The following is a 230,686-nucleotide window of genomic DNA, read 5'->3' on the forward strand; positions in this document are numbered from 1 at the left end:
AGAAGAATTGCAAATGCGATTTCGGTCAATCGCTATGACCACACTGCATGAGCAGCGATTCTTTCAAGCAAAAGGTCTCTTTTAGTTTGTCCTCATGCAAACTCTGCATAGGGAATGCAAAATTCTGCATTGGCCCCTGCCTCCGCCGACGTGATAGCGGGAAGCTGGAAAAATGTATCCAGAGATAGAACGCTGTCGATATGGCTCCCGATAACTGGGAGCCTTTCAGAAAGTGTTGCAACAGGAGCTCTCAATGATTTCAAGACGCGGTTTTCTGGCGGGCGCAGCCGCCGTTCCTTTCCTGTCCTATGCCAGCATTTTGCCTGCAATAGGAGCCGGGCGTCAGGACATTCTGGTTGTGGCCCAGCAGCTCGACAACATGACCAGTCTTGATCCGCATGAGAGCTTTGAAGCTGTCGGCAGCGAAATCTGCAACAACATGTATCAGCGTCTGGTACATCCAAGTCTTTCCAATCCGGATCAGGTGGAAGGCGGCGTTGCTGTTTCCTGGGAAGCCGACGCTGACGGAAAAGTCTTCACCTTCAAGATCGATCCGAATGCAAAATTTGCAAGCGGCGCACAGATCACAGCTGAGGATGTTGCCTTCTCGCTGCAACGCGCGATCAAGATGAACAAGGGCCCGGCTTTCATCATTGGCCAGTTCGGTTTCACGCCTGAAAATGCGGAGAAGAACATCGTTGCAACTGATCCGTCGACATTGACTCTGACGGTTGAGCAGTCAACGTCGCTGCCTTTCCTGCTGTACTGCCTGTCGGCCAGTGTCGCCAGCATTGTGGAAAAGAAGACTGTTCTGGAAAATGCCTCCGGTGATGATCTCGGTAACGGCTGGCTTCAGAAGAACAGCGCCGGTTCGGGTGAATGGGTTCTCGTTTCCTGGAAGCCGAGCGAAAGCATCATACTGAACGTTAATCCACATGGCGCTTATAAGGGCAATGTGAAGCGCATTCTTCTGCGCCACGTTGCGGACCCTTCTTCGCAGCTCCTCATGCTCCAAAAGGGCGACGTCGATATTGCTCGTAACCTTACCACCGAGCAGCTTCGGGTTCTGGACGGTGATGAAAAATACAATCTGGTGCGCAAAGGCGTTGGTGGCTTGATGCTGATGTCGCTCAATCAGAACGTGGAGGTTCTTGCCAAGCCGAAGGTTTGGGAGGCAATCAAGTGGGCTGTGGACTATGAGGGCATTCAGAAGAATATCGTGCCGCTGAATTACAAGGTTCATCAAACACTTGTTCCTGAAGGTTTTCCGGCAGCTCTGAATGAAAATCCATTCAAGAAAGATATTGCCAAGGCAAAGGCTCTTCTTGCAGAGGCTGGCGTCCCCGATGGCTTTTCTATCAAGATGGACCACTATTCGGCGCAGCCAAGCCCCGATATTGCACAGGCAATTCAGGCAAGCCTTGCGGAAATCGGTATCAAGGTAGAGCTGCTCGCTGCTGAAAATCGTCAGGTTCTGACGAAGATGCGCGCTCGTGAGCATCAGATGGCATTGACCGTATGGGGTTCGGACTATTTCGATCCGAATACGAATGTTGATGTATTCTGCAACAATCCAGACAATTCCGATGATGCGAAGACCAAGCCTTTCGCGTGGCGCTCGCATTTTCAGAATGAGGATTTTGCCAAGAAGTCCCTTGCTGCGCGCGACGAGCAGGATCCTGCAAAGCGCGTGAAGATGTATGAAGATCTGCAGCGTGAATTCATGAACAACAGTCCGTTCATCATCATGATGCAGAAGTTCGAGACGGCTGCTTGCCGCAAAGACATTACCGGAATGCGTCTCGGTGTCCTGTCCGATTCTCATTCCTATGCAGGGATCGCCAAGGCGTGAAGAAAAGCCTCAAGAATCTGACCGGCATCCTGAGCAGCGTGTTGATCACGCTGTTCGGGCTTATGGTTATTACCTTCATGATCGGCCGCGTCATGCCGGTCGATCCTGTTATTGCTGCCGTCGGCGACAACGCACCCGAGGCTGTTATCCAGCGTGTTCGCGCAGAGATGGGCCTCGATCAGCCGCTTGTGGTTCAGTTCGTGCACTATATCGGACAGGTGCTGCGTGGCGATTTCGGCAATTCCATTCTGACTCGCAATCCGGTGACACAGGATATTGCTCGTTATTTTCCGGCAACGCTGGAGCTGGCAACAGCCGCGCTTCTTGTTGCCGCGCTTATCGGTATTCCGCTCGGAGTATGGGCGGCCGTACGGCAGGGTTCCGTCGTCGATCAGGCAATCCGCGTAATCTGCCTTGCCGGTCATTCGGTCCCGGTTTTCATGCTGGCCCTGATTTCGCTGCTGGTCTTCTATGCGACGCTTGACATCGCGCCGGGACCTGGACGACAGGACATCATCTATGAAGGCATGATCCCTCATGTTACCGGCCTGCTTACCATCGATAGTCTCATTGAGGGTGATTGGGACGCATTCCTGGATGCCGTCTATCACATGATCCAGCCGGTTCTGATCCTCGCCTACTTCAGCATGGCGTATATCACGCGTATGACCCGCGCCTTCATGCTCGATGCGCTCAAGGGGGAATTCGTCATTACGGCACGTGCGAAGGGACTTTCGCTGACGTCTGTCATCTGGAAACACGCTTTTCCGACCGTTGCCGTGCAGCTTGTGACCGTGCTGGCGCTGACATATGCGGGCCTGCTAGAAGGTGCTGTCGTGACAGAAACCGTCTTCAGTTGGCCTGGCCTGGGCCAGTATCTCACCGTGTCGCTGATGAATGCCGATATGAATCCGGTCGTGGGCGCTACATTGCTCATCGGCGTTATCTATGTCGGGCTCAATCTGCTTGCTGATATCCTCTATAAAGTTCTGGATCCACGTGTCCGATGATTTTTGCCAATTTTCATAACTGGGCGCTGGATGACTCGCCCGCTTCTCGTTCTCAGGCTAACTGGGGCAGGCGCTATCGCATCTGGGTAAACCTCCGGGCTAATCCGCTCGCGATGATTGGTCTCTTTATCATCGTCGCGTTCGTCGTCCTGTCGTTGGCCGCACCATTGCTCGCGCCCTATGATCCAAGTGTGCAGAATCTCGGCAATCGCTTGTCTGCTCCAACTGCAGCGCATTGGTTCGGTACGGATGAACTGGGCCGCGATATTCTTTCGCGCATTCTCTATGGCGGCCGCGTAACCCTGGGAATGGTCATTGCCGTCGTTATTCTTGTCGCACCAATCGGCCTCTTCATCGGTTGTATTGCTGGTTATTTCGGCGGGATTGTCGATACCGCGCTGATGCGTGTCACGGACGTCTTTCTTGCATTTCCGCGTTTGATCCTTGCACTGGCCTTCGTGGCCGCATTGAAGCCGGGTGTTGAAAGCGCTGTTTTGGCTATCGCACTGACTGCATGGCCGCCATATGCGCGTCTTGCGCGTGCGGAAACCATGACCTTGCGCAAGAGCGATTTCATCGCTGCAGCCAAGCTGACTGGCGCATCGCCTTTCCGCATCATTCTGCGCCATATCATGCCGCTCTGCCTACCGAGTGTCATCGTGCGCATCACACTCGATATGAGCTCGATCATCATCACTGCTGCAAGTCTCGGATTCCTGGGTATGGGCGCTCAGCCGCCGTCACCGGAATGGGGCGCGATGATTGCTACCGCCAAGCGCTTTATCTTCGAACAATGGTGGGTTGCCACTATTCCCGGTATCGCGATCTTCCTCGTCTCGCTTGCGTTCAATTTCCTTGGCGACGGTCTGCGTGACGTGCTCGACCCGAAGCAGAATTGAGAGAACAGATGTTGGTTGATATTAAAAATCTGCAGATTAGCTTCGAAACGCGCACCAACCGTTTTGATGCTGTTCGCGGGATTTCGCTTCAGCTTGGCCGCGAAAAACTGGGCATCGTCGGCGAAAGCGGTTCGGGAAAGTCTTTGACTGCGCGCGCCCTCATGAAACTGCTGCCGCCAATCGCTGAAGTGAGGGCTGACAAGCTTTCCTTTGATGGTATCGACATTTTGTCGGCGACCGAACGCGGCATGCGTCAGATACGCGGCAAGCGGGCTGGCTTCATCCTTCAGGATCCCAAATATTCGCTTAATCCGGTCAAGACCATTGGTGTGCAGGTGGCTGAGGCGTGGCGCACCCACAAAGGCGGTAGTAAACGTCAAGCGATGGATGCTGCGGTTGATCTTCTTGATCAGGTCATGATCCGCAACCCGCGCGACGTGGCGAAGCTATATCCGCACGAGGTTTCGGGCGGTATGGGGCAACGTGTCATGATTGCGATGATGCTCGCACCTGATCCGGAACTGCTCATCGCCGATGAACCGACATCTGCACTCGACGCTACAGTGCAGGCTGAAATTCTGCGCCTGATCGACGATCTGGTCTCGAAACGTGGCATGGGGCTCCTGCTCATCAGCCACGACCTTCCGCTCGTGTCTCATTTCTGCGACCGCGTTATGGTCATGTATATGGGCCGTGTCATGGAGGAGTTGAAAGCTTCCGAACTCGTGCGCGCTGAGCATCCCTATACGAAGGGACTTCTCAATTGCATTCCATCGCTCATGCATCCCCGTGATCGATTGCCGGTTCTCAATCGTGAAGAAAGTTGGCTAAACTCATGATAGTTATTGATCAACTCCGCATTAGTTTCAGCGAGCGTGAAGTCGTCAAGGGTGTATCCTTCAATGTGGAGAAGGGGGGGAGCTTCGGCATTGTTGGCGAAAGCGGCTCCGGCAAATCCACCATTCTGCGCGCCATGGCTGGCCTCAATGAACAATGGAGCGGCCGTATTGTGTTTGATGGCAAAGAGGTCGCTCAAAGACGTACGCCTGCCTTTTTCCGTCAGGTGCAGATGGTGTTTCAGGATCCTTTCGGATCGCTGCATCCGCGCCAGACCATCGACCGTATTTTGAGCGAGCTTCTGCTGGTTCATGGTATCGGGGATATAGACAAGCGTATTGAAAAAGTGCTTGACGAAGTCGCGCTGCCTAGATCTGCACGGTTTCGCTTTCCGCACCAGCTTTCGGGTGGCCAACGCCAGCGCGTAGCGATTGCTCGCGCTCTGATTGCAGAACCGGAGGTTCTGCTGCTGGACGAACCGACATCGGCGCTTGATGTCTCGGTGCAAGCTGAAATTCTCAATCTTCTCGCAGACTTGCGCGCAGAAAAGAATCTCACTTATGTGCTCGTGAGCCATAATCTCGCAGTGATCGCGCATCTCTGCCCACGGGTGGGCGTTATGCAACATGGTGAGATGGTGGAGCAGCTCAGTGCCGAAGATTTGCGTGCCGGGCGAACGACACATCCGCATACCACAGAATTGCGCGCCCTAAGCGTCAATCTGGAAGAACCTGCCTGACGGAGTTTTCATGTCAACGCATGCAGACTGGAACGCGGCATCGCTCGCCGCGAAAGTCTTTTCGAGAAGCTGGGCCAAGGATGAGCCGGGCGGCGTTATTATCGGTTTCGGTCCCGACGGCGTGAAATTCGCCTATGCGGGCGGGCTCGAATGCTTGTCTACTGGTGTGCCGTTCACGGCAAATACGGTCGTTCGCTATGCGTCGGTCACAAAACATGCATTCTGTGCAATGGTTCTCAAGCATAGTGATGTTATCGGCTTGGATGACCGGCTGGGTGATCATCTGCCGGAACTGCAGCCTCCACTCGCGAACGTCACGGTTGGTCGCGCACTCGACATGACAGGCGGTCTGCCGGATACGCGGGAATGCCTGACGCTTCTGGGACTGTCCGTTTATACGCAGACGGACGCCGATCAGCTTCTGGATTATCTTGCCTCTCTCAATCGTCTCAATTTCGATGCGGGTTCGGAGATTTCCTATTCCAATACCGGCTATCGTCTGGTGGAGGCCGCGCTTGAGCGGAAGGGGTTGCGCTTTAATGATTTTGTGAAATCGGAAATTGCGGGACCTCTCGATATTTTCATGGAAGCACCGGACGTCTGGAATGATCCGGTTGCGGGCCTTGTTCCCGGTTATTGGAAATCCGGTGAAAAATGGCAGCTCAGTTCCGCTGGCCTGCATATTTCAGCGTCTGGCAGCTTGACTGGCAGTGGTATGGCGTTGACCAAATGGGCGCAGGCACTGGTTAATGGTGAGGGCGTATTCAAAGGCTTGCTCGATAAGTTGTCGGCTGACCGCCGTCTTTCTGATGGGCGAGTAACCGGTTACGGTCTTGGGCTGCGATGGAACGAAGTGGGTGGCAAGTGTTTTGTCGGGCACGGTGGCTCGCACCCTGGCTACAAGAGCTATTTTCTGCTCGATCCTGCCGCGAAGACCGGCATGATTGTTGTTTCAAACCGTGAAGACACCAATACTTATAAAATGGCGCGGGACTGCATGGCTGCTCTCAACGGTTTGCCGTTGCCAGAAGCCAACTGCACGATCCCAGATGGACTGTATGTGGCAGAGAGTGGGCCGTTCTGGCTGGAAATGCGCAATGGCATAGCCAACTGGCTCGATTCTGAGGACACGCTTTATGATATCGGCGATGACCGGTTCTCGTCCCTGTCGCCGTCTTCCCCGGTTGAACTTCGTTGGACAGGCACCGAGCTGGAAGGTGAAATTGGATATGTGCCTCGCCGATTGAAGCCGGTAGCGCCGAAACCGGTAGGCAGGGAACTCGACGGCCATTGGCGGGCAACGCCCTATGGCGCCAGTTTTGATATCAAGGACGGCCATCTCATCATGGGCATAGGACCCACACGTCGGGCCATGCCGTTGGAAGATCTCGGTCAGGGGCGTGCGCTCTTCACGCTGTATGATGGCCCGTGGACTAAACGCGTCTGTCTGCATAGGCTTGACGACAATCGTGTCGAACTGGTCCTAAGCCGCAGTCGCATGATTGAATACGTTCGTTAGACCGCCTTTCGATCTGATTGAATTAGATCGGCGCGTCTCAACTGTTTGTTTTAACGAGCATCTTGTTCCGCAAACCGTTTCACACCTTTCGGGATACGCTCTAATCTGGATATCCGATGGTTATATGCGCGGCGGAAGGGTGACCTTACCGCCGCGTCTTGCATTGTGATAGCTTTCGATAATTGATTCCGAATATGAGGTGATGTGATGCTGGAACGGATGATCGATCAGGGTGTAGGTCGGGAACCCGCTGACATCGTCTTGAAGGGTGGCCGTTTCTTCGATCTCGTGACCGGCGAGCTTGTCGAAAGTGACGTCGCGATCTGTGGTGACCGGATTGTGGGAACATTCGGCAACTATCAGGGCAAGCACGAAATCGACATTTCCGGGCGGATCGTCGTGCCGGGATTTATCGATACGCACCTTCACATTGAATCCTCGCATGTTACGCCGCACGAATTTGACCGGTGTGTATTGCCGCAAGGCGTTACAACAGTCATTTGCGATCCGCACGAGATTGCAAATGTGCTGGGTGCCGAAGGCATCAAGTTCTTCCTCGATAGCGCTTTGGAAACCGTCCTGGATATCCGTGTACAGCTTTCGAGCTGTGTGCCGGCGACCCATATGGAAACGTCTGGCGCTGAACTCCTGATTGATGACCTCTTGCCTTTTGCCAATCATCCCAAGGTGATCGGTCTTGCCGAGTTCATGAATTTTCCGGGGGTTCTGGCGAAAGACCCTGAATGCATGGCGAAGCTCAAGGCGTTTCAAGGGCGGCACATCGATGGCCATGCACCGCTTCTGCGCGGTTTTGATCTGAATGGCTATATTTCCGCAGGCATTCGTACCGAACACGAGGCGACAACTGCGGAAGAAGCGCTCGAAAAGATGCGCAAGGGCATGCATGTGCTGGTGCGTGAAGGGTCTGTTTCCAAAGATCTAAAGGCGCTTATGCCGATTATGACCGAGCGTCATGCACAGTTTCTGGCGCTATGCACGGATGACCGTAATCCGCTGGATATCGCCGATCAGGGACATCTGGATTACCTCATTCGTACGGCAATCGCAGGTGGCGTTGAGCCGATTGCCATTTACCGGGCCGCAACTATTTCTGCAGCACGCGCTTTCGGCCTTTTTGACCGCGGCTTGGTTGCTCCGGGCCAGCGAGCCGATCTCGTTGTGGTGGATAGTCTTGAAGGTTGTCATGCCGAAATCGTATTATCTGCAGGCAGGGTGGTTTCGGAGGATTTATTTGCCATCCGCAAGACTGTTGCGCCTGTTGGGCGCAACAGCGTCAAAGCGCCCAAAGTCAGTGCATCCAGTTTCCGCTCTCATTCCAATAGCGGAAAGACACGTGCAATCGGTATCATTCCGGGCAAGATCATAACGGAAAGCCTCGAATTCGACCTTAAAGTTGGGCCGAATGGTGTCGAGCCGGACTTCCAAAAAGATGTCGTCAAGATTGCCGTTGTCGAACGTCACGGCAAAAATGGAAATATCGCGACCGGCTTTGTGCATGGTTTTGGGTTGAAGGCAGGTGCAATCGCTTCGACCGTTAGCCATGACAGTCATAATATCTGCGTGGTGGGCACATCTGACGAAGATATTGCGGCTGCTGCAAACCGATTAGGCGAAATTGAGGGTGGTTTTGTCGTCGTGCGTGATGGCAAGGTTTTGGCTGAAATGCCTTTGCCCATCGCAGGATTGATGAGTGCGGAACCATACGAAACTGTCCGCGACCAGCTTCGTGTTCTGCGTCATGCAGCCGAAGAACTGGGTTCAGTTCTCGAAGAGCCATTTTTGCAACTGGCTTTCATCGCCTTGCCGGTAATCCCACATCTCAAGATCACTGATCGCGGCCTCGTAGACGTCGACAAGTTCGAGTTTGTTGGCAACTGATTAGTGCAGGCCGCCGACACCCAGCAGTTCTTCTACAGCCTGCTGGGTGTCGGCGAGGTCTGCCGATGTGCCAGACCACGCGATACGCCCACGTTCCAGAATAATGACATGATCGGCAAAATCGAGTGCGCTCTGGATACGTTGTTCGACAAGCAAGATTGTCATGTCACCCTTTTGCGCCAGCATCGAGAATGCGGCCATCAGTTCTTCACAGATGACAGGTGCGAGTCCTTCCAGCGGTTCATCGAGTAGCAGCACTGTTGGTTGCCCGAGAATGCTGCGCGCTGTGGAAAGCATCTGCTGTTCGCCGCCTGAAAGCTGTGAGCCAAGATTGTGGCACCGCTCCTTCAGGCGCGGAAACATAGTGTAGGCTTCTTTAAGCGCATCCTTTGGCCGGTTCTTAAGGCCAACGAAGAGGTTTTCTTCGACTGTGAGGGTCGGGAAAACATCGCGGGTTTGCGGCACATAGCCAAGGCCGGCAATTGCGCGCGCGGCTGATGGAAGCGTGGCGATATTCTTCCCCCCCAGCAGAATTTCACCGCCATAGCGGCGCGTCTGGCCTGCTATGGTGGCAAACAGGCTGGTCTTGCCAACACCATTGCGACCAAGAATTGCAAGCCGCGATCCCGGTTCGGCTTTGAACGATACATCTTCAATGACGCGGGTAGGGCCATAGCCGGAGGAGAGATTGCGAATTTCAAGCGAGGCGGCACTCATTGCGCATAGCTCCCGAGATAGGCTTCGCGGACTTGTGCGTCCTGCACGACGTCTTGTGGTAGCCCGTCAAAAATCACCGTTCCGGCAGCCAGCACCACAACGCGCTTTGCAAAGCGAAAAACGAGGTCCATATCGTGCTCGATCATGAGTACTGCCAGATCTGCAGGTAATCGGTCGAGCGCTTCCTCAATACGGCCCGTATCACTTTGCGGAACACCGGCGGCAGGTTCATCAAGTAGCAGAACTTTGGGCCGAAGCGCTAACGCCAGGGCAATTTCAAGAAGTCTCTGCTGGCCATAAGCGATTTCACTCACTCGCAACTGCCCAAGATGTAGAAGGCCGAGCGCATCGAGAATACCGCAAACTTCATCCATAACTTCCGGCATTTTGCGATAGTTGCCAAGAATGCGACCCGCCTTACCTTTGCGCTGCAGGACAGCAAGGGCGACATGTTCTTCAGGGGTCATGTCGAAGAAGAGACGGGTAACCTGGAAAGAGCGCACCAGTCCGCGTCTGACGCGCTGCATGGCGTTCAGCCCGGAGACGTTCTCGCCGCCCAATGCCACTGTACCGGAAGTCGCGGCGAGGTTACCTGTGACGAGATTGACGAAGGTGGTCTTGCCTGCGCCATTGGGGCCAATGAGCGCGACGCGGTCGCCCTTCGCCATACTGAGCGAGACGTCGTTCGTGACCGCCAGACCACCGAAATTCTTGCGCAGTTTCGTTACTTCGAAAACCGTACTCATCTGCTGTGCGCTTTCTGCTTTTCGAAATAATAAGCTAGGGTTCCGTAGAGGCCGCGTGGCGCAAACAGCACGACAGCAATCAACAAGGCACCGACCATTGTGAGCCAATGGAAAGGATTGGCTGCTGAGACCAGATCTTCGAACCACATGAAGACAACCGTGCCGATTAGTCCGCCGAACAGCGACCCCGTGCCGCCGAGAACCAACATCACCAAAGCCTCCGCCGACATGGTGAAGCTGAGACTATCCAGTCCAACGACCTGCGTGGAAATCGCGTTCAGCGCGCCGCCGATACCGGCTACAGCCCCTGAAATAACATACATCCGAAGCTGTATGGATTGAACCGAAGCGCCCATCGCATGAATGCGGATCGGGTCTTCTTTCACACCTCGGCAAAGCATGCCGAAGGGTGAACGTACCACATAGCGTAGGAAGATGAAGGAAACGAGCAGTAGGATTACGGCATAAATGTAGACAGTGTGTCCGTAGAGATCGAACTCGAACATGCCGAAAATGGGATCGGGCGAAATGCCGCTTAGTCCATCGCTACCACCGGTCCAGCCTGATGCTTTGTTGGCGGCTTCATGGAACAGATGGACAACGGCAATCGATAAAACAAGTTGTGCGAGGCCATGAGCGCGCAGGATGACCATGCCGGAAATAAGCCCGGTAAGTGCGCCTGCAACAAGACCGATAAGCGTCATCAGGATCGGGTCGGTTATGCCGAAATGGGCGGCGGCGATACCGGCACCGTAGGCGCCAGCGCCAAACAGCGCCGCATGACCGAGGGTCGCAATGCCGCAATAGCCCGTTACCAGATCGAGCGACAAGACGAGGAGAGCAATGGCAATGATACGTGTCAGCAGTGCCAGATTGTCGGGGAACAGAACCCAACCGACGATACTGGCTGCAATAATGGCCGCAATGCCAATGAGTCCCGCATAGGAATGACGGCTATGGGGAAGCGGGTGCGTCATGTCTGTCATTTCCTGGCCAGCCTTCCTGCGAGACCGCGTGGGAACAGAGTCACAATGACTATCACCGCCAGATAAAAGAAGAACTCGCCATATTCCGGTGCCAAATAGCGACCGGTTGTGTCGATTGCCCCGAGCAAGAGACAGGCGATCAGCGCACCCGGTATGGAGCCTGCACCACCGACGGAAACAACAACCAGAAATGTCACCATGTAGCGGAGAGCATAATAGGGCTCGACTGGCAGAAGTTCGGCACCGACAACGCCGCCGAAAGCTGCAAGTCCGATGGCAAGCGCAAAGCTAATCGCGTAAACAATTTCCGTTCGCACGCCGAGGGCTGCCGCCATGTTGGCATTGTCGACGGCAGCTCGCAGTTTCACGCCGAAAGCAGTGCGTTCAATGATGTACCAGAGGCCAAGAGCTACTGCGAAGCCACATCCGATTGCAAAGATGCGGTGTTTTGCAATGGCGCGGAATCCGAGATCAACCGATCCACGCAACATTTCGGGCAAAGGAATGGTCTTCAGTGTCGGCCCGAATATATAATTGGTGAGACCGATGATGCAAAAAGTGATGCCGATAGTCATCAGTACCTGTGTCAGTTCAGGCGCTCCATAAATGCGTCGATAGAGCAGTCTCTCTACGGGAACGGCGATTATCATCGTACCGACGACCGCGATAATGATTGCAAAGCCATAATTGAGGCCAAGCTGCTGGACGGCATAGGATGCGAAATAGCCGCCGATCATTGCAAATGCGCCATGAGCAAGATTGATAACGCGCATCAAACCCATGGTGACCGAAAGGCCGACGGAAATGACGAAAAGCACCATGCCATAGGCGAGCGCATCGACAGCAATGCTGAGCACAGTCTGCATTGAGTGGTCCTGTTAGAGCACATCCCGAAGTGTGTGAAATGGTCTTCGGGATGAGCGTTAAAATAAGCAGTTGCTTGCGAGCTGTGTATCGCCTTGTGTCATTTCGAGCATCAAGGCGCGTCCACTCTTGAATGTCGGGTTTATTGGACTTTTAGCCCGGGATCCCCCTGCTTCTCGAAGGTCTCGATTTCCTTGTTGTAATAGGTGCCGTCGTCAGCCTTTGCGACTTCGCGCAGATATATGTTCTGCGTCACGTGGCGGCTTTCGGGGTCAATGGATACGGGGCCGCGGGGACTAACCCACTCCATACCTTTCACGGCCTCCACTGCCTTTTCAGCATCTTTTTTGCCGCCCGTTGCTTCGATCATTTTGTAGATGACATGCATGCCATCATAAGCGCCAACTGAAGGGAAGGACAATTCTACAGGATTACCGATCGCCTTTTGGGCTTCCTCGACGAACTTCTTGTTCTCGGGTGAGTCATGCGAGACCGCGTAGTGGAATGTCGTCAGTACCCCGAGTGCATTCTCTCCCAGTGCCGGAAGATCAGATTCCTGTGTCAGGTCGCCAGGAGCGAAAAGCTGGATGCCCGAACCCTTCAACCCGTTGTCGACATAGGACTTCATAAAGCCAAGCGTCGTTGGGCCGGATGGCAGAAAAGCAAAAACGCCTTGCGCGCCGGAGTCCTTGACGCGCTGCATGATCGGGCTGAAATCATTTGTGGCGAGCGGCATGCGAATAGCTTCAACTACTTCGCCGCCTGCTTCTGTAAACGCCGCTTTGAAAGCGTTTTCTGCGTCCACGCCTGGACCGTAATCGCTCACGACCGAGATGATTTTCTTGACACCTTTATCGAGCGCGACCTTTGCAATCGGGGTCGACGTCTGCCAAGTGGTAAACGATGTTCGCACCACATACGGACTCTTCGTCACAATGGAAGAAGTGGCGGCATTCATGACCACCATCGGCACATTGCCCTGCTTGAGAATGGGCGTAACCGCCATGGCATCGGGAGTGAAGTAAAAGCCCGCGAGATATTGCACGCCTTCTTTGACCACGAGTTCCTGCGCAAGCGCCTTGGACTGCGCCGGATCGGCTTGAGGTACGTCACGATAAACAATCTCGACAGTGTCATCGCCGATCTTGTTGCCGTGCTCGGTCATGTAGGCGTCGATACCGGCCTTGAAGTTCTTACCCTGAAGGGCAAACGGACCCGAAAATGGACCGATGACACCGACCTTCACCACATCAGCATAAGCCGCTGATGTTGCGAGTGAAAAGACCGCAAGCGCGGTTAATGCGATTTTCTTCATGTTCTCCTCCCTATCGCCCACCATTCCCGTGCGTAACCGTCTTGTCGCCACAGGGAATGTCCTGATTTCAGCATGCCTATCTAATTGGTCATGTAAAATGAAAAATTCCTCATAAACGATACTCAGATGGTTATATGTCCGGGGCTTGTTCGGTTCCGATCCAGACGATTTTATCGATCAGAGTTAATGCTATGTTGAGAGCACTGCCGGTCGACGCCACGATTTGTGGCAGGATCATCCATTCGATCATCCAGGCCGCACCTGAGCGTTCCTGCTCGTGCACCATTGTCTGATGCAGGCCACCCATTTGGGTAGCGTTGAAACGAGCAAGGCTGACCAGTATCTCTGCCGATACCGGATTTTGCTTGTGGGGCATGGCGGACGAGCCACCGCCGCCGGTCAAGGACAGTTCCGTGCCCAGCTCAGCCATCAGCGCGATATCCTGTCCGAATTTTCCAAGGGTACCTGTGACGAGCGAAGCTAGATTGCCGAACTCAATGATGAAAGCGCGTTGGCTGTGCCATTGCGGACTATCGTGCAGCCCAAGTTTTTCCGCTAGCAGCGCACGCAGTGCCAGTGCTTGATCATCGAATTTTTCAAGCGTTCCTGCTGCCCCTCCGAACTGCATAGGAAAGATGATGGCACTGAGTTTTGTCTCATAAGCGCCGAGTGGGCTTTTCCAGCTTGCGATCCGATCCGATACGGTTATCGGGATAGCCGGCTGCATACGCGTAAAACCAGTCAGCGGATTTGTTCCGAACGTTCGATCAAGCTGGTTGAAACATTGTGTGAGTTGCTGAATTCGACCAGAGAGAATTGCGCTGGCGCGCTTCAGTCGCAAAATCAGGCTTGTATCAATGACATCCTGACTTGTTGCGCCGAAATGTACGTATTCTCCGTGATTGTTGCCCACGGCTTTACGCAGTTCCTTCACCAAAGAAGGAACGATCACCCCATCACGCGCTGTCGCTTTTGCTAAATCGGATAGATTGGGTTCAAACAATTCTACGGCTTGCTTGATTGCCCGTCCCGCGTCGACCGGTATGAGGCGCAAGTCGGCTTGCGCTTCAGCCAGAGCCGCTTCGAAGCGCAGCATCTCGGTAATATCGGCTGCCGCCGTGAACAGGCTCAGTATCTCTTCGTCATCGCCGAAAAGCTGCGCCAGAAATGGATGTTCGAAGACCGAGATGCTCATGCTTCAAATATCGAAAAAGACAGTTTCTTTCTCGCCCTGCAAGTGAATGTCGAAATGATAGACGTTACCGTCGCGCTGACCAATCAGGGTTTGCGCCCGGCTGCGATGTTCGATGCGAGCAAGGATAGGATCCTCAGCATTGGCGTCGGCTTCGTCGGAAAAATACATCCGTGTCTGCAAACCAAGGTTAATGCCGCGAGCCACGATCCACAAGGTGACGTGTGGCGCCATGAGGCGACCGTTCTTGAAAGGAACGCGGCCAGGCTTGATCGTCTCGAAAGTAAATTCGCCTGTATCCATATGGCTCGGGCAACGGCCCCAACCACGAAAACCAGAGTCGGCCTTCCCCGCAGTTTCGGAAGGGCTGTTATAGAGGCCTTTCGCATCCGCTTGCCATATTTCGACAAGCGCATCGCGGAGTGGCGCGCCCATGCCATCAATCACATGGCCCTTGATAGTGATGCGCTCGCCAGCGGCCTTCTCATCATAGAGAGGACCGGAGCCGAGATCCCGCTCAAAGACACCGTTGATGCCGACAAAATTGGGAGTCAGTCCGATATGGACGTATGGCCCAGCTGTCTGGGAGGCGGTTTCTTTCAGATAGCCGAGGGATTGCACCATGTCAGTTACCCTCCGGGCGATTTTCAAAGAAGGTCGAACGACGCCCGCGCAACACGATGTCGAACTTGTAAGCGAGCATGTCCATCGGCAAGTTGGCATTCATATCCAATGGCGCGACCAGCCGCTCGACAGCCGATTTATCCGGAATGGTTTTGACGATCGGGCAAATCCAGATCAGCGGGTCGCCCTCGAAATACATCTGGGTGATAAGGCGCTGTGCAAAGCCATGACCGAACACAGAGAAATGGATGTGAGCCGGTCGCCAGTCGTTCACACCATTCGGCCAGGGATATGGGCCGGGCTTTATGGTCTTGAACCAGTAGTAGCCGTTCTCATCTGTGATCGTGCGACCGACGCCGCCGAAGTTGGGATCGATAGCTGCGAGATAGGTTTCCTTCTTGTGGCGATAACGCCCGCCTGCATTGGCCTGCCAGAATTCAAGTAATGCGCCTGGAACGGGGTGGTCGCTTTCGTCCAGTACACGACCATGCACCAGAATGCGCGGACCAATCGGCATTTCGCCGGGGCGCGCATAATTGAGGATGAGGTCGTTATCCAGTTCATGCAGCATATTGTGACCGAATACTGGGCCAGTAATTTCGCTTTTGGTGCCTTCAAGCGAAAGCAGCGCGCGAGTAGGCGAGCGAAGTACAGATGTCTTGTACCACGGTGTGTAGGCCGGCGGATGTATGGATAGATCACGAGCGAAGAATGGAGTTGTCTCCGGCAGACTATTCTTCATTTTTCAGTTTCCTCCACTTCCATCTGCGCGTAAGTCTGCTTGGCGATCTTAAATGCGTGGTTCGATGCTGGGACTCCCGCATAGATGGCAACATGCATCAACGCTTCGCAGATGTCCTCTTTCGTCGCACCTGTATTTTTAGTGGCGCGTATATGCATGGCAACTTCGTCGTCTTGTCCCAGCGCGGCGAGAAGCGCAATCGTGATGATGGAACGCTCGCGTTTGGTCCAACCGGGCCGCGACCAGACAGTTCCCCAAGCCGCTTCTGTTATCAACTCCTGAAAAGGCGCATCAAGCTCGGTTGCGCTGTTCGAAGCGCGGTCCACATGTGTATCGCCCAGAACCGAACGGCGCACATTCATGCCAATCTTATAGCGTTCCGACTGCGCGGCACTATCAGTCATGGTTATTCTCCATGCTCAAATCTGTTTGAAAGAAAATTACGCAACAGCGCGACATAGGCATCAGGCTGTTCAACGCAAGGGATATGGCCGCTAGCTGCAATTTCTGAGAAATCGGCTCCCGGAATAAGATTTGCTAACTCGCGCACAAGAGTAGGTGGCGTGGAACCGTCCTGATCACCGACGAGGCAAAATACGGGTACCGAAATTTTATTAGCCGCTTCGGTGAAATCAGCGTCCCGTAGTGCGGCGCACGTTGCGACGTAGCCGTCGACCGGTTGGCGAACAAACATATTGCAATAGGCCTGGTAGGCCGGATTATCGGGTCGCCGATAGTCCGGGGTAAACCAGCGGGGCATCGTGGCGTCAAGGATATTTGCGAGACCATCCTGTCGAACCGCGTTGATACGAGCATTCCACATCTCTGCTGTGCCGATTTTGTGTGCGGTATTGGAAAGGATGAGTCCCGCGACCAGATCGGGTCGCGATGCATAAACGCCTTGCGCAATCAGACCGCCTACGGAAAGACCACAGATGACCGCCTGCTTTATCGATAGTTTGTCGAGCAGAGCTATGAGATCTGAGGCAAGCAATTCTATCGTGTATGGGGTGGCTCCGACATCCGAAAGACCGTGACCGCGCTTGTCATAAACAAGCGTCGATACGTCACTTTGCAGGCGCTTGCGAACTTCATTCCATATACGGAAATCAGTTCCGAGCGAATTGATGAAAACGAGAACAGGCTTTTCTTCCGTTGATTGTCGAAAATCATAGTGAATGACGATGTCATTTACAGACGTGAACTGCACGGCTTTCTCCTCTCGTGCCGCACTGTCGTGCTTTAAACTGGTTAAGTAAAATGATATTATTGACCAAAACCATAACTACAGGGTTATTAATAAGTGATCGGGAACAGGATCAAGTTTCGTCATCTGCATACGTTCGTCGAGGTTGCGCGACAGAAGAGTGTTGTAAAAGCCTCGGAAGTTTTGAGCATCAGCCAGCCGGCAGTTACCAAAACAATGCGTGAGCTGGAGGAGATACTAGGCGTTCCGGTGGTAGAGCGTGACGGTCGCGGCATCCGGATAACGCGATTTGGTGAAGTGTTCCTTCGCCACGCAGGGACAGCTTTGACGGCCTTGCGTCAGGGACTGGATTCTGTGTCGCAGGAGTTGGATGGATCAGGGCCACCTATTCGCATAGGAGCGTTGCCGACAGTCTCAACCCGTATCATGCCGAAAGCTATGAGCCTGTTCCTTGCGGAAAGAACGTCCAGTCGCGTCAAAATCGTTACGGGAGAGAATGCCGTACTTCTGGAACAGTTGCGGGTTGGGGATCTTGATCTGGTTGTCGGGCGGCTTGCCGCGCCGGAAAAGATGACAGGGTTTTCATTCGAACATCTTTATTCAGAGCAGGTTCGGTTTCTGGTGCGGACTGGGCATCCTTTGACAGACGGACGCGCCGTCTTCGAGAATCTGGCCGACTATCCGGTGCTGATGCCGACACGCAATTCAATCATTCGCCCCTTTGTGGAGCGTTTGCTAATAACCAACGGCATAGGTGCCTTGCCTATCCAGATTGAGACCGTATCGGATGCTTTCGGACGTGCTTTTGTCCGTGACAGTGACGCGGTGTGGATTATTTCAGAAGGCGTTGCGGCCAGAGATGTCTTGGAAGGCAAACTTGTTGCGCTGCCTATCGATACAAGTGAGACGAAAGGCCCGGTGGGGCTAACAATGCGCACGGACATGGTGGAGACAGCCGCGATGCAAATTCTAATCCAGACATTGCGAGAAGCTGCCGGTTTGAAGTCATAGAAAACAACACGGCCAGTCACCCGAAAAAAGATGACTGACCGTGCTAGGAGCGAGAAGTTCTGGCCGGAACTTCACGCCGGGGGTCTCACGATGAATAGAATTATACATCATTTCTAAAATAAGGCATCAATTTTGTGCGATGTAGTAAAAATAGTAATGGTTGCCTCCCATTAATATTAGTAATTACTTAATTGAAGGTACTTGCTTGTCAAAACGGGAGCCCGACGTAGTTTTCGGCAAGCGCACTGGAAGCTGCTTCGGAAGTACAGAAATAGTTAAGTTCGGCCTCCTGTACTTTCTGATCGAACGGAACCATATCCGGAAATCGGTGCAGCATCTTCGTCATTGACCATGAAAAGCGCTCGGCTTTCCAGATACGCGAGAGCGCATTGACGGAATAAGCGTCGATACCATCCGTCGACTTATCCAAGTAAAACTCTCTCAGTCCTTCGTAAAGATAATGCACGTCGCTGGCAGCGAGGTTCAGTCCTTTTGCGCCAGTCGGAGGAACGATATGAGCGGCATCACCGACAAGGAAAAGTCGCCCGAAACGCATCGGCTCGGCCACGAAAGAGCGTAGAGGCGCCATGGATTTTTCAAAGGACGTTCCGGTTACCATGGCCTCGGAATGATGGGATGGAAGACGTCGGCGCAATTCGTCGTAAAAGCGTTGATCGCTCCAGTCTTCGATTTTCTCATCAAGCGAACATTGAATATAATAGCGGCTGCGGGTGAGGGAGCGCATGGAGCACAGTGCAAAGCCGCGTTCGTGGTTCGCGTAGATCAGTTCGTGAGCGACTGGCGGAATATCCGCCAGTAACCCGAGCCAACCGAAGGGGTAGGTCTTTTCAAAGATGTCGATTGCCTTGTCCGGGACGGATTTGCGGCTTATGCCATGATATCCATCGCATCCCGCGATGAAATCGCAATCGATGCGGTGGGTTTTCCCGTCCATTTCGTAAGTGACATATGGTGATGTCGTATCGAAATCGTGCGGCGTTACGTTGGCGGCTTCGTAAATGCTGACTGTGTTCGACTTCCGCCGCTCATCCATGAGATCATGCGTCATTTCGGTCTGGCCATAAACCGTCACGCGTTTGCCGGTAAGCTTGTACAGATCGATACGATGATCGCGTCCGTCGAAGGCGAGAGAGAAGCCGTCATGTGGCAATCCCTCTGCGCAGAGGCGCGCCGATACTCCAGCCTCATCCATCAGATTGACGGTGCCTTCTTCCAATACGCCAGCACGTACACGGCCCAGAATATAATCCGCGTTGACGCGATCAAGCACCACGTTGTCGATCCCGGCTTTCGTCAGAAGCTGGCCGAGGAGCAGGCCGGACGGGCCTGATCCGATGATTGCGACCTGAGTGCGCATATATCCCTCCCAATGCAAATCCGCCTTTATTCTCGAGGGAACCTTCAAGCTGACAATGGATAATTGTAGCAATTTATTGTACAAATCGAACATGACTGGAGGAGAACGTGCGGAATCGATTCATTCCAACCTACGAGCTGTACGGAGAAGATAACGAGCAGAAGCCGGATTTTTGGTTGCATTGTGAGACGCTTTTTTCGCGATCAAGTTTGCACAATTTCGAGATTTCACTGCATCGTCACGAGAGCTTCTTTCAGCTCTTGTACATTGAAGGCGGTACGGGGCATGCGAATTTTGACGGCGTCGTTCGCCCGTTCCAGACACCATGTGCTGTTTTAGTGCCGCCAGGATTCAATCATGGGTTTGCATTTTCAAGAGATATTGTAGGGCATATCGTAACGATCTTGAGCCCTCATATGCCATTTATCGGGGGAGGCGCGACGCCGGAGTGGCTCATGCGGCCGCAACTCCTAACGATGGAAGGTGCGGGCGAAGAAAACCTGGCGTTGCTTTCCTCTCTTCTAAAGCAGGTGCAAGATGAATTTCAGATGAGAAAAGAATATAAAAACAGCTTGCTAGAAGCTCTTTTTAAAGTATTTTTTGTTTATATTCTAAGGCAGCTTTTTGATTGCGAACCGGCGATTCAGGACGTGCGGCAGGCGTATGGCTCCCCCCGTATCGAACGATTTCTGGAGCTGATTGACCGTTATTACCGCGAACACAAGCCTGTATCGTTCTATGCGAAATTACTTGGGGTTTCATCGACGCATCTCAATCGGACTGTCAAACTGCTAACAGGGATGACCACACAACATATGCTTGCAAACAAGCTGGTCGATGTAGCCAAGCGTGATTTGATAGCTATGCCGTCGTCTGTTCAGCATATAGCTTACAGTCTTGGTTTCTCGGATCCTGCTTATTTCTCACGTTTCTTTCTAAAAATGACAGGGGAGACGCCGCGATCTTACCGTTTGAGGGAACGCCAGCGTCTGGCTACTCTGGATTCACCGCCGCAGAGTTAGATTGGATTTTTCATTCTCGGCAGTTCATCTCAGCAGACTGCGCAATTCTGATTGGATCTGCAGCATGACAGGTAGGAAGCGCCTGACAAGATCGCTTGTTTCAACATGGGCCGCCGGGGCCCCGATGTTGAGCGCTGCGACAATGGTGCCGCGATGATTAAAGACAGGAACAGCGATGGAGCGTAATCCAAGCTCCAGTTCCTGATCGTTGATTGCATAACCCTGTCCGCGAATAAGAGACAGCTCAGTCATCACCAGGCCAATTTCCGTTTTCGTAAACGGCGTCAATTTTTGTCGTTCAGTGCGTTCGAGAAGAGCCTGTGCTTCGTGTTCGTGGAGCCAGGCCAGAAGTACACGGCCCATTGAAGCACAGTATGCCGGAAGCCTGCTGCCAGCCATCAGATTGATGGACATCACGCGCATTTGCGAGGCGCGTGCGATGTAAACAATTTCCGTTCCATCAAGAACAGATGCCGACGCACTCTCGCCGACTATATCGGCGAGCCGATCCAGATGCGGCTGGATGATCGTGGGCAATGGTGTCGAAGAGAGGTATGCATGTCCAAGCCGTAGGATTCTGGGTAGGAGCATAAAAAACTTCCCATCATATTCGGCATAGCCGAGTTCGGCGAGTGTCAGCAGGCATCGTCGTGCCGTCGCGCGATCAAGGCCCGTGATCTTTGAAACGTCAGCTATTGAAAGACGTGGCTGGTCTTCACCGAATGCTTCAATGACCCTCAGGCCTTTGGCAAAGCCTCCAATGAAATCTGTTTCACGCATGAGATTCTCCTCACTGTACAATGCAGTTTTGTGCGATATATGAACAAATGTCAAATACCGCACAAACAGTTTGACCCAATATCGATCGAGTGGCTAACTCCAGCACCATTGAGACCGGAAACGCTTGGGCAGGAGCTGGAGCTTTCCGGTATGGAGGTGAGATGGACAAGACAGTCGGAAGTCTGGCGGAGGCCGTTGACGGAATAGGTGAGGGTGCAACCGTCATGATTGGTGGATTTGGTGGCTCCGGCGCGCCAATCGAACTCGTTCATGCTCTGATCGACAAAGGCCCAAAGAACCTGACGGTCATCAATAACAATGCAGGCAATGGACGCATCGGTATTGCGGCCATGATCGATGCAGGGATGGTCAGGAAAATGATTTGTTCATTTCCTCGATCTTCCGATCCACGCGCATTCACCGATAGATACATTGCCGGTGAAATCGACCTTGAACTTGTGCCGCAGGGAACGTTGGCAGAGCGTATCCGTGCGGGCGGTGCCGGTATTCCGGCTTTCTATACGCCGACGGCCTACGGCACCGAGCTTGCCGAAGGCAAGATCATAGCCGAATTCGATGGACGATCTTACGTGCAGGAACGCTGGTTGAAAGCCGATTTCGCGCTCATCAAAGCGCATTTTGGTGATACTCACGGCAATCTGACCTATCGCATGGCCGCGCGCAATTTCAATCCGCTTATGTGTATGGCGGCGGCCAAGACGATTGTGCAGGTCTCAGAAATTGTTCCGCTCGGCGACATAGAACCGGAAGACATCATCACGCCGGGTATCTTCGTCGATAATGTCGTCGAAGTTGCAAATCCGCAGCAGGAAGAAGAACTTATTCGGGCGGGAGTGGCTTACGTATGATGATCGATCCTCACGAGGACATTAAACTGTCCAATGCCCAGATCGCATGGCGTGCTGCACAGGATATTCAGGACGGCGCTTACGTAAATCTTGGAATTGGTTTTCCCGAAATGGTCGCCCGCTATCAGCCGGAAGGGCGCGAAGCAATTTTCCATACAGAAAACGGCATTCTGGATTTCGGCGACGCACCTCCGGTTGGTGAGGAAGACTGGGATCTGATCAATGCAGGTAAAAAGGCAGTTACGCTGAAGCCCGGAGCAGCATTCTTCCATCATGCCGATAGTTTCGCAATGGTGCGCGGTGGACATCTCGACATTGCAATTCTCGGTGCCTATCAGGTTGCCCAGAATGGTGATCTCGCTAATTGGCGAGTTGGGGCTAAAGGAGTGCCAGCAGTCGGCGGTGCGATGGACCTTGTGCACGGCGCGAAGCAAGTGGTTGTCATCACCGAGCATATGACCAAGAAAGGCGAGCCGAAACTGGTCGAAAAGTGCACTTTTCCACTGACAGGCGTCGCATGTATCACTCGCATCTATACCAGCCATGCCGTGATCGACATTGACAAGGGCCGTTTCGTTTTGCGTGAAAAACTGGCGGCGATGACGCTGGAAGACCTTCAGGCCATGACTGGTGCGGAGCTTCATATTGACGGCCCGGTTGCCGATCTCATCGTCCCCGAACTGTGAGGCCATACCATGAATGAAGCCTATATCTGCGACTATATCCGCACTCCCATCGGTCGTTTCGGCGGCGCGCTTTCATCAATCCGTGCGGACGATCTTGGTGCTATTCCATTGAAAGCACTTATGGAACGTAACAGCTCCGTCGACTGGGAAGGAGTCGATGACGTTATCTTCGGCTCGGCCAATCAGGCGGGGGAAGACAACCGCGATGTTGCGCGCATGTCACTGCTTTTGGCTGGATTGCCTGTTGGGATATCAGGAACGACGATCAACCGTCTCTGCGGTTCCGGGATGGATGCAGTCATAACTGCCGCACGCGCTATCAGGGCGGGCGAGGCAGAATTGCTTATAGCGGGTGGTGTGGAAAGCATGAGCCGTGCTCCCTTCGTTATGCCGAAGGCCGATAGTGCATTTTCACGCAAGGCGGAAATTTTCGATACGACAATCGGCTGGCGGTTCATCAATCCTTTGATGAAAAGGCAGTACGGCGTTGATTCCATGCCGGAGACGGGTGAAAACGTCGCCGAAGATTTCCATGTCTCACGGCAAGATCAGGACGCATTTGCACTTCGCAGCCAGGAGAAGGCGGCTGCTGCACAGGCCAATGGACGCCTTGCGAAGGAAATCGCTCCGGTTACGATCCCGCAGCGCAGGGGTGATCCCTTGATTGTCGAACAAGACGAACACCCTCGCGCTACGAGCTTGGAAGCACTGGCGAAGCTGGGTACGCCCTTCCGCGAGAGTGGTACTGTGACGGCTGGCAATGCTTCCGGTGTCAATGATGGAGCAGCAGCACTCATCATCGCGTCTGAAGCCTCCATCAAGAAATACGGTCTCACGCCAATTGCCCGTATCATGGGCGGAGCCACCGCAGGTGTTCCTCCACGCATCATGGGCATCGGCCCGGCCCCGGCAACAAAGAAGCTTTCTGCACGCATCGGCATTGCACCCGATGCATTCGATGTGATCGAACTGAATGAAGCGTTTGCCTCGCAAGGACTGGCAGTTTTGCGCGATCTGGGAATTGCCGACGATGACAAGCGCATCAACCCGAACGGTGGAGCGATTGCGCTCGGACACCCGCTCGGCATGTCTGGTGCACGCATTGCAGGCACGGCGGCGCTCGAACTCTCGCTCAACGGTGGCAAATATGCTCTCGCAACGATGTGCATCGGCGTCGGGCAGGGCATTGCAATCGCGCTAGAGCGCGTTTGAGTCTGAATAAATGACAAATCCGAGCACTTTTGCGCCCGGATTTGTTGTTTCTGACAGAGCAGATACGACTTTTGTATTCTTGGGCGACTACAATATTGCCCGCGCCTACCGATCAAGTTAGCATGACCTCATTACAACAACGGCGGGAACAACCCGTCGAACCAAAATGGGGAACATGTCGATGAAAATGGCTCGCCTTGCCCTGATGGGTGGACTCCTCGCAACCGCGCTTTATACTGGCTCCGCTGCTGCCCGTGACCTGACGGTCGTTTCCTGGGGTGGTAATTATCAGGACGCCCAGCGTGAAATCTACTTCAAGCCTTTTTCCGAGAAGACCGGCAAGCCCTTGCTGGATGAATCCTGGGACGGCGGCTATGGCGTCGTTCAGGCTAAAGTAAAGGCAGGATCGCCTAATTGGGATGTCGTGCAGGTGGAGGCCGAAGAGCTCGCCCTCGGCTGTGCGGACGGCCTTTACGAGAAGATTGATTGGGACAAAGTTGGAGGCAAGGACAAATTCCTCGACAGCGCAGTCAATGATTGCGGTGTAGGTGCGATCGTATGGTCGACAGCAATCGCCTATAACGCAGATAAGCTGAAAGAAGGCCCTCAGTCTTGGGCAGACTTCTGGGATGTGAAAAAAATTCCGGGCAAGCGTTCCTTACGTAAGGGTGCCAAGTATACGCTTGAGTTCGCGCTCCTGGCTGACGGGGTGAGTAAGGACGAAGTCTATGATGTGCTCTCAACCCCGGAAGGTGTGGATCGCGCATTCAAGAAACTTGATGAACTGAAACCGAACATCGTCTGGTGGGAAGCAGGAGCGCAGCCGCTGCAATTGCTGGCCTCAGATGAAGTGGTGATGGCCTCGGCCTACAATGGACGTATCACTGGCATAAACAGGAGCGAAGGCAAGAATTTCAAGGTGGTCTGGCCGGGCAGCATTTATGCTGTCGACAGTTGGGTGATCCTGAAGGATGCGGAGAACAAAGATGCGGGATTGGATTTCATTGCTTTTGCTAGCGAGCCCGATAATCAAGTGAAATTGCCCAAGTATGTCGCCTATGGCCTGCCGAACAAGGAGGCTGCAAGCAAGGTGCCTGCTGAGTTCGCATCCGATCTTCCGACGGCTGAAGCCAATCTGAAAGATGCCCTTCCGCTTAACGTCGATTTCTGGATCGATAATTCCGAAGAGTTGACGAAGCGTTTCAACGCCTGGTTGGCGCAATAATCCACAATCATAGCCTCGTCCGTGCAAACTCGGACGAGGCTTTCCTGTTTTCCGGAAGATGGAGTGATTCATTGACGGACTGCCGCATCCGCTTCGAGAATATCAGCAAATCCTATGGTGATTTCAAAGTTATAGATGATTTGAACCTCGATATAGATCGAGGTGAATTCGTGAGCCTGCTTGGGCCTTCTGGTTCTGGCAAGACGACGCTTCTGATGATGCTTGCTGGGTTCGAAAGTCCGAGCAGTGGAACAATTCACGTCGATGGCAAAGCAATCAACACGGTTCCTTCCTACAAGCGTAATATGGGGGTGGTTTTTCAGAACTATGCGCTTTTCCCCCATATGACAGTTGGCGAGAATGTCGCCTTTCCGTTGCAAATGCGCGGCCTTGGGAAGGCGGAGATCGGCAAACTGGTGGATAAAGTGCTTGATATGGTGCAGCTTTCCACGATGCGCGAACGCAAGCCGTCCCAGCTCTCCGGCGGGCAGCAACAGCGTGTTGCGCTTGCTCGAGCACTGGTTTTCGAACCGGGAGTGGTCTTGATGGATGAGCCGCTCGGCGCGCTTGACAAACAATTGCGCGAACAGATGCAACTCGACATCCGTGCGCTGCATAGCCGGTTGGGATTGACGATTGTTTTCGTCACCCATGACCAAAGCGAAGCCCTGACCATGTCTGACAGGATTGCTGTTTTCAACAAAGGAAAAATCGAACAGATAGGCACACCGCGCACGATTTACGACGAGCCGCACACGAGGTTTGTCGCCGAGTTCATTGGTGAAACCAATCTCACTGAAGGGACAATCGAGCGGCTTGAAGGCACCAGCGCTTTTATTCGTTTGAGCAATGGCGGCACGCTAACCGCGTCATCAAAGGGAACGCTTGTGATGGGACAGAAAGTTCTCCTGTCCATCCGGCCCGAGCGTATTGAGCTGGGTAGCGAGGGCAATTCAGACAATCTTCTCAGAACTCGCGTGATTGACAATGTCTATCAGGGAGATCATCTCCGTATCCAGCTTGATGGCCGCGCCCATGATTTCATCGTACGCCTTGACAGGAAAGCGCGTGAATGGACGCCTGGAACGGATGTAGTTGCAGGGTTCAACGCCGCTGATTGCTGGACTATCGCAACATGACGGTTCTGTCCGGCAAAACTGTCCGAGCGATGCTCCTGATCGCGCCTTTACTTGTTTTCATAGCCTTATTTTTCCTGTGGCCTCTCGGGGTGATGATGAAACAGGCTGTGTCCGATACGGCGGTTTTGCGCGTTCTTCCTCAAACAGCCGAGGCTGTGAGCCTGTGGGACGGGCGATCGGGGCCGTCACCGGATATGAAGCAGGCTCTGGTGACGGATCTCAAGTCCTCCACCGATCAGCAGGCTGTAGGAGACATGGTTCGCCGTTTGAACAGCGCTCAATCAGGCTTTCGAACCTTGATGAGCAAAACGCTGTCGGCCATAGAGAAGGGCGATCCTGTTCCTGACCTGGAAACGATCGACAAGCGATGGAGCCGACCGGAATTCTGGCAGGCGATTGCAAATGCGCTTTCTCCAACAACTGATCGCAACCTGCTTGCAGCCGTTGACATGGAACGCGATACGTCTGGCGAGATTGTTTCTATGGCGCCTGGCACATCGGCCAACCGGGCAATAATGCTGCGTACATTCTGGATCGCTGCGCTGGTGACGCTGGCCTGTGCGGTGATCGGTTACCCCTATGCTGTCTTGCTTACATCGTCTACGGGTTGGGTCAGAAATGTACTTTTTGCTGCCGTTCTGCTGCCGTTATGGACATCGTTGCTGGTGCGAACCGCTGCCTGGTTCATCCTTCTGCAGGACAAGGGTCTTATCAATGATGCATTGATCTGGCTCGGCATTACGGATTCGCCTTTCCCATTGATTTTCAACAGGGCAGGTGTGGTGATAGCCATGACGCATGTGCTTTTGCCGTTCATGGTGCTTCCGATCTATAGTGTGCTTGTATCGATCCCAAGCAATCTGATGCCAGCGGCTGCATCACTCGGTGCGCCACCGTGGAGGGCTTTTCTGCGTGTATTGCTGCCATTGAGCATGCGCGGCATCCTGTCCGGAATGCTGCTCGTGTTCATGAGCGCTATTGGCTATTACATCACCCCGGCATTGATTGGTGGACCGAGCGATCAGATGATAAGCTCGATCATCGCCTATTATGCGACCGGTTCAGCCAACTGGGGTATGGCTGGCGCACTCGGACTCGTGTTGCTGGTTGCCTGTCTTATACTCTACGCTGTGTACGGACGGCTTACCGCTGACGAACAGGGGAGGGCGTAAGCATGGGGCGCATTGCGAAAATCATGTTCGGTATCGCAGCGGTGGTTTTTTTGATCGCGCCGCTGTTCGCCATCCTTCCGCTTGCTTTTACATCCAGCGTATTCCTGACCTATCCGGTGCCCGGCTGGTCGGTACGCTGGTTTGAAGAACTTGCTACGGCCGACGTCTGGCGGCGCGCAATCGTTAACAGCCTGATTATCGGTTCAGGAACGACGATTTTGGCGACTGTGCTGGGAACCATGGCCGCACTGGGCTTGCGCAGCAGGACCTTGTTTCTTTCCGGCCCCATTAAAACTCTGTTCCTGTTGCCCATGGTCGTTCCCGCTGTCGTCATGGGCGTAGGGATGCAGTTGTTATTCGTGCGACTTGGTATAGCGAATTCCTATCTTGGCGTGATCGTTGCTCATACCGTGATTTCGATACCCTTTGTTCTCGTGAGTGTTACCGGGGCGCTGGCTGGTATTGACAGGCGTGTCGAACTTGCAGCCGAGAGCCTGGGCGCATCACCTTTGACAGTGTTTCGAAAAATTACTCTTCCGCTTGCCATGCCGGGCATAGCTTCCGGTGCTGTGCTTGCTTTTGCTACTTCGCTGGACGAGGTTGTGCTGACACTGTTTGTTGCTGGTCCAAATCAGCGCACCTTGGCGCGTCAGATGTTTTCGACAATCCGAGAGAATATTAGCCCGGCTATAGCTTCCGCAGCATTTCTGTTCATTGCAGGCACGGTACTTTTAGGCCTTGCAGCCATGTTCTTTCGTCGAAAGCACGTGAGCGGAGTGGGAACCGCCGCCACTTGATGCAGCTCTTTTTATCCGAAGTCGTTTTAGCGATCAATCCGCGTCGAAAGGATGATGGATGACATCGTACGCTCGACACCTTCCAGCGCACCTATGCGATCCAGAACGGCGTCGAGCTCTTGTATGGACGGAGCTTCGACAACGACGATCATATCGAAGTGACCGCTGACAGAATGAAGCGAACGGACGGCCATCATGCCACGCAGTGCCGTTTCGACTTTCGGAGCAAGTTTGGGTAATGCTGTCACCAGCACATGAGCGCGAACCAGATCGCGCTCGAATTCCGGAGCGATTCGCACCGTATAACCTTCAATAACTCCACGTTTTTCCAGCTTTTCGATCCGGCTTTGGACTGTGGTGCGAGAGACGCCGAGGCGCCTCGCAAGGTCCGCCGTAGAGGCGCGGGCATTTTCACGGAGGAGGGCGATGAGTGTGAGGTCGGCTTCTGTCGTCATAATGCATATTAAATACGTTAATATGTGCAAATAAACAACGTCATATCGTCGGTTTGTATGCTTCTTTTTGCATGGAACTATGCGATTCTTGCATATCCGATTTGCATTCCAAGGGGAAAACACATGAAAGAGATCGTTGTTGTCGGCGCAGGCAAAATCGGCGCCACCATTGCCGATCTTCTCGCTTCCACAGGCGAGTATGCCGTCACCGTTGTCGATCGCTCTCAGGAACAGCTCGATGCTCTGGAGTCCGGTGCAGAAGTCAAGACGCAGGCACTAGCTATTGAAGATGCCAAGGCTCTTGAAGCCGCTCTTACTGGCAAGTTCGCCGTACTCAGCGCAGCTCCATTTCATCTGACGACCCGTATTGCCGAAGCTGCAGCGAAGGCGGGCGTTCACTATCTGGACCTCACTGAAGACGTGGCAAGCACCCGCCGTGTCAAGGAGCTTGCGAAGGAAGCCAAGACGGCCTTCATTCCACAGTGTGGCCTTGCCCCCGGCTTCATCTCTATCGTTGCCTATGATCTGGCGAAGCGCTTCGATAAACTCGACAACGTTCGTATGCGCGTTGGCGCCCTGCCGCAGTACCCTTCGAATGCTCTGAACTACAATCTGACCTGGAGCACCGATGGCGTCATCAACGAGTACATTGAGCCGTGCGAAGCCATCGTTAACGGTGAACTGACTGAAGTTCCTGCTCTCGAAGAGCGTGAAGAATTTTCGCTTGATGGCGTCACCTATGAAGCCTTCAACACCTCTGGTGGTCTCGGCACGCTCTGCGAAACGCTCGAAGGCAAGGTTCGCACGCTCAACTATCGCACCATCCGTTATCCGGGGCACGTTGCGCTGATGAAGGCGCTTCTCAATGATCTTGGCCTGCGCCATCGTCGTGAAGTGCTCAAGGACATTTTTGAAAATGCCCTGCCAACGACCCTTCAGGATGTTGTCGTGATTTTCGTGACAGTTTCCGGCACCAAGAATGGCCGTCTGGTTCAGGAAACCTACGCGAACAAGGTTTATGCTGCTCAGGTTGGCAAGATCGTTCGCTCGGGTATTCAGATCACGACGGCTTCGGCTATTTGCGCTGTGCTTGACATGCTTGCCAAGGGTGATCTTCCGCAGCAGGGCTTTATCCGCCAGGAAGACATCACGCTGGAAGCGTTTCTCGCAAATCGCTTTGGCAAGGCTTATGCACAGGAAGACCATTGCGCACGTATGGTTGCCTGATAGCTTCTGCCGCATGAATGCAGGGTCTGTTGCGCTTGTTCGCAACAGACCTTTTTTGCGTTTTGGCATTTGGTAAGTCAGTCCTGCAAAAATTGCTATTGAACGGGATCGGATTTAAGCGCATTGCCCGATCCAAATCGGCGGATGGATATTTCCGCCCGCCTGATCTGTGTCTGTCCGCGCATCGTATCCGAAAACCGTTTCGCACGTTTCGGGGTGCGCTTTGAAGAAGTAGGAAAGTTATGTTGAAATCAGTTTTGCTGGCCGGTTTGGCCTCTGTCTTCCTCGCTTTGCCGGTTCAGGCAAAGGAATGGAAAGAAATCCGCATCGCCAGCGAAGGTGCTTATCCTCCATTCAACTATATGTCTCCAGACGGCAAGCTTGAAGGTTTCGATCTTGATATCGCGAACGCGCTTTGCGAAGCCATGGAAGCCAAATGCACGATCGTTGCCAATGATTGGGATGGTATGATCCCAGGTCTGCAGGCCAATAAATTCGATGCGGTTATTGCTTCGATGGCCATTACCGAAGAGCGTGAAAAGCAGATCGCCTTCACTGAACGCTATTACACGACCCCGCTTGCGATTGTCGTACCGAAGGATACGGATATCACTTCGCTCGATCCATCGGCATTTGATGGAAAGACGGTTGGTGCGCAGGCTGGCACCACTCAGGGCAACTATGCCGACGACGTTTATGGCAAAGCGGGAGCAGATGTGAAGCTCTATCCGACTGCCGACGAAGCTAACGCCGATCTTGAAAGTGGCCGTCTAGACGCAATTGCCGCCGACAAGTTTCTTGCCGCCGATTGGCTCAAGAAGCAGGGCGCGAACTGCTGCAAGTTCCTCGGCGACATTCCAGGTTCTGAAACCAAGATCGCTGTAGCCCTACGCAAGGGTGACGATGACCTGCGTGAACAGTTCAACGCCGCTATCAAGAAGATCCGTGACGACGGCACCTACGAAACGATCCGCAAGAAGTATTTCGATTTTGACATCTATTGATGTGACAAAATTTGCACCGGATGCCTTCAAATCCTGCTTGCAGCGGAGGGCGTCCGGTGCTTCAGTCTTGGTGAGCGCATGAAAAACGGGGCGCTGCCATTCGCAGGGGATACCCTGCCAATTACAACGATAACAAAGCAGTAAGGGGAATAGTTATGTTGAAAGCCATCCTATTTGCGAGTGTTGCAACCGTAATCGCGGCCTTGCCGGCACAGGCTAAAGAATGGAAGGAAATCCGCATTGCAACCGAAGGTGCGTACCCACCTTTCAACTTCGTGGCCGCCGACGGTTCGTTGCAGGGGCTTGATGTCGAAATAGCCAATGCTCTGTGCAAGGCGATGGAAGCGAAGTGCACCATTGTTGCTAATGATTGGGACGGGATGATCCCCGGTCTGAAATCGAACAAGTTCGATGCGGTCATCGCTTCAATGAGCATTACGGAAGAGCGCAAGAAGGAAGTCGCCTTCACCGACAAGTATTACTCCACACCGCTTTCCGTTGCCGTGCCGAAGGACAGCCCGATCGCATCGTTGGATGCTGCAGCCTTCAAGGGCAAATCAGTTGGTGCTCAAGGCTCGACGACGCAGGGCAACTACGCGGAAGACGTCTACGGCAAGGCTGGTGCTGACGTTAAGCTTTATCCGACTGCCGACGAAGCCAATGCCGACCTGAAAAATGGGCGACTTGATGCAGTTGTTTCCGATAAGTTCCCGATCTCCGACTGGATCAAGGGTGACGGTGCCGATTGCTGCAAGCTCATTGGCGATATTCCTGGGACGCAGACCGATACCGGAATTGCGCTGCGTCAGGGTGATGACGATCTGCGTGAACAATTCAACGCTGCAATCAAGAAAATTCGCGAAGACGGGACCTACGCTACCATTGTGAAGAAATATTTCGACTTCGACATCTACTGATTGCTTGTAAAAGACACAGCCCTTTGCTGTAAGCAACAACGCGCCGGCTACAATCGACGCGTTTGTTTCTTTAATTTTGTGGATGCCGGAAATGCCGATTCAGCAACAAGATGTCATCGTTCTGGGCGCGGGTATTATCGGTGTATCCACGGCGCTGCATCTGCAGGCGCGAGGTCGTTCGGTCTGTTTGATTGACAAGAACGAGCCGGGCAATGGCACCAGTTTCGGAAATGCGGGTCTGATCGAGCGGTCGAGTGTAATTCCATACTCCTTCCCGCAAGGCCTTTGGACACTTGTGCGTTACGGCATGAACCGTCGTTCTGACGTTCGTTATAACCCACTCTACATACCGAAGATGGCGAGCTGGCTGTTTCAGTACTGGCGGGAATCGTCGCCGGAACGGTTGAAAATTGCTACGAATGCCATGCTGCCATTGATCGAAGCGAGCGTCCGTGAGCATGATGCCCTGGTGGGCCAGTCAGGCAGTGAGAGATTAATCCGGTCGCAGGGATGGATCGAAGTGTTCCGGACGTCTTCGGCATTCGATGCAGCAGTGCGCCGGTTACCTGATCTGCAACGCTTCAAACTGTCTTATGACATCTTGGATGCAGCAGCATTGCGCCAGCGTGAGACATCACTCGGCGATGTGGCGGGCGGAATTCACTGGCTCGACCCCAAGACCGTCGTGAATCCGGGTGGTTTGGTCAAAGCCTATGCTGATTTGTTTACCGAAAATGGCGGCATCTTCGTTCACGGCGATGCTGCGAGCTTGGCGCCGAATGAGAACGGCTGGCAAGTGATGACAACGGGAGAGGGCGCTATCCATGCGCGCGACGTTGTCGTCGCACTGGGTCCGCAATCCGGTCTTATTTTCCGAAAGTTTGGCTATCCAATCCCGCTCGGCATCAAGCGCGGCCATCACCTTCATTTTGCTATGAAGGACGGTTCGCGGCTTGGTCATACGGTGGTGGATGAAGAAGCTGGCTATGTTCTCGCCCCGATGGTACAGGGCGTGCGTCTATCGACAGGCATCGAATTCGCCTCGCCCGATGCACCCGCCAATTATATACAGCTTAAGAAAGACGAGAAAATCGCGCGCCAGCTTGTGCCCCAATTGGGCGACGCTGTCGAAACGACGCCTTGGCTTGGGCTACGTCCCTGCCTGCCTGATATGCGCCCGGTCATTGGTGCCGCGCCAAGGCACAAGGGGTTGTGGTTCAATTTCGGCCATGCGCATCACGGCTTGACGCTTGGACCTGCAACAGGACGGTTGCTCGCCGAAATGCTTGTCGGAGAAGAGACTTTTGTTGATCCGAAGCCTTATTCGGTAGAACGATTTCTTTAATTTGATCTAAAAATTTCGTGACAGGCTTGTCAGTTGCGATAGAGCGGGGCTATCAATTGGTCCCACTCTCATATCGCGCAGTCGCGAACAATTGATCCGGAAAATTCTCGTGAAAATGAAGCCTTTAGGCCGTACAGGCCTTACTGTTACTGAAATTTGCCTCGGTACCATGACTTGGGGCGTACAAAATACCGAGTCCGACGCTCATGAGCAGCTCGACGTCGCCCTTGATGCCGGTATCAACTTCATCGATACGGCCGAGGGATATGCCATTCCAATGAGCCCGGAAAGTTACGGCAAAACAGAGGCTTATATTGGTAGCTGGCTTAAAAAATCCGGGAAACGTGACAAGGTCGTACTGGCAAGTAAGATCGCCGGCGGTGGCAGGCAGAAGTGGATTCGAGACGGTGCCCGGCCAAGCCGAGCCAGCGTTCGCGAGGCGGTGGAAAATAGCCTGAAGCGGCTTCAGACGGACTATATAGACCTCTATCAGGTCCATTGGCCCATGCGTGCGCACTATCATTTTGGCCAAAGCTGGAGCTTCGATCCGTCCAAGACGGACGGAACAGCAGAAACCCAACAGATGCATGACGTTCTGCTGGGTCTCGGAGACATGGTTGAGGATGGCAAGATCCGACATATTGGTCTTTCCAATGAGACAGCCTGGGGAACCATGCAGTGGCTTCGCCTGGCTGAGCAGCATGACCTGCCGCGGATAGCCTCGATCCAGAACGAATATAGTCTGTTGCAGCGCCAGTTCGATTTTGACATGGCAGAGCTGGCAATTTGTGAAGATGTGGGGCTGCTTGCCTATTCGACGCTTGCTGCCGGTGTGCTGACTGGGAAATATCTGGGAGGCAAAATGCCGGCCGGCTCACGCGCGGCCATTTCCGAAGGCGGTATCTGGAGGAACAATGTTCATTCCGAACCGGCAGTTCGCGCTTATATCGAGGTTGCAAAGAAGCATGGTCTCGATATCGCCCAGATGGCTATTGCCTTTACGTTGACGCGCCCGTTTATGACTTCGGCCATCATTGGTGCGACGACTGTCGACCAGTTGAAGACCGATATCGCAGCCCATCAGGTCGAGCTTTCCGATGATGTTCTGAGCGATATTGAGAAGGTCTACAGACAGTATCCACGTCCGCTTTAAGTCAATGAACGGGCATGATAGAAGCCCGCCAATGGTGGGCTTTTCTATCCGGCTAGATAGATTTCATGTTTGACAATCCATTGTTCGATTGGCGTCTCGCTTGAGGAACTGACGATCACCATTCGGTCGAAGCAAAGTCTGCGACCAGTGAGCGATCGTGCCAGGCGTAACATCTCCATTTCACGCAAAGCGTTCTCAGCGACGCCATAGGCAAGCGAAACATGCGGGAGAAAGGTTGAGGAATCGGCCTCTCCTGATATGCCCCGTGAATCCTGTTTCAGCGCCATGAGTGCAGGTGTTTTCTGTAGTGCGGCATAGAAAGAGCGGAAATAAGCCTCGGTTCCCGTTACATTTTCAATCTGGACGTCGAGCGGCTTGCGACCGACCGCGAGGCTCAGCACAAGCGGCAGCAGTTCGTCTGCCGAGCGTTTCATATCGGGCACGAGTGTCGCATGCGGTTCAAATTTAGGCGAGGCAAAGCGGCCAGCCAGCTCTGTAACGATGGATTCAAGAAATTTGAGGTCGTCGCGTGAGGGACGTAACCAGATGGAATGGAAACTCATTGGTCTGGCTTCCCCCGAATGCCGCGTTCGGCTTTTAGTGGTCTGACACTGTTGCGCAGAATGAGCGGCAATTCGAGTACGAGAGTTTGCGGTGGTGCGTTCGGGGTTGTTTGCCGGTCATCCAGCAGCCGGATGATCTCGGCAGAAAGACGTTCTGCGTTTTGATCGAATGTTGTCAGGCGATAGGCGCCCCAGCGTGCTTCAGTGACATTGTCGAAGCCGATGACTGAAATATCCTCGGGAATGGAAAGGTTGAAGACGTCACGTGCGCAGTCCATCAGACCGAAGGCCATAAGATCGTTGACGCAGAAAACGCCTTCCACTTGCTCTCTTTCACCAAGAAGCAGGGAGGCGGCTCCATAGCCGCCATCATAATCGGTGAGTTCACCGCGTTGAACACTGATGCTTAATCCGAGGCTCTTGCCCTTGGCGATAAAGGCTTCCTCACGTTCAACGAGATTGAGGCTGCCGACATTCGACGTTATCAGGCCGAGCTTTTTCATGCCACGTGCGGCAAAAATATCGACAGCCGTTTCGGCGGCAAGTCGATTGTTGATGTGGATGTGGTCGGCTCCATTTTCGGTGCGCCCAACGAGAATGAGGGTCTGGCCATTTCGTTGTGCCAGTTCGACAAATGACGATGAGGGCATACCGGAAAGAACCACCGTCGCTTCGGCGCGATAACGCAGCAGCGTTTCGTGGGCGGCGGAGAGGTTCTCGCCGTGCTGACCGGTCGGGATCAATACAGGCACACTGCCGCGTGCGGCAAGCCGACGGGAAAGTGCTGCTATCTGGCGAGCGCGAAACGGGCTGTCCGGGTCTGCGGCAATCATTCCGACGATGCGGCTGCGATTTGCTAGAAGACCACGCGCCAAGTCGTTGACCTGATAGCCAAGCTTTTCTGCGGCTTTCAGCACTTTCTCACGTGTCGCGGGCGAGACACTCGCGCCCGGCGTAAAGGTGCGAGACACCGCGGAACGAGACACACCTGCCTCAAGCGCGACTTCATGCGCACTGATGAACCGTGGCTGGTTGTCCGCGATGTCCGGTTCACGCTGTATTTCTTTATCTGGCATTTCATCGCCCTACTTTTGAAAGGACATCGGCTCTGAGGAAGCGCTCGACCACGAACATGAAGGCAATTGACGGCACCAGCAATATCAATGCGCTGATCGACGCGATTTGATAATTGCCACCGGAACTCGCTGTATAAAGTAGCAACGGCAAGGTGGAAATATCCGGAGCGCCAACGAAATAGGTGCCAGTGAACTCGTCGAGCGACTCGAGAAAGACGAAGATGGCGCTTGCAAGCAAACCGGGTGCAGCTATCGGCAGGGTGATGTCGAAAAATGTCTTGAGTGCTGATGCGCCCATTGAACGGGCCGCTTCTTCAAGCTCGCGATCAATAGCCGAGAACGCTGCCGTGGCGATCCACACAGCATAGACCAGACCATGGGTGACATGCACCAGAACGACACCAGTGATCGTGCCATTCAGGCCAAACGAATAGAACATTTGGGCGATGTTCACGTAAACGGGCAGGTTCGGAAACGCCTGCGGTATCAGGAGCGTTAACAGGATCAGCCCACGAAATGGCAGTTTTAATCGTGCGAGAGCATAACCGGCGGGAATGGCAAGGCCGAGCGAGACGACCACGGTCAGTCCTGCGATAACGACGCTGGTGGCAAGTGATGAAAGCGCATTGCCCCGAGGGGAAAAGACATTCGCCCAGAACGAAAATCCATACTGAAGCGGCAGTGTGTGCGGAAAATACCAGCGCTCAGCCACGGCCCACAGAAGCAGGTTGGCAAGCGGCCCGAAAATCGCAAAGGCGAGCAGGCCAAGCAGTATGCCACGCGGTATCCAGCGCCAATCAATGATGTTGCTCATTGGCCGTGTTCCTTCATGGTCTGGCGGAGGTAAATCCAGGCGACGAGGCTGGTCATGAGCAGAGAAATGGTACCCAGCGCGTTTGCGACGCCATAATCGCCATAAGTGTTGATGCGGAATGCCATGTTTGCAGTAATCATCGTCGGTGACTGAGCGTTAATCATCAAAGGCACGGACAAAACGGACATCATGGTGACAAAGCTCAGTATCAGTCCAACGAGCAACGTCTGGCGGACTTGGGGGAGAACGATCTCGATGAGGATGCGCAGCCGTCCTGCACCCAGATTGCGGGCGGATTCAATAGTGCTGCGATCAATGGACGCCATAGCACCAGCCAGTAGCAGCGTGACAAAAGGGGTTTGTTTCCAGACGAACGCGATCACGATGCCCCGCCAGTCTAGAAAGCTCATGGCCTGCAGCGGTGTGAGGAGCCCGGTTTCGATGAGTAGGCTGTTCATCAACCCGTTCTTGGCAAGGAAGGTACGGAGTATCTGGCCGACGACGATGAAGGGTATGAAAAGCGGCCACCGATACAGCCAGCGCAGAATTGTGATGGCGCGCGGGTTCGAGCCGAGCGTCAGGTAACCGCCGATAGCGACGGAAAACAACGCAATCAGCAGAGACGACAGTGTGACGATCACGAAAGTGAAAAGAATATCGCTGGAATAAAGCTCGAATGCTTTGGTGAAGTTGCCGGTTCCCCATTCGCCCGAGACATAGAATGCTCCGGTGATCGCTCCGAAAAGCGGTACGATAAACAGCAACAAGACGATCGCCATTGCTGGCGCGACAAGAAGGATCCCTGTCAGTCGATGCGACATTCGAAACCTCATGAAAAATGGGGACGCGCCGAGCATGCTCAAAAGCGTTGCGATCTGATCGATTCAAATCGGCGCTCTAACAGCTCACTTAGACGCGCATCCGAAAACCGTTTCACATTTTTCGAATGCGCGTTAATGGTGCTTTAGTTGCGTATCCGGCATCAACATCGGAGCGTTCAGAATAGAACCAGGTTCGCCGAAACGCTCTGATAGAAGGCAGGTTTGTCGGGCTTAATTGCCAACCTGACGCTCGTAAGCTTCCAGAATCGCCGTATTATAAGGTGCGATTGGGAAAGGCTTGCCATATTTCGCAAGGTCATCCGGCGAAATATCGGTGAAAAGCTTGTTCCAGGTGTCGTTATCCAGCTCTGCCTTGACATGGTCGGCATCGATGCCCGGATACCAGTTGAATCGCTTCACGATACCTTCGGCTTGCACTTTCGGGCTTGTCGCCAAAGCAACGAATTTTTCGGCGAGTTCCTTATGTGCACTCTTTTCTGGGATCACATAGTGCATCGGCTGGCCGGGCATGCCGGGAGCGGGCAGGACAAGTTTCATTTCTGGCGGAAGCTGACCATTCGCCTTCCATGAATAGAACATGTCGACCCAGACCGGTCCCATCGCAATCTCGCCCCGGCTCAGCATGTCGAGTGTGCCGGCATTTCCTGGGGTGAGTGTGGCATTTTTTGTAAAGTCCTTGAGCGAGGCAAATGCCTTGTCCCAGTTCTTCGCTTCGCCTTCTTCGAATGGACCTTTCATCAGCTTGTCTGCATCGCCGCCATAAGCATAGATCCAACCCATGACGAAACTCACGCCCGACGCACCACCTTTGATGCCATTATAACCGAACTGCTTCGGGTTTTCTTTGGCCCATGTGACGAGCTCGTCGTAGCTCTTCGGCGGATTGGCGACGAGGGCTGGATTGTATGCAAGTGCTGTCTGGCTGTTGAACATCGGTATGACATAACCGTCAACGTCCGTGCCGAGTGCCATTTTTGCATTATCGCGTGTGACCAGCTTGCCACTATCGATCTTGCCGCGGTAGTTTTCGAGGAACTTGGCCGTTACCATTGGTCCGGCAAATTTCTCGTGGACTACAGCAACGTCGGTATCCCATTTTTCGACCCCGGCCTTGGATTGGGCTTCGAAACGTTCGAGAATTTTTTGCGAGCCCGCATCGCCAGGGCCTGTTCCGACGACGCGAACTGTCGTTCCTGGGTTTTCCTTCTCGAACAAAGGTCCAAGATACTGATTGATATAGTCGACCATATTCTGATCACCTGCCGTAAGGACGGTAAGGTCATCGGCAGCGGCTGGTGCGACGGTGAGGCCTATCGCCATCGCCGCGTTCAGGATAGTTCTCATGAAAAGGACTCCTGTCTGAAACCGGGATTTCCGGTCTTATGTTGAATACAGATGCAGCGCATCCTGTGGTGGCTATCGGGAACGGAGGTATCTACGGGCATGGAACTGTCCGTAGAAAGAACTTCGAAACGGGCTTTCCCCGTATTGGGCACGATAGAGAATGGGATCGATGTGCACGGCTGTGCACAATAAAATGTGACGCGAACGCTTATTTCGCCGATCCATAATCTCCTTCATTTCAAGGTACATCGTACGTGCCGCTGGCGAAAATCGCCTGTTGGCGAACTATTTGTCGAACAGAAACAGGGTGTGTTCGGGTATATGGATTTCAACATTCGCTCCAGGTCGATGGCTTTCCTGAGCATCGACCATGATGTGACGATCACCAATGCGGATCATGTGTCGCCATAGGCCCCCGGGATAACTGGTCTGTTCGACTGTTCCGTTGAGGATTAGCTCGGAGGCTTGGGCGGACTGGTTCGCCCCTGGCTCGGTGAGGCGGGCTGCTTCACTGCGGAAGCGTGCGGATGCCAGGCCGTCTGAAAGGTTGCGACGGCCCGCAGAAATGCTACTGGCCTTGTTGTTGGCTCCCGCTGCGATCTCTATGCGATCGGCCTTGATCTGGATCGGCACTTCGATCAGATTTTCGGCACCCATAAATGCCGCTACAAAATCCGAAACAGGATGGTTGTAGACCTCTTCTGGCGCGCCAGCCTGTGCGATTTCGCCGTTATTGAGGATGACGATGCGGTCGGCCATAACCATGGCTTCTTCTCGGTCGTGCGTCACGTGGACTGCCGTAATGCCGAGGCGGCGCTGCAAAGCGCTGATCTCATGGCGAACCGTTAGTCTGATGCGCGCATCGAGATTGGAAAGCGGCTCATCAAGCAACAAAATGTCGGGCTGAATAGCGAGGGCTCGACCGAGAGCGACGCGCTGACGCTGTCCGCCTGAAAGGGCGGAGGGTTTGCGCTCCAGCAAGGCGTCGAGGCCCAGCAGGCGAGCAACTTCTTCGACCTTGTGCTTGATCGTTTCTTTTGCTGCGCCGCGAATACGCAACCCGTAGCCCATGTTCTGCGCGACAGTCATATGCGGCCAGAGCGCGTAGGACTGGAAGACAAGAGCCATGCCGCGTTTATCCGGAGGGAGTTTTGTGACGTCTTTCCCGTCTACCCGGATCGCGCCATCGGATGGCATGTTAAAGCCTGCGATCGCACGCAGCAGGGTTGTCTTCCCGCAGCCGGACGAGCCGAGAAGCGCAACGAATTCGCCCTTCTTGACTGACAAATTCACGCCTTTGAGAACTTCATTGCTCCCATAACGAACGCATGCGTCCGCCACCTCCAAAAACGCTGGCATGAGCGCCTCCTCCCCAGGATCGCCGGCTGGTTTTATTTTTTCTGCACAGCCGTGCAAATTGGATTGAAGCATCTTTAAGCCACCTCGACAAGCCGCAAAAGTGAAATTGCGCGGAAAACCGTTCTGAATTCCATTATGGAACGTCATCTAGATGCTATTTAGCGAGATTTTATAACAGATGTATGACGCATAGCCGAAGACGTGGATAGCTTTGCAAGGCTGTCCACGTCGCACGCAAGCAGGCTCTGCGGAGAGTACATGCCCAGGCTTGTTATCGATGTCGGGTCATACTTCTTCTGCGCGCTCTTCGAATTTTGCATTTCGCCAAGAGGAGTGGATGAACGCAGCAAGGAACATCGCGGTCATCAGCAGGACGATCGTTGGCGCCGGGGCGCTGTCGATGAAGAACGATAGATAGACACCAAAGAAAGATGCGATGACCGCAATCACCACAGCGAGCACCATCATGGCGCTGAATTTGCGCGTAAGCAGAAAGGCAATCGCACCAGGAGCGATCAACATGGCGATGGCCAGAATGATGCCTACTGCTTTCAGAACACCAACAATTGTCAGCGATATCAGGCAGAGCAAGCCGTAGTGCAGAAGACGAACCGGAAGGCCGACGGCTCTGGCTTGTGCCGGGTCGAAAGCATGCAGCAGGAAGTCGCGCCATTTGACGACAAGAACGCCAGCGGTCAGCGCAGCGATAACTGCCGTTTCGATCAGGTCGTGTAGTGTTATGCCGAGCATGTCGCCAAACAGGATATGATCGAGATGCACTGTCGAGCGGATCGAAACGTAGAGGACGAGGCCTAGGCCGAACATACCCGAGAATACGATGCCCATCACCGTATCCTGCTTGATACGGCTGTTCTCAGTGAGATAGCCGGTTGCAAGAGCACAAGCCATGCCCGCTACAAAGGCGCCGATGCCAAAAGGTATCCCAATAATATAGGCAATAACTACACCCGGAAAGACGGCATGGCTGATCGCATCGCCCATCAGTGACCAGCCTTTGAGAACCAGAAAGCACGACAACAACGCTGTCGGGACGGCGATGAGCACTGAAATGGCAAGCGCATGTCGCATAAACTCGAACTGAAAAGGGGAGGCCAACATTTCAAGAATGGTCATTGTGGACTCTCCTTGAGGGCTATCGCAGCTTTGCGACGTGCTGCCAGAAGGCCATGTTTCGGAGCAAGGACAAATACGCCGAGGAACACCAGCGTTTGGAGAACAACGATAATGCCTCCAGTCGCACCATCCAGAAAGTAGCTTACATAGGCACCGACGAAGCTCGTAATGGATCCGATGGCAACGGCAATACAGAGCAAGCGAGAAAAGCGATCGGTTAGCAGATAAGCGGTAGCGCCTGGTGTGACCACCATACAGATGACGAGAAACGCACCGACTGTTTGCATGGCGGCGACTGTGGATGCCGACAAAAGCGTGAAAAACATGATCTTCAAGAGGTTGGGTTTGTGACCGATCGAACGCGCATGATTTTCATCGAAGAACACCACCATCAAGTCTTTCCACTTCAAAAGGAGCAGCGACAGGGAAACGAAACCGATAATCGCCAGTTGCAGGGTGTCTTCTGGCGTGATGGCAAGGATATTGCCGAGAACGATGGTTTGAATGCTGACAGCCGTCGGCTTGAGCGAGATCATAAACAAGCCGAGCCCGAAGAATGACGAGAAGATCAGGCCGATGATCGCGTCTTCCTTCAGCTTCGTACGCTGGTTGAGAAAGAGCATCGCCGCTGCGGCAAGACCTCCTGAAAAGAATGCACCGATAGAGAAGGGCAGACCGAGCATATAGGCGCCTGCGACACCCGGCACGATGGAATGGGAAAGAGCATCGCCGATGAGCGACCATCCTTTCAGCATGAGATAGACTGACAGGAAGGCGCAGACGCCGCCAACCAATGCCGAGACCCACATGGCATTCAGCATATAATTGTAACTGAATGGTTCAAGCAGCACGGTCATTGTTTCCGGCTCCCTTCTGAGGCAGAGGAGCCATCATTCTCGTATACAACGAACGGTCGTTCATCGTCTGTTATAACGCCTACTACAGCTCGTCCTGAGCGGTCAGTCTCACCAAGCACGAGGTGGCGCAGTACACCACCGAATGTTTTTTCGAGGTTGGTCTGTGTGAACACTTCAGCCGTCGGCCCGTAACCAAGCACTGTTCGTTTCAGCAAGACCGTTCGGTCGCAGAACTCGGGAACACTGCCTAGATTGTGCGTCGAAACCAGCATGATACACCCTTCATCCCGGAGGCTGCGAAGAAGGGTGACAATTGCTTCTTCTGTTTTGACGTCGACTCCAGTAAATGGTTCGTCCAGAAGGATCACTCGTCCATCTTGTGCGAGGGCTCGGGCCAGAAATACGCGTTTCTTTTGCCCACCCGAAAGCTCCCCGATCTGCCGTTGGCGAAATTCGATCATGTTCACGCGAGCAAGTGCTTTTTCTACGGCTTCCCGATCTGCGCGACGTGGAATGCGCATCATGCCCATATGGCCGTAGCGACCCATCATGACGACATCTTCGACGAGAACCGGAAAATTCCAGTCAACGTCCTCACTTTGCGGGACATAAGCTACGAAGTTTTTCTTCAATGCGGCTCCAACCGGCATTCCAAGAATAGATATTTCACCCTTGGCGAGCTTCACAAACCCCATGATCGCTTTGAACAGGGTCGACTTGCCGGATCCGTTGATGCCGACAAGTGCTGTAATTGTGCCGGTTGGGGTAGTGAAGCTTGCATTATGCAAAGCCGTATGGCCGTTTCGGTATGTGACGGTTGCATCTTTCACATTGATACCGACGACTGCGCTTTTATCCATTGCGGCAGGAGTGTCTTCGTGAAGGTCTATGGGAGCATTCATTATTTGAGTCCTTCAGCGATCGTGCTGGAGGTGATTTTAAGGAGGTCAATATATGTCGGCACGGGCCCGTCTGGCTCCGAAAGTGAATCGACATAGAGAACACCCGCATACTTCGCCCCGGTTTCGCGTGCTACTTGCTCGGCCGGGGCAGGAGATACAGTGCTTTCGGAAAAGATAGCTGTAATGTCGTTTTCGCGCACTGCGTCAATCACCTTGCGCACCTGCTGAGGGGTGCCTTGCTGATCTGCATTGATCGGCCAAAGGTAAAGCTCTTTCAAGCCGAAGTCGCGTGCGAGATATGAAAATGCGCCTTCACTTGAAACGAGCCAGCGCTTGTCCTCTGGGATGGTCGCCAATTCATTTCGGATAGGATCGACTGTAGCTTTAATCTTCGCCTTATAAGCTTCTGCGTTTGCTATGTAGATGTCCGCGTTCGAGGGATCGTTTTTGACAAAAGCATCCCGGATATTGTCGACATAGATCAAGGCCACACTTGGCGACATCCAGGCGTGCGGATTTGGTTTGCCGCCATAAGGCCCCTCGCTGATGTCGATCGGTTCAACACCGTCAGAGACGACCACACTCGGAACATTCTTGAGCCGCGAGAAGAATTTCTCGAACCATAGCTCCAGTCCAAGACCGTTCCAGAGAATCAACTCTGCGTCTTGCGCTTTGATCAGATCTCCGGGCGTTGGTTGATAGTTGTGAATCTCTGCGCCTGGCTTCGTAATCGATTCAACAGTTGCGGCATCGCCCGCAATATTCTGGGCAATATCGGCAATAACGGTGAACGTAGTCACGGCCTTGAATTTTTCGGCAAACGCACCGCTGGTGCTCGTCCAGAGAAGGAATCCACCCATCAGACCGAGAGCTATTGATCGTTTAATACGACGCAGCATATCCAAATCCTTGTTGCCAATAGTTTGCAATTGCATAAATGATTAATCATCTAAGGGCAAGTCTTTTTGCAAATCATTTGCAAGAAGGGTGAAATGGTTCTGGCGCTCAAAATTCCGATTGCAAAATGCAACTACACGTATAAAGTGTATATACAGAAGTGAATACGTCGCTGAGGTGTGTTGTCTGTGATGGGGGAGCGACAGGGAAGGTCATGCGGTCTTGGTATAGACTGGGGTTTGTATTCCCTGTTCTCAGATTGAATGAACGAGGTCGATATGAGCTTAGCAATTGATTTGCCATCGGTTATTTCATCGGATGAGAGCGCTGAGAGGAGGGCGAATGAGGAAGCGGAGGTGCCCGGAACTAAATGTGGTTTAACTTGCGCCACGACGCAGATCGGACCGGTCAGCTATCACGGAAACGGTACGACTTTCATCATTCTCAGGGAACAAGTTTACAATCTAAGATGGTATTCTTCTGTGTGGACAGGTGAAAAATCGAGTTGTTCAGCCGGAACTGTCTTCATCATTCCAGCTTCTACGGATTTATCAATCTATTGGCCTGAGCGAGCCGAAATTGTTATCGGGCAATTTGATGAGCAACTCGCGCAGGACGCACTTTTTGAGAGTTCACTATTTGGGGAGAACAACGGATTCAGGAGTGCTATAAAGTTCTCATGCAAAGAGTGTCTGCCAATATGTCATATGATCTGGGAGGAAATCTGCCAGCGGAGTGGGCAAGGTGAGTCTTACTTGAATGCTCTCGGCTTGGTTCTGAGCCACACGATAGCTCTCAGCCTGTTAAATGATAGGGCTTTAATTGATAGCAAGGGCGGGCTTAGCGCGATAGCGTCTCACCAAATCGAAGCATATCTCGACCAGAATTTTCACAAGCCTCTTTCAGTTCCTGACATGGCTGAGTTGCTGGGAATCTCAGCAGGGCATTTTTCGACATGTTTTAGAATTAGTTTTGGGCAGACACCACACCAGTATCTGATGGGATTAAGACTTGATGAGGCTGAGCGGTGCCTCAGAAAAACATCTATGACAATAAGCGAGATTGCGCGCCATTTAAATTTTTCCAGCCAAAGTCATCTAACGACCGCTTTACGGAAATATCGACACGCAACTCCTGGAGAGTTGCGTAGATAGAGGTTTAGGGAAGGCTTCTTTCCAAAAACCTACCTAGCTTTCACGGGGCTCGAATGATGGCAACATAGTGCCGCTTAAAAAAATCGTATTCAGCTTTAAGTGTCTGTTGATTTGCGCTTCAGCCATTTGCGCCAGATGTGAAGCTCGCTTTTGCGGCGCCAGCGGCGGACGCGATGTGAGTCATGAGAAAGGACGATAAGTCCGAGTGGGATCATCCAGAAGCCGAGAATCGGTAGAAAGCCGAGCGAGCCACCGACTACGAGTGTGCCGCCAAGCATACGGCGCATCATGACCGATTGCGGTATTGGGATTCGTCGTCCGAGAATCACAATGGTTTTTTTGGGGGGTGTTTCGGTGTATTGGTCACTCACAGGCGGATCTCTTAGGCTGGTATGTTGCCATTCACAGGAGGAAAACGTCCCAGAGAATATAGGGTTTCGAGGAGATAATGCAAAAAGATGAAAAAAAGTGGATTTAGCCCTTTGCAAACGTGAAATCCTTTTGCTATACGCCACATCGCTGACGCAACGAGCACCTGTTCCCCGGTAGCTCAGTGGTAGAGCAACCGGCTGTTAACCGGTTGGTCGCTGGTTCGAATCCGGCCCGGGGAGCCACTTCAATTTTGAAGCTGCTTATTTTCCAATGTTTTGAACACTTGAAGTTTTCGACAGTACACAACACGGTACGCAGAGGAAACACAACGCCTCCACCTTGAAGAACGAGAACTGTCCGTCTGTCGATGTTTTTAGCGGGATTAATGCTTCCGGCTATCTGAGTCCTGTGACGATCGAACGAAATGAACGGGTTTTGGGGCTACTCACATAGGCGGTAAACCGCGACGCTCCCGAGGCTATTGAAATCACGCCACATATTTGCTCGCTAACGCTGGGCCAAGTCCGTCGGAAGTGTTTCTTTCATAATAGTTCCTTATGTCGTGTGCATATCGATTCCTCCCGTCCATGTTGAACCAAATCGTTCTTCGTGCGTTGGTTAGCTATCTGTTAACCATGATTGGAGAATGGCAATGCCTTGGTATTTTCGTCTCGAATCCGGCTTTGCCGTTGTTTTTGTGATAGCGGTTTGTGCCCACGTGCTTGTTCAGTTGATCCGATAGTTGGGGCAGCATTTTCCAATAAGGTTACGACGGCGCAGGCGATCGCGAATAGCAGATCGACCAAATTGCCAGTAGCTTTTGTGGGAAGTGATCATCTAATGGCGCGTTGATGAGATTGCTGGATGCTGCAAGTTTTTATCACGAAGATGACGCAGTAGGACCATGTCTGATGCGTGTTGAGCTTCCGGTCATTTTTGTTTCGGAAGACCGCGTGGCTTGAAGCGCGTACCGAAAAGTGCGAAACGGTTTTCGGATAAGATTCGCGTTAAAACAAACAATTAGAGCGCCGATCTAATTCAATCAGACCGGCGCTCAAATCGACTGTTGAGAGAATCGAAACAGGTGTGTGAGCACTCATTTCGTCTATCCCAGAGGGAAGAAATGAATGCGGTTCCGGTGTAGCGCTGAAGAAGCAGACCGTGCTTCTTCATCACGCGATAAACCCGCTTGGCATTCGGCCACGAGCGACCTCGTTCAGGGGCTTTGCGCCGTAGAACAGCATAAACGCGTTGATAGCCATAGGTCGACATTTCCGCAATGACCGCCCTGAGCTGAGCAATCAGATCATCATCGGGAAGCGGAGGTCGCTCTCGGGCTTTGGAAAGGGAGCCTGTGGCAGGTACCGCGATATTCGACCGAACACCCCCTAAAGTCTCGCAGACCGTTTTCATCGCAAAACGTCCTTCGGCAGCGAGACTGAGTGCAGCATGCGTTTTTTTGGGTCGTTGGCGATTTCGAGAGCTTCCTTGAGAATTTCCTCCTCCATCGTCTTCTTGCCCAGAAGACGATGCAATTCTTTAATCTGAGCCTGAAGTGCCCGCTATTCCGAGGCCGGGACAATCTCCTCTTCGGCTGCCGTTGCGACCAAGGCACCCTGTGACGCAAGTTTGCGCCACGCGAACAGTTGGTTAGGCGCAATGCCATGACGACGGACGACCAGTCTGACCTGCACGTCCGCCTCGTAGACGATCGCAAGCTTCTCTGCTGTATTCCAGCGTCGCCGCCGCTCAGGGGGCTATTCCAAGGATTTGACAAAATGTGAAAAGACCTCGGAGTTCCCCCGGGGCTTCTAAGAAACCCAACAGAGGTTACGTGGGTTTTTCTGAAATGCAGCGTAAGGAACATTTTGGCTCTGAATTCAGTTGACTCTTTTATCAGTCCAACTGTCGGAGTAGGGAAATGAAACGAGCAGCAATTGTGATGACGCTACTATTGTTCTCCTCGAGCATGACTTTCGCACAGGAATCGGGGATGCCAACGCAATCAGGCACACAAGAACCCGAAGTGCCTGGCAATCCGCCACCTGCACCCGGGCAGCCGCCTTCCGACCCAGATAGTGTTTACGTTCCTCAAGAGTCTGGATCACAGAAACAGGACCGGCTTCCAAGGCCTGAACAGGATAAATGTGCCCCGGGACAGGATGCAAAAAAGTGCGTTGAACAGCAACGCGGTCGCAAATGACGCGTTCTTTTTCGAAGCTCAGCCCTACTGAAATTCGGTATGTGTTGTATTGTTGGCAGCAACCGAGGCTGACCAACGAAAGATCGACCGCACCGTAGTGCAGGCGGCGTATGGTCGAAAGACGAGTGCGCTATTCACGACAAGAAGTAATAGGGGCAACCGCATTCATTGTTCTGCTCCAGCGAAGCAGACGCACACACGCCACCAAGCATGCCTGTAATGTTATCGGGCGGTGTACAGGTGTTCTTATTATGTTCACGGTAATGAATAGAGTCAAGCATGTTGTGTTCCATGTCGCATGGATTCACCCGACTTTTTTGTAACCCTTTGTAATTTATGGGAATCAATTTGTAGTAGGATGCAACATGGCTAACCATGTCAGTATCGACGCAAATTCCTATAACTCATTGATTTTATTTGGTGAAAATTTGGAGGCCTCGCCCGGAATCGAACCGGGGTGCAAGGATTTGCAGTCCTCTGCGTAACCACTCCGCCACGAGGCCTTCCGTAAAGCCGCTACCAAATCAGTTGGCAGTGCCTTGGTCCGTTCCAATATTGATACAGACTGGTCTCGTCAAGCGGTTAGAGGCAAATGTCGAAATTTTCTACAAAGGTTTATTCGCCCTAGAAAACTCAAGGCTGTTCGTCTCGGTCAGGCGGCATTTGCGGGCGCGCAAGATTACCCTTGGAAAAAGTATAGCCTGTTTCGACAACACTTGACCCAAATTTGTTTCGCAACCGGTCAACAGCGTTTTCGGCAACGGCGCGTTTGGTTGCCTGTGTGTCAACAAGGTCAGGTGGGTCGGCCCGGTCACTTGAAGAAATCTCGCTAACCCCAATTCCAAGCAGCCGAAATCGTGTCCCGTCCAGTTCCTTTTCAAGAAGCTGTAATCCGTGGCGGAAGATTCTGTCAGCTAGCTGGGTCGGATCGGCAAGCTGACGATTGCGCGTGCGCGATTTGAAATCTTGCGTTTTCAGCTTCAGGACGACGGTGCGACCGGCTATTTCTCCTGCTTTCAGCCGCCGCGAGACCTTTTCAGCAAGCGCGCGAAGAACCGGAATGAGATCGCAGGCCTCTGACAGGTCGTTGTTGAAGGTCGTCTCGGCTGAAACGCTTTTCATGTCATGGTCCGGCTCAACTTTGCGGCTATCCTGGCCTCGGGACAAACGATAAAGACGCTGTCCCATCGTACCATAGGCCTTCATGAGCGTCCCTTCCTGCATCGTCTGTAGCTGGCCAATAGACCGAATTCCGTCGCTTTCCAACTTGGCTGCAAAGGCCTTGCCGACACCCCAGATTGTGCTGACAGATCGGTCCCGCAGAAATGTCAGTGCTTCCACCTCGCCGATGACAGAGAACCCCCGCGGTTTTTCGATGTCGGACGCAACTTTGGCTAAAAACTTACAGTAAGATAGCCCAATCGAAGCGGAAATACCGATTTCATCCTCTACTCGTTTGGCAAAGCGGGCGAGAACAATAGCAGGCGGCGCCTTATGCAGGCGCTCTGTACCACTCAGGTCCAGAAAAGCTTCATCAATGGACAGAGGCTCCACGAGCGGTGTCAGGTCACGCATCATCTGTCGGATTTCGCGACCGACGCGGACATATTTTTCCATGTTCGGCTTGACGACGACTGCGTCACGACACGCTTCCAGCGCCTTGAACATAGGCATTGCTGATCGTACGCCGTGAATGCGAGCAAGATAGCAGGCGGTCGACACGACGCCGCGCTTCCCGCCGCCAATGATGAGCGGTTTGTCTCGCAGTTCCGGATTGTCCCGTTTTTCAACCGAGGCGTAAAATGCGTCGCAATCAATATGCGCCAAGGTGAGCTTATAAAGCTCTTTGTGGCGTAGAAGGCGGGGACTGCCACATGCATGGCATCGCCTGATCGCGTCCGATTTCTGCGGCGAAAGACAATCGCGGCATACACCTTTTTCCGGATTGTTGGGGGCAGTGGTATCAGCCATGAGGACGAACCGTCTGATGAACATAAAAGGAACATCCTTTTATAGCATCGAAAGGCCGGGGCGCCACCGGGATAAATGATGCTGGCTGGTCTTACACTTGACATTGCCGGGAATATCACCAAGTTTAGCATCATGAACAACCGTTTTGCATCCATACTTCATCGGGTTTATCCGATCACGGGATAGCTACCCTCGAGTTCTGCCTAGCGCAGGGGAACTCCGGGGGACGGTACGCCGCCTGTTCGACAGCGGATTTCAAATAAGCGCTTTCACCAAAATCAATCTGAACAGCTTCGTGCCGAAAGACAGCACGGAGACTTATTACCTTTCAACAGCAGTGAGCACTCGCCATGAGCGGAAAGAATCGCAAGAAGCCCAATATCGTCGTCAGCGAAGTCGACTATGAACGCCTGATGGGGCTGGCCACCAATGTTTCCGAACGTCTCGAGGAGATTGCCGAGGAACTGATGGTCGAACTCGATCGTGCGAAAGTGGTGCCCGCGAAGCGTTTGCCGCAGAACGTGATTCACATGGGCTCTACCGTGGAGTTTCGTTCCAATGATGGACAAGAGCGCCGGGTGACGCTGGTTTATCCAGGCGAGGCAGATATCGCACAAGGCAAAATTTCGATTCTCACGCCTATCGGAACTGCGTTGATCGGCCTTGCTCCCGGCCAGTCAATTTCCTGGAGTGCACGCGATGGCAAGCAGCACGAGCTGAACGTGTTGTCGGTTTCAGATGAAGCTGAGGCCGCTACGGCAAATCCTGCCGCTGAATAGTCTATAAAAAGCCCGGCAAGCCGGGCTTTTTAGTATATCGATTGGGACATTGAGCTAAAGGTGCTGGTTTACCCCTCCAGGCAGGTACGTCAGAGCTTTCTCGATTGTTGCCGGATCACGGCCTGCGTCTTCGCAGTAGCGAAGCAATGTCGGCTCATGGGCCAGAAAAAACTGTAATACACCGGCAAGAAAGCCGGGCTCTAGCGCTGCTTGTCGAATCGACGTGGCCTCTATGCCTGTCAGTGCGAGAAAGCGAGGCAGCAGGTCCTTATCCTGCGCCAGCCACCCTAACGCTTCAATAGCGATTGCTTGGGCATCCGCTTGGCCCATCGGCGCTTTCATGTGGTTTCTCCGCTTTTCCCTTGGTTTCGCCGAATGTGTACCGGTCGACTTGTCGAGGAACAACGGAATTATTTGCCTTTCATCAATGAAATGAGGTTAAACTATTCGCAGTCTAAAAAGTGGGGACATTCTGGCAGATAAGAAAATCGAGCAAATGCCGGGTTGCTACAGGGAATAAGACCAAGGAATTTTCGATGCCGAAAAGTGTAATGATCGTCGAAGACAACGAACTGAATATGAAGTTGTTTCGCGATCTTATCGAAGCCAGCGGATATGAGACCATCAGGACGAGAAACGGGCTTGAGGCGCTGGATCTTGCACGAGAACATCGACCTGACCTGATTCTTATGGACATACAGCTACCCGAAGTGTCGGGGCTGGAAGTTACCAAATGGCTGAAGGATGACGACGAATTACGGCATATTCCGGTTATTGCCGTAACGGCGTTTGCAATGAAGGGCGACGAGGAACGCATTCGGCAGGGAGGCTGTGAAGCCTATATATCCAAGCCGATATCGGTTCCGCGCTTCATAGAAACAATTAAATCCTATCTGGGCGACGCTTAGCGGAAAATAGGGCGAGGGGCATCATGACTGCACGAATTCTCGTCGTTGACGATGTGGATTCCAATGTAAAGCTCCTCGAGGCACGGCTGCTATCTGAATATTATGAGGTTGTTACGGCTTATAATGGACCCGAGGCCATAGAAATTTGCCTGGGCGGGCAGATTGATGTCGTGCTCCTCGACATATTAATGCCGGATATGGACGGTTTTGAAGTGTGCCGTCGTCTAAAGGACGATCCACGCACATCCAATATTCCGGTTGTGATGGTCACTTCGCTCGATGGTTCCGAGGACAAGATTCGTGGTCTCGAAGCCGGCGCCGATGACTTTCTGTCCAAGCCTGTCAGTGATCTTCAGCTTATGTCGCGTGTGAAGAGCCTGGCACGGCTGAAACTGGTTTCTGACGAGCTGTTCCAACGGACCGGTACAATTGCCGATGCCGAGGTGGAAACGCTGCTGGCAAGCAAGATGGGCGGTAATTATGCCGATGAGGACGAGGTAGCGCGTATTCTCATCGTTGATGAGGATGAACTGGCTGCTGCACGATTGCGTCTCGTTTTTGGGGAGACCTATCGTGTCGATGTGGCCAGCGATGCCAATACGGCTTTGATCCGGGCGATAGATACGGATTACGACAGCATCGTCGTTTCAGCCAATTTCACTTATTACGATCCGCTTCGTCTATGCTCGCAGTTGCGGACCATTGAGCGTACAAGGCTGGTGCCGATCATTCTCGTTGTTCGGGAAGATGAGGGGGCACTTGTGGTGCGTGCGCTGGAGCTTGGCGTAAATGACTATCTGATGCGCCCGCTTGAGAAGCTGGAGCTGTTTGCCCGCTTGCGAACCCAGATCAAGCGGAAGTGCTACAATGATCTTTTGCGGCAAAGCCTCAATCGCACAATCACTATGGCGGTAACGGATAGTCTTACAGGGCTGCACAACCGCCGTTATCTTGATACGCACATGCCTGTCCTGCTGACACGCGCCATTGGGCGTGAGCGTCCATTGTCAGTCATTATGCTCGACTTCGATCACTTCAAACGGATCAATGATCAATATGGACATGATGCCGGTGACGATGTCCTTCGTGAGTTTGCGGCGCGTCTGCGCAAGAATATCCGCGGGATGGATCTCATGTGTCGCTACGGCGGAGAGGAATTCGTCGTAGTTCTGCCGGACAGTGATGTGGAAGCCGCGAAGGCTGTCGCAGAGCGAATCCGCATCGCTGTGTCGGACACGTCCTTTATTGTCGCCAACGGCAAGCACAAGGTTAATTTGACCATCAGCATGGGGGTCGCTGGACTGAGGTTGATGGGAGACAGCGCCGACGCTCTTTTCTCGAGGACAGATGCAGCGCTTTATCAGGCAAAGAAAGGTGGTCGTAACCGCATCGTCTCCTCTGCCGCCTAAAATCAAGCGCGGGATGGAAAGCAAAAAAGCCGTCTCTTTCGAGACGGCTTTTTATTTCAATCGTCTTGTCGATGACGACCGGAAGCGAATTACTTGATCTTCGTTTCCTTGAAATCGACGTGCTTGCGCGCAATCGGGTCGTATTTGGTCTTTGTCATCTTTTCCGTCATCGTGCGGCTGTTCTTCTTCGTTACGTAGAAGAAGCCGGTGTCAGCGGTCGACAAAAGCTTGATCTTGATCGTCGTAGCCTTGGCCATATCGAATTACCTGCTCTGTATCTTTGCTGGAGCATGATCTTGCCGAAAACCGGTTCCCAACTCTCGGGATCATGCTCAATGGATGGAAACCTCCAGCGATTCCGGTAATCTCATCCGGCAGCGGAAATTTGGCGCGACACTACGTATTGGTGGCGAAAAGTCAAGCCCGCTTCTTCCGCAAAAGCAGTCTTCCTGCTGCAAAGAGTGCATATGCAGCAAAAAACACACCGAGAGTCATCGGGAATCCTTTTGGTCCCAGCATATCCATACCGACGCCGACGGCTTGTGGTCCGGCAAGCATGCCAATGGCATAGCAGAACACAAAGGCGGCATTGGCGGATGCAAGCTCACGGCCAGTCAGTTCCGATCCGAGATGCGCAAGGCCGATCGTATAGAGACCTGCTACCACGCCACCCCACAGGAACAAAACGGCCGCCATCAGGTACCAATGTTGCATGAGGTAGGGAAGGGCGATCATGCCGATCAGGCCAGTCGTGGCGCAGAAGAGCAAAAGTTTGCGGCGATCTGAAATGCGGTCGCTGACAATGCCCAATGGAATCTGCATCAGCACATTGCCGAGGCCGATCATCGTAAGCAGCAGGGCTGCATCTGCCTCGGGATAACCGATGCGCGCGCCAAAAACAGGAAAGAGGGCAAAGCCTCCAGTCTCCACCGCACCGAAAACAAAGACGGCCATGGTTGCTGTTGGAACAGCGAAGATAAAAGGGAGAAAGGGAACATGTTCGCCTTCTTCGAAGTCGGGGCTGTCACGCCATGCGAATGCAACCGGTATAAGGGCAATCATGATGATGACAAAGCCGACATAGAAGGGCAGGCCGCCGGTGCTCCCTATCTTCGAGAACAGCCATGGCCCCAGCGCAAAGCCTAGTGAAAGGGATGTGGAGTAGATACCAAGCACCAGCCCACGCTTTTCAGGCGGCGCAGAAGCATTGATCCAGTATTCTGACAAAACGAAGAGCACTGTCAGCGCGAAATGCAGCACGATGCGCAGTGCAAACCACGCCCATAGGGGTTGAAAGAAGTGGAAACCGAGAAAGGCGGCGCTCCCGATGAGGAGCATGAGAAATATCGCCTTGACCACGCCCAGTCGTGCGGCGATGGGGGCGGCAAGAGGAGCAGCAACGATGGAAGCCAGACCCGCAGCGGCAGTGTTGGCACCGATCAAACTCGCCGAGTAACCGCGGCTCTCCAGCAGAACGCTCAAAAGCGGAATGCCCAGGCCGATTGCCGCACCAACTGCGCTGATGGTGGCTATTGCTGCAGCAAGCGAGCGCCAGTGCATCTGGCCCTGTGCCGGTCCGCCGCCTGGTTCTTGCGGGACAAGATCGGCGGGTTGGATTTCTTTATTCATCGGGTTCAGATCACTTCGCGAACAAAGCGGCCATGCCGCTTGGTATATTGTACCACCGGTAAGGTGGCAGGCAGTTCGGCTTCGGTATCCACCAAAAGCACACGCGCTTCTTTCAGGATCGCCTGCGTAATAGGGGCAACGTCAAGTTCATTGATGTGGTCGATGGAAACCCAGTCCAGATCTTCCAGTTCACCACTGGGAACGAGCGGTTGCTGATCCAGTTCCGGTATATGATCGCGAAATGCGATAAAAAAACGGGTATCGAAGCGACGAACATTGTCCGGCGGTGTTATCGCTCGTGCAAAATAACGCAGACTATTCAGCGCCGGTACCATGCCGCTGTCGAGGAATGCAGACCAGTCCTCATGCGAGGGTGAAGAAACTGGTGCCGAAGCTGCTTGCCCGATGCGAAGTCCCGTCTCTTCAAAGGTTTCGCGAATAGCACAAAGGCCGAGTGCACGGGCGCGACGTAGCGACGCGCGCGAGCCCATGCCCGCGAGCAGTTTGACAATATCGGTGTCATTCAGCTCGGCTGAAGCCGCAATAGCACCATCTACGGGGTCAGCACGCCCGCCCGGAAAAACGAACTTTCCGGGCATGAAAGCAAGGCTTGCGTGGCGCTTACCCATGAGAATGCGTGGTTTACTACCGGCCCTGTCGACAAGCAGTAGGGACGCGGCGTCGCGTGGCCGCAAAATTTTGGCTGGAGAGGATGGAGACTGAATCATGGCGGTCATAGTGACGTTCAGGTCACATCGCCATATTCACCTTCGCCCTTGCCACCGAAACCATGCATGTAAAGTGCCCACTGCAGACCGATGGTCGCCCCCTTCATCGGCTGCAAGAGGAGCAACGACAAAATCACAGTCAAAGGACCCCAGATTGCCATATGCGCCCAAAGCGACAGATTGGTTGTTGCTTCCACACCCATGAAGGCGCCGACAACCACGTGTCCCACGATCAAAATGGTTAGGTAGGCCGGAAGGTCGTCTGCACGCTGTTCCGTGTAGTCTTCCTCGCAGACAGAACATTGCGCTACCGGCTTTACGAATGCCCGGAAAAGCTTTCCCTCGCCGCAATGCGGGCAGCGCCCGCGAAAGCCACGCCACAAGGCTTCACCCAAAGGACGTTTCGGGTGGGCAGCCTTGGGGCTTTCGCCACCGAAAACTTGTACATCTTGCGCGGAATTGGCCTCCAGCGTGCTCATCAGCGACCTCTTCTCTTCTGACGCGGAATACCCGCGGGTTTACCCCTTCGCCCACGCATCGTCCGACTTGCCTTATGGTGCGAACGGGTCGACATTGGCAGAGGATGCGGTTCCGAAACCATCTCAAAACGAAGCGCACCCGCGACGGGGAGCGCTTCTACAAGACGAACCGTCACTGTATCGCCCAGCCGGAAGCCTTTACCGCTCCGTTCACCGGCGATCGCATGGTTCGCTTCGTCATATAAATAGTATTCATGACCTAAAGTTGAAATGGGTACCAGCCCATCCGCGCCATATGTCGCAAGGTTAACGAAAAGACCTGCTCGCGTGACGCCAGTAACACGTCCTTCATATTCATCACCGAGATGCGCGGCGAGGAAGTGCGCGATGAGGCGGTCCACGGTTTCGCGTTCGGCCAGCATTGCCCGACGCTCGGTCGAGGAGATCAGCGCAGAAATTTCTTCGAGATGCGCTTCCTCATCCGTGGTCAGGCCATCGCTGCCAAGGTTCAGGGCCTTGATCAGGGCGCGGTGAACGATGAGGTCAGCGTAGCGGCGAATCGGCGAGGTGAAATGTGCATAACGGTGCAAATGCAGACCGAAATGTCCAATATTATCAGGGCTATATTCCGCCTGGCTCTGCGTGCGCAGCACCACCTGATTGACCAGCTCCTGATGGTCCGAACCTTCAACAGCCTCAAGAATCCGGTTGAATTGCGCTGGCTGGAGTTCAGCGCCTTTGGCGAGGCTCAAGTCAAGCGTACGCAGGAATTCACGCAGGGTTTCCTGCTTGGCAAGTGCCGGTGCATCATGAATGCGGAAAATCAAAGGCTGGCGGCGCGCTTCCAGCGTTTCGGCGGCGGCGACGTTAGCTTGAATCATGAACTCTTCGATGAGCTTGTGCGCATCGAGCCGTTCCGGAACGATAACCTTATCCACCTTCCCATCAGGTTTGAGCAGGATTTTCTTTTCCGGCAGGTCGAGTTCCAGCGGTTCGCGGACATCCCGCCCGCGCTTCAGCACGGCGTAGGCGTTCCACAGCGGCTTCAATATGCTGTCGAGAATGGGCGCGGTCTTATCATCCGGCGCGCCATCAATGGCAGCCTGGGCCTGTGAATAAGCAAGCTTCGCCGCCGATTTCATCATGACGCGATGGAACTTGTGCGATTTCTTGCGTCCATCCGCCGCAAAAACCATACGGACGGCCAAGGCCGGGCGATCTTCCAACTCACGAAGCGAGCAGAGATTGTTCGAAATCCGCTCTGGCAACATCGGCACGACGCGGTCCGGAAAATAAACCGAATTACCGCGCTTCTGTGCTTCACGGTCAAGTGCAGAATCAGGGCGTACATAGGCGGCTACATCGGCAATAGCCACGATGACAATTTGACCGCCTGCATTTTCCGGGTCTTTGTCCGGTTCGGCATAAACCGCGTCGTCATGATCCTTGGCATCTGCCGGATCAATGGTTAGAAGTGGAATGGCGCGCCAGTCTTCGCGGCCTTCCAGCGTCGCAGGCTGGGCGGCTTCCGCTTCGTTAAGTGCCTCAGTCGGAAAAACATGCGGAATTTCATGCTCGTGAATGGCAATCATCGACAGGGCTTTTTCACTGTCGATAGATCCGACCACTTGTCGAACCTTGCCGCGCGGCAATCCCTGGCGGCGCGATGAAATCAGGTCTACTTCGACAAGGTCGCCAGCTTCGGCATTTTCCAGTTGGGCTGGATCGAGCTGCACTTCCGGCTGCTTTCGGTTTACCGGGTCCAGTCGCCATTCACCGTTGCCAAGCTTGCGCACAACACCAAGCACTGCATTCGTGCGATGTTCGAGACGCTTCATCACACGGGCGGTGTAATCCGGTCCGTCGTGATCGTCATTGCGGAATATTTTTGCCAGAATCCGATCACCCACGCCGACCGTCGGCCCGCCTTCAGAGGCTTTGTTGAGCCGAGTGCGGCGGATCAGGACAACAGGCGGCTTGCCATAGCCAGCTTCGTCCCATTCTGCCGGACGAGCGAGCAATCCGCCATCCTCATCGCGCCCAGTAATATCAAGCACAGTGACGGCAGGCAATGCACCGGGGCGGGACAGTTTGCGGGCGCGTTTTTCAACCAAGCCCTCGTCCGAAAGCTCGCGCAGAAGATCTTTTAGATAGACCCGCGCATCGCCCTTGATGTTGAATGCTTTTGCCAGTTCACGCTTGCCTGCCCGGTCCGGGTTCTCCTCGATATACTTGAGAACCTCTTCACGGGTCGGCAGGAACGCATTGGGATCGTTCTTGGCGTCGATGGACTTTGCTTGGGCTGCACGCCGCTCGGTCCGCGCGGACCGACCGGTATCGGATTTGGGAAAACGGCGTGCCAATTGCTACTCCTCTACCGCCTCGGCCTTGGATTTCGACTTGACTGTCGACCGGGCTTTTGCTGTTGCCTTCTTGGCGGCAGGCTTCTTCGCAGCGTTTTTCTTTTCAACGCTGGCCGAAGCTTTGCGAGCAGGGGCTTTTTTACTCTTGGAAGAGCCAGCTTTTTCCGTAATCAGCGCCAATGCTTCTTCCAGCGTGACACTTGCAGGGTCTTTGCCCTTCGGTAAGGTGGCGTTGACCTTGCCCCAGTTGACATAAGGCCCATAGCGACCGTCACGGACGGTGATCGAACCGCCTTCGGGATGATCGCCGAGCGTTGCCAATGCCGCTGGGGTAGACCGCCCACGACCGCCCTTGGATTGCTTGTCCGCGAGCACAGAAACGGCACGGTTGAGGCCGACCGAGAAAACTTCCTCGGCGTTTTCCAGATTGGCGAAAGTGCCGTCATGACTGACATAGGGACCGTAGCGGCCGATGCCAGCGGAAATCATCTTGCCGGTTTCCGGATGCTGCCCGATATCACGTGGCAGAGACAGAAGCGCAACGGCTTTCTCATGGTCGAGCGCATCGACAGTCCAGCCTTTCGGAAGGCTGGCGCGTTTGGCTTCCTTGCCTTCGCCACGCTGGACATAGGGACCGAAACGACCGGTCCGTGCGGTGATTTCCTCACCAGTGAACGGGTCCTTGCCGAGTGATTTTGGTTCGTCGGCGGCCGCAGATTCACCATTGGCGTCGCCGCCGAGCTGGCGGGTATATTTGCATTCCGGATAGTTGGAGCAGCCGACGAATGCGCCATATTTTCCAAGTTTCAACGACAGCATGCCTGTGCCGCAGGTCGGACACGAGCGCGGATCACTGCCGTCCTCGCGTGCCGGGAAAACCAGCGGCGCCAGCTCTTCGTTCAGGGCATCGAGAACATTGGTGACGCGCAATTCCTTGATGTCATCGACAGAGCCGGAGAAGTCGCGCCAGAAATCGCGCAGCACATCTTTCCAGGAAAGTTTGCCGTCGGAAATAAGGTCGAGCTTCTCCTCAAGGTCTGCCGTGAAATCATATTCCACATAACGCTTGAAGAAGCTTTCAAGAAAGGCTGTGACCAGACGGCCCTTGGGTTCGGGAATGAGCTTGCGCTTGTCGATTGTGATATATTCACGGTCGCGTAGCGTGGCGAGCGTCGCGGCATAGGTCGAAGGACGGCCGATGCCAAGTTCTTCCATCTTCTTGATGAGCGAAGCTTCCGAATAGCGCGGTGGCGGTTCGGTCGAATGCTGGGTGGCATCGATCTTCTCACGTGCAAGCGTTTCGCCGCTGCGGATTTCCGGCAGCTTTGCGCTATCCTCGTCGTCGTCCTCTTCCTCGCGATGATCCATATAGGCGGCGAGGAAGCCATCGAACTTCGTTACGGATCCGTTGGCGCGCAGCATTGCCGAGCGCGAGCCGTTGACGGCTTCGATGTCAGCCGTGGTGCGCTCGATATCGGCGGCCTGCATCTGGCTGGCGATGGCGCGCTTCCAGATCAACTCATAAAGCCGAGCCTGATCCTCATCGAGATAGCGGCGCACTTCTTTGGGATGACGCGAAAATTCGGTCGGACGAATGGCTTCGTGCGCTTCCTGAGCGTTCTTCGCTTTGCTGGAATAATAGCGCGGCTTTTCCGGCACATATTTCGCGCCGAATGTCTCGCCAATTGCCTGACGCGCGGCAGTGATTGCTTCCGGCGCCATTTGCACCCCGTCGGTACGCATATAAGTGATGAGACCGGCAGTTTCGCCGCCAATGTCCACGCCTTCATAGAGGCGCTGAGCCACCTGCATGGTGCGTGATGCCGAGAAACCGAGCTGGCCGGACGCGGCCTGCTGTAAGGTTGAGGTAGTGAAAGGTGGTCCCGGATTGCGCTTGGTCGGCTTGGCTTCGACCGAAATGGCCTTGAAGCTGGCGCCTTCCAGCATGGTGCGAATGCCGGTTGCCTGCTCGCCATTCTTGATGTCGAGCTTGCCGAGCTTCTTGCCATCCACTGCGGTCAGGCGGGCGGTAAAACCGTCATTGCGCGGCGTCTTCAGAAGGGCTGCGATATTCCAGTATTCTTCACGAATGAATCGCTCGATTTCCGACTCGCGATCGGCAACAAGGCGCAGCGCTACCGATTGAACACGACCAGCCGAACGTGCGCCTGGCAGTTTGCGCCAGAGAACGGGCGAAAGCGTGAAACCGACGAGATAATCCAGCGCGCGGCGGGCCAGATAGGCATCGACCAGAGGTTCATCAATGTCTCGCGGATTGGCGATAGCATCGAGAACAGCCTTCTTGGTGATGGCGTTGAACGCCACACGCTTGACCGTCTTGCCCTTGAGCGCCTTTTTCTGGTTGAGCACTTCAAGGACATGCCAGGAAATAGCTTCACCTTCGCGATCCGGATCGGTGGCGAGAATGATGCCGTCGCTGTCTTTCAGCGCTTTGACAATATCAGCGAGACGCTTGGAGGAATTGCTATCCACCTCCCACGACATCGCAAAATCTTCATCTGGACGAACCGAGCCATCCTTGGCTGGCAGGTCTCGCACATGACCGAACGAGGCCAGAACCTTATAGTTCGAGCCCAGATACTTATTGATGGTTTTAGCCTTGGCAGGCGATTCGACAACGACGACGTTCATTTAAAGCAGCCCAGATTCGCGCCCAATGGAGATAAAATACCTCCTCTCCGCGTGAAATTCGTTGCCTTCACATGAACAGCGGGCAGCGTTTGGTCAAGAGCAGGACGACAAAAATCACGAAATACAACTTAAAGTTGCTGTTAAGTTGAGTGAAACCAATAGTAGCATAAGAAGTGAAGAAATCAGTTTATCTCTCGAGGAGATAGGTATGGACGATACGTCGGGTTTTCCAGACACGGAAGACGGTGAGGAATTGAAAACCGCGACTCGCTTCGAGACGGTAACATATATTGAACAAATGCTTGAACAACTCGGTTTAATGGCAAAGAACACGAATCATACGTTGCTTGTCTATATGATCGAGATGGCTCTCGTCGAAGCTCGAGAGGTGCTCCATAATGAATCCGAGGCATAATTATGGTTATTCTGGAGGAACCAAAGCCACCTGATTCCCAGCATAGCGATGCAGCCTACCGGCCAAATCTAGTTCCAATAGAACGAGCTGAACAGCTCCAGTATCCATACCTGTATGGCGAACGAGTGTGTCAATATCGGTCGGCACAGGTCCAAGCGCATCGACGACGATTTCCCGTTGTTTCTCTGTCGCGATCGGTTGGAACGATTCTGGTTCGTCCATAAGCGGAGATAACAGATCGGGCTGCATTGGCATGGTTGCCCGATATATGCTTGAACCAGCCAGTGGCTGGAGGGCCTCTATAACGTCGTTCGCTTCTGTCACCAATGTTGCACCTTGTTTTAGAAGCAGATTCGTACCGCGTGCACGAGGATCAAGTGGAGAGCCTGGAACAGCGAACACGATGCGCCCCATGTCTCCGGCCATGCGCGCACTGATGAGCGAGCCGGAACGCTCGGCGGCTTCCACGACGATCAATCCCAGCGACAAGCCTGCAATAATACGGTTGCGGCGTGGAAAATCACGGGAACGAGGTTCGGCTCCCATTGGCATTTCACTTATGAGTGCTCCACCTTGTTCCGGTATATCACGGTAAAGGGGCAGATTTTCCGGTGGGTAGGGACGATCGAGTCCCCCAGCCAGTACCGCAACGGTTCCCGTTTTCATGCTTGCGCGGTGCGCAGCGGCATCAATACCGCGGGCCAGTCCGGAAATCACTGCAAACCCGGCTTCGCCAAGGTCGTGTGCCAAGCGTTCAGTGAAACGTGCGCCGATCACCGAAGCGTTGCGTGAGCCGACGATGGCAACCGGTGGCTTGCCAAACGCGGCAGCATTTCCCTTGATTGTAACCAGTGGTGGTGGCGATTCGCAGTTTTTAAGCTGCGATGGATAATCTGGCTCGCCCATTCCGACGAGACGGGCACCGGCACGTTGGATAGCTTCAAGCTCGCGCTCCGCGTCGTCCATGGACATGACACGGATTGGGCGGGCACTGCCGCCTCTGATGTTGAGATCGGGTAGCATTTCGATCGCACTTGAGGCAGAGCCACAAAACAAAATCAGATCGCGAAACGTAACGGGGCCGATATTGTCGGTTCGGATGAGACGCAGCCAGTTGAGCCGCTGATGATCAGAGAGGCGAATTCCAGTTTTCGAATTCGCACTTTCCTTCATCCCTTGGCTCCGATCTTGCTTTCGGTGCCGTTTAAGAGGCGCGCAATATTGGCTTTATGTTTGATGATAACGATGACCGTCATGATCGCAAAGAGGACCGCCACCGCAGGATAACCACGAGAATAAAGCGCGATGGGGACAACGATGCTGGCGATAAGTGCCGCGAGGGAGGAATAGCGCGTCAGAAGGGCTGTTACGATCCAGACGGCAGCGAAGACCAGTGCACCGGGCCATGCAAGTCCGATCAGGACGCCGAGATAGGTCGCTACGCCTTTACCGCCCTTAAACCCGATCCATACCGGAAAGAGGTGACCTATAAAAGCACCGAAGCCTGCACCGATAGCCGCGTCCGGCCCGTAACGCGAAGCGACTAGAACGGCGACCGTGCCTTTGAGCATGTCAAAAATCAACGTCGCTGCAGCGAGCTTCTTGTTGCCGGTGCGCAGCACATTCGTCGCGCCGATATTGCCCGATCCAATGGAACGGACATCGCCCAGCCCGGCGAGCCGGGTCAGAATCAAGCCAAATGGAATAGAGCCAAGAAAATAGCCGAAGACGAGCGCTCCTATGAGCGTCATGCTAAGAAATCCCGGTTCGGCCATGAACGTCCCCTATTGTTTCTTGATTCCGCCTACCCGGAATTTTCGAATGATTGTTCCGGGTTATGCGGTGTTTTTCAAGCCGAGTAAACGGTTTTGCCTGCCACTAAGGTGTGGACGACGCGACCTTGAAAACGCGCATTTTCGAAGCAACTGTTCTTCGAGAGCGAATGCAGGGCTTCCTCGCGTACGATCCACGGCTCGTCCAGGTCGACAATAGCGAGGTCGGCTTTGGCCCCCGGCTTCAGCGTACCGGCATCAAGACCAAAAATACGCGCTGGAGCGGTCGACAAAACCTCAACCAGCCGCAGTAACGGAATGCTGTCATTGTGATAAAGACGAAGTGCGGCACCCAACAATGTTTCAAGGCCGATGGCACCCGCTTCAGCATCCGCGAAGGGTAGGCGCTTGGTGTCAACGTCCTGTGGGTCGTGAGCCGAAACGATAATATCGATGGTGCCATTTTTTACGGCTTCGACGACGGCCAGGCGATCCTGTTCGCTGCGCAGAGGCGGCGACAGACGGAAGAAGGTGCGGAATTCCCCAATGTCGTTTTCATTGAGCGACAAATGGTTGATCGACACGCCAGCCGTCACCTTCGCGCCCAGATCCTTTGTACGGCGAACGGCTTCAGCCGACATTTCGCAAGAAAGCTGCGCCGCGTGGTAATTGCTGCTAGTCAGCGCTGCCAGACGCAGGTCGCGTTCCAGCGGAATCACTTCTGCTTCACGTGGACTGCCAGAGAGACCAAGCCAGCTTGCGAATAAGCCTTCGTTCATCACGCCGTTCGCGCCGAGATAGGGATCGCGGGTTTCACAGGCGATGACCGCGTTGAAATCGCGGGCATAGGTTAGCGCACGCCGCATAAGCTGGGTATTGGCTATTGTCTGGCGACCTTCGGTGAAGGCAACTGCACCGGCATCGCGCAGCAGGCCGATTTCGGTCATTTCTTCGCCATGCAGGCCCTTGGTGATCGCAGCCGCCGGATGCACATTGACGACAGCCGTATCACGTGCAGTCCGCTTGACGAATTCCACCAGAGCTACATCATCAATGACCGGATCGGTGTCCGGCATCATGATGATGGAGGTGACACCGCCGGCAGCAGCAGCGCGGCTGGCCGAAGCGATGGTTTCGCGATGCTCTGCGCCTGGCTCGCCGATAAACACACGCGAATCGACCAGCCCTGGCAGGACGGCCTTGCCGCCCAGATCAATGATTTCCGCACCTTCCGGTGCGCCTTGATTGCGCGCATCCGTCCCGGCTGCAATGATCTTGCCGTCATGGATCAGCACGCTGCCGATTTCATCAAGACCGCGCGACGGATCGACGATGCGCGCGTTTTCAAACAGGATCGCGCTCATGCTGCTTCTCCGTTGATGGGCCCATTACCGGGGTTGCGGCGCGGATCGAGCAAGGCTTCCATCACGGCCATGCGCACGGCAACGCCCATTTCAACCTGTTGCTGGATCACACTCTGCGGCCCATCGGCGACGTCGGATGCGATTTCGACACCACGGTTCATCGGGCCTGGATGCATGACGAGTGCGTCAGGCTTGGCGACTTTGAGTTTTTCCTTATCGAGGCCGTAGAATCGGAAATATTCGCGTACTGAAGGCACGAAGGACCCGGCCATACGCTCACGCTGAAGGCGCAGCATCATGACGACATCGGCGTCTTTCAGACCTTCTTCCATCGAATTGAAAACCTCGACGCTCATATCGGCCATACCGGAAGGCAAGAGCGTGGACGGTGCGACCACACGCACCCGTGCGCCAAGCGCATTGAGAAGAAGGATGTTGGAGCGCGCCACGCGAGAATGAAGCACATCGCCGCAGATGGCGACGATCAGATTTTCGATCTGCCCTTTGGCACGGCGGATGGTGAGCGCGTCGAGAAGTGCTTGTGTGGGGTGTTCGTGCGCGCCGTCACCAGCGTTGACCACCGAACAGCCAACTTTCTGTGCGAGCAAGGCAGCAGCGCCAGCCGAAGCGTGACGGATAACCAATATATCCGGTTGCATGGCGTTCAGCGTCATCGCGGTATCGATGAGCGTTTCGCCTTTCTTGACCGACGAATTGCCGACCGACATATTCATAACGTCGGCGCCGAGCCGTTTTCCGGCCAGCTCGAACGACGATTGCGTTCGTGTCGATGCTTCGAAGAAGAGATTGATTTGCGTGCGACCGCGCAGGACGGACTTTTTCTTCTCGGGCTGTCTGGAAACAGCGACTTCCTGATCGGCAAGATCAAGAAGGCAGAGAATGTCCAGGGGCGAAAGCCCCTTGATGCCCAGCAGGTGGCGGTGAGGGAAAAGCGGAGGGACCGTTTGATTTGTCATGGCAAGTCACCCGTATAGGACCATGAGGCAGGTCCCGCAACCGTCCTTATAATGGCTTCGGCCGATTCACCAAGAAAAACCTGTGCTGTCCTGACGACAAATTGAGTTCGGGATGGCAAAATTTTAGCAAATGCAATGCAAGAAACGTAAATTGAACTGAATCGCACAATACGGAACGAGCTTTTGAAAACGCACGACGTTACCAACCAGACGCCGCCCATGACGGGCAACAATGCCTATCTGGATGATCCGCTTCTGATGCAGATTGCGGCACGATTCCCGAAGGAGCTGCATGCCGATCTGGAACAGACGGGCCGTTTTGTGTTGTCGGCTGAAGCACAGGATCTCGCTCGTCTCGCCAATACCGAATTGCCGAAATTACGCACACACGATCGGCAGGGCAACCGTATCGACCTTGTCGAATACCATCCTGCCTATCATGCGCTGATGCGCCGTTCCATTGCGACGGGCTTGCATTGTTCCATATGGGAAGGCAATCCACTCGAAAGTGGTCGCCGTCATCAGGCCCGCGCATCGCGCTTTTTTTTGACGGCTCAGCTTGAGGCGGGGCATCTTTGCCCGATTACCATGACCAGCGCGTCGCTTGCGGCACTTATGGCATCGCCGGAGACCTATAAGGAATGGTCGCCGACCATTTTGTCGCGCAAGTATGACTTTTCGCAGAAACCTGCTCTTGCCAAACATGGCATTACACTCGGCATGGGCATGACCGAAAAACAGGGCGGAACCGATGTGCGCGCCAATACGACGCGTGCAACCCGTAACGATGACGGCACTTATATCATCACTGGCCACAAGTGGTTCATGTCCGCGCCGATGTCGGATGCTTTTCTGACGCTCGCGCAGGCGGAAGAAGGCCTGTCCTGTTTTCTGCTACCGCGCCTCACTTCCGAGGGAAACGGGAACGGGTTCTTTTTCCAGCGTCTGAAAGACAAGCTCGGCAACAAATCCAACGCTTCTTCGGAAGTTGAATTTGACGGTGCGGTCGGTCATCTGATCGGCAATCCCGGTGAAGGCGTCAAAACCATCATGGATATGGTCACGCTGACACGGCTTGATTGTGCTGTCGCATCAGCAGGTCTGATGCGTTCGGGCCTCGCCGAAGCAGTGCATCACAGCCGTCATCGTCAGATATTCGGCAAGGCTCTTGTCGAGCAGCCCTTGATGCAGCGCGTTCTTGCCGACATGGCGCTCGATGTTGCGGGCGCGACTGCGCTCTCCATGCGGTTGGCACGCGCATTCGATATGGCCGCCAGTGATCGCGCTGAAGCGGCTTTTGCGCGATGTATGACCCCGGTCGTTAAATACTGGGTGTGCAAGATCGCGCCCGCGCTTCTCTATGAAGCGATGGAGTGTCTTGGCGGCAACGGCTACATTGAGGAAGGCAATCTTGCACGTGCCTATCGCGAAGCCCCGGTCAATGCGATCTGGGAGGGTTCCGGCAATGTCATGGCATTGGATGTGGCGCGGGTGCTGTCCCGCGCGCCTGGTCTTTTCGATGAAGTGCTGGAATGGATCGGAGGACAGCTTGGCCCACGCGGACAGGGGACACTTGATGTGTTGCGTGCTGCATTGCAGCTTACCGAAACTGATCCGGGCGTCGCGCGTCTTTTGACTGAGCAACTGGCCTATGCGGCAGCAGCAGCGGAACTGCGTCAGCTTGGGGCCGACGATGTGGCCGATGCGTTCATCGAGACCCGTCTTGGCGGTCAGTGGCGTTCGACCTATGGCATGCTGGACGCGCGCCACAACGCCGAAAGGATTCTCGACCAGCTCTATCCTGCGTCGTAATCATCAGATGCCGACCGCCTGATGCTATGCAGGCGGTCGAGTGCACCTTGCAGAATAAAGGCTGCTGCGGCCGAATCGATGCGCTCGGCCCGTTTGCCGCGCGAAACATCCATGCCAATCAGTGCCCGTTCGGCAGCGACGGTCGACAGACGCTCATCCCAGAATACGAAGGGTAAATCGGTCAAAGGCTGCATGGTGCGCACAAATGCCCGTGTAGCCTGAACGCGGGGACCGGAAGTTCCGTCCATATTCACAGGCAAACCGATGACGATAACGCCGACCTTGTCGACGTCGAGCGCTTTCAGAAGCACCTGTGCGTCGATGGAAAATTTCACCCGTTTGATAACGGGGCGCGGATGCGCGAAGGAAAGACCGAGATCAGACACTGCAAGGCCGATGGTCTTGGTTCCCAGATCCAGTCCGGCAATCGTCTGCCCGGACTGAAGCAGCGCCGGAATTTCCTCGATTTCAACGACAGCCATTGGACCTCATAGGATTTTGAAGTGGTTTCTTATTGCCTTCAACTTTATCGGCGTCATATCTGTTCGCAAACCGGAAATCGAGCCGGAAACAAAGATTGAGGAGAGACTTGATGAAACTTACCTGGCTTGGCCACGCCGCTTTCCGCGTTGAAACGGCAAAGGCTGTTATCCTCATCGATCCGTTTCTGAACGGAAACCCGGGTGCAAAGGGCATCGATTTCAAGGATGCGACCAAGGGTGTAACCCACATTGCGCTGACCCACGGCCATGGCGACCATGTGGGCGATACGGTAGCTATCGCCAAGGAACACGACGCGACAGTGATAGCCAATGCCGATCTTGCAAGCTGGCTTGGCAGTCAGGGCGTGGAAAAGCTCGATCCTGGCAATACAGGTGGCACGGTGGCGCATGACGGGTTCACCGTTACCTTCGTCAATGCGCTCCACTCCTCGGCAATGCTGACGGAAAACGGTGTCTCGCAGGCGCTGGGCAATCCGAATGGTCTGGTATTCCATTTCGAAGATGCGCCAACGCTCTATCACATGGGTGACACGGATATCTTCTCGGACATGGGGCTTATCAATGAGCTTCATCAGCCTGAGATAGGAATTGTTCCCATTGGTGACCGTTTCACAATGGGTGGTGCGGTTGCAGCTCTCGCATGCCAGCGTTATTTCAACTTCAGCACCATACTGCCGTGCCATTATGGCTCGTTCCCGATCATTGATCAGACGGCGGACAAGTTCGTGGCCGGAATGACCGATCATCGGGAAGCCAAGGTGCTGACCGATCGTGCAGGAACGGTTCACAGCTTCTAATGGCCTGTTGAAGTGCAAGAATTGTTGCGCTTCAACAATCACGCCGTTATAGCCGGTAGGAAAACTTTTCAGGGTGGCGGTTCGCCGCCCGATCTAGCATTTGCGGAGAACAGGATGTCCGTCGATATTTCTACCGTCAAGCGCGTCGCGCATCTGGCGCGCATTGCCGTCAGTGATGACGATGCAGAACGCATGACTGGCGAACTTAATGCTATTCTGGGCTTCGTCGAGCAACTGAATGAAGTCAATGTCGATGGTATCGAGCCTATGACTTCCGTTACGCCGATGGACATGCGCATGCGCGAGGACAAGGTAACGGATGGTGGCATTGCTGCTGCGGTGGTGGCAAATGCACCGGTTACGGAAGACAATTTCTTCGTTGTACCAAAGGTCGTGGAGTAGGTTATGGCCATTCGGGTTTCAATCGAGACCCCCTTGCAGGACGATGTGCGCGCGTTGGTCGAAGGACTGAATGCGTATCTTCTGCCGCTGTCACCGCTGGAATTCCAGTTCAAGATGACGGTCGAGCAGATGGCGGGGCCGGATACGACGGTCTTCGTGGCGCGCGATGAAGACCGCAAGGCTGTCGGCTGCGGTGCCTTGAAGATGCACGAAGATGGTGTCGGCGAGGTGAAGCGCATGTTCACCCTTCCGGAAGTGCGCGGAAAGCGCGTTGGTTCGGTTCTGGTGGGTGCGATTGTCGATCAGGCAAGGGCGAATGGCATTTCCCGCCTTGTACTCGAAACGGGCACGGGACCCGGTTTTGCCAGTGCATGGCGGCTTTATGAGAATTCAGGTTTTACGCGCTGCGGTGTGGTTCTGGACTATCCGGATTCCGAATACAGCGCCTTTTTTGAAAAGCGTCTCGTTGAGGCGCACTGACAGGATTTGACGATGAGCGAACTGACCGCATTGACCATTGCCGAGGCGCGCGACAAGCTGAAGGCCAAAGCCATCACCGCGACCGAACTCACCGACGCCTATCTTTCCGCTATCGATTCCGCGAATGACGCGATCAATGCTTACGTGAAAGTGACTCACGATCAGGCGCGCTCGATGGCCAAGGCTTCGGATGAGCGTATTGCCAAGGGTGAAGCGGGTGCACTGGAAGGCATTCCGCTCGGCGTGAAGGACCTGTTTGCCACCAAGGGCGTACATACGCAGGCCTGCTCCCACATTCTCGATGGCTTCAAGCCGGAATATGAGTCAACCGTCACAGCCAATCTGTGGGCTGATGGTGCAGTTATGCTCGGCAAGCTCAACATGGATGAGTTCGCCATGGGCTCGTCCAACGAAACCTCCTATTACGGTTCGGTCAAAAACCCTTGGCGCGCCAATGGTTCCAACGCGGATCTGGTGCCGGGTGGTTCGTCGGGCGGTTCGGCTGCCGCTGTTGCCGCACAGCTTTGCGCCGGCGCCACCGCAACTGATACCGGCGGTTCGATCCGCCAGCCCGCAGCCTTCACCGGCACGGTTGGTATCAAGCCGACCTATGGCCGCGTTTCGCGCTGGGGCACGGTTGCCTTCGCTTCGTCGCTCGATCAGGCAGGACCGATTGCCCGCGACGTGCGTGATGCGGCTATCCTGTTGAAATCCATGGCTTCACTTGATCTGAAGGATACCACATCGGTCGATCTGCCTATTCCGGATTATGAAGCTGCGATCGGTAAGTCGCTCAAGGGCATGAAGATTGGCATTCCGAAGGAATATCGCGTTGATGGCATGCCGGATGAGATTGAGGAGCTTTGGCAGAAGGGTATCCAGTATCTGAAGGATGCCGGTGCTGAGATTGTCGATATTTCGCTGCCACACACGAAATATGCGCTGCCCGCTTATTACATCGTGGCACCGGCGGAAGCCTCTTCAAATCTCGCCCGTTATGATGGCGTGCGTTACGGTCTGCGTGTACCCGGCAAGGACATTGCCGATATGTACGAACAGACCCGAGCAGCTGGCTTCGGCAAGGAAGTAAAGCGTCGTATCATGATCGGCACCTATGTTCTGTCGGCAGGCTACTACGATGCCTATTATCTGCGTGCGCAGAAAGTACGTACGCTGATCAAGAAGGACTTTGAAGACGTATTCGCCAAGGGCGTACATGCGATCCTGACGCCAGCAACGCCTTCAGCTGCCTTTGGTCTTGCCGATGAGGATCTCGCCAACGATCCGGTCAAGATGTATCTCAACGACATCTTCACGGTAACGGTCAACATGGCCGGTCTTCCGGGCATTGCCGTACCTGCCGGTATCAATGAGAAAGGTCTGCCGCTGGGTCTTCAACTGATCGGACGTCCGTTCGAGGAAGAGACATTGTTTCAGGCGGCTCACGCTATTGAACAGGCTGCCGGACGGTTTAATCCGGCAAAGTGGTGGTAAAAATTGATCTTCTTGTTCGCCGGGGTTTCCCCGGCGAATTTGTTTCTATGGCTGCATTAGCGGTCCGAGCCTGGCGAATTGCGGCTCGCGATATTGAACTAACTGCCGAGAAGCATGAAGCTCTGGAAGCCAAGTTCCAGCGCGACCTTCACGCAAATACAGATTGTGTCCTGATTGCCGAAAGGGCTGGGATCGTTGCGGGCTGGGGCGCGAGGGTGCCTCAAAGCAATTACATTTCCGATTTATGGGTTGATCCGCTTCGCCAAGGGCAGGGGATTGGTAGGCACCTTCTTGGTGCGCTGATGGCACAGATTCTACTTGATGGCTTTGACGAAGCGGTGATCGGCACTCACGCGGACAATCTTCCCGCTCTCAACCTCTACAAAAGGGCTGGTTTTCGGATCGATTGGCGCGGCGAAGAATGGTCTGAAAGTTTCGGAAGAACAGTCGAAAAAGTGAGGATGTGCACCAAGCTTTGAAAGCCCATACTGTCGCAACTGTTGCCGAATGTTCCATCACGCCTATTCTTCTCTAGAGAGGATAATATCAGGAGGAGGGCAAGCGATGTGGATCATGCTGACGGAAGTGAATGGTGAAAAGCTCGCCGTGAATTTCAATCACGTTCTTTCCTATAATGCTTATGGAACCGGCACACGCATTGTGACGCTGAGCACGGATCAGACTTTCTTTGTTAAAGAATCGATCGAGGAGATCGAAGCCAAGCTCGGTATCGATGTAAAAGCTTGAAGTCCTCATTTATCAGTAATTTATGAGGCTCTATTGAAAAAGAAAATGAACGGCATTGCGTTTGCGAATTGCCGTTCATGCCGCCTCAGCATTTCAGGTTTTCTCTACTAGAGCATTTCCTGTTTTGATTGAATCATTGGGAATGCTCTATCTTTTTGTTTTTACGCGCATCTTGTTCCGAAAACCGTTTCACACTTTTCGGGATGCGCTCTAGCTTCTCAGAATTCGCAGAGAAACCTCTGGAGACGCGCTCAAGTGGTCTGATTCCGACATTTGCATCCCTCGGTTACAAGCGTCGGACAAATGTCGAAATCAAAGAGACCACTAGCAAGCATATGTATCTAGTGGATTTTTCGAATTTGACGTTTGAAGCAGCATCTGTATCAGCCGGGATTCAAACGTCAAATTCAATCCACTAGATATCCAGTTCTTCCACGAAAGCCGCCCGATCCTGAATGAAACGGAAACGCGCTTCCGGTTTGGTACCCATCAGTTCATCGACGGTGTTGCGGGTTTCATCGATATAATCTTCGTCCACCTGAACACGCAGCAGAGTGCGTTTCCTCGGGTCCATGGTCGTTTCTTTGAGCTGCTCGGCGCGCATTTCGCCAAGGCCTTTGAAGCGCCCGATTTCCACTTTTCCACGTCCGGTGAACATGGTGCGCAGAAGCTCGTCCTTGTGCGCTTCATCACGCGCATAAGCGACCTTTCCGCCCTGGCTCAAGCGGAAAAGCGGAGGCACTGCCAGATAGAGATGACCATTGCGGATCAGGTCGGACATCTCCTGATAGAAAAATGTGATGAGCAGCGATGCGATATGCGCACCATCGACGTCGGCGTCGGTCATGATGATAACGCGATCATAACGCAGGTCGTCTTCCCGATAATTCTTGCGCGTACCGCAGCCGAGTGCTTGAATCAGATCAGCAATCTGCTGGTTTGCCGTCAGCTTTTCGCGTCCGGCACTGGCAACGTTCAAAATCTTACCACGCAACGGCAGAATAGCCTGATTGGCGCGATTACGTGCCTGTTTGGCTGAACCACCTGCCGAGTCACCTTCGACGATGAATAGTTCTGCCCCTGCGGCTGCGTTCTGCGTGCAATCGGCAAGCTTGCCGGGCAGGCGCAACTTGCGCGTTGCGCTTTTGCGGACCGTTTCTTTCTCCTGACGACGGCGCAAACGCTCGTCCGCGCGGTCAATCACCCATTCCAGAAGGCGAGATGCTTCCTGCGGAGAGGCGGCAAGCCAGTGATCGAATGGATCGCGGATAGCATTTTCCACGATGCGCTGCGCCTCGACGGTCGCAAGCTTGTCTTTGGTCTGACCGACAAATTCCGGCTCGCGGATGAAGACCGACAGCATGCCCGCAGCCGATACCATAACGTCATCAGTGGTAATGATCGAAGCGCGCTTGTTGTTGGTCAGTTCTGCATAGGCTTTTAGCCCTCGCGTCAAGGCAATACGCAGGCCCGCTTCATGCGTGCCTCCATCCCCGGTCGGAATGGTGTTACAGTAAGAATGGACGAAACCGTCACCACCGAACCACGAAACCGCCCACTCTACGGCCCCATGTCCACCTTGTTTTTCGGTCTTGCCCGCAAAAATCTCCCGTGTGACCTGATGTTCCTTGCCAAGCGACGCCTCAAGATAGTCTTTCAGGCCGCCGGGGAAGTGGAACACGGCCTTTTCAGGTGTCTCCTTCTTAGGATCGAGCAGGGATGGATCGCAGTTCCAGCGGATTTCAACACCGCCGAACAGATAGGCTTTCGAGCGGGCCATGCGATAGAGGCGATGCGGATCGAACTGTGCTGTCTTGCCAAAAATATCGGGGTCTGGGTGAAAACGGACGCGGGTACCGCGACGATTATGCACTTCGCCGAGCTCTTCCAGTCCGCCTTGCGGAATGCCACGCGAGAAGCGCTGGCGATAAAGACGGCGATTGCGTGCGACTTCCACTTCCAGCATATCGGAAAGGGCGTTCACCACCGAAACGCCAACGCCGTGCAGCCCCCCCGACGTTTCATAGGCCTTCCCGTCGAACTTGCCGCCCGCATGCAGCTTGGTCATGATGACTTCGAGCGTAGACTTTCCGGGTACCTGGGGATGTTCATCCACGGGAATGCCGCGTCCGTTGTCCGAAACAGTAACAAAACCATCGGCGTCAAAACTGACTTCGATAAAATTGGCATGCCCCGCGACCGCTTCGTCCATCGAGTTGTCAATGACTTCAGCGAAGAGATGATGCAGAGCTTTTTCGTCCGTACCGCCAATATACATGCCGGGACGCAGGCGCACCGGCTCCAGGCCTTCCAGAACACGGATGGATGATGCGTTATAGTCGTCGCCTGCCGATGAAGCAGGCGGCGCCTTGACCGTGACCGGTTTCGGAACGGAGGGTGACGGCGCTGCTACCGGCTGCGCAACAGGTTGTGGCGCATCAGGTTTTTCACCCTGTCGCCCCTGTTCCCGTTCCCGGGCATTGCTGACCACTCTCGAGAAGAGATCGTTGCTATCGTCCATCTGTTCCGAAAAGCTCTCTATCTGAATTTCAGGGGGGCGCTGCCGAGCCTGCTCGCCATCGACCGGAAAATATTGTTCGCGAATCACCTAAATGATGCCACGCGCGCCCGCGAAAGGCGACTAAAGTTCGCCTTACGTTCCGCTTTCGCACTGCTTTTTCAAAGGGTTTTGTTCAGAACGGAACTGATTTGCACCAGAAAGAAGGCGAAAGTCAAACAAGCAGGACATTTCCGATCAAATTGGATGGAAACGCTGTGGCAGTTCGCATAGAGCGATGACGGGGAATGGTCAGAATACCGAGAGTTTGAAATGCAGAGCAGCGCAACAAGCGGCATGGAAGCGCACGTAAAGGGCATGGCGATTATGGTGCTCTCGGTGCTTCTGCTGCCGCTGATGGATGCCATCGGCAAGTGGCTTGCCATGGTGGACAATATGCCTCCGGCAACTGTCACCTTCATGCGTTTCTTTATTCAGTGTTGGTTGATGTTCTTTATCCTGCTCATTGTTGGCGGTTTTGCTGCGCTGCGAACACAGCATCTGGCGGGCAATCTCATTCGTGGTGTGTTAATGGGGTTCGGTGGGCTCTGCTTCTTTACGGCGGTAAAATATATGCCGCTGGCGGATGCGATGGCTGTCTTCTTTGCAGAGCCGCTTATTCTGACGCTCCTTTCGGCCATTTTCCTGAAGGAAAAAGTGGGCTGGAGAAGGTTCAGTGCTGTCGGTGTCGGCCTCATCGGCACGATGATCGTGATCCAGCCGAGTTTCGAGATTTTCGGCGCTGTCTCGCTTCTGCCATTGGCAACAGCCGTAACCTTCGCGATCTATCTGATCCTGAACCGCAAATACGGCGCCAAGGAGAGCCCGCTTGTAATGCAGTTCTATGCGGGCGTAGGCGGATGGGTGTTCGCCGGGATTGCGATGATTTTCGGAACTGCAGCGGGTCTTGGCGACCTGAGTTTCGGTCTGCCTCGTGGCATCCAGCCTTGGCTGCTTTTGTTGCTTCTGGGAACCATCGGCACGGTAAGCCACCTGATGGTCGTGCAGGCATTCAAGCTCGCACCAGCATCCATGCTCGCACCGTTCCAATATCTGGAAATCGTCAATGCTGTTCTGGTGGGCCTGATCTTGTTCGGCGATTTCCCGACGCCATCGAAATGGTGTGGTATTGCGATCATTGTTGGATCAGGCTTCTATGTTTTCATGCGCGAGCGCCGCGTGAAAGCTGATGCAGTGGTTTAGCGGCCAGGCAGCTATTTGAGCTGACGTGCGCCGAAGACTGCCTCGAAAGCTTTTCCCATAGCGACGTCCAGGTCGCTCATCGTCACCGGCAATCCCAGATCTACGAGGCTGGTGACGCCGTGTTCCGCGATTCCGCAAGGAACGATTCCAGAATAATGACTGAGATCTGGTTCGACATTGATGGCGATGCCGTGAAAGCTGACCCAGCGGCGAAGGCGGATGCCTATGGCCGCGATCTTATCTTCGCACATGGTGCCATTTGGAAGGCAGGGCTTTTCTGGCCGTGTCACCCATACGCCGACGCGATCTTCGCGACGCTCGCCTTTGACGTTGAATTCGGCAAGGCTTTCAATGATCCATTGTTCAAGTGCTGTCACGAAGGCGCGTACGTCCTCGCGGCGACGTTTCAGGTCGAGCATTACATAGGCGACGCGCTGGCCGGGGCCATGATAAGTATACTCACCGCCGCGCCCAGTGTTGAAGACGGGGAGACTGTCTGGAGTCAGGAGATCGCTTGCATTGGCGCTGGTGCCTGCGGTGTATAGCGACGGATGTTCAACCAGCCAAACAAGTTCATTTGCAGTATCTTCCCGAATAGCCTGGACACGTGCTTCCATGAAAGCGAGAGCTTCCTCATAGTCCGTAAGTCCTTCTGTAACGACCCAGTCCACGGGAGGCGCATCCGCCAGGAGCGGCAGAAAATGAGTCTCCAGTGCATCGCGTTCACGCGGCTTCTGTGAATCTGTCTCGAAAATGGGGGAGGTAGAACTATTCATCATGATGAAAGCATATGGCGGTTTTGTAGCGTGACCACCAGATGTCAAAATGCCTCCCCGATCAATGAATCGCGAGCGGCACTTCCTTTTCGCATCGATTACGCCCCGCTTGTTTTGCCCGGTATAGGGCGCGGTCAGCGGCGTTGACGAGATGACTATAGTCTGGATGACCGTTGAATGCTGCAACACCGATAGACAAAGTCACAGACTGGCGTGCGCCATCAGGAAGATTCATTGGCTGTTGCGCTATCTGGTTGCGCAGTTCCTCACCAATCGCAAAAGCCTTGCTTTCGTTGGCCTCCACAAGGGCGACCAGAAACTCTTCCCCGCCGTAGCGGAACACGAAATCGCTTGGACGGCATAGTGACAGGATCGCCCCGGCAACTTGCTGAAGAACTGCATCGCCAGCGCTGTGTCCATAGGTGTCGTTGATGTTCTTGAAATGATCGATGTCGATCATCAGAACGCTCAGATTCATAGCCCTTTGTGAAGCCATACGTACTTCGCGGGTCAGTATGGAGGGCATGAAACGGCGGTTGAGTGCACGCGTCAACGGATCTCGGCCCGTCTCCATTGCAGCGGCCGCCTGAAACAGTTCAGACAACAGGAATTTCATCTCACCGATCTTGGTTTGAAACAGTGCAAGTGAGGCGGCCAGTTCGACGGGATTGTCCTTGCGTGCATTGTTGATGGCCGGCAGTAGATTATCGTCTATATGGTCTACATTCCGGCGGATATTCTCCAATGTAGCGGAGTTGGAGAACATGAGATCGGCCTTGTGCTGTAACCACAATCCGAAATCCGAGCTTGCGAGCGAGTGAAGCGGACTGTCGGAATTGCCGTACAGGTTGAAGAGGAGTGACTGGCTCCATTCCATGAGCGCGGCGCGTTGCGATTCGCGCTCAAGGGGAAAATCGTGGCTGAGCGTGAAGGCCCGGTAAGCTTCATCGGTCTGGGCGCTTTCGCGCGCGTCCTTGACGAAAGCTTGGCTCATGATTTCAATCGCGATGTCGATGGCGTTGCTGACATGCACGATAAGGTGCGCCAGGACCTCACGTGAAGCAACCTCTAGACTCAGTTGACGAACGATCTCGTTTTTGAGCAGACGCGCGCCCTGCATAACGACATGGATCGGTACGTCGATACGGGCATGAACTTCGCCAACCTTGCGCTGCTCGCGGATGAATGCTTCGACATCGCATGCGTTTCTCTGGAACATTTTCAAAAGCCAGTCGCTCAGCGAATTATGCAGTCGCTCCTGTACCATTTTCTGGGAGAGAAAAGTGGCGGCATCGCGGTTACTCATGAGGCGGCTATAGAAAACGCTGACAAATTGCTCGCGATGGCGGCTGATCAGATCACGGAGAAGGCGCGCATGTTCTTCGGGCAGGCCGCTGATTAGCTCGATCCATTCGACTTGCGTGGTGCCCAGTCCTGTTTTCGACCCCCATGTAGCGTCGATTTCAGAGGTCGAATAATCCATGTTTCTACTCCTTGCGGTGACCGCAAGGCTCCGCCCGCTACCGGTTAGAAACCAGCGCCAGATCGGCTTTGCGAATCGGAGATTCTACGGTCTTCCCCTTGTTTCAAGGGGCTGTGTGCGAACTCAACAAGTCCCTGATATCTCGACTTTCTTAAAAATCTCTCCGCAAAATTGCAGGTTAATAATTGGGGCCAGTCGAGGGCATTTTTTGTAGATCGCGCTCGAGATTGATAGAGCGTCGTAAGATTAAGTGACTTTACCACGTGGCTGTTTGGCCTACCTATCTGCGGGCAAGATTCCAATTCTGGCAAATTCTCGAAAGGAACCCGGAATGAGATTTAAGTTACTTTCTGCAGTTGTAGCGCTTTTCGCGGTTACCGCTGTCGCCGAAGCGGGTACGCCCGTTGCTCCGGCTCCGATTCCGGCAATTGCGACCGATAGCGCCGGCCCGGCTATTCAAGTTGATTATCGCTGCCGTCGCGGCATGGTCCGCACCCCGAGCGGTCGTTGTGTTACGGATCGTCGCTGGCGGGATGATCGTCGTGGATGGGATCGTCATTCACCACGTTATTATCGCGAACGGGACCGTGATCGCCGCTGGCGTCACGATCGCGACCGTCATCGTAATCGGGTCTATATCGAGCCGCGCCGTCGCGGTCCGCATAATTAAAGAAAGAAAAGAGCAGCGGTTTCGCTGCTCTTTTTATACTGGCTCGGTTTGTGTGCCTGAAATAGTGTCGATTTGCGGGAAAACATCCGGCGTCATGGGCGCCAGTACATCAATGACGAGGCCGCTTGGCGCGAAGTTCACATCGCAATTGGCCTTCAATTCCCCGGTCAATACGGAATATAGCAGCCTTTGACCGAACCCGCGGCGTGCGGGACGTTCGACCGTCGGCCCACCACTTTCGACCCAGCGCATGTGAAATTTCCGATCGCGCTGTCTTTCGATGACCTCCCAATCAAACTCGACTGTGCCGCTTTCATTGGAGAGCGCTCCGTACTTCACGGCATTGGTTGCGAGTTCGTATAAGCCTAACGAAAGTGAAACTGTCACTCGGTCGCTCACCACAAGCGCTGGACCATTCATGCGGATACGATGACCGAATGTACTGTTAAACGGGGCAAGGGCGGTTTCACAAATCTGGCTGATCGTCGTCCCCGTCCAATCGTCCTTGAGCAGCATGTCGTGGGCCTGACTCAGTGCTCGAAGCCTCTCGCTGAACAGTTCGTTGGCAGTTTGGGGATTAGTGGCATTGCGCAAGGTCTGGTTGGCTATCGATTGCACCATAGCCATTGAGTTCTTGAAGCGGTGCGATATTTCGCGCGTAACCAGCGCCTTATCTGCCTCGACTTTTTTGCGTTCGGTGACATCAATGACGATGCCCAGAAGCGCAGGGGTCTTGCCGAGGAGTGCTTTGGCGCGGGTTTCAACCCAGCGCACCTGGCCCAACCTGTTGATGATGCGATACTCAACCCTGAAGGGCTTGTTAGTGGCAAAAGATTCCTGAGATCGCTGGATCAGCATCATTCGGTCTTCAAGTACCACCATTTCGATGATTTTGTCGTAGTTGACGGGTTCGTCGGGTGTCAGTCCGAAAATGCGCCGGTATTCCGCCGAGCAACTGATTTCTCCGGTATGATAATCCCGCGTCCAGAAACCGACATTCGCCACCTCAATGATATACTGGAGCTGATCGTAACTGCGCTGCTTTTCGATTGAAAGCGTTTCGCGTTCCTTTTCAAGCTCAACCAATTTGCCGAGTTCCAGCGTCACATCGAGCTGCGATGCAACGAAGTGATGAATCTCACCTGCTTCGGTTTTAACCGGGGAAATATGAAGCCGGTTCCAGAATGGCTCGCCAGACTTCTTATAATTGAGGATATCGATGTCGATTGATTGTTCGGCGTCCAGCGCCGTGTGGATGATCTCGACATGTTTCGGATCTGTGCCAGGGCCTTGAAGGAAGCGGCAATTCTTTCCGATGATTTCATCGGCCTCATAGCCGGTCAGGTTCTGGAAAGCCTTGTTTGCAAAGACGATAGGATTGTCCGGCAGACGGGGATTTGTGATGAGCATTGGCATAGGCGTCAGTTCAACCGCCGCCGTGAAAGGATTCGCTTCCTGGGAGAAGGATGCTCCCAATACTTTTACGGACGGCTGTACTCTTTTTGCCAATGCAAACCCCACTCGCTGAAAACGCTTACAAGCTGCCCTACTTCACGCAAGTTATCCGATTGTTGCTTAATTTGCTAACAAAAATAATGGAATAGCCAGAACGAAGTATCATTCTATCCGTTAAACGACAGATAAAAAATCCATATATTGCGAGGCAATAGCTCGGTGAAAATAAGGTATGCTCATGGTTTCTGGCAATATTCAGCGTGCATTCATAAACGGGCAGCAATAATGGCATCATTGAAATGGAGAACCACAGGATGAACACCTTCAAAAAGATGATGGTCGGCCTTGTCGGTGCGAGCTTTCTGATCGGCGCGATGGTTCCGGTCTCCGCTGCGCCTGTCATGCCAACTGCGCCTGCGGCAAGCCCTGCGACTGGCAACGAGAATGTTCAGCAGGTCCGTGACGACCGCTGGCGTCGCGGACCGGGACATGGGCACTGGGGTGGACACCGGCCTGGGTATCGTCCGGGTTGGCACGGACGTCCTTACCGTCCGGGACCGGGTTATTGGAATGGTTATCGCGGTGACCGCTATTATCGCCACGGCTATCGCCGCCATAATGACGGATGGTGGTATCCGCTTGCTGCATTTGGTGCAGGAGCAATCATAGGTGGTGCGATTGCCGCTCCGCCGCCACCGCCAGTCTATCGCGCACCTGCTTACGGCTACAGCAATGCGCATGTCCAGTGGTGTTATAATCGTTATCGCTCCTATCGGGCCTCGGATAATACTTTCCAGCCGTATAACGGTCCTCGTCAGCAGTGTTATTCGCCATACTGATAATGGAATTCCGTTAAATTCAAAGAAGCCGCCCTTTAAGGGCGGCTTTCTTTTTGTGGAATAAGTCTAGCAACTGTATCCATGAGTAATTGTCATCCATATCAGTGCATTCTAAAAGGCGCTCGGGGCGAAGTTTCGGGGCGCACTTGTTGAAACGCTACGACCTTCGCCATTTCAGAAGCGAGCGCCACAGGAGACGGAATGCGCCAGATTTTACCCAAAGCATTGGCCGGAGTAATTATACTCGGAATACTGAGCGTAGTACTTGGTTCCTGGTACACGATTGACGAAGGTGAGCGCGGCGTTGTTTTGCGCTATGGTGCTGTTTCCGGCGTTGCGCAGCCGGGGCTCGGCTTCAAAATTTCACTGATCGATTCGATTATACGCATATCCGTGCAATCCAAGGCTGCGATTTATAACAGCATGGAAGCCTACAGCCGCGATCAGCAGCCGGCTACCATGAATCTTTCTGTCAATTATCGTATTCCGCCAGATCGTGTGGAAGAGGTATATGCGACCTATGGTGGCGAAGACGGTCTGTTATCCCGTCTTGTCGAGCGACGCGTCTTTGAGGAAAGCAAGACGGTCTTCGGCAAGTTCAATGCTGTGACGGCCATTCAGGAACGCAGCCGTCTCAATCAGGAAATCGCTGAAGCGATCCAGAACAGTGTGCGCGGCCCGGTCATCATCGACACAGTGCAGATCGAAAACATTGATTTCTCGGATGCCTATGAACAATCCATCGAACAGCGCATGCTGGCCGAAGTCGAGGTGCAGCGTCTCCGCCAGAATGCAGAACGCGAAAAAGTGCAGGCTGAAATCACCGTTACACAGGCAAAAGCCCAAGCTGATGCTCGCCGGGCTGAGGCGCAGGCCCAAGCTGATGCCGTTCGTCTGCAGGCTGAGGCGGAGGCTGAAGCGATACAGGTAAAAGGCGAAGCAGAAGCAACCGCGATCAAGGCGCGTGGCGATGCACTTCGTGATAATCCGGGTCTCGTGGCATTGACGCAGGCTGAACGATGGGATGGTCGGTTGCCAAGCACGATGCTGCCAAATGGAGCAGTTCCTATGCTGAACCTGAACAATTCTCAGACACAGCAGTAATCCCCGGACTACCGATATGATCTAGCAAAAGACCAGCGCGGTGCTTATCCGCCGCGCTGTTCGTAGCCTTCGGCGTTTTCTCCATCCATTTTCTGACGCAAGTACTGCTTGAGCATTGTGATCTTGTCCGCGTTCCAACCCGTAACGCCGGTCACTTCCAACCACGCTTCGACATAGTGTTCCGGAGCGTAGACATGCCCGTGTCCCATCGGTGTGGTCGTCCCAAATGCCATATCAAGTGCCATTTGAAGCATGGTGACGATGGGATACCATCGCAATTCCGGTGAAACATCCGGGCCGCGCGGTTCCTGCATCCAGTCAGGCTGCCGGTAGAGCGATTGGCTTTCAAAGAAAGTCACCGGGTCGCTGGCATATTGCAGATAAATCACGCGCAACGGACCCCAGCCTGTTCCATTTCCTGGCGCTTGACCATTCTGATTCATGAAACGTGCAAAGGAACCGTCACGGAATACTGGTAGCCACTCAGGTGTTCCCTCGTTTCTCCGTCTGGTCATGGCTTTCCAGTCGCGGCTTGGGAAGGGTGGTCCGCTCCACAATGCGCCGTTGATCGGATCATCAAGCATTTCGAAAAGTTCGGCTGAGACTTCTGAGTTCATTGCGCCAAGGCTCAGACCATAGAGATACAGACGAGGGCGCTGGTCGTGTGGAAGATTTTTCCAGTAGTTATAGATGGTAATGAACAGGGCTCGGGACGCCTCTGCTCCATACTCTGGTTGAAAAAACAACGACAAGGGACTGGAAAGATAAGAATATTGCATGGCAACGCTGGCAACATCGCCGTTGTGCAGAAATTCCAGTCCATCCATCGCTGCGGGGTCTACCCATCCGGTACCTGTCGGCGTAATGACCACCAGCACCGAGCGCTCGAACCCTTTCTGCCGTTTGAGTTCATCAAGCGCGAGTTTCGCCCGTTGTTCAGGCGTATCAGCAACTTGCAGACCGGCATAGACCCGTATCGGATCGACCGCCATTTCACCGGTCAATGCCGTGATATCAGCAGCCATTGGGCCCGAGGAAACGAATTCACGTCCGGCCCGCCCAAGTTCGTTCCAGTGTAGAAGTGAAGCAGAGCTACCGGTCGCGTTGGGTGCCGTTGGTTGCGGACGATTCGGCTCGATCAGAGCATCATATTCCCGAAACGAACGGTCCAGAATCTTGAAGGTAGACTGGATGAGCAGACCGTTGGCGATGGTCCAGATGAGCACGACTGTAATTGTAACGCCCAGGACATTTGCCACTCGCCGCGGCATGATGAGTTGTACTTTTGCAGAGACGAATCTCCCCAAGCGGATGAGGAGACGAACCAGAATCAGCAGAACAAAAAATGTCAGCACTGCTAAAGCGGACACGCTTGTTGGATATGCGCTAGGCACGGGCTCCATGTTCATGACTGCGCGAACTGAGTTCTGCCAACCTGCGGCGAAATAAAGCGCTGCAATAGCCACCGCAAAACAGACAACACTGACGACAAGATTGACCCGGCTACGCAACCGATTTCGAGGTTCGGGCAATTCTAAATATTGCCACAACCACCGCCATAGTACACCGATCCCGTAACCGGCTCCGAAGGCGACCCCTCCCAGTATCCCTTGCATGACGTAGGCGCGTGGAATGAGGCTTGGTGTCAGTGCGGCAGCGAAGAATAACGTGCCGAGTGCTATGCCTACGCCGGACAAGGAGCGTCGGAAATGAGAAAATGCCTTGGTAGCCAGAGACATGAAACACCGCGCTGTTAAATCGTTTTCTTGAAACTAGCCGTAGCATGATCAGGCGGCAAGGCCCGGCACGGAGAAGAAGAAGCTGGGCTGATCTCGTATCGGGCCTCTGGCGTTTCAGAATCACTTCTCTGCCGAGAGTGTCAGTCTTGAACGAGTGTGGAAAGTGCCAGTTTACCGACATCATGACGGCGCAGCACGACACGGTCTGCTCCAGACTCTTATTTTTTTAAATTTATGTTGGAGAAACCTGATTTTATGGTGTTGACCAATCAATAAGCCGCCCTTATGTTCCGCCGCACTTCCAGGGGCGATTTGCTCCTCTAGGGAGCGCGTAGCTCAGCCGGTAGAGCAACTGACTTTTAATCAGTAGGTCCAGGGTTCGAATCCCTGCGCGCTCACCACTTCTCTAAATCAGTTCATTTCACCTTTGCCGCAGTGACTTTACTCCGCAAGAATGTCATGAGCCATCATGACCTTGCGTAGAAGAATTATTGGCGATCGGTCGGATACAGCCCTTTGGGTCGTATCGCTGGCGCTTGTTATTCTTCTGCAGGGGCTGGTAACAGCATATGCGCAAGCTTCCATGGCTGCGTGGAGTGCCGGTCCATCATCTGTGATCTGCTCGGTTCATTCGACGCAGACCGATGACGACGTTCCTCTGAAAGACCTCGCCAGACATTGCTGTTCGACCTGGTGTCAGGCAGCCTGTGCTGCCGGAACAGGGCTCCTGGAGCAGCCATTTATTGTGTCTTTCGATTCAATTGTGGCGAAAGACACAATTGCTTTTCCTCTGATTGTTCGTGCGCCACCCGGTCAGTTTGTTACTGCTGCGCAGGCCAGAGGTCCACCCGCTTTGCACGATCTTTGAAAAAAGAAGCCGCCGCTTCGCGACGGCAATTTCATATCGTTTGGAGATATCGATGCAAAATCATCATCTTATCGTGGTGGTAGCGGTGGGCTGCGCCCGCAACTACACGGTTCACGCGCTGCGCTGTCCTCCATGCTCAAGGAGGGTTCCATGACGAATACGCTTCTTGAAGGAAAAGCTGGCATACAGGTACAGAAGAATGCCGCGAGTTCTGCGACCTCCGGCTTCCACGCCTTCATCACTCGACTTCATTTCTATGTCGGCTTGTTTGTCGGCCCTTTTATTCTGATCGCAGCCGTGACGGGCACACTTTATGTTCTCACGCCACAGCTTGAAAACTACATCTATCGTGATCAGTTGCGTACCGCGTCGCTTGGACCCTTGCAACCACTGGCAGAACAGGTGAAAGCGGCGGAGGCATTCATAGGGGACGGCCCGAAACTTTTCGCCGTAAGGCCTTCGACCGGCCTCGGCTGGAATACAAGGGTCATGTTCAACCAGCCTGGACTGGGAGAATCTGAAAGCCGGGCAGTTTTCATCGATCCTGTCACGCTGGCTGTGAAGGGTGATCTCGTTGCCTATGGCACAAGTGGAACATTGCCGTTTCGCGCTGCAATCGACTATCTGCACCGCAATCTAATGCTCGGGGATTTCGGGCGTTATTACAGCGAACTTGCTGCATCCTGGCTCTGGATCGCGGCGCTCGGAGGTGTACTGCTTTGGTGGCGGAAGCGGGATATCCGGCGAAAACAAAAACAAACGAAAAACATACACCTGAACACTCGTCGTTTTCACGGTCAGGTTGGAATCTGGAGTGCTGTCGGGCTTCTATTCCTCTCGGCAACCGGTATGACGTGGTCACAACTGGCTGGTGGAAGAATTGACCAGTTCAGAGCTGCGGCAGGCTGGGTTACGCCTTCGGTCTCGACAGCTTTGAACAAGGTGACAGATTCCGAGCAAGGACATGACGCACATCAAGGCCATGGTTCTATGCCGATGCCGATGCCGATGCCGTCCGGCGCGGGGGATGTGAAGGATTATGTCAGGCAAGTAGATGGTGTTTATCTGGCAGCACGACAGGCAGGAATCGATTCATCCATGGTCGAGATCCGACTGCCCCGTTCATCAGATCAAGGCTGGCTAGTGCGTGAATACGACCGTTCCTGGCCGACACAGGTAGATACTATTGCTCTCGACCCAAGGGATATGAGAGTTATCAGTCGTGCGGATTTTGAAACCTTCCCCATCATCGCAAAATTAATCCGCTGGGGCATTGATCTTCATATGGGCGTCCTGTTCGGTGTGGCCAATCAAATCGTGATGGGTGCACTTGGCCTTTCGCTTATTGTGATGATTATCTACGGCTATCGCATCTGGTGGCAGCGGCGTCCGCCTGCTGGATCAATGCCGAGAACGTTGATCGCAAGCTGGAAACGCCTCTCTGTCTCGCAGAAAATCGGGATTGCAATCGCTTCTGTTACTATCGGTTGGACTTTGCCGCTGGTCGGAATCAGTCTGATTGCGTTCCTGGTGATTGATTTTGTGCGCTGGCAATTCGCGGGTCAAAGGCCTGCTGTTGGCTGAAGCATCAAGCTGACGTCCGCCAAGGCGGGCGTCAGCTCCGGTTGCCGTCAACTGGCCGGGCGTGGGGGCAGTCCGGCACGGGCTCGCATCTTTTCCAGAAGGCTGGCAGCAATAGGTTCATAATTTTCATCAAAATGATGACCACCAGCCAGTTTCATGATTTCCATACCTTTGAGCTCGGCAGCGGTACAGGCGGTATCATCTTCCTCTTCGCCGTAGACACAAACCACGCGATCAAGCGGGATCGTAGAGATGGCCGGAACGACGTCCTTGTCACCGTCCATTCCGAGCCAGCCCTCGATGGAAACCTGAAATGTCGTCGTCGTTTCAACACCGAGAAGCCCGATCATTTTTGTCCGCTCTTGTATGGCAGGGGGCAGATATTTCCACGCAAACGGGAATGTGTCGGCGCCGAATGAATAGCCCAACACCGTGACCGGCAATTTGTTTGTCGGGTCAGCTTTTTTGATCATGGCCGTTGTGTCGTTGGCAATTTCTTCCGGTGTCCGTTCCGACCAGAAATAGCGCAGCGAATCCACGCCGATGACGTGAACGCCATGGGCCTGCAGCCATTCACCAATGGATTTGTCGAGGTCACGCCAGCCACCGTCGCCAGAATAGAAAACCGCAACCATGTCGGCTTTCCCGCCCTTGGCGGGAAGGTCTACGATAGGTAGAGCTTCGTTCTTCGCATCTTGATCCGCCATAGCGACAACATTGTCGACGGCCATTTTCAGACGCGCGGGGAATTCCGGCGCGGATTGAAGTACGGCGACATTTTCCTGGCGGGCCTTAACCGGATTGTTGACTGGGAATCCTGTGGGACCGATCACGAGAGCGGGGGCTGGAATTGCTGCGTTGAAGCCATAAGTAAAGCCTCCACCGGGAGCTTTGATGGCGTCTGCCTTCTCCGTGCACGAAGGCAGACGGGTTTTGGCCGGAACCGGATCAAGCGATACAGCGCCTGCAATGGTCGCGTCCGGGGAATCCGAGGCTGCCGCATAAGCAATGGTAGCGCCCTGTCCAATACCTGTCAGAACCGGATGAAAATAGACGCCCAGATCGAGCCCGCGTAACGCTTCCTTGGCGATGGCTTCGAAATCGGAGTCCAGATAGTTGCACTCGCCGTCCTCCTTGTCGAGGGCGGCGCGCCAAGGGCCAAGATCGACAGGCAGGACGATCAAATTCCGGGCAAGCATCGCATCCATGAATTTTTTTTCCCGGTCGCCAACGCCACCGTCATCGCTCAGCAGAATTGCCAGGCCGACGGGATCGTTCTTCGGCATATAAACCGGGATATTGGACAGCCTTTCGGCGCTGGCATGAATAACCGGTTCGTCTGAATCGGTAATTTTCGTCCAGAGGCGGGCGATTTTGCCTGTATGCATTGCGCCATACACGCCCGCAGCGGCCACCAGCGCCAGCCCAAGCACAGTAAAGAGAACGCGTCTTTTCTTCATTTGCGGATGAACTCCAGAGGGCTGCCATTGATGAGAGTTGTGGCATCGAGAAGGGCGCGCGGCGTCTCAAGGCCGCCCGGACAAACCATGTAGTGCGGGGTCCAGACCGGATCGAATTTTTCCTTGAAAGCTTTCAGCCCGTCAAAATGATAGAGATCGGCGCCGCGCTTGTAGATGAAGGAGCCGAAGCGGTTCCAGCGGGATGCCAGTCTGCTGCCGCTCAGGCCAGAAAGAGGGGCGGCCCCGAGATTGAACCACTTGTAGCCTTCCTCCTTGCTGGCCATCAGCAGTTTTGCGAAAAGCGCGTCCATCAAAAGCTTATGCACATTTGGCATGTAACGCATGAGGTCTACGGTGATTTCATACTTGTCCGCACCGCGCCACATATTGGCGAAAGCCACGATTTCTCCGTTGCTTTTCAATACCGCGACGTCGAAACGTTTCATGTATTCGTCATCAAAGTAACCGAGAGAGAAACCCTTTTCGCTGCCTGACTTGAAATCGAGCCATGCGTCGGAAATCTCGCGCAGGCGTGGAACGAGCGGCGGCACATCCGCTGCCGAAATGATTTCAAACGTCAGGCCATCCTTGTCGATCTTGCGATCGGCATAGCGGAATGGCTGACGACGTGGACCTTCGAGAGAGAAGTTGGTGAGGTCGACACGGGCAACTTCACCAAGCTTAAGTGCAATCAGTCCCATATCCAGAAACAGGGGCAGACTTTGCGGGCCAACACCGTAGAAGACGGTTCGCAAGGCAAGTTTGTCGGCGAGACTGTGAAACGACCAGGCAAGCTCCTTACCCGTGTACTCATTACCGATGGGGTCCCCAAGCGCGATCAGACTGCCTCCTGATTGCGCGTACATGACAAAGGCGCTCTTGTCGGGGGCGAGAAGAAATTGTTTGTCGCCGAGAAGGGCCAGAGCGGCATCGGTATGCGGCCATTGGGCGACGAGAGCTGGCACGGCATCGGGTATCGAATAATCCACCTTCCGTCTGCGGTGTCCCGTTCTGTTGATAATGGAATAAAGGCCCACCGCCGCAACAACGGCAAAGACAAGGACCGTCGCCCGCAGGAATCGAGGCGCGTTACCGTTCCAGGCGAAATCCCACCAGAGATCGTTGGAATATTCCACGTGGCGATAGACAAAAAAGCCGAGCCAAGTGGAGACGAGCACCGTCGTGCCGACGGTCGCGATCCAGTTCCAGCTTAAGTCGAATGGTCCAGAAATCGGGCGGCGGTAGAACGAGTCGCGGAATCCCCAAAGCGTGAAGGCGAAAATGCAGAGAATCGTCGCTTCTTCCCAGTCGAGACCTTTGGCCAGAGAAAAAGCAGCGCCGCTAAGGAGAAGGATTTGTGCGGCTACCCAAGCGCGCGCAAGTCGCTTCGACAGGCCGCGCGCGACGATGAGCAGCGCTACACCGACCAGGCTGGCGGCAAGATGTGACATCTCCATCAAGGACTCGGGGACGATGTCAGAAAGTAGTTTCACGCGATAGCGGAGGTCCGGCGTCGCACCGGAAACGAGAAGAATGATGCCACCAAGAAAGATGATGCTGGCGGACAGGCTGGGGATGAGTGGCTCGACCAGACGTTTGGCGAAGCGCGCCTGCTTCCCGAGCATATGGCGGCGACGCATGATCTCCCATATGAGAATACCTGCCGTCGCCACGACGAGTGGCATAACGGTATAGATAAGCCGGTAAGCAAGAAGTCCCGCAATCGCATCCGGCTTCCCGCCAAGGCCGAGACCTGCAATGATCGTTGCTTCAAATGCGCCAAGACCGCCCGGAGCATGGCTGGCAATTCCCAGTACGATGGCGATGACATAGACCAGTGCGAAAACCGCAAAGCTTGGCACAGTGTCGGCGGGCATGAGGACATAGAGAGTAGCGGCTGCGGCGCCCACATCCACAAGTCCTGCAAATATCTGGGTCAACGCTCCTTTGGAGTTCGGCAGGCGCAAACTGAACGAACCAATCGTGAAACTGCGTTGTCCATGCGACAGCCAGTAGATCAGCCAGCCAATGCCGCCCAGAATGGCGATGCCTGCCACAATATCGATTCGGGAATCGATGGCGGAGAGCCACGGAACATCCTGTGGGTCGATGAGAAGCGCGGCACCAACCATGATGATCAGTGCAAACCAGATCGCGAACCACGATGTTCCGACGATCTTGCCGATATCGGCGAGGCTAACGCCTTCCGCAGCATAGATGCGATAACGCAGAGCGCCACCGGTCAGCAGGGAAAAGCCAAGTGCATTGGAGATCGCATAACCCGCGGCCCCCGCAACTGCAGCAAGGCGACGCGGTATCTGATTGGGCGCGATCGTATCGACCGCCACGACATCGTAGAGTGCAACAGCGGCATAGCTAAGAGCCGTGAAAAACACGGCCAGGCCAAGCGTTGTCCACGAGATGTTGTGGAACGCGGCGAGTGTTTCCGTGCGAGATGTGTGCTGGAGCAGATTTTCTAGCACATAGATCGCAAGTAACGCGATTGCGATACCTGCTATCGGGAACAGAAAATGTTGGTATCGCTTGAACCAACCGGAATGTCTCGTCGACGTTACAGGTGGTGTTGAAGGCACGTCATCATCAATAAGGCTCATAGGAACATCGTCCGGTTGGAGCAATATATTATAAATCGCGCAATGATCTCGATTTAGGGCGAACTTGTGTTCGAGCGAGATGCCGCATTGAAAATATTCTAAGTAAAGCCGAAGTTGGTCTATATAAGCCTGCGGTTGGGCCGAACCGCAAGTGATTTGATGAATTGAAAGAGGTATTGGTGCTCGATATTTCATACATGACCGCAGCCGGAGCGGGCGCGTTGTCGTTCCTATCGCCGTGCGTCCTACCGCTTGTGCCTCCCTATCTGTGTTACATGGCGGGCGTGAGTGTTGAGGATTTCCGCGCAGAGAAAGCGACAGCGGTTGTGGCAGTACCTTCTGCGCGCCGTTCACTCGCCTTTGCGGCAATCTGTTTTGTTCTCGGTTTCACGACTGTTTTTGTGGCGCTTGGCGCGGGCGCCTCATCGATAGGAGCTTTCCTGCGCGCATGGCAGCAGGAGATAGCAATCGTTGCCGGTATTGTTATCATACTGATGGGACTGAACTTTCTCGGCATCTTGCGCCTGTCGTTCTTGTCCCGCGAAGCGCGCTTTCAGGCACGTAATGCTCCAGCATCGCCGCTTGGAGCCTATATTATGGGCCTCGCATTCGCCTTTGGGTGGACGCCCTGCATCGGACCTGTTCTTGGACCGATCCTGACACTTGCCGGCGGCAGCAGCACAGTCGGTGAGGGCGCGCTATTGCTGGCGACCTACTCGCTTGGCCTTGGTATTCCGTTTTTGATTGCCGCTCTTTTTTCTGGTGCATTCATGCGGTTTCTTTCGCGTTTCCGGGTGCATCTCGGCAAGGTGGAGAAAGCTATGGGCGCACTTCTGGTTGCTGCAGGTGTCTTGTTCCTGACTGGTGGCATGCAATCCTTCTCGTTCTGGCTGCTCGAAAATTTTCCGGCGCTTGGACGACTAGGTTAGAGTTCGACGGCAATCCGTAAGTTTTCATAGATGCTTTGATGTTATGAGCGAAGATCATCTCAAATTTCTGGACGACACCATGACAGATCGTACCTGCCTTTCCATTGTACTTGCTGCTGGCGAAGGCACACGCATGAAATCCAGCCTGCCCAAAGTACTGCATCAGGTGGCGGGCTTGCCGCTGGTGTGCCATGTGGTCAAGGCTATCCAGGGGACCGGCAAAGGCGATGTTGCGCTGGTCGTCGGGCGTGGGGCAGAAGACGTGCGCGGCGCGGTCGAGAAAATCGCAGGTTCGGTCTCCGCATTCGAGCAGACGGAACGCCTTGGTACGGCCCATGCCGCGCTAGCCGCACGTGAAGCGATTGCAAATGGTTATGACGATTTGCTGATCGTCTTCGGCGATACGCCGCTGATTGAAGCGCAATCACTGCAAGCCGCCCGTGCGCGCTTAGCCGATGGTGCAGATATCGTGGTGATCGGCTTTCGTCCGGCCAGTCCACATGGTTACGGTCGCCTGATTGAAGAGGGCGACCAGTTGGTTGCCATTGTCGAGGAAAAAGAAGCCACTGAAGCCCAGAAGCAGATCGGCTTCTGCAATGGTGGTTTAATGGCCGTGCGCGGAAGCGAGGCATTGGCACTGCTGGATGCAGTTGGAAACGACAATGCCAAGGGCGAATACTACCTGACGGACATTGTAGCCATTGCGCATGACAAGGGCCTCAACGTGACGGCTATCGAAGTGCCGGTCGACAATGTCATAGGCATCAACAATCGTGTGGAGCTCGCCGAGGCGGAAGCCATCTGGCAGAACCGTAAGCGCCGCGAGATGATGCTGGCCGGTGTGACATTGATCGCGCCGGAAACGGTGTTTTTCAGTCACGATACACTGGTCGAGGCCGATGTCATCATCGAACCGAATGTGTTCTTCGGTCCCGGCGTCCATATTGCATCGGGTGCGCTCATTCATTCCTTCTCGCATATGGAAGGGGCGAATGTCGGCCCCAAGGCTGAAATCGGGCCTTTCGCGCGTTTGCGTCCCGGTGCAAAGCTCGGTGAAAAAACCAAGGTCGGCAATTTCTGCGAAGTGAAGAATGCCGATGTGCGCAAGGGGGCCAAGATCAATCACCTGACCTATATCGGTGATGCGATTGTCGGCGCATCCAGCAATATCGGTGCAGGCACAATCACCTGCAATTACGACGGCTACAACAAATACAAGACGATCATTGGCGAGAACGCATTCATCGGGTCGAACAGCTCGCTGGTGGCCCCGGTGGAAATCGGCGACAACGCCTATATCGCATCCGGCAGCACCATCACCGACAATGTTCCGGCTGAAGCGCTGGCATTTGGTCGCGCGCGACAGGAAACCAAGGAAGGTCGCGGCAAGATCCTGCGGGAGAAGTATGCCGCCATCAAAGCGGCTAAAACCTCATCGAAGTAAATCGACTATCTGACGACCCGAGCGAGGATGGCGTGACTTGTCGTTCCGTTCTAGAATCTTTAAACCGGCTGGCAAAAGCAAGCGACCCAGATCTGGAGCAGATGCATGTGTGGAATTATCGGTATTATCGGCAAGGATGAAGTCGCGCCGCTTCTGGTCGATGCTCTGAAACGACTGGAATATCGCGGCTACGATTCCGCTGGTATCGCCACTTTGCAGGGGGGCAAGCTCGACCGTCGCCGTGCGGAGGGCAAGCTGGTCAATCTTGAAAAGCGTCTGGCCGGTGAACCACTTCCCGGTGTGATCGGCATTGGTCATACGCGCTGGGCAACACATGGCAAACCAGTAGAACGCAATGCGCATCCGCATGTTACAGAGCGCCTTGCTGTCGTTCATAACGGCATTATCGAAAATTTTGCCGAACTGCGCACCATGCTCGAAGCTGAGGGCCGCAAGTTCCAGACCGAAACCGATACCGAAGCTGTTGCCCATCTGGTGACCCGTGAACTGGATAAGGGCAAGTCGCCGGTTGAAGCCGTGCGCGACTGCCTGCCGCAGCTCCATGGCGCTTTCGCACTCGCCTTCTTGTTCGAAGGTGACGAAGAGCTCTTGATCGGTGCCCGTCAGGGGCCGCCGCTTGCCGTCGGTTATGGCGAAGGTGAAATGTTCCTTGGCTCTGACGCAATTGCACTGTCGCCTTTCACCGACACTATTGCCTATCTCGAAGATGGCGACTGGGCCGTGCTGACGCGCAAGGGTGTGACAGTGTACGACGAAAACAACAACGAAGTTGAGCGCCCGATCCAGAAGACGCAGACGGCCAATATGCTCGTCTCCAAGGGTAATCATCGTCACTTCATGCAGAAGGAGATGTTTGAGCAGCCGGAAGTGATCTCTCACACGCTTGCCAACTATCTCGATTTCACCACCGGCAAGGTGCGTCAGGAAGCTATTGGCGTTGATTTCAGCAAGATCGACCGTCTGACGATTTCCGCCTGTGGTACGGCATATTATGCCGCCTCAGTTGCCAAATACTGGTTCGAACAGATTGCGCGCTTGCCGGTCGATAGCGATATCGCTTCCGAATACCGTTATCGCGAAATGCCTTTGTCGAAGGATTCGCTTGCAATTTTCGTATCGCAGTCGGGCGAAACAGCGGATACGCTGGCGTCGCTGCGTTACTGCAAGTCGCAAGGGCTGAAGATTGCTTCCATCGTCAACGTAACCGGCTCGACCATCGCGCGTGAATCCGATGCCGTGTTCCCGACGCTCGCCGGCCCAGAAATCGGCGTTGCCTCTACGAAGGCTTTCACCTGCCAGCTTTCGGCCATGGCATCGCTGGTCATCGCAGCCGCCAAGGCGCGCGGCACGATTGACGATGCGCGCGAACAGGAACTGGTACGCCAGCTTTCCGAAGCGCCGCGTTTCCTCAATCAGGTGCTGAAGCTGGAAGACCAGATCGCTGCGGTCTGCCATGAACTCGCCAAGGTCAATCATGTGCTTTATCTGGGTCGTGGCACGTCTTTCCCGCTCGCCATGGAAGGCGCACTGAAGCTCAAGGAAATCTCCTATATTCACGCCGAAGGCTATGCTGCTGGCGAGTTGAAGCACGGACCGATTGCTCTTATCGACGAAACCATGCCAGTGATTGTCATTGCACCGTCCGATCGTCTTTATGAAAAGACCGTCTCCAACATGCAGGAAGTCGCAGCACGCGGTGGTCGCATCATTCTGATCACCGACAAGAAGGGGGCAGCAAGCGCCAGCGTCGATACGATGGCAACCATCGTTCTGCCGGATGTACCGGAATTCATCACGCCGCTTGTCTATGCACTGCCGATCCAGATGCTGGCCTATCACACTGCTGTCCTGATGGGCACAGATGTCGATCAGCCCCGCAATCTGGCAAAATCGGTTACGGTTGAATAAAATCAGCTTGTTACAGCATTTTCTTGATAAGTTCATAGAATGGCCGCACCAGCGGCCATTTTTTATCCAGCTCGAAGCAGCCGTATCGCCTCATCGCGTCCAAACAGATAGAGCAGCACACGCAACGCCTGACCACGCTCGGATTCCAGATCGGGATCGCTGGTCAAAACATAGCGGGCGTCCTTGCGGGCGATTTCCAGAAGATCGCCATGCGCTTCGATGGATGCAAGGCGGAAGCCCGGCGTGCCGGACTGGCGGGTGCCGAGCAACTCACCTTCGCCGCGCAATTTCAGATCCTCCTCTGCGATACGGAAACCGTCTTCCGTTTCGCGCATCACTTTCAGTCGCGCTTGACCGATTTCGCCCAGTGGCCCCTTGTAAAGCAGGAGGCAGGTGGATGGTTTGTCGCCGCGTCCCACGCGCCCGCGCAACTGGTGCAATTGCGACAGGCCGAACCGCTCGGCATGTTCGATGACGATGATAGTTGCATCGGGCACGTCCACACCGACTTCAATAACGGTAGTCGCAACCAGAAGCCGTGTTTCGCCCTCCTTGAAGGCACGCATGGCTTCGTCCTTTTCGGTGCCGCTCATGCGGCCATGGATAAGACCGATGCGGTCGCCGAAGGCGGATTTGAGGCTTTCAAACCGCTCTTCCGCCGATGTCAGCTCAACGAGTTCGGATTCTTCCACCAAGGGGCAAATCCAGTAGACTTTCTGGCCTTCCTGCACCGCTTTACGGATGCGCTCCACCAGTTCACCCATGCGCTCCATCGGCAGAATGGCTGTCGTAATCGGCTGGCGTCCGGCGGGCTTTTCGGTCAGCTTGGAAACGTCCATGTCACCGAAGGCGGTCAGAACCAGCGTGCGCGGGATTGGGGTTGCTGTCATCACCAGCATATCGGGGGCCGAGCCCTTTGCGGTCAGCATCAGGCGTTGATGCACGCCGAAGCGGTGCTGCTCGTCGATGATGACTAGAACGAGGTCGTGATACTCAACCTTTTCCTGAAACAGGGCGTGCGTGCCGATGACAATATCGATCTCGCCATTCTTCAAGCCTTCCAGCACGGCATTCCGGTCGCGACCTTTTTCGCGGCCAGTCAGTAGGGCGGCTTTCAGCCCGGCTTTTTCGGCAAGCGGCGCGATGGTCGCGAAATGCTGACGAGCAAGCACTTCGGTCGGCGCCATGAGGGCGGATTGTCCGCCGGATTCCGCAGCATGTGCCATGGAGAGCAGACCCACCACCGTTTTGCCCGATCCGACATCGCCCTGCAAAAGCCGCAACATGCGCTCCGGTGATTTGAGGTCTGCGATGATTTCGCGAACGGCCTGATCCTGTCCCTTGGTCAAACGATAGGGCAGGTGGCGCATGATCTCGGTTACGATACGCCCGTTGCCGTCCAGCGGACGACCCGACAATCGGCGTGTCTTGGCACGCACGAGGGCAAGGGCGAGTTGGCCAGCCAGAAATTCATCATAAGCCAGCCTGCGCCGCGTGATGCCTTCAAGCGCAATGTCGGACGGATCTTCCGGCTGGTGCAAAGTGTTGAGTGCATCCTGGAAGCCTGGAAAACGCTCGCGCGCCAATAACGGGCCGTCTATCCATTCCGGTAGAGGGGGAACGCGTGTCAGCGCTTCCTTGACGGCTCGCCCCAGTGTTTTTGGCGAGAGGCCAGCCGTCAGCGGATAGACCGGCTCGACCATCGGCAGATTGGCGGCATCTTCGATACTCGCAATATAGTCCGGATGCACCATGGAGGCGCGCCCGTTGAACCATTCCACCTTGCCGGACACGATGACGGTTTCGCCTTCGGGTAGCATCTTGTGCAGCCATGGCAATTGCGCATGGAAGAAAGTCAGCGCAATCTCTCCGGTGTCGTCGTGGGCGAAGACGCGATGCGGGACATTTCCTCTGCCGGGCGGTGGGGGCTGGTGTTGATCGACCACCACTTCCAGCGTCACAATGGCGACTTCCTGCGCCAGCGCAATGCCGGGGCGGTTGCGCCGGTCGATGACGCTGTTCGGCGGCAGGAACAGAAGCTGGCCGACTTTCGGTTCCGCGCCGGGCACTTCGGTGCCCAGAAGTTTACCAAGCAAAACCGCCACCTTCGGGCCAATGCCAGAAAGCGAACGGACGGAAGCAAAAAACGGATCGAGCATGGATGGACGCATGGCGGCGAGCATTAACTGCTTCGCTGTCAGGTGCAAGCCTGAGCCATCATCTTTTCGTGCTCTTTTTGTTCTTGCCTGATAAACAGGTTCCCTGTTCGGTCCCAGATGCTATATACCGGCAGCGATTTGAATAAATGGAGCGGTTCCGACATGACTGGCAGCACACTTGCGACGGGAAATCTGGATGTACGGCGTCGCAAGCTTTTGTTTCGCGCCTGGCATCGCGGCATGCGCGAGATGGATTTGATTTTGGGCCAATATGCGGATGAGTATATTGCCAGCTTCACCGATGCCCAGTTGGATGAATTCGAACAAATTCTGGAAGTGCTGGACCGTGATCTTCTCAAATGGGTGACAGGTGAAAGCCCTATCCCAGCAGAACATGACACGCCGCTTTTCCGCGATATCGTCGCTTTCCGTGACCGCATAGAGTTTTAAAAAAATCCATGCCCGTTTTCAGCAAATTTGGTCTCAAGCCCAGTACGGATACGAAAGTCGGACGCCACATCGTCATTGATGGTGTTGCCGATGGCTTCGAGGCGTTCTGTCTCGCGCGTCTGGCGGATGAGATCGGTGAACGCGGGCCTATCATGTATATCGTGCGCGACGGGCAGCGCATTGCCGATCTGGAGCAGGTGTTAAGCTTTGTCGCACCCGACATGCCGGTGCTGCATCTGCCTGCCTGGGATTGCTTACCCTATGACCGTGTATCGCCGGGTGCCGACGCATCGGCGCGCAGGCTGACTGCGCTTGGTGCTTTGGCGGCACTCAAGAAGACACCGCATCCCGCCATTGTTCTCACCACGGCCAATGCCGTGCTGCAAAAACTGCCGCCACAGGCGGCAATTGCCGAACAGGTGATTTCGGCGCGTCCGGGCAACCAGCTTGATATGAACGATCTGGCTTCAAGGCTAGAGCGCAACGGCTTCGAGCGTGTGTCAACCGTGCGCGATATTGGCGAATTCGCTGTGCGTGGCGGTATTCTCGATCTTTACGCTCCCGGCGCGGAAGAGCCGCTGCGGCTTGATTTTTTCGGCGATACGCTGGAAACGATACGCGCCTTTGATCCCGCTTCGCAGCGCACCACGGGCACACGCAAGGAATTTGTGCTTCAGCCGATGAGCGAAATCACGCTCTCGCCGGATATGATCAGCCGTTTCCGCAAGAATTACGTGGCGATGTTCGGCGCGCCGCAGCGTGACGATGCACTGTATCAGGCGATCAGCGAAGGCCGCCGTTTTGCCGGTATGGAACACTGGCTGCCGCTGTTCTACGATCATCTGGAAACAGTTTTCGACCATGCGGGCGGTATGCCAGTGGTGTTCGACCATCTGGTGCATGAAGCGCTGACCGAGCGCCACACCATGGTGGTGGACCATTACGAGGCCCGGCTGCGTCAGGCCGAAGGCAAGGAAGCCGGTAGCGATGCCGTTCCCTATAAGCCAGTCAAGCCGGAGACACTCTATCTCACGCCGCAAGCGGTCGAGGATGCCGTACAGGCGAGTAGGCTTCGCATAGACCTCACGCCCTTTGGCGCTCCGGAAGCATCGAACCGCACCATTGTTCATGCCGATGCGCATAAGGGCCGCAACTTTGCCGAGGAACGTGCTGCAACCGACGTGAACCTGTTCGAGGCAGCGGTGAAGCACATTGCCGATCTGCGCGCCTCCGGCAAGAAGGTGCTGGTTGCCGCCTGGACGGAAGGCTCGCTTGACCGTCTGTTGCAGGTTCTCGACGAGCATGGGCTGGAGAAGATCGAGACGGTTGATCGTCTTTCAACCGTCAAGGCGCTGTCGCGTGACAAGGTGACTGCTGCGGTGCTGGCTGTTGAAAGCGGCTTCGATGCCGGTGATCTCGCAGTCGTTGCCGAACAGGATATTCTGGGCGACCGTCTTATCCGCCGGTCCAAGCGTCGCAAGCGCGATCAGGATTTTATCTCGGAAGTGGCTTCGTTGACGGCAGGCGACGTCGTCGTCCATGTCGATCACGGTATTGGTCGCTTTATCGGCCTCAAGACCATCACGGCAGCAGGCGCGCCGCATGATTGCCTTGAAATCCACTATGCGGGTGATGACCGGCTGTTTCTGCCGGTTGAAAATATCGAGCTTCTGTCGCGCTACGGTTCTGAAGGCTCCGATGCGGTTCTTGACAAGCTTGGTGGCGGCGCATGGCAAATGCGCAAGGCTAAGCTCAAGAAGCGGTTGCTTGAGATTGCTGGCCATCTGATCCAGATTGCTGCCGAGCGCCAGATGCGCGGCGCGCCGGTGATGACGCCGCCGGATGGGCTCTATGCTGAATTCTCCGCGCGTTTTCCATATGACGAGACCGAAGACCAGATGACGGCCATTGAAGCCGTCGCGGATGATCTTGCGGCAGGCAAGCCGATGGATCGCCTGATCTGCGGCGACGTTGGTTTCGGTAAGACGGAAGTGGCGCTACGCGCCGCTTTCATCGCAGCTCTCAATGGTGTTCAGGTGGCGGTCGTCGTGCCGACGACGCTTCTGTCGCGCCAGCATTTCAAGACCTTCTCCAAGCGCTTTCACGGCCTGCCGATCAATGTTGCCCATGCTTCGCGGCTGGTCGGCACCAAGGAACTGGCTGCGACCAAGAAAGGTTTGGAAGAGGGCACTGTCGATATTGTGGTCGGCACTCATGCGCTGCTCGGCAACTCGATCAAGTTCAAGAATCTCGGCCTGCTCATCATCGATGAGGAACAGCATTTTGGTGTAAAACACAAGGAACGGCTCAAGGAACTGAAATCCGATGTGCATGTGCTGACCTTGTCGGCAACGCCGATCCCGCGCACATTGCAGCTTGCACTGACCGGCGTTCGCGAACTGTCGCTGATCACCACGCCGCCGGTGGATCGCATGGCGGTCCGTACCTTCGTTTCACCGTTCGATCCGCTTGTCATTCGAGAAACACTGCTGCGCGAGCGCTATCGCGGCGGCCAGAGCTTCTATGTTTGCCCGCGTATTTCCGATCTGGGGGATATCGAAGAATTCCTGAAAGAACACGTGCCGGAACTGAAAGTCGCCGTCGCACATGGCCAGATGGCGCCGGGCGTGCTCGATGACATTATGAACGCCTTCTATGACGGCCAGTACGACGTGCTGCTTTCCACGACGATCGTGGAATCCGGCCTCGATATTCCGACTGCGAACACGATGATCGTACATCGTGCCGACATGTTCGGTCTGTCACAGCTCTATCAGCTCCGCGGCCGTGTCGGACGCTCCAAGCAACGCGCCTTCGCGCTCTTCACGCTTCCGGCGGGCAAGATGCTGACACAGATGGCCGAACGCCGTCTCAAGGTGCTGCAATCGCTGGATACGCTTGGCGCAGGCTTCCAGCTCGCCAGCCATGACATGGATATTCGCGGCGCTGGCAATCTGTTGGGCGAAGAACAGTCCGGCCATATCAAGGAAGTCGGTTTCGAGCTTTACCAGCAAATGCTGGAAGAGGCCGTTGCGACGCTCAAGGGTTCCGGCGAAGTGGAAGACAGCCAGTGGTCGCCGCAGATCGCGATCGGTACCGCCGTGATGATCCCTGAAGCCTATGTGCCCGATTTGCAACTGCGCCTCGGCCTTTATCGCCGCCTTGCCGATCTGGAAGATCCACAGGATATCGACGCATTTGGCGCAGAACTCATCGACCGCTTCGGCCCGATGCCGGAAGAAGTGCAGCATCTGCTCAAGATCGTCTACATCAAGGCGCTGTGCCGTCGCGCCAATGTCGAAAAGCTGGATGCTGGCCCGAAGGGCGTCGTCGTCCAGTTTCGTCATGCGACGTTCAACAATCCGGTCGGTCTGGTGAAGATGATCGGCGAGCAGGGCTCAATGGCGAAGATCAGGCCGGATCAAAGCATTGTATTCATCCGCGACTGGCCGACGCCGGAAAAACGTCTCAACGGCGCTGCCGTTATCATGACACAAATGGCGAAAATCGCGGCGGGTTAAATCGCCGCCTTTGTCAGTTTACCGATCTTCGGAAATGCCCGGCTCGAAGCCTTCCGCCGTCTGGCGAATGGCATCGGCCAGAGCATCAGCGGTTTGCGCGCCCATAACGGCGTATTTCTGGTCAATGATGAAGCAGGGCACGCCGCGCACACCGATACGGTTGGCGGTGTCGATTTCCTCACGGATTGTTGCCTTGTCGGCTTCGCTCTCCAGCAGACGGGCGACGACGGCGGCATCCATGCCAGCGCTTGCTGCGGCATCGACCAGCACTTCGTGATCGCCGATGTCTTGTCCCTGCTCGAAGTAGAGCGAAAACAACATACCGACCACCCGATCCTGCGTATCTGGGGCAGCCTGTGCGGCCCAGTGGATGACGCGATGCGCATCAAGCGTGTTCGGCGCGCGGGCGATTGCATCAAAATCGAAGACGATGCCGCTTTCTTCGCCCAGCTCGGTCAGTTGTTTGTGGATGTCATCGATCTTGGAGCCGCTGCCAAATTTCTCCCGCATATAGGCTTGGCGATCCTTGCCTTGCAGAGGCAGGGTAGGGTCTAGCTGATAAGGGCGCCAGCGCACTTCTGCCTCCACGTCGGGCACCATGGCCAAAGCCGATTCGAGGCGCTTGCGTCCCAGAAAACACCATGGGCAGACGACATCCGATACGACATCGATAGTAATCTTTCTGGTGGCCATGGTAGCGTCTCCGTGCAGGAACCGGAGGCTCGGCCTCCCGTTGAATATTCATCATATATCGGGTGCATGTAGGGCGAATTACATCAACGTTAAAGCCCGGTTATGGTTTTGCGCGCCACCAAGTTGGCAATTGGTAGCCATAGAGCGAAGTCTTTTGCGGATGTTCTATACGATCCCAGCGCGCCACCCACTGGTAGGGCAGGTGGTAAAGCGGAATGTAGTAGTCACCAGAGATAAGTACGCGATCAAGCGCGCGCACCGCACTCACAAAATCAGTGCGACTTCTTGCGGCCAGCAATGCTTCGATCATCGCATCGACTGCCGGATCGGCAACGCCCGGATAGTTGAAACTACCCTGAACTTCGCGCGAGGCTGCACCCCAGCGCATCCATTGTTCGTTGCCGGGCGAAAGCGAACCGGTCAGTGCGCCGAGAATCATATCGTAGTCGAATGTCTGGAGACGTTGCTGATATTGAGCGTCATCTGCTGTACGTATCTCGGCTGTGATACCGAGCCGCGCAAGATTGCGTTTATAGGCCAGCGCGACTTTTTCTTCATCAGGCGAGCGCGTCATGATCTCGAACTTAAGCGGCTTGCCGGAGGCATCGACGGCGAGGCCATGTTCAAACTGGAAACCGGCTTCCGTAAGGAGATCGTAGGCTTTCTTTGCAGGCGTCCGGTCATGGCCGCTGCCGTCCGTTACGGGCGGGTGCCATGTGCCATTCATGACGTCCTCACGAACAGCTTCGAGGAACGGCTCCAGTAACTGTTTCTCGCGGGCATCTGCTGGCTTGCCGACGGAAGAAAGTTGCGAACCTTCCCAAAAACTTTGCGTACGGCGGTATTGGTCGGCGAAAAGATTGCGGTTAGCCCATTCGAAGTCGAACAGCAGCCCCAGAGCTTGCCGGACGCGACGGTCGGCGAAAATTGGACGGCGCGTGTTGAACACGAAGCCCAGCATGTTGGCTGGCGTGCCTTTTTCAAAGCTGTCCTTGATGACCTTGCCCTGTTTTACAGCCGGGAAATCATAAAGCTTTTCCCAGCGTGTCGGGTTTGCCTCGATGAAAATATCAAGCAGACCTTTCTTGAAAGATTCAAACAGGGAGGTTTCGTTGCGATAATATTCGATGGTCAACGTATCGAAGTTATTGAGACCGCGCTGCGACGGCAGATCCTTGCCCCAATAGTCTGGGTTGCGCTTGTAGATGATGCGCTGGCCGGGCTGCACGCCGGAAACGAGATAGGGACCGCTGCCGACAGGTGGTTTCAGCGTTGAATTGCCGAAGGTTTCGCGATCGATGGCGTGCTTAGGCAGCACAGGCATCGATGAGGCGATCAGCATCGGAAATTCACGATCCGATTTGTCATTGAAAGTGAAGCGAACTGAGCGCTCCCCCGTCTGTTCGATTTTATCGACCCGACTCATCCGGTTGTTGTAAGGAGGGCGGCCCTTTTTCGTCAGAATGTCGTAGGTGAAGAGAACGTCGTCCACCGTCACTGGCTGGCCGTCCGACCATTTCGCCTTCGGATTCAAAGTGAATTCGACCCATTTGCGGTCCGGATCGACAGTAACCTTCTCAGCCAGCAGGCCGTAAAGGGTAAATGGCTCATCCCGCGAACGCTGCATAAGTGTTTCATAGACCAGATTGCCGAGGTCGACGTCCCCAAACAGTCCGCGCGCTGTCGTGCGCATGCTTTTCAGCACAAACGGATTGAGGCTGTCGAAAGTGCCGACAACGCCCATTGTGAGTGCACCACCCTTCGGTGCGTTGCCGTTTGCATATGGGAAATGGGTAAAGTCAGCCGGTAGCGCCACGTCCCCATGCATGGAGAGCGCATAGTCGGGCTGTGCTTCGGCTATCGCCTGCGCCGGCATCGCGCCGACGACAGCTCCGGTAAGGCTCGCAAGAACCAATTTGCGGAGAAAGGCAATCAATCCGTTCAACTTCAATCGTCCATTGTAAATAAGTTTGATGGTCGCCGCTGGGAAGCGTCGATTCGGAACCGAAAACTAGCATGATCGTACATTATGTGCGGAATTAGGGCGTGTCCGTCACGTGACAGTAGGGGCTAAAATAAAGATTTTGGCGGATTCCGAGTATGGAATGTCGAAACTCATCTGGATTCATACCCCTAGTCGTTGTAACACGGCTCCGGATTAGGCCCGGACAGGGTCTTGTTGGGGGTCAAAATCCCCAAGGTCACGCTGTTGCCGCATTTTCAAACCAGTGACGGTCTATCGCTGACTTAAGAATATAGAACGGGAACTATAGATCAGAGCGTTGAAAGGAACCTGTTGATCATGTCCAGCACGAAGACAATCGCTGCCGCATCTGCCATCGCTGGCGCGTTCGCCCTGCTTGCCTCCGCGACGATGCCTGCATCGGCACAGCAGCCACCACAGGGCTGGTTCAAGGTCTGCTCGAAGCAGGAAGACAATGACATCTGCAACACGCAGAACATCGTCACTGCGGATTCCGGCCAGCTCCTGACCGCCGTCAACCTCATCGAAATCAAAGGCAAGATCAACCGCAAGATCTTTCAGGTGACTGTTCCTATCGGGCGCCTGATTCCTGCCGGTGTTGGTCTTCAGATCGACAACAACAAGCCGGTCAAGCTCGAATACGGCATCTGCTTCCCGGATCGCTGCATCGCCGAAGCTCCGCTGACCGACGATCTCATCAATGCGCTCAAGAAGGGTGGCAAGCTGACCCTGACTTCGGTCAACTATCAGAACAAGCCAAACCCGATTCCGGTCGCGCTCACCGGTTTCTCCGGGGCCCTGACCGGTCCAGCTCTCAAGCAGTCGGAACTGGAAGAACGCCAGAAGGAACTTCAAGACGCTGTTCAGAAGCGCCAGAAGGATTTCGAAGCCAAGATGAAGGCTGAACAGGACAAGGCAAAGGGCGCAGCTAACTAAGCTGCTCTCCAGTCTGTTATAAGAAAGGGGCGCTTCGAGCGCCCCTTTGTGTTTTGAGCTATCACTTTAAAAGAAAGTTCTATCTTAGTTCGAATGCTGTGATTTTACGCGATAGGAGCCATTGTCCAGCCGATCGAACATCTCCTCGATCTGAGGGTGACGCAGAGGCTCGCCGCTTAGATCAGGCACAAGGTTCTGTTCCGACACATAGGCGACATACTCGGATTCTGCGTTCTCTGCGAGCAGGTGGTAAAAAGGCTGATCGCGATGCGGGCGCGCTTCCTCGGGAATGGACGCATACCATTCTTCCGTATTCGCAAATTCGGGATCCACGTCGAAGATAACCCCGCGGAAGGGGAATAACCGGTGCTTGACGACCTGACCGATCTGAAATTTCGCGTGCTTTATCTGTGTCATACCCATGCAACGTTATGTAGTTCACCGCGTGACAAATTAAAGTCGGCGAGAACCGGCAATTCTGTCCGTTGATATTTCTGATAATCTGAAAACGGTCTTAGCTGGAGCGCTTGCCGTCACTTTTGTACGGAAGGCTCGGCAGTTTCGGAAGGAAATGCGAGAAACCGCTGCCGGGGCGCAGCCCCTCACGCATGAAGAACGCACGCAACGGAGCGAATGAGCGAAGCATTTCCAGCCCGACGCCACGCATGATCTGTGCCGGAAGCATGCCGGAGAGAAGCGAACGATTGAGTGCATCGACCGAGCCGGTGCGCGCCAGAATGTCTGGCCGTCTTGCGCGGTCATAGGCGCGAATGACCCGATCCGAGCCGGGATCGACAGGATCGCTCTCAATGGCCTTGACCAGCGTTTCGACGTCGCGCGAACCAAGATTGAGGCCCTGCGCACCGATTGGCGGAAACACGTGCGCGGCTTCACCGATCAAGATCGCACGCTTGGCCGCAAAGACGTAAGGCACCAGGCCGGAAAGGGGCCAGGCCTGCGGCTTGATTTCAAGCCTGATCTTGCCCAGCATGGACTGCATCATATCCTCGATGCGTGCAGCAAGCGCAGCTTCATCAAGCGCGAGAAGCGCTTCGGCGCGACCGGGATTCACCACCCAGACAAGGCTTGAGCGTTTGCCCTTCAGTGGTACCTGAGTGAATGGGCCTTCTTCTGTGTGAAATTCTGTCGAGATGTTTTCATGATCGACACTATGCGAGAAAGAAAGCACGACGGCTGTCTGCGGATAGCTCCAGCGGCGCGTGCGGATGCCTGCCGCTTCGCGAGCCATGGAATTGCGCCCGTCCGCCGCAACGACCAGCCGTGTATGCAACGTGTCGCCGCCTGAAAGCGTGATGGTCACATGGTCGCCATTGTGGCGATATTCGATAACTGAGGCATGGATGCGTTGAACATTCGGATTACGTGCGACGGCCTCTGCCAGTTTCTCGTTCAAAACGGCATTCGGGATATTGTAGCCAAATGCAGCTTCATCGATTTCGCCGGCACGGAAGGTCACAACCGGGCTTCTCACGAGGCGGCGCGTCGCATCGATAATGCGCATGGAGGCAAGAGCTGCCGCTTCCGGCTCGATATCGGACCAGACGCCCAGCCCTTCCAGCAGTCGGATGGCAGGCATCATGAGCGCTGTGGTACGACGATCGCCTTTGTCGGTCTCCGGACCCAGCAACACAGTGCGATAGCCTTTCGCTCCGAGTGCCAGAGCTGCCATCATTCCGGCGGGGCCGCTACCGCTGATGACAATGTCGGTGAGAGGCTTGTTCACAACAAGATCGTTCATCGTGTTTCATCCCTGGTCCGGCAGTGCAGACCTCGTGACCGTTCGCTACGCATCTCGCATCGTCTGATGATTCCAGTCGGATGCGTTTGAGGCGCACTTAAACCGAAATGTAGCCCAAAGGCCATTCTTCCGTGGGATTATGGCGGATTTGCCTCACGCCTTACTTGCTCTTTTGTGCTTATTCAGGGAAAGCTGCTGCAAGATCACGGCTTTTCTCGGGTAGGAAGCTTCTGGATGATCCTGAGTGTGGGGACGTCAGTTTGTTTGGTGTATACGTTCCCTTATAGATGAAATGTACTCGCTGCCTTGGGGATTATCCTGGGCGGGATATGCGCGGCGACAAATTGAAATGGCGGATGGCGTGAAAACCAAACTGACCGGAAAACTCAAAGCCAAGAAAGTCACCGCGCCGCAAGCCAAGGCGTTTTCGGTTCATCTTCTGACGGCATCGGGTTCGTTTCTGGCGTTTCTTTCCATAGTTGCGGCCAGTGACGGGCGTTACACAGCGATGTGGTGGTGGCTGGGGCTGGCGCTTTTCGTCGACGGTATCGACGGTCCCATCGCGCGCAAGCTCGAAGTCAAATATGTTCTGCCGAACTGGTCTGGCGAGCTACTCGACAATATCATCGATTACGTCACCTACGTTCTGATACCGGCTTTCGCGCTCTATCAAAGCGGATTCATGGGAACGTATCTGTCGTTTATATCCGGTGCCATTATCGTGGTTTCGAGCGCGATTTACTATGCCGACACCGGCATGAAGACAAAGGAGAACTTCTTCAAAGGGTTTCCGGTGGTCTGGAACATGGTGGTCTTTACGCTTTTCATCGTCAGACCGGGTGAATGGGTCGCCTTTGCAACGGTTGTCGCGTCGGCAATCCTTTCGTTCCTACCGATCAGTTTCCTGCACCCGGTGCGTGTCGTGCGCCTGCGGCCGCTTAATCTGACGGTTTTCCTGCTTTGGTGTGCATTTGGTGCGGCTGCGCTCTATTATACTCTGGACGCGCCGTTGTGGGTCCGCATCGGCATATCCGTGACGGGCCTCTACATCTACTTCATCGGCGCTGTCATGCAGTTTTTCCCCGGACTGGGACGGACTGCCACTGTCATCGCGGCTGAGAAAGCCGCTGCCGCAAGGAAAACTGGAGAAGCATGATGATCAAAGCCATTCGCGTCCATCAGACCGGTGGACCTGAAGTCATGAAGTATGAACAGATCGAGATAGGCGAACCCGGTCCGGGTGAGGCGAAAGTGCGTCACGAAGCCGTCGGTCTCAACTTCATCGACGTCTATTTCCGTACCGGGCTTTACAAGGCGGCCCAGATGCCATTTACGCCCGGCAACGAAGGCGCGGGAACGGTCATTGCGGTTGGTCCGGGCGTTGAGGATGTTCGTGTCGGCGATCGCGTCGCCTATGTCGCGACGCCGGGTTCCTATGCGGACGAGCGCATTCTGCTTGCTGATCGGCTGGTCAAGGTTCCGGATAATGTCGATCTGAAAACGGCCGCCTCCATGATGCTGAAGGGCATGACGGCGCAATATCTTCTGCGGCGTACATTCAAGGTGGAGCCGGGACAGACGATCCTGTTTCATGCCGCTGCCGGTGGTGTGGGGCTGATTGCCGGACAATGGGCAAAACATCTTGGCGCCACGGTCATCGGTACAGCGGGATCGGAAGAAAAGATCGCGCTGGCCAGAAAGCACGGCTACGACCACGTCATCAATTACCGCACCGAGAACTTCGCCGAGAAGGTGAAGGAACTGACCGACGGGGCGGGCGTCGATGTCGTCTATGATTCTGTTGGACGCGATACCTATATGGGATCGCTGGACGTTCTAAAGCCGCTTGGTATGTTCGCCTGCTTTGGTCAGTCGTCGGGTGTCATTCCGCCGTTCGATCTCGGCATTCTGGCGCAGAAGGGTTCACTCTTCGCCACGCGTCCAACGCTGTTCAATTACATTGCCAAGCGGGCGGACCTCGAAAAGACGGCAGCAGAGCTTTTCGATGTGGTTGGAAGCGGAACCGTCAGGATCGAGATCAACCAGACCTATGCGCTCAAGGATGCGAGCAAAGCGCACGAGGATTTGGAGGCTCGCAAGACGACAGGAACTACGATTCTGCTTCCATGATCAGGCAGATGGTTGCAGCGGTGTGCATATGTCCACCGCTGCTTGCTTTTGGGCTTTTCAAGAGCAGAGTTGCTGGATAAGGTCGCTCAAAAATACAATTGGGGAACAATGACAGCGCCTTTAACCGACCGGCCTCTTCTGGATGTCCGCCGGCTCACGAAAGTATTTGGTCAGTTGCGGGCCTGCGATGGTGTCGACCTCACTATCGGGGAAGGCGAGATTCATGCGCTTCTGGGTGAAAACGGTGCCGGAAAATCCACCTTCGTGAAGATGCTTTTCGGTGCGCTTCAGCCCCTTGAAGGCGAAATCGTTTGGAAGGGACGGCCGGTCACGATAGATGAACCTGCTGCCGCAAGAAAACTCGGCATTGGCATGGTTTTCCAGCATTTTTCGCTGTTTGACTCACTTACCGCCGCTGAAAATATAGCCTTGTCGCTCGACCGTTCGCTATCGCTTTCCGACGTTGCAAAGCGGGCTCGTGAGGTTGGTAAAACCTACGGTCTTCCAGTCGACCCTAAAGCTCATGTTGGCGATTTGTCGGTCGGTGAGCGCCAACGTATCGAAATCGTGCGTTGTCTTCTGCAGGAGCCGGATCTCATCATCCTTGATGAGCCTACCTCGGTGCTGACGCCGCAGGAAGCCGACAAGCTGTTCGAAACGCTGGAGCGCCTGAAATCTGAAGGCAAGTCGATCCTTTACATCAGCCATCGTCTGGAGGAAGTAAAGCGCCTGTGTGACCGTGCAACGGTGCTGCGGCATGGTAAGGTCGTCGCGCATTGCGATCCGCGCAAGGAAACTGCCGCCTCCCTTGCCCGCATGATGGTCGGCAATGACATCAACGTCGTCGCACGTAGCCCAATAGCGGTAGCAAATGTCGGTAACGATGCGCTTCTTGAAGTCAGGTCCCTGTTACAACCGCCGCGTGGTCCGTTTTCGACTGCGCTGAAAGGTATTTCTCTCTCGGTTGCCGCTGGCGAAGTCGTTGGTATAGCTGGTGTAGCGGGCAATGGGCAGGGCGAATTTTTCGAGGCTGTTTCCGGCGAAGTGCTGCAGTCAAACTCATCGAGTGTGCGTATTCGCGGGAAAGATGCGGGCAAGGCCGGGATCACTGAAAGACGCATGATGGGAGCAGCCTTCGTTCCTGAGGAGCGGCTTGGTCATGGTGCGGTTCCAACCATGACATTGACCGACAATCTGTTCTTGTCCCGGTACAAGACCGACGCAAAAGCCTTCTTGCGCGGCGGCAAAATGAAGCTGATCGCAGAGAGCGCGCTTCGGTCGGCTGCCAAACGCATCATTGAGCGAATGGATGTGCGCAAGAGCGCTGAAAATCCGACTGCGTCTGCACTTTCCGGCGGAAATCTCCAGAAATTCATCATCGGTCGCGAGCTCGACCGTTCACCGTCTGTCATGGTGGTGAACCAGCCGACATGGGGTGTCGATGCCGGTGCTGCGGCACATATCCGTCAAGCGCTTGTTGATCTTGCGCGCTCCGGTTCCGCAGTTCTCGTCATCAGTCAGGATCTTGATGAGCTTCTTGAAATCAGCGACCGCATTGCCGTCATGAACCATGGCCAGCTTTCCGATCCTATGCCGATTGCCGATGTAACGCTCGAAAAGATCGGCCTTCTGATGGGCGGTATCTCTGGAGAGGCGGGAGCTGCATGATGCGGATCGAACTCGTCAAACGTCCGCAGCCATCGAGACTTTTCAGTGCTTTGTCACCATTGCTTGCACTGTCCTTGACGCTGATTTTCGGCGGGCTTGCTTTTGCGCTGATGGGTAAAGACCCACTGCATGCGCTTTACGTCTTCTTCGTCGAGCCATTGTTCGACATCTGGTCATGGCATGAATTGCTAGTGAAAGCTGCACCGCTGATCCTGATCGCTGTCGGTCTCTGCGTTTGTTTTCTGTCTAACAACTGGAATATCGGCGCCGAAGGGCAATTCATCGCCGGAGCCTTAGCGGGTTCGATCTTGCCTGTCATGTTTCCCGACCTGCAGTCATGGGTCGTTCTGCCTTTGATGATGCTGATGGGGATGGCCGGGGGGGCGGTATATGCGTCCATTCCCGCTTTGCTGAAAGTGCGTTTCAATACCAATGAAATCCTGACCAGCCTTATGCTTGTCTATGTCGCACAGCTATTCCTCGACTGGCTGGTGCGGGGGCCTTGGCGCAATCCGGAAGGCTATAACTTCCCGGAAACCCGCCAGTTCAACGATAGCGCCATTCTGCCGGAAATCTGGAGCGCATCGGGCCGCGCGCATTGGGGCTTTATCTTTGCGCTCGTTGCAGCGGTTGTCGTCTGGTTCCTGCTCAAGCACACACTGAAGGGTTTCGAGGTCAAGGTTATCGGCCAGAGCCCGAGAGCAGGGCGTTTTGCGGGTTTCAGTGCAGGCAAGATGGTGTTCTTCGTCTTTGCGGTTTCCGGTGCTCTTGCCGGTCTTGCCGGTATTGCGGAAACCTCCGGTGCTATCGGCCAGCTTCGTCCGGTTATTTCTCCGGGCTACGGTTTCACGGCAATCATCGTCGCTTTTCTGGGGCGTCTCAATCCGCTGGGCGCGATTGCGGCCGGTCTGGTGCTGGCGCTGTCCTATCTTGGGGGCGAAGCCGCGCAGGTTTCTATCGGCATTTCGGACAAGTCCGCGCGCGTGTTTCAGGGCATGATCCTGTTTTTCGTTTTGGCTTGCGATACACTCATCCTTTATCGCATTCGCTTCATATCCGGTCGCCAAGCGGGAAAGGCCTGATTTCATGGATTTGACACAGGCTATTCTTCTCACGATTGCAACGGCAGCGACGCCACTCCTGATTGCGGCCATCGGTGAACTGGTGGTGGAGCGATCCGGTGTACTCAATCTCGGTGTCGAAGGCATGATGCTGATGGGGGCGGTCTCTGGTTTCGCCATTGCGCAGATGACCGGCTCGGCCTGGCTGGGTTTGATTGCCGCTGTGCTGGTTGGCGCTCTCTTCTCCGCTATCTTCGGGTTTCTGACGCTCACCCTCGTCACCAATCAGGTGGCAACCGGTCTGGCACTCACAATTTTGGGCGTTGGCGCGTCTGCCTTGCTGGGAGAAAGTTTCGTTGGACTTCCTGGCGTCCGGCTCGAGGCCATCCATATTCCCTATCTGACCGATCTGCCGCTTGTCGGACGGTTTCTCTTCGGTCAGGACCCTATCTTTTATCTTTCCATCCTGTTGGTTGTTGGCGTGGCCTGGTTTCTGTTTCGGACACGGGCCGGGCTTACATTGCGTGCCATCGGTGACAGCCATGGTTCGGCCCACGCGCTCGGCGTGCATGTGGTGCGCACGCGCTATCTGGCGGTTCTTTTCGGCGGTGCTTGCGCCGGTCTCGCCGGGGCGCAATTGTCGCTCGTCTATGTGCCGCAATGGGTGGAAAATATGACGGCCGGTCGCGGCTGGATCGCACTCGCTCTCGTCGTGTTCGCATCGTGGCGACCATGGCGCGTATTGATCGGTGCTTATTTGTTTGGCGCGGTGACCATTGGCCAGCTTCACGCGCAGGCGCTTGGCTTTGGCTTGCCGTCGCAGTTTCTGTCTGCGCTGCCTTATCTTGCGACGATTGTGGTTCTGGTGATTATCTCGCGCAACAAACGCCTGACAATGATGAATACGCCGGCTTCGCTCGGCAAACCGTTCGTTCCGGATCGTTAGAATGAACGGATGAGGGGTAAACGCAAACCATCCCAAGGGTTTTCGTTTTGGTTAGTGGGTAAAAACAAGGAGTGCAGGGAACATGAAAAAGACGCTTATGGCGATTGCCACTGCGGCGAGCTTTATGCTCGGCGGCGCAGCGCATGCAGAAGAAAAACTGAAAGTCGGCTTCATCTATATCGGACCTCCGGGCGATTTCGGCTGGACCTACCAGCACGATCAGGCTCGCAAGGAACTTGTAGAGGCGCTCGGAGACAAAATTGAAACCACTTTTCTGGAAAGCGTGCCGGAAGGTGCCGACGCTGAACGTTCCATTGAACGCCTCGCGCGTGCTGGCAACAAGCTGATCTTCACGACGTCGTTCGGTTATATGGACCCGACCCTTAAGGTGGCCAAGAAGTTCCCAGACGTGAAGTTCGAGCACGCGACCGGTTACAAAACTGCCGATAACATGTCTGCCTATAATGCGCGGTTCTATGAGGGCCGTTATGTGCAGGGCGTCATCGCCGCCAAGATGTCGACAAAGGGTGTCGCCGGTTACATCGCTTCCGTGCCGGTTCCGGAAGTCGTGCAGGGCATCAATGCATTCATGCTCGGCGCGCAGTCGGTCAATCCTGACTTCAAGGTCAAGGTGATCTGGGCGAATTCCTGGTTCGATCCGGGCAAGGAAGCAGATGCAGCGAAGGCTCTGATCGATCAGGGCGTGGACATCATCACCCAGCACACCGATTCCACGGCTGCCATTCAGGTGGCGCATGATCGCGGCATCAAGGCGTTCGGTCAGGCTTCGGACATGATCAAGTTCGCGCCCGACACGCAGCTCACCGCTGTGGTGGACGAATGGGGCCCGTATTATATCGATCGCGCCAAGGCCGCTCTCGATGGTTCGTGGAAAAGCCAGAACATCTGGTGGGGTATGAAGGAAGGCCTCGTGAAGATGGCGCCTTATACCAACATGCCGGACGACGTGAAGAAACTGGCTGAAGAAACCGAAGCCAAGATCAAGTCGGGCGAACTGAAGCCTTTCACCGGTCCGATCACGAAGCAGGACGGTTCCGTTTGGCTCAAGGAAGGCGAACAGGCTGACGACAAGACCCTTCTTGGCCTGAACTTCTACGTAGCTGGTGTGGACGATAAGCTGCCGCAGTAGGCTGTGCTTCATTGCAAAATAAAAAGGGCGCAGAAAGCGCCCTTTTTATTTTTTTCAATGTAATAGAACTGCTTGTTAAAGTGATAGTTTAAGTCCCTCGTGGCTCTCTTTGAAGCCGAGCGACTGATAGAAACGTAGCGCATCGGAACGCGATTTATCCGTTGTCAGTTGCACGAGGCCGCAGCCACGTTCGCGGCACCGCTCGATTGCCCACGCGATCATCTGTTGGCCAATTCCGCCGCCGCGAATGTGGCTTGCGATCCGCACGCTTTCGATCTGTCCGCGCCACATGCCCATCCGCGACAAGCCGGGTATGAAGCTGATCTGCATACAGCCGATGATCTCTCCATCATGTTCCACGACAGCCAGAAGCTGATTGGGATCAGCATCGATCGCCGCAAAGGCGCTGCGATAGGAATCCCGCAAGGGGAGGCCCGCATCTTCGCGCTGTGCGCCAAGCGCGTCGTCTGCAAGCATGGAGACAATCGCCGCCACGTCAGCCCAGGCGGCTTTTCTGATCGTTATGGCAGCTTCCTCCGCCATCAGACTGCGATGCCATGCAGATCGTAAGCGTCGCTCGCCTCGATTTTCACCGTCACGATGTCGCCAACACGAAGCGGGCGGCGCGATTGGATATGAACGCTGCCGTCAATTTCGGGAGCATCGTAGCGCGTACGACCCTTGCCGACGGTTCCGTTGGCTTCATCGATGATGACCGGAAGGCGCTTGCCGACTTTCTTCTTGAGAAGATTGGTCGAAATCTGCTGCTGCTTGGCCATGAAACGATGCCAGCGGGCTTCCTTGACTTCCTCTGGAACCTGTTCGAGGCCTAGATCATTGGCCTTTGCGCCCTTGACCGGTTCATATTTGAAGCAGCCGGCGCGCTCGATCTTGGCTTCGTCGAGCCAGTCGAGGAGGAGCTGGAAATCTTCTTCCGTCTCACCGGGATAGCCGACGATGAAGGTCGAGCGAACCGCGAGATCAGGGCAGGTTTCGCGCCAGGCCTGAATGCGACGCGAAGTCTTCTCCTGATGTGCTGGACGACGCATGTTTTTCAGAACCGCCGGTGAGGAGTGCTGAAAAGGAATATCCAGATAAGGCAGGATCTTACCTTCTGCCATCAGCGGAATGACCTCATCGACATGCGGGTAGGGGTAGACATAATGCATGCGTACCCACACGCCCATGTCGCCCAATTCGCGTGACAGATCGAGGAACTTGGTGCGGACCGTGCGGTCCTGCCACATGGCTTCCTGATATTTGATGTCGAGGCCATAGGCGCTCGTATCCTGTGAGATGACGAGAATTTCCTTCACGCCCGCGCTGACCAGTTTTTCTGCTTCACGCAGCACCTGATCGATCGGGCGTGACACCAGATCGCCGCGCAGCGCCGGAATGATGCAAAAAGAGCAACGGTTTGAGCAGCCTTCGGAGATCTTGAGATAAGCATAGTGGCGGGGGGTCAGCTTCACGCCCTGCGGCGGCACCAGATCGACATATGGATCATGCGCGGGCGGGGCCGCTTCATGCACCGCGCTCATCACGCTTTCATAGGCCTGCGGGCCGGTGATGGCGAGCACATTCGGGTGACGCTGGCGGATAACATCGGGTTCCGCGCCAAGACAACCGGTTACGATGACTTTGCCGTTTTCATTGAGCGCAAGTCCAATGGCATCAAGCGATTCATCACGCGCGGAATCCAGAAAGCCGCAGGTGTTGACGATCACAAGATCGGCGCCGTCGTGCTTACGGGAGATTTCGTAGCCCTCTGAACGGAGGCTGGTGATGATGCGTTCGGAATCAACAAGCGCCTTCGGGCAGCCAAGAGAAATGAAACTGACGCGCGGTGCGCTCATTGGAAGAACCTTACAAAATATCGGAAATTGCGCGCGCAATATCACGATAAAGGGGCAACGGTAAAGTTGAGATCATAAAAAAAGCCGGAGTGCGAGGCTCCGGCTTTTGTTCGCAACGTTGTATTGAATTATTCAGCTTGATCGGCCGGAGCCGCATTGAGCTGGCCATAACGCTCTTCGCCGATCTTGGCGAGGAGGTCGAGCTGGGTTTCGAGGAAGTCGATATGACCTTCCTCATCAGCCAGAAGCTCGTCGAAAAGCTGCTTGGAAACGTAGTCGCCGAGCTCGTCGCAGATTTCGCGGGACTTTTTGTAGGAAGCGCGTGCGTCGTATTCACCTGCAAGATCGGCTTCCAGAACTTCCTTGACGTTCTGGCCGATGCGTAGCGGAGCTACGGTCTGCAGGTTCGGAAAGCCTTCGAGGAAGATGATGCGATCAATCAGCTTGTCAGCATGATGCATTTCTTCTATGGATTCTTCACGTTCTTTCTTGGCAAGACGTGTGAATCCCCAGTCGTTGAGGAGGCGGTAGTGAAGCCAGTACTGGTTTACAGCGCCAAGCTCGAGGAACAGTGCCTCGTTAAGCCGCTCGATGACCTTTGGTTCGCCTTTCATTCCATGAACTCCCGAATTTGTCGCGTAGAGAACGTACACGATCCATGAACTGGACCACGTTTTCGTCCATTTGGTTATGACGAAGATGATACTCTTCAGTCACCCTTATGATCGTTTCCACGACGTTTGGGAAGCAGCCACAGCAACGGCCGCGCTTGGACATGATATTATAGACGGTGCCAGGAACGATAAGCTGCCAGCAATCCTGATCAAGAAGCTCGATAACAACAGCTTCAATGTCTTTATCGGTAATAACGTTGCAGCTACAGACTAGCATGAGGAACTATCTCCCTTTGCTTGCAAAGCAAAAGTCAGATGCGAAGAGCATCGAACGGAGAGAATTGCCGGCTCATTCTGTACTTCAACTGTGTTGCTGGCCCAGAGAACTGGCAGCGTTATTTCACTCATGGCGCAAGGCCGAACTGAACCGGTCAATGGTTCCTCCAACTGCAAGGGTTAAAGGCCCGAACATTAAAGGCATTACTTAGATGGTATTTATAAAACCCACCAAATTAAGTCAGGTTATGGCCGGTGGAGCTCTATCCTGTCAATTTTTATGTTTTTGAAACGTTCTAAAAATCAATAACTTGGAATCATTCTAAATATGAGTTAACTACCCATCTTTAAACGATAATTGGTATTTTTCGATGGTCGTGGCGACATCCGAATGAAGCCGCCACGACATTATGCGCTATTTCGCCGCACCTTGTGGATAGGCGCTTCTTTTATTCATCAAGAGCCGAGAACGGTGCTGAAACCTTCAAACTGCGGAGGTCCGAGATAGAGCGGCTTGTTGTCTCCGGCATTGCGATGTGCGTCGCGGAACTGTTCGGACTTGGTCCACGCGACGAAATCGTCGCGATTGCGCCAGACCGTGTGTGATGCATAAAGCGTGTAGCCTTCCTCTTCGTTGGTCGTGCCGCGCAGAAGGTGAAAGCTTTCGAAACCGGGAAGTTCGGACAATTTGGAGTCACGGTTTTTCCAGACGGTCTCGAAGTCGGCTTCGCTGCCGACGCGAACTTTGAAGCGATTCATGGCTATGAACATTGCTGATCCTTTTCCATCAGGTTTGGGATTGGCTACTTTATATAGTTTCCGGTGAGTGCAGCGGTAGGGCTGCACCCGCCGCGTCACATCTCGGGATCAGAAGCCCGCCGCGGTCAGGTTGGTCGGTCTTCGAAGATGCGACGATCATGAATGAGAGGCGAGAACCGCCTCTCAAAATTTTAGAACTGGAACTGTGTCGAGACGAGGAACGTACGCCCGCGGCCAGAACCATAGGTGCTGAGAGCAGGGGTGTATTCCTTGTCGGTGATGTTCAGCACCTGAAGTGACAGATCGACCGTGTCGGTGAACTTGTACTTCGCGAAGACGTCGACCAGTGTGTAGGGATCGCTGTTATCTCCGTCGAGCGTCTTTCCGCTGGAAACGTGCTGGACGCGGAGACCACTTTCAAGTTTACGCTCCAAGAAGCGCGCACCTGCTGTAACCGTTACAACATCTTCCGGCAGATACTGGTTGGCACCCATACCGGCTGTCTGTTCGGGCAGTTCAGAGTTGGAATGCGTATAAGCAATGCCACCGAATGCGAAGCCGGCATCATAACGCGCGTCGAGTTCGAAGCCTTTGACTGTCGAAGTGCCGTCGACATTGATGAACTGGCTGTAGTCGGATGCAGCCGTGATGTAGTCCTCAACACGCATCATGTAGTAATTGGCCTTGAGGCGCAGTCCGTCTTCGGCGGTCAGGATGCCGTCGCGCGCAATATTGACACCGAATTCCCAGCCGCGCTGCTTTTCAGGACGAAGATTGGGATTACCGTGCATCATGCCCGTGCCGGTATGCGCCACGCCACCGAGGAATGTTTCCTGCAGGCTTGGCGAACGCATGGAATGCGCATAGGTGATGTAAGGCTGCAGCCAGTCGGTCACGTTATAGGCAACGGTGACTTTGGGGCTGAACTCGCTGTCGCTATTCGAGATCGAGCTGTCTTCACTTTCAAGCTTGAAATAATCGTAACGAAGGCCGGTAACGACTTGCAGAGCCTGATAATTCCAGGTCGCTTCAGAGAAGACTGCGCCGCGATTGGATGTGGCATCCGTCGGATTGACGCCCGTTTGGGTGCCGCCAGCGGTATCGCGGTTGATTTCAAAGCCATTCTTCCACGCAACCGCCACTTCGCCGAAGGTGAAGCGCGACGTGTTCGAGGCGGTCATGCCGGTGGTTTCGGTCGAAACCTGCCGTCCCACGAAGCCGCCATTACCGTCTTCCCAGTTCTGCAATGTGCTGTTGTGGTAGAGATTGACGTCCAGGCCGATGAGATTGTTGTCGGACGGATTGTAGTTGTACTGTGCGAAGAACGTGCGGTTCTGCAGGAACATATCGTAGATCGTATAGGTTCCCGGACGGTAGCCGTTCGCATATGTTCCGTAATGGTTGTTATAGAGTACGCCGCCAAGCGTCAGCTTCTGGTCTTCGCCCAGACCGAACTCAGCCTTGAACAGACCGGAAGTCAGTTCCTCACCGGTCTTCTCGACGGTTACGCCATCGCCGTTCTTGTAGTCGTTGGAATCATGGCGGCTGATTGCTGCAACAATGCCTATGGAATTGACGCGCGCCGCACCTGCCAGCATCTCCGAGAAGCCAGTTCCATTGCTGCCCCAGGATGCACGACCAAGAACGCCCTTGTCCTTTCCGTCGAGAATAACGTCATCGACGCCGAGCGTACGGAAATTGACACTACCGGCAAGACCGGTGCCGCCCTCGGTCGTTACTGCGCCACGCGCCACATCGATTTCAGACAGCAGGTTGGGGTCGATATAGGCATAGCCCTGCGCATCGTGCGCGGTGTTTCGATAGCTCTGCGGTACGCCGTCGATCATCATGTTGACGCGACCGGAACCTTCGAAGCCACGGATATTGACGGCCACACCCGGATTGGAAGCATTTTGAAGAGTGAACACGCCGGCTGTGCCGCGCAATACATCGTCGAGTTTTGCGCCACCGAAACGATTGATCTCTTCGCGGCCGACCCTACCGACCGGTGCCGCAACGGAGGTCGGCACCTGCGCGTCGCTCGCCTGGCGAATGGTGATCGTCTTCAGCGCAACGCCAGCTTCCTCGTCGGCAGCTTTTTGTTCCTGCGCGAATGATTGTGACGTCATCGACACAAGAATGACAGCAAGCCCCGTGCTCGCCAGAATTGAATGTTTGTGAACCCCACCAGTCGCCCGCATTTCCAATGTTTCCTTCATGACCCAGACGCGCTTCGCCGACCCAGCGGGCGACGAAGAAACCTAAAAAATCCAATTGTTTATGACTTCCCCCTCAAGAGAAGGCCGCGTGCTGGCTGGGAAGACGATTTCTTCCGGGCTTGCGCTGAAAAAGCGAGATTTAAACTTGACTCGATTATTCCAGTAATGCAGTGATTAATAAACATGACTGTTGATGTCAACAAAACAAATTTGCGAGCATCACCGTGTGAAAAGTCGATGCTGAGGCGAGAAAATGAACAGGCGAATCCATATCGACATGCAGGTGCGGTTACCACGCGGACCCGTTTCCGATCGAACTGCAAATCGCATTCCTGAAAGCCAGCTCAGCGGCGATTCAACGGGGTCCGTCCCGGCTCAGATAAAACCTCGCTTCGGCGAGAGTGCGCTTGAGCCGCAACTGAAAACCTATGGCAGCCGCGAACTCTTCGACGGCTCCCGGGAAGTGGGCATAGAGCACGGCGGCTCGCTCTATCGCCTCAAGATCACTCGCCAAGGCAAGCTCATCCTAAACAAGTAGGCAACCATCAGATGACGACTCATTCCAAGCCCTCCCCAGAGCAGATTCTCAAGGCACGGGCTGATAATCCGAAAATGCGTGAACGCGATTTTGCGCAGAGCCTCGGTATATCAGAAGCCGATTTTGTAGCAGCACATTGTGGACAAGATGCAACGGCGCCGATTTCGGCACGGCGTATTCGAGCCGATGTCGAAACGCTGTTGAACCGCATTGGGGCCGTCGGCGAAATCATGACGCTGACGCGCAATGAGAGTGTCGTCCATGAGAAGATCGGGCCTTTTGAAAAGACGATCTGGGGGCCTCATGCTTCGCTGGCGCTCGGCAAGGAAATCGACCTCCGTATTTTCCCGAAGCATTGGGTTCACGGTTTTGCGGTCTCCAAGCAGGATGGCGAAGCAACGCGCCGCAGCCTGCAGTTCTTCGACGCCACGGGCGAGGCAGTCTTCAAGATTCATCTGCGTCCGGCTTCGAACATTGAAGCCTACGAGGCGCTCGTCAGCGATTTGCTGCTGGACGATCAGTCCCCAGTCATTGAAATCAGCGCTCTCGCGCCAAAGGGACCGAAGGCTGACGTATCGCTTCTCGATATCGACGCATTCCGCGAACGTTGGGGTTCTCTTACCGATGTGCACCAGTTCGTTGGCTTGTTGAAGGATTTCGGCGTGGATCGCCATCAGGCTGTGCATCTTGCCGGTCATGACTTCGCTTGGCGTGTTGATACGTCGTCGGTCGAGGCCATGATGAACCATGCGGTGCAGGAAAAGCTGCCGATCATGTGCTTTGTCGGCAGCCGTGGCTGCATCCAGATTCATACGGGTCCGATCCTCGAGATCAAGATGATGGGCCCGTGGCTTAACGTACTGGACCCGACGTTCCATATGCATCTGCGTGTCGATCACATCGCCGATGTCTGGGTCGTGCGCAAGCCGACGAAGGACGGTCATGTGACCTCGCTGGAAGCCTATGATGCCAGTGGTGAACTGATCGTTCAGTTCTTCGGCGAGCGTCACGAAGGCGAAGCAGAGCTGGCCGACTGGCGTATGATTGCGGAAAATCTTCCGCGTCTGCCGCAGTCGTCTGCTGCATAAGGTGAAGGCAATGTCGTTCATTTCCTCGCACTTCAGGCGTGGAGCTGCCCTGGCTGCCATCGCATTGTCGCTGGCGGTTACCGGTGTAGCGCGCGCCGAGACTGTCGACCATTTTAGCGATACGTCGCGCATTGTTTCCGTCGGCGGCTCGCTGACGGAAATCGTCTATGCTCTTGGTGGAGATAATATGCTTGCCGCGCGTGACCAGACGAGTGCATATCCTGAAGGGGTGAAGAAGCTGCCCGATATTGGGTATATGCGCCAGCTTGCACCCGAAGGCGTGCTCTCTGTCAATCCGACCGGCATTCTGCTCCTTGAAGGCAGTGGTCCGCAGGACACGCTGGATGTTTTGAAAAAAGCATCTGTGCCGATGATCGTCGTGCCGGAGACTTATACCGGCGAAAGCGTTATCAAGAAAATCGAGATCGTGGGCGAAGCTCTCGGTCTGGAAGACAAGGCCAAGACGCTTGCTGCCGAAGTCTCGCGCGATATCGAAGCGGCAGAGAAGGCTGCGGCAGGCCACAGCCCACGCAAGCGTGTGCTTTTCGTGCTGTCGGCTCCTGGCGGGCGCATGATGGCATCGGGCACAGGCACGGCAGCCAACGGAATGATTGAACTTGCCGGTGGCGAGAACGTCATCACCGAATATCACGGATATAAGCAACTGACGGACGAGGCTGTCGAGAAAGCTGCGCCCGACATGGTCCTGATGATGGATACGGGTGCGGACGGGATGACGCCGGAATCGCTGCTCAAAAACCCCATCATTGCCGCAACACCGGCAGGGCGAAACAAGAATATCGTTTCAATGGACGCGACCTATCTTTTGGGATTTGGGCCACGGACCGGCGCTGCCATTCGTGATCTGTCAGCAAAACTCTATGGCGCTCCCGCAGCGCAATAACATGATTGGGTTTGCGAGTTTGAAGAACCTGCAGGCCTGATTGCGAGGATTATTCGAAATGACCAGCCAAGGTCGCGTAGCGCGCGAACAGCGCTTTGCAGCGCGTCATTCTCAAAAAGAAGTAGCCATCCCAGATGGTGACGTCACGGGAGACCGCGCGGCCCGTGCGCGTCTGACCATCATAATACTTATGCTCACTTTATGCATCGCCGCTCTGTTCAGCCTGACGGCTGGTGCTTCGGATGCGTCCGTGCTTTCGGTTCTGCGCGCTCTGACCTCCTCCGGCGCAGCCGAAGGTGCGGATGCATTTCGCCGTGATCACCTGATTATCATGGAGATCCGCCTGCCGCGTATCGTTATGGGCATTTTAATAGGAGCGGGACTTGCGGTTTCCGGTGCGGTGATGCAGGGCCTTTTCCGCAATCCGTTGGCCGATCCGGGTCTCGTTGGTGTATCCGCTGGTGCTGGGCTTGGTGCCGTGTCGATGATTGTTCTAGGCGGTAGCGTCCTTGCTCCTGTCATAGCGATCCTCGGCGTTTATGCTTTACCGCTCGCCGCATTTCTCGGCGGGCTTGCCAGTACCCTGCTGCTCTATCGTGTCGCGACGCGCCGAGGGCGCACCTCAGTTGCAACCATGCTGCTTGCAGGCATAGCGCTTGGCGCTTTGGCAGGTGCAGCGACCGGTGGACTCATCTATCTGGCCGATGATCGACAGTTGCGTGATCTGACGTTCTGGGGGCTCGGTTCGCTCGCGGGTTCCACCTGGGCCAAGATTGGCGCTGCGGGACCGATCATTGCCATCATTCTGGTTGTTTCGCCGTTGCTTGCGCGTGGCCTCAATGCGTTGGCGCTGGGGGAAGCTGCCGCCGGTCATCTCGGCATTCAGGTGCAGCGCATCAAGAACATAGCGATTGTGACCGTGGCTGCCGCTACTGGTGCGACGGTCGCCGTTGCAGGTGGGATTGGTTTTGTCGGTATTGTGGTGCCGCATATGCTGCGCCTCAGCATCGGTCCGGACCATCGCTATCTCCTGCCGGCATCAGCCTTGCTTGGTGCGACGCTTCTGCTTCTGGCGGATGCCGTCAGCCGCACGATTGTGGCCCCGGCAGAATTGCCGATCGGCATTATCACCGCGCTTTTTGGAGCGCCATTCTTCCTCTGGATATTGCTGCGCCAGCGCGGCCTTCTCGATCTGTGAGGCTATCATGATTGAAACGAAGGCATTGAGCGTAAGCCTGTCAGGAAAGACCATCATCAGCGACATCGCCTTTTTGGCGAGGCAGGGGGAAGTGACTGCAATCGTGGGGCCGAACGGTTCAGGCAAGACCACACTGTTGCGCGCACTTTCCGGTGACACCGCATATACAGGGACGGCCTATCTAGACGGCCGCTCTTTCGCTGAAATCAAGCCGTGGCAGATGGCGGCGCGCCGGGCAGTACTTCCACAGGCTAGCGCCTTGTCATTTCCTTTCACGGTTCGCGAGATCGTGAAGATCGGGCTTACCGGTGGTTATAGTGGCGTTTCTCGCGAAGAAGAGAAACGATTACCGGACGCCGCCTTGCAGAAGGTAGATCTCGCAGGCTTTGGCGGACGACTTTATCAGGAACTTTCCGGCGGAGAGCAGCAGCGCGTACAGCTCGCCCGTGTTCTTTGCCAGGTCTGGAAACCGGTCGTGGATGGGAAGGCGCGTTATCTGTTTCTGGACGAACCGATTTCAAGCCTCGATATCCGCCACCAGATCGTGGTGATGGAGATTGCGAAAGATTTCGCGGCAGCAGGCGGCGGGGTGATCGCCATCCTGCATGATCTCAATTTGACTGCTATGTTTGCCGACCGTATTGCGGTTATGAACAGGGGCAAGCTGGATGTGATGGGAACGCCGCGCGAAGCCCTGACCGACGAGCGGCTCGAACGTGTCTATGAATGCACGTTGAGGGTAGGCGTTCCGCCTGAAAAGGGTGTGCCTTTCGTATTGCCTCAGTCTGCCTATCGCGCAGCCGCTGAATAAGAAAAGGTCCGGCAGCAAGCCGGACCTTTTCGTTTCAAATTCGCGCTGAAATATCAGCTCGCAACGCGTTCTTCTTCCATTTCATCGAGACCAAGCAGGTGGCGCACATTCGGGCGCGCCTTGACGAGGTCCGCAATGCTGTACTTCATCAGCACGCCAAAGAAGGCGTTAAGTGCTTCGCGGAGCGCGGAATTGAGCGCGCAGCTATCGACGAGCGGGCATTCGGAGGCGTCATTTTCAAAGCACTCCGCCATGGCGAAATTTTCTTCGGTCACGCGCACGACATCGAATAGTGAAATGTCCTGAGCTGCGCGGCCAAGGCGCACGCCGCCATTGCGACCGCGTACCGTTTCCACCAGTTTGTGTTCAACGAGTGGTTGAAGAATCTTGAATAAAAACAGTTCAGAAACGCCGTAAGCTCGTGCAATCTCAGGGATACGGCTGAGCTTGCCATCGTTGGCAGCGCAATACATGAGCATACGAACGGCATAATTCGTCTGGCGGGTAAGACGCATCACTGTTCCTTTCAATACGTCTCGGAGCGACTGCATACCTCGATATCGAGGAGGACGCCGCTCCAATCCTTGAGTTCGCAATTCCAAACCGAAAACAGTGTATTCCCTGTTTCGGCCTGCTTCGGAATTGCTCCAAAATTCTGGTCTTGTCGCATTTACGATCCGGAAAGGTTCAAGGCCCGGTCGGATCATGCGCTACAGCGGATTACTGTTTCTTGATCCACTTTAGAATCATTCTTAAAATATATGAAGTCTTTTCTCACCTTTAAAGGGGAAAAGTTGTTACCGGTATCAATTAACTGCGAGTTCCTCCCAGACCCGCAATAAAAGCCCGGTTGGGTCTACTGGCAGACGTCTATCCACTCGGCACTGACCAGTTCAGCCATTTTGTACGGAGCAATGCGCACGGCACTGTTGGTGGCCCCGGCAGCAGGTACGACTTCCTCGAAATTCTTCAGCGATATATCGCAATAGACGGGCAGGGCGCTCGGCAGACCGAACGGGCAAACGCCTCCTACCGGATGACTGGTTTCCGCAAGAACGGTCTCGGCATCCAGCATGCGCGGCTTGGTTCCAAACTGATCCTTGAACTTGCGATTATCGATACGGGCGTCTCCACGGGTAACGATGAGAATGGTCCTATCCTTCGCAGAGAAGGAAAGTGTTTTGGCAATCTGTCCCGGCTCCACGCCATGCGCTTCGGCGGCTAAAACAACAGTAGCAGTACTGGTCGGCAGCTCAATTACCTCGATTTCGGGCGCTTTGGCTGCAAAAAAGGCTTTAACGGAATCCAGACTCATAGCGTCCCTTTTTCTTATTTTGATTATTAAACTCAAGTTTAAGCCGCAACGGACCAAAGGACAAGCCTGGTCGTTTCCTTGCGGCATTTTGGCATTGATTTTCCATCAGATAGAAATCTCGATCTGCAATAATCTCTCAGGAGGAGTGGATGGAAGGGAAGCGAGGCGGCCTTGGCTCATAACACGGCAGCCGGTGCCCCGTGTTATGAGCAGGCTTTGAGGTTGATGCTAGAGATCCACAGGGCGACCCGAAGCTTCTTCTTCCAGGGTGACTGCCACGTCGGCATTGGCTGACAATCTCACCTTGTTGCCTTCGATGTCGGCAACAAAGCCGAGCTCGATATAATGATGATGATTGCTATGCATCCCGGAATTATCGGTCTTCTTCAGCTTGATGCGGTTATCTTCAATGTGGTCGACCGTGCCAACATGCACGCCATCGGCTCCGATGACTTCCATATTTTCCCGGATTTTCTGCTGCATGGGAAATCCTCCGTGTTGAATGATGCCGGAATGGCAATCTGCGATTAAGGCCGCAAGAGGGAACTTAGAGCGCTTTCAGCAACTGCCCATGGCAGCCACATTGAAAGTTGCATTTTGGAGGCTTGATCGAGCTTTTGTGATCGGGTGCCTGATACTGGTTTCGATCCCCAATGTTCAGAATGCTGGCAAATGGGACAGTGCACGTTGACGCGACAAGAAAAGCTGCTAAGAAGTCACTCGCTGAGCGATTGGGCGCAAATCGGTAGCTTGCTGCGATTTGCTGCTTTTCCAAACTTTGGAAAAGTATAAATTAAACAATTGCCTGGAGGGGTGGCCGAGCGGTTTAAGGCACCGGTCTTGAAAGTGCGCCGATGTGTCGGCGATTTGTGTGTAACTATAATGAGTTACCTGAGTGATCTCTACTCAGTAACGCACCTCGGTTAGGCCGATCCGAAAGGAGGAGCTGAACATAGCATCCGAGGAAAAGGCCCATGAGGAGAACGGGTAGTCTCCAATAGCTTGGGTCAGCAATGATGCATATGGGTAGGCCCTTACTGGTCGAACCTAAATCGTGTGTGGACTACCGCGACCAATAGGGGAAAGCCCGTGCCCCTATCCCGCCCTTCTCTCGGAAGGTTTTCAAGTTCGAGAGAGAGATCAGGGCAGGCACAGCCTTCGAGAAGAAGGAAACGATGGAATAGGACCCTAAGTGCGTAGACACAGATCGCACGGAACTTCGGGAAAGCCTAAGGGAAGCGATTCCTATGGTTTCGGAGTCATCGTAGTATCCGCCAGCGTAAGCTGATGCGGCCGAGGTAATGCTCGGAGAAGGAGAAGGATGACAGGTGATCGTTCTGTAGAAGCAGAGGTCGTACCGGATGGTACAAAAGGCCTACGCAGACTGCAGAAAGTTAGGAAGCTGAATGAGAACCCAACTTGGGTGAACCGCGACCTCTACCGCCTAATGTACGAAGAAGATTTGTACATCTTGGCCTACGAGAACATCAAAAGTTCACCGGGGAACATGACAGCAGGAGCAGACGGCGAGACGATTGACGGTTTCTCAATGAAACAGGTCCGTCGGATCATCGAAACGATGAAGGATCAAACCTTCACGTTTACACGAGCCAGAAGGACCTACATCCCGAAGGCAAATGGGAAGCTCCGTCCACTAGGGATACCATCTCCAAAGGACAAAGTTGTCCAGGAGGTTCTCAGGTTAATCTTGACGTCAATATACGACAACGAGAAACCTACCTTTTTGGAATACAGTCATGGCTTCCGAGCCCAGCGGGGAACTCATACTGCTCTCAAACAGGTGCGTTCATGGCACTCTGTGAACTGGTTTGTTGAGGGTGACATCAAAGGTTGCTTCGACAACATAGATCACGGAACCTTGATACAGGTGCTGAAGAAGAGGGTCGGAGACCAACGGTTTCTTGACCTAATTTGGAAAGCGTTGAAGGCAGGCTACCTAGAAGGAACCACGCAGGTAAATTCACTTGCAGGGACCCCACAAGGAAGCATAGTCAGCCCGATACTGGCGAACATCTACCTTCACGAATTTGATTTGTGGATGGACAGATTTATTGCTGACAACGAGAAGGGTGCAAAAAAGCGGATTAATCCTGCTTACACCGCCATCGTCAAGGCGAGACTACGCCTCCTGAAGAAGGGAGCTTCGAAGACGAGTGAGGAAGTCCTAAGTCTGGATAAACAGATGAGACAGACCGCCTCTTTTATGCACAACGACCCAAACTTCGTCCGGATCAAATATATCCGCTATGCGGATGATTGGCTGGTAGCGATTGATGGGCCGAACGAACTGGCGAAGCGACTTAAAGGGGAGGCTACAGCTTTCTTCCGAGAGGAGCTGAAACTAGAGCTAAGTGCAGATAAAACTCATATTCGGCATGCCAGAGCTGAAAGTGCGAAGTTCCTCGGAACTTATATCACGATTGGCTCAGGGGACGAAACTGGAGTCCACAGGCGTATACGGACCAAGTCCGGTCAAATGTTCACGCGTCGAATAAACGTAGCACATTTGACTTATATGAACGCGCCCAAGGACGAACTAGTTAAACGCCTCAATGAACGCGGGTTCTGTGACAGGAAAGGAACGCCACAGGCTAGGACTGCATGGATTGTCCAAGATGACCATGTCATCGTGGAGCGCTACGGACAGATACTTACGGGTATTCTCAATTATTACTCGTTTGTTGACAATCCTCTGGCGCTTAAACATATCCAGCAGATACTCCACTTTTCTTGTGCTAAAACGCTATGCCGGAAACATCAGCTCTCGCTGATGAAACTCTTCCGAATGCGACGTCTAGAATTGGTCACTCCCAAGAGATGGGACTCTGATGGAAAGCCTACGGCCTACATCTCCCTCCCGCTCAAAAGGAAATGGGCCAAGAACCGCGCAGCTTTCCTCATCAATACCGAGACGGTTGACGTCATCGGGATGGGGATCGATAAGCGGACGCGAAGCAAGCTGGATCGGCCGTGCGCGATATGCGGGAACCCTGATGATGTAGAGATGCATCATCTCCGCCATGTTCGAAAAAGCAAAGCAGTTGGCTTCGCCGCAGTGATGTCAGCGATCAATAGGAAGCAAATTCCTGTTTGTTCTGACTGTCATTTGAAAATCCATGCTGGTAAATATGATGGCATTAAGCTATCAGACTTTGCCTTGCCAAAACTGGCAAAAGCGTAAGGAAAGGTGGCCGAGTGGTCTAAGGCAGAAGTCTTGAAAACTTCCGGGCGTTTACGCGTCCCGTGGGTTCGAATCCCACCCTTTCCGCCATTCGCTGATGATCACTGGAGAGCCGTGTGCAATGAAAGTTGCAAGCACGGTTCGGGGGAAGATACGTGATGCTCTCTCTGAGACGTGCGTATCGATCCTACACCGGCGTGCGAGAGATCGTACCGTGGGTTCGAATCCCACCCCCTCCGCCATTGTTTCTCACATATTGCTCACGATGCTTCTTCTTCGATCACATTCTGTGCGACCTGCTCAATACCGCCGTTGAAGCGTTCTGCGGCAAGGAGTCCGAGCCATACGGCGATCAGGCAAAGCACGACCGAAAAGCCGATATTGAATAGAGCTTTTCCGGGTTGGCCAGCGCGTAGAAGATCCATTGTCTGCAGGCTGAAAGACGAGAAAGTGGTGAAACCGCCGCACACGCCAACCATAAAGGCGATGCGCCAGATTTCAGGTACAGGAAAACGGCCCTGTTCCAGCGTCAATGCGCCGAAGAGCGAAATGGCAAAAGAACCGACAATATTAATGACGATGGTGCCCCAGGGAAGCTCGCGGCTTATAGGCAACATCAACACGGCCAGCCAGTATCGCGCGACGCTTCCGATCGCTCCGCCGAGTGCCACCATTAGGGTTGCTTGCATTGTTCTGTGTCCATTCAATAATGGATAGAGCTCCGGTCGTGACCTTTGGAAGCTAGATATAGCCTCCCGCTTCGAGAGGTCTTGCGACGCACTCTTCTCCTGTTTCAATTCAAGCAGGAGTCATCAGCCAATCGGTGGCAGTTTCGGGAGAACCCCATTCCCATCATGCACGGCATGTGCCGCTTTGCGTTTATACAGAATAGCGACGGCAGCCGTCAATCTGACGGGCTGCGATCAGCGCCGTATCTCTCCTAAAGCGGTCATCAGGAGAGGGCGCCACCTTTGCGACGTCCCAGTCGCCGTCTTGCAGCGTCGCTTGCTCGATAGATGAAAGATGCAAGTTCTGGCAAGGTACGTCGCATGAAAGCGACCTTGCGCAGATAGTTGTCAATTTTCCATGTCGCCCATGTGCCGCCACGAAAATAAGCGACATCGCCAGCCCGCAAAGTGCGTGTGCCGCCATCTGCGTCGGTAACGTGTACTTCGCCTTCCAGAATATAGACGGTTTCATCCCAACCGAAATACCAGCGGAAGGTGCCTGCGGTGCAATCCCAAATGGCTGTATAGGCTGCACGGTCATTGCTTGCTGATTGCTCGTAGGAGCGCGCCTGCGGATTACCTTCCAGCACCCAGTCGGGGTTGATTGGCGCGGATTTGAGTTCCATCTCCGTGGCGTTGTCGGAAACCACAGCCGGCCCCTTGGATGCAAGGAAAGCTCTCGGCATTGTTCGCGCAACAGCGAAAACGGCGCTTGCAAGCATGAATTTCCAAGCCATGAATTCCCCCGATTGGCAGTCGGGTTTCTGAATAACGGTTATTCGTCAGAAATGCGTTAAAGCGCGAGGAGAAATCGATCTTTCCATGCAAATGTTGCAGTATTTCGAAACCGGCTGCACCGTATCACGCGGCAACTATACTATCGCGGGGGGCAGGCAGTTCGAATAGTCGGGCACCGTTGTCTATCCCCTTTTCCTCATAACCGATGATCTTGAACCATTTCACGATGTCGGCTCGGTCAAGCCAGCTTCGCGAATGGACGGGCAGGTCACCTGCCAACGCCTGAATCTGCCGGATATGCTGCTTGCAGAAGCGCACCGTATTTCGGTTGAAGAAGGCTTCCTTCGCCGCAAAAAGCGTGTCCGTTGCGCCGTTTGCCTCGTGCCAGGCGATGATTGCGACCACCTTGTCATTCTGCAGCAAAGCGTGCGCCCGGCCTTCCCGCAGGTTCATCATCAGGTTGTCATAGGCGGCCTTGGTATCCTTGCCGGCCGCGATATACTCAATCGCCATACGCCTCGAAAGGTCGTGAAAAACGGCTTCAAGATCACCGACAGTCGCTGTGCGTGCTTTCATTTTTTGACCTCCCTTCGCTTCACTTCCATCGCGCGAAAAACACGATGACACCATAATGGCCACTTCCGGCCATCGCTTTCAACGCGAAAAGCCTATGTCGGTTCCGCTCGAACGAAGCAAGTTCGGCCGTACCGAAGGGCTAAGGCGGTAAGAGCAGGGAATATCCGGCGGTCGAAGCGGCGTTCACGTGATTGTGAGAACAGTGCGCAGCGAGTTTTCATTTAACCCGATTTTGCTCGTTTGCCGGGCTTTCCAGATTTCATCAGGGCGCTAGTTTTATAGCGAATCCTGGTTGGTTTTCACAAAACTAGGGTACAAGATATTTGAACTATTCCGGAGGTATGTGTATCCAGCGTGTATGTTTCTCATCTGCTCATCGTGGATCTTTCTCGGAAACACCTCAAAAAAGTCTTACCCACCAAATCGGCAGGAAATGACAATGACCGATCTTCCCGGATATCCGAGTCGTCGCAGTTTTCTGAAAGCGTCCGCAGCAAGCGTGATGCTTTCAGGGCTCGCTGTCTCAGCCAAAGCGGAACCACAAACTCCCCCGGTTCCGCTTGAAGAATATGAACGTCAATATTTCAATGAAGTCGAATGGGCTTTCATTCTTGCCGCGACGGCGAGACTGATCCCGTCTGATGGCGATGGTCCCGGCGCTATCGAAGCCCGTGTTCCGGTATTCATCGACCTCCAGCTTGCCGGTGATTTCGGTCGCGCGGATGACTGGTACATGGTCGGCCCCCATGATCCGTCCGCCGATCCGACGCGCGGCTGGCAGACGCCGCTCAATCCGGCACAGATCTATCGTCAGGGTATCCCTGCCTTCAATGCGTGGTGTGAACAGAAGCACGGCACAGCCTTTTCCGCACTGACGGCGGAACAACAGGATGCGGCGCTGACTTCGCTGCAGAAAGGGGAGGTGGGCCTACAGCCTGAACTGCGCGATTTCTTCACGCTCCTCTTGCAGAACACCAAGGAAGGCTATTTCGCCGATCCGATGTATGGCGGCAATCACGGCATGCAGGCGTGGAGTTATATCGGCTTCCCCGGTGCGCGCGGCAGCTACAAGGAATGGGTCGAACGCTACAACGTTCGTTACCCGCTGGGTCCGATTTCGATCAAGGGCGAGAGGGCTTAACAATGGCACGTCAAGAAAAGAAAAAAGACGTGGTCGTGGTTGGCCTCGGCTGGACCGGCGCCATTCTGGCTATGGAACTGGCTCAAGAAGGGCTTGAAATCGTTGCGCTTGAGCGCGGTCACGACCAGAACACGGTTCCCGATTTCAAATATCCGAATATGATCGACGAGTTGAAATACGGCGTGCGCCTCAAGCTGATGCAGCGCGCCAGCCAGCAGACGGTCACGGTTCGGCGTAACGAGAACGAAATTGCGTTGCCTTATCGCAGCTTCGGTTCGTTTCTGCCGGGCAACGGCGTTGGCGGAGCGGGTACGCACTGGAACGGCCTGAACTGGCGTCCGCAGCCGGAAGAGCTGCGCCTGCGTTCCTATGTCAAGGAACGCTGGGGCGAACAGATCATTCCAGAAGACATGCTTCTGGGCGATTATCCAATCCATTATGACGAGCTGGAACCTTTCTTCGACCGGTTCGAGCGTATTGCCGGTATTTCCGGCAAGGCTGGCAATCTCAAGGGCAAGACCGTCGAAGGCGGCAATCCGTTCGAGGGATGGCGTTCAAACGACTATCCCATGCCGCCGATGCACACGACCTGGGATGGGCGCAAATTCGCCGATGCAGCACAGTCCGCGGGTTACCACCCGTTCCCGTCGCCGGGCGGCATCGCTTCGACAGCCTATGTCAACGAGTACGGCATGCAAATGGGGCCGTGCAATCATTGCGGCTTCTGCGAGCGCTTCGGCTGCTACCAGTATTCCAAGTCTTCGCCGCAGACGGCAATTCTCGATGCGCTGAAACGAATGCCGAACTTCTCCTATCGCACGGAGTCGGAAGTGCTGCGCGTCGAAATGGCGCCGGATGGCAAGACGGCTACGGGCGTGACCTATTTCGATGAGGCGACACAGGAAGAAGTGTTCCAGCCCGCCGATATCGTTATTCTTGCGTCCTTCTCGCTCAACAACGTGCATCTGGCGCTGCTTTCCGGCATCGGTCAGCCATACGATCCGGCAACGGGCGAAGGTGTGACCGGGCGCAATTATGCCTATCAGATGAATGGCGGCGTGACGCTCTTCTTCAAGGATGAAGAGTTTAATCCGTTCATCGGCACCGGCGCGAACGGCATGTGCATCGACGATTTCGGTGTCAACCAGATCGATTTCGGACGGGAAGGCTTCATCGGCGGTTCGTACTGGCGCGCAGGCCAAACCAACGGTCAGCCGATCCGCAGCATGCCGCTGCCGTCAGGCACTCCAGCTTGGGGTGGAGCATGGAAAAAAGCCATCGCCGAATGGTATGGCCATGCCATGTCTATCGGCAGCCATGGTTCCCACATGTCTTATAAGACCAACCATCTCGATCTGGACCCGACCTACAAGGACCGTCACGGTCGCCCGCTTATGCGCATGACGTTCAACTGGAATCCGAACGATATCCGGATGACCCAGTACATGAAGACCAAGATGGAAGAGCTGGCCAAGACGATGAATCCGGACCTGCTGCAGTCGTCCTTCAAGAAGGATGGCGCACAGTACGACGTGCGCCCCTATCAGACAACGCACAATACGGGTGGCCATATCATGTCGGAAAATCCGCGTGAGGGGGTGGTCAACCGTTACTCGCAGGCCTGGGACAAGCACAATGTGTTCATGACCGGCGCAGGCAATTTCGTGCAGAACACGCAGTACAATCCGACAGGCCTGCTCGGCGGGCTGGCCTATTCGACTGCGCATGCGATCCGCACGCAATATCTGTCCAATCCGCGTCCGCTGATCTGAGGAGAATGGTGATGAAAACTTTTCTTCGCATAATCGGCGTTCTGGTCGTCATCGGGATTATCGCGCTGCTGGCCTTCATCTTCGTGCCGGTACAACTGACCAAGCCGACCAAGGAACTGGCCGCAGACTGGAAGCCCGCTGAAGGGCAGGGCCAGTATGTCATGTATGCCTCTGACTGCATGGCCTGCCATACGGCGGAAGGCGGCAAGCCCTTTGCCGGCGGTCGCCCGATTGCAAGCCCGATGGGCACGATTTGGACGACCAACATCACTCCTGACAAGGAGACCGGCATTGGAAACTGGACACTGGATCAGTTTCGCGCCGCTCTTTATGACGGCATTCGTGCCGACGGCTCGCATCTCTATCCGGCAATGCCATATGAGAACTATCGCAAGCTGACGGAAGAAGACGTCCGTGCGCTGTATGATTATTTCATGCATCAGGTAGAGCCGGTGAATAATGTCGTTCAGGAAACCAAGCTTGGCTTCCCGTTCAACATGCGTTTCGGCATTCGCGCCTGGAACTGGCTGGCTCTCGGCCAGGAAGCCGGCTTCAAGGCCGCTGGCAAGTCGGAAGCAGAGGATCGCGGACAATATCTGGTCGAGGGACCGGCGCATTGCGCCGCCTGCCATAGCCCGCGTAATCCGCTGATGGCGCAAAGTGGCACACAGGTCGGTGACAAGGACTTCCTCACCGGCGGTGTTGTCGATGGCTGGAATGCACCGTCCCTGCGCGGCGCCAATTCCGCTCCGCAGAAATGGAGCATCGAGGAACTGGCGACCTACCTTGCGACGGGCCGCAATTCATACTCCACAGCCAATGGCGAAATGGGCCTCGCGGTCGAACATTCGTTGCAGCATCTCACCGATGCCGACAATCTGGCAATTGCCGCCTTCCTCAAGGGGATCGACGGCGCAGCCGTCGAAATGCCGCAGGGTTTTGCTTCAAAGGCGTCGATGGCATTGCCAGCGGCTCCGGCGGATGCCGCCGGTGAAGCAACGACAAAGATGCTGACGGAAGCTTCTCCGGATATGCCACTTGGTGCGCGTCTCTACATCGACAATTGTGCCGCGTGTCACTTCGTGACGGGCAAGGGCGCGCCGGAAATCTTCCCAGAGCTTGCCGGGAATGATCTTGTGACGGGTTCGGAAACGAAGCCACTGATCTCGATCATTCTGCACGGTGCCGAGGTTCCATCCACCGCGAAGCGTCCGATGCGTCTGGTGATGCAGGGTTATGCCGACCGCCTGTCGGATGACGAAGTTGCCGAACTGGCCACATTCGTCCGATCTGCATGGGGTAACAGCGCAGGACCGGTAAAGGCGGCAGATGTCGCAGCAGTCCGCGGCAGCCAGACCCACTGAGAATAAAGTAACGGCGGAACGAAAGTTCCGCCGTTTTCCGATAATCTGATCTAAAACGCGTTCTAAGCTGCTTCGATGTCGCGCATGGGCGGGTTTCCATAGAAGCGGCTATATTCACGACTGAACTGCGACGGGCTTTGATAGCCGACGCGATGGCCTGCCGTACCGGCATCCAGCCTTTCGACCAGCATCAGTCTGCGTGCCTCGTTCAGGCGTAGTTGCTTTTGATACTGAACCGGTGTCATCGCCGTGATTGCCTTGAAATGATGATGAAAGGACGACGCGCTCATATTGACGTGTTCGGCAAGCTGCTCGATCCGCAACGGTGCCGCAAAATTTTGCCGAAGCCATGCGATGGCCCGCGCTATCCGGTTAGCCTGGCTGTCGGCGGTTGCGATGTTGATCAGGCGCTCGCCGCCCGGACCTGTCAGAAGGCGATAGAGAATTTCCTGTTCGATGAGGGGTGCCATCACCGGAATATCCTCCGGGTTGTCGAGGAGGCGCAGCAGGCGCAGAACCGCATCCAGCAGTCCTGTGGGCGCGGCATTGACGGTGATGCCCCATTGATCGCCGTCGGTCATCATATGCCTGCGAACGTCGGCGCGCCCTATCAGGTCGGTGAGCTTTTCGCTGTTGATAGCGAGAGCCAGACAAAGATGCGGCGCTTCCGGGCTTGCCTCTACCACCCGCCATGTGACAGGCAGGTCAAGGGACGTCACCAGATATTCGCCCTTGGTGTAGTTGATCGTCTCGGAACCGAGACGCAGAGATTTCGCGCCCTGCAGAACCATGGCGAGACAGGGCCGATAGCTGCTATGGCATGGGATGCTTGGCGTTGTCCGCCTGCTGATCCCCAGACCTTCGATTGCTGTGCGATATTCACCGTCTTGCGCGGTGAAACGCTCAGCCAGAGCGGCCAGCTCTTTATAGGTGTCTGTCAGTGAGGTCATAGGTTATCCGCTTGAGATGAGATAGAATACAGAAATTATTGATCAGACAGGCATGCATCAGCAATCGTGAAGCAGGCAGTTTTGCAGGATCGTGCAAGAAGCTTGCAGGATCGGTCTACCGCTTCTGCCTTTGCTTCCTGCATATTCCGCTTGCTTCCCCCAATCCAATAAATGGAGTCTATCATGGCCATAGCAAGAGGTTACGCTGCTACGGATGCAGATGAGCCGTTGGTTTCGTTCACTTTTGAGCGGCGCGAGCCCAATGCGGATGACGTGGTCATCTCGATCCAGTATTGCGGTGTTTGCCATTCCGACATCCATACCGTTCGCAATGAATGGAAGAATGCCGTTTATCCCATCGTTCCGGGGCATGAAATTGCAGGTGTCGTCACGGCCGTCGGCGATGCGGTTACCAAGTTCAAGGTCGGTGATAAGGTCGGGGTCGGCTGTTTCGTGGATTCCTGTGTTGGCTGCGCCAGCCGGGATGTCGACAATGAGCACTATCTTCCAGGTCTCATCCAGACCTACAATACCTTCGATGCCGAGGGAAAAGAACGGACGCAAGGCGGATATTCCGACCATATTGTTGTCAAGGAAGGCTATGTCCTCTCCATGCCTGACAACCTTCCGCTCGATGCGGCAGCACCACTGCTTTGCGCAGGAATCACCCTCTATTCGCCATTGCGCCACTGGAATGCCGGCCCCGGCAAGCGTGTCGCGATTGTCGGCATGGGTGGGCTCGGGCATATGGGCGTCAAGCTCGCCAATGCCATGGGCGCGCATGTTACGGTTCTAAGCCAGTCACTTTCTAAAAAGGACGACGGTCTCAAACTCGGTGCCCACGAATATTATGCCACCAGCGATGCAGCCACCTTCGAGAAGCTGGCGGGATCGTTTGATCTCATTATCTGTACAGTTGGTGTGGCCATTGATTGGAATGCCTATCTTGGCCTGCTCAAGGTGAACGGCACGATGGTTGTTGTCGGGGTTCCTGAGAACATGGTGCCCGTGCATGCGTTCTCGCTCATTCCCGGTCGCAAGTCGCTTGCGGGATCGATGATCGGATCAATCAAGGAAACGCAGGAAATGCTGGACTTCTGCGGCCAGCACAACATTGTTTCCGAGATTGAAAAGATAAACATCCAGGACATTAACGAAGCCTATGAGCGCGTTCTGAAAAGCGATGTGCGCTATCGCTTCGTCATCGATATGGCTTCGCTGCCAGCTTAAATCGATAGTTTGCGCGGCGCTCTTTCAGGGTGCCGCGCAGGCTATTTTTATTCAGCCTTGGTTACGTCGTTGTCAGCGCCGGAGATGGAGATTGTCGGTTCAGTGGAACCGCCGGCGAGCGACCACGTGACCTGATGGCTCACGCCGCTGACGTCGAACTGCGAAGGCCCGTCAACCTTTACATTGACGATATTTGCTGCGCCGGAAACGTCCAGTGACGAAGGTTCTGTTCCTTCTTTCAGGGTGGCCGTTACCTGGTTATTCGACACTTCAACGACCAGCTTCCCCGTTGCTCCGCCCGAAACCGTGTTGTTGGTCCCGGATATCGAAAGCTGCCGCGCATTTTCGAAGGTCACGGTATGGGAGACACCGTGAACGGTGACGTGGCCGCATTCTCCCATGAGCTTGACTGTGTTTTCCGCACCGTAAATCCCGACATCGCCAGCCGTGCAGGTGATTTCCCTGCCGATGCCAACGCCTTCGATTGTTTGCTCGTCAGCGAAAGACAAGGTTGCAGCAAGAGATGTCAGGCCGCCTGTCATCAATGCAATTTTCAACATCTCGACCTCTTTTACCAAAGCCATGTGCGACGATTATTAACCATAGTGCATCTGATCTGTATAGAGATGGCTTCGCCAGGTCGATGCCTGTTCGACACGAACATTTTGCTTATCGCTTATTATCATGAGCTGAATTACACTTGGTTGTGCAGCGTTCATGCGGCGGGGGAAAGGCACCTTTGGGATTCGACCAGAACACTTTGTTTTTTGCGACGGGTATCTGTTCTCTGGCAGTCGGCCTTACGATCCTGAGTGTCTGGTATCAGAACTCGCGTGACAAATTCCTACTCTGGGGTTGCCTCGGCATGATCCTGCTCGGTACGGGGGCAGTGCTTTACTATGCCGGACCTCTGCCGCTGGCCATAGCCTCCATTGTTGCCTTCAGTCTGGAGAGTATCGGTTTCATATTCCTGATTGTCGGTTCGCGACAGATTTCAGGGCGTCGGGTCTACAGAAGCTTTCTTGTGGGGCTGGCGATTGTTGTCATATGCGCCACCGCACTTCCCATTCTTGCCGGCCAGACGGGCACTGGCACAGCGATCTTCAACCTGACTTCGGCTCTGTTGCTCCTGCTGACGGCGAAAGAATATTTCCGTGTCTATCGGGAAGCGCCCGTCCCGGTCCTTGGCATGATCGTTCTTTATACCCTGACGGCGATTTCGTTCTTTCTGTGCGGCGCTGTCATCCTGCATGAACAACAATGGGTGATGACTGCGATCCCAAGCAATTGGGCCGAAGATATCAACGCCATCACCGCCATCATAGGCATCACCGGTATTGGTGCGCTGTCGCTGAATTTCACCCAGTCGCGCATTGCCCGCCGTCATGCCAATGAGGCACGCACCGACAGTCTGACCGGATTGCTGAACCGGCGCGCACTTTACGGCGTGCTGGACGACAATGAACTGCGGCTCGGGGATTCAGTCGTGATCTTCGATCTTGATGCGTTCAAATCCATCAATGATACGCATGGACACATTGTTGGCGATCAGGTGCTGGGCACCTTCTCCGACGTTCTGCGCAGCCATGTCAAAGGGGCGGCTCTCCTCTCTCGTATCGGTGGCGAGGAGTTTGTTCTGATCTTGAGGCAGAAACACAATAGCGATGTTCTCGCTCTTGCCGACGCAATCCGCAAAGCCTTTGCGGCAATTGCCTTCGAGGCGCCGGTTGGGGAGTTCTCAACGACGACCAGTGCGGGGATCGCTTTCTGCACACCGGGAGACGATGATTTCCAGACCGTCTTCCGAAGAGCAGATGCCGCACTTTATCGCGCCAAGCATATGGGCCGAAATAAGGTCTGCACGGAACTGCACAGCGTCGCCTGAATTCTTCCGCATGAAAAAGGGCCTGAAATCAGGCCCTTTTCGCTTTTCATTCCGTCACGACGTCACGTACCAAAGCGTTCTTCGCTGAGCGCTGCCGCCATCAGGGCTTTGGTATAGTCCTCGCGTGGCTGATCGAAGACCTGTTCGGTATCTCCCTGTTCGACGATCTTTCCATTCTTCATCACGATCACATAGTCCGAGACCGCACGCACGACCGCCATGTCGTGGCTGATGAAGAGATAGGACAGGCCATGGTCCTTTTGCAGATCGCGCAGCAGGGTGACGATCTGCTTCTGTACCGAACGGTCCAGCGCGCTTGTCGGCTCGTCGAGTACGATCACGCGCGGTTTCAGGATCATTGTGCGCGCAATGGCGATGCGCTGGCGCTGGCCACCGGAAAACTCGTGCGGATAGCGATTGCGCATGGCCGGGTCCATGCCGACTTCCCGCAAGGCTTCCTGAGCACGGCGATCGCGCTCTTTCGCCGAAAGGTTCGGTTCGTGGATGAGAAGCCCTTCGGTGATGATGCGCCCAACAGTCATGCGGGGGCTGAGCGAGCCGAACGGATCCTGAAAGACAAGCTGCAATTCACGGCGTTTCGGACGCATAGCCTGCGATTCTGTCGGCAATTCCTTGCCGAGATAGGCGATGCGGCCTTCTGATGGGAGAAGACGCAGAATGGCACGACCCAGCGTGGACTTGCCGGAGCCGGATTCGCCTACGATGCCGATGGTCTGGCCTTGCTTCAGCGTCAGCGAGACATTGTTGACGGCGGTGAGATAGTTCGCAGCGCCGAGCCATGGTTTGCTGATGAGGAAGTTGACCTTCACATTGTCGGCGCGAATGAGCACCGGGGCATCGTCGCGGGGAGGGATTTTTTCGCCTTCCGGCTCTGCATCGAGCAGCATCTTCGTATAGGGATGCTCAGGCGCGGTGAAGAGCTTTTCCGTCTCGTTGGTTTCAACCACTTCACCTGAACGCATGACATAGACCCGGTCGGCAAAGCGCCGCACGATGCCAAGATCGTGCGTGATGAAGACCACCGCCATTCCCAACCGTTCCTGCAGGTCGGCCAGAAGGTCCAGAATCTGCGCCTGAATGGTGACGTCGAGCGCGGTCGTCGGCTCGTCCGCGATCAGGATGTCGGGTTCGTTTGCGAGTGCCATGGCGATCATGACGCGCTGGCGCTGTCCGCCAGACAGCTCATAGGGATAGCTGTCGATGCGACGCTCCGGTTCCGGAATGCCAACAAGCTTCAGTAGTTCAAGAATACGCGGGCGCGCCTGCTTCTTGTTCATGCCGCGATGGTAGCGAAGCGGTTCCGCAAGCTGGTCGCCAATGCGATAAAGCGGATCGAGCGATGTCATCGGCTCCTGAAAGATCATCGTGATCTTCGCACCGCGGATAGTGTTCAGCTTCTTTTCGGACATGCCGATCAGATCCTGACCGCGATAGAGCGCCTGGCCGGTCGCCTTGCCGTTCTGGGCCAGAAGGCCCATCATCGCCATGGTCGTCTGGCTCTTACCCGAACCGGACTCGCCGACAATGGCGATGGTTTCACCGGCTTTGACATCAAGATCGATGCCGCGAACCGCCTCTACCGGACCGTCATGCGTGTCGAAAGTGACCTTCAGGTCGCGCACGCTCAGAATGTTTTCCTTCGTCATCTCAGCGATCCTTCGGGTCAAGGCTGTCGCGCAGGCCATCGCCAAGGAAGTTCAGCGCAAACAGGATGATGGTCAGCGTTGCGGCGGGCCAGATCAATTGCCAGCCTGCGCCGCGCATGTTCTGGGCCCCTTCGGAAATCAGCAGCCCCAGAGAGGTGAGGGGGTCCTGAACGCCGAGACCGAGGAAGGAGAGGAGACTTTCGAGCAGGATTGCCTTCGGTACCAGCAACGTCACGAAAACGATGACCGGGCCGAGCGCATTCGGAATTATATGACGGGTGATGACGCCGCGCCGTGTCGCGCCAAGCGCTTCTGCCGCCTGAACGAATTCCTGACGTTTGAGGCTCAATGTCTGTCCGCGCACGATGCGCGCCATATCCAGCCATTCCGTCGCGCCGATGGCGATGAAGATGATGAAAATGGATCGCCCGAAGAAGACGAGCATCAATATCACGAAGAAGATGAAGGGCAGCGAATAGAGAATATCGACCAACCGCATCATCACATTGTCGACGCGTCCGCCTAGATAACCGGAGATGGCGCCGAAGGACACACCCAGAATCAGAGACATTGCCGACGCAAGCAAGCCGATGGCAAGCGACATGCGCACACCGATGAAGATGCGCGTCATCAGATCGCGGCCCAGATTATCGGTGCCGAGTAGGAAGTAATTGCGTGTCACGTTGAGGGTCAGCTTGCCCGACAGCCCATCGGAAGCGATGTCGATCTTCGGATTGCTGAACAGGTCGGAGCGCTGGAAATAACGCAGCACACGTTCATCCGTCGGGCGCTGTGCGGTGAAATCGACAACGACATTGTTGCCGCTCAGTTCCGGTTCGCTGGCAGCTTTCAATCGCGCGCGGGCGAGTTCGCGTTCAAGGCCCGGCATGATCGTATCAGAACGTGGATAGGCCTCTAGGCTCGGTGCCACACGCACGAACTGCGGATAAATCTTGTCATAGGGATGCGGGCTCAGCATTGGGCCGAATACGCCCAGAAAAGCCATCAGCAGAAGGACGATGGCGCTTGCCACTGCAGCCTTGTTCTTGCGCAGGCGCAGCCATGCGTCCTGCCAGAGCGAGCGGCTTGGAACTTCCAGTCGGGCTGTTTCCGTCGGTACAGAAAGATCAGTCATAGCGAACCCTCGGATCAAGCCACGCATAAAGAAGGTCGACAATCAGGTTGAACACCACGACGAAGACCGAAATGACAACAACGGTTCCCATGACGAGGGTGTAATCGCGGCTGAGCGCGCCCTGCACGAAATAGCGACCGATGCCGGGAATGCCGAAAATCGTCTCGACCACGACCGAACCCGTGAGCAAGGCTGCAGCCGTCGGGCCGAGATAGGAAACGGCGGGGAGCATGGCGGCCCGCAATGCATGCACACCGACAACCACGCGCGAAGGCAGGCCATAGGCGCGGGCGGTGCGCACGTGATTGGCACGCAATGCTTCGATTGTGGCGCCGCGTACGAGGCGCGCAATGACGCCAACCTGCGGCAAGGCAAGCGTCAGGACCGGCAATATCCAGTAGGTTATATTGGCCGACGACCAGCCGCCTGCCGGAACCCAGCCGAGAATGACGCCGAACAGAAGGCTGAGGAGAGGGGCTACAACGAAATTCGGCGTGGTAATGCCGAATGTCGCCAGCGCAACGACAAAATAGTCGACGGCCGAATTCTGCTTCAGCGCAGCCAATGTGCCGAGAAACGTCCCGATGATCGCCGCAAGTGTCAGGCCGAGCGTGCCGAGCATGATTGAAACCGGCAGGCCGGAAGCGAAGAGATCGTTCACCGTGAAATCTCGCCGTGTGAAGCTTGGCCCAAGATCGCCGTGCAGAAGATTACCCAGATAAATCAGATACTGCTGCCAGAGCGGCGCATCCATATTATAGGCCTTCTTGAGGTTCTCCAGGATCAACGGATCGATAGGCCGTTCAAGGTCGAAAGGCCCGCCAGGCGCCAACCGGATCAGAAAGAACGTCAGGGTGATGATGATGAATATAGTGGGTATCGCACTACCCAATCGTCGGAGCGTATAGCCCAGCATGTTCTTGTCCCTTCTTTGCCGAACTGTCTTGCGACTGTTCGGCAAATCCCAATCTCTTTTTTTACGCATTGTCCCAGGCAAAACCGCTTCGCACTTTTGCTGGAAATGCTCCTTGGGTATTATTTTCTTGTGCTTTTTAGTTCTTAACGGCTAGCCAACGCGTGCCGTGCGAATTCATGAGGTTATCTTCGTAACCCTGAACGCGGTCGGCAACGAGAGCGGTGGACGAATAGTACATCAGCGGCACGACGGCCCCATCACTAAGCAGGATTTTCTCTGCTTCGGCGAGTATTTTCGCTCGCTCAGCGAGATCGGTCGTTGTTGCGGATTTCGCCATCAGAGCGTCGTAATCCTTGTTCGACCACTCGGCATAATTGAAGTAATTGCCGGTGGTATAGAGCTCCAGGAACGAATTCGGATCGTTGTAATCGCCGATCCATCCGTCGCGGGTGATGTCAAACATCCCCTTCTCTTGGAGGTAGTTGTAGAAAGTAGCACCTTCGACTTCATTGAGCGTTGCCTTGATGCCGATATTACCCAGCATATTGGCAAGCGCGGCCATGGTGTTCTTGTGATTTTCGGAGGTGTTGTAACGCAAGGTTACCGAGAGGGTGCCGGGCTGTACGCCAGCCTCCTCCAGCAGTTCCTTAGCTTTGTCTTCCCGATCCAGCACATCTTCGTCGGCGAAATCCAGCTTTGGTGCGTCCTTCACGTAGTTCGCAATACCAGGCGGTACCATGGAATTAGCTGGCAGCATCACGCCACGCCAGACTTCATTGGCGATAAAATCGCGGTCAACAGCCATCGATATGGCCCGGCGCACGCGCGGATCGCGCAGCTTGCTCGAGGGCTCGCCTTTGATGTCGACATAATAGATGCCGAGATAGGGAGCGAGACGGAACTGGCTGCTGAGGTTCTTCTTCACATAGTCCATCTGTTCGGCTGGAACATCGGAACAGATATCGACTTCCTTCGCCTCAAAGCGACGCATACAGCTTGCCCGATCTTCAAATGGTATCCAGTTAACCGCATCAATCTTCACATTGGAAGCATCCCAGTAGTTCGGGTTCTTCTTCATGGAGATCTTGTCATTGGGATTGAAGCTGACAAGCGTATAGGCACCATTGGTCACGATATTGCCAGGCAGGGTGAATTTGTCACCGAACTTCTCGACCGCCTTTTTGTTGACTGGGAAACCGGTCTGATGGGTGAGGAGTTCAAGGAAATAGGGGGCAGGGTTCTTGAGGGTTATCTGAAGCGTCTTGTCGTCAAGTGCCTTCACACCGAGCTGATCGACCGGCATTTTGCCGGTGGCAACTTCCTCTGCATTCTTTATCGCGTAAAGGACGCTGGCATAACCGGCAGCCGTTTTCGGGTCCATAATGCGGCGGAAGGAAAACTCGAAATCACCAGCGGTAACTGGATCGCCGTTCGACCATTTGGCATTCTCGCGCATATGGAACGTGTAGATGAGGCCATCTTCGGAAATATCCCACGAAGAAGCTGCGCCGGGAATAGATTCGCCCTTCTCGTTCTGCGCGAGCAAACCTTCATAAAGGTCGCGCAGGACGCGGTTTTCCGAAACAGTTGTCGTGTGATGCTGGTCCAACGTGGCCGGATCGGTATCGTTACCCCGGTTAAGCACTGTTTCTGCCGCTGCGGCACCGCTCAGCGCTATCAGGCAAACGCCGGTCATCAAGAATCCGCGAACCATTGAAGAACTCCCATATGCTTTTAAAAATGTTCGCCCCGATAAATGAGGGCCCTCCGGAACTGCCGGAAGAAAAAAGGGCCGCGCCAACAGACGCAGCCCAAGCTGAAAATTTATTGTTTAAATGAGAGCCAGCGCGTCTTGTGGCTATCCATGAGGTTATCGTTCCAACCGTCGATCTTGTCCGAAACAAGGGCGCGCGACGAATAGTAGAGGATCGGGATATTGCTCATCTCATCGAGCTTCAGCTTTTCGGCTTCAGCCAGCGTCTTGGCACGTTCATTGAGATCGAGAATTTTTTCGGCCTTCGCCATCAACGCATCGTAGTCGGCGTTCTTCACTTTGGAATAGTTGAAGCTCACATTGCTCTGGCTGATGAAAAGGAAGTTCTGTGGATCGTTGTAATCGCCGATCCAGCCCGCACGGGCGATATCGAATGGGCCGTCGTCGCGCATGAAATTGAAGTAAGTCGCACCTTCTGTTTCGTTGAGCGAAGCTTTGATGCCGATATTGCCGAGCTGATCGGCGATGGCGGCCATGGTGTTCTTGTTGTTTTCCGAGGTATTATACAGCAGTTCGATCGAAAGCGCGTTCGGCTCGACACCTGCCTCCTTCAACAGCTCCTTGGCCTTGTCTTCGCGCTCCAGCATGTCGTCGGAATAGTCGAGCTTTGGCGCATCCTTCACATAGTTGGCGATGCCTGGAGGAACCATCGAATAGCCCGGCAGCATGGTGCCTTGCCAGACCTGGTCAGCGATGAAATCACGGTCGATAGCCATGGAAATCGCCTGACGGACGCGTGGGTCCTTCAACTTGCTGTCCGCAGTCTTGCCCTTCACCGGCAGATAATAGACGCCGAGATAAGGCGCCATGCGGAATTCCTTGGAAAGGTTCTTCTTCACATAGTCCATCTGCTCGGCAGGAACGTCGGAACAGATCTGCACTTCCTTCGCCTCGAAGCGACGCATGCAGCTTGCGCGATCCTCGAACGGTATCCAGTTCACCGTATCGATCTTCACTTGATCCGCCTCATAGTAATGCGGATTCTTCTTCATCACGATCTTGTCGTTCGGGGTGAAGCTTTCCAGCATATAGGCGCCGTTCGTCACCATCTTGCCGGGGGTGGTGAACTTGTCACCGTTTTCCTCGACGCTCTTCTGGTTCAGCGGAAAACCGGTCTGATGGGTCAGCAACTCAAGGAAATACGGAGCAGGGGCATTCAACGTAACCTTGAGGGTATGGTCATCGACAGCTTCGACGCCGAGCTGGTCAGTGGGCTTCTTGCCACCGGCAATGTCTTCAGCATTCTTGATAATGAACAGCATGCTGGCATAACCGGCGGCCGTTTTAGGGTCCATCAGGCGGCGGAATGTGAACTGGAAGTCACCGGCTGTAACCGGATCGCCGTTCGACCATTTTGCATCATCGCGCAGATGGAAAGTGTAGACCGTGCCGTCTTCGGAAACGTCCCAGGATTTTGCTACGCCCGGAACTGCCTCGCCTTTTGCGTTCTGAATAGTCAGGCCGTCATACAGATCACGCATGACGTTACCTTCAGCCACCGTCGAGGTGCGGTGATGGTCCAATGTCGCCGGATCAGTGTCGTTACCGCGATTGAGAACTACTTCAGCCGAAGCTGCACCGGCCAGCGCCAGAAGACACACACCTGTCAGTAGAAATTTACGATACATTTGAGAACCCCTCCTTTGTAATTTTTGAAATGGCTCGCATCTTATGGATAAGAACGCCACTTGCAAGAGAACTTATCAACGCTTTGACTTAATTAACATATTCACATTTTATTGAGCAATTTCCGTGCTGGTTTTCTGGTACGGAACGATACATTTTTATGGAATTTACAAATGAGGAACGCCGTCCCTGCGTGCCGGAAAAACGCCGCAATTTCCTAGATTTGCGACGTTTGAATGTCAGCCGGATTGATGTCGAAAATCACCCGATTCGCCGAAAGTTACATGCGTGGTTTTGGGGTGCGTGATCCTGTGGATGGTTTGTGCTGTAAGGCCAAAAGGGCAGGCTTGGAACGCGCCTCAATGAAAGATGGACGCAGGTTCACTGCTGCATCTTTAGACAGTAAAGGGCGCTTTGGCGCGCTTCAGCAGATGCACAGCTCGTTCGCCGATAGGAAAGCAGGACCGAATGCCCGCAATTTGCCAATGTCTGGTCCTGATGACGGCAAATACACGATTCTAGATATTAAACGTTTTAAAGTCTTGTCCGCGTTACTGGATCAAGGGGTCCCGACGGGGATTTGATTCAATAGCGCGAACAGAATGGCCGAGAGGATTGCGGCAGCAGGAACCGTTACCACCCAGGCAGCAGCAATCGTCAAGGCGTGGGAGCGGCGAACCAGCTTGCGACGACGACGCTCTTCAACCGGAATGGAATCGGTTACCGGTAGCGCGTGGCGTGCCTTTTTCAATCGTCGTTCTGTATCCCACTCGCGAAAGAAGCCGACGCCAAAGATTGCGCCGATGGCGATATGGGTCGAACTGACCGGCAATCCCAGCCAGCTTGCCAGGATGACCGTAATAGCGGCCGAAAGGGACACGCAATAAGCTCGCATCGGATTCAGCTTGGTAATTTGATTGCCGACCATCCGAATGAGTTTGGGGCCAAACAAGCACAAGCCGAATGAAATGCCACATGCGCCGATCAGCATAACCCAGAGTGGAATCACCACACCATCGTTTAAGGTGCCAGTCTGCGATGTCTGAACAATTGCCGCGAGCGGTCCAACCGCATTTGCCACATCATTTGCACCATGGGCAAAGCTCAGTAACGCAGCCGAAACGACCAATGGGATGCTAAACAGCACTTTGAGTGACTTGTTGCGGTTTTCGAGCCCACGTGACTGGCGACGAATGACCGGGATTAAAGCAATCCAACTTCCTACCCCAAAAGCCAAACCAATGATCAGGGCCACACCAATCGACACGTCGATTAATTGCTTCAGCCCTTTCATGATCAGGTATGTTGCAAAGGTTCCTGCCATGAGACCAACAAGGATAGGCACCCACACGCGAGCGGCTGCGATTTTATCTGGGCGATAGACGATACGGGCTTTGATCAACCAGAGAAAACCAGCGGCTATGATCGCACCCAGCAACGGCGAAATAACCCAGCTTGCAGCGATGGCCGTCATCTGGGACCAGTTCACTGCTCCGAAGCCTGCCGCGACGATACCAGCTCCCACGACCCCACCGACAACGGCATGCGTGGTCGAAACAGGAGCGCCGATCCATGTGGCAAGGTTGACCCAAAGCGCGGAGGCGAGCAAAGCTGCCATCATTGCCCAGATGAACGTGATCGGGGTTGCGAGTGTTTCCGGCGCAATGATACCTGTTGCTACCGTCGACACGACGTCGGCCCCGGCAATGAGCGCACCTGCACTTTCAAACACGGCGGCGATCGCAATCGCACCGCCCATGCTCAGCGCATTGGCACCAACAGCCGGCCCCATATTGTTTGCCACGTCATTGGCGCCAATGTTCAAAGCCATGTAGGCGCCAAAAACGGCTGCAGCTACAACAATGAGCATTTGACTGGTCTGGCCGAGCAGCATAGCCGCGCCAAGCCCGGCAAGCATGATGAATACAAGAGCAATACCTGGTGCCATTAGCGGACGTGAGACGTAACTCGCCGCCGTTTCCAGCTTGACGAAGCGGCCTAAGTCCCGATCCAGAGTCTCTAGATGCCGAGCTTCGAGATCTTCATTTGCCATGATTTACTCTTGATTTCTAACGCAGCGCACCGGCCAATATCGATGCTTATGAATGACCCATTTCGGGAATTTTCACCGTGTTTAAATGCGGCCGTTTTGAAAAGTCAATGATTCGAGTCCGCGACGAGCGATATGAACCACTGCCTGTCTAGCTATGATGGATGGTTCGCCCCTGAAAAGTGATTGTTCATGAGGTAGGGCTTAAGAGCCTATCGAGGATACTGAAATAGCGTGAAAATACACCACGCTTCGTCAGGTCTATGTGCTGCATGCACAGGGAAAAGGGTGGCGGATACCGCCCGCACAGCCTGCAGAAACCGACCGGGTTTTCTGCGGAAACTTCACTATGATCAACACTTCATTATTGAATATTCAGTTGCGGCGACCAGGCGTTTGCAGGCGCTAACCAGATCCGGTTCCGATAGCAGCGCACCACCGACGAGATACATGACCTCATTGCCATAAGCCTCGCGCATTTCCGGGATGCGGGCAAAGGTCATGCCGCCGCCGGGTGCCGCGACGATGGCCTTGGGGCCACCCATATCAACGGCACAGGCTTTTGCGATCGACAGGCATTCCTCGCGGGTAAAGCCGAAGCGGCCACCGAAATTGGGATAGACCACGGCGTCGGCGCCCATCAAGCGGTGCAGTGTGCCGAAAAAGGCGCGGTGCGAGAAACCACAATCGGGCGAGACGACATTGGCACCGGAGAAGGCCGGGTGGGAGACGATTGGCAGGGAAAAGTCTGGATCGGCAGCGAGTGCGCGCACGATATCGTAACCGGCGAGCGCCGGCGCAATCATGACGCCACCAGCGCCGCACTCCTGTGCCTGTTTTGCCCGCTCGATGATCGCGGTTGCAGAGCCTGTGATGTTGGGAACGAAGCTCGTGCGACCGCCACTCTTCGCATTCGCCTCACCGACAGCTTCGACGCAGGCCTTCAGCCGCTCCTCGAAGGGTGCCGTTTTCTGGTCGACAAGGCCGTGGTCGTCCTTCACAAAATGCATGCCGCCAAGCGCAAAATCATGAGCGAGACGGGCAAGGGCGGCAGTCGAAAGACCGACCGGCTTGATGGCGGACATCAGCAATGGTTTTTGGCCGACACCGGCCCGGGAACGCAAGCCGTCGATGCCGTGGCGCGGTCCTTTGCACAGGTCGAGCAGGCCCGGCGACAAGCCGATATCTTCCACCTTGATACCCGGCTTGATGGAGATGTTGCCGAAGACGATGTTGAGAAACTGCAGGAAATCTCCGCCGACATCGTCCTCCGAATAGGAGATTGCTGCGAGAAATCCCGACCTGCCTTCGGGGCCCCGGTGCAGGCTTTCCAACTGACCGAGTATCTCGTCCTCGACATAGCCTTTCGGCACGACGTCGCGCGGAATTTCCACGGTCTGTTCCAGCGCGATATCGAGCGCGCGCGCTTTGGCTTCCGCTTCGTCGGTAGCGCGCACGAAATAGGTGACTGTAAAGCGCGGTGCCATCAGAGCGCCTCGGCCTTCTGCGCGGAATGCACGTGGTCGAGACGCACTTCCGCCAATTCTTCCTCGCCGATGGCGAGCTCTTTGCCGACAAGCTCTTCAATTGCGTGGACCAGAGCGCCTGCGTCGAGGCCATATTTCTTCATGAGATATGGCTTCGAAGCGCCATGCGCGAAAGTGTCGTTGAGGCCAAGGCGCTTGAGGCGAATGCCTACCCCTTCTTCCGCCAGGATTTCCGCGACCAGCGAACCGAGCCCACCGACGATGGTGTGATTTTCCAGCGTGACGATGCCCTTCTTGCCGCGTGCGGCTTTCAGGAGGCCGTCCCTATCAAATGGCTTTAACGTCGAGGCGTGAAGATGGTGGATGCCGATACCACGCGCGGCGAGCGGACCGGTGGCGCGCAGAGCTTCTTCGGTGCACACGCCGGAAGAGACGACGAGGATGTCGTCGCCTTCCGATAGCGTGCGCAGCTTGTTGAATTCAAAGGGCGTTGAAAACAGACGGGGCACTTCGCCGCGCAGGATGCGCACGTAAACCGGGCCGTCGATGCTGTCGGCGACTTCCAGCACAGTCTCGACTTCGGTCGCATCGCCCGTTTCGAGGATCGTCATGTTCGGTACCGCGCGCAATACGGCGATATCCTCGATCGCCTGATGCGTAATGCCGCCCGGCGTGGTGATGCCGGGAAGGAACCCCATCAGTCGCACCTTACGGTTGGAATAGGCAATCGAGTTGATCAGTTGGTCATAGGGACGGCGATAGAGGAAAACCGAGAAGGTATGGATGAACGGCCGGAACCCCTGCATGGCGAGGCCACCAGCAAAGGACAACATGTTCTGTTCGGCCATGCCGAGAGTGAGAAACTGTTCCGGATGCCGGTCGCGAAAACCGTCGACCTCGCAGGATGAGGTGAGGTCAGCCGAAAGGCACAGAACTTCCGGGCGCACGGTCGCGAATGCTTCGAAAGCCTTGGCGTAGGGGCGATTGACGATTTCGACCATGGTCAGGCCCCTTCCATCGCAGTGAGATCGATGCCGAGTTCGGCTGCAAGTGCGGTCTGCATTTCCAGCCTCTCTTCCGCGCTCTTGAATCGGACATAGTGCAGGCGAGGAAAACGTTTCTTCAGGAAATCCATGCCCTGGTAAGGCGAGGTGTTGGCGAGGATGACGAGCGGCTTGCCAGCTTCCGCGCTTTCAGCAGCGGCACGCAGCGCGCCCAGATCATGGCCATCCACCGAGCGGCAGGTGACGCCGAAGGACGCGACGCGAGACGCAAGGTCGCCGAGGTCGAGCACGGAGGACATGGCCCCGTCGCATTGCTGGCGGTTTACATCGACGATGACGCGGATGTTGTCGATCTTGTGATAGCTCATTGCCGCGAGGCATTCCCAGGTCTGGCCCTCCTGGAATTCGCCGTCGGACATGTAGACCCAGACCTTGCCGGGCTCCTTTTTCCGAGGCCGTGCCCAAGCGACGCCCGAGGCCATGGAAAGGCCCTGCGCCAGCGAGCCCGTCGTCACTTCCATGCCGGGGCTGTGTTCGGCGCCGATCATCTCGACCGAGCCGCCGTCTTTGTTGAAATGGTCGAGCGCATGCTCGTCCATGCGGTCGGTCTCGATCAGCGCGGAATAGATGACGAGCGCATAATGGGCGGGCGAGATGAAGAAGCGGTCGAAGTTCGGACCGACGGGGCCGTGGTAGCCGGCACCGGTAAAGGCATCCGGATTATGCGCCGAGGGTACGCCGCGGAAAGGCAGCGGCACTTTTGGCAGGGTCGGTTCGCCGAGTGTCAACAACTCATTATAGAGCAGCGCTAGGCTCTCGGCAGCCGAGCACGCCTGGCTCAGATAGCCGCCATTGTTCTTCATCGTATGGAAAAAGACCCGTCGACGGATGCCGAGTGCGATTTCCTCGGTGGATTTTTCGTTGGCCAGAACCATCGTCTCAGCTCCTTTCCGGGAAGAGCGCCTTCAGACCTTCGGGCGACGGCGTTGCGATGCCGCGCTCCGTGATGAGGCCGGTGATCAGGCGTGCAGGCGTGACATCGAAAGCGGGGTTGGCGGCGGGGCTGCCCTCCGGCGAGATGCGCACGCTGGCAATCGAGCCGTCGGCCGCGCGGCCCTGGACGAAGCTCACCTCGTCGGCGGTGCGTTCCTCGATGGGGATTTCCTTGACGCCGTCATGTACCGTCCAGTCGATGGTCGGCGAAGGGAGTGCAACATAGAAGGGCACTTCGTTGTCACGTGCCGCGAGAGCCTTGAGGTAGGTGCCGATCTTGTTGCAGACATCGCCGTTTGCCGTGGTGCGGTCGGTGCCGACGATTACCATGTCGATATCGCCATGCTGCATCAAATGCCCACCGGCATTGTCAACGATCAGCGTGTGCGGTACGCCATGGCCGTTCATTTCCCATGCCGTCAGATAGGCGCCCTGATTGCGCGGACGCGTTTCATCGACATAGACGTGGACCGGGATTCCAGCCTCGACCGCCATATAGATCGGCGCGGTCGCGGTGCCATAATCGACGGTTGCAAGCCAACCGGCGTTGCAATGGGTGAGGATGCGCACGGGCTCGCCCGGCTTTTTCTTCGAGGCGATCTTGCGAATGACATCGAGGCCGTTGGCGCCGATGGCGCGGTTAAGCTGGACATCTTCTTCGGCGATCTCGGCGGCCCGCTTGTAGGCTGCATCCGCACGTTCTGCCTCCGGCAACGGGCGCAGATATTCGCGCATCGCATTCAGCGCCCAGCGCAGGTTGATGGCCGTCGGGCGCGTCTCGTTCAGCTCTTCCCAGACGGCATCGAGATGCGCATCGGATGGATCTTTCGCCATGGCGATGGCGACGCCATAAGCAGCCGTGACACCGATCAGCGGAGCGCCGCGCACCCACATATCGCGGATTGCTACAGCAACGTCTGCGACGGTCTTCAACGTCACGACGCGGAATTCATGCGGCAGCCAGCGCTGGTCGATGATGTCGACGGAGCGTCCGTCTTCGTTCAGCCAGATCGTATGGTAGTGGCGTTCTCCGACTTTCACGCAAGGATCTCCTTTTCAAGCCGCTCCACCGTCTCACGGATATCCCGGAGACTATGGATGCGCTGCCGGTTGACGGCGAGGTGACGCCCGAACTTCAGCGCCTTGGTCTCGCAAGAGGCGCGGCGGTCGGGGTCGGCGATGGTTTCGAAATCGGCATTGTGGGCAAGACCCAGGATGCGGCGGTGGGTTTCGACGCCGGCAAAGCCCAGCATTTCGTGCCAGATTTCGTCGATGACGATGTTAAGCGCCTGTTCGGCAGCAAGCGGGTCCTGACGATCTTCGAAGAGACTTGCCTGATAAAGGATACCCTTGCGTTCGGAGCGCCACAGAGTAGCGAATTCGGCGCGGAACGTTTCCCACAGCGTGTCGATCGTATCGAGCAGATAAGCGCGCATGCCATCGCGTGCGCCGGGTGCGGTCTCATGACCGGCCTGCGAGAAATAGCTCATCCAGAAATTGGCGATCAGCATGCCGACGTCAAAGCTGATCGGACCGTAGAAGGCAAACTCCGGATCGATGATGCGCGTCTCGTCGTCGGTCACCATGACCGAACCGGTATGCAGATCGCCATGGCAGAGCGTTTCGGCCTTGGCGGAGAAGAGGTGTTTCAACCGCTGTGCCTCTACCTTGAGCTCACGGTCGGCGCGCAGTTCCGCAACGATTGGATCGAGCTGCGGTGTGGTGTGGTGATTGAGCTTTGCCTCGAAATATGGATCGGAAAAAACGAGGTTTTCCGTGATGTCGCAGAGCTCGACATTGTCAGAGAAAAGCGCGACATCCGCCTTTTTCTCGCGGGTCGCCATGGAAAGGTCGGACCCCCGGAAGAGGGTGCGGGCGACGAAAAGGCCCAGGTCGCGACCGATTTTCGGGAGCTCGCGCCCATCAATCAGCGCACGGCGCAGGATGATATGTGGCGTCAGAAACTCCATGACGATGATTGCCTGGGCCTCATCGAAATAGAGGATGTCCGGCACCATGCCAGGATCGCGGACGCCCTGGCGCTTGAGCGCGTGATATTCGAAGAACGAGCGCTTGAGTGGGAGCGGCCAGCTTTCGCCGACAAGACGCACATAGGGCAGTGCCTGCTTGACGATCACTGCCCCCGTCTCACCCGTCACGATGAAGACGAGATTGAGGTTTCCGTCGCCAACTTCCCTGATGGTCCAGCGGGACGAATCGCCCCCGATTTTCTCATTCAGAGCGGTGTTGCCGCCCAGCCGAACCGGCAATGTCTCTGTGCTCAGCGCCTCGAAGACGTGGCTGTCCATGATGTTCTCCTCCTGCGCATGGGCCGCCTCCACCACGCGCCGCCATGCCGTCCTTGCCAACAGCTAAGGCATCATTCTGTCAAATGTCAATGGTCTTGACATTTGATGATTGCCTATCCTAACTTGGCATCAGTGGGAGGACTAAATGAGCGAACAGCCAGTGTTTCGCATTGAGGGCGTGCGTAAATCCTTTGGGCCGGTGACGGTACTGCAGGGTGTGGACCTCGACCTCAAGGTAGGCGCAGTGACGGTTTTGATGGGTGCCAACGGTGCCGGAAAATCCACGCTCGTGCGCATCCTCTCCGGCGTCTATAAGCGCGATGCCGGAACCATCACGCTGGCGGGCGGTGTCTTCGAACCGGCAAAACCGGCCGAGGCGATCCGCGCGGGTGTTGTCACCGTGCACCAGCACATCAATGACGGCGTCGTCGCCGACCTCGATGTCGCGACCAATCTTACGCTGGACCGGCTGAACGGGCGCGGCGCGCGACTATTCTTCAATCCGCGCCGGGTACGCCGCGAAGCGGCTGCGGTTGCCTCGCGCATGGGGCTTGCCATCGATCTTTCGGCAAATATCAATGACTTGACGCTTGCCGACCGCCAGATGGTGGCGATTGCGCGCGCCATGGCGCATGAGCCGAAAGTGCTGATCCTTGACGAACCGACATCGTCGCTTTCCAGCGCCGAGGCGGACCGCCTGTTTGACCTTGTTGACCGGTTGAAGGCACGGGGCGTCGCTATTCTCTATATCTCGCACCGCATGTCGGATATCCGCCGCCTTGCGGACAGTATCGTTTCGCTGCGCGACGGTCGCATCACTGGCCGCTTCGAAGGACCGGAACTTGATTACGAAGGCGCGGTCAACGCCATGCTCGGTCGCAAGGTGTCAGCCGGTGCAGTTGATGTACGCGATGCTGGTCGTCCGGTCTTCAGTGTGAGGGGCCTCAAGTTGTCAGAACAGGCGCGGCCCTTTGATTTCGATCTCGGTGACGGCGAGATTGTCGCCGTCACCGGTCTTGTCGGTGTCGGCAAAACGGCGCTGGCAGAAACGCTATTTGGCGCGCGCGCCCCGACAGCCGGCGAAATGACGCTGGATGGTGTGCGCTATGCACCGAAAACGACGGGCCAGGCTATTGTCGAGGGCGTTTTCCTCGTTGCCAAGGACCGGGCGATCAGCGGCATCGTGCCCGATTTTAATATCTACGAGAATATCAGCCTGCCGTTCCTGCGCCGTCGTTCGACTTTTGGCATTGCCAGCCGCCGGGCGGAGAAGGCAGCGGCGCGCCAGCAGATTTCGTCGCTCAGTGTTGTTTGCCGCAGCGAGCGCGACGAGATGCAAACGTTGTCGGGCGGCAATCAGCAGAAGGTTATGGTTGGCCGCTGGCTGTCCGAGCCATCACGGCTGCTTATTCTTGACGAACCCTTCCAGGGCGTCGATATCGCCGCCCGCCGTGACATCGGTGAGAAACTGCGTGCTTCGGCGGCCGGGCGCACCACCATTCTTTTCGTGACGGAACTCGACGAAGCCTTCGAAGTCGCCGACCGTATCCTCGTGATGTCGGAACAGACCATCGTGGGCGAGCACCGCAATGTCGACATCGATGTCGAGCGGCTGCTCTCCGAGATTGCCGGACAATTCCATCAACAGGTCAGTGCATGATGATAAGTGAAGAGAGCAAACCCGCCGCCACCGGCACCGTTCCGCCAGCGGCCCTGAATATCCGGGAAACCGCGATCAAATATGGCTTCCTCGTGCTGCTTGCTGGCCTGGTGCTCTATTTCTCACTGGTCACCGGCGGTTTCGCCTCGCCGCAGAGCGCGGTCTTCATCCTGCAATCTGTATCGATCACGGGCATTCTGGCGCTTGGTGTCACGGCGACGCTCGTCGTGGGCGGCTTCGATCTTTCCATTGGTTCGGTTGCCACCACTGCCATGATGGCCTCGTCCTATGTGATGGTGGTCATGGGCGGGGACGCTCTGACGGCGACACTCGTCTGTCTTGCTGTCGGCGTACTCGTCGGCCTCGTCAATGGTATTATCATCGTCTATATGCGCGTTCCGGATCTTCTGGCGACGCTTGGAATGATGTTCCTGCTGCTCGGTTTGCAGCGCATCCCGACCGAAGGGCGCTCGATCGCAACGGGCATGACGTTGCCGGATGGCTCGACCGCAACGGGGGCTTTTAGCCCAGCCTTTCTGGCGCTTGGCCGTCACCGCTTCGATTTCATCCTGCCCAATCTCGTGCCGGTCTCGGTCGTCGTGCTGATCGTGCTGGCTATAGTCATCTGGTTCTTCCTTGAATACACCCGTTTCGGTCGCATGATGTATGCCGTCGGCTCCAATGAGCGCGCGGCAAGCCTCGCCGGAGCGCCCGTCAATGCCTACAAGATCTCGGCCTATATCATTTCAGGGGTCTTTGCCTCGATCGGTGGCATTCTGCTTGCTGCCCGACTTGGGCGCGGCGACATCGCTTCGGGCAACAATCTGCTTCTCGACGCCGTTGCTGCTGCCCTCATCGGCTATGCCGTGTTGGGCGCTGCCAAGCCAAATGCGTTCGGCACAGCCGTCGGCGCTCTCTTTGTCGGCATTCTGTTGCAAGGCCTGACGATGATGAACGCGCCTTACTACACCCAGGATTTCGTCAAGGGAGCGGTGCTCGTCATCGCCTTGATCTTCACCTTTGCGCTCTCGAAAAGAGGCAAACGCTGAGGCGGGAACCTTCAGCGGGCTACCAATATTCATCAGTGGAGGAGACTGACATGAATTTTACTCGTAGAACCCTGGGCAAGTTGACGCTCGGGCTGATGGCCGCGGCAACTTTTGCCGCGCCATCCCTTGCTGCAGATATGCCGAAGCCTTTCGACAAGCCCGGTGATGTGAAGATCGCATTGGTTCGCTATCTTTCGACCGGTGATTTCTTCCAGTCATACCTCGCGGGTGTGGAAGCGCAGGCCAAGTCGCTGGGTGTCCAGCTACAGGTGTTTGACAGCCGTCAGGATGCGGCCCTTCAAGCCGATATGGTCGATCAGGCCATCGCGCTCGGCGTTCAGGGCATCATTATCCAGCACGGTTTGACGGAGTCCATGAAGGAAGCGGCCAAGCGCGCGGTCGATGCGGGAATCAAGGTCGTTGCTTTCGATGTGAACGTCGAGAACGAGAAGATTCCGCAGGTTGAACAGTCCGATCATGACCTCGCTCGTTTGGCGCTCGAACAGGCGATCAAGGACAATGGCGAGAGCTTCAAGGCTGGCTATGTCTATGTTGCAGGCATTGCGCCGCTTGATCGTCGTGACGAGACATGGAAAGAGTTCAAGGCGAAGTATTCGGGCATCAACGAAGCTGCCCAATTTGGTACGATGGATAATCCTATCGCCAATTCGGTCGCCAATCAGGCACGTTCGGTGATTTCCGCCAACCCCGATATAACAGTGATGTTTGCTCCCTATGACGAATTCGCCAAGGGTGTGAAGATTGCCGTCGACGAAGCTGGCATGTCATCCGACGTCAAGATTTACTCGGCCGATATCTCGACCTCCGACATCGCTGCCATGCGCGAATCCGGTTCTGCATGGGTTGCGACGGCCGCGACCAACCCGGCTGTGGTCGGTCAGGTTTCCGTGCGTTCGCTTGCCATGCTGCTTGCTGGCGAAAATCCAGGCAAGCAGGTCATCGTACCGCCAACGCTGATCACGCAGAAAGATCTCAACGATCAGGACATCAAGAACATGGAAGAACTCGGCGTGAAGCTGCCGCAGTTTTCTCATGCCGATGTCGCTATGCCCGCATGGATGCCAAAGCCCTGAATTAGAGCATTTCCAGCAAAAGTGCGAAGCGGTTTTGTGTGGGATAATGCGGCGAAACAAATACCTGGAGCGGTTCCTGCGACACCAGTTTTAACTGGAACCGCTCCAGGGATGATGAAATGAAGAAGGGGCGGTCCATCGGGCCGCCCCTTTTGTATAGCCGGTTGAGGGAAGGGGCAGTTGCCTGCCCTCAACCCGGAGGATCAGCGCATAGCGGCTGCAATGTTGCCGCCATCGACGGTGGTTACGTCGGCAGTCGTGCGTTCGGCGAGCGCGTGGTGCACGAAGGCGCGGGCGACGTCTTCTGCCGTCACTTCGAGACCGAGCAGGTTGCCGCCCATATATTCTTTGACTGAGAGGCCCCGCGCCGCCGCACGGTTGGCGATCATCTCATCGTTCAGCAGGCCGGAGCGGATGCGGTCAGCATTGACGGCATTGACGCGGATGTTGTCGGCACCATGCTCCAGCGCGTATTGGCGCGACAGGAAAAGCGTTGCCGCTTTCGGCAATCCGTAAGCGCCAAATTTCGCGCCGGGATTGACTGCCTGCTTGGAGGCATTGAACAGCAGCACGCCGCCGGTCTTCTGCGCCTTCATGATGCGCACGGCATTTTGTGCGACGGTCTGGTGGGCAAAGAAATTCAACTCGAAACTCTTGCGCAGCAGCGCGTCGTCCATCGTGGCGATCGGGCTTTCCCAGGCCGCACCCGCATTGGAAACGACGATGTCGACGCCGCCGAAGGTAGCGACCGCCGTGTCGAAGGCGGCGCGCACGGAGGCGGGATCGGTGATGTCGCAGGCAATGCCGATGGAGTTATTTCCGGCGGCCTTGGCAGCCGCTGCGGCCTTCTCGCCATCGAGATCGAGTGCCACGACATGAGCGCCCTCGGCTGTGAATGCCTTGACAACGGCAGCACCGATGGCCCCCGCGCCGCCGGTGACGACCGCGACCTGTCCCGTGAATGGCTTCGGCTTCGCGCCCGCGAGCTTTGCCTGTTCCAACGACCAGTATTCGAGGTCGAAGAGATCGGGACGGCTGACGGGTTCAAAACGACCGACGCATTCGGCATCGCGCGCGGCTTCGATCCACATCTCACCAACATCGCTCGCTATGGTCGCATCCTTGAAGGTCCGGCCATGGCCAAACATGCCGAGGCCCGGCACCAATGTCAGGCGCGGCATAGGATCAAGCATGGTGCGCTTGACGTTGTCGCGCCCGTCGTTGCTGTGGAAGTACTCTGTATATTCGGCGGCGAAGGCTGCGACGTGCTGATCGATAACCGCGCGGTAACCGGCAAGGTCGTCCGTGGCAGGTGCAGGCAACACCATCGGTCCGGTCTTGATGCGGATGGAAAGGTCGGGTGTGGACACGCCGCGCGCCGCCATGTCCGTGACCTCGGCCGCGTTGACGAAATCGAGAATGGCCGGAGACGTGCGGAATACGCTGATCATCCGGTCGTAGCGGCCTTCTCCCTTATCAACGGCCACGGCGCCGCGCAGCATGGAAGCGATGTCACCCGGGCTTGCCAGCGAAGCGGGCAGGGCCGCGGGCGTGAACGGATTGCGACCGTTGTTCCTGACGTGATCCTCTGCGACTGTGACATAGTGGATCATCCGGTCATAAGCTTCCTTCGCTGTCGCGCCGAACGTGAAGATGCCGTGTTTGTCGAGGATAAGACCTTCGACTGTCGGGTCCTGCTCGAAAACCTCCGCTGCGGCCTTGGCAAGCGCGAAGCCTGGCATGATATAGGGCACGAAACCCATCTTCGTGCCGAATAACTCGGCGCTCATCTCCCGGCTCTTCGCCTGGTCGGCAATGGCAAGGATGGCAGTCGAATGGGTGTGATCGACGAATTTGTGCGGCAGGAAGGCATGCAGCAGTGCTTCCACCGACGGGTTCGGAGCTGAGGGATCGATCAGATTGGCGCGCAGCAGCGTCACCATGTCTTCGTCCGAGAGTTTTCCGAGCTTGCGGCTTTTGAGGAGCGCACTGATTTTTACGGCGGGGAGGCCTGCCGGTTCGATCGTCCCCATGTCCCAGCCGCTGCCCTTGACGCATAGTACCGCATGAGCATCGCCGACGAGGTCGGTTACCTCGGTCTTTACCGATGTGTTGCCGCCGCCGTGCAGTACCAGCCTTGGCTCTCCGCCTAAAAGCCGTGTCGTATAGGTGCGCAGTGCGAGATCGCGGTTAATGCCCTTTGCGGCATAGTCGGTAACGACTTTTTCCGCCTCTTCGTCGCGCCAGAGATTTTCCATGGTGTTCAGCCTCCCGATAAACCGGTCCGACCGGCATCGGTGGACCCAAATATTTTTTCACGCTTTACCCAAACCGCTCTTGACGAGTCCTTCCTTGACCCAACGCTCCAGAATGCGTCGCGCCATCGAAGTGGTGACGACAAGGTGGGAGGCAAAGCCGCCCTTCAGCGCGGCTATCAGCGGATCGAACTTATTGTCTTCCTGTACGACGAGCATGCGCTTCTTGATGGCGCGAATGGAATCGAGATCGGCAGAAATGCAGCGCCGGTTGTGATTGCAATCCAGCCACTGGCCATCGCGATCAATCAACTGGCCGGCAATAACGCCGGCTGCGCCCTTTTCGCCCATGGCATGCATGTCGGCAGCCGAGAGCGCGCCGCATTTGACTAGATGGCTGTCGTCCTCGATGCCCCCGACGGAATAGAGCGCGAGATCGCAATCCGAGATTGTCGCGAGCTGCTCCTTGATGACAGGCTCGCCGCGCAGTTCGTCGGCAAGGCGCTCGGACGAAAGCACGAGTGGCGCATAGAAATTGATGCCTTCCGCATTGAGGCGGCGAGCGATTTCCGTGGTGCACTGGTCTGGCCGGTAGGAATAAGGCGCACCGAGATTGCCGCAGAGCTGGACGACGGTAACACCACTCAGGTCAGCGAAGGGCATCACGTCGGCAATGTGATAGACGGTGCGGCCCCACGCGACGCCGACCCGGTCGCCCTTGTTGAGGAGTTCGAGGAAAACAGTAGCGGCGACCACCGGCATTTCCGCTGCGGGGTCCATCGCCTGGCGGTCTTCCGGTACCAGCCAGACAGAGGTCAGACCTGTCGCATCTTCCAATTCCCTGGCCAGAACATCGTCCGAAAAAAGCTCTGAAGAGGTAGAGATCGTGACAATTCCCATTTCGCGCGCCTTGCGTAGATACATGGCGATCGAGGCACGAGAGATTTCGAGCCGCTGGGCAACTTCATCCTGCCGCAGGCCATGCGTGTAATAGAGCCAGGCGGCTTTGTGGATGATCTGGTCAATCGGTCGGACGGGCATATGGGTTCTTCCGTTGGAGGTTCTGACATTAGTCATCGATGCTGACAAAAGTCAATGCTCCAACACAGGGCAATGCTCATGATGAGCTGAAAAGAGAAGTTTAACCTGTTATCGCGACGCACGCCCCAGCATGCGGCATGTGTCAGGTTTGTAAATCATTTCATAATGCAAGATTGTGCACCGGCTTATATCGCCGGGAGCAGAGTGGTTTCCTGATAATGATCGAGCGACGTTAGAGCGCGTCTCGATCTGATTGGATCAGATCGGCGCTCTAACTTCTTCTATTTCAAGAATAATCTTGATCGTCCTCGTTTCTCTCCGGTCGGATTATGCTCTAAGAGGCCCGACACCGTTTTTGTATTAGCGATGTCGGAAGAGTTCCGCATCAGGAATTGGCTCGCCTGCGATCGCGGCCGTGATGTTTTGCGACGCGATCATCGCAAAGGTGATACCGTTGCCACCGAAACCCATCGCTGCGAAAATGCGTTCATATCCTGGAACACGGTCGATAATCGGCAAGCCGTCTTTCGTGATGCCAAAGGGTGCAGACCAGATATAGTCCGGCTTATCTATCGTGACTCCAATAAGATCATTCAGCTTCCGTGCGATGATCGTCGCCTTATTTTCCAATTTCTTCGGGTCGTCGTTACTGTTTTGTGATTGTTCGTCCTCCCCACCGGCGATGATGCGTCCGAATTTATCGGTTCTCAGGTAGAGATAAGGATCTGCAGCTTCCCAGACGAGCATGTCTTGCATCCACGCTGGTACATTATGCAATGGTTTCGAAGACAGCGCCCAGGTAGATGCAATGCTATGTGATTTCGCTTCCATCTGAGGCAGATATTCGTAACCGGTGCAGAATACCGCATATTCCGCTGCCAGAACCTCGCCTCGTCGTGTCGCCAAGGCGACGCCAGAAGGCAACTCCGCCATATCGGTAATCTCGACCGGGGAAATGATTTGGGCATTGCGCTTTAGAACCGCCCGCAACAGCCCGGCGGTCAATTGCGCGGGATTAGCTGATGCGGAAACGTCTGACAAAATCGCGGCAGGCCGGTCTAGTCCAAAGCGCTCCATGAGTGCAGCATGGTTGAGATAATCAGCCTTGATGCCGATTTTGTTGCGGGCGGCCGCCTCATTGGCTAGTGCTTGCGCTCCCATTTCGTTGCCTACCAGATAAAGCGCTGACTTGCGACTCATCTGGCAATTGAGCTTCAATCCGACCGATAAATGAATCAACTCCTGAACTGCCTGTGCTGACCGTTGCCAGGCGGTATTGGCTGATTCAACACCGATTTTAGTGTGCAACCTTGTCAAAGGTATATCGATTTCATGCTGAATCATTGCAGTGGAAGCCGAGGTCGAGCCCCGTACTGGTGGTCGCCGGTCAACGATTAGTACGCTTTTTCCAATGCGTGTCATCGCTTCGGCCATTAAAGCTCCCGAGATGCCCGCTCCGACCACAATGACGTCGAAAGACTTACAAGGTAGGTGTTGATTTGTCTGCACGGTGGAGTTTGGTGTTTTGACCCAGAAAGGAGTGCCGGTTTGCAGGGTGTCTTTGCGGGTTACTGCGTCACGACCGATCATGAACAATATTCTCCAAAGATAAAGCCAATACTCTTAAAACAGGGCGCTGAGATACTAACGCATCACGCCCTGAAAATGCTCAATCGCCGCACAGGCTTAACCAAAAATCGATGTTTCAAACTCATCGAGTTTTGGTATTAGTTATCGCGACGAATAAAATATTGGTTATTGGCCTTGTAACTTGCGTCGCTTCATTCAGAAATTTGCGATAGCCGTGCAGTCGAGGAGATATTCTCTCCCCAATTTGTATTCAAAACGTTGAATTTAACAAAGTAGCCTTCACATGCTAACTGACGGACCGGTCTGTCGTGTCTGGCGACAGTTCTGGTTGTTCGGTTTTAAATCTGAACATATCGGATTTTAGTACCGTGCGGAGCGATTGAAATGAGCACGGTCAGTTCGTGCGGATCGCAGAACACCTCAATGTATTTCTTAGGGTGCCAATAGGGCCAATCGGCACCCTGTTTCTTGCAGAAGCGATATCGTCAAGCCCGATCAGTACGAGAGCGAAGAGCGTCGATGCTAACGCTTCATGGCTTGGTGTGGAACCTTGCCGTGCCGCAGAGGCTAATGTCCGATCGATTTTTCCTAGAGCGGTTCCAGTTAAAACGGAGTCGCTGGAACCGCTCTAAGTATTTGTTTCGTCGCATTATCCTACGCAAAACCGCTTCGCACTTTTGCTGGAAATGCTCTAGACGACGAGTGCGAGCGCACGGACTGGTGAGCCTGTGCCCTTCACGAACTTCAGGGGTGCTGCGATCAGGATCGCACCCTTGGCAGGCAGTTGGTCGAGGTTACTCAGGCTTGCCAGTCCGTATCGGTTTGCCTTGTGCATAAGATTGTGTGCTGGAAACGGGGGGGTCATGGCTCCTGCGGATCCTGCATCCGTACCGACTGTTTCCTGGCCCCAGCCGATGATGCCTTTGGAAAGCAGATACTCGATTGCTTCAACCGTTGGCCCTGGAGAATGTGGGCCGTTTTCATCGGCATTCAGAAATGTATCGACCGAACCATTCCGCTTGTACCAATCGGTACGCATCAAAACCCATGATCCGGCTTCGATTTCGCCATGCTCTGCTTCCCATTCCTTGATGCTGTCCACCGTCAGCAGATAATCGGCGTCGGCGGCGGCCTGTGCGGAACGGTCGATCACGTTTACGGGAGCAACGAAGTTCTGCGGTGGGATCGTATCGGTGGTGTTGTTGGAGTGATCCTTGCCGGTGATCCAGTGACAGGGGGCATCGAAATGGGTGCCGGTGTGTTCGCCCAGCTCTATCCAGTTCCACGCCCAGAACGGACCGTCTTGATCGTATTGGCTGATGGTGTGAACTTTAACGTTAGGCGTGTTTTTGCCGAATTGTGGGGGAAGGTAAAGGACAGGCGTATCCGGACCGAGTGGTGCGGTGATGTCAATTACCTTGACGGCGCCAGACAGTAGTCCGGACGCGAGACTTGAAAGAGCAGATGTATCGTTCATAAAATCCCCATTTCGTCCTGAGCCGGCGCCGGCATTATTGTACGGTCCTTGATGAACCGGTCTCTTTCGGACGTTGGTTCGAAGCCTATGGCAGGGAATATGCTCTTGCAAGTATCCCTTTTGTAAAAATCTCCGAGAGTTTTGCAGCGGCTGAAGAATGCGCGTCGCAAAACCCTGTTTGCCAAGAATTTTTGATCGGCATGGCCTTGTGCAACTGGCGATGAAACATCGGGGAAAGCAACCTGAATATATGCATTCAAGTATAATATTGGGTGGCTGAGCAAACTGAGTCCGTATGTCGGCGGCGCGCAGAACTGGATTCTTCAACGTTCTATTGCTTTAAGGGAAGGTTTTGACGTGACCTGCTGGCTAATAAAGGGCAGGGCTACGGTGATCAGGTTGATTTAGACTTGAAATATCGGCTGCCTGGGGCAATTCTCGTTGATTGCAGCGCAACGAAATGCATCGGGCAGTAATAATGGACCTCGAATTTATAGTCACTGAAGCCGATGAGGGCGAAAAACAGGAGCTGCGTCTCTGGCTGCGTATGCTGGCAACAACCAGACTGGTTTCACAGGAAATCCGCCGCCGTCTGCGCAATGAATTTGGCGTTACGCTGCCCCAATTTGACATTCTTGCGCAGCTTTATCGGGAACCGGATGGGTTACGGTTGGGGGAACTCTCGCGCCGGACCATGGTGACCAATGGCAACATCACCGGTTTAATCGAGCGGCTGGAAGCCGATGGGCTGGTCCGTCGTGAGACGCCCGGTGCCGACAGGCGCGTCACTGTCGCGCGATTGACCGATTCGGGACAGGCGGTTTTTGCAAAAATGGCACAGGTCCACGAAAGCTGGTTACGTGACCTGATGGCCGAGGTTGACCGCGACACGATCGCTTCGTTGTTGAGAGATATGAAGCTCGTCAAGAAATCGGTAGGCAATCACCTCATGGAAGACGACGAAGAATAGTGTCCAGTCATTGTCAGTTGTTCGATAAGGCTCTGATTTTTGTCCCGTCCTTGTGCCGACATCTGCACGAAATATAAATAATATCAATTAGTTATAGGTTTCCAGATTATTTCTGTGCGAGCGGAAATTTTCAAGGAAGATTCCACTTGCTTATTTGATCAAATGATCTTTAGATATGTACGAACGTTGGATACCGATCCAGGTTGATGCCGCACTCATGCGGCCTGCTCAGAACAAAAAATGTGAGAACAGCGGAACAGGGCGGTGCTGGTTTGAGCGCGTCGACTGATCAAGTCGCTGGAAGGCCGGCTTTGACCATTGCTGCAGGGCGAAGGGCAAAGGCGGAGAACAACAGGAGAGATAGATTCATGGTCCGCCTTGCCAAACGTATCACCGATAGCTCCAAAAAGTCCTTTGGCATGTATGCCCGGGCGGCGGCGCTTGGCGCAGGTGCCGGTGACCTCATCCACATGGAGCTGGGCAGCCCACATGCCGATACGCCCCGGCATATCAAAGAGGCGACGGTCAATGCGTTGATGGCAGGCGATGTCCACTACTCGCATTTTCAGGGCATTCCGAAATTGCGCGAAGCGCTGGCCGCCCGCCTGCGTGAAAAGAACGATATGGATGTTTCCGCTTCCGATATCGTCGTTACCAACGGGCTGACTCACGCGTCCTTTGCCGCTTTCATGGCGCTGCTCGACCCGGGCGATGAGGCAATCCTGTTGGAGCCTTATTATCCCCAGCATATCGGCAAGATAGAGCTTGCTGGAGCCAAACCCGTTCTAGCGCCGTTGGATGCCAGCGACCGTTTTTCCATCAAGGCGGAACTGATCGAGCCGAAGATCACAGCCCGCACGAAAATGATTGTTCTGATTAATCCGTGTAACCCCACAGGACGGGTCTATAGTCGCGAGGAACTGGAAGTTCTGGCGAACATTGCTCGCCGTCACGATCTTGTTGTGGTTTCGGACGAGGTTTACGAAGAGATACTGTTCGATGGTGCGCGCCATGTTTCAATCGCTTCGTTGCCCGGCATGATGGAGCGAACGATTTCAATGTTTGCTTTCACCAAGAGTTTCGCCATGGATGGCTGGCGACTCGGTTACCTGACGGCGCCCCCGTATCTGATCGAAGGCATCTTGAAGATCACGACCAACGACGTCACTCATGTGAATACATTTATTCAGGCGGGCGCGCTGGTGGCGGTCTCCGGCCCGGAGGAGATATTGGCCGAGCTCGTGACGGAAGACAAAGTGAAACGCGACATTGTCGTATCACGGTTAAACCAGATGTCGGGGGTCACATGCGACTGGCCAGAAGGCACGATTTACGCCTTTCCCAAAATCGCTGCACTGGGTCTCAAGTCTCAGGACATGGCCGAGCGCATCATGACAGAGGCAGGCGTTGTCCTGGAGGCGGGGAGCTTTTACGGAGCGGGCGGCGAAGGGCATTTGCGTGTCTGCTTCGGTTCGCAATCGCTGGCGCGTGTCAATGAGGCCATGGATCGCCTTCAGCGGTTCTTCGGCTCCCTTTGAGTGACTGGCAACGTTCTCGTGACGGTCGGTTGCCAGGTGGTCTGATTCCAATATTTGCATCCTCGGCTCAAGCGCTGAGCAAAGGTTGGAATCAAAAGAACCACTAGCAAGTATATGTATCTAGTGGATTTTTCGAATTTGACGTTTGAAACAGCATCTGTGTCAGTCGGGATTCAACCGTCAAATTCAATCCACTAGGCAGATGCGATTTTAGTTGAAACTTAAAATGCCGTGTGATCAAATAATCAAATAGGTCGGCACTGGTAGGGTCAGAGACGTCTACCGAAAAGAAACGACCCATAGAGGGAATAACAATATGATGATCTGTCGCCGTACTTTTCTGGCTATGGCAGGCCTTGCGAGTGCCTTTGCCATGACAACCGCATCTCTGGCTGCCGACGCGCTCAATATCGGTGCTTATCCCAGCAATCCCCCTTTCGAGTTGAAGAATGCCGACGGGACATTCGAAGGCTTCGAAATCGACATGGCGACCGAGGCCGCCAAACGGGCCGGACTGGAGCCGGAAATTGCCGATTACGGGTTTCAGGCGCTGTTCGCCGCAACCACTTCACGGCGTATCGACGTGGCGGTTTCGTCCATAACCATCACGCCTGAACGCCTGAAATCGCAGTCCTTCACCCAGCCTTATTATGATTCTGACATCGGGGTAGCCACCAAGGCCGATAGTGCCATTACAGGACTGGCCGATCTGAAGGGCAAGACCGTCGGTGCCCTTTCTGGCTCTACTGGCGAGAAATGGGTCAAGGAAAACAAGGAAGCCAAAGGCTTCTCCGACACCAAGGGCTATAACTCTCAACAGGATCTGTTTCTTGATCTCGGTGCAGGCCGTATTGACGCGGTCATTTCTGACGTGCCGGGCATGGAACATCTCTTTCTCAAAATGAAGGGTTATGCCGTGAAGGACCGGATTCAGACCGGCGAACAATACGGTCTGATGATGGCGAAGGACCATCCGTTGCTCGGCAAGCTCAATGACGCAATCACCGCGATGAAGCAGGACGGCACCACTGCGGCTATTCACAAAAAGTGGTTCGGGACGGACCCTGCAGCCAATTCCTCGACGGTTACCGTCGTATCGATCCCGCAGCCATAATCTTTTGACGTGGTGACAGATGGGCCGCATTTGCAGGATCGGCCCATCTTCGACCGTTACTTCTCAAAACTGACCGGTCGTGCGCTCCCAGGATTTGCCTGCGAAGGACGCCAATATGACTTTCGTCGAAACCTTCCTGAACACCGAGGTTCTCGTTTCGAGCCTGCCGGCGCTCGGACGCGGCCTGCTCAACACGTTTCTTATCGGTATCGCCAGCATTTTCTTTGGTGTTCTGTCGGGCTTGCTGATCAGTATTGTCCGTATCTACGGACCGAAGGTGCTGCGTTATCTCGCGATTGCCTATATTGACGTATTCCGGGCCATGCCGGTTCTGGTCGTGCTGATCCTGATCTATTATGCACTGCCATTCATCGGGATACGCTTTTCCGCCTGGACCTCCGCTATCATGTCTTTTTCCATGGTTATGGCGGCATATTCCGCGGAAGTGTTCCGGTCCGGTATTGAAAGTGTACCGCGCGGCCAGTTCGAAGCTGCTTCGGCTCTTGGAATTCCATTCCCGATTACTCTGTGGAAAGTGGTTTTGCCACAGGCAATCCGTATCATCATTCCGCCGACCACAAGCAATTGTGTGTCCATGTTCAAGGACACCGCCTTGGCGTCAACCGTGGCTCTGCCCGAGCTTTTGAAGGAAGCGCAGGACGCACAGGCACTTTATGCCAACCCGACACCGTTGATTGGCGCGGCGCTTATCTATCTCATCCTGCTGCTGCCGCTGGTGCGCCTTGTGGCACTTCTTGAAGCGCGCTTCAAAAAGGAGAAAGTCCGATAGATCCAATTCCGGTTTCATCGGCGGCATCGGCAACAGCAATATGGCAGACAGAACATGAGCGGTTATTTTCTCTATCACTCGATAGGTACCTTTCCGGGTAAAGCGGAAAAAGTGAAAACGGCACTCGATCGTTACTCGGATATATGGTCAGCAGAAAATGACTCCCAATGGCCGGCAATGCTGGCGGAGCGCGGGCATTTCATCCGAAGCTGGGAGAAACTGATTGGCGCTCCTGCGGGATCCATGACGACCGCAGAGAACGTGACGCTGGCCCTTTACAGTCTGATTGGTGCACTGCCTGATGAACTATTGCGCGGACGCCGAATTCTGGCTGCGGCGGATTGTTTTCCAAGTCTGCATTTTTTGCTGGCTGGATTGCAGGCGCGGTTCGGATTTACGCTTGAAACCGTACCGATGAGACCGGGCGAGAGTTTTGTGCGTGACGAGGATTTTATCGACGCTTGGGGCAGCGATGTTGCGATTGCGTTGATCACATGGGTGTCGTCTACGACGTCGAAGCGTGTCGATCTGGACCTGATCTGCAAACACGGCAGGCAACAGGATACGATCATCGTTGCGGATGTCACCCAGGGCGTAGGCATTCGTCCCTTTTCCGTCGGAGAGATAGATGTCGTGGTGGGATCGTCTCTCAAATGGCTTTGTGGAAGCTCGGGAGCAGGGGTCATCTATGTGCGTCCGGGATTACTGGCTACATGCAAGCCGGAATTGCGTGGCTGGTTCAGTCAACCCAACCCGTTTTCCTGGGATCTCGATACGTTTGCTTATGCCGACGATGCGCGACGCTTCGATCACGGAACGCCTGCCGTGCTGGCGGCAATTGCCTCCCAACCCGGCCTCGATTTTGTTTCCGCGACGGGTGTCGATGTACTGGCCCGGCACAACGAACTGTCGACCGGCATGATTGTGGAACGGATCGCTGCCAACGCTACGCTGACGCTGGTCTCGCCGGAAAAGTCTGAAGAGCGCGGCGGCAGTGTGATGGCACAAGCCGTCTCCGTTGAAAAGGCAATGGCGATAATGACCGCATTGAAGTCCGAAAATTTTTATTGCGATTGTCGCAGTCGCATTCTGCGGTTTTCGCCTGGGTCGGTGACCTCCCTGGCGGAAACGGAAGCCTTGTGCGATGCGCTGGACAGCCTGACGATAGGTTAACCCTTCCGGTTATATGTCGATTTCTGCCCCATCCTGTTGTTTTCACCGTATTTATGCGACACCCGGTGATCTTATCGGGCTGTAAAATGCTATAACCGGGGAACACGGAGACAAGGGATTTGAAGCAAATGATCGGTGAAACCCGTCTGTCGAAAGTATCCTCGCGCGTAACCGTACAGGACGGGGTCTACGAACAGCTTCGCCAAGCTTTGATGTGGGGCTCATTCGAGCCCTCGCAGGCCGTGACGATAGCTTCTCTCGCTGCGGAGTTCGGCACGAGCCATATGCCTGTACGCGAGGCGCTGCGACGGCTTGCGGCGGAAAACGGACTGGAAATTGCCCGCAACGGATCGGCGCGTGTGCCCGATATTTCACGAACGCGGCTGGATGATATTTGTCGAGTCCGCGTTGCCCTTGAAGGTCTCGCCACCGAACTTGCCACGCCACGGATGAATGCTGCAGACATTGATCGCTGTCTCACACTTGCGCGGGAGCACGAAGCTCTCGGTCAAGAAGGCAAGATCTATGAGATGCTGCGCAAGAACCAGGAATTTCATTTCACGATCTACGAATTATCGGGATCTGAAACATTACCTCAGATGATTGAAACTCTGTGGCTGCGGCTCGGACCTTATATGCGTCTTCTTTCCAATCACGTTCGTCAACAAGTGGATAAGGGGATTATCCACCCTTATTCAGCCTATCATTACGAAATGCTGGATGCCATTCGTACTGGCGATGCGAAAAAGGCGGGCAGCCTGATGGTTCAGGACATCGAAGCAACGCAGCGGCTTTTGCAGAAACTCTGTTAGACGCGCGGGAATCTGTGGATCTGCCGTTTTAGAGCGCATCCCGAAAAGTGTGAAACGCCTATGCAGGGAAATCAGTCCACTGGACTGATTTCTGATCCTGCTTCCATCGAAAAAGATGCGCTCTAAAACGGCAGATCGTTACGATGGACGCTAAACCCTTTCGAGCGCGATGGCGATGCCTTGCCCGACACCGATGCACATCGTGGCAAGCGCAAAGCGACCGCCGCCGAGTTTCAGTTCCAGCGCTGCAGTGCCGGTGATGCGCGCTCCGGACATGCCGAGCGGATGCCCGAGAGCAATGGCACCGCCATTCGGATTGACGCGGACATCGTCGTCGGCAACCCCAAGAAGGCGTAAGGTGGCCAATCCCTGACTGGCAAAGGCTTCATTCAGTTCGATTATGTCGAACTGCTCCTGCCTTATTCCCAGCCGTGTCATCAGTTTCTGGCTTGCTGGGGCTGGGCCGATACCCATGATGCGTGGAGGAACGCCCGCTGTCGCGCCACCCAGAACTCGGGCGATAGGGGTGAGGCCGAATTTGCGGGCAGCAGCTTCAGATGCGATGATAAGTGCTGTCGCTCCATCATTGACGCCTGACGCATTGCCGGCTGTAACGGTCGCGCCTTCCAGCCGGTTGATTGGTTTCAGTTTGGCCAGCGCATCCAAGGTCGTTTCACGCGGATGTTCGTCGGCACTGACGACCACGGGATCGCCCTTGCGCTGAGGGATGGAAACGGGCGTGATTTCCTGCGCCAGTCGACCATTACGTTGTGCCGTCGCGGCCTTCTTCTGGCTGCGCAAGGCAAATTCATCCTGATCGGCGCGCGTGACCGCGTAATCGACAGCCACATGATCGCCGGTCTCCGGCATGGAGTCGATGCCGTATTGCGCTTTCATTACCGGATTGACGAAGCGCCAGCCAATTGTCGTATCGTGGATTTCCGCACGGCGCGAGAACGGGCTGTCTGCTTTCGGTAAGACAAAGGGCGCACGGCTCATACTTTCCACACCGCCCGCAATCATGAGCTCTGCTTCACCCGCACGAATGGCGCGTGCGGCGACGAGCACGGCATCCATCCCGGAACCGCAAAGCCTGTTGACCGTCGTACCGGTGGCGGTAACGGGAAAACCGGCAAGCAGTGTCGCCATACGGGCAACATTGCGGTTATCTTCCCCCGCCTGATTGGCGCAGCCGAAAATCACGTCCTCGATCGCTTCGCAATCCAGCGCAGGATTGCGCTCGACAAGTGCCTTGAGCGGAGTAGCGGCAAGATCGTCCGTGCGGACGCTGGACAACGCCCCGCCGAAACGCCCTATGGGGGTGCGGATATAATCGCAGATGAAAGCTTCGTTCATCGGGTTTCTCCAATCTGACGTGCTGCGAACATCGGTCCACCCTTGATCGACGGAAAGCCGTATCCATTGACCAGAACGAGATCGATGTCATCGGAATGGCGCGCAATGCCTTCTTCAAGCAAGGATTGTCCTTCATCCGCCATGGCGGCGAGCAGGCGCTGCATGATCGCTTCGTCGCTGAAACTGCGGGGAACAATGGCGTGGCGCGCACGGTAGTCGTCGATCAGCGTGTGGACGTCCGGGTCGCTGGCGCAAGCACCATCCGTATAGCGATACCAGCCGAGGCCGGCCTTGCGTCCAAAACGCCCGGCTTCGCATAATTTGTCGGCAACATCGAAATAGGGAAGGTTGGGGTCGCGGCTTGCCGCCGCTCTCTTGCGCCGTGCCCAGGCGATTTCCAGCCCAGCCATGTCGTTAACCGCAAACAGGCCCATCGCAAAGCCATAGCTTTCCATGGCGCGATCGATGTCTTCGGGATAGGCACCCTCTGCCAGCATTTTTTCGCCTTCCGTGCGGTAGGCCGAAAACATCCGGTTGCCGATAAATCCCTCACAGACACCGGTGACGATGGGTAGCTTCTTGATCTTGCGCGCAAAGGCGATGCCGGTTGCCAGCGTCTCGTCAGACGTTTCCGCGCATCGTACCACTTCCAAAAGCCGCATGATGTTGGCTGGCGAGAAGAAATGCAGGCCCAATACCCTGTCAGGGCGATCCGTGACGGCCGTCAGCTCATCCGGATTGAGATAGCTGGTATTGGTGGCCAGAATTGTTGACCGGGGCAGCAGGGCGTCGAGCTCACGGAACAGCGATGCCTTGACGGTGAAATCATCGAACACAGCTTCAATAACGAGATCGGCTTCGGCGAGCGCAGCCATATCGGCGCTGACGCTGAGTTTCGCACGTTGCGTTTCGGCGGCCTCGGTAGAAAGCCTGCGGGTATCGACCGCCTTCTGGATCATATCGGTAATCCGCGCGTGGCCCTTCGCGGCTGCTTCCGCAGTCGTTTCATAACCGATGACCTTATAGCCAGCAGCAAGACAGGCGACGGCGATGCCCGACCCCATCAGGCCGGTCCCGGCAATGCCGATGGTGGAAAGCGGTCGAGGCTTTGCCTCAATGCCTTCCACTTTTCCAGCGGCACGTTCGGCGAAGAACAGATGCCGCAAGGCGGCTGCTTCCGCGCTGTCGCGCAGACGAATGAAGGTTGTGCGTTCTTCGGCCAGTCCTTCGGCAATCGAGGTCGTTGTCGAGAGCTGAACGAGCCGCGCCGCTTCACCGGGGGCGGTCGCGCCGCGCGCCTTTTTCAGGATTTTGGCCTTGGCCTGTTCGAAAGCGGCGGCATCGGGTGTGCTAACGGTTAAATTGCCGGTCCGGCGCAAGGGCGTGCCGACCAGCGCATTGGCAAGCTTGATGGCGTCGGCCACAAGATCGCCGCTCGACATCTGGTCGATCAGGCCCAGTTGCTGCGCTTCTTCGGGGGCAATCTGGCGGCCTGTGGCGGTCATGTCGAGTGCTGCGAGCAGCCCGATCAGCCGGGGCAGACGCTGGGTACCGCCCGCACCGGGCACGATCCCAAGCTTAACTTCCGGCAAGGCAAAGGAGGCGCTGGGCGATGCGATACGGGCGTGGGCTGCGAGCGCTACCTCAAGCCCGCCACCCAAAGCGGCGCCGTTGATCGCGGCCACTACCGGCTTGTCGGCGCTTTCGATGATGGTGATGACATCCGGCAATGTCGGTTCGACCGGCGGCTTGCCGAATTCGCGAATATCCGCCCCGCCGATGAAGATCTTGCCCGCACCGCTCAGCACAGTCGCGCGGATCGCCGCGTCGGCAGAAGCATGACGAATGGCTGCGGCAAAACCTTTGCGCACGTCGGCTGATGTGGCATTGACCGGCGGGCTGTCGACCGTAACGACAAGAATGCCGTCGACAATTTCACCTGTCACAGTGGGGGAGAATTCGCGTCTATCGGCCATGGCGGTCTCAGTCCGGTATAACGGCAAAAGCCTGTATTTCGATCTTGGCCCGGTCCTCGACCAGCGCGACGACCTGCACTGCCGCCATTGCGGGGAAGTGCTTGCCAATCACATCGCGATAGGCGCGGCCGATGCCTTTCAGATTGGCGTTATATTCAGCCTTGTCGGTGAAGTACCAGGTCATGGAGGCGATGTGTTCCGGCCTGCCGCCAGCTTCCGCCAGAATGGCTACAATGTTCTTCAATGTCTGCTCGGTCTGTTCGACGAAATCGTCGGTCTCGAATTGTTGCTGTTCGTTCCAGCCGATCTGGCCACCGATAAACACGGTGCGCCCACGCGCTTCAACGCCGTTGGCATATCCGATGGGGCGGGCCCAGCCTTGCGGCTGAAGTGTCTTATGCATGTTATATCTCCAGAAAATGCGTGCGGTGACGGGCTTTAGTTAGCCTTCAGCAGTTCGCGCGCGATAATGAGTTTCTGCACTTCCGTCGCACCTTCGTAGATGCGAAGCGCACGTATCTCGCGATAAAGCCGCTCAACGATTTCGCCGCTTTTCACGCCGCGACCGCCAAACATCTGCACGGCCTTGTCGATGGTGTGCTGGGCGTTTTCCGTCGCCACCATCTTGGCCATGGCGGCTTCCTTGGTTGTGTTCAGTTTCTGAACGTCGCGCCGCCACGCCGCGCGATAGGTGAGAAGCGCTGCGGCATCGATATCGGTCGCCATGTCGCCAAGTGTGGCTTGCGTTAGCTGCAAGTCGGCCAATGCGCCGCCGAACATTGGGCGCGTCCGTGCATGGGACAGCGCCTCGCTGGCACCACGGCGCGCAAAGCCAAGTGCTGCTGCCGCAACCGATGCGCGGAAAATATCGAGCGTGCGCATAGCGATCTTGAATCCTTCGCCCGGCGCACCGAGGCGACGGCTGGCGGGAATGCGGCAATTGTCGAAGCGGATCGTGGCCAGCGGATGCGGCGCGATCACATCGATGCGCTCCGCGATGGAAAAGCCGGGATCGGTGGCGAAAACGACAAAGGCCGAAATGCCTCGCGTGCCGGGCGCTTCGCCCGTGCGGGCAAACACGGTGTAGACATCGGCGATGCCGCCATTGGAAATCCAGGTCTTTTCACCATCGAGCACATAATGGTCGCCATCGGCAATGGCTGCGCAGCTCATTGCAGCCACATCGGACCCTGCCAGTTTTTCCGACAGTGCAAAGGCCGAAATCCATTCGCCGTTTGCCACTTTCGGCAGCACGGCTTGCTTGAGCTCGTCCGATCCGGTGAGGCTGATCGCGCCAGTGCCCAGGCCCTGCATGGCAAAGGCGAAATCGGCCAGACCGTCATGATAAGCCAGTGTCTCGCGGGCGATGCAAAGCTTGCGGGAATCGATCCCTTCGCCGCCCGTTAGGCTGACGGCTGCTTCCAGCAGTCCGGCTTGGCCAAGCGCTTTCACCAAAGCGCGACAGGCATTGTCCGTGTCGCTGTGATCGACATCGGCAAGCACCGGGCTTGCCGCAAAGGCATCGAGTTTTGCGGCCCAGTCGGTATGGGTTTTCTCAAAAAACGGCCAGTCGAGATACTCCCGCTTGAGCGGCAGTGCTGCAAAACTATCCATGGGTCAGTTCCCCTCGAAAACGGGCTTCTGCTTGGCTGCAAAAGCCTCGAAGGCGCGGCGGAAATCCTGCGTCGCCATGCAGATGGCCTGCGCCTGCGCTTCCGATTCCACCAGTTCTTCAATGCCCATTGCCCATTCCTGATTGAGCATGGTTTTGGTCATGCCATGCGCAAACCATGGACCGTCGGCAATATTGCGTGCCAGCGCTTCGGCCTTACCGAGCAAATCGCCCTGCGGATGCAGTGCGTTGAAGAAGCCCCAGCGCTCGCCTTCGTCAGCGCTCATGAAACGGCCGGTATAAAGCAGTTCCGATGCGCGGCCCTGACCGATCAGTCGCGGGAGAATGCCGCATGCGCCCATATCGGCACCGGCAAGGCCGACGCGTGTAAACAGGAACGCCGTCTTGGATTCCGGAGTCGCGATACGCAAATCCGATGCCATGGCCAGAATAGCGCCAGCCCCGGCGCAAATGCCGTCAACGGCGGCAATGATCTGCTGCGGACATTTACGCATGGCCTTGACGACATCGCCCGTCATGCGCGTGAAAGCCAGAAGGTCGGGCATCGCCATCTTGGTCAGCGGTTCAATGATCTCGAACACATCGCCGCCCGACGAGAAGTTTCCGCCAGCGCCGGTCAGCACGATGGTGCGCACGTCGGAGGCATAGACGAGATTGCGAAACAGGTCGCGAAGCTCGGCATAGCTTTCGAATGTCAGCGGATTTTTGCGGTCCGGGCGGTTCAGGGTCAGCGTTGCAACGCGCCCGTCTTCGCTGGTCTGCCACAGAAAATGCTCGGCCTGATAATCCTTGAAAGGCTTCAGATTACTCGCCATCGAAATTGTGCCGTCGTTCATCCTGCCATTACCTCCCCACCGGCGATTGCTATCGCCTGTCCAGTTATCGATTGCGCGCCGGGCGATGTGAGCCACAGCACGGTTTCAGCCACTTCCTCCGGCTGTATCAGGCGTCCCTGCGGGTTCGCCTTGACGAATTCTGCCAGAACATCGTCCTCCGACCGTCCGGTCTTCGCGACAATGGCCTGGATCGAACGAGCAATGATCGGTGTATCGGTAAAGCCCGGACACACGGCATTGACCGTCACGCCCTTACGGGCCAGTTCCAGCGCCAGCGCTCTGGTCAACCCGACGACCCCGTGCTTTGCAGCGCAATAGGCCGAGACATAGGAATAACCGCTCAACCCCGCCGTCGACGCGATATTGATGATGCGTCCGCTCTTGCCGCCCGCCTTAATGTCATCAAGGGTCGCCTGCGTCACATTGAAGACGCCGGTGAGATCAACGTCGAGAACGCGGCTCCACATGTCGAGACTGGTTTTCTCGAAAGGTGCACTCGGCGCTTCCCCGGCATTATTAACAAGAATGCTGACAGGCCCGAAAGCGGCGCGCGCGCCGTTCAGGCCGGTCTCAATGGCTTCGCGGTTTGTCACATCAAAACCATCGGCAATGAAGCATCGCTGCCAGTCCAACAGGGCGGCGGTTGCTTCCAGCGGTTCGCGGCGACGGCCCGCCAGGGTCACATTGGCCCCGGCGCGCGCAAGACCGACGGCAATAGCGGCGCCGATGCCGCTACCGGCACCGGTGACCAGCGCATGTTTGCCGGAAAGGGCAAGGCCAACAGCCGGATCGTTCATCGCAATCTCCGTTACTTCGCACCTTGCGGCGCAGCGGCGGCGCGGGCGAGATTGGCTTCATACTGATACTTGGCGGAACGATATTGCTTCGGCCATGCGATGGAGTTGATGCCGATTTTCGCCGCCTCATGCAGCGCCCATGACGGATCGGCAAGATGCGGGCGTGCCACAGCGCAGAGATCGGCACGTCCTGCCGCGATGATCGAATTCGCATGATCGGCTTCCGAAATCGCGCCGACGGCAATCGTCGGAATGTGGATTTCGTTGCGGATCTTGTCGGAAAACGGGGTCTGGAACAGACGGCCATAAACCGGCTTTTCTTCCTTCCAGACCTGACCCGACGAACAGTCGATCAGATCGGCGCCTGCGGCCTTGAACATATCCGCAAAGATGGCGGCATCTTCCGGCGTGTTGCCGCCTTCGAACCAGTCGTGGCAGGAAAGGCGAACCGAGATCGGCTTATCCTGCGGCCAGACTTCGCGGACCGCATGGAAGACTTCCAGCGGATAACGCGCACGGTTTTCATAGCTGCCGCCATATTCGTCCTCGCGCCGGTTGGTGAGCGGCGAGAGGAAGCTCGACAGAAGATAGCCATGCGCACAGTGCAGTTCGAGCCAATCGACGCCAGCTTCCGCCGCGCGTTTGGTGGCGGCGACGAAGTCCGCTTTCACCCGATCCATGTCGGCGCGGTCCATCGCCTTCGGCGTCTGGCTGTTCTTGAGATAGGGAAGGGCGGAAGCGGACAGCAGCGGCCACGCACCATCGTCCAGAGGCTGGTCGATCCCTTCCCAAGCAAGCTTGGTTGCACCTTTACGTCCGGCATGGCCGATCTGCATGGCAACTTTGGCATTGCTGTTGCTGTGGACGAAATCGACAACGCGCTTCCAGCCTTCGGCCTGTGCATCGTTCCAGATGCCGAGACAGCCGGGAGTAATCCGCGCATCGGGCGATACGCAGGTCATTTCGGCAAAGACCAATCCGGCACCGCCCATGGCGCGACTGCCAAGATGGACCATATGGAAATCGTCGATCAGGCCGTCGGTTGCGGAATACATTGCCATTGGCGACACGACGATGCGGTTTGGCAGCGTCACGCCGCGCAGCGTATAGGGCGTGAACATCGGTGGCAGGCAACGCTCGTCGTCCGTCACGTTCAGCCCCTGCTTGCGGGCAAACCAGCGCTCATAGCCTTCCAGCCAATCCTTGTCGCGCAGGCGCAGATTTTCGTGGCTGATGCGCTGCGAACGCGTCAGCATGGAATACATGAACTGTTCCGGTTCCAGCGTGTCGGCATAACGTTGGCCTACGACCTCGAACCATTCCATGGCGTTGCGCGCAGCGTTCTGGATGCGAGCAACATCGACGCGGCGGATTTCTTCATAGGCATGCAGGACTTCCGGTATACCTTCCTTGCCGTGGCCGAGCTTCTGGAACTGGTTGGCCAGTTCAATCGCGTCGTCGATAGCAAGTTTGGTGCCCGATCCGATGGCGAAATGCGCGGTATGGGCAGCATCGCCCATCAACACCACGTGGGAATTGCCGTTGAAGTGGCTCCACTTTCCGCAAATCAGGCGGTTGAAGTTCAGCCATGCCGAGCCGCGCATATGGCGCGCATTGGTCATCAACGGCGCGCCTTCAAGCGTTTCCGCAAAAAGCTTCTCGCAGAAATCGATGGATGCAGTCTGGTCCATCTGGTCCAGGCCATGCGCCTGATAGGCTTCCTCGGTCGTTTCGATGATGAAGGTCGAGGTCTTGTCGTCGAACTTGTAGATATGCGCCTGGAACCAGCCGTGATCGGTCTTGCGGAAATCGAAGGTAAAGGCGTCGAACAGCTTTTCCGTGCCAAGCCAGATGTAGCGATTGGGTCGGACGATCAGATCGGGTTCGAACACATCCTCATAGCGATTGCGGATGCGGGAGTTCAGGCCGTCCGAAGCGATGATGAGATCGGCGTCGGGGAAATCGAGATCGCTTTCCACGTCGGTTTCGAACTGAAGCTTCACGTCCAGCGCTTCGCAGCGCGCCTGAAGAATGTTGAGCAGACGCTTGCGCCCGATGCCGACAAAGCCATGACCGCTGGTGCGCTGGCGCGTGCCCTTGAATAGCACCTCGATATCGTCCCAGTGATTGAAGGCGTCCTGAATTTCGGCCGCACTTTCCGGGTCCCAGACCTTCATCGATTCCATGGTCGCGTCGGAAAACACCACGCCCCAGCCGAACGTGTCATAGGCGCGGTTCCGCTCCACGACCGTAATGTCATGCTCTGGATGAAGCTTCTTCATCAGAAGGCCGAAATAAAGGCCGGCCGGACCTCCTCCAATACACACGATACGCATGTTGAGTTCCCTTTCCGATATGCTGCCGACCGATATTTGCCGAACGGAGCCGGTTAATTATTTTAAGCTTAAAATATAATTGGGAGCTTCGGTACGTCAAGCAAAAAATCAGCTTATTTTCCATGCTGTTTGAGAAGAGGGTAACATGGCGTCAAACTGATATATGCAAATGCAATAATTATAATCCGGCCAAAAACCACTATTGACACAGTTTAGAATTAGAAAATATGCTGATGCAAATGAATTGATATTCCGGCGAACGGAAAAGGGGAATTGTCATGGCGGAGCGCTCATTCGCCCGTGAGGTCGAGGATCTGAAGCTCGGCGAAGGCGATATTTTCAGCGGCGAAGGCATTCTCGCCATCACCAAGGCGCTGCTGCAGTCAGGCGTTTCCTATGTCGGCGGCTATCAGGGTTCGCCGATTTCCCATCTGATGGACGTTCTCGCGGATGCGAAGGACGTGATGGAAGATCTGGGCGTCCATTTCGAATCGTCCGCATCGGAAGCCGCGGCTGCGGCCATGCTTTCCGCCTCGGTGATGTATCCGGTGCGCGGCGCGGTTACGTGGAAATCGACGGCTGGCACCAATGTCGCCTCTGATGCCCTGTCCAATCTCGCCTCCGGTGGTGTAACCGGCGGCGCGCTGGTCATCATCGGCGAGGATTACGGCGAAGGCTCTTCCATCATGCAGGAGCGCAGCCATGCCTATGCGATGAAATCGCAAATGTGGCTTTTGACCCCACGGCCCAATCTGCCTTCGATCGTGGAAGCTGTTGAAAAAGGTTTCGAATTGTCGGAAGCCTCCAACACGCCGGTCATGCTGCAGGTCGGCATCCGCAGTTGCCATGTGCATGGTCAGTTTGTTGCGAAGGATAACAAACGGCCTGCCCACACGCTGGCCGAAGCGCTGGAAAATCCAAGGCGCGACGTCAATCGCATCGTCCTGCCGCCTGCATCTTTCCTGCACGAGAAGGAAAAGCTCGAAAAGCGCTGGCCCGCAGCCGTCGAGTTCGTCAAAGCCAATCGTCTCAATGAATATTTTGGCCCCGAAGAGGGCGATGTCGGCATCATCCTGCAAGGCGGGCTTTACAACAGCGCCATGCGGGCCTTGCAGCAAATGGGGCTGGCAGATGTTTACGGTGAAAGCCGGGTTCCTCTCTATGTGATGAATGTCGCCTATCCGATGATAGACGATGAAGTCATCGACTTCGTTGCCGGCAAGAAAGCCGTGGTGATGCTGGAAGAAGGCGCGCCTGAATATATCGAGCAGGCGCTGCATACGCTGCTGCGCCGCCGCGATATCCAGACAAAACTGTCCGGCAAGGATGTGCTGCCGCTGGATGGCGAATACACAACGCCTGTGCTCTTGAAGGGCCTGACGGCATTCTTCGATGCGCATGCGCCGCAATTGCTCGGCAACCGTCCGCCGCTGCCCGATCCATCGCCAGTTTTGGCCGATGCGCGCGTCAAGGCGCTGGCCGAAGTGGTCCCGCCGCGCCCTGCCGGTTTTTGCACCGGTTGCCCGGAACGACCGATTTTCGCCGCCATGAAGCTGGTGGAAAAGGAGCTGGGCGAGCATCACGTTTCAGCCGATATCGGCTGCCACCTCTTTTCCATTCTGCCGCCGTTCAATCTCGGCGGCACCACCATGGGTTACGGCCTTGGTCCGGCCTCGGCTTCCGCTTTCAATGTGCCTGCTGGCAAGCGTTCCATTTCGGTTATGGGTGACGGCGGTTTCTGGCACAATGGGCTTGCCACTTCGGTCGGCAATGCCGTTTTCAACAAGCAGGATGGCGTCATCCTCGTGGTCGACAATTACTATTCGTCGGCGACGGGCGGTCAGGACGTTATGTCCTCCAGAGCGAGCAATCCGCGCCGCAAGACCAACAATTCCATTGTCGATGCGGTCAAGGGGATTGGTGCGGGCTGGGTCCGCCAGATCGATCACACCTATGACGTTGCAAAGATGCGCGACACGCTGAAGGAAGCGCTGACGACGGAAGAAAAAGGCCCGAAGATCATTGTGGCGTCGTCGGAATGCATGCTCAACAAGCAGCGCCGCGTGAAGCCGCAATTCGCCAAGGCGGTCAAGGACGGCAAGCGGATGGTCAAGCAGCGTTTCGGTGTCGATGAGGATGTGTGTACTGGCGATCATGCCTGTATCCGCCTGTCGGGCTGTCCGTCGCTTTCCGTGAAGCACACCGACGATCCGCTGAAGGACGATCCGGTCGCGGCCATCGACAATTCCTGCGTTGGTTGCGGCAATTGCGGCGAGGTTTCGGAAGCGGCAGTTCTTTGCCCGTCCTTCTATCGCGCCGATGTCATCCACAACCCGACGGGTTGGGACAAGTTCGTGCATCGCCTGCGCTCCGGCGTCATTGGCTGGCTGCAAAAGCGCCGCCGCGCATCGCGCATCGTCTTTGCGGATTGAGGAACAGGCCATGTCTACACTGAATGCATCGCCGTCCGCTCTTCTTTCGCAGGACAAGCCGCTATCGATTGCCATTCTCGCCATGGGCGGTCAGGGCGGCGGCGTTCTGGCCGACTGGGTTGTGGCGCTGGCGGAAACCAATGGCTGGGTCGCGCAGACAACTTCCGTGCCCGGCGTGGCGCAGAGAACCGGCGCGACGATCTATTATCTTGAGCTGTTGCGGGTCCGCGAAGGTGCGCATCCGATCCTGTCGCTGATGCCCACACCCGGCGACGTCGATATCGTCATCGCGGCGGAACTGATGGAAGCGGGGCGCTCGGTGCTGCGCGGCCTCGTGACGCCTGACAAAACCTTGCTCATCACCTCCACCCATCGCTCTTTCGCGGTGGGCGAAAAGGAAAAGCCGGGTGACGGCATCGGCAATCCGGTGGTCGTTGAGGACGCGACAGCCTTTGCTGCGCGCAAGACCATTGCTTTCGACATGGAAGCGCTGGCAACGAAAAGCGGCAGCGTGGTTTCCTCGGCTTTGTTCGGCGCGCTTGCGGCTTCCGGCGCGTTGCCTTTCGACAAACACGCCTTTGAAGCAACCATCAAGTCCGGCGGCAAGGGCATCGAAGCAAGCCTAAGAGCTTTTGAATCTGCCTATCAGCGCGCGCTTGGCGGTGCGAATGATAAACTGGCGGCAACGCCTGCAAAGCGGCTGGATCCTCTGCCCGAGCGGGCCGATCATCCGGCGCTGGATGGGCTTATCAAGCGCATTCGCAGCGAGTTTCCGGGTGAATGCCATGCGATGCTTTTTGCAGGAATCAAGAAACTGACCGAATTTCAGGATCCGGCTTACGCAGATGAATATCTGAACCGTTGCGCTGCCCTGCTCAAGGCCGATCTTGCCAATGGCGCTACGGCGCAAGGCTTTGCTTTCACCGTACAGGCGGCAAAATATGTCGCTGTTGCCATGGCCTATGACGATGTGGTCCGGGTGGCCGATATTAAGGTGCGCGGCTCGCGGTTTGAGCGGGTGCGCAAGGAAATCGGCCTCAAGAAAGATCAGATCGCCTATACGACCGAATATATGCATCCGCGCATGGAAGAAGTGTGCGGCACCTTACCGAAAGGTATCGGCGCCTGGATCGAAAATCGCCCGAAGCTTTTTGCATGGCTCGACAAGCGGATCAGCAAAGGTCGCCGGGTGAACACCGGTACGCTGTTCTGGTTCACCGGGCTTTATGTCGTTTCGGGCTTGCGTCGTTTCCGGCGCGGTAGCCTGCGCCATCAGCGTGAGGTCGAACACCGCGAAGCCTGGCTGGCACAGGCGCTGGCCGCCTTGCCGCAAAACTACGATCTCGCGGTCGAGGTTCTTGCCTGTCGCCGTCTGGTCAAGGGCTATTCCGATACGCATTCGCGTGGCCTGTCGAAATTCGACCGCGTTTTGTCCGCTCTGCCTGTTCTGAGCGAGCGGGACGACGGCGCAGCCTGGCTGCGGCGCTTGCGGCAAGCGGCCCTGCTGGATGAACAGGGCATTGCGCTCGATGGCGCGCTGAAAACAATCGCAACGCTCTGATCAAAGAGTGCGGGCATCGCAAGGATGCCGGAACAGCCATGTTCGACCTGAAAAGTCGGCGTGCACGAGGACGCGCGCCGCACTTTCAAAAAAAGGGGAAAGCTATGTCTCAAGCGCAGAGCATAGATGCGCCGGCTATGGCCGGAAGGGAGATATCGGCAGGCAAAAGCCTGCTTGTCGTGGGCCTGTGCTGGCTTGCGATTTTTGCAGAAGGCTATGACGTCGGTGTCATCGGTGCCATTTTGCCTGCCTTGTCCGTCGATCCAGTCTGGCAACTGACGCCCATAGAGCTTGGCGCCATTGGCAGCTATACGGTGATCGGTATGCTGATCGGTGGTATTCTTGCCGGCACGTTGAGTGAGCTTCATGGACGCAAGCCGCTGTTTATCGCCTGCATCACCGTGTTTTCGCTGTGCATGATTGTCAGCGCCATGGCGCCGACACCCTTCATCTTCGGATTGAGCCGGTTCATTTCGGGCATCGGTCTTGGCGGGATTATTCCGGTCGCGGCGGCGCTGACGGTCGAATATTCCCCGGTCAAGAAGAAGAGCTTCAATTACGGTCTCATGTATTCGGGCTATTCGATGGGATTGCTGGCCGCTGCCCTGTGCGGTCGGGGCTTTCTCGAAGCCCATGGCTGGCGCACCATCGTTTTGATTGGGGCGGTGCCGCTGTTGTTCGTTCCCATCTTCCTCGCATTCCTGCCAGAGAGCGTGGAATCGCTGGTCCAGCGCGGCAAGCACGATGCGGCGCGCAAGACCGCGCAGCGCATGGGGGTCGGGGTTCCGGCGGCGATTGTCCGCAAGCATGGTAAGGTTGGCTGGCGCACCGTTTTCAGTGAAATCTTCTCCCCGAAAAACGCGTTCGAAACCGCCTGTTTCTGGGCTGCGCTCTTCATGGGTCTGCTGCTGGTCTATGGCCTCGCGCAATGGCTGCCGCAGATCATGCGCAAAAACGGTTATGACCTTGGCAACAGCCTGCTGTTCCTTGCGGTCTTCAGCCTGAGTTCGGCAATCGGCGGCATTGTGCTTGGCACCTGGGCAGACCGTTTTGGCGTAAAGCGCACGGTAGCCTGTTCCTATGCGCTGGGCGCGCTCGGTATTGTGGCGCTCGCCTTCAAGGGCTCGCTGCTGATGAACTATGTGTTCGTCGCGATTGCCGGTTTTGGCACCGTGTCGGCGTCGCTGGTGCTCACAGGCTTTCTGGCCCAGCGACTCGATTCCTCGATCCGCTCTGCCGGAACCGGATGGGCGCTGAGCTTCTCGCGCATTGGCGCACTATCTGGGCCGCTTCTGGGCGGTTTGATCGCAAGCCTCAATGTCAGCCCGCAATGGAACTTCTATATTTTCGCGATTGTTGCCGCTCTCGCAGCAGTGGCCACGGCGCTGATACCGTCGCGTTCGACGGACTGATGTTGCGACAAACCCGGCTCGCTTCTTGGAAACGGGCCGGGCTTAAAGTTCGTTTTTACGGATATTGCGCAGCATTTTCTGCAAGGTGCCGACAAAGGCGCGATGCTCGTCTTCGTCAATGCCTTCAAACAATTGCAACAGCAGATCATACATGGCAGGCCATGCTTCGTTGAAAATGTTGCGTCCTTCTTCGGTCAGAGAAATATCGCGGATGCGCATGTCTTCGGCGCGCGCCTGACGGCGGACGTAACCCTGCTCTTCAAGCGAATCGAGCGTGCGGCTCATCGTGGATTGCTCGGTCACGGTAAAGACCGCAAGCTCGTTGATGGTCGCCGAAGGTGTGACACTCAGGACAGCGAGCGTGCGCAATTTGACCGTCGTGATCTTGCGGCCTTTCAGCGCTTCCGCGAGGTTCGCGTTATAGCGGGCCATCAGGCGGTTCATCAGGTAGGGCGCAAAACTGTTCAGGCCGATCTCGCCCAGCGAACGCGCGGGGTTCTCCTCCTGATGCTCGGAAGCCAGAACCGTACCTGAGAAGCGTTCCTCCATGAATTCCCTCGCTATCGATCATGGTTGCAACAGTCATGCGCCCGATGCGATGCGGCATCAGGCGCAACAAGGCGCTCTCTTCGGTGTTAATATCGGTTGCGGAAAGAAGCCAGAGAAAAAGGCGGGTGCGACCCGTCAATCGCATCCGCCGCCGTTCTTTAGATCAGGGGCGGGTTGCTTCACCCGAAATCGCGTTGCCGCTGGCGGCAATGGAAACCTTGTCGTCGTTCAGGCTGAAGCTCTCGCGGGTGACCACCAGAATGATGGCCAGAATGATCGCTTCCATGATGGCGAAGGTCAGGAAGGCGCTAACAAAAGACCCGCCCGATACCTTGATGACCACGCCCATGACCCATGGCGAAATGAATGTCGCAATGATGGCAAAGATTTCGGCATAACCGACCGCAGCCGTTGCCAGCTCTTCCGGATATTTTTCACTGAGAAACGCGAAGATCGCACCACCGCCGAAAAGCGCCACGCCGCTTAGGAGCGCCATCAGAATGAGCCAGCCGAAGCCAAGCGGTATCGCCATGCCGAGGGTGAACATCACCGCGACGAGGACGGCGAGCACGGTTCCGAATTTGATCATTCCCGTTTTATTCAGGCGGTCGGCGGCGTAACCACCGATGATGAGAAACACGACCTGCGACAGCCCCATCAACGTGCCTATCAGGGCTGCATCTTCTACCGGCATCTGATGCACGGCAATATATCCGGGAATGACCCATGTGGCGGTTCCGGCAATTGCCATGGTACAGGCGGAAATGCCGAGGCTGCCGACAATGATCCACTTCGAGCGGAAGATGCTGGCCAGCGGAGCAGTCGAGGTCTGCCGCTTTTCCGGCTCCCAGCGGAAATCCTTAAAGCCGATATGTGCGGGATTGTTGCGGGTGAACACCAGCACGCCCGCCGCCGTCACCAAGGTGCCGATGGCGAGAATGGCGAAGAAGGTGCGCCAGCCATAGGTGATGGAAAGCGGAATGCCAATCGCGAAATCCAGTGTGATAGCCAGACTATAAGCCGCGAGGATCAAGCCGATCATGCTGCCGCGCCGCTTCTGCGGGAACCAGCCGATGATGAGTTTCATATTGCCGAGGAAGATCGCTGCGTCAAAGAAGCCGATAAACAGACGCAGCGCAATTAATTGCGCGTAGTTCTGTACATAGACTTGTGCCACCATGCCGATGGCGGTGAAGGAAAGCCCGATCAGCAGCAACGATCGGGCACTCATGCGGCGGCTCAATTGCGACCAGACGATCATGCCGAGACCATAGGTCAACGCAAATATCCCCTGCGCCAGACCGGCCTGCGCGGAATCGAGCTGAAGTGTTTCCGAAATGAACGGTATGACCGCCGCAAAGGCGTACCAGTCGGCGGCGAGAAACATCTCGCACAAAAGCGCCAGCGCCAGCATTCCCCACTGCCAGCGCTTTATTCTGGATTGATCGAAGTCCGATAGGCTTTCCCATTGCATGGCTTGGTTCCCCTTATTTTTACCTGCAAAGCATTGATGCGCATCCTTATGGACGCTCAGACTGCCGAGAGAAAATCGCGCACAAGTGCCGCCGCTACGGGCGTCTCTTCAAACAGCAGATGTCCGGTTGCGCCGAGCGCCTCCAGACGTGCGCCGTCGATCCCGCGCTGCCATTCTTGGCCATATTGCGCGGGGATAACCCGGTCTTCCTCGCCCCAAAGGATAAGGGTCGGCATGTTCAACCGGTGCAGCCAATGGCCAAGCTTCGGATTGCCGCGCCCATCGGTTGCGTGAACGCGCGCCAGCGCACCCATTTCGCGCCCGAGTGTTGCATCGAACTGGCTGTCGGGCTTTGTCGGGAAATAGCGGAGTGTGACCGCCGGGTCGTGCGTCAGATGCGCAGGAATATCGGCTGGCGCGACCTGAAACAGATCGGGGATGGGGATTGCCGGAAGATCGAGACCGGCGGGTGCTGCGAGAAACAGCGCGGCGAGCCTGTCCGGCTGTCTGATGGCGAATTCCGCGGCGATCCAGCCGCCGAGTGAAAAGCCGCCAAGGCTGAACCGGTCCAGCCCCATCGCATCGAAGAAATCCATGTAATGGAGCACATAGTCGCCGATCTGCACGATATCGGCATCATCCTCGCTTTCACTGAAATTCGGATGAAACGGGATGATGAGCCGGTTTCGCGAAGCAATGTCGGCCAGACTGTCGAAACCGGGAAAGGTCCCGGTTCCATGCAGAAAGACGACATCCTTACCTTCACCCTTCACGAGATAGGTGACGGTTTTCCCCCTGACTTCGATCGTGCGTTTTTCAAAACTGTTCGAGTAATTCAACATCTTTCCACCTTATGCCGCTGGCTTGGTGCGATTGGACCAATTGCTTTCTCATCTGGTCGACGGCGCTGTCGATCCGGGTTTCCAGAGTGGGCGGCAGCAGGCCATCCGGATCCAGCTCCGCCGAACAGGCATAGATGCCGGTTGCCACCGTTCCCGCTTCGAAAAACCCGAACAATGGACGCAGATGATGTTCGACCACCAGCGCGTGACGATGCCCGCCACCCACAGCACAAAGGACGGTCGGGCGACCACGCAGCGCCAGCGGATGGACGAGATCGAACACGTGCTTGAAAAGGCCGGGGTAACTGCCCTGATAGACCGGGCAGCCGACGATCAGTGCATCGCAATGCTCGATCTCCGAGATCAGGGTTTCGGATTGCTGATCCAGTGCTTTGCGATTGACGGTAAACAGGTTCGGCCCGGCGTGTGACAGGTCTAGATGCGTGACCGATACATCGTCTTCCGCTTCCAGCCTTGCCGCAATCGCTTGGGTCAACCGATGAACTTTCGTCGGGCGATCACACCCGACGAAGCTGACAATATTTCTCGTCATGGCCGGTCTCAGTTGTCGCTGATGCCGAAAACGGTCCATCGTGCATCAGGGCCTGAAAGGCCGAGTAGCCCCTTGCCGCATTCCTCGACAATCTGGTCGGCGAGCAGGATATGCTGTGTACCGGAATGAATGTCGCGATAGAAGCGCTGCATCGCCGTGTTGTGCAGCGACGCTCCGCGCGCCGCACGATGCGCAAATGTTGCCACATCCGAAACAATGTCGTGCATATAGCGTAGCGAAAGCTTCACCATTGTCATCTGGTCGAGGGATGGAACGGCGCCGGACGCGGTGGTCTGCGAGACATCTTCCCATGTTTCCATGGCAAGGGCGCGTGCCGCCCGATAGCGGGCTTCCGCGTTGGCAAACTGGAAACGCAAGCTGGCGCTGTCCGCGCTCTTGCCGAACGGGTCCTGTCGCTGACGGATCACCTTGGCGAGTTCGTCGAGTATCCGGCGACCAACGCCGATAGCCCAGCTCGTATGGGTGAGGGCGCTGTAGCCTGCCAGCCCGAGATGGCCCTGCGCCTGACCGCGCTTGGGCGCTGACTGCGTAAAACTATAGGTCATGGATTCCGGTACGAAAAGGTCTTCATCGGTTGCCAGCGTGTAGTCGAAGCTGCCGGTGGCGCGCAGGCCGAGCACATCCCAGTTACCGAGCAACTGGATCGTCGAGCGCGGGTGATGTGCGACGATGATCTGCGGTGCACCGGTCTCATCTTTCAACAGCGCCTTTCCGCTCGGGTCCTTGGGATCGAGAAGGAAACAGCCGGAGTGAATCCATTCCGCGTGGAAGATGGAGCTTCCATAAGCCCAGTTGCCGCGGATCATGTAGCCGCCGTCGACCTTGCGGGCAAAGCCGCGGGGCACGCCGTTGCCCGCAATGGTGATATCGACGCCATCCTTGAAGACATTGGCAATCCCCTCATCATCGAGGTAGATCGCCATGGTGGTGCCTTCCATATTGTTGACCATCGTGCACCAGCCCGACGATGCGTGAGCATAGGAAAGCGCTGACATTAATTTCATGGCATCGATTGGTCGCAGTTCGGCGCCACCGACTTCCTTGGGAAACAGCATCGTATAGAAGCCGCCCTTGCGCATCGCGTCCACGACGTCATCATGCATCCGTCCGAGTTTCTCTGCTTCTTCAGCCTTTTCTTCAATTAAAGGTAGAATCGATTGCAGACGGTCATTGAAGCCCTGAAGGACTGCGGAATAGTTGTCGGCCGTGTGAGTCCGGTGCACGCTGGTATCCAAGTTAGTTCCCCTTGATTTAGCGGTTATAAGCGGGAATGATACGGACAAGAGTGGGAACGGACATTCCCCCCAGATGGGGGGCTTGGGAATTCGGGAGAGAGAATGCCCAGGGAAGTATTATCGACAGACGAGCGAATATCTGCAGCGCTTTCCGTTGCGGAGAGCCGCAATTATGACGACTTTACAATAGCTTGTGACTATTTTTCCGCGAATGTCCTGCGGGTGCGTTCGCTTGGAATTTATTTGCTGGAGAATAATCGGCCGCGTCTTTTTCACAGCATCAATGCGCCTACCGGCTTTCTTCTTGAATATCAGAACGGGCTGGCGGATTCGGATCCGATGATTGCGGCCGTGGTACAGAATGCGGGCGCGGTTGCGGGGTCGCGATTGCCCCGAAATGCATCGGGCAATGTGCCGCTGATGCGAACGCTACTCGCCCGATGGAACTACAACGATAACTTGTGCAGCCCGGTTTATGTCGGCGGCAACATTCAGGCGTTGATTTATGCTGCCGGTTTCGAGATGCACGCAACGCAGCTCGAAGAGCAGGTATCATTGTTATGTCGTTCGTCGGCGCTTGCCTTGCGCAATATTCAGGAAGCGCGCCCGGCGAAGATGCCGAGTGCAAATCTGACCAGTTTGTCGCCACGTCTTTCGACGGTCGCCCGGTTGCTGGCGGCTGGCAATACCAACAAGCAGATTGCGCGGCATCTGGAACTGTCGCCGCACACGGTGAAGGATTATGTCGATGATCTGATCAAGCGTTTCGGTGTTCATAACAGAACGGAAATGGCCGTTCTGATCAACCGCATGAGCGGAGGGACGAAAGCCGAGCCGGTTGGATTTGTCCTGTCGGGACATGAACGGCGCGGCCTTCCGATAGAGCATTTCTGAAGACGCTTTTCGCGGCGTTACGGGCAGAGAAATCTGACGGCCTGGCTTTCGGGATCGCGCAGCGTGTCGATGACATTGCAATGATGCGTGCCGTCGATTTCCCACGCGTCGGTATCGATCCCTGATCCGTACCAGATGTTTGCCAGCAACGCATTCTGCCGCCTGAATTCCTTCAGCTCGTCGCCGCCGACGCAGCAATGAACGGCGATATCCGGGCGAGGGCGGTGCAGTGCGGCGCTCTCCGCGATCGCTTCCGCCGCATCCATATGGAAAATATCGTTCATCGCGGTTTTGAGAAGCGGTCGCAGATCATGCAGCCCGCTGATGGAAAGAACGCGCTTGATCCGTTCTGCTGTTGCGGCAGCGATGGGCGCATTTTCGCAAGCCATGCGGGTGACCAGGTGCCCCCCGGCTGAATGACCGGTCAATATGATTTCGCCATCCACTTCCTGCGCCAGCCGGTCAATGAAGCGGCCGATTTCCATTGTGATTCCGGAAATGCGTGTTTCTGGGCACAGCGTATAGCTCGGCATGGCCACGCGGTATCCGCGCTCAAGCGCGCCTTGTGCCAGATGCGACCAGAAGCTTTTATCCAACCCTTTCCAATAGCCGCCATGGACATAAACGAGTGTGCCCTTGGCCATGCCTTCCGGCAGGATGAGGTCGTAATGGTTCCGCGCGCCGTCAGCATAAGCAATATCGGGTATCAGACGTCCCTGATCCCGCATCTTCTCGCGAAAGCCGGAGGCCAGTTCCGTCCAGCGCGGCGGATAGGTGGCTGAATCGCTGATGGCTTTCATATTGTCATAGGCGGTATCGAAGTCGTGAAGCACTGAAGTCTCCTGCGTATTTCATGCGTGAAGCCACGTCAGGCGCGGGCCTCGGTTGCCGCCTGCGCACGCAGGGCAGATCGTTGCAATTTTCCGGATTCCGTTTTGGGCAAGCTGGAGACCCAGCATATCAGGCGCGGATATTTATAGGGTGCGAGTTCGCTTTTGACGTGGCGTTGCAGTGTTTCCTGCAAGTTCGCATCGCCATTATAGCCCTCGTTCAGCACCACATAGGCTTTGACGATGCAGCCCCGTTCCTCATCGGGGGCGGCTACCACGCCGCATTCGGCTACGGCGGGATGCGCAAGCAGGCTGGCTTCGACCTCCGGTCCGGCAATGTTATATCCGGCAGAAACGATCATGTCGTCATTGCGCGCCTGATACCAGAAATAACCGTCCTCATCCATGACATAGGTATCGCCGGTAATGTTCCAGCCGTTTTCGACATATTTGGTCTGGCGCGGGTCGGCCAGATATTTGCAGCCGAGCGGCCCGCGAACGGCAAGCCGTCCGGGTGTGCCGGGCGCGCATTCCTGTCCATTCTCATCGATGACGCGAGCCTCATAACCGGGGATAGGCTTGCCGGTCGCGCCAGGACGAATATCGCCTTCCGGCGCGGAGATGAAGATATGCAGCATTTCCGTTGCACCGATACCGTCTGCCAGCGAAAGTCCGGTCGCGCGCTTCCATGCTTCGAATGTGGGAAGGGGCAGGACTTCACCGGCTGAAACACATTTGCGCAACGACGAAAGATCATACTGATCAATCTTCGAAAGCATGGCGCGATAAGCGGTCGGCGCCGTGAAACAGACAGTCGGTTTATATTCCCCGATAGCAAGCGCAAGATCGTGCGGCACTGTCTTTGCCGGTAGCACTGTGGAAGCACCGATCCTGAAGGGAAACAGAACCAGCCCGCCAAGCCCAAACGTGAAAGCCAGTGGCGGCGAACCGATGAAGATGTCGTCTTCCGTCGCGTCCAGTATGTGATGCGCATAGCAATCGCAGACGATCAGCAGGTCGCGGTGGAAATGGATGGTTGCCTTCGGCAGACCGGTGGTGCCGGATGTAAAGCCGAGCAGGCACGGATCGTCCGCCCGTGTCGCCACCGCATCGAAATCGCCAGATGCATCGTCCAGCAATGCGCCAAGTTCACCGCCTGCGTTGTCTTCCCAGGTCACCAGCGTTTTGATGAAATCGGTCTGTGCCATAGCATTTTGCATTTCACCGATCAGCGCATTGTCGCAAAAGGCGATACTGATTTCCGCCTTGTCGATGATCTGGACCAATTCCCTGGCACGCAGAAGCGGCATGGTCGCGACCACAACGCCGCCTGCCTTGATGATCGCCATATAGAGCGCGATCTTGGTCGGGTTGTTGCCAGAGCGGATCATCACGCGATTGCCGGTTTTCATGCCGAGCTTTTCGGTCAGCACATTGGCGATCTTGTTGATCATTGCGGCAAGATCGCTGTAGGTCCAGCGCACGCCCGGCGCCTGCAAGGCGATGCGGTCACCTTTGCCGCGCTCAAGATGGCTGTCCACCAGCTCATAGGTCGCGTTGAGCTGCTCCGGGTAGCCGAGTGCGTCAAGGTTGATGATATCCGGTAGAAGTTCCGCAGCCGGGAGATTATCCAGAACGAATGTATCCACATGAGCGCTGGGGTGCATGCTCGTCTCCTGTCAATTCAATGCAAGTTTGCGTTCGACTGCTAGGTCAAACGTGCAAGTAACGTTCCTTGATGTCCGGGGTGTTCAAAAGGGCAGCGTTGTCGCCGCTCCACACCACACGACCCTTTTCGATGACGACGTGACGGTCTGCGAAGCGCGCGAGTGCATCGACATTCTTGTCGATGACGAGGATCGCTTCGCCCTCATCCTTGATATTGCGAAGGCAGGACCAGATCTCTTCACGCATGAGCGGCGACAATCCTTCTGTCGCCTCGTCCAGCACGACCATTTTCGGATTGGTCATCAAGGCGCGGCCAACGGCCAGCATTTGCTGCTCGCCGCCGGAAAGCTGGTTGCCCATATTGCGCCGCCGTTCTTTCAGGCGCGGGAACATCCGGTAGATGCTCTCCAGCGTCCATTTGGACGAGCGTGCGTCTGCGCGCCGGGTGGCCAAAAGGTTTTCCTCGACGCTCAGCGTCGGAAATATCTGTCGCCCTTCCGGGACCAGCCCCAACCCCTCGCGTGCAATCGCATGGGGCGGCTTGCCGGTGACGTCATGGCCATTGACGAAAACCTTGCCGCCCTTGGGCGGCAGCAAGCCGAAAATCGATTTGATGGTTGTCGTTTTTCCCATGCCGTTTCTGCCGAGGATCGTGACGACTTCTCCCGCACCGACTTCAAAGTCGATGCCAAAGAGAATGCGGGACTGGCCATAGGCGTTCTGGAGCCCTTCGACTTTCAGCATTATGCGGCCTCCTCTTCACCGAGATAGGCGGCGCGCACGTCTGGATCGGAGCGCACGGCGTCGGGTGTTCCGGATGCGATGACGCGCCCGTAGACAAGCACGCTCACCTGATCGGCCAGCGAGAAAACGGCATCCATGTCATGTTCGATCAGAACCAGCGTATGGGTCTGGCGCAATGTGCGCATCAGCTCGACCAGAACGTCTGATTCCTCGTGGCTCGTTCCCGCCAAAGGCTCGTCGAGCAACAGCAATTGCGCTTTGGTGGCGAGAGCGATGGCAATCTCAAGCTGGCGTTTTTCGCCATGCGAAAGCGCTCCGGCCCGGCGATAGGCGCGGTCGTCCAGCCGCACACGGGCAAGTGCTGCCATGGCTTGCTCGTTGATCTCGGTCTCCTTGCTCGCCGCCTGAAAGAAGCGGAAGCTTGAGCCTGATCGCGCCTGAACGGCCAGCGCAACATTTTCCAGCACGCTGAAGCCTTCCAGAACCGAGGTGATCTGAAACGAGCGCGCGAGGCCCAGATGGACACGATTGGGCATGGCGAGAGCGGAAATATCACGGCCATCGAAGATCACCGAACCACGGTCGCTTTTGAGATTGCCCGAAAGCTGGTGGATCAACGTGGTTTTTCCAGCACCGTTCGGGCCGATCAGCGCGTGAATCTCGCCGCGTTTGACGGTGAGGTTGACGCCGTCGGTGACCTTGAGCGCGCCGAAGCTCTTGTGCAGGTCATTAACCTGAAGAAGTTCATCCGACATCGGAACCCCCACGCAGCTTGCGGATCAGCCCGCCAATACCGTCGCGGCTGAAAAGCACGACGAGAACGAGGAAAAGGCCGAGGCCGAGTTTCCAGTGCTCGGAGAAATGAGCCAGCACTTCTTCCAGCACGATGAAGGCGGTTGCGCCGAGTACCGGACCGATCAGCGTGCCCATGCCACCCAGAACCACCATGACGATAAGTTCGCCGGAGCGCTGCCAGCTCATGAAGGCAGGCGAAACGAACTGGATCTGGTTGGCCAGCAGAACACCTGCAATGGCCGCCGCCACACCGGCGATGACATAGGCGGTGAGCTGAAACGAGAAGGGCGAGAAGCCAATGGCGCGCATGCGCACCGGATTGTCCCGCGTTCCGCGCAGGACACGACCGAACCTTGAAGACACCAGCATACGGAAGGTGAGAAATGCGCCGACCAGCAGCGCCAGCACAAAATAGAACAGCACCAGATTGCTGGAAAGCAGCGTATTGCCGAACAGCGTGGAACGTGACGAAAGCGTCATTCCATCGTCGCCGCCAAAGGCCGACAGGGAAACCATGAAGAAAAAGGCCATTTGTCCGAAGGCCAGCGTGATCATGATGAAATAGACGCCGCTGGTTCTCAGCGAGATATAGCCGGTAACAAGCGCGAAGGTCGCTGCGGCAACGATAGCCGCGACCATCTGAAGGATCAGATCGTCGATGCCATAGCTGGACAGGATGCCAACGGCATAGGCGCCGATCCCGATATAAGCTGCATGACCGAACGAAACGAGCGCGCCGTAACCCATGATGAAGTTGAGCGAAAGTGCTGCCAGCGCAAAGATCATGATGCGTGTCACGATCACGAGAAGAAAGCTGTCGCCCAGTACGGAGGCAACAAGCGGAATGATTGCGAAGGCGGCGAAGACCAACAATGGACCTGCGTCCAGCAGAGGCGACGGTCGGCCTTTCGCGTTTTCCGGTATCGCGGTATCGCGGGTGCTGTTGTGGGTAATCTCGCTCATCGCGTTCCTCCCTGTGCCGGGAAGAGACCTGTCGGTCGGAAATAGAGCACGGCTGCCATCAGAATATAGGTGAGCATCGGCACCAGCGTGCGGCCCATCTGGGAAGCGGCGGCCGGATCGAGCAGATTACGGAGCAGCATCGGTCCGAAGGTGCGGCCAAGCGTATCGACGAGGCCGACAGCGATGGCCGCAACAAAAGCGCCACGCACGGAACCAACGCCACCGATCACGATGACGACGAATGTGAGGATCAGGATGGAATCGCCCATGCCCGGATCGACCGAGAGGATAGGGGAGACCATGCCACCGGCAAAACCGGCAAGCATGGCGCCAAGTCCGAACACCACCATGAACAGGCGGCGAATATTGATGCCGAGAGCCGAGACCATGTCGCCATTGGTTGCTCCGGCACGCAGCAGCATGCCGATGCGCGTGTGATTGACGAGGAGGTAGAGACCTGCCGCCGTAAAAAGACCAGCCGCGATAATCAGCAGGCGATAGACAGGATAGCGCAGGTTTCCAAAGAGCTGGATGGATCCAGAGAGCGATTCCGGCATCGGTACGCTGAGCGGTGCCGCGCCCCAGATGATCTTCACCAGTTCATTCACAATCAGGATCAGCCCGAATGTCGCGAGAACCTGATCGAGATGGCTGCGTTCGTATAATCGTCGAAAGACCAGCACTTCCAGCACGATGCCGATGACGAGCGTGACAGGAAGGGCGATCAGGATGCCGGAGAAGAAGCTGCCGGTCATGGCAGTGAAGGTCGCGGTCAGATAAGCGCCGACCATATAAAGAACGCCATGCGCCAGATTGATCAGGTCCATGACGCCGAAGATCAGCGTCAGCCCGGCGGCGACGAGAAAGAGCAAAATGCCGAACTGAATCCCGTTAAGGGATTGCAGCAGAAAAAGATTGAACATGGGCGGCGTCCGGAAATCGTTGTACAGAAATCCAGTTCACGCCAGACCCGCTGGCGTGAACTGTTTCAGACTTGGAAATTGAGAAGGCTGAGCTCATCGGAGCGCCCTTCTTCGACCGGGTTACATCTTGCATTCGGCTGCGTAATTGTCCTTGTAATCGTTGAAGACCGTTTCAACATAGGACGTGGCGAACTGGCCGTCGTCACGCTTGACGACTTTGGTCAGGTAGAAATTCTGGATCGGAAAGTGGTTGTCGCCAAAGCTGAATTCGCCGCGCGGCGAGGTGAATTTCGCATCCTTCATGGCGGCCCGCAAGGCGTCCTTGTCGACCAGATTGCCATTGACCTGCTTGACCGCCGCGTCGATCAGCATGGCAGCATCATAGGCCTGCACGGCAAAGGTTGCGGGAATGCGCTTGAACTTGGCTTCATAAGCGGCGGCAAATTCTTTGGCAGGAGCGGAATCGAGATCCGGCGCCCAGTTCGAACCGGCGAAGAAGCCGACTGCCGCATCCTGCTGCGCGGGCAAGGTGGTCTCGTCCACGGTGAAAGCGGAAAGGAACGGCGTGCCTTCGAGACCGGCCTGGCGGTATTGCTTGACGAAGTTTACGCCCATGCCTCCGGGCAGGAAGGCATAGACAGCGTCAGGCTGTTCGGCTGCGATCTGCGCCAGTTCCGCTGAATAGTCGAGCTGGCCGAGCGGCACATAGATTTCCTGCGCGACTTCGTTCTTATAGGAATGCTTGAAACCGGCCAGTGCGTCCTTGCCCGCCTGATAGTTCGGGGCAATCAGGACAACACGCTGATAGTTCTGCTTCTCGGCATATTTGCCGGAAACTTCATGCATCTGGTCGTTCTGATAGGAGGTGACGAACAGATTGGCGTTGCAATCCTTGCCGGCCAGATTGGACGTGCCCGCATTGGTGGAGATCAAGAATGCGCCGGAATCGGTTGCCGGCTTGACGATGGCGTTCAGGACGTTTGAGAAGATCGGTCCGATGACAAAATCCACCTTGTCGCGCTGGATCATCTGCTGGACCTTGTTGACGCCGATATCCGGCTTCTGCTCATCGTCCTGAATGATAATTTCAGCATCGAGGCCGCCGAGCTTGTTACCCAGCTTGTCCATGGCAAGCAGAAAGCCGTCGCGGGATTGTTCGCCAAGCAAGGCAGACGGACCGCTGAGCGTATAGATCAAACCGATCTTGATCTTACCGTCTTCGGCCTGTGCGGTTCCGGTCAACATGGTTGCGGCGAGCAGCGCGAGAGCCGCTTTCGTCGAAATTTTCATTGTTCCACCTCGATTGCAGATTTCTGCTTTGTTTTATTTTTCTTTCGCATCATCCGACACAAAATTGCTTCGCACTTTTGCTGGAAATGCTGTGGCAACCCGGCAGATGTACTCCCATACCTCTGCCGGGCGGATGCATTATTCTGCTGGTGCGGGCAAAAATTCAACCTCATGCGCCGGTGCAACGCGAACTATTTCAGCGGGATCACCGACATTATCGATGCGAACGAACAGGTCCCAGAGCTTCGCGGTCGGTGAAACCCAGAAAATGCACTTCACCGGCTGTTCGGACTTGTTGAAAATGCCGTGCGATATGTTGCGCGGCAGACAGACGAGATCGCCAGCCTCGGCAACGGCTTCCTTGCCGTCGAGAAGCAGATCGAAGCGGCCTTCGAGCACATAGATGAACTCTTCCTGCGTCGTATGGATGTGCGGCGGAACGAATGTGCCGGGAGGGAAGGTTGCATGCCATGACATGGAGCTTTCGCAGACATGCTTGGGCACATAAGTCTGGCCCAAAATGTGCCAGACAACACCGTCCACAGAGGAACCGGATTTGGTAACGCTTGCTGGAAGAACAGTCACTCTAATTCCCTTTCATAAGATTTCGGAGGCTAGAGCATTTCCTGTTTGATTGAATCATTGAAAATGCTCTATCTTTTTGTTTTTACGCATGTCTTTATCCCGAAACCGGTTCCCACTTTCGGGAGACACGCTCTAGACTCAGGCATAAGCCCGGTTAACCTGTTGTGTTGAAAAGCCAGCTTTTGCGGCATAGCCGCGAACGATCGCTTCTCGCTCGGCAAAGCTGATCACACCGTCCAGATCGGCAACGCCGGACGGTGCGCGACGCTCGACCTCATCGATGACGCCTTCCGGGCCACCCAACCGGTTAAGCCGGACGATTTCCGCCGTCGCGGGCAGGCGGATGGCCTGATAGGCCGCAAGTGCTGCGCGACCATGCTCAGCGGCGGCAAGATGATCGGCAAGCGTGCGTGCATCGATAATCGCCTGACTCGCTCCGTTCGACCCAACGGGATACATTGGATGGGCGGCGTCGCCGATCAGCGCCACACGGCCATCGGTCCACCAGCGGGCGGGGTCGCGGTCACACATCGGATATTCGAAAAATGTATCGGTTGCCCGCACCAGCGCGGCAAGGTCCACAACATTGATGCCGAACTTCTCGACATGCGGCATGAGTTCCTCATGCGTACCGCGACGGCTCCAGTCTTCGCGCTTTGGCGCGGGCGACCCGTCGGCGCCCGGACGATAGGTGACAACCCAGTTGTTCAGAATTTTGCCGGGCGTCGAGCCCTTGGCTATCGGGTAAAGCACCAGCTTGTATGTAAAGCCGCCAGCAACGATCATGGTGCGACCATCAAGGAATGGATCGCTTTCGACCGCCCCGCGCCACATCATGACGCCGTTCCATTTAAGCCCGGCTTCATTCGGGAACATCTGATGCCGGATGACGGAATGAATACCGTCCGCACCGATAATGACGTCGGCGGTTGCCGCAGCAATCTTCGAGCCTTCGGCGAAATGAACAGTCGCTGAACCTTCGTTCTGGACATAACCGACGCAGCGCTGGTTTGCGACAACGGCGTCCGGTCCAAGCCGCTCGATAACGGCGTCGTAAAGCAGTTTCTGCAAATAGCCGCGATGAATGGAAAACTGCGGCACATCATAGCCTGCATCCATGCCGCGGGGCTCGCGCCAGATTTCCTGGCCCTGCCGTGTGGCATAGATCAGCTCACGGGTGCGGATGCCGGTGGCGTCCAGCGCAGGCAGAAGCCCGATTTCGGCCAGCTCGCGGATGGCATGCGGAAGGACATTGATGCCAACGCCCAGTTCGCGGACTTCAGGCGCGGCTTCGAAGATCTGGCAGCTAATGCCTCGTGCATGCAGCATCAATGCCATCGTGAGGCCACCGATGCCCCCTCCGACGATAATCGCTTTCATTCGCGGTTCCCTTTTTCATGGCAGCTCTCTGGCGCCTGGGATCAACGATAAAAGAGGGAACGATGCTGTCTATCACCAAATCGCCATTCCTAACAGGAAACCGCCAGAAACGCGCTTTCGTGCAAAATTTTCGCGACGCTTGCGCTCTCGTCACAGCGTGATACTTTAATCTTAAAATAAAAATGCTCTCTAAATGAGATACGGGGAATATCGTGATGCCGACTACGAGCTATATGCACAGGCTTTCGCCGTCCATCGATTCGTTTCAGGACACCATGTCGGGCCTGCTCAGGCCTTGCCGCATCTCGAAGAAGTCCAGCCAGACCTACCGAACCGAAGTATCGCATGGACGTATGCGCCCTTTCGGCCTGACAGCTATTCGCGTCGGCGGCCATGCACGCATCGAAGTTGAAGCGCATAATGATATGACTTTGTTGCAGGTTCCGTTGCAAGGCGTCTTCGTTTCGCGCGACCGGCGTGGTGACGAGCTATTGTATCAGTCAGGCATGAATGCCCAGCTCGTCGATGCACATTCGGCGATCGATCTCGAGTTCCACCCTTCCACGCGGATGCTGATCTTCAGCCTGAACGATACCCAGATCGATATTCTTGGGGGCAGGGAGTTCATCGAGCAGTTTACCCATAACAAGCGCGTTGTATCTTTCGATACACCAGTCGGCCATGCCTTCTATCAGCTTGCGCATTTCGTCATCAACGAGATCGAGAAGGACAAGGAAGCGTTTTTCCATGGCGGTCTGTCGGAGCGTCTGGAAGACAGCCTGATGGCGTCGCTTGCGGCAGCACTGGATACGCAGCCGCGCGCAAGACCGCTGACGAGCGCCGTTCCAAGCTATGTGCAGCGTGCCGAAAAATTCATGCTCGACAATCTCGACAAGCAACTGACCTTGCAGGAGCTTGTCGATGCGACGGGCACCAGCGCTCGCACTTTGCACCGCACATTCCGCAGTGTCCGGGGCAACACACCGCTTGGCGTGTTCAAGAATATGCGGCTGGACAAAGTGCATGCGGAGCTTGCCCGCGGCTATGTCGGGCCAGGCGACATCACGCGTATCGCCATGGCCTGGGCTTTCAATCATATGGGCCTGTTTTCAGCCGATTACCGCCAGCGCTTCGGTTATCTTCCGTCCGAAACCGTGCGCCGCGCACAATAGTTCTTCGATAGAGGCCAGCATTTTCGCATATTGAATTTTCGGCTGGGCGCGGCGGTGTGGCCAGTGACCACCCCTCATTCATTACTCTGGTTTTCTTTGTTGTATTGCTGTTGCGGCCAGACATAGCTGGATGAAAAGGATCTGGGCAGCAGCCTGTGCCGTGTTGGTGGTTGGATCATATTGCGGCGCAACCTCAACCACATCCGATCCAATGAAATTCAAGCCGTTGAGACCGCGCATGATCTGCATTGCCTCACGGGGCTGCAGGCCGCCGACCTCGGGCGTACCGGTGCCCGGAGCAAAGCCGGGATCGAGGCTATCGATATCAAAAGAAAGATAGACTGGACCTTTACCGACAACCGCGCGCGCGATCTCGATCACCCGGTCAATGCCGAGTGATATGATATCTTCGACATGCAGCACTGTCATGCCGGAATCACTTGAAAATTCCCAGAGGTATTCGGCACCGCCCCGGATACCGATCTGAATTGTCCTCTGCGGATCTAGAACACCGTCCAGAACCGCTTGTCGGAAGGGGCCGCCATGATGGAACTTGCAGCCCTCATAAGGCCCGCTCGTGTCGCAATGGGCGTCGATATGGATCATTCCGACAGGCTTTTCACGTCCGAGGGCCCGGAGAATGGAACCGCTGATCGAATGGTCGCCACCGACTGAAAGCGGGTAGATTCCGGCGTCGACGATTGCGGTATAAAACGCCTCGATATCAGCATGTGAGCGCGCCAGGTCGAAACGCGAATTGAGCGGCACGTCGCCGATATCAGCCACTTTGATTTCAGTGGAGGGCGCCATTTGTAAAACATGATCGAACGGTCCGATTCTTTCTATCGAACGCACAGCTTTTGGACCGAAACGGGCGCCCGAACGATTGGTTACGCCAAGGTCCATCGGTACGCCTACAATAGCGGCTTCCAGACCGCAGAAAGATGGATCGGCAACAGCATCGGGCAGATGAGGCAGATCGAGAAATGTCGAGACATTTGCATAGGGAAAGGCACGCTTTCCAGCCTCTGAAAATTGAGCGCTGGCGGCCTTGCGGAAAACCGGATCAAAAATATCCCCACCTTCGGTTCCGGCATATTTTTCGCGGAGCGTCTCAAGCTTCTTCTGGTCCATATCGATCTACCATCCCCTTGTTATGACTGGCCTTCTCTTTGAGAGATGCCCGTCGATTGATCTCGTAATGATGGAGTTTTCTTGCAGGCAAGTCCTCCAAGAACACTGCGTTTGGCGCCATAGGATAGAGACATCCTCCCAATTGGGCGATATCATTGACGGAAACGAAGGTTTCATGAGCATCAAACCACTATGGTTCCAATCTATTGTCGATGACCGATCTCGATGTGCGTTTACTGAAAGTTTTCAGAACCATTGTTGCCAATGGAGGATTGAAAGGTGCTGCCAAGGCGCTGAACGTCGGGTTGCCGACGATCAGCAAGCAGCTCTCCGATTTGGAAATTAGACTGGGTATTCGCCTGTGCGTTCGCGGTGGCTCGAAATTCGAACTTACGCAGGATGGTAGCGAAGTTTATCGGGCAAGCACGGAGCTGTTTTCATCGATCGAGAAGTTTCGGAATGATGTTGGTAAAATCAAGAAGAAGAAAGAACTGCTTCGAATTGCAGTTATCGACAACATCATTACTGATGAAAACTCTCCGTTGCCATGGCTCATAAGCTATTTCGATGCCAGAAATTGCCATGTCAGTGTGGTTGTAACAAAGCCAGAAGAAATCGAAAAAGGGATTTGCGGAAACATTTTCGATATCGGCATCACACCGATTTATCACCGGAATCCAGACCTGCAATATACGTCCCTGTATAATGAGGTTTCCTATCTTTACTGTGGGCACTTACACCCATTTTTTGCGGATCAGGATGAGGAACTGGACTGCAGGACTGTCGATGCCGCACCCTGCGTAGAGCATCTCTATGTTGACAGACGTTTCATTCCGACACTCAAGGACAAAAGCGGCGACGGTCCGTCTGCTCTCCAACTGGAAGCGGTGCTAACGCTTATTCTGTCGGGAAATTATCTGGGTTTCCTGCCCGGACATTTTGCAGCGGCCTTTGAAGACAGGCATCAGATAAGGAAAGTTCATCAGGAACGGCGCCAATATTCCACCGAGATTGGTTTTATCCATCGTCGGGAGGGTGTCCTCAATGCTACCACACTACAGGCGATCGGGTTGCTGCGAAATCGCATTATTTCCGAGGACAAACCCATTTAACTGCCCCAGTTGCAAACCATGCCAGGCAACGGGAAATCCTACGACGTTCGCGCTAGAGCATAATCCGACCGGAGTGAAATGAGGACGATCAAGATTATTCTTGAAATAGAAGAAGTTAGAGCGCCGATCTGATCCAATCAGATCGAAACGCGCTCTAGTACGCGTTTTCGGTCTTCTCAGCTTCTTGCAGCGCCCAATTGCGGAACACTTCAAGCTGCGGATTGCGATCGCGGTCCGCATGGGTTGTTAGCCAGTAACAATTGCGGCTGTCGTAGCGCAAATTCAATGGATTGACGAGCTGACCGCTTTCGAGCTCGTCAAGGATCAGGCTTCGCGGGATAAGCGCCAGACCGTGCCCGCCGATCGCCGCGCGAATGACGAGAGAATAATAGCCAAGTTTCAGAATTCGCTCGGGGCGAAATTCGCTGATGTTGTTGGCGATAGCGAAATCGTTCCAGTAAAGGGGCGTTTTCAAGTGCTCCAACATTGGGAAGCTACCGATATCCATGGGGTCCGATATGCCGCCATGGCGCGCGATACAATGCGGAGAACCAACCAGCACGACATCACGACCGAGAAAATAATCCATATGCCATCCGGGCCATTCACCCTCACCAAAACGGAAAACGACATCCGCCTCGTCTTCCGTATCGCTAGGTGCAAATGAACTGAACTGAACGTCTATGTCTGGATGGGCTTCGGCAAACTGTACGAACCGCTGAATAAACCAACGGTCGCCAAGTATTGGCAATACGTGCAGTCGCAATGTTGGCTTGTTGGAGCGCAGGTGCATGACCCGTGCAGCGGCAGTTTCAAGGGCGCCCAGAGCGACACGTGCCTGTTCAATGTAAACCGTTCCGGCTTCGGTCGGCATGAGACCCTGGCTTGTGCGCGAGAAGAGCCCGAGGCCGACCAGATCCTCCACAGATTTGAGCTGCTTGCTCACGGCACTTTGCGTCATGTGGAGAAATTTTGCCGCTTCGGAAATCGTTCCGTGTTGTGCGAGAGCAGCTAATACACGAAGACCCGTCGTTGTTGGCAAATGCTGGCGCATCGTTGAATCAGCTCCCCTATTCCTTTTTGGACTACCATCCCGGAAATCTATTCAATTGTCCAGTCAACGACCGTTTGCAACTATCCGACCGGTCAGGAGGACAATCATGAATGAATCTGTAAGGCTTTGGGGAGCCCGTTTCCGCTCTCCTCCATCTCCCGAACTCGTGCGCCTGTCGCGTTCTCCCCAAAACCATTTCAGGCTCGTTCCGGAAGACTTGCGCTCGTCGATAGCTCACGCCCATGAACTGGAGCGCGCCGGCATCCTCGATGCAGTCGAAACTGAGCAAATCACGACTGCGCTGGAAACTATCGGCAAGGACTGGCAGGCCAACCGCCTACAACCTTCCGAAGATGACGAAGACGTCCACACCTTTCTGGAACGCGTGCTGACAAGCCGGCTCGGTGCTCTTGGCGGAAAATTGCGCGCCGGGCGTTCGCGCAACGATCAGGCAGCCAACAATCTTAAGCTTCATCTGCGCCAGATCGCTCCCACGCTTGTCGCAAACATCGCCTCACTCCAAGATGCACTTGTTGCACAGGCAAAAGCACACCAGCACACACTGGCAACCGGTTTTACCCATCTTCAACCTGCGCAGCCTGTGACGTTCGGGCATCAGCTTCTGGCCCATGCACAAGGATTTTCGCGCGATATTGGCCGGATTATCGACTGGCACAAGAGAGCAGGGCGCTCGCCGCTGGGAGCTGCCGCCCTTGCGGGCTCGGCGATTGCCTTGCATCCGGAGCTGTCGGCAAGCGAGCTCGGCTATGACGCACCGTGTGAAAATTCGATCGATGCCGTGGGCAGCCGCGATCATGTCGCCGAATTTCTGTTTGCGACCGCCATGCTCGGCGTCAATCTTTCCCGCCTGGCAGAAGAGGTCTTTCTGTGGTCGTCCAAGCAGTTTCATTGGATAGAGCTCGATGACAGCTACGCCACCGGCTCGTCCATCATGCCGCAGAAGAAGAATGCCGATATTGCGGAACTGACGCGTGGTCGTTCAGCACGTCTGATCGCGTCGCTGAATGGAATGCTGATTGCCCTCAAGGGACTGCCCTTCGCCTATAATCGTGATCTCAGCGAAGACAAATGGGCATGTTTCGAGGCGATCGACACGCTTGAACTCGTGCTGCCGGCAATGGCGGGCATGATCGCGACGATGAAAGTCGATCAAGAGCGGTTGAGAAAGCAGTCGTTCGAGGGCTTCACCCTTGCCACGGAAGTGGCCGACTGGCTGTCCCGGCAGGGTATTCCGTTTAGCGAAGCACATGAAATTACCGGTGCACTGGTGCGCTACTGTGAGGAAAAAGCAATCGGCCTGGAAGATCTGTCGTCTGATGATCTGTCCGCCGTCGATACGCGCCTGAAGGCCGATGTCCTCACGCATCTTTCCCCGGAAGCGGCCGTTGCAGCCCGCAAGGGATATGGCGGCACCGCACCCGAACGGGTGGGAGAGCAGATTGCCCGGCTGCAGCAGCTCCTCCAGTCGCAACGCCAATGGGCGGAACAGAACTGAACGCATTCGGGAAAAACAAGAAGGCGTGACGGACCATCCGTCACGCGTCAATCAATACCGGTGAAACACACCGGAAGCATCAGACCAAAATGGGAGAACTATCATGGGGACTACGCATATCTTGAAAGCACTTGGCTGCGGTATCGCAATTGCATGTGTTGCCGGCGCCAGCGCCGCTTCGGCTGCCGGGGGCGATCTGCCTGACCGCGTCAAAAGCTCTGGTAAAATCATCGTCGGAATAGAGACCACCTATCCGCCGATGGGTTACAAGAACCCGGCTACCAACGAACGTGTCGGTTTTAACGTCGATCTCGTCAACAGCCTTGCCAAGGAGATGAAGCTCGAAGTCGAATGGCAGGAAATGAGCTTCGAACAGCTCATGACGTCGCTGACCAGCAAGCGCATCGACATGATCGGCACAGCTATCAGCGATTATCCATCGCGTCGCGACAAGCTCACCTTCGTCGATTATCTGCGTACCGGCGCCCAACCATTCACACTCGCTGCCAAGAGCGGCGACATCAAGAGCGAGAACGATCTGTGCGGGAAGAAGGTCGGGGCACCGCGCACGACAAGCTTTTTTCCCGAGACGCAGAAATGGAGCGAGGCCAACTGTGTCGGAACTGGCAAACCGGCGATTACAGTCAATGGTACTGCTGGTGCGACCGCAACACGTCTTGATCTGAAACAGGGTCGCCTCGATGCGGCGGTGCTTGGGCCTGAATATGTGGCATATCTGATGCAGGATGAGCCAGGCGTCTATGCACTGGCAGGCAATCCCTTGATGGAAAGCCTGTTTGGGCTCGCCTTCGACAAGAACGAAACCGGCCTTCGCGATGGCGTGGCCGAAGCGGTTCAGGGTCTCATAAAGGATGGAACATACGAGCAGATTCTGAAAAAATATGGACTTGAGCGCCAGGGCGTCACCGAAGTGGCGATCGACGCAGGAAAATGAGTATGTCAGTGGCGCAAACTCTTCCAGTCGATACCATGCGTGCCGTTGAACTCGTCCGCACCGGGGGCCCGGATGTCCTGAATCTCGGTCAGGTGGCCGCGCCCAGGCTCTCACCCGGAAGCGTCATGATCGAGGTGCATGCCACCGCGCTCAATCATGCCGATCTGTTGCAGCGTCGGGGAACTTATGGCGGGGGCATTTCGCTCCCGACCATTCTCGGCATTGAATGCTCTGGTATCATCGTGGACATGGCATCCGACGTCAAAGGGTGGAATATCGGCGATAGAGTTTGCGCTCTGATCAACGGCGGAGGTTATGCGGATCTGGTCTGCGTGCCCGCAAGCCTTGTGCTTCCGGTTCCTGCGAATATCGACCTGATCACGGCGGCGGCCTTGCCGGAAGCGGCTTGCACGGTCTGGTCCAACATTATCGATATCGCCCGGTTCGCGCCGGGAGATACGCTTCTTGTGCATGGAGGGGCGGGAGGTATCGGTAGTTTTGCCATTCAGGCCGGGCGAGCGCGCGGCGCGCGCATCTTTGCGACAGCGGGCGGTCACGAAAAAATGGAATATTGTCGGAGTATTGGTGCCAACCGTCCCATCGATTACAGGAACGAAGACTTCGTTTCGGTTATCATGGACGAAACCGGCGGTCTTGGCGCGGATATTATTCTCGACAATATGGGCGGCCTCTATCTCGAGCGGAACATCGACGCAATGGCTCATGACGGGCGTATCGTCATGATCGGCCTTCAGGGAGGCCGTGAAGCCAACATTCATCTGGGCAAAATGATGGGCAAGCGCGGTTCGCTCTTCACCACATCATTGCGAGACCGTCCTGTCGAGGATAAGGCGCGTATCGTGTCAGGCGTCCTCAAGGATTTCTGGCCCGATGTCGAAACCGGGCGTATCCGCCCCCTGATCGATCGGGAGTTTCCTCTTTCGGATGCAGCAGGTGCGCACAGCTACATGGAAAGCGGCCAGCATGTCGGGAAGATCGTTCTCAGGGTCAGAGGCGACGCCGACCGGAATGCGAAAGGTTAAACAACAATGACTGATAACGTTTATCAAATCAGCCATCTGGTCCATGTACCGCGACGCCATTATGGCCGTCTTGTCGCGGCTGCGGTCGTGGTTCTCGCGCTTGCCGCAATCATCCATGCATTTGCCGTCGGACAGATTGAATGGAACTATGTGGGAGAATTCCTCACCGTTCCGGCCATCATGACCGGGCTGTTGAACACCATCATCATGTCGGTTCTGGCCATGGCGCTGGGCATAGCACTCGGGATCGTGTTTGCCGTGATGCGCCTGTCGGACAATCCGGTACTTTCCTATGTCTCGATCGGCTATGTCTGGTTCTTCCGGGCGGTTCCAGCACTTCTGCAACTGCTGTTGTGGTTCAATCTGGCACTGGTTTTTCCCACTATGGGCATACCGGGCGTCTTTTCGGTCTCGACCGTTGAAATCATGACGCCTTTTGTGGCCACGCTCCTCGGTCTTGGCATCCAGCAAGGCGCATTTACTGCCGAAGTCGTCCGTGCCGGGCTGCTCTCCGTGGACAAGGGCCAGTATGAAGCCGCCCAGACCATCGGCATGACACGCCTGAAATTGCTGCGCCGGATCATCATGCCACAAGCCATGCGTGTCATCGTGCCGCCGGTCGGTAATGAATTCATCGGCATGGTGAAACTCACCTCGCTCGCAAGTGTGATCCAGTATGCGGAAATCCTGCACAGCGCCCAGAACATCTACTACGCAAATTCCCGCGTTGTAGAACTCCTGATCGTTGCTGCGTTCTGGTACCTGATCGTCGTGACCATACTCAGTCTCATCCAGGGGCGTATCGAAAAATACTTCTCAAAGGGCGTCATGTCGCCGGGTGAATCGAAGTGACGGAGGTAATGGACATGGCAAATACTGTTTCAACTGACGTCGCAAAGCAAAATCTCTCGTCTCAGGGGCCACTGGTCGTGGCCGCAGATGTGCGCAAGAAATTCGGGACGCTCGAAGTTCTGAAAGGCGTGAGCCTCCAGATCGCCAAGGGCGAAGTTCTCTGCATCATTGGCCCTTCGGGGTCCGGCAAGAGCACGTTCCTGCGCTGCATAAATCAGCTCGAACACATGAATGGCGGCGCGATCTGGGTCGGCGGCGAGTTGATCGGCTATCGTCGCGAAGGCAATCACCTGCATGAACTGAGCGATGCGGAGGTTGCCCACCAACGCCGCTCGATAGGCATGGTGTTTCAGCGCTTCAACCTTTTCCCGCATCTGACGGTGACCGAGAACATCGTCGAGGGTCCGATACAGGTGCTGCGGGAGAAACCTGACGTTGCCCGAAAACGCGCTCATGCACTTCTTGAACGGGTTGGGCTTTACGACAAGCGTGACGCTTATCCGGCCCAGTTGTCGGGTGGACAGCAACAGCGTGTCGCCATCGCCCGCGCGCTTGCCATGCAACCGACGCTGCTGCTGTTCGACGAGCCGACTTCGGCACTCGATCCGGAGCTGGTCGGGGAAGTTCTGCGTGTCATGAGCGATCTGGCACAAAGCGGGATGACGATGATCGTCGTAACCCACGAGCTTGGTTTTGCCCGTGAAGTTGCTGACCGTGTCGCCTTCATGGATCAGGGCGAAATCATCGAAATCGGTTCGCCTGAACAGGTTCTTACAAATCCGCAGCAGACGCGAACGCAGAACTTCATCAAAGCCGTACACAAGAAGTAACACCGGACTTACACAACAGGGGATAAGGACATGATCAAGAGCAAGCTTGCACTTTCCGTTCTCGCCTTGATGGCAGCAAGCCACGCCGCGACGGGACAGGAGCTGCCGGAGCGAATTGCGGCAAAGAAAGAAATCGTTATCGCCAATGTCCCGAACTATCCGCCACTCGAATTCAAGGATCCGAAAACGGGTACCCTGACGGGTCTTGATATCGATCTGGGCAATGCCATCGGTGCAAAACTTGGCGTCGCCGTCAAATGGGAAGAGATCAGCTTCGAGCAGTTGGTCAGCGCGCTCAATACCGGGCGCGCAGATATGATCATCTCCGGCATGACAGATATGCCGGGACGCCGGGAAACACTGGATTTCGTTGATTACCTCGCTTCGGGTGCCCAGTTCTACACCACGGCCGACCGGGCAGAACAATACAAAACACCGGCAGATTTCTGCGGCAAGACAGTTGGAGCCAGCCGACGCACTTCATTCCCGAAGGAAATGGAAGCCTGGAGCAAGGAAACTTGTGAAAAGAACGGCAAGCCAGCTCTGAAGATCGTTGGCACGGAAGGGTCGGCCGATGCCCGTACCCAGCTACGCCAGAAACGTCTCGACGCAGCCGTGCAGGGAAGCGAAACGCTCCCATATCTTCTGAATCTGGAGCCGGACACTTACACCATCGTCGGCGAGCCATTCACGACCGTGCATCAGGGGATTGCCATCAGCAAGAAGGACGAGCAACTGCGCGATCTCATTGCCAAGGCGCTCAAGGACATGATTGCCGATGGTTCCTACGACGCTGTTCTCAAGAAATGGGAACTGCAGTCTGCCGGTGTCAAGACGGTCAAGATCAATGAAGAGCCGGTGAAATAGCAGTCGGGATTGCAACCGGCCTGCACAATATCAGCAGCAATAAAATGACAGGTCGGTTCCGCTTCAACGCGGCACCGACCCGGTGAAAATTTGCTAAAATGGCGGAGGTGAAGGTGGAAGATTTGGGTGTTAGGGGACGTTGTCCCGGTTCGCCGAAGTGGCCGACCGGCAAGCGTTCGGCGGTGGCACTTGCCTTCGATCTGGATGGTCCGACCGGTGGCGCTATGCTCGATGGCAGTCTGCTTGACAATCTGCGCTACTTTACCGAAGGCTCTTACGGGCCATGGCGTGCGTTGCCGCGCCTGCTGGATCTGTTGGCCGAATATGATCTGGTTGCTACTTTCTTCACCCCCACATGGGTTGTGGAACAGTGGCCCGAGCGCTGCGAGGCTATCCTGAAAGCCGGTCACGAGATGGCTTATCATGGCCATTACCACGAAGTGTTTATCGACCGGACGCCTGCGGAACAGCTCGCTATCATGCAGCGTTCCGCTCAGGTTTTTGAAAGCCGTCTCGGCATCAAGCCGGTTGGATTTCGCACGCCCTCCGGCGATTGGAGCCCGCATACCGCAACGATCCTCAAGGAATTCGGCGTCCTTTATTCCAGCTCGATGCGAGGCGACGATCGGCCTTATTTTCATCCTGGTCCGGACGGAGAACCAGGATTGGTGGAGATTCCGGGCCGCTGGGATATCGACGATTACACAGCGCTTGCCTATTTCGAAGAGCCTGATTTTCCAACCGGTCACGACCGCATAGCGGATTTCCGCACTGTGGAAGCTAACTGGCGTGCCGAGTTCGAGGGCTTTCACCGTGATGGCCTGTGCTGGACGACAATCCTGCATCCAAAAGTCTCGGCAAAACTGGGCAGGCTCAGCATTCTGGAGGGACTGTTCGAGGCAATCCGCGCTCACGACGATGTCTGGGTCGCGCGTGGCCGAGAGATCGCACAATGGTGGATAGACCAGAATGCGTCATGCGGTGAAGGAGAAACACGATGATCCCGACCTTCCCGTGGCCGCATGGCAAGCGTTGTGCCGTAGCGGTTACCGTACTGTTCGATGACGGGCTTGATGCCATTGCCCGCGCGCCGGATCTGGCAGAACGGGCCAAGAGTTTTTCTGTCTGGGAATATGGCGCGGCGCGCGGTGTTGACCGCCTGTGCGCGCTTTTCGACAATCTCGGTGTGAAGACCACATGGTTCGTTCCGGGAGAGGTTTCGATGAAGCATCGCGACGCCGTGGCGACTGTGGCCGGAGCAGGTCATGAAATTGCAGCGCGCGGTGTGGCATTCGAGGATTTTTCCACGCTCGGGCATGAGGCGCAAAAGAATGTTCTTTTGCGTTCTGCTGACATACTCGCTGAGGTGACGGGACGGCGTCCGAACGGCTTCCGCCTGCCGCGAGGCTTGTGGCCGCGCCATTTCGACCAGGTGCTGAAAGAGGCAGGTTTCGACTGGTCAGCTTCGCTCAACGGTGACGACGCGCCTTATGTCCATCCTTCGTCTCTGGTTGAGATTCCGGTTCATGTTGAACTTGAGGATCGGCCTTATTTCCAGTTCAATTTCGCCCCCGCTTTTCCAAAAGGGCTGGGTCGCATCGCCTCCTATGAGGGCGTGCTGCACAACTGGAAGGCGGAATTCGACGCTTACCGCCAATATGGACGCTGTTATGTGCTGCAAGTACGGCCCGAAATGATCGGAACACCGGGACGTATTTTCATCCTCGAACAGCTTCTGCAACACATACTTCAACATGACGATGTATGGCTCGCCACCGGCGGCGAGATTGCCGCCTGGACAGCAGAGCAGGCAGGGCCGCTCGAAACCCGGCATCCTCTAAACATCTTCGAACATTATCGTAAGGAACAGGGCCGTGACTGACCACCCGTCCATGACGCTGGCGCGGAATGTCGCGGCTATGCGCTTTGCCGACTTTCCGGCAGCGACGATTCATAAGGCAAAAATCCATATCCTCGATACGCTGGGGGCGGCGATCGCTGGTATTACCTCTCTTGAGGCCCAGACGGTGCTGCAAGCCTTTGGTCCCGTTCATGGCGGTGGAACCGGTCCAGCGCCGGTCTGGGGCACGACGACGATGCTCGACAGCCGCACCGCGAGCTTCGTCAACGGTGTCTCGGCACACGCGTTTGAACTCGATGACAGCGGTGGTTGCGACCATTCGGGCGCTGTCGTGATGCCAGCGGTAATCGCAGCATTGGGCGAGGTTCGCGGTACAGTCACAGGGCAGGATTTTCTGACCGCAGTTCTCGCCGGATACGAAGTCGGGCGGCGAATGTTGGAAGCCAGCGGCGGCTACGAAACCCATAACGAGCTGGGCTGGCATTCCACCGGCACTTGCGGGGCTTTCGCTGCAGCGGCTGCCGCGAGTACACTTTTCGGCCTGGATGCCGACCGGCACGCCTCGGCACTGGGCATCGCCAGTTCATATGCGGGCGGTACATGGGCGTTCATCCACGATGGTAGCCAGACCAAGAAACTGCATGCTGGTCGTGCCGCTGAAGGCGGATTCGTCGCCGCAAAGCTCGCTGCTTCCGGGTTCGATGGTCCGCTTTCGGTACTGGACGCCACAGGTTGGGGTAATTTCTTTACGACCTTCTGTCGCGGCGAAGCCAGGCCGGATCTGCTCAATGCTGATTTTGGACAGTTCTGGCGTGTCAACCGTTGCTCCATAAAGCCCTATGCAACATGCCGTGGCACCCATTCGGCTATCGACGCTATCGATAAGATTTTGACTGAACGCGGTCTTGCACCGCAGGATATCGCTCGTATTGATGTGGCGATGAGCGAGTTTCAGGCAGGCATGTGCGGCGGCAAGATCATCGCCAGCCGCGCTGACGCGCAAATGAGCCTGGCTTATGCCGTTGCTGCGCGGCTCCAATATGGCAAGGTCGGGCTTGATGAGCTCGAACGGGAGGCATGGTCTGCTCCAGCGATAGAGCATTGGCTTGCACTCACCAATGTCGGAATTGATACCGCAATGGCTGCCAATGCAGAACCCACAATCGCGGCGACGCTGCACGATGATCGCATGTTCAGCGAAACGGTCGAGTTTCCACTGGGAGGCATGGCCAATCCGATGAGCGACGCCGCGATCATAGCCAAGTTCGAGGCGCTTGCCGGGCGTGTTTTGCCGGGGGAACGTTGCCGCGCGCTTTGTGATTTTGTCATGAACCTCGACATGGCTCCCGATGCTCGACACCTGCCGGTCCTTCTCGCCTTGCCAGCGGGATCCTGACCCCGTCTGCGCCTTTCTCCAGACCAGAGACAAGCCAAATGAATATTCAGTATGCATCCCGTATGGACGGCATCAAGCCGTCGGCTATCCGCAGCTTGAATACAAATCCCGAGATGATTTTCTTCGGTGGGGGATATCCCGATGGGGATGTTTTTCCGTTCGATGCGATCAAGACCGCCTTCGACGCGGCGATAGTAAATTCTGGCCGCGAGGCGCTGCAATATTCTTTTTCTGTCGGTTTGCCGAAGCTGCGCCAGCAGATCGCGGACCGCATGAAACAGGAACACATCCATTGCACAATGGACAACGTCCTTATCCTGCAGGGCGCACAGCAGGGGCTCGACCTTGTGGCACGTCTGCTGATCGACAAGGGCGATGTCATCATTACTGAGGCCCCGACATTTCTGGGCGCGCTTGGTGCGTTCGCGGCCTGCGAACCGCAATACGAAACCGTTCCGGTGGATGATGACGGCCTCGACACGGACGCTTTGGAAGCCCTTTTGATGCGCCAGCCTCGTGCAAAGCTGCTTTATACAATCCCAGATTATCACAACCCGACTGGCGTCACCATGAGTCTGGAACGGAGAAAGGCCCTGATCCGGCTCGCGAACAAATACGGACTGATCATTTTGGAGGACACACCCTATCGCGAGGTGCATTTCGATGCGCCACCGCCGGTCCCGTTGAAAAGTCTGGATGAGGAGGGGCGCGTCATTTATCTGGGCAGCTTCTCGAAGATATTGTCCCCTGGACTGCGGCTCGGCTGGACTGTCGCTTCCGAAGAGATCATTCATAAACTCACGCTGCTCAAGCTTGGCGCCGATACCCAGTGCAGCACCTTGAATATGACCGCGATTTCCAATCTTCTGGAAACCTATGATCTGGAGAAGCACATCGGAACCATCAGGAAACACTATAGGCACAAAAAGGATGTCATGCTTGATGCACTGCGTAACGAACTGCCTCAGAGCATTCGTTTCACCGATCCTGCCGGTGGTCTGTTCACCTGGCTGACGTTCCCTGACGGTTTTGATGCACGAAAATTTCTGATCGACTGCGCAATCCCGAAATTCGAGGTTGGCTATGTTCCGGGCGACCCGTTTTATGCAAAGGATCCCGAGATCAATCATGCACGGGTCAGCTTTTCCTCGGTGCCGCTGGGGAACATCGAACCGGGTATCGCGCGTCTGGGGGAAGCACTGCGGAATTATGCCGCCGGATAGCATAGCATTGCCAGTATATCGAAGGTCAGATAGGAGAAGTGACGAGTTGGGGGAAGGTTTTTGTTTCCCGATTCTAAGAGCCAGTTCCAAAAGTCGCCCTGTGTGGCTACAAATGGCAATTTTCTGCGTTCCGGTGCTCATGTACGTTAAGTACATTGCGCTCCGGTACTCGAAAATCACCATTTTCGCACACACATGTCGCTTTTTGATTCAGGCTCTAAGTCGTAATCCACGGATTTGCTGAGGGGCTTCATGCCTATTTATGAGCTGGCGGCACTGGGGGCTGCTATCTGCTGGGCGCTCACGGGCCTCATCTCGGCTGGACCTGCTGGCCATTTGGGCGCACTGACCTTCAATCAGGTGCGCCAGATCTTCGTAAGCTGCCTGCTTATTGTCTATGTGATCGCAACCGGAACGTGGCAACAGATCCATTCCGGCAATGCTTTTCCGCTCATCCTGTCTGGCTTTATCGGCATCTTCCTGGGGGACACGATCCTCTTCGTGACTTTGAACCGGCTAGGGCCACGCCGATCCGGAATTCTTTTTGCAATGAATGCTCCCATTGCTGCCGTTCTCGGGTGGGTCGTGCTCGGTGAAAAACTTACGACTTCGGTTGTAGCCGGCATTACCCTCACCATTCTGGGTGTTTGCCTGGCGATATTCTTCAACAACCGTCGAACCCAGCTTCATCCCTGGGAGACGGTAAAAGGCTCCCTGATTGTCGGCTTATTGTTCGGTTTGCTTGCCGCACTTGGGCAAGCAGTCGGATCAATCATCGTGCGGCCGGTAATGGCAACCGGTATCGATCCGTTTCTGGCCTCGCTGCTGCGTGTCGGAACGGCGGCCTGCTGCCTCAGCTTCGTCTCGATGTTTCCCGTCGCAGCCTTTCGTCCACGCAACCCGCTGACGTGGCGGGTGACCTGCCTGACAGCGCTCTCAGGCTTTCTGTCGCTTGCCATGGGAATGACGCTGCTGCTCTTTGCCTTGTCAGGTGGGGAGACAGGCGTGGTCTCAACGATATCCGCGACAACGCCAGTCATCATCCTTCCGCTATTGTGGTTGCGAACCGGGCAACGTCCTGCAGCCGGAGCATGGTTAGGGGCCTTGTTCGTGGTCGCTGGCCTGGCGTTCATCATGTACTGATAGTTCAGTCAGATACCGCTAGAGCGCATCCCGAAAAGTGTGAAACGGTTTTCGAAACAAGATGCGTGTTAAAACAAACAGTTAGAGCGCCGATCTGATTCAATCAGATCGAAATGCGCTCTAGCTTCTGTCACTTTGACTTGCGAACGAGCATCGCGGTTTAAAAAATACGCTCACAGACGGATTAAAAACGCGCGACCGGTGTTGATGCTGGGACACGGCAAACATGGGAGGTCGTCATGTTCCGCCCCTTCGCTCTCGCAATGGTCATAGCCGCGATGCCCGTCTCATCGCATGCCGATACGTTCGGTGTTGCCAGTGGGCATTATACCATTCAGCAGTCGTCACAAATCGCCTTTACCGTGAGCCAGGTCGGGGGTGGTGGTCTGGGCGGCTCGTTTGGCGAGTTTACCGGCAATCTGGAGCTTGATGCGCAAAATCTCTCCAGGTCTTCCGTATCGCTTCGGCTCCGGCCCGCAAGCGTCGATGCGAGGCAACCCCGTATCACGGACTTTCTGAAGTCTTCCGCAGTGTTCGACGTTCGAAACTATCCGGTACTGACTTTTGAATCGACCCGGATTACGCAGACCGGTCCGCGCACGGCACGTATCGACGGGGTGCTGACGGCACGGGGTAAAACCCATGGCGAGACATTCTTTGCGGCCCTTGTCGGCAACGACGCGAAAACTGTTACGTTTCATGTGACCGGTGATGTGCTCCGTTCCCCATACGGAATGGATGTCGGCACACCGATCTATTCCAACGTGGTCAAATTCGAGATGAACCTGCGCGGAGCAAAATAATATCGCCGGTTGCGGATTAATTTCACGGGCGCGGTGTTGTCGTGAATGGAAGCAAGGACAACACCGCAAAGGAGGATTATTATGTGCAGACCGACAACATTTTTCATGGCCGTCACTCTTATAACTGGCCTGCCGTTCGTTGCGCATGCTGAAGATTACGCATCGGGTACCATAAAAACGATGAAAACGGCGAAAGGGGAGGTTCTCACGAACGCCAAAGGGATGACGCTTTACGTCTTCGACAAGGACACCAAAGGGACATCCAACTGTTACGATGACTGTGCGAAGAAATGGCCGCCGCTGAAGGCCGACGGAATGGCGACCGCCGGTGATGAGTTCAGTCTTGTTGCCCGTAAGGACGGTACGAAGCAATGGGCCTATGAAGAGAAGCCTCTCTATCTTTGGCAAGGCGATAAAAAGCCGGGTGACGTTTCCGGCGATGGCGTCGGCGGCGTCTGGCATGTCGCGAAGGATTGAGAAAGCCGGGTAACAAGGCATGTCGCGCTTCCTGGAGGAAATGGAAGAATGTGTTCCAGCGCTCCGGCGTTACGCCCGGGCGCTGACACATGACGCCGATCGGGCAGACGATCTCGTTCAGGATTGTCTGGAGCGCGCTATCCGCAAACGCAGCCTTTGGCAACCGTCCGGCCCCTTGCGTGCATGGCTGTTTCGAATGCTCATCAATCTTTGGCGAAACGAATTGCGCCACAGGCGACGCGCGCCCGATAATGCGCCGTTATCGAGCGTCACGATGGAACCGCAGGTTGCCAGCGCATCGCCCTCCCGGCTTGCTTTTGCCGAAACCGCGCGCGCAATACAGCTATTGTCTGCCGAACAACGAGAAGCGCTTTTGCTTATAGCAATTGAGGGCATGAGTTACACCGAGGCCGCCACGGTACTGGATATTCCGCTTGGCACACTGATGTCGCGGTTGGGGCGGGCGCGGGCCACATTACGCAAGCTTACAGAGGAGACAGGTGCGCAATTGAGGGCTGTGAAATGAAGAGTAACCTGATCAGCGACACCGAATTGCAGGCCTATGCTGATGGCTTTTTGAGCGACGAACGCCGTCAGGCAGTGGAGGCCGAGCTTTTATGCGATCCATCTTTGAAGTCGGAAGTTGCTATCTGGCAAAGACAGAACGAGACGTTGCGGGCATTATATGCTCCTGTCCTGGACGAACCGCTCCCCACACGGCTTTTCCCCGACAATATCAACAAGCAGGTTCTCGTAGCGAGACAGCAATGGTGGCGCATGGCCGCCGTTGTAGTGTTTCTGGTGGCGCTGGGAGGGCTCGGTGGTTGGTTCGGGCGCGATTTTTCCGGTCCCGCGCCGACGTCTGCATGGCCACTGGTAAGTGAGGCTATGGCGGCTCATACCCTTTACACCAGCGAAATCGTGCATCCTGTGGAAGTGAAAGCCGAGCAGGAGCAACATCTTTCTGCGTGGCTCTCCAAGCGGCTTGATCGCGCCCTTACCATTCCCGATTTGCAGGCGGAAGGGCTTTCCCTGGTTGGTGGGCGGCTGCTGCCTGCCCAGGGCGGACCTGCGGCGCAACTGATGTATGAAGAGCGGGGAGGCAAGCGTGTCACGCTGTTTATCGTGCCGTCGGACGATATGAAGGAGACGTCCTTGCGTTACCTGTCTCAGGACAATCTGGAGGCGCTCGTATGGACAGACAATGCCATCAGTTGTGCGCTTGTCGGCGACATGCCTCGCGCACGGCTCCAGGAAATTGCCTTGAGTGCCTATAAACAGTTCGAATGAAACAGGTTTGAAGCCTTTCGGAAAGATTGTGATGTGGCGCAATACTGAAACCACATACGGATTTGTGGCGCAGCTTCTACATTGGCTGATCGCCGGCCTGTTTATTCTTCAGATCGGTCTCGGCTTTCTCACACAGGCAACGGGTTCCGACCCGGTGCTTCAGTTCACGCTCTATCAGTGGCACAAATCACTCGGTTTCACGATTTTCGGATTGGCGCTTATCCGGGTGTTCTGGTTTGCAGCGAGCATTCATCCCTTGCCTTACAAGGATACAAACCGGCTGGAAGTACTGCTGGCAGGAGGCGCTCACCGAATGCTTTTGGCAATGACCATCCTGATCCCGCTCACCGGATGGGCAGTTGTGTCTTCCTCGCCTCTCGATATCCCGAGCTATGTCTTTGACTTGTTCGTCATGCCGAATTTGCCATTGACCGTTTCAGACGCTGACGAAGCGTTCTGGTCGTGGCTGCACGCCGCGCTCGTTTATGGCATGATCGCTATTGTCACGCTGCATGTTATCGCAGCGCTTCATCACCATCTTATCCGGCAAGATGGAACTCTACGAAGAATGGTCAGTTTTCCTTTGCGCTCATTTAAAAATAGCGCGAGTTCTCAATCACATCGGAACAAGTCCTCATAAAAAGATCGAGAATGATCACCCCTCAGTGCATAGCCTGACGATTAGAGCATAATCCGACCGGAGTGAAACGAGGATCGACAAGATTATGCTTTGGAAAGAAAAGCTTAGAGCGCCGATCTGATCCAATCAGATCGAAACACGCTCTAGTGGCGACTCACCGCATAATAAGTCGGGCGGCCAGGTTTCATCCGGGCAGGCAGATGTCTTTATTTGGGATGAGGATGTATTGGATCCACCCAATAGACCTCCTCAGGGTCTTCTATCGGATCGACGTCCGTGATGTTCACGACAACCGCTTCGTTGTCGGATCGAACCAAAACGCATTCCAGCACATTGTCTGGATCGGCATTTATCTCCTGATGGGGAACATAGGGCGGTACAAAGATAAAATCGCCCGGTCCCGCTTCGGCCACATACTCCAGATGATCTCCCCATCGCATCCGTGCCTTGCCACGAAGAACAAAAATGACGCTTTCAAGCGCGCCATGGTGATGGACGCCAGTCTTTGCATTGGGCTCGATTGCGACCGTTCCGGCCCAGATTTTCTGTGCTCCGACGCGCGCGTGATTGATCGCCGCCTGACGAAACATACCAGGCGTTTGCGCGGTATTCGGATCAAGCTGGTCGCCTTTGATCACCCGTACGCCATCGTGCTTCCATCGATCCGAATGTTCATGTTGATCTTCACTCATGGTTTACTCCTTGGCGCGGATCAGAAATGGCTCAGATGCTGAGCAGCATGCTCGATCAGTCTCAGTTTTCCGTCAAGAGTGTGTTTCCATGGATACTGATGGCCGTTTTCGTAGAGAACGTCAGCACCTGGTCACGATCTTTTGAGATCGTTGTTCAGAGTATTATTTTTCACATAACATAGACGTTGATCGGAGTATGAGCTAAAGCAAGAATAATATTTGCTTTCTATTGCTTTTGGGGGAACCAGTGAACGTAATAGCATCAAGTCCCGCCAGAACGCGTTCCAAGTCTTACATAGCTGTGCTGCTCGTTCTGGGTTTTTCGCATCTTTTGAACGACTTGATGCAATCCCTGATTTCTGCATCTTATCCGATCCTCAAAGATGCCTATGCGCTCGACTTCGTGCAGATCGGGATTATCACCCTTACTTTCCAGATTGCAGGGTCTTTGCTTCAGCCGGTCATCGGGATGATTACCGACAAACGGCCCGCACCTTATTCGCCGGTGGTCGGCATGATGTTCACGCTTTCCGGGCTGGTGAGTCTGGCTTTCGCCCATAGTTATGCGGTGATACTTGTCTCTGTGGCGCTCATCGGTATTGGATCTTCGATTTTCCATCCCGAAGCCACGCGGATGGCTCGATATGCGGCGGGAGGGCGCCAGGGGCTTGCACAGGGTATTTTCCAGGTTGGCGGGCAGGCAGGCGGTTCGCTTGGACCTGTCTTTGCGGCACTGATACTTGTGCCGTGGGGGCAGCAAAGTCTTGCCTGGTTCGCCGTATTGGCGTTGCTCGCGATGTCGCTCCTGGTCTGGATCGGCAGTAAACAGAAAGAAATTCGAGCGGCATTCGCTGCCGTGCGGGCAGGGGGTAGCGCAGGTGGAGAACCCATCCGCCATGCGCCCGCCACTATCGCTATCGGTCTGGTCGTATTGACCCTTTTGATGTTTACAAAGAACGCATATGGCGAAAGCTTTCGCTCATTCTACACGTTTTATCTGATGGACAAATTTGGCCTGTCCATTCCCTCTGCGCAGATGATGCTCTTTATCTTTCTTATGTCCTCTGCGGCAGGGGCATTGATCGGTGGTATCGTGGGAGACCGGATAGGCCGCTACAAGATTATCTGGATTTCTGTGCTGGGGCCTCTGCCGCTGACATTGATGCTTCCCTATGTCGATTTATTCTGGACGGGAGTTCTCACCGTTTTCATCAATCTGATTATGGCGAGCGCTTTCGCATCGATCCTCATCTATGCGATGGAGCTCTTGCCCAATCGTATCGGGCTTATCGGTGGCCTCTTTTATGGCTTGAATTTCGGGCTTGGAGGCATTGCTGCTGCAATTCTCGGCGTGCTTGCAGATCAATATGGCGTGGAAACCGTTTACCGGTTGTGCTCGTATCTGCCATTATTTGGACTTCTGGCGTGGTTCTTGCCCAAAATTCATGAGCCCCAATCGGGACACTGATAGACTTATCGTTCATTTGATAGCATGCTTGGGCCGGCGAACGACCCTTACCATTCCGCTGCCCCCGCCTCCGCAGAAAAAACGGTCGCCGCCATCGGATTCAAGCCCCGAAACTCCGGTTCCGGTCGGCATGTCCAATCGCTCGAGCACGGCACCTGTTTTCTGATCAATGCGGCGAATGTCGCTCCCGTTGCCTTCCCAGGTGCCGTGCCAAAGTTCGCCGTCGACCCAGGTCACGCCTGTGACGAACCGATCGGATTCGATCGTACGCAGCACTTCTCCGGTCTCGGGATCCACCTGATGGATCTTGCGTCCGCGATGCTGTCCGACCCAGAGCGATCCCTCTGCCCACGCCAGACCGGAATTTCCGCCGTCTCCGGGCGCGGGTATTACGGCCACAACTTCACCGGTCCTGGGATCGATCTTGCGGATCATGGCATCGCCGATCTGGAACAGATGCTCGCCGTCGAATGCAGTTCCTGCATCGGCGACGACGTCGAGCGAACGCAGGATCTCCCCGCTTTCGGGATCAAGAGCATTGAGTCTGCTGCCGGTTGCGAACCAGACTTGATTGCCGTCAAAGCTGACCCCGGCCACGTCATCTGCATCGGGGAAGGGGCCATATTCACGGATGATTTCGGCAGTTGAGTGTTTCATGTCTTCATCCTAGCTGTAAATCCGTGTCGTGGGGAGCAACAAGCTTGTCGGGAATCCGGGTACGCCCGATGCAATCCAGCGGCACGCCCGCCCGCGCCCGAACATCTCGACCTTGCTGTCGCGGGCAAGCTCTTCGAGTGCTCGCTGCACTGTGCGCGGGCTAATGTTCAACGCTAGAGCTAATGCCGAACTCGACCAGGCTTCCCCATCGCCGAGCAAAGCGAGGACTTCGGCACGGTCGCCTTCTACGCGCGGCGCCAGAACGGCAACATTGCGGGTGGTGTTGGGCTGCAGAACAAAACCGTCCCTGGTTGCACTCAGTGTGGCAAGCGGTTTGACTGCCTCGCGCAGCCGGGCGATTTCAACGCGCAGCCGCGCACGGTGCGATGCATCGGCATGTCGTGCGCCGAAAGCGTGTTTGAGAAGCGTTTCGCGTGCCACATCCTCCGGCCACGCCTCCGCCAAAGCGCGCATGAGCTTAAGCAGTACCGGACGAGTGGCGAGAGGAACGATCGTTGTTCCTCCACGCACCACATTGCGGCAGGCGTCCACGATCAGCGTATCGGTAGCCAAAAGCTTTTCGACTTCTTCGAGATGGAGCAAGCGCTCGGTGCCGCCGGTGATCAAGCGTGCTGCCGGTGTCCCGAAGGCTCGTACGGCCCGCTCGACCTCGACCGAGATTGCTGGAATACGGGCGTCTGTCGCTGCCTGCATTGCCCGTTCCAGAGCAGCTTTCGCAGGTGCTGTCTTGATGCGACGGATGGCTATGCCCGCCGCCACCAGTTCGCGCCCGGCCAGCGACGCACGCGGTAGAGCGCTGGCATCGAACGCACCGAGTACCGCTTCGGCTTCATCAAGGTGACCGATCAGGAGAAGGTGCCGGGCTTCGAGATAGCCGGCATGAGCTGCGTTCCTTCGGTCGCCGGAAGTTTCAAGGGCTATCCGGGCTGCATTGAGCGTTTGCAACGACCGCCCGAGATCGCGCGAAACAAGTGCGATTTCGGCTTCGGCAACGGCACAACGCGCACGGGCTACAAGTTCTTTCGGACCGAACATACGCCCCGCACTTCGCAAAAGCGCTCTGGCGCGCGCGAAGTCACCGAGTTGCGCCATCGCGATGCCCCGCAATGCCAGCGCCGGTGGGTCATCGCGCAATGCGATCCTTTTCAACGCAGCGAGGGGATCACCAGCCGAGAGAGCACTTGCGGCGGCGGCGATCAGCGAGTCCATTGAAATCCCGTCACACTTGTAACTCTCACGCAGTCCTCCATCCGAGCTAGCTTCATTGTATCGCAACCGCTGGAAACGGCAATTCGATGGGAGACGCGGATATGCCAATGTGCACTGTAACCGAAAGGGTCGGTTCGCCGCCGGGACCGGCGAGCGATGCGACCAGTTGGATCGGGCTCGCCGCCACCCCGACATTTGCGCTGATGGCGTGGATTTCTGCATTCGGCTCGCAGGACATGACGATGTGCTCTGGCGCATCGACTTTCTTCCCCGTCAACGACATGGCCGTGATGTACGCGCTGATGAGCCTCTTTCATCTGACGCCGTGGACGAAGTTTTTTGCAGCCCGTTTGCAGCGCCCCAATACTCAAACCATAGGAGACTGACAATGCAACACACTGTTGTTTCACACGATGAATGGCTGACCGCCCGCCGGGACTTCCTGAAAGCAGAGAAGGAATTGACGCATCTTCGCGACAAGGTTGTCCGGCAGCGGCTCGCCCTGCCTTGGGTGCGCATCGACAAGGAATATGTCTTTGACACGCCGGAGGGCACGCGCACGCTGGCCGATCTCTTCGATGGCAGGTCGCAGCTCGTGGTGCAGCATTTCATGTTCGCGCCGGGATGGAAGGAAGGCTGCCCCAGTTGCTCCTTCATGGCCGACCACACCGACGGTATGAACAAACACCTTGCGCATCACGACGTCACCATGATCGCTGTGTCCCGTGCGCCGCTTGCCGACATCGAACGTTACCGCGAGCGCATGGGCTGGCAGTTCAAATGGGTTTCGTCCTTCGATACCGATTTCAACTACGACTTCCGGGTAAGCTTTGAACCCGATGAGGTCGCCAGCGGAAAAATAGACTACAACTTCGGCGAATGGCAGTTAACTGGTGCAGAGTGGCCTGGTGTCAGCGCCTTCTACAAGGATGACAAGGGCGAGGTCTTCCGTACCTATTCCACTTATGGACGCGGCGTTGAGGTAATGATGGGCACCTACAATATGCTCGATCTCGCTCCGAAAGGCCGTAATGAGGTCGGGGGAATGGACTGGGTCCGCCGCCACGATCGCTATGAGTAAGATGGCGGCCCCATCGAAATGATTGAAACAGATACTTAGAGCGCCGATCTGATTAAATCAGATCGGCGCTCCAGCGCCACGGTCACATCAAAAGTCGTTTTGCTGTGTCCTCATCGGTTATCAGTCCATTGATTATGCGCCCGTGCAAGGCCGCCTTTAACGGAGCCAGCTTGCGTTCTCCCGAAGCAACGCAAATTCTCGGTCGAGCAACGCCAATCTGCGGTGCGACGCTCGTGGTTCGCAGATTGGTGGCACCGTCCAATATTCTTCCTTCCGCATCGAAAGCCCAACCGCAGATTTCCCCAACTGCACCGAGGCGATTGAGTTCGAATAGTTCGTCCCGATTGAGAAATCCCTCTTTGGACAGAGGAGAGTCGGCGGACAGATCACTAATACCGGTTAGCCACAGGTCTGCCGTTGTCGCAAGCTCATGAACCCGGCGCACAGGCTCTATTGAGAGCAGAACGTCTCTCTCTACAGAGGAGGGGAGATAAAGCGGCAGGAGGAGGGGAAAATGTTGGGCATTCACAGTTTCTGAAAGCTTGATCAGAGCATCGAATGGGCTTGCGGATCCATCGATCCCGATGTGCCCCACAAGCGAAACCAGTCGGTGAGTGGAGCCATTCAACGGCGAAACACGTTGAACTGTTGCCCGCATCGTGCGTCCGGTTCCCACTGCCATAACAATGGCGTTGCGTGATCGCAATTGACGTTCAATCAAAACGGCAGCAGCTTCCGGGACAGCGGTCGATACGTCCGGCCATGTTCCTTCAGAGGGCACAACCTCGCAATAAACCAGTTCGAATTTGTCTGTAAGCCTGCTGGACAGTTCCATGCAGTCGGCTATCGGATGGTTCATCCGGAATGTAATAAGACCTTCGGATCGACATTGGGAAACGAAGCGTTGGGCGGTAGGCCGGGAAACGCCAAGCATTTGTGCAATTTCGTCCTGAGTCTTGCCGGCAATGTAATATAGCCAGCCAGCCCTTGCGGCGTCGTCCAGTTTAGGCTTTTCGTTATCGGCCATCGGAGGAAATATCTTTCAATAAGGCGGGCAGGTCAGCGGCGCTCATCAGAATATGATCGGCACCCGCATCGCGCAATGCCTCCGTATTGTCCAGCACCGTATAATGGCTGCCGCCAGTAAAGCCGATTGCTGTCATTCCAGCCGCCTTGGCGGCCTGCACGCCACTACGGCTGTCTTCAATGACGACACACCGTGAGGGCTTCGCGCCCATTTTGCCGGCTGCAAACAGAAAGAGATCGGGTGCGGGCTTGCCATGCTTCACCATTGTCGTGCTGAAGATATTGCCTTTAAACAGCGACAACAGACCCGTTTTCCCCAATGAAATGTCGAGGCGCTCTTCGTCGCTGGAAGATGCGACACAGTAGGGAAGAGCGATTGCCTCAATCGCGTCCTGAATACCATCAACCGCGACGAGCTCCAGCTCGAAGCGCTTGAAGAGGCTCTCTCGCCAGTTCGTTACAAAATCTTTCGGCAAGGCTCTGCCCGCGCGCCGCACAAACTCATCCGTTACCGCAGAAGCGGGGCGGCCGAGAAAATTGCGTATCACATACTCAAGTTCTGTCGGGACACCGTATTGGGTCAAAACCTCCGCGACAGCACCGCAGCCGATTATCTCACTGTCGACCAGTACGCCGTCACAGTCAAAAATGACGAGATCGAAATCTCCGGAATTGCTTGCGTGAAGGGTAGCTGTCATGGAGGAAATCCTGAGATTATGATTACAATACGAGCGTATGATAAATCTCGAGCAACCGAAAGATCAACCGGCGAAGTGCCTGATGCTTAAGAATTTAAGTGTTTATCTGGAAAATATTGCAGATTATAGTTGTAATCGCCTCATTATGGAGGAGGTGAGAGTAATTGGAAAAACAGGCTGGACAAACACAATTCGGAGCGTATGCTCGCAAATTAAGCACTTGATCGATATTGGGAGGAAGCGATGAAGCGTCTTTTAATAGCAGCTATGCTGGCAGGCAGTTCAATGCTGGTCAGTATGACGGCAGAGGCCAAGACCCAGATCGAATTCTGGCATGCAATGGGAGGCGTGCTTAACGATCGTGTCGGCGAACTGGCAAAGCAGTTCAATGAAACGCAGGATCAGTACACCGTCGTTCCGGTCAATAAGGGCAGTTACGAAGAACTCATCAATGCGATGATTGCCGCTTATCGGGCGAAGCGCGCGCCGACCATTGTCCAGACGAACGAGCGTGCATTTCTCACGATGCTGAATTCCAGCGCGGTCATTCCCGTCGTGGATCTGATGAGCAAAGAGGGGTACACTATCGACTGGAGCACGGTGATAGCTCCGGTTGCTGCCTATTACAGCGACAAGGGAAAGCTGCAGGCGCTTCCCTTCAATTCGTCGACGCCCATTCTTTGGTACAATGAAGAGCATTTCAAAGCTGCCGGTTTCGACAAACCTTCGGACAACTGGCAGGAGCTTACCCAACAGTTACACGCGATTCACGACAAAGGCGTCTCACAATGCGCGATGTCTCTGCCCGGTGACTATGAGTGGAGCTTTCTCGAGAATTATTCGGCTGTGAATGATTTCCCTTATGGCACGAAACGAAATGGTATCGACGGGATCGACACGGAGTTTGTGTTCAACAAATACCTCGGTACCCAGGTCGAGCGTATGCATGATCTGATCTCCAGCGGCGTCATGGAGATCGCGGGGCAGGGTGTTCAGCCCGTCCAGTTGTTCACGTCTGGCACTTGTTCGACCATAATTGCCTCGACAGCCTCTCATGCCGCCGTGGAGGCTTCGGCGAAATTCCCGTGGAATGCGACTTTTCTCCCGCATGAGAAAGACCGTACTCCCCATAACAGCGTCATCGGTGGCGGTGCCTTATGGACCATGAAAGGCCATTCCGAAGACGAATATAAAGGCGCTGCCGCTTTCTTCGATTTTCTGGCCAAACCAGAGACACAGGTCTGGTGGAGCAAGAATACCGGCTATGTTCCCGTTACAACCACGGCTTATGACGCGTTGAAAAAGGAAGGCTATTTCGAGCAACACCCGACCCGCGCGATTGCCATCGAACAACTCATGCGGAAACCGAATTCGGACAATTCGATGGGATTCCGTTTCGGCAATTCCAATCAGGCGAATGTTCTGATCATGGAAGAAGTGATGGCCGCAGCATTGGGTCAGAAGACGACCCAGGAAGCTCTGGATTCCGCCGTCGCCCGCGGTAACGAAGTGCTCCGCCGCTTCGAAAAGCTGAACGCTGGAAAGTGATGCGATGATTTCCCTACGTGGACGTGCTGTGCGCTTCCGCTCCCTTGCGGAGCGGAAGGAAAGCGGGTTGAAGCGCGCGCATTTCCAGGAGTTGAGAACACCAATCCTGCTTCTTTTGCCTCAGTTGCTGGTCTTGCTGTTCTTTTTCTTTATTCCGTCGTTTCGCGCACTTATTCAGGCGTTTCAGTTGAACGATCCATTCGGCGGGTCTGTGCAATGGGTGGGATTTGCCAATTTCACTGCGTTGTTTGCAAGCGCGCCCTACTGGGCATCGGCCAAGCTGACGCTGTGGTTTACGCTTTGGCAAAATGCCATAACGCTATCGGTTGCTCTCCTGTTTGCCTTTGCTACAAACCATATCATCCGAGCACGTGGAACATATCGCACAATACTATTGCTTCCCTACGCCATTGCTCCCGCTGTCGCTGGGATCATGCTGGCGTTTCTCTTCAATACGCGTGTCGGCCCGATCTCCCAGATGATGCATATGATGGGGATCGGCTGGGACCCGACCAAGAATTCGACGGATGCAATGATCCTCATTGTGCTAGCCGCTTCGTGGAAGCACATCTGCTACAATTATATCTTTCTCGCTGCAGCTCTCCTGGCTGTGCCGCGTTCGATTCTGGAGTCCGCCGCCATCGATGGTGCCGGCCCGTTGCGGCGGTTCCAGCGCATCTCGCTGCCAATGATTGCGCCTACGCTGTTCTTTCTGGTCGTCATCAATTTCGTTTATGGCCTGTTCGACACCTTTGCCATCATCGACGCAACGACGCGCGGCGGACCTGCGGGCGCGACCTCGATCCTTGTTTACAAGGTCTACCAGGATGGCTTCGTCAATCTGGATATGGGGTCGTCAGCCGCTCAATCCGTCATTCTCATGATCCTCGCTCTCGCCCTCACTTTTGCCCAGTTTCGACTGGTCGAGCGGCGCGTCAACTATGCGGTTTGAGTTATGAATGAGCGCACTCCAATCCTCGATGCGGTTTGCCATGCGATTCTGATACTTGGGATCGTCCTGGTTTGTCTCCCGCTGTACTTTGTCCTGGTCACGAGTTCTTTGAGCCAGCAGGATGTGCTCAAAGTTCCGTTGAGCTGGCTTCCCGGCGATCAGTTCTTCGTCAACTCGCGCGAAGTTTTGAACACGATCAATTTTGGCCAGCTTCTGGTGAATACATTTATCGTGGCGCTCGGAATCACTATCGGCAAAATGGTTCTGTCCCTGCTTGCAGCATTTGCCGTGACCTACTTTCGGTTTCCTTTCCGGATGACCGCTTTCTGGCTGATATTCATATCGATGATGCTGCCGATCGAGGTCCGTATTGTTCCGACCTATGAATCTGCTGCCAACATGGCGCTGCCGTTGAACATTCTTTTCGGCTGGCTCGGCATAGCGGTCGAGTTGAACTGGAATATGGTCAACACCTATCCGGGTCTCATCCTTCCGATCATCGCATCGGCAACCGCCACATTCCTGTTTCGGCAATTCTTCCTGACAATTCCGGACGATCTGTGCGAGGCGGCCCGCATCGATGGCGCCAAGCCGATGCAGTTCTTCTTTCGAATTCTACTGCCATTGTCGCGGTCAAATATTGTGGCATTGTCGATCATCCTGTTCCTCATGGGCTGGAACCAGTATCTCTGGCCGTTGCTCATGACGACGGACCCTAGCATGGCGACGGCGGTGGTCGGTCTGAAACAGGTTATGCCGCAGTCCGACGGACTGCCAACATGGCATCTTCTTATGAACGCTTCCCTCTGGACCATGCTGCCACCTGTACTTGTAATCCTTGTTATGCAGCGGTGGTTCGTCAAAGGCCTTGTCGACAGCGGAAAATAATAAACCCGGAGAAATTCAAATGGTTAAGATCATCGGCCATCGTGGCGGTCGAAATTTGTGGGCTGAGAACAGCCTTGCCGGCTTCCGTAATCTGCTGGCTCTCGATGTGGATGCCGTAGAACTGGATGTCCACTTGAGTTCAGACGGGGTTCCGGTTGTGATCCATGACCCTTTGCTCGACCGGACGACGAACGGGCGAGGGCCTGTTCAGGCTCAAAGTGCAGAAGCGCTCGCACAGATTGTTCTGAACGATAGCCGTGGAGAGACGATTCCAACTCTTGCAGCGGTGCTGGATATTTTTGCACCGACCCGACTGGAGCTGGAGCTGGAGATTAAAATCGACGGGCGGGGCGTGCCTTATCCCGATCTGCCGGAGAAAATCATCGCGCTTGCTGAAGAACGCGGCATGATCGATCGCGTCTTTCTCACCTGTTTTGTTCCGGAAGTTCTGGAAGATATTCATCGTCGGTTTCCCCAACAGCAATTGCTCATGTCGATAGATCGCCGTTCGGCCGAATTCTTCGGCGGCTTCGACAAGGTGCTCAAGCGAGGCATAGACACAGCCACGATACTGGCATTTGAGAAAAGTCTGCTGGAAAACGTGTTGGAGCAGTGCGTTGCAGAAGTGGGAACGGCGAGGCTGGGGTGCTGGGTTCCCAACACCGAAACCGAACTGGAATACTGGATGTCCAAGCCGATAGGTCAATTGACCACGGATCGCCCGGATCTGGCCGTTCTGGTGGCGGGGCGGCAAAATCGGACAGCATCAGGGCAGAAAGGTTGAGCAAATGGCTTCGGTCGAGCTTCATTCAATCCGCAAATGCTATGGCAATGTGGAGGTCATCCCGAACGTTGATCTAACGATTGCAGATGAGGAGTTTGTGGCGCTTGTCGGGCCGTCCGGCTGCGGCAAGTCCACGCTGCTCAGAATGATCGCGGGGCTTGAACAGATTACCGCAGGTGACTTGTTGATCGGCGAAAGAAATGTCAATCGTGCCAACCCGAGTGATCGGGATGTCGCGATGGTTTTTCAAAACTACGCCCTCTACCCACATATGACGGTTTTCGACAACATTGCGTTTAATCTTCAACTCGCAGGTCGCCCGAAAGCCGAAATAAAGGAACGTGTGGCCGACGCTGCTCGAATGCTCGACCTTACCGATCTCCTGGATCGCAAGCCGCACCAGCTTTCGGGTGGACAGCGCCAGCGTGTTGCGATGGGACGTGCCGTCGTACGCAAACCTTCAGTTTTTCTGTTCGATGAACCTCTATCCAATTTGGATGCAAAACTGCGTGTCCTGATGCGAGCCGAGATCAAGGAATTGCATCAGAAAGTACGCACGACATCGATTTATGTGACACACGACCAGATAGAGGCGATGACATTGGCCGACCGGGTTGTCGTTCTGAACAAGGGAAGGATCGAACAGCAAGGGACGCCGATGGAGCTTTACACGCGCCCGGCAAATGTTTTTGTTGCCGGATTTATCGGCTCACCTTCAATGAATTTTCTCGAAGCTTCGATTGAGCGAGATGGTTCAGGAAGCGGCGCCCGTATCGGTGACGCCGTGCTTCCATTGCCTGAAGGCGCATTGCAGGCCGGGCAGAAAATAATACTGGGGATGCGACCTGAACACCTGCAGATTGGATCGAATGGCGGTTTGCCGGCCAGAGTTCGGCTGGTTGAGCCGACGGGCGCTCAGACACATATCGTTCTTGAAGTGGGCGAAGAAAAGCTGATGGCGACCGTTGAAGGAGAGACGCGTTACGCGGCAGGCGACAAAGTGGAGCTGAATATTTCCTCCCACCGCATGCATTTGTTCGATCACTCCAGCCAGATGCGGATAAACTAAGGCGCTCTCATTGGAGATACAAAGACCTGATCCGACGGGCGGCAAGGCCTTGTAATATACATCCTTTTGCTCGTCGATACGTTTAAGTTCCATAATACATATTATGTGATTTATATGGGTCCATGGTGGGTTCAAACTTGAGCAGCCCCTTCATCGGGAAGCCGCAGCGGAAATGCCGCTGACCAGGAAATCTATGCCAGCAAGAAAATCTTTCCGGTCATCGTGGGCGCGCAACCGGATGGCCATGCTGCGAGTGAACGGATATTGCTCCGGATCAAGTTTTGACCAGCTCACAGACACGTCCTCAAGGAAACCGGAACGCTCCAGGCCATGCACCTTGGCAAGCATCGCGTTGGCAGCATTTTGCCCGGCGACACCCAGAATGTAATTCAGCAAGGCAGACGCCGCCATCCAGGCTTCGCTCTCCGGAACGCCCAAAGCACGAACCTGTTGGCCGATGGTCTCGAAAATCCGCACCATCGGTAATTGACCAGGCGCATAGGTCAGCGCCGCACCGATCCACGGATGGGCATCGATCGCCTCGAACAGCTCAAGCGCGGCAGCGCGTATTGCTGCCTCGGGAGAAGCTTCTACAGGCGTTG

At 55.3% G+C, this 230,686-nt stretch carries 210 protein-coding genes, 4 tRNA genes, 2 pseudogenes and 1 riboswitch (1 of these 217 only partly in view); of the genes and pseudogenes, 106 read left to right on the top strand and 110 right to left on the bottom strand.

The window, feature by feature from the left end; translation table 11 throughout:
- The first annotated feature begins 253 nt into the window (after positions 1-253).
- The 7 genes from FIB18_RS01565 to ade all read left to right on the top strand — a co-directional run bounded on the left by FIB18_RS01565 (position 254) and on the right by ade (position 8,755).
- The gene (locus tag FIB18_RS01565; RefSeq protein ID WP_140019080.1) at positions 254-1,852 is read left to right on the top strand and encodes an ABC transporter substrate-binding protein; all 1,599 of its coding nucleotides are present in this window, start codon (positions 254-256) and stop codon (positions 1,850-1,852) included.
- Positions 1,849-2,862 (top strand): ABC transporter permease, encoded by a 1,014-nt coding sequence (locus tag FIB18_RS01570; RefSeq protein WP_140019082.1) that lies wholly within the window; start codon positions 1,849-1,851, stop codon positions 2,860-2,862. Before FIB18_RS01565 ends, FIB18_RS01570 begins: the two co-directional genes overlap by 4 nt.
- Entirely contained in the window at positions 2,859-3,761 is a 903-nt protein-coding gene (gene nikC / locus FIB18_RS01575; protein ID WP_140019084.1) for a nickel transporter permease, read from the top strand. Before FIB18_RS01570 ends, nikC begins: the two co-directional genes overlap by 4 nt.
- Positions 3,762-3,769: 8 nt before the next feature.
- Entirely contained in the window at positions 3,770-4,600 is an 831-nt protein-coding gene (locus tag FIB18_RS01580) for an ABC transporter ATP-binding protein (RefSeq protein ID WP_140019085.1), read from the top strand.
- Complete coding sequence (locus FIB18_RS01585; RefSeq protein WP_140019086.1) at positions 4,597-5,337, top strand: ABC transporter ATP-binding protein; 741 nt, start codon at positions 4,597-4,599, stop codon at positions 5,335-5,337. The genes FIB18_RS01580 and FIB18_RS01585 overlap by 4 nt, the downstream gene beginning before the upstream one ends.
- Positions 5,338-5,347: 10 nt before the next feature.
- Entirely contained in the window at positions 5,348-6,856 is a 1,509-nt protein-coding gene (locus FIB18_RS01590) for a serine hydrolase domain-containing protein (protein ID WP_140019087.1), read from the top strand.
- Between the two features lie 207 nt (positions 6,857-7,063).
- The gene (gene ade, locus FIB18_RS01595; protein ID WP_140019088.1) at positions 7,064-8,755 is read left to right on the top strand and encodes an adenine deaminase; all 1,692 of its coding nucleotides are present in this window, start codon (positions 7,064-7,066) and stop codon (positions 8,753-8,755) included.
- On the opposite strand, the gene FIB18_RS01600 is transcribed toward ade, so the two are convergent.
- From FIB18_RS01600 to pcaD, 10 genes are all read right to left on the bottom strand, one after another.
- Entirely contained in the window at positions 8,756-9,472 is a 717-nt protein-coding gene (locus tag FIB18_RS01600; protein WP_140019090.1) for an ABC transporter ATP-binding protein, read from the bottom strand.
- Positions 9,469-10,218 carry an ABC transporter ATP-binding protein gene (locus tag FIB18_RS01605; RefSeq protein ID WP_140019091.1) on the bottom strand — a complete coding sequence of 250 codons (750 nt, stop codon included), beginning with the start codon at positions 10,216-10,218 and terminating at the stop codon, positions 9,469-9,471. The genes FIB18_RS01600 and FIB18_RS01605 overlap by 4 nt, the downstream gene beginning before the upstream one ends.
- Complete coding sequence (locus tag FIB18_RS01610; RefSeq protein WP_140019093.1) at positions 10,215-11,204, bottom strand: branched-chain amino acid ABC transporter permease; 990 nt, start codon at positions 11,202-11,204, stop codon at positions 10,215-10,217. The genes FIB18_RS01605 and FIB18_RS01610 overlap by 4 nt, the downstream gene beginning before the upstream one ends.
- Complete coding sequence (locus tag FIB18_RS01615; RefSeq protein WP_140019095.1) at positions 11,201-12,070, bottom strand: branched-chain amino acid ABC transporter permease; 870 nt, start codon at positions 12,068-12,070, stop codon at positions 11,201-11,203. The genes FIB18_RS01610 and FIB18_RS01615 overlap by 4 nt, the downstream gene beginning before the upstream one ends.
- Positions 12,071-12,210: 140 nt before the next feature.
- Positions 12,211-13,383, bottom strand: a complete 1,173-nt coding sequence (locus tag FIB18_RS01620) for an ABC transporter substrate-binding protein (protein ID WP_140019097.1) — start codon at positions 13,381-13,383, stop codon at positions 12,211-12,213.
- Positions 13,384-13,513: 130 nt separating this feature from the next.
- Positions 13,514-14,578, bottom strand: coding sequence for a 3-carboxy-cis,cis-muconate cycloisomerase (locus FIB18_RS01625; RefSeq protein WP_140019098.1), 1,065 nt, complete (start codon positions 14,576-14,578; stop codon positions 13,514-13,516).
- A 3-nt stretch (positions 14,579-14,581) separates the two neighbouring features.
- Positions 14,582-15,199, bottom strand: a complete 618-nt coding sequence (pcaG, locus tag FIB18_RS01630; RefSeq protein WP_140019100.1) for a protocatechuate 3,4-dioxygenase subunit alpha — start codon at positions 15,197-15,199, stop codon at positions 14,582-14,584.
- Position 15,200: 1 nt separating this feature from the next.
- Positions 15,201-15,941, bottom strand: coding sequence for a protocatechuate 3,4-dioxygenase subunit beta (gene pcaH, locus FIB18_RS01635; RefSeq protein WP_140019102.1), 741 nt, complete (start codon positions 15,939-15,941; stop codon positions 15,201-15,203).
- Positions 15,938-16,345, bottom strand: coding sequence for a 4-carboxymuconolactone decarboxylase (pcaC, locus tag FIB18_RS01640; RefSeq protein ID WP_140019104.1), 408 nt, complete (start codon positions 16,343-16,345; stop codon positions 15,938-15,940). The genes pcaH and pcaC overlap by 4 nt, the downstream gene beginning before the upstream one ends.
- Positions 16,346-16,347: 2 nt before the next feature.
- Positions 16,348-17,151 (bottom strand): 3-oxoadipate enol-lactonase, encoded by an 804-nt coding sequence (gene pcaD, locus FIB18_RS01645; protein ID WP_140019106.1) that lies wholly within the window; start codon positions 17,149-17,151, stop codon positions 16,348-16,350.
- A 93-nt stretch (positions 17,152-17,244) separates the two neighbouring features.
- Between pcaD and pcaQ the strand changes: the two genes are divergently transcribed.
- A complete protein-coding gene (gene pcaQ, locus FIB18_RS01650) occupies positions 17,245-18,159 on the top strand; it encodes a pca operon transcription factor PcaQ (protein WP_140019108.1) in 915 nt (304 codons plus the stop codon).
- A gap of 208 nt (positions 18,160-18,367) precedes the next feature.
- Here pcaQ and pobA read toward each other — a convergent pair whose 3' ends face one another.
- On the bottom strand, positions 18,368-19,537 hold the full coding sequence (gene pobA, locus FIB18_RS01655) for a 4-hydroxybenzoate 3-monooxygenase (RefSeq protein WP_140019110.1): 1,170 nt from the start codon (positions 19,535-19,537) through the stop codon (positions 18,368-18,370).
- Between the two features lie 107 nt (positions 19,538-19,644).
- Here pobA and FIB18_RS01660 point away from each other — a divergent pair, with 107 nt between their 5' ends.
- A complete protein-coding gene (locus FIB18_RS01660; protein WP_140019111.1) occupies positions 19,645-20,559 on the top strand; it encodes a helix-turn-helix domain-containing protein in 915 nt (304 codons plus the stop codon).
- Between the two features lie 24 nt (positions 20,560-20,583).
- On the opposite strand, the gene FIB18_RS01665 is transcribed toward FIB18_RS01660, so the two are convergent.
- The gene (locus FIB18_RS01665; protein WP_140019113.1) at positions 20,584-21,339 is read right to left on the bottom strand and encodes an IclR family transcriptional regulator; all 756 of its coding nucleotides are present in this window, start codon (positions 21,337-21,339) and stop codon (positions 20,584-20,586) included.
- Positions 21,340-21,500: 161 nt separating this feature from the next.
- On the opposite strand from FIB18_RS01665, the gene FIB18_RS01670 reads away from it, so the two are divergent.
- The 7 genes from FIB18_RS01670 to FIB18_RS01700 all read left to right on the top strand — a co-directional run bounded on the left by FIB18_RS01670 (position 21,501) and on the right by FIB18_RS01700 (position 28,439).
- Positions 21,501-22,208: a 3-oxoacid CoA-transferase subunit A gene (locus FIB18_RS01670; RefSeq protein ID WP_140019114.1), complete on the top strand. Its 708-nt coding sequence runs from the start codon at positions 21,501-21,503 to the stop codon at positions 22,206-22,208.
- Entirely contained in the window at positions 22,205-22,894 is a 690-nt protein-coding gene (locus tag FIB18_RS01675; protein ID WP_140019116.1) for a CoA transferase subunit B, read from the top strand. The genes FIB18_RS01670 and FIB18_RS01675 overlap by 4 nt, the downstream gene beginning before the upstream one ends.
- 9 nt (positions 22,895-22,903) lie before the next feature.
- A complete protein-coding gene (pcaF, locus tag FIB18_RS01680) occupies positions 22,904-24,106 on the top strand; it encodes a 3-oxoadipyl-CoA thiolase (RefSeq protein WP_140019118.1) in 1,203 nt (400 codons plus the stop codon).
- 181 nt (positions 24,107-24,287) lie between these two features.
- Entirely contained in the window at positions 24,288-25,331 is a 1,044-nt protein-coding gene (locus tag FIB18_RS01685; protein ID WP_140019120.1) for an ABC transporter substrate-binding protein, read from the top strand.
- Between the two features lie 71 nt (positions 25,332-25,402).
- The gene (locus FIB18_RS01690; protein ID WP_140019121.1) at positions 25,403-26,470 is read left to right on the top strand and encodes an ABC transporter ATP-binding protein; all 1,068 of its coding nucleotides are present in this window, start codon (positions 25,403-25,405) and stop codon (positions 26,468-26,470) included.
- The gene (locus FIB18_RS01695; protein ID WP_140019123.1) at positions 26,467-27,642 is read left to right on the top strand and encodes an ABC transporter permease; all 1,176 of its coding nucleotides are present in this window, start codon (positions 26,467-26,469) and stop codon (positions 27,640-27,642) included. The genes FIB18_RS01690 and FIB18_RS01695 overlap by 4 nt, the downstream gene beginning before the upstream one ends.
- Before the next feature lie 2 nt (positions 27,643-27,644).
- Positions 27,645-28,439 carry an ABC transporter permease gene (locus FIB18_RS01700; protein WP_140019124.1) on the top strand — a complete coding sequence of 265 codons (795 nt, stop codon included), beginning with the start codon at positions 27,645-27,647 and terminating at the stop codon, positions 28,437-28,439.
- Positions 28,440-28,465: 26 nt separating this feature from the next.
- Here the strand turns inward: FIB18_RS01700 and FIB18_RS01705 are convergent, their stop codons facing one another.
- Positions 28,466-28,894: an Lrp/AsnC family transcriptional regulator gene (locus FIB18_RS01705; protein WP_061347140.1), complete on the bottom strand. Its 429-nt coding sequence runs from the start codon at positions 28,892-28,894 to the stop codon at positions 28,466-28,468.
- Positions 28,895-29,017: 123 nt separating this feature from the next.
- On the opposite strand from FIB18_RS01705, the gene FIB18_RS01710 reads away from it, so the two are divergent.
- The 5 genes from FIB18_RS01710 to FIB18_RS01730 all read left to right on the top strand — a co-directional run bounded on the left by FIB18_RS01710 (position 29,018) and on the right by FIB18_RS01730 (position 34,540).
- Positions 29,018-30,121, top strand: a complete 1,104-nt coding sequence (locus FIB18_RS01710) for a saccharopine dehydrogenase family protein (protein ID WP_140019125.1) — start codon at positions 29,018-29,020, stop codon at positions 30,119-30,121.
- Positions 30,122-30,363: 242 nt separating this feature from the next.
- Positions 30,364-31,125, top strand: coding sequence for an ABC transporter substrate-binding protein (locus FIB18_RS01715; RefSeq protein WP_140019126.1), 762 nt, complete (start codon positions 30,364-30,366; stop codon positions 31,123-31,125).
- Between the two features lie 155 nt (positions 31,126-31,280).
- Complete coding sequence (locus FIB18_RS01720) at positions 31,281-32,042, top strand: ABC transporter substrate-binding protein (protein ID WP_140019127.1); 762 nt, start codon at positions 31,281-31,283, stop codon at positions 32,040-32,042.
- A 91-nt stretch (positions 32,043-32,133) separates the two neighbouring features.
- The gene (locus FIB18_RS01725; RefSeq protein WP_140019128.1) at positions 32,134-33,387 is read left to right on the top strand and encodes an NAD(P)/FAD-dependent oxidoreductase; all 1,254 of its coding nucleotides are present in this window, start codon (positions 32,134-32,136) and stop codon (positions 33,385-33,387) included.
- 115 nt (positions 33,388-33,502) lie between these two features.
- Positions 33,503-34,540, top strand: coding sequence for an aldo/keto reductase (locus FIB18_RS01730; protein ID WP_140019386.1), 1,038 nt, complete (start codon positions 33,503-33,505; stop codon positions 34,538-34,540).
- Between the two features lie 44 nt (positions 34,541-34,584).
- Here the strand turns inward: FIB18_RS01730 and FIB18_RS01735 are convergent, their stop codons facing one another.
- The 10 genes from FIB18_RS01735 to FIB18_RS01780 all read right to left on the bottom strand — a co-directional run bounded on the left by FIB18_RS01735 (position 34,585) and on the right by FIB18_RS01780 (position 44,291).
- Positions 34,585-35,103 (bottom strand): haloacid dehalogenase, encoded by a 519-nt coding sequence (locus FIB18_RS01735; RefSeq protein WP_140019129.1) that lies wholly within the window; start codon positions 35,101-35,103, stop codon positions 34,585-34,587.
- Entirely contained in the window at positions 35,100-36,179 is a 1,080-nt protein-coding gene (locus FIB18_RS01740) for a LacI family DNA-binding transcriptional regulator (RefSeq protein WP_140019130.1), read from the bottom strand. Before FIB18_RS01740 ends, FIB18_RS01735 begins: the two co-directional genes overlap by 4 nt.
- A gap of 1 nt (position 36,180) precedes the next feature.
- On the bottom strand, positions 36,181-36,993 hold the full coding sequence (locus tag FIB18_RS01745) for an ABC transporter permease (protein WP_140019131.1): 813 nt from the start codon (positions 36,991-36,993) through the stop codon (positions 36,181-36,183).
- On the bottom strand, positions 36,990-37,814 hold the full coding sequence (locus FIB18_RS01750; protein ID WP_140019132.1) for an ABC transporter permease: 825 nt from the start codon (positions 37,812-37,814) through the stop codon (positions 36,990-36,992). The genes FIB18_RS01745 and FIB18_RS01750 overlap by 4 nt, the downstream gene beginning before the upstream one ends.
- Before the next feature lie 231 nt (positions 37,815-38,045).
- Complete coding sequence (locus FIB18_RS01755) at positions 38,046-39,179, bottom strand: ABC transporter substrate-binding protein (RefSeq protein WP_174977376.1); 1,134 nt, start codon at positions 39,177-39,179, stop codon at positions 38,046-38,048.
- A gap of 285 nt (positions 39,180-39,464) precedes the next feature.
- Positions 39,465-40,538 (bottom strand): ABC transporter ATP-binding protein, encoded by a 1,074-nt coding sequence (locus FIB18_RS01760; protein ID WP_140019133.1) that lies wholly within the window; start codon positions 40,536-40,538, stop codon positions 39,465-39,467.
- 285 nt (positions 40,539-40,823) lie between these two features.
- Positions 40,824-41,672, bottom strand: coding sequence for a metal ABC transporter permease (locus FIB18_RS01765; protein WP_140019134.1), 849 nt, complete (start codon positions 41,670-41,672; stop codon positions 40,824-40,826).
- Positions 41,669-42,529, bottom strand: a complete 861-nt coding sequence (locus FIB18_RS01770) for a metal ABC transporter permease (protein WP_140019135.1) — start codon at positions 42,527-42,529, stop codon at positions 41,669-41,671. Before FIB18_RS01770 ends, FIB18_RS01765 begins: the two co-directional genes overlap by 4 nt.
- The gene (locus tag FIB18_RS01775; RefSeq protein ID WP_407921835.1) at positions 42,526-43,431 is read right to left on the bottom strand and encodes a manganese/iron ABC transporter ATP-binding protein; all 906 of its coding nucleotides are present in this window, start codon (positions 43,429-43,431) and stop codon (positions 42,526-42,528) included. Before FIB18_RS01775 ends, FIB18_RS01770 begins: the two co-directional genes overlap by 4 nt.
- Positions 43,431-44,291, bottom strand: coding sequence for a metal ABC transporter substrate-binding protein (locus FIB18_RS01780; RefSeq protein ID WP_235894820.1), 861 nt, complete (start codon positions 44,289-44,291; stop codon positions 43,431-43,433). Before FIB18_RS01780 ends, FIB18_RS01775 begins: the two co-directional genes overlap by 1 nt.
- 315 nt (positions 44,292-44,606) lie before the next feature.
- On the opposite strand from FIB18_RS01780, the gene FIB18_RS01785 reads away from it, so the two are divergent.
- Positions 44,607-45,482, top strand: coding sequence for a helix-turn-helix transcriptional regulator (locus FIB18_RS01785; RefSeq protein ID WP_140019137.1), 876 nt, complete (start codon positions 44,607-44,609; stop codon positions 45,480-45,482).
- A gap of 95 nt (positions 45,483-45,577) precedes the next feature.
- Here the strand turns inward: FIB18_RS01785 and FIB18_RS01790 are convergent, their stop codons facing one another.
- Complete coding sequence (locus tag FIB18_RS01790; RefSeq protein ID WP_210295985.1) at positions 45,578-45,772, bottom strand: hypothetical protein; 195 nt, start codon at positions 45,770-45,772, stop codon at positions 45,578-45,580.
- A 249-nt stretch (positions 45,773-46,021) separates the two neighbouring features.
- Here FIB18_RS01790 and FIB18_RS01795 point away from each other — a divergent pair.
- A tRNA-Asn gene (locus FIB18_RS01795) sits at positions 46,022-46,096 on the top strand.
- An 892-nt stretch (positions 46,097-46,988) separates the two neighbouring features.
- Here the strand turns inward: FIB18_RS01795 and FIB18_RS01800 are convergent.
- From FIB18_RS01800 to FIB18_RS01815, 3 genes and pseudogenes are all read right to left on the bottom strand, one after another.
- A pseudogene (locus tag FIB18_RS01800) lies at positions 46,989-47,608 on the bottom strand (transposase); the annotation flags it as partial.
- A gap of 878 nt (positions 47,609-48,486) precedes the next feature.
- Positions 48,487-48,560: transfer RNA gene (locus FIB18_RS01810), tRNA-Cys, on the bottom strand.
- Between the two features lie 130 nt (positions 48,561-48,690).
- The gene (locus FIB18_RS01815; protein ID WP_140019140.1) at positions 48,691-50,028 is read right to left on the bottom strand and encodes a DNA polymerase IV; all 1,338 of its coding nucleotides are present in this window, start codon (positions 50,026-50,028) and stop codon (positions 48,691-48,693) included.
- A gap of 350 nt (positions 50,029-50,378) precedes the next feature.
- On the opposite strand from FIB18_RS01815, the gene rnk reads away from it, so the two are divergent.
- Positions 50,379-50,807: a nucleoside diphosphate kinase regulator gene (rnk, locus tag FIB18_RS01820; protein ID WP_140019141.1), complete on the top strand. Its 429-nt coding sequence runs from the start codon at positions 50,379-50,381 to the stop codon at positions 50,805-50,807.
- Between the two features lie 54 nt (positions 50,808-50,861).
- Here rnk and FIB18_RS01825 read toward each other — a convergent pair whose 3' ends face one another.
- The gene (locus FIB18_RS01825) at positions 50,862-51,149 is read right to left on the bottom strand and encodes a DUF3572 domain-containing protein (RefSeq protein ID WP_140019142.1); all 288 of its coding nucleotides are present in this window, start codon (positions 51,147-51,149) and stop codon (positions 50,862-50,864) included.
- Positions 51,150-51,343: 194 nt separating this feature from the next.
- Between FIB18_RS01825 and FIB18_RS01830 the strand changes: the two genes are divergently transcribed.
- Together FIB18_RS01830 and FIB18_RS01835 are read left to right on the top strand one after the other, a co-directional pair.
- Complete coding sequence (locus FIB18_RS01830) at positions 51,344-51,715, top strand: response regulator (RefSeq protein ID WP_010658876.1); 372 nt, start codon at positions 51,344-51,346, stop codon at positions 51,713-51,715.
- A 23-nt stretch (positions 51,716-51,738) separates the two neighbouring features.
- Positions 51,739-53,124 carry a PleD family two-component system response regulator gene (locus FIB18_RS01835; protein WP_140019143.1) on the top strand — a complete coding sequence of 462 codons (1,386 nt, stop codon included), beginning with the start codon at positions 51,739-51,741 and terminating at the stop codon, positions 53,122-53,124.
- Between the two features lie 89 nt (positions 53,125-53,213).
- Here FIB18_RS01835 and rpmG read toward each other — a convergent pair whose 3' ends face one another.
- The 6 genes from rpmG to topA all read right to left on the bottom strand — a co-directional run bounded on the left by rpmG (position 53,214) and on the right by topA (position 60,975).
- Positions 53,214-53,381: a 50S ribosomal protein L33 gene (gene rpmG / locus FIB18_RS01840; RefSeq protein WP_007878621.1), complete on the bottom strand. Its 168-nt coding sequence runs from the start codon at positions 53,379-53,381 to the stop codon at positions 53,214-53,216.
- A 160-nt stretch (positions 53,382-53,541) separates the two neighbouring features.
- Positions 53,542-54,684 (bottom strand): MFS transporter, encoded by a 1,143-nt coding sequence (locus FIB18_RS01845; protein ID WP_140019389.1) that lies wholly within the window; start codon positions 54,682-54,684, stop codon positions 53,542-53,544.
- A gap of 74 nt (positions 54,685-54,758) precedes the next feature.
- The gene (locus tag FIB18_RS01850) at positions 54,759-55,490 is read right to left on the bottom strand and encodes an NUDIX hydrolase (protein WP_140019144.1); all 732 of its coding nucleotides are present in this window, start codon (positions 55,488-55,490) and stop codon (positions 54,759-54,761) included.
- An 8-nt stretch (positions 55,491-55,498) separates the two neighbouring features.
- The gene (locus FIB18_RS01855; protein WP_140019145.1) at positions 55,499-55,960 is read right to left on the bottom strand and encodes a DUF983 domain-containing protein; all 462 of its coding nucleotides are present in this window, start codon (positions 55,958-55,960) and stop codon (positions 55,499-55,501) included.
- Positions 55,960-58,323 carry a ribonuclease R gene (gene rnr / locus FIB18_RS01860; protein WP_140019146.1) on the bottom strand — a complete coding sequence of 788 codons (2,364 nt, stop codon included), beginning with the start codon at positions 58,321-58,323 and terminating at the stop codon, positions 55,960-55,962. Before rnr ends, FIB18_RS01855 begins: the two co-directional genes overlap by 1 nt.
- A gap of 3 nt (positions 58,324-58,326) precedes the next feature.
- Positions 58,327-60,975, bottom strand: a complete 2,649-nt coding sequence (gene topA / locus FIB18_RS01865) for a type I DNA topoisomerase (protein ID WP_140019147.1) — start codon at positions 60,973-60,975, stop codon at positions 58,327-58,329.
- Between the two features lie 208 nt (positions 60,976-61,183).
- Here topA and FIB18_RS01870 point away from each other — a divergent pair, with 208 nt between their 5' ends.
- Positions 61,184-61,390 (top strand): hypothetical protein, encoded by a 207-nt coding sequence (locus tag FIB18_RS01870; protein ID WP_140019148.1) that lies wholly within the window; start codon positions 61,184-61,186, stop codon positions 61,388-61,390.
- Between the two features lie 6 nt (positions 61,391-61,396).
- Here FIB18_RS01870 and dprA read toward each other — a convergent pair whose 3' ends face one another.
- The 4 genes from dprA to FIB18_RS01890 form a co-directional block, all read right to left on the bottom strand.
- A complete protein-coding gene (gene dprA, locus FIB18_RS01875) occupies positions 61,397-62,563 on the bottom strand; it encodes a DNA-processing protein DprA (RefSeq protein WP_140019149.1) in 1,167 nt (388 codons plus the stop codon).
- Positions 62,560-63,165, bottom strand: a complete 606-nt coding sequence (gene plsY, locus FIB18_RS01880) for a glycerol-3-phosphate 1-O-acyltransferase PlsY (RefSeq protein ID WP_140019150.1) — start codon at positions 63,163-63,165, stop codon at positions 62,560-62,562. Before plsY ends, dprA begins: the two co-directional genes overlap by 4 nt.
- 74 nt (positions 63,166-63,239) lie before the next feature.
- On the bottom strand, positions 63,240-64,526 hold the full coding sequence (locus FIB18_RS01885) for a dihydroorotase (RefSeq protein ID WP_140019151.1): 1,287 nt from the start codon (positions 64,524-64,526) through the stop codon (positions 63,240-63,242).
- Complete coding sequence (locus tag FIB18_RS01890; RefSeq protein WP_140019152.1) at positions 64,523-65,503, bottom strand: aspartate carbamoyltransferase catalytic subunit; 981 nt, start codon at positions 65,501-65,503, stop codon at positions 64,523-64,525. Before FIB18_RS01890 ends, FIB18_RS01885 begins: the two co-directional genes overlap by 4 nt.
- A 183-nt stretch (positions 65,504-65,686) precedes the next feature.
- On the opposite strand from FIB18_RS01890, the gene FIB18_RS01895 reads away from it, so the two are divergent.
- Complete coding sequence (locus FIB18_RS01895; protein WP_140019153.1) at positions 65,687-67,315, top strand: acyl-CoA dehydrogenase family protein; 1,629 nt, start codon at positions 65,687-65,689, stop codon at positions 67,313-67,315.
- Here the strand turns inward: FIB18_RS01895 and ruvX are convergent.
- Positions 67,300-67,797: a Holliday junction resolvase RuvX gene (gene ruvX / locus FIB18_RS01900; RefSeq protein WP_140019154.1), complete on the bottom strand. Its 498-nt coding sequence runs from the start codon at positions 67,795-67,797 to the stop codon at positions 67,300-67,302. The genes FIB18_RS01895 and ruvX overlap by 16 nt on opposite strands.
- Positions 67,798-67,907: 110 nt before the next feature.
- Between ruvX and FIB18_RS01905 the strand changes: the two genes are divergently transcribed.
- From FIB18_RS01905 to FIB18_RS01930, 6 genes are all read left to right on the top strand, one after another.
- On the top strand, positions 67,908-68,615 hold the full coding sequence (locus tag FIB18_RS01905; RefSeq protein ID WP_140019155.1) for a metal-dependent hydrolase: 708 nt from the start codon (positions 67,908-67,910) through the stop codon (positions 68,613-68,615).
- A gap of 114 nt (positions 68,616-68,729) precedes the next feature.
- Entirely contained in the window at positions 68,730-69,017 is a 288-nt protein-coding gene (gatC, locus tag FIB18_RS01910; RefSeq protein ID WP_140019156.1) for an Asp-tRNA(Asn)/Glu-tRNA(Gln) amidotransferase subunit GatC, read from the top strand.
- Between the two features lie 3 nt (positions 69,018-69,020).
- Positions 69,021-69,497 carry a GNAT family N-acetyltransferase gene (locus FIB18_RS01915; protein ID WP_140019157.1) on the top strand — a complete coding sequence of 159 codons (477 nt, stop codon included), beginning with the start codon at positions 69,021-69,023 and terminating at the stop codon, positions 69,495-69,497.
- A gap of 12 nt (positions 69,498-69,509) precedes the next feature.
- A complete protein-coding gene (gatA, locus tag FIB18_RS01920; RefSeq protein ID WP_140019158.1) occupies positions 69,510-70,991 on the top strand; it encodes an Asp-tRNA(Asn)/Glu-tRNA(Gln) amidotransferase subunit GatA in 1,482 nt (493 codons plus the stop codon).
- The gene (locus FIB18_RS01925) at positions 70,985-71,470 is read left to right on the top strand and encodes a GNAT family N-acetyltransferase (RefSeq protein WP_235894802.1); all 486 of its coding nucleotides are present in this window, start codon (positions 70,985-70,987) and stop codon (positions 71,468-71,470) included. Before gatA ends, FIB18_RS01925 begins: the two co-directional genes overlap by 7 nt.
- Before the next feature lie 85 nt (positions 71,471-71,555).
- Entirely contained in the window at positions 71,556-71,738 is a 183-nt protein-coding gene (locus tag FIB18_RS01930; protein ID WP_010658857.1) for a flagellar FlbD family protein, read from the top strand.
- Positions 71,739-72,153: 415 nt separating this feature from the next.
- Here the strand turns inward: FIB18_RS01930 and parE are convergent, their stop codons facing one another.
- A complete protein-coding gene (parE, locus tag FIB18_RS01935; protein WP_140019390.1) occupies positions 72,154-74,259 on the bottom strand; it encodes a DNA topoisomerase IV subunit B in 2,106 nt (701 codons plus the stop codon).
- A gap of 309 nt (positions 74,260-74,568) precedes the next feature.
- Here parE and FIB18_RS01940 point away from each other — a divergent pair, with 309 nt between their 5' ends.
- Positions 74,569-75,498 carry a DMT family transporter gene (locus FIB18_RS01940; RefSeq protein ID WP_140019160.1) on the top strand — a complete coding sequence of 310 codons (930 nt, stop codon included), beginning with the start codon at positions 74,569-74,571 and terminating at the stop codon, positions 75,496-75,498.
- An 11-nt stretch (positions 75,499-75,509) separates the two neighbouring features.
- Here the strand turns inward: FIB18_RS01940 and lipB are convergent, their stop codons facing one another.
- Positions 75,510-76,277, bottom strand: coding sequence for a lipoyl(octanoyl) transferase LipB (gene lipB / locus FIB18_RS01945; protein ID WP_140019161.1), 768 nt, complete (start codon positions 76,275-76,277; stop codon positions 75,510-75,512).
- A 58-nt stretch (positions 76,278-76,335) separates the two neighbouring features.
- The gene (locus FIB18_RS01950) at positions 76,336-77,757 is read right to left on the bottom strand and encodes a GGDEF domain-containing protein (RefSeq protein WP_140019162.1); all 1,422 of its coding nucleotides are present in this window, start codon (positions 77,755-77,757) and stop codon (positions 76,336-76,338) included.
- A gap of 331 nt (positions 77,758-78,088) precedes the next feature.
- On the opposite strand from FIB18_RS01950, the gene FIB18_RS01955 reads away from it, so the two are divergent.
- Positions 78,089-78,427: a hypothetical protein gene (locus tag FIB18_RS01955; RefSeq protein ID WP_140019163.1), complete on the top strand. Its 339-nt coding sequence runs from the start codon at positions 78,089-78,091 to the stop codon at positions 78,425-78,427.
- A gap of 33 nt (positions 78,428-78,460) precedes the next feature.
- Here the strand turns inward: FIB18_RS01955 and FIB18_RS01960 are convergent, their stop codons facing one another.
- Positions 78,461-79,903 carry an HWE histidine kinase domain-containing protein gene (locus FIB18_RS01960; RefSeq protein WP_268898973.1) on the bottom strand — a complete coding sequence of 481 codons (1,443 nt, stop codon included), beginning with the start codon at positions 79,901-79,903 and terminating at the stop codon, positions 78,461-78,463.
- Positions 79,904-80,196: 293 nt separating this feature from the next.
- On the opposite strand from FIB18_RS01960, the gene FIB18_RS01965 reads away from it, so the two are divergent.
- Both FIB18_RS01965 and FIB18_RS01970 read left to right on the top strand, forming a co-directional pair.
- Complete coding sequence (locus FIB18_RS01965) at positions 80,197-80,721, top strand: BA14K family protein (RefSeq protein WP_140019165.1); 525 nt, start codon at positions 80,197-80,199, stop codon at positions 80,719-80,721.
- Positions 80,722-80,922: 201 nt separating this feature from the next.
- Positions 80,923-81,825: a prohibitin family protein gene (locus FIB18_RS01970; protein WP_140019166.1), complete on the top strand. Its 903-nt coding sequence runs from the start codon at positions 80,923-80,925 to the stop codon at positions 81,823-81,825.
- A 44-nt stretch (positions 81,826-81,869) separates the two neighbouring features.
- Here the strand turns inward: FIB18_RS01970 and FIB18_RS01975 are convergent, their stop codons facing one another.
- Positions 81,870-83,564 (bottom strand): alpha/beta hydrolase, encoded by a 1,695-nt coding sequence (locus FIB18_RS01975; RefSeq protein ID WP_140019167.1) that lies wholly within the window; start codon positions 83,562-83,564, stop codon positions 81,870-81,872.
- A gap of 325 nt (positions 83,565-83,889) precedes the next feature.
- Between FIB18_RS01975 and FIB18_RS01980 the strand changes: the two genes are divergently transcribed.
- From FIB18_RS01980 to FIB18_RS01990, 3 genes are all read left to right on the top strand, one after another.
- A tRNA-Lys gene (locus FIB18_RS01980) sits at positions 83,890-83,965 on the top strand.
- Between the two features lie 68 nt (positions 83,966-84,033).
- Complete coding sequence (locus FIB18_RS01985) at positions 84,034-84,432, top strand: hypothetical protein (protein WP_140019168.1); 399 nt, start codon at positions 84,034-84,036, stop codon at positions 84,430-84,432.
- Between the two features lie 150 nt (positions 84,433-84,582).
- Positions 84,583-86,016: a PepSY-associated TM helix domain-containing protein gene (locus tag FIB18_RS01990; RefSeq protein WP_140019169.1), complete on the top strand. Its 1,434-nt coding sequence runs from the start codon at positions 84,583-84,585 to the stop codon at positions 86,014-86,016.
- Positions 86,017-86,063: 47 nt separating this feature from the next.
- Here FIB18_RS01990 and FIB18_RS01995 read toward each other — a convergent pair whose 3' ends face one another.
- Positions 86,064-87,476, bottom strand: a complete 1,413-nt coding sequence (locus tag FIB18_RS01995; protein WP_174977377.1) for a virulence factor family protein — start codon at positions 87,474-87,476, stop codon at positions 86,064-86,066.
- Positions 87,473-90,091, bottom strand: a complete 2,619-nt coding sequence (mprF, locus tag FIB18_RS02000; protein WP_174977378.1) for a bifunctional lysylphosphatidylglycerol flippase/synthetase MprF — start codon at positions 90,089-90,091, stop codon at positions 87,473-87,475. Before mprF ends, FIB18_RS01995 begins: the two co-directional genes overlap by 4 nt.
- A gap of 197 nt (positions 90,092-90,288) precedes the next feature.
- On the opposite strand from mprF, the gene FIB18_RS02005 reads away from it, so the two are divergent.
- The 3 genes from FIB18_RS02005 (at position 90,289) to glmS (ending at position 94,393) form a co-directional block, all read left to right on the top strand.
- Positions 90,289-91,020, top strand: a complete 732-nt coding sequence (locus tag FIB18_RS02005; RefSeq protein WP_210296005.1) for a cytochrome c biogenesis CcdA family protein — start codon at positions 90,289-90,291, stop codon at positions 91,018-91,020.
- Between the two features lie 79 nt (positions 91,021-91,099).
- Positions 91,100-92,464, top strand: a complete 1,365-nt coding sequence (gene glmU, locus FIB18_RS02010; RefSeq protein ID WP_140019172.1) for a bifunctional UDP-N-acetylglucosamine diphosphorylase/glucosamine-1-phosphate N-acetyltransferase GlmU — start codon at positions 91,100-91,102, stop codon at positions 92,462-92,464.
- Between the two features lie 105 nt (positions 92,465-92,569).
- Positions 92,570-94,393 carry a glutamine--fructose-6-phosphate transaminase (isomerizing) gene (glmS, locus tag FIB18_RS02015; RefSeq protein ID WP_140019173.1) on the top strand — a complete coding sequence of 608 codons (1,824 nt, stop codon included), beginning with the start codon at positions 92,570-92,572 and terminating at the stop codon, positions 94,391-94,393.
- A gap of 62 nt (positions 94,394-94,455) precedes the next feature.
- On the opposite strand, the gene recG is transcribed toward glmS, so the two are convergent.
- The gene (recG, locus tag FIB18_RS02020; RefSeq protein ID WP_174977379.1) at positions 94,456-96,576 is read right to left on the bottom strand and encodes an ATP-dependent DNA helicase RecG; all 2,121 of its coding nucleotides are present in this window, start codon (positions 96,574-96,576) and stop codon (positions 94,456-94,458) included.
- A 138-nt stretch (positions 96,577-96,714) separates the two neighbouring features.
- Between recG and FIB18_RS02025 the strand changes: the two genes are divergently transcribed.
- Positions 96,715-97,002 carry an FAD assembly factor SdhE gene (locus tag FIB18_RS02025; protein WP_140019174.1) on the top strand — a complete coding sequence of 96 codons (288 nt, stop codon included), beginning with the start codon at positions 96,715-96,717 and terminating at the stop codon, positions 97,000-97,002.
- 8 nt (positions 97,003-97,010) lie between these two features.
- Entirely contained in the window at positions 97,011-100,523 is a 3,513-nt protein-coding gene (gene mfd, locus FIB18_RS02030; RefSeq protein WP_140019175.1) for a transcription-repair coupling factor, read from the top strand.
- Between the two features lie 18 nt (positions 100,524-100,541).
- Here mfd and FIB18_RS02035 read toward each other — a convergent pair whose 3' ends face one another.
- Together FIB18_RS02035 and FIB18_RS02040 are read right to left on the bottom strand one after the other, a co-directional pair.
- Positions 100,542-101,216 (bottom strand): DsbA family oxidoreductase, encoded by a 675-nt coding sequence (locus tag FIB18_RS02035; protein WP_140019176.1) that lies wholly within the window; start codon positions 101,214-101,216, stop codon positions 100,542-100,544.
- Positions 101,217-101,316: 100 nt separating this feature from the next.
- Entirely contained in the window at positions 101,317-103,167 is a 1,851-nt protein-coding gene (locus FIB18_RS02040; RefSeq protein WP_140019177.1) for an extracellular solute-binding protein, read from the bottom strand.
- Between the two features lie 351 nt (positions 103,168-103,518).
- On the opposite strand from FIB18_RS02040, the gene FIB18_RS02045 reads away from it, so the two are divergent.
- A complete protein-coding gene (locus FIB18_RS02045; protein WP_010658835.1) occupies positions 103,519-104,136 on the top strand; it encodes an invasion associated locus B family protein in 618 nt (205 codons plus the stop codon).
- Positions 104,137-104,220: 84 nt separating this feature from the next.
- On the opposite strand, the gene hspQ is transcribed toward FIB18_RS02045, so the two are convergent.
- Both hspQ and FIB18_RS02055 read right to left on the bottom strand, forming a co-directional pair.
- A complete protein-coding gene (gene hspQ / locus FIB18_RS02050) occupies positions 104,221-104,559 on the bottom strand; it encodes a heat shock protein HspQ (RefSeq protein ID WP_140019178.1) in 339 nt (112 codons plus the stop codon).
- A gap of 91 nt (positions 104,560-104,650) precedes the next feature.
- A complete protein-coding gene (locus tag FIB18_RS02055; RefSeq protein ID WP_140019179.1) occupies positions 104,651-105,895 on the bottom strand; it encodes a UbiH/UbiF family hydroxylase in 1,245 nt (414 codons plus the stop codon).
- Positions 105,896-106,244: 349 nt separating this feature from the next.
- On the opposite strand from FIB18_RS02055, the gene pcsA reads away from it, so the two are divergent.
- The 6 genes from pcsA (at position 106,245) to FIB18_RS02085 (ending at position 112,850) form a co-directional block, all read left to right on the top strand.
- Positions 106,245-107,051: a phosphatidylcholine synthase gene (pcsA, locus tag FIB18_RS02060; RefSeq protein ID WP_140019180.1), complete on the top strand. Its 807-nt coding sequence runs from the start codon at positions 106,245-106,247 to the stop codon at positions 107,049-107,051.
- Positions 107,051-108,025, top strand: a complete 975-nt coding sequence (locus FIB18_RS02065) for a quinone oxidoreductase family protein (RefSeq protein ID WP_140019181.1) — start codon at positions 107,051-107,053, stop codon at positions 108,023-108,025. The genes pcsA and FIB18_RS02065 overlap by 1 nt, the downstream gene beginning before the upstream one ends.
- 108 nt (positions 108,026-108,133) lie before the next feature.
- Entirely contained in the window at positions 108,134-109,693 is a 1,560-nt protein-coding gene (locus FIB18_RS02070; RefSeq protein WP_140019182.1) for an ABC transporter ATP-binding protein, read from the top strand.
- Positions 109,693-110,775 (top strand): ABC transporter permease, encoded by a 1,083-nt coding sequence (locus FIB18_RS02075; protein WP_140019393.1) that lies wholly within the window; start codon positions 109,693-109,695, stop codon positions 110,773-110,775. The genes FIB18_RS02070 and FIB18_RS02075 overlap by 1 nt, the downstream gene beginning before the upstream one ends.
- A 4-nt stretch (positions 110,776-110,779) precedes the next feature.
- Positions 110,780-111,700: an ABC transporter permease gene (locus tag FIB18_RS02080; RefSeq protein ID WP_140019183.1), complete on the top strand. Its 921-nt coding sequence runs from the start codon at positions 110,780-110,782 to the stop codon at positions 111,698-111,700.
- Positions 111,701-111,782: 82 nt separating this feature from the next.
- On the top strand, positions 111,783-112,850 hold the full coding sequence (locus tag FIB18_RS02085) for a BMP family ABC transporter substrate-binding protein (protein WP_140019184.1): 1,068 nt from the start codon (positions 111,783-111,785) through the stop codon (positions 112,848-112,850).
- A gap of 75 nt (positions 112,851-112,925) precedes the next feature.
- Here the strand turns inward: FIB18_RS02085 and FIB18_RS02090 are convergent, their stop codons facing one another.
- From FIB18_RS02090 to FIB18_RS02115, 6 genes are all read right to left on the bottom strand, one after another.
- Positions 112,926-113,393, bottom strand: a complete 468-nt coding sequence (locus FIB18_RS02090) for a GNAT family N-acetyltransferase (protein ID WP_140019185.1) — start codon at positions 113,391-113,393, stop codon at positions 112,926-112,928.
- A complete protein-coding gene (gene rimO / locus FIB18_RS02095; RefSeq protein WP_140019186.1) occupies positions 113,393-114,706 on the bottom strand; it encodes a 30S ribosomal protein S12 methylthiotransferase RimO in 1,314 nt (437 codons plus the stop codon). The genes FIB18_RS02090 and rimO overlap by 1 nt, the downstream gene beginning before the upstream one ends.
- A 128-nt stretch (positions 114,707-114,834) precedes the next feature.
- Positions 114,835-115,320, bottom strand: a complete 486-nt coding sequence (gene bfr, locus FIB18_RS02100) for a bacterioferritin (RefSeq protein WP_006468896.1) — start codon at positions 115,318-115,320, stop codon at positions 114,835-114,837.
- Positions 115,286-115,597 carry a (2Fe-2S)-binding protein gene (locus FIB18_RS02105; protein WP_109986605.1) on the bottom strand — a complete coding sequence of 104 codons (312 nt, stop codon included), beginning with the start codon at positions 115,595-115,597 and terminating at the stop codon, positions 115,286-115,288. Before FIB18_RS02105 ends, bfr begins: the two co-directional genes overlap by 35 nt.
- 455 nt (positions 115,598-116,052) lie before the next feature.
- Positions 116,053-116,367: an antibiotic biosynthesis monooxygenase family protein gene (locus tag FIB18_RS02110; RefSeq protein WP_140019187.1), complete on the bottom strand. Its 315-nt coding sequence runs from the start codon at positions 116,365-116,367 to the stop codon at positions 116,053-116,055.
- A gap of 179 nt (positions 116,368-116,546) precedes the next feature.
- A complete protein-coding gene (locus FIB18_RS02115; RefSeq protein WP_235894803.1) occupies positions 116,547-118,556 on the bottom strand; it encodes a TonB-dependent receptor domain-containing protein in 2,010 nt (669 codons plus the stop codon).
- 295 nt (positions 118,557-118,851) lie between these two features.
- On the opposite strand from FIB18_RS02115, the gene hemP reads away from it, so the two are divergent.
- Genes hemP through FIB18_RS02140 form a run of 5 tightly spaced genes read left to right on the top strand, consistent with a single transcriptional unit; the run spans position 118,852 to position 123,113 of the window.
- Positions 118,852-119,112 (top strand): hemin uptake protein HemP, encoded by a 261-nt coding sequence (hemP, locus tag FIB18_RS02120; protein WP_328593080.1) that lies wholly within the window; start codon positions 118,852-118,854, stop codon positions 119,110-119,112.
- 11 nt (positions 119,113-119,123) lie between these two features.
- Entirely contained in the window at positions 119,124-120,200 is a 1,077-nt protein-coding gene (locus FIB18_RS02125; protein WP_140019190.1) for a hemin-degrading factor, read from the top strand.
- A gap of 10 nt (positions 120,201-120,210) precedes the next feature.
- Entirely contained in the window at positions 120,211-121,104 is an 894-nt protein-coding gene (locus FIB18_RS02130) for a heme/hemin ABC transporter substrate-binding protein (RefSeq protein WP_140019191.1), read from the top strand.
- Positions 121,105-121,162: 58 nt separating this feature from the next.
- Complete coding sequence (locus FIB18_RS02135; protein WP_140019192.1) at positions 121,163-122,302, top strand: FecCD family ABC transporter permease; 1,140 nt, start codon at positions 121,163-121,165, stop codon at positions 122,300-122,302.
- 7 nt (positions 122,303-122,309) lie between these two features.
- The gene (locus tag FIB18_RS02140) at positions 122,310-123,113 is read left to right on the top strand and encodes a heme ABC transporter ATP-binding protein (protein WP_140019193.1); all 804 of its coding nucleotides are present in this window, start codon (positions 122,310-122,312) and stop codon (positions 123,111-123,113) included.
- 53 nt (positions 123,114-123,166) lie between these two features.
- Here the strand turns inward: FIB18_RS02140 and rirA are convergent, their stop codons facing one another.
- From rirA to FIB18_RS02155, 3 genes are all read right to left on the bottom strand, one after another.
- Positions 123,167-123,628, bottom strand: coding sequence for an iron-responsive transcriptional regulator RirA (gene rirA, locus FIB18_RS02145; RefSeq protein WP_140019194.1), 462 nt, complete (start codon positions 123,626-123,628; stop codon positions 123,167-123,169).
- A gap of 341 nt (positions 123,629-123,969) precedes the next feature.
- Complete coding sequence (locus FIB18_RS02150; protein WP_140019195.1) at positions 123,970-124,428, bottom strand: YbaK/EbsC family protein; 459 nt, start codon at positions 124,426-124,428, stop codon at positions 123,970-123,972.
- A gap of 228 nt (positions 124,429-124,656) precedes the next feature.
- Complete coding sequence (locus FIB18_RS02155) at positions 124,657-124,911, bottom strand: DUF2171 domain-containing protein (protein ID WP_140019196.1); 255 nt, start codon at positions 124,909-124,911, stop codon at positions 124,657-124,659.
- Between the two features lie 838 nt (positions 124,912-125,749).
- Between FIB18_RS02155 and FIB18_RS02160 the strand changes: the two genes are divergently transcribed.
- Positions 125,750-127,630 carry a reverse transcriptase domain-containing protein gene (locus tag FIB18_RS02160; protein WP_140019197.1) on the top strand — a complete coding sequence of 627 codons (1,881 nt, stop codon included), beginning with the start codon at positions 125,750-125,752 and terminating at the stop codon, positions 127,628-127,630.
- A tRNA-Ser gene (locus tag FIB18_RS02165) sits at positions 127,631-127,720 on the top strand.
- A gap of 170 nt (positions 127,721-127,890) precedes the next feature.
- Here the strand turns inward: FIB18_RS02165 and crcB are convergent.
- The 3 genes from crcB to FIB18_RS02180 all read right to left on the bottom strand — a co-directional run bounded on the left by crcB (position 127,891) and on the right by FIB18_RS02180 (position 129,672).
- Positions 127,891-128,319 carry a fluoride efflux transporter CrcB gene (gene crcB, locus FIB18_RS02170; RefSeq protein ID WP_140019198.1) on the bottom strand — a complete coding sequence of 143 codons (429 nt, stop codon included), beginning with the start codon at positions 128,317-128,319 and terminating at the stop codon, positions 127,891-127,893.
- A 107-nt stretch (positions 128,320-128,426) separates the two neighbouring features.
- Positions 128,427-128,490: riboswitch (Fluoride riboswitch) on the bottom strand.
- 92 nt (positions 128,491-128,582) lie between these two features.
- Positions 128,583-129,095 carry a cupin domain-containing protein gene (locus tag FIB18_RS02175; protein ID WP_140019199.1) on the bottom strand — a complete coding sequence of 171 codons (513 nt, stop codon included), beginning with the start codon at positions 129,093-129,095 and terminating at the stop codon, positions 128,583-128,585.
- Positions 129,096-129,219: 124 nt separating this feature from the next.
- The gene (locus tag FIB18_RS02180; RefSeq protein ID WP_140019200.1) at positions 129,220-129,672 is read right to left on the bottom strand and encodes a hypothetical protein; all 453 of its coding nucleotides are present in this window, start codon (positions 129,670-129,672) and stop codon (positions 129,220-129,222) included.
- Between the two features lie 439 nt (positions 129,673-130,111).
- On the opposite strand from FIB18_RS02180, the gene FIB18_RS02185 reads away from it, so the two are divergent.
- The 3 genes from FIB18_RS02185 to FIB18_RS02195 are packed head-to-tail and all read left to right on the top strand — an operon-like array spanning position 130,112 to position 133,949.
- Entirely contained in the window at positions 130,112-130,813 is a 702-nt protein-coding gene (locus FIB18_RS02185) for a gluconate 2-dehydrogenase subunit 3 family protein (protein ID WP_140019201.1), read from the top strand.
- Positions 130,814-130,815: 2 nt separating this feature from the next.
- Positions 130,816-132,585, top strand: coding sequence for a GMC family oxidoreductase (locus FIB18_RS02190; RefSeq protein ID WP_140019202.1), 1,770 nt, complete (start codon positions 130,816-130,818; stop codon positions 132,583-132,585).
- An 11-nt stretch (positions 132,586-132,596) separates the two neighbouring features.
- Complete coding sequence (locus tag FIB18_RS02195; RefSeq protein WP_140019203.1) at positions 132,597-133,949, top strand: cytochrome c; 1,353 nt, start codon at positions 132,597-132,599, stop codon at positions 133,947-133,949.
- A gap of 62 nt (positions 133,950-134,011) precedes the next feature.
- Here FIB18_RS02195 and FIB18_RS02200 read toward each other — a convergent pair whose 3' ends face one another.
- Complete coding sequence (locus FIB18_RS02200) at positions 134,012-134,899, bottom strand: AraC family transcriptional regulator (protein ID WP_140019204.1); 888 nt, start codon at positions 134,897-134,899, stop codon at positions 134,012-134,014.
- A 183-nt stretch (positions 134,900-135,082) separates the two neighbouring features.
- Here FIB18_RS02200 and FIB18_RS02205 point away from each other — a divergent pair, with 183 nt between their 5' ends.
- Positions 135,083-136,129 (top strand): NAD(P)-dependent alcohol dehydrogenase, encoded by a 1,047-nt coding sequence (locus tag FIB18_RS02205; RefSeq protein WP_140019205.1) that lies wholly within the window; start codon positions 135,083-135,085, stop codon positions 136,127-136,129.
- 47 nt (positions 136,130-136,176) lie between these two features.
- Here FIB18_RS02205 and FIB18_RS02210 read toward each other — a convergent pair whose 3' ends face one another.
- On the bottom strand, positions 136,177-136,689 hold the full coding sequence (locus FIB18_RS02210; protein WP_140019206.1) for a DUF3060 domain-containing protein: 513 nt from the start codon (positions 136,687-136,689) through the stop codon (positions 136,177-136,179).
- A 179-nt stretch (positions 136,690-136,868) separates the two neighbouring features.
- Between FIB18_RS02210 and FIB18_RS02215 the strand changes: the two genes are divergently transcribed.
- Entirely contained in the window at positions 136,869-138,014 is a 1,146-nt protein-coding gene (locus tag FIB18_RS02215; protein WP_140019207.1) for a GGDEF domain-containing protein, read from the top strand.
- Between the two features lie 62 nt (positions 138,015-138,076).
- On the opposite strand, the gene FIB18_RS02220 is transcribed toward FIB18_RS02215, so the two are convergent.
- The 5 genes from FIB18_RS02220 to FIB18_RS02240 form a co-directional block, all read right to left on the bottom strand.
- Positions 138,077-139,681: an ABC transporter ATP-binding protein gene (locus FIB18_RS02220; protein WP_140019208.1), complete on the bottom strand. Its 1,605-nt coding sequence runs from the start codon at positions 139,679-139,681 to the stop codon at positions 138,077-138,079.
- Position 139,682: 1 nt separating this feature from the next.
- On the bottom strand, positions 139,683-140,816 hold the full coding sequence (locus FIB18_RS02225) for an ABC transporter permease (protein WP_140019209.1): 1,134 nt from the start codon (positions 140,814-140,816) through the stop codon (positions 139,683-139,685).
- Positions 140,809-141,732, bottom strand: a complete 924-nt coding sequence (locus tag FIB18_RS02230) for an ABC transporter permease (protein WP_061345341.1) — start codon at positions 141,730-141,732, stop codon at positions 140,809-140,811. The genes FIB18_RS02225 and FIB18_RS02230 overlap by 8 nt, the downstream gene beginning before the upstream one ends.
- 136 nt (positions 141,733-141,868) lie before the next feature.
- On the bottom strand, positions 141,869-143,446 hold the full coding sequence (locus FIB18_RS02235) for a peptide ABC transporter substrate-binding protein (RefSeq protein ID WP_140019210.1): 1,578 nt from the start codon (positions 143,444-143,446) through the stop codon (positions 141,869-141,871).
- A gap of 110 nt (positions 143,447-143,556) precedes the next feature.
- The gene (locus FIB18_RS02240) at positions 143,557-145,134 is read right to left on the bottom strand and encodes a peptide ABC transporter substrate-binding protein (RefSeq protein ID WP_140019211.1); all 1,578 of its coding nucleotides are present in this window, start codon (positions 145,132-145,134) and stop codon (positions 143,557-143,559) included.
- Positions 145,135-145,383: 249 nt separating this feature from the next.
- Here FIB18_RS02240 and FIB18_RS02245 point away from each other — a divergent pair, with 249 nt between their 5' ends.
- The gene (locus FIB18_RS02245) at positions 145,384-145,716 is read left to right on the top strand and encodes a hypothetical protein (RefSeq protein ID WP_140019212.1); all 333 of its coding nucleotides are present in this window, start codon (positions 145,384-145,386) and stop codon (positions 145,714-145,716) included.
- Here FIB18_RS02245 and FIB18_RS02250 read toward each other — a convergent pair.
- The 6 genes from FIB18_RS02250 to mtnK form a co-directional block, all read right to left on the bottom strand.
- Positions 145,692-147,185, bottom strand: coding sequence for an inorganic phosphate transporter (locus tag FIB18_RS02250; protein WP_140019213.1), 1,494 nt, complete (start codon positions 147,183-147,185; stop codon positions 145,692-145,694). The genes FIB18_RS02245 and FIB18_RS02250 overlap by 25 nt on opposite strands.
- Positions 147,186-147,535: 350 nt before the next feature.
- A complete protein-coding gene (locus tag FIB18_RS02255) occupies positions 147,536-148,669 on the bottom strand; it encodes a RuBisCO large subunit C-terminal-like domain-containing protein (protein ID WP_140019214.1) in 1,134 nt (377 codons plus the stop codon).
- Complete coding sequence (locus FIB18_RS02260) at positions 148,669-149,670, bottom strand: transketolase family protein (RefSeq protein ID WP_140019215.1); 1,002 nt, start codon at positions 149,668-149,670, stop codon at positions 148,669-148,671. The genes FIB18_RS02255 and FIB18_RS02260 overlap by 1 nt, the downstream gene beginning before the upstream one ends.
- A 2-nt stretch (positions 149,671-149,672) precedes the next feature.
- Complete coding sequence (locus tag FIB18_RS02265; protein WP_140019216.1) at positions 149,673-150,608, bottom strand: transketolase; 936 nt, start codon at positions 150,606-150,608, stop codon at positions 149,673-149,675.
- Positions 150,609-150,612: 4 nt separating this feature from the next.
- The gene (mtnA, locus tag FIB18_RS02270) at positions 150,613-151,707 is read right to left on the bottom strand and encodes an S-methyl-5-thioribose-1-phosphate isomerase (RefSeq protein ID WP_140019217.1); all 1,095 of its coding nucleotides are present in this window, start codon (positions 151,705-151,707) and stop codon (positions 150,613-150,615) included.
- Positions 151,704-152,975, bottom strand: coding sequence for an S-methyl-5-thioribose kinase (gene mtnK / locus FIB18_RS02275; RefSeq protein WP_140019218.1), 1,272 nt, complete (start codon positions 152,973-152,975; stop codon positions 151,704-151,706). Before mtnK ends, mtnA begins: the two co-directional genes overlap by 4 nt.
- Positions 152,976-153,120: 145 nt before the next feature.
- Here mtnK and FIB18_RS02280 point away from each other — a divergent pair, with 145 nt between their 5' ends.
- From FIB18_RS02280 to FIB18_RS02290, 3 genes are read left to right on the top strand one after another with little or no spacing between them, the layout of a single operon-like run.
- Positions 153,121-154,635: a sugar ABC transporter ATP-binding protein gene (locus FIB18_RS02280; RefSeq protein ID WP_140019219.1), complete on the top strand. Its 1,515-nt coding sequence runs from the start codon at positions 153,121-153,123 to the stop codon at positions 154,633-154,635.
- Positions 154,635-155,684 carry an ABC transporter permease gene (locus FIB18_RS02285; RefSeq protein WP_140019394.1) on the top strand — a complete coding sequence of 350 codons (1,050 nt, stop codon included), beginning with the start codon at positions 154,635-154,637 and terminating at the stop codon, positions 155,682-155,684. Before FIB18_RS02280 ends, FIB18_RS02285 begins: the two co-directional genes overlap by 1 nt.
- A gap of 50 nt (positions 155,685-155,734) precedes the next feature.
- Entirely contained in the window at positions 155,735-156,778 is a 1,044-nt protein-coding gene (locus tag FIB18_RS02290; protein ID WP_140019220.1) for a substrate-binding domain-containing protein, read from the top strand.
- Between the two features lies 1 nt (position 156,779).
- On the opposite strand, the gene FIB18_RS24925 is transcribed toward FIB18_RS02290, so the two are convergent.
- From FIB18_RS24925 to FIB18_RS02310, 5 genes are all read right to left on the bottom strand, one after another.
- Complete coding sequence (locus tag FIB18_RS24925) at positions 156,780-156,917, bottom strand: hypothetical protein (RefSeq protein ID WP_174977380.1); 138 nt, start codon at positions 156,915-156,917, stop codon at positions 156,780-156,782.
- Between the two features lie 64 nt (positions 156,918-156,981).
- Positions 156,982-159,036, bottom strand: a complete 2,055-nt coding sequence (locus tag FIB18_RS02295) for a bifunctional aldolase/short-chain dehydrogenase (protein ID WP_140019221.1) — start codon at positions 159,034-159,036, stop codon at positions 156,982-156,984.
- A 57-nt stretch (positions 159,037-159,093) separates the two neighbouring features.
- The gene (locus FIB18_RS02300) at positions 159,094-160,110 is read right to left on the bottom strand and encodes a sugar-binding transcriptional regulator (RefSeq protein ID WP_407921836.1); all 1,017 of its coding nucleotides are present in this window, start codon (positions 160,108-160,110) and stop codon (positions 159,094-159,096) included.
- Positions 160,111-160,434: 324 nt separating this feature from the next.
- The gene (locus tag FIB18_RS02305) at positions 160,435-161,664 is read right to left on the bottom strand and encodes an NAD(P)/FAD-dependent oxidoreductase (RefSeq protein WP_140019223.1); all 1,230 of its coding nucleotides are present in this window, start codon (positions 161,662-161,664) and stop codon (positions 160,435-160,437) included.
- Between the two features lie 691 nt (positions 161,665-162,355).
- Positions 162,356-163,141 carry a cyclase family protein gene (locus FIB18_RS02310; protein WP_140019224.1) on the bottom strand — a complete coding sequence of 262 codons (786 nt, stop codon included), beginning with the start codon at positions 163,139-163,141 and terminating at the stop codon, positions 162,356-162,358.
- Between the two features lie 478 nt (positions 163,142-163,619).
- Here FIB18_RS02310 and FIB18_RS02315 point away from each other — a divergent pair, with 478 nt between their 5' ends.
- The 6 genes from FIB18_RS02315 to FIB18_RS02340 all read left to right on the top strand — a co-directional run bounded on the left by FIB18_RS02315 (position 163,620) and on the right by FIB18_RS02340 (position 169,538).
- The gene (locus tag FIB18_RS02315; RefSeq protein WP_140019225.1) at positions 163,620-164,111 is read left to right on the top strand and encodes a MarR family winged helix-turn-helix transcriptional regulator; all 492 of its coding nucleotides are present in this window, start codon (positions 163,620-163,622) and stop codon (positions 164,109-164,111) included.
- Positions 164,112-164,479: 368 nt separating this feature from the next.
- The gene (locus FIB18_RS02320) at positions 164,480-165,649 is read left to right on the top strand and encodes a pyridoxal phosphate-dependent aminotransferase (RefSeq protein WP_140019226.1); all 1,170 of its coding nucleotides are present in this window, start codon (positions 164,480-164,482) and stop codon (positions 165,647-165,649) included.
- Between the two features lie 316 nt (positions 165,650-165,965).
- Complete coding sequence (locus tag FIB18_RS02325) at positions 165,966-166,763, top strand: ABC transporter substrate-binding protein (RefSeq protein WP_140019227.1); 798 nt, start codon at positions 165,966-165,968, stop codon at positions 166,761-166,763.
- A gap of 115 nt (positions 166,764-166,878) precedes the next feature.
- Positions 166,879-167,553 carry an amino acid ABC transporter permease gene (locus FIB18_RS02330; protein ID WP_140019228.1) on the top strand — a complete coding sequence of 225 codons (675 nt, stop codon included), beginning with the start codon at positions 166,879-166,881 and terminating at the stop codon, positions 167,551-167,553.
- Between the two features lie 54 nt (positions 167,554-167,607).
- On the top strand, positions 167,608-168,726 hold the full coding sequence (locus tag FIB18_RS02335; protein ID WP_140019229.1) for an aminotransferase class V-fold PLP-dependent enzyme: 1,119 nt from the start codon (positions 167,608-167,610) through the stop codon (positions 168,724-168,726).
- A 128-nt stretch (positions 168,727-168,854) separates the two neighbouring features.
- Positions 168,855-169,538 carry a GntR family transcriptional regulator gene (locus FIB18_RS02340; RefSeq protein WP_140019230.1) on the top strand — a complete coding sequence of 228 codons (684 nt, stop codon included), beginning with the start codon at positions 168,855-168,857 and terminating at the stop codon, positions 169,536-169,538.
- A gap of 150 nt (positions 169,539-169,688) precedes the next feature.
- Here FIB18_RS02340 and pcaF (FIB18_RS02345) read toward each other — a convergent pair whose 3' ends face one another.
- Genes pcaF (FIB18_RS02345) through FIB18_RS02375 form a run of 7 tightly spaced genes read right to left on the bottom strand, consistent with a single transcriptional unit; the run spans position 169,689 to position 178,472 of the window.
- Positions 169,689-170,894 carry a 3-oxoadipyl-CoA thiolase gene (pcaF, locus tag FIB18_RS02345; protein ID WP_140019231.1) on the bottom strand — a complete coding sequence of 402 codons (1,206 nt, stop codon included), beginning with the start codon at positions 170,892-170,894 and terminating at the stop codon, positions 169,689-169,691.
- On the bottom strand, positions 170,891-172,870 hold the full coding sequence (locus FIB18_RS02350; protein WP_140019232.1) for a 3-hydroxyacyl-CoA dehydrogenase NAD-binding domain-containing protein: 1,980 nt from the start codon (positions 172,868-172,870) through the stop codon (positions 170,891-170,893). Before FIB18_RS02350 ends, pcaF (FIB18_RS02345) begins: the two co-directional genes overlap by 4 nt.
- Before the next feature lie 7 nt (positions 172,871-172,877).
- On the bottom strand, positions 172,878-173,273 hold the full coding sequence (locus tag FIB18_RS02355) for a RidA family protein (RefSeq protein WP_140019233.1): 396 nt from the start codon (positions 173,271-173,273) through the stop codon (positions 172,878-172,880).
- Positions 173,274-173,308: 35 nt separating this feature from the next.
- Positions 173,309-174,484 carry an acyl-CoA dehydrogenase family protein gene (locus FIB18_RS02360; protein WP_140019234.1) on the bottom strand — a complete coding sequence of 392 codons (1,176 nt, stop codon included), beginning with the start codon at positions 174,482-174,484 and terminating at the stop codon, positions 173,309-173,311.
- A gap of 3 nt (positions 174,485-174,487) precedes the next feature.
- Positions 174,488-175,339 carry an enoyl-CoA hydratase family protein gene (locus FIB18_RS02365; protein WP_140019235.1) on the bottom strand — a complete coding sequence of 284 codons (852 nt, stop codon included), beginning with the start codon at positions 175,337-175,339 and terminating at the stop codon, positions 174,488-174,490.
- Positions 175,336-176,136, bottom strand: coding sequence for an SDR family NAD(P)-dependent oxidoreductase (locus tag FIB18_RS02370; protein ID WP_140019236.1), 801 nt, complete (start codon positions 176,134-176,136; stop codon positions 175,336-175,338). The genes FIB18_RS02365 and FIB18_RS02370 overlap by 4 nt, the downstream gene beginning before the upstream one ends.
- An 11-nt stretch (positions 176,137-176,147) precedes the next feature.
- Positions 176,148-178,472: a bifunctional salicylyl-CoA 5-hydroxylase/oxidoreductase gene (locus FIB18_RS02375; protein WP_140019237.1), complete on the bottom strand. Its 2,325-nt coding sequence runs from the start codon at positions 178,470-178,472 to the stop codon at positions 176,148-176,150.
- A gap of 278 nt (positions 178,473-178,750) precedes the next feature.
- Here FIB18_RS02375 and FIB18_RS02380 point away from each other — a divergent pair, with 278 nt between their 5' ends.
- The 3 genes from FIB18_RS02380 (at position 178,751) to FIB18_RS02390 (ending at position 183,877) form a co-directional block, all read left to right on the top strand.
- Positions 178,751-180,904, top strand: coding sequence for an indolepyruvate ferredoxin oxidoreductase subunit alpha (locus FIB18_RS02380; RefSeq protein WP_140019238.1), 2,154 nt, complete (start codon positions 178,751-178,753; stop codon positions 180,902-180,904).
- 10 nt (positions 180,905-180,914) lie between these two features.
- The gene (locus tag FIB18_RS02385; RefSeq protein ID WP_140019239.1) at positions 180,915-182,465 is read left to right on the top strand and encodes an indolepyruvate oxidoreductase subunit beta family protein; all 1,551 of its coding nucleotides are present in this window, start codon (positions 180,915-180,917) and stop codon (positions 182,463-182,465) included.
- 104 nt (positions 182,466-182,569) lie between these two features.
- Entirely contained in the window at positions 182,570-183,877 is a 1,308-nt protein-coding gene (locus FIB18_RS02390) for an MFS transporter (protein ID WP_140019240.1), read from the top strand.
- A 42-nt stretch (positions 183,878-183,919) separates the two neighbouring features.
- On the opposite strand, the gene FIB18_RS02395 is transcribed toward FIB18_RS02390, so the two are convergent.
- The 5 genes from FIB18_RS02395 to FIB18_RS02415 form a co-directional block, all read right to left on the bottom strand.
- Positions 183,920-184,426, bottom strand: coding sequence for a MarR family winged helix-turn-helix transcriptional regulator (locus FIB18_RS02395; protein WP_140019241.1), 507 nt, complete (start codon positions 184,424-184,426; stop codon positions 183,920-183,922).
- Positions 184,427-184,589: 163 nt separating this feature from the next.
- Complete coding sequence (locus FIB18_RS02400) at positions 184,590-185,900, bottom strand: MFS transporter (protein ID WP_140019242.1); 1,311 nt, start codon at positions 185,898-185,900, stop codon at positions 184,590-184,592.
- A gap of 56 nt (positions 185,901-185,956) precedes the next feature.
- Positions 185,957-186,742, bottom strand: a complete 786-nt coding sequence (locus tag FIB18_RS02405; protein ID WP_140019243.1) for an alpha/beta fold hydrolase — start codon at positions 186,740-186,742, stop codon at positions 185,957-185,959.
- A complete protein-coding gene (locus FIB18_RS02410; protein ID WP_140019244.1) occupies positions 186,717-187,295 on the bottom strand; it encodes an NAD(P)H-dependent oxidoreductase in 579 nt (192 codons plus the stop codon). Before FIB18_RS02410 ends, FIB18_RS02405 begins: the two co-directional genes overlap by 26 nt.
- An 8-nt stretch (positions 187,296-187,303) precedes the next feature.
- Positions 187,304-188,539 (bottom strand): acyl-CoA dehydrogenase family protein, encoded by a 1,236-nt coding sequence (locus FIB18_RS02415; protein ID WP_235894804.1) that lies wholly within the window; start codon positions 188,537-188,539, stop codon positions 187,304-187,306.
- A 114-nt stretch (positions 188,540-188,653) separates the two neighbouring features.
- Between FIB18_RS02415 and FIB18_RS02420 the strand changes: the two genes are divergently transcribed.
- Positions 188,654-189,445 carry a helix-turn-helix transcriptional regulator gene (locus FIB18_RS02420; protein ID WP_210295984.1) on the top strand — a complete coding sequence of 264 codons (792 nt, stop codon included), beginning with the start codon at positions 188,654-188,656 and terminating at the stop codon, positions 189,443-189,445.
- Between the two features lie 17 nt (positions 189,446-189,462).
- On the opposite strand, the gene FIB18_RS02425 is transcribed toward FIB18_RS02420, so the two are convergent.
- From FIB18_RS02425 to FIB18_RS02465, 9 genes are all read right to left on the bottom strand, one after another.
- Positions 189,463-190,278 carry an alpha/beta hydrolase gene (locus tag FIB18_RS02425; RefSeq protein ID WP_140019246.1) on the bottom strand — a complete coding sequence of 272 codons (816 nt, stop codon included), beginning with the start codon at positions 190,276-190,278 and terminating at the stop codon, positions 189,463-189,465.
- Between the two features lie 35 nt (positions 190,279-190,313).
- Positions 190,314-191,942, bottom strand: a complete 1,629-nt coding sequence (locus FIB18_RS02430) for a benzoate-CoA ligase family protein (protein WP_140019247.1) — start codon at positions 191,940-191,942, stop codon at positions 190,314-190,316.
- 46 nt (positions 191,943-191,988) lie between these two features.
- Positions 191,989-192,687 (bottom strand): ABC transporter ATP-binding protein, encoded by a 699-nt coding sequence (locus FIB18_RS02435; RefSeq protein ID WP_140019248.1) that lies wholly within the window; start codon positions 192,685-192,687, stop codon positions 191,989-191,991.
- Positions 192,687-193,442: an ABC transporter ATP-binding protein gene (locus FIB18_RS02440; protein WP_140019249.1), complete on the bottom strand. Its 756-nt coding sequence runs from the start codon at positions 193,440-193,442 to the stop codon at positions 192,687-192,689. The genes FIB18_RS02435 and FIB18_RS02440 overlap by 1 nt, the downstream gene beginning before the upstream one ends.
- Complete coding sequence (locus FIB18_RS02445) at positions 193,432-194,445, bottom strand: branched-chain amino acid ABC transporter permease (protein WP_140019250.1); 1,014 nt, start codon at positions 194,443-194,445, stop codon at positions 193,432-193,434. Before FIB18_RS02445 ends, FIB18_RS02440 begins: the two co-directional genes overlap by 11 nt.
- The gene (locus tag FIB18_RS02450; RefSeq protein ID WP_140019251.1) at positions 194,442-195,368 is read right to left on the bottom strand and encodes a branched-chain amino acid ABC transporter permease; all 927 of its coding nucleotides are present in this window, start codon (positions 195,366-195,368) and stop codon (positions 194,442-194,444) included. Before FIB18_RS02450 ends, FIB18_RS02445 begins: the two co-directional genes overlap by 4 nt.
- Positions 195,369-195,488: 120 nt before the next feature.
- On the bottom strand, positions 195,489-196,658 hold the full coding sequence (locus FIB18_RS02455) for an ABC transporter substrate-binding protein (protein WP_140019252.1): 1,170 nt from the start codon (positions 196,656-196,658) through the stop codon (positions 195,489-195,491).
- Between the two features lie 138 nt (positions 196,659-196,796).
- Positions 196,797-197,243 (bottom strand): cupin domain-containing protein, encoded by a 447-nt coding sequence (locus tag FIB18_RS02460; RefSeq protein ID WP_140019253.1) that lies wholly within the window; start codon positions 197,241-197,243, stop codon positions 196,797-196,799.
- Positions 197,244-197,381: 138 nt separating this feature from the next.
- Complete coding sequence (locus tag FIB18_RS02465) at positions 197,382-198,623, bottom strand: flavin-dependent oxidoreductase (protein WP_140019254.1); 1,242 nt, start codon at positions 198,621-198,623, stop codon at positions 197,382-197,384.
- A 215-nt stretch (positions 198,624-198,838) separates the two neighbouring features.
- Here FIB18_RS02465 and FIB18_RS02470 point away from each other — a divergent pair, with 215 nt between their 5' ends.
- Entirely contained in the window at positions 198,839-199,795 is a 957-nt protein-coding gene (locus FIB18_RS02470; RefSeq protein WP_140019255.1) for an AraC family transcriptional regulator, read from the top strand.
- Between the two features lie 81 nt (positions 199,796-199,876).
- On the opposite strand, the gene speB is transcribed toward FIB18_RS02470, so the two are convergent.
- Positions 199,877-200,929 carry an agmatinase gene (speB, locus tag FIB18_RS02475; RefSeq protein ID WP_140019256.1) on the bottom strand — a complete coding sequence of 351 codons (1,053 nt, stop codon included), beginning with the start codon at positions 200,927-200,929 and terminating at the stop codon, positions 199,877-199,879.
- Between the two features lie 212 nt (positions 200,930-201,141).
- On the opposite strand from speB, the gene FIB18_RS02480 reads away from it, so the two are divergent.
- A complete protein-coding gene (locus FIB18_RS02480; RefSeq protein ID WP_140019257.1) occupies positions 201,142-202,041 on the top strand; it encodes a LysR family transcriptional regulator in 900 nt (299 codons plus the stop codon).
- A 154-nt stretch (positions 202,042-202,195) separates the two neighbouring features.
- On the opposite strand, the gene FIB18_RS02485 is transcribed toward FIB18_RS02480, so the two are convergent.
- Positions 202,196-203,095, bottom strand: a complete 900-nt coding sequence (locus FIB18_RS02485; RefSeq protein WP_140019258.1) for a LysR substrate-binding domain-containing protein — start codon at positions 203,093-203,095, stop codon at positions 202,196-202,198.
- A 106-nt stretch (positions 203,096-203,201) separates the two neighbouring features.
- Between FIB18_RS02485 and argH the strand changes: the two genes are divergently transcribed.
- The 17 genes and pseudogenes from argH to FIB18_RS02570 all read left to right on the top strand — a co-directional run bounded on the left by argH (position 203,202) and on the right by FIB18_RS02570 (position 217,991).
- Positions 203,202-204,611, top strand: coding sequence for an argininosuccinate lyase (argH, locus tag FIB18_RS02490; RefSeq protein WP_140019259.1), 1,410 nt, complete (start codon positions 203,202-203,204; stop codon positions 204,609-204,611).
- A gap of 103 nt (positions 204,612-204,714) precedes the next feature.
- Positions 204,715-205,566, top strand: coding sequence for an ABC transporter substrate-binding protein (locus tag FIB18_RS02495; RefSeq protein ID WP_140019260.1), 852 nt, complete (start codon positions 204,715-204,717; stop codon positions 205,564-205,566).
- 2 nt (positions 205,567-205,568) lie between these two features.
- Positions 205,569-206,609: an NAD(P)H-quinone oxidoreductase gene (locus FIB18_RS02500; RefSeq protein WP_235894805.1), complete on the top strand. Its 1,041-nt coding sequence runs from the start codon at positions 205,569-205,571 to the stop codon at positions 206,607-206,609.
- A 6-nt stretch (positions 206,610-206,615) separates the two neighbouring features.
- Positions 206,616-207,461, top strand: coding sequence for an amino acid ABC transporter permease (locus FIB18_RS02505; RefSeq protein WP_140019261.1), 846 nt, complete (start codon positions 206,616-206,618; stop codon positions 207,459-207,461).
- A gap of 14 nt (positions 207,462-207,475) precedes the next feature.
- A complete protein-coding gene (locus FIB18_RS02510) occupies positions 207,476-208,291 on the top strand; it encodes an amino acid ABC transporter ATP-binding protein (RefSeq protein WP_235894806.1) in 816 nt (271 codons plus the stop codon).
- 30 nt (positions 208,292-208,321) lie between these two features.
- Positions 208,322-209,158, top strand: coding sequence for an ABC transporter substrate-binding protein (locus FIB18_RS02515; RefSeq protein ID WP_113464104.1), 837 nt, complete (start codon positions 208,322-208,324; stop codon positions 209,156-209,158).
- A 113-nt stretch (positions 209,159-209,271) separates the two neighbouring features.
- Positions 209,272-210,159, top strand: a complete 888-nt coding sequence (locus FIB18_RS02520) for a polysaccharide deacetylase family protein (protein WP_235894807.1) — start codon at positions 209,272-209,274, stop codon at positions 210,157-210,159.
- Complete coding sequence (locus FIB18_RS02525; RefSeq protein ID WP_140019263.1) at positions 210,156-211,040, top strand: polysaccharide deacetylase family protein; 885 nt, start codon at positions 210,156-210,158, stop codon at positions 211,038-211,040. Before FIB18_RS02520 ends, FIB18_RS02525 begins: the two co-directional genes overlap by 4 nt.
- Positions 211,033-212,415, top strand: a complete 1,383-nt coding sequence (locus FIB18_RS02530; protein WP_235894808.1) for an MmgE/PrpD family protein — start codon at positions 211,033-211,035, stop codon at positions 212,413-212,415. The genes FIB18_RS02525 and FIB18_RS02530 overlap by 8 nt, the downstream gene beginning before the upstream one ends.
- 38 nt (positions 212,416-212,453) lie before the next feature.
- Positions 212,454-213,638, top strand: a complete 1,185-nt coding sequence (locus tag FIB18_RS02535; protein ID WP_140019264.1) for an aminotransferase-like domain-containing protein — start codon at positions 212,454-212,456, stop codon at positions 213,636-213,638.
- A gap of 112 nt (positions 213,639-213,750) precedes the next feature.
- Positions 213,751-213,864 (top strand): annotated as a pseudogene (locus FIB18_RS24930) (flagellar basal body P-ring protein FlgI); the annotation flags it as partial.
- A gap of 26 nt (positions 213,865-213,890) precedes the next feature.
- A complete protein-coding gene (locus tag FIB18_RS02545; protein ID WP_140019265.1) occupies positions 213,891-214,781 on the top strand; it encodes a DMT family transporter in 891 nt (296 codons plus the stop codon).
- Between the two features lie 239 nt (positions 214,782-215,020).
- The gene (locus FIB18_RS02550; protein ID WP_140019266.1) at positions 215,021-215,584 is read left to right on the top strand and encodes a YceI family protein; all 564 of its coding nucleotides are present in this window, start codon (positions 215,021-215,023) and stop codon (positions 215,582-215,584) included.
- An 81-nt stretch (positions 215,585-215,665) separates the two neighbouring features.
- Positions 215,666-216,061: a COG4315 family predicted lipoprotein gene (locus FIB18_RS02555; protein ID WP_235894809.1), complete on the top strand. Its 396-nt coding sequence runs from the start codon at positions 215,666-215,668 to the stop codon at positions 216,059-216,061.
- 19 nt (positions 216,062-216,080) lie between these two features.
- Positions 216,081-216,587: a sigma-70 family RNA polymerase sigma factor gene (locus FIB18_RS02560; protein WP_140019267.1), complete on the top strand. Its 507-nt coding sequence runs from the start codon at positions 216,081-216,083 to the stop codon at positions 216,585-216,587.
- Positions 216,584-217,351 (top strand): anti-sigma factor family protein, encoded by a 768-nt coding sequence (locus FIB18_RS02565; protein ID WP_140019268.1) that lies wholly within the window; start codon positions 216,584-216,586, stop codon positions 217,349-217,351. Before FIB18_RS02560 ends, FIB18_RS02565 begins: the two co-directional genes overlap by 4 nt.
- Before the next feature lie 31 nt (positions 217,352-217,382).
- Entirely contained in the window at positions 217,383-217,991 is a 609-nt protein-coding gene (locus tag FIB18_RS02570; RefSeq protein ID WP_140019269.1) for a cytochrome b, read from the top strand.
- A 206-nt stretch (positions 217,992-218,197) separates the two neighbouring features.
- Here FIB18_RS02570 and FIB18_RS02580 read toward each other — a convergent pair whose 3' ends face one another.
- Positions 218,198-218,683: a cupin domain-containing protein gene (locus FIB18_RS02580; RefSeq protein ID WP_140019270.1), complete on the bottom strand. Its 486-nt coding sequence runs from the start codon at positions 218,681-218,683 to the stop codon at positions 218,198-218,200.
- A 343-nt stretch (positions 218,684-219,026) separates the two neighbouring features.
- On the opposite strand from FIB18_RS02580, the gene FIB18_RS02585 reads away from it, so the two are divergent.
- On the top strand, positions 219,027-220,151 hold the full coding sequence (locus tag FIB18_RS02585) for an MFS transporter (RefSeq protein ID WP_210296002.1): 1,125 nt from the start codon (positions 219,027-219,029) through the stop codon (positions 220,149-220,151).
- A 12-nt stretch (positions 220,152-220,163) separates the two neighbouring features.
- Here the strand turns inward: FIB18_RS02585 and FIB18_RS02590 are convergent, their stop codons facing one another.
- Both FIB18_RS02590 and FIB18_RS02595 read right to left on the bottom strand, forming a co-directional pair.
- Positions 220,164-220,808, bottom strand: a complete 645-nt coding sequence (locus tag FIB18_RS02590) for a Vgb family protein (RefSeq protein WP_140019271.1) — start codon at positions 220,806-220,808, stop codon at positions 220,164-220,166.
- 9 nt (positions 220,809-220,817) lie between these two features.
- Positions 220,818-222,038: a helix-turn-helix domain-containing protein gene (locus tag FIB18_RS02595; RefSeq protein ID WP_140019272.1), complete on the bottom strand. Its 1,221-nt coding sequence runs from the start codon at positions 222,036-222,038 to the stop codon at positions 220,818-220,820.
- A 107-nt stretch (positions 222,039-222,145) separates the two neighbouring features.
- Here FIB18_RS02595 and FIB18_RS02600 point away from each other — a divergent pair, with 107 nt between their 5' ends.
- Together FIB18_RS02600 and FIB18_RS02605 are read left to right on the top strand one after the other, a co-directional pair.
- Positions 222,146-222,424: a hypothetical protein gene (locus FIB18_RS02600; protein WP_235894810.1), complete on the top strand. Its 279-nt coding sequence runs from the start codon at positions 222,146-222,148 to the stop codon at positions 222,422-222,424.
- A gap of 2 nt (positions 222,425-222,426) precedes the next feature.
- Entirely contained in the window at positions 222,427-223,119 is a 693-nt protein-coding gene (locus FIB18_RS02605; RefSeq protein WP_140019274.1) for a DUF899 domain-containing protein, read from the top strand.
- 82 nt (positions 223,120-223,201) lie between these two features.
- Here the strand turns inward: FIB18_RS02605 and FIB18_RS02610 are convergent, their stop codons facing one another.
- Complete coding sequence (locus FIB18_RS02610) at positions 223,202-224,146, bottom strand: sugar-binding transcriptional regulator (protein ID WP_140019275.1); 945 nt, start codon at positions 224,144-224,146, stop codon at positions 223,202-223,204.
- Positions 224,136-224,843: an HAD family hydrolase gene (locus tag FIB18_RS02615; RefSeq protein WP_140019276.1), complete on the bottom strand. Its 708-nt coding sequence runs from the start codon at positions 224,841-224,843 to the stop codon at positions 224,136-224,138. Before FIB18_RS02615 ends, FIB18_RS02610 begins: the two co-directional genes overlap by 11 nt.
- A gap of 243 nt (positions 224,844-225,086) precedes the next feature.
- On the opposite strand from FIB18_RS02615, the gene FIB18_RS02620 reads away from it, so the two are divergent.
- From FIB18_RS02620 to FIB18_RS02640, 5 genes are read left to right on the top strand one after another with little or no spacing between them, the layout of a single operon-like run.
- The gene (locus FIB18_RS02620; protein WP_235894811.1) at positions 225,087-226,391 is read left to right on the top strand and encodes an extracellular solute-binding protein; all 1,305 of its coding nucleotides are present in this window, start codon (positions 225,087-225,089) and stop codon (positions 226,389-226,391) included.
- 4 nt (positions 226,392-226,395) lie between these two features.
- On the top strand, positions 226,396-227,343 hold the full coding sequence (locus tag FIB18_RS02625) for an ABC transporter permease subunit (RefSeq protein ID WP_140019277.1): 948 nt from the start codon (positions 226,396-226,398) through the stop codon (positions 227,341-227,343).
- A gap of 3 nt (positions 227,344-227,346) precedes the next feature.
- On the top strand, positions 227,347-228,231 hold the full coding sequence (gene ugpE, locus FIB18_RS02630; RefSeq protein WP_140019278.1) for a sn-glycerol-3-phosphate ABC transporter permease UgpE: 885 nt from the start codon (positions 227,347-227,349) through the stop codon (positions 228,229-228,231).
- A gap of 19 nt (positions 228,232-228,250) precedes the next feature.
- Positions 228,251-229,015: a glycerophosphodiester phosphodiesterase family protein gene (locus FIB18_RS02635; protein WP_140019279.1), complete on the top strand. Its 765-nt coding sequence runs from the start codon at positions 228,251-228,253 to the stop codon at positions 229,013-229,015.
- Positions 229,016-229,019: 4 nt separating this feature from the next.
- The gene (locus FIB18_RS02640) at positions 229,020-230,084 is read left to right on the top strand and encodes an ABC transporter ATP-binding protein (protein ID WP_140019280.1); all 1,065 of its coding nucleotides are present in this window, start codon (positions 229,020-229,022) and stop codon (positions 230,082-230,084) included.
- 150 nt (positions 230,085-230,234) lie between these two features.
- Here FIB18_RS02640 and FIB18_RS02645 read toward each other — a convergent pair whose 3' ends face one another.
- Positions 230,235-230,686, bottom strand: partial view of a TetR/AcrR family transcriptional regulator gene (locus FIB18_RS02645; RefSeq protein ID WP_235894812.1) — the 3' portion only. The gene runs 283 nt beyond the window's last position; the window shows 452 of its 735 coding nt (coding positions 284-735); its start codon lies off the right edge, out of view; the stop codon is at positions 230,235-230,237.

It is taken from the genome of Brucella pecoris (assembly GCF_006376675.1).
In the GTDB taxonomy this organism is placed as follows: domain Bacteria; phylum Pseudomonadota; class Alphaproteobacteria; order Rhizobiales; family Rhizobiaceae; genus Brucella; species Brucella pecoris.

Coding starts and splice junctions, on each gene's coding strand:
- FIB18_RS01565 (WP_140019080.1), top strand. CDS start 254: ATGATTTCAAGACGCGGTTTTCTGGCGGGCGCAGCCGCCGTTCCTTTC.
- nikC (WP_140019084.1), top strand. CDS start 2,859: ATGATTTTTGCCAATTTTCATAACTGGGCGCTGGATGACTCGCCCGCT.
- FIB18_RS01580 (WP_140019085.1), top strand. CDS start 3,770: ATGTTGGTTGATATTAAAAATCTGCAGATTAGCTTCGAAACGCGCACC.
- FIB18_RS01585 (WP_140019086.1), top strand. CDS start 4,597: ATGATAGTTATTGATCAACTCCGCATTAGTTTCAGCGAGCGTGAAGTC.
- FIB18_RS01590 (WP_140019087.1), top strand. CDS start 5,348: ATGTCAACGCATGCAGACTGGAACGCGGCATCGCTCGCCGCGAAAGTC.
- ade (WP_140019088.1), top strand. CDS start 7,064: ATGCTGGAACGGATGATCGATCAGGGTGTAGGTCGGGAACCCGCTGAC.
- FIB18_RS01600 (WP_140019090.1), bottom strand. CDS start 9,472: ATGAGTGCCGCCTCGCTTGAAATTCGCAATCTCTCCTCCGGCTATGGC.
- FIB18_RS01605 (WP_140019091.1), bottom strand. CDS start 10,218: ATGAGTACGGTTTTCGAAGTAACGAAACTGCGCAAGAATTTCGGTGGT.
- FIB18_RS01610 (WP_140019093.1), bottom strand. CDS start 11,204: ATGACAGACATGACGCACCCGCTTCCCCATAGCCGTCATTCCTATGCG.
- FIB18_RS01615 (WP_140019095.1), bottom strand. CDS start 12,070: ATGCAGACTGTGCTCAGCATTGCTGTCGATGCGCTCGCCTATGGCATG.
- FIB18_RS01620 (WP_140019097.1), bottom strand. CDS start 13,383: ATGAAGAAAATCGCATTAACCGCGCTTGCGGTCTTTTCACTCGCAACA.
- FIB18_RS01625 (WP_140019098.1), bottom strand. CDS start 14,578: ATGAGCATCTCGGTCTTCGAACATCCATTTCTGGCGCAGCTTTTCGGC.
- pcaG (WP_140019100.1), bottom strand. CDS start 15,199: ATGGTGCAATCCCTCGGCTATCTGAAAGAAACCGCCTCCCAGACAGCT.
- pcaH (WP_140019102.1), bottom strand. CDS start 15,941: ATGAAGAATAGTCTGCCGGAGACAACTCCATTCTTCGCTCGTGATCTA.
- pcaC (WP_140019104.1), bottom strand. CDS start 16,345: ATGACTGATAGTGCCGCGCAGTCGGAACGCTATAAGATTGGCATGAAT.
- pobA (WP_140019110.1), bottom strand. CDS start 19,537: ATGCGCACTCAGGTCGCAATCATCGGATCAGGCCCGTCCGGCCTGCTC.
- FIB18_RS01665 (WP_140019113.1), bottom strand. CDS start 21,339: ATGCGTGAAACAGATTTCATTGGAGGCTTTGCCAAAGGCCTGAGGGTC.
- FIB18_RS01670 (WP_140019114.1), top strand. CDS start 21,501: ATGGACAAGACAGTCGGAAGTCTGGCGGAGGCCGTTGACGGAATAGGT.
- FIB18_RS01675 (WP_140019116.1), top strand. CDS start 22,205: ATGATGATCGATCCTCACGAGGACATTAAACTGTCCAATGCCCAGATC.
- pcaF (WP_140019118.1), top strand. CDS start 22,904: ATGAATGAAGCCTATATCTGCGACTATATCCGCACTCCCATCGGTCGT.
- FIB18_RS01685 (WP_140019120.1), top strand. CDS start 24,288: ATGAAAATGGCTCGCCTTGCCCTGATGGGTGGACTCCTCGCAACCGCG.
- FIB18_RS01695 (WP_140019123.1), top strand. CDS start 26,467: ATGACGGTTCTGTCCGGCAAAACTGTCCGAGCGATGCTCCTGATCGCG.
- FIB18_RS01700 (WP_140019124.1), top strand. CDS start 27,645: ATGGGGCGCATTGCGAAAATCATGTTCGGTATCGCAGCGGTGGTTTTT.
- FIB18_RS01705 (WP_061347140.1), bottom strand. CDS start 28,894: ATGACGACAGAAGCCGACCTCACACTCATCGCCCTCCTCCGTGAAAAT.
- FIB18_RS01710 (WP_140019125.1), top strand. CDS start 29,018: ATGAAAGAGATCGTTGTTGTCGGCGCAGGCAAAATCGGCGCCACCATT.
- FIB18_RS01715 (WP_140019126.1), top strand. CDS start 30,364: ATGTTGAAATCAGTTTTGCTGGCCGGTTTGGCCTCTGTCTTCCTCGCT.
- FIB18_RS01720 (WP_140019127.1), top strand. CDS start 31,281: ATGTTGAAAGCCATCCTATTTGCGAGTGTTGCAACCGTAATCGCGGCC.
- FIB18_RS01725 (WP_140019128.1), top strand. CDS start 32,134: ATGCCGATTCAGCAACAAGATGTCATCGTTCTGGGCGCGGGTATTATC.
- FIB18_RS01730 (WP_140019386.1), top strand. CDS start 33,503: ATGAAGCCTTTAGGCCGTACAGGCCTTACTGTTACTGAAATTTGCCTC.
- FIB18_RS01735 (WP_140019129.1), bottom strand. CDS start 35,103: ATGAGTTTCCATTCCATCTGGTTACGTCCCTCACGCGACGACCTCAAA.
- FIB18_RS01740 (WP_140019130.1), bottom strand. CDS start 36,179: ATGCCAGATAAAGAAATACAGCGTGAACCGGACATCGCGGACAACCAG.
- FIB18_RS01745 (WP_140019131.1), bottom strand. CDS start 36,993: ATGAGCAACATCATTGATTGGCGCTGGATACCGCGTGGCATACTGCTT.
- FIB18_RS01750 (WP_140019132.1), bottom strand. CDS start 37,814: ATGTCGCATCGACTGACAGGGATCCTTCTTGTCGCGCCAGCAATGGCG.
- FIB18_RS01755 (WP_174977376.1), bottom strand. CDS start 39,179: ATGAGAACTATCCTGAACGCGGCGATGGCGATAGGCCTCACCGTCGCA.
- FIB18_RS01760 (WP_140019133.1), bottom strand. CDS start 40,538: ATGCCAGCGTTTTTGGAGGTGGCGGACGCATGCGTTCGTTATGGGAGC.
- FIB18_RS01765 (WP_140019134.1), bottom strand. CDS start 41,672: ATGACCATTCTTGAAATGTTGGCCTCCCCTTTTCAGTTCGAGTTTATG.
- FIB18_RS01770 (WP_140019135.1), bottom strand. CDS start 42,529: ATGACCGTGCTGCTTGAACCATTCAGTTACAATTATATGCTGAATGCC.
- FIB18_RS01775 (WP_407921835.1), bottom strand. CDS start 43,431: ATGAATGCTCCCATAGACCTTCACGAAGACACTCCTGCCGCAATGGAT.
- FIB18_RS01780 (WP_235894820.1), bottom strand. CDS start 44,291: ATGGGTGGATTCCTTCTCTGGACGAGCACCAGCGGTGCGTTTGCCGAA.
- FIB18_RS01785 (WP_140019137.1), top strand. CDS start 44,607: ATGAGCTTAGCAATTGATTTGCCATCGGTTATTTCATCGGATGAGAGC.
- FIB18_RS01790 (WP_210295985.1), bottom strand. CDS start 45,772: ATGATGCGCCGTATGCTTGGCGGCACACTCGTAGTCGGTGGCTCGCTC.
- FIB18_RS01815 (WP_140019140.1), bottom strand. CDS start 50,028: ATGGCTGATACCACTGCCCCCAACAATCCGGAAAAAGGTGTATGCCGC.
- rnk (WP_140019141.1), top strand. CDS start 50,379: ATGAGCGGAAAGAATCGCAAGAAGCCCAATATCGTCGTCAGCGAAGTC.
- FIB18_RS01825 (WP_140019142.1), bottom strand. CDS start 51,149: ATGAAAGCGCCGATGGGCCAAGCGGATGCCCAAGCAATCGCTATTGAA.
- FIB18_RS01830 (WP_010658876.1), top strand. CDS start 51,344: ATGCCGAAAAGTGTAATGATCGTCGAAGACAACGAACTGAATATGAAG.
- FIB18_RS01835 (WP_140019143.1), top strand. CDS start 51,739: ATGACTGCACGAATTCTCGTCGTTGACGATGTGGATTCCAATGTAAAG.
- rpmG (WP_007878621.1), bottom strand. CDS start 53,381: ATGGCCAAGGCTACGACGATCAAGATCAAGCTTTTGTCGACCGCTGAC.
- FIB18_RS01845 (WP_140019389.1), bottom strand. CDS start 54,684: ATGCACTGGCGCTCGCTTGCTGCAGCAATAGCCACCATCAGCGCAGTT.
- FIB18_RS01850 (WP_140019144.1), bottom strand. CDS start 55,490: ATGACCGCCATGATTCAGTCTCCATCCTCTCCAGCCAAAATTTTGCGG.
- FIB18_RS01855 (WP_140019145.1), bottom strand. CDS start 55,960: ATGAGCACGCTGGAGGCCAATTCCGCGCAAGATGTACAAGTTTTCGGT.
- topA (WP_140019147.1), bottom strand. CDS start 60,975: ATGAACGTCGTCGTTGTCGAATCGCCTGCCAAGGCTAAAACCATCAAT.
- FIB18_RS01870 (WP_140019148.1), top strand. CDS start 61,184: ATGGACGATACGTCGGGTTTTCCAGACACGGAAGACGGTGAGGAATTG.
- dprA (WP_140019149.1), bottom strand. CDS start 62,563: ATGAAGGAAAGTGCGAATTCGAAAACTGGAATTCGCCTCTCTGATCAT.
- plsY (WP_140019150.1), bottom strand. CDS start 63,165: ATGGCCGAACCGGGATTTCTTAGCATGACGCTCATAGGAGCGCTCGTC.
- FIB18_RS01885 (WP_140019151.1), bottom strand. CDS start 64,526: ATGAGCGCGATCCTGTTTGAAAACGCGCGCATCGTCGATCCGTCGCGC.
- FIB18_RS01890 (WP_140019152.1), bottom strand. CDS start 65,503: ATGACAAATCAAACGGTCCCTCCGCTTTTCCCTCACCGCCACCTGCTG.
- ruvX (WP_140019154.1), bottom strand. CDS start 67,797: ATGGCTGTCGTTGAAATCGAGGAAATTCCGGCGCTGCTTCAGTCCGGG.
- FIB18_RS01905 (WP_140019155.1), top strand. CDS start 67,908: ATGAAACTTACCTGGCTTGGCCACGCCGCTTTCCGCGTTGAAACGGCA.
- gatC (WP_140019156.1), top strand. CDS start 68,730: ATGTCCGTCGATATTTCTACCGTCAAGCGCGTCGCGCATCTGGCGCGC.
- FIB18_RS01915 (WP_140019157.1), top strand. CDS start 69,021: ATGGCCATTCGGGTTTCAATCGAGACCCCCTTGCAGGACGATGTGCGC.
- gatA (WP_140019158.1), top strand. CDS start 69,510: ATGAGCGAACTGACCGCATTGACCATTGCCGAGGCGCGCGACAAGCTG.
- FIB18_RS01930 (WP_010658857.1), top strand. CDS start 71,556: ATGTGGATCATGCTGACGGAAGTGAATGGTGAAAAGCTCGCCGTGAAT.
- parE (WP_140019390.1), bottom strand. CDS start 74,259: ATGGACGATAGCAACGATCTCTTCTCGAGAGTGGTCAGCAATGCCCGG.
- FIB18_RS01940 (WP_140019160.1), top strand. CDS start 74,569: ATGCAGAGCAGCGCAACAAGCGGCATGGAAGCGCACGTAAAGGGCATG.
- lipB (WP_140019161.1), bottom strand. CDS start 76,277: ATGATGAATAGTTCTACCTCCCCCATTTTCGAGACAGATTCACAGAAG.
- FIB18_RS01950 (WP_140019162.1), bottom strand. CDS start 77,757: ATGGATTATTCGACCTCTGAAATCGACGCTACATGGGGGTCGAAAACA.
- FIB18_RS01955 (WP_140019163.1), top strand. CDS start 78,089: ATGAGATTTAAGTTACTTTCTGCAGTTGTAGCGCTTTTCGCGGTTACC.
- FIB18_RS01965 (WP_140019165.1), top strand. CDS start 80,197: ATGAACACCTTCAAAAAGATGATGGTCGGCCTTGTCGGTGCGAGCTTT.
- FIB18_RS01970 (WP_140019166.1), top strand. CDS start 80,923: ATGCGCCAGATTTTACCCAAAGCATTGGCCGGAGTAATTATACTCGGA.
- FIB18_RS01975 (WP_140019167.1), bottom strand. CDS start 83,564: ATGTCTCTGGCTACCAAGGCATTTTCTCATTTCCGACGCTCCTTGTCC.
- FIB18_RS01985 (WP_140019168.1), top strand. CDS start 84,034: ATGACCTTGCGTAGAAGAATTATTGGCGATCGGTCGGATACAGCCCTT.
- FIB18_RS01990 (WP_140019169.1), top strand. CDS start 84,583: ATGACGAATACGCTTCTTGAAGGAAAAGCTGGCATACAGGTACAGAAG.
- FIB18_RS01995 (WP_174977377.1), bottom strand. CDS start 87,476: ATGAAGAAAAGACGCGTTCTCTTTACTGTGCTTGGGCTGGCGCTGGTG.
- mprF (WP_174977378.1), bottom strand. CDS start 90,091: ATGAGCCTTATTGATGATGACGTGCCTTCAACACCACCTGTAACGTCG.
- FIB18_RS02005 (WP_210296005.1), top strand. CDS start 90,289: ATGACCGCAGCCGGAGCGGGCGCGTTGTCGTTCCTATCGCCGTGCGTC.
- glmU (WP_140019172.1), top strand. CDS start 91,100: ATGACAGATCGTACCTGCCTTTCCATTGTACTTGCTGCTGGCGAAGGC.
- glmS (WP_140019173.1), top strand. CDS start 92,570: ATGTGTGGAATTATCGGTATTATCGGCAAGGATGAAGTCGCGCCGCTT.
- recG (WP_174977379.1), bottom strand. CDS start 96,576: ATGCTCGCCGCCATGCGTCCATCCATGCTCGATCCGTTTTTTGCTTCC.
- FIB18_RS02025 (WP_140019174.1), top strand. CDS start 96,715: ATGACTGGCAGCACACTTGCGACGGGAAATCTGGATGTACGGCGTCGC.
- mfd (WP_140019175.1), top strand. CDS start 97,011: ATGCCCGTTTTCAGCAAATTTGGTCTCAAGCCCAGTACGGATACGAAA.
- FIB18_RS02035 (WP_140019176.1), bottom strand. CDS start 101,216: ATGGCCACCAGAAAGATTACTATCGATGTCGTATCGGATGTCGTCTGC.
- FIB18_RS02045 (WP_010658835.1), top strand. CDS start 103,519: ATGTCCAGCACGAAGACAATCGCTGCCGCATCTGCCATCGCTGGCGCG.
- hspQ (WP_140019178.1), bottom strand. CDS start 104,559: ATGGGTATGACACAGATAAAGCACGCGAAATTTCAGATCGGTCAGGTC.
- FIB18_RS02055 (WP_140019179.1), bottom strand. CDS start 105,895: ATGAACGATCTTGTTGTGAACAAGCCTCTCACCGACATTGTCATCAGC.
- pcsA (WP_140019180.1), top strand. CDS start 106,245: ATGGCGGATGGCGTGAAAACCAAACTGACCGGAAAACTCAAAGCCAAG.
- FIB18_RS02065 (WP_140019181.1), top strand. CDS start 107,051: ATGATCAAAGCCATTCGCGTCCATCAGACCGGTGGACCTGAAGTCATG.
- FIB18_RS02070 (WP_140019182.1), top strand. CDS start 108,134: ATGACAGCGCCTTTAACCGACCGGCCTCTTCTGGATGTCCGCCGGCTC.
- FIB18_RS02075 (WP_140019393.1), top strand. CDS start 109,693: ATGCGGATCGAACTCGTCAAACGTCCGCAGCCATCGAGACTTTTCAGT.
- FIB18_RS02080 (WP_140019183.1), top strand. CDS start 110,780: ATGGATTTGACACAGGCTATTCTTCTCACGATTGCAACGGCAGCGACG.
- FIB18_RS02085 (WP_140019184.1), top strand. CDS start 111,783: ATGAAAAAGACGCTTATGGCGATTGCCACTGCGGCGAGCTTTATGCTC.
- FIB18_RS02090 (WP_140019185.1), bottom strand. CDS start 113,393: ATGGCGGAGGAAGCTGCCATAACGATCAGAAAAGCCGCCTGGGCTGAC.
- rimO (WP_140019186.1), bottom strand. CDS start 114,706: ATGAGCGCACCGCGCGTCAGTTTCATTTCTCTTGGCTGCCCGAAGGCG.
- bfr (WP_006468896.1), bottom strand. CDS start 115,320: ATGAAAGGCGAACCAAAGGTCATCGAGCGGCTTAACGAGGCACTGTTC.
- FIB18_RS02105 (WP_109986605.1), bottom strand. CDS start 115,597: ATGCTAGTCTGTAGCTGCAACGTTATTACCGATAAAGACATTGAAGCT.
- FIB18_RS02110 (WP_140019187.1), bottom strand. CDS start 116,367: ATGTTCATAGCCATGAATCGCTTCAAAGTTCGCGTCGGCAGCGAAGCC.
- FIB18_RS02115 (WP_235894803.1), bottom strand. CDS start 118,556: ATGCGGGCGACTGGTGGGGTTCACAAACATTCAATTCTGGCGAGCACG.
- hemP (WP_328593080.1), top strand. CDS start 118,852: ATGCAGGTGCGGTTACCACGCGGACCCGTTTCCGATCGAACTGCAAAT.
- FIB18_RS02125 (WP_140019190.1), top strand. CDS start 119,124: ATGACGACTCATTCCAAGCCCTCCCCAGAGCAGATTCTCAAGGCACGG.
- FIB18_RS02130 (WP_140019191.1), top strand. CDS start 120,211: ATGTCGTTCATTTCCTCGCACTTCAGGCGTGGAGCTGCCCTGGCTGCC.
- FIB18_RS02135 (WP_140019192.1), top strand. CDS start 121,163: ATGACCAGCCAAGGTCGCGTAGCGCGCGAACAGCGCTTTGCAGCGCGT.
- FIB18_RS02140 (WP_140019193.1), top strand. CDS start 122,310: ATGATTGAAACGAAGGCATTGAGCGTAAGCCTGTCAGGAAAGACCATC.
- rirA (WP_140019194.1), bottom strand. CDS start 123,628: ATGCGTCTTACCCGCCAGACGAATTATGCCGTTCGTATGCTCATGTAT.
- FIB18_RS02150 (WP_140019195.1), bottom strand. CDS start 124,428: ATGAGTCTGGATTCCGTTAAAGCCTTTTTTGCAGCCAAAGCGCCCGAA.
- FIB18_RS02155 (WP_140019196.1), bottom strand. CDS start 124,911: ATGCAGCAGAAAATCCGGGAAAATATGGAAGTCATCGGAGCCGATGGC.
- FIB18_RS02160 (WP_140019197.1), top strand. CDS start 125,750: ATGACAGGTGATCGTTCTGTAGAAGCAGAGGTCGTACCGGATGGTACA.
- crcB (WP_140019198.1), bottom strand. CDS start 128,319: ATGCAAGCAACCCTAATGGTGGCACTCGGCGGAGCGATCGGAAGCGTC.
- FIB18_RS02175 (WP_140019199.1), bottom strand. CDS start 129,095: ATGGCTTGGAAATTCATGCTTGCAAGCGCCGTTTTCGCTGTTGCGCGA.
- FIB18_RS02180 (WP_140019200.1), bottom strand. CDS start 129,672: ATGAAAGCACGCACAGCGACTGTCGGTGATCTTGAAGCCGTTTTTCAC.
- FIB18_RS02185 (WP_140019201.1), top strand. CDS start 130,112: ATGACCGATCTTCCCGGATATCCGAGTCGTCGCAGTTTTCTGAAAGCG.
- FIB18_RS02190 (WP_140019202.1), top strand. CDS start 130,816: ATGGCACGTCAAGAAAAGAAAAAAGACGTGGTCGTGGTTGGCCTCGGC.
- FIB18_RS02195 (WP_140019203.1), top strand. CDS start 132,597: ATGAAAACTTTTCTTCGCATAATCGGCGTTCTGGTCGTCATCGGGATT.
- FIB18_RS02200 (WP_140019204.1), bottom strand. CDS start 134,899: ATGACCTCACTGACAGACACCTATAAAGAGCTGGCCGCTCTGGCTGAG.
- FIB18_RS02205 (WP_140019205.1), top strand. CDS start 135,083: ATGGCCATAGCAAGAGGTTACGCTGCTACGGATGCAGATGAGCCGTTG.
- FIB18_RS02210 (WP_140019206.1), bottom strand. CDS start 136,689: ATGTTGAAAATTGCATTGATGACAGGCGGCCTGACATCTCTTGCTGCA.
- FIB18_RS02220 (WP_140019208.1), bottom strand. CDS start 139,681: ATGACGAAGGAAAACATTCTGAGCGTGCGCGACCTGAAGGTCACTTTC.
- FIB18_RS02225 (WP_140019209.1), bottom strand. CDS start 140,816: ATGACTGATCTTTCTGTACCGACGGAAACAGCCCGACTGGAAGTTCCA.
- FIB18_RS02230 (WP_061345341.1), bottom strand. CDS start 141,732: ATGCTGGGCTATACGCTCCGACGATTGGGTAGTGCGATACCCACTATA.
- FIB18_RS02235 (WP_140019210.1), bottom strand. CDS start 143,446: ATGGTTCGCGGATTCTTGATGACCGGCGTTTGCCTGATAGCGCTGAGC.
- FIB18_RS02240 (WP_140019211.1), bottom strand. CDS start 145,134: ATGTATCGTAAATTTCTACTGACAGGTGTGTGTCTTCTGGCGCTGGCC.
- FIB18_RS02245 (WP_140019212.1), top strand. CDS start 145,384: ATGTCGAAAATCACCCGATTCGCCGAAAGTTACATGCGTGGTTTTGGG.
- FIB18_RS02250 (WP_140019213.1), bottom strand. CDS start 147,185: ATGGCAAATGAAGATCTCGAAGCTCGGCATCTAGAGACTCTGGATCGG.
- FIB18_RS02255 (WP_140019214.1), bottom strand. CDS start 148,669: ATGGCACCGCGCTTTACAGTCACCTATTTCGTGCGCGCTACCGACGAA.
- FIB18_RS02260 (WP_140019215.1), bottom strand. CDS start 149,670: ATGGTCGAAATCGTCAATCGCCCCTACGCCAAGGCTTTCGAAGCATTC.
- FIB18_RS02265 (WP_140019216.1), bottom strand. CDS start 150,608: ATGGTTCTGGCCAACGAAAAATCCACCGAGGAAATCGCACTCGGCATC.
- mtnK (WP_140019218.1), bottom strand. CDS start 152,975: ATGGACAGCCACGTCTTCGAGGCGCTGAGCACAGAGACATTGCCGGTT.
- FIB18_RS02280 (WP_140019219.1), top strand. CDS start 153,121: ATGAGCGAACAGCCAGTGTTTCGCATTGAGGGCGTGCGTAAATCCTTT.
- FIB18_RS02285 (WP_140019394.1), top strand. CDS start 154,635: ATGATAAGTGAAGAGAGCAAACCCGCCGCCACCGGCACCGTTCCGCCA.
- FIB18_RS02290 (WP_140019220.1), top strand. CDS start 155,735: ATGAATTTTACTCGTAGAACCCTGGGCAAGTTGACGCTCGGGCTGATG.
- FIB18_RS24925 (WP_174977380.1), bottom strand. CDS start 156,917: ATGGACCGCCCCTTCTTCATTTCATCATCCCTGGAGCGGTTCCAGTTA.
- FIB18_RS02295 (WP_140019221.1), bottom strand. CDS start 159,036: ATGGAAAATCTCTGGCGCGACGAAGAGGCGGAAAAAGTCGTTACCGAC.
- FIB18_RS02300 (WP_407921836.1), bottom strand. CDS start 160,110: ATGACTAATGTCAGAACCTCCAACGGAAGAACCCATATGCCCGTCCGA.
- FIB18_RS02305 (WP_140019223.1), bottom strand. CDS start 161,664: ATGATCGGTCGTGACGCAGTAACCCGCAAAGACACCCTGCAAACCGGC.
- FIB18_RS02310 (WP_140019224.1), bottom strand. CDS start 163,141: ATGAACGATACATCTGCTCTTTCAAGTCTCGCGTCCGGACTACTGTCT.
- FIB18_RS02315 (WP_140019225.1), top strand. CDS start 163,620: ATGGACCTCGAATTTATAGTCACTGAAGCCGATGAGGGCGAAAAACAG.
- FIB18_RS02320 (WP_140019226.1), top strand. CDS start 164,480: ATGGTCCGCCTTGCCAAACGTATCACCGATAGCTCCAAAAAGTCCTTT.
- FIB18_RS02325 (WP_140019227.1), top strand. CDS start 165,966: ATGATGATCTGTCGCCGTACTTTTCTGGCTATGGCAGGCCTTGCGAGT.
- FIB18_RS02330 (WP_140019228.1), top strand. CDS start 166,879: ATGACTTTCGTCGAAACCTTCCTGAACACCGAGGTTCTCGTTTCGAGC.
- FIB18_RS02335 (WP_140019229.1), top strand. CDS start 167,608: ATGAGCGGTTATTTTCTCTATCACTCGATAGGTACCTTTCCGGGTAAA.
- FIB18_RS02340 (WP_140019230.1), top strand. CDS start 168,855: ATGATCGGTGAAACCCGTCTGTCGAAAGTATCCTCGCGCGTAACCGTA.
- pcaF (WP_140019231.1), bottom strand. CDS start 170,894: ATGAACGAAGCTTTCATCTGCGATTATATCCGCACCCCCATAGGGCGT.
- FIB18_RS02350 (WP_140019232.1), bottom strand. CDS start 172,870: ATGGCCGATAGACGCGAATTCTCCCCCACTGTGACAGGTGAAATTGTC.
- FIB18_RS02355 (WP_140019233.1), bottom strand. CDS start 173,273: ATGCATAAGACACTTCAGCCGCAAGGCTGGGCCCGCCCCATCGGATAT.
- FIB18_RS02360 (WP_140019234.1), bottom strand. CDS start 174,484: ATGGATAGTTTTGCAGCACTGCCGCTCAAGCGGGAGTATCTCGACTGG.
- FIB18_RS02365 (WP_140019235.1), bottom strand. CDS start 175,339: ATGAACGACGGCACAATTTCGATGGCGAGTAATCTGAAGCCTTTCAAG.
- FIB18_RS02370 (WP_140019236.1), bottom strand. CDS start 176,136: ATGAACGATCCGGCTGTTGGCCTTGCCCTTTCCGGCAAACATGCGCTG.
- FIB18_RS02375 (WP_140019237.1), bottom strand. CDS start 178,472: ATGCGTATCGTGTGTATTGGAGGAGGTCCGGCCGGCCTTTATTTCGGC.
- FIB18_RS02380 (WP_140019238.1), top strand. CDS start 178,751: ATGGCGGAGCGCTCATTCGCCCGTGAGGTCGAGGATCTGAAGCTCGGC.
- FIB18_RS02385 (WP_140019239.1), top strand. CDS start 180,915: ATGTCTACACTGAATGCATCGCCGTCCGCTCTTCTTTCGCAGGACAAG.
- FIB18_RS02390 (WP_140019240.1), top strand. CDS start 182,570: ATGTCTCAAGCGCAGAGCATAGATGCGCCGGCTATGGCCGGAAGGGAG.
- FIB18_RS02395 (WP_140019241.1), bottom strand. CDS start 184,426: ATGGAGGAACGCTTCTCAGGTACGGTTCTGGCTTCCGAGCATCAGGAG.
- FIB18_RS02400 (WP_140019242.1), bottom strand. CDS start 185,900: ATGCAATGGGAAAGCCTATCGGACTTCGATCAATCCAGAATAAAGCGC.
- FIB18_RS02405 (WP_140019243.1), bottom strand. CDS start 186,742: ATGTTGAATTACTCGAACAGTTTTGAAAAACGCACGATCGAAGTCAGG.
- FIB18_RS02410 (WP_140019244.1), bottom strand. CDS start 187,295: ATGACGAGAAATATTGTCAGCTTCGTCGGGTGTGATCGCCCGACGAAA.
- FIB18_RS02420 (WP_210295984.1), top strand. CDS start 188,654: ATGCCCAGGGAAGTATTATCGACAGACGAGCGAATATCTGCAGCGCTT.
- FIB18_RS02430 (WP_140019247.1), bottom strand. CDS start 191,942: ATGCACCCCAGCGCTCATGTGGATACATTCGTTCTGGATAATCTCCCG.
- FIB18_RS02435 (WP_140019248.1), bottom strand. CDS start 192,687: ATGCTGAAAGTCGAAGGGCTCCAGAACGCCTATGGCCAGTCCCGCATT.
- FIB18_RS02440 (WP_140019249.1), bottom strand. CDS start 193,442: ATGTCGGATGAACTTCTTCAGGTTAATGACCTGCACAAGAGCTTCGGC.
- FIB18_RS02445 (WP_140019250.1), bottom strand. CDS start 194,445: ATGAGCGAGATTACCCACAACAGCACCCGCGATACCGCGATACCGGAA.
- FIB18_RS02450 (WP_140019251.1), bottom strand. CDS start 195,368: ATGTTCAATCTTTTTCTGCTGCAATCCCTTAACGGGATTCAGTTCGGC.
- FIB18_RS02455 (WP_140019252.1), bottom strand. CDS start 196,658: ATGAAAATTTCGACGAAAGCGGCTCTCGCGCTGCTCGCCGCAACCATG.
- FIB18_RS02465 (WP_140019254.1), bottom strand. CDS start 198,623: ATGAAAGCGATTATCGTCGGAGGGGGCATCGGTGGCCTCACGATGGCA.
- FIB18_RS02470 (WP_140019255.1), top strand. CDS start 198,839: ATGCCGACTACGAGCTATATGCACAGGCTTTCGCCGTCCATCGATTCG.
- speB (WP_140019256.1), bottom strand. CDS start 200,929: ATGGACCAGAAGAAGCTTGAGACGCTCCGCGAAAAATATGCCGGAACC.
- FIB18_RS02480 (WP_140019257.1), top strand. CDS start 201,142: ATGACCGATCTCGATGTGCGTTTACTGAAAGTTTTCAGAACCATTGTT.
- FIB18_RS02485 (WP_140019258.1), bottom strand. CDS start 203,095: ATGCGCCAGCATTTGCCAACAACGACGGGTCTTCGTGTATTAGCTGCT.
- argH (WP_140019259.1), top strand. CDS start 203,202: ATGAATGAATCTGTAAGGCTTTGGGGAGCCCGTTTCCGCTCTCCTCCA.
- FIB18_RS02495 (WP_140019260.1), top strand. CDS start 204,715: ATGGGGACTACGCATATCTTGAAAGCACTTGGCTGCGGTATCGCAATT.
- FIB18_RS02500 (WP_235894805.1), top strand. CDS start 205,569: ATGTCAGTGGCGCAAACTCTTCCAGTCGATACCATGCGTGCCGTTGAA.
- FIB18_RS02505 (WP_140019261.1), top strand. CDS start 206,616: ATGACTGATAACGTTTATCAAATCAGCCATCTGGTCCATGTACCGCGA.
- FIB18_RS02510 (WP_235894806.1), top strand. CDS start 207,476: ATGGCAAATACTGTTTCAACTGACGTCGCAAAGCAAAATCTCTCGTCT.
- FIB18_RS02515 (WP_113464104.1), top strand. CDS start 208,322: ATGATCAAGAGCAAGCTTGCACTTTCCGTTCTCGCCTTGATGGCAGCA.
- FIB18_RS02525 (WP_140019263.1), top strand. CDS start 210,156: ATGATCCCGACCTTCCCGTGGCCGCATGGCAAGCGTTGTGCCGTAGCG.
- FIB18_RS02535 (WP_140019264.1), top strand. CDS start 212,454: ATGAATATTCAGTATGCATCCCGTATGGACGGCATCAAGCCGTCGGCT.
- FIB18_RS02545 (WP_140019265.1), top strand. CDS start 213,891: ATGCCTATTTATGAGCTGGCGGCACTGGGGGCTGCTATCTGCTGGGCG.
- FIB18_RS02550 (WP_140019266.1), top strand. CDS start 215,021: ATGTTCCGCCCCTTCGCTCTCGCAATGGTCATAGCCGCGATGCCCGTC.
- FIB18_RS02555 (WP_235894809.1), top strand. CDS start 215,666: ATGTGCAGACCGACAACATTTTTCATGGCCGTCACTCTTATAACTGGC.
- FIB18_RS02560 (WP_140019267.1), top strand. CDS start 216,081: ATGTCGCGCTTCCTGGAGGAAATGGAAGAATGTGTTCCAGCGCTCCGG.
- FIB18_RS02565 (WP_140019268.1), top strand. CDS start 216,584: ATGAAGAGTAACCTGATCAGCGACACCGAATTGCAGGCCTATGCTGAT.
- FIB18_RS02570 (WP_140019269.1), top strand. CDS start 217,383: ATGTGGCGCAATACTGAAACCACATACGGATTTGTGGCGCAGCTTCTA.
- FIB18_RS02580 (WP_140019270.1), bottom strand. CDS start 218,683: ATGAGTGAAGATCAACATGAACATTCGGATCGATGGAAGCACGATGGC.
- FIB18_RS02585 (WP_210296002.1), top strand. CDS start 219,027: ATGCAATCCCTGATTTCTGCATCTTATCCGATCCTCAAAGATGCCTAT.
- FIB18_RS02590 (WP_140019271.1), bottom strand. CDS start 220,808: ATGAAACACTCAACTGCCGAAATCATCCGTGAATATGGCCCCTTCCCC.
- FIB18_RS02595 (WP_140019272.1), bottom strand. CDS start 222,038: ATGGACTCGCTGATCGCCGCCGCCGCAAGTGCTCTCTCGGCTGGTGAT.
- FIB18_RS02600 (WP_235894810.1), top strand. CDS start 222,146: ATGTGCACTGTAACCGAAAGGGTCGGTTCGCCGCCGGGACCGGCGAGC.
- FIB18_RS02605 (WP_140019274.1), top strand. CDS start 222,427: ATGCAACACACTGTTGTTTCACACGATGAATGGCTGACCGCCCGCCGG.
- FIB18_RS02610 (WP_140019275.1), bottom strand. CDS start 224,146: ATGGCCGATAACGAAAAGCCTAAACTGGACGACGCCGCAAGGGCTGGC.
- FIB18_RS02615 (WP_140019276.1), bottom strand. CDS start 224,843: ATGACAGCTACCCTTCACGCAAGCAATTCCGGAGATTTCGATCTCGTC.
- FIB18_RS02620 (WP_235894811.1), top strand. CDS start 225,087: ATGAAGCGTCTTTTAATAGCAGCTATGCTGGCAGGCAGTTCAATGCTG.
- FIB18_RS02625 (WP_140019277.1), top strand. CDS start 226,396: ATGATTTCCCTACGTGGACGTGCTGTGCGCTTCCGCTCCCTTGCGGAG.
- ugpE (WP_140019278.1), top strand. CDS start 227,347: ATGAATGAGCGCACTCCAATCCTCGATGCGGTTTGCCATGCGATTCTG.
- FIB18_RS02635 (WP_140019279.1), top strand. CDS start 228,251: ATGGTTAAGATCATCGGCCATCGTGGCGGTCGAAATTTGTGGGCTGAG.
- FIB18_RS02640 (WP_140019280.1), top strand. CDS start 229,020: ATGGCTTCGGTCGAGCTTCATTCAATCCGCAAATGCTATGGCAATGTG.